The sequence below is a fragment of the Pseudomonas sp. NPDC087342 genome (assembly GCF_044744265.1).
In the GTDB taxonomy this organism is placed as follows: domain Bacteria; phylum Pseudomonadota; class Gammaproteobacteria; order Pseudomonadales; family Pseudomonadaceae; genus Aquipseudomonas; species Aquipseudomonas nunensis.
This window is the reverse complement of sequence record NZ_JBIUXZ010000006.1, coordinates 95,817-291,531: the sequence shown is the minus strand read 5'-3', so window position 1 is coordinate 291,531 and position 195,715 is coordinate 95,817. Positions and strand designations below refer to the sequence as shown.

Sequence of the window (195,715 nt, the reverse complement as noted above, 5' to 3'; positions counted from 1 at the left end):
CACAGAAGGAGCAATAGAGCAGCTTGCCGTTGTCCTCGCCGTTGCGGGTGTCAGTCATTCGTTCGATCCAAATCCGATAGGCTTGCAACACAAGATGAAGGCTATTGCGGGCTTTTTCAAGCCCGCTAGTGATCGGAGCAGCCGACCAAGCCTATTTTGAGCTGCTTAATTTAAGCGGGGCGCTGGCTGATCACTTCATCGATCAAGCCGTATTCACGCGCGGCTTCTGCGCTCATGAAGTTATCGCGGTTGGTGTCGCGCTCGATTTCTTCAAGAGTGTGCCCGCTGTGCTTGGCCATCAGCGTGTTGAGACGCTCACGAATAAAGAGGATTTCCTTGGCATGGATTTCGATATCCGACGCCTGGCCCTGGAAACCGCCCAATGGCTGGTGAATCATCACGCGCGAGTTCGGCAGGCAGAAACGCTTGCCGGGGGCACCGGCCGTCAGCAGGAAAGCGCCCATGCTGCACGCCTGGCCGATACACGTGGTCGATACGTTGGGTTTGATGAACTGCATGGTGTCGTAGATCGACATGCCTGCTGTCACCGAACCGCCCGGGGAGTTGATATAAAGATGGATGTCCTTGTCCGGGTTTTCCGCTTCAAGGAACAGCAGTTGCGCACAAATCAGGTTAGCCATGTAGTCCTCTACCGGGCCAACCAGAAAGATCACTCGCTCCTTGAGAAGGCGCGAATAGATGTCGTAGGCGCGCTCGCCACGAGCGGACTGCTCGACAACCATCGGGACCAGGCCGCCTGCGGCCTGGATATCAGAGTTCTGCTGAATATACGAATTACGGAACATGCTCTGCAGTCACTCCCAAATAGTTATGTCTTGAATACGCATAAGCCAGCACGAAGGCTGGCTTATGGTGATTACTTCTTACTACAGAAACGATCAGTCGGCTTGTGGAGCTTCTACCGGCTTGACTGCTTCTTCGTAAGAGACCGACTTGTCGGTCACGCTAGCTTTCTGCAGAACAGTATCCACAACTTGTTCTTCCAGCACAACCGAACGAACTTCGTTCAGTTGCTGGTCGTTCTTGTAGTACCAGGACACAACCTGCTCAGGCTCTTGGTAGGCCGAAGCCATTTCCTGAATCATTTCGCGAACGCGGGCTTCGTCAGGCTTGAGGTCGAATTGCTTGACCACTTCAGCCACGATCAGACCCAGTACAACGCGGCGCTTGGCTTGTTCTTCGAACAGCTCGGCCGGCAGTTGGTCAGGCTTGATGTTGCCGCCGAACTGTTGAACAGCCTGCACGCGCAGACGGTCAACTTCGTTGGACAGCAGAGCCTTAGGCACTTCGATCGGGTTGGTGGTCAGCAGACCGTCCATTACCTGATTCTTGACCTTGGATTTGATCGCCTGACGCAGTTCGCGCTCCATGTTCTTGCGAACTTCGGTGCGGAAGCCTTCCAGACCGGTTTCCTTGATGCCGAATTGAGCGAAGAACTCTTCGTTCAGCTCTGGCAGTTTTGGCTCGGAAACAGTGTTCACAGTCACGGTGAACTCAGCGGTTTTGCCCGCCAGGTCGAGGTTCTGGTAGTCCTCTGGGAAGGTCAGGTTCAGAACGCGCTCTTCGCCGGCTTTAGCGCCAACCAGACCGTCTTCGAAACCCGGGATCATGCGGCCGGAACCCAGAACCAGCTGAGTACCTTTGGCGGAACCGCCAGCGAACACTTCACCGTCAACCTTGCCAACGAAATCGATGTTCAGTTGGTCTTCGTTCTGGGCAGCGCGTTCGGCCACTTCAAAACGGGTGTTCTGCTTGCGCAGTACGTCCAGCATCTTGTCCAGATCAGCGTCAGCCACGTCAGCGCTCAGGCGCTCAACGGTGATACCGTCGAAACCGGCTACGGTGAACTCCGGGAACACTTCGAAAATAGCGACGTATTCCAGATCTTTGCCAGCTTCGATCGATTTAGGCTCGATCGAAGGAGCGCCAGCCGGGTTCAGCTTCTGCTCAACGACAGCTTCGTAGAAGGAGGACTGGATCACGTCGCCAACAGCTTCCTGACGTGCATCAGCACCGAAACGGCGCTTGATTTCACTCATTGGCACTTTGCCTGGACGGAAGCCAGCAATCTTGGCCTTTTGGGCGGTCTGCTGCAGACGCTTGTTGACCTGAGTCTCGATGCGCTCAGCCGGCACGGTGATGCTCATGCGGCGCTCAAGAGCAGAAGTATTTTCAACAGAAACTTGCATGGATATTCCTCGTTGCACAGACGTTAGCCGGCCGTTTCCGACCCCAGAATCAAGGGCATGCATTCTAGTGGGTCAAACTCAAGAAGTCACCCTACTGAAAACGGGTAAAAAAGCAGCAGGCAATTTATAGGCGAGGGACAAACGGTTGCGCCTCGCCCTGTTAGCAAATACAGCCAATCAAGCCAGGGCTCTGCACCACCTCTTCTATATATAAGAAGAAGCTGCCAATCATCTCCCTGACAACCGGTCTTGCATGCAAAACCGGCGGGCGGCGCGGCATCATCGAGAAACAAAAATACGACGAAACACCCCACCGCTGCGACCCAGGACATGCAGTCGCTGAACACTCGAACCGCTAAAACAAAAAAGGCGCCAGACTGTTAAATCTGGCGCCTTTCGAAATATGGGGTGGACGAAGGGGATCGAACCCTCGACAACGGGAGTCACAATCCCGTGCTCTACCAACTGAGCTACGCCCACCATATTGCAGTGCAAAGAAACCAAAAACTTCCCTTGCTAAACCCCAATCAGGCCAACCGGCCTGAGCGAAGCTTTATTTGGTGCGGATGAAGAGACTCGAACTCTTACACCTTGCGGCGCTGGAACCTAAATCCAGTGTGTCTACCAATTCCACCACATCCGCGTTTGAAGCTGTTAAAGCAAAGGCGCCAGACTGTTAATCTGGCGCCTTTCGAAATATGGGGTGGACGAAGGGGATCGAACCCTCGACAACGGGAGTCACAATCCCGTGCTCTACCAACTGAGCTACGCCCACCATATTGCGCTACTTGTGCCAAAGCTGCCTAATGGCGCACCCGGCAGGACTCGAACCTGCGACCATCCGCTTAGAAGGCGGATGCTCTATCCAGCTGAGCTACGGGCGCCTTATTAATCTGTACTCTTGGAGGACTACAAACTAAGTGCTTCCAGTCTCGCAGAACCGTAATCCCGCTTGACCTTCTCATCCAGTGCTAGGCTGTGCCCGACAAGTGCGACGAATAGTATAGAGCGCCCCAGAGGCCGTCAAATCCTTTTTAAAAAAAATTCATTTAATTAAAGGGCTTAGAGGAATTTGCAGACCAAGCGCCTTTGCCCCCGCCGCCTGACATGCGAGAATGCGCCCTCTTTTTTTCCCCTCTCGATGGTTAATCACGCGCAATGACTGCACAACTAATCGACGGCAAGTCAATCGCCGCCAGCCTGCGCCAGCAGATCGCCAAACGAGTTGCCGAGCGTCGCCAGCAAGGTCTGCGCACGCCCGGCCTCGCGGTGATCCTGGTCGGCAGCGATCCTGCCTCTCAGGTTTATGTCTCGCACAAGCGTAAAGACTGTGAAGAGGTCGGCTTCCTGTCGCAAGCCTACGACCTGCCTTCTGAAACCACTCAAGAAGTGCTGACCGATCTGATCGATCGCCTGAACGACGACCCGTCAATTGACGGCGTTCTGCTTCAGTTGCCTTTGCCAGCTCACCTGGACGCCTCCAAATTGCTGGAGCGCATTCGTCCGGATAAAGACGTCGACGGTTTCCACCCTTATAACGTCGGGCGCCTGGCGCAACGCATTCCCCTGCTGCGCCCTTGCACCCCGAAAGGCATCATGACCCTGCTGGAAAGCACCGGGGCTGATCTCTACGGGATGGACGCGGTGATTGTCGGCGCCTCCAACATTGTTGGCCGCCCGATGGCGATGGAATTGCTGTTGGCTGGTTGCACCGTCACCGTCACCCACCGCTTCACCAAGGATCTGGCCGGTCACGTCGGCCGTGCCGATCTGGTGGTAGTGGCCGCCGGCAAGCCGGGCCTGGTCAAGGGTGAGTGGATCAAAGAAGGCGCGATCGTGATCGACGTCGGCATCAACCGTCAGGAAGACGGCAAGCTGGTCGGCGACGTGATCTACGAAACCGCCCTGCCCCGCGCGGGCTGGATCACTCCGGTTCCGGGCGGCGTTGGTCCGATGACCCGCGCCTGCCTGCTGGAAAACACCCTGTACGCAGCGGAAACCCTGCACGGCTGAGTTCACTGGCTGGCTGTACACACAGAGCCCCGCTATTGCGGGGCTTTGTTGTTTTTGAGGTTGGGACAAACCGCCCGCGAACCTTCAGAATAAAATACACAAACAAGAACAACGTCCTTCAGGCGCCAACAGGGCAACCGGATACCAATGGCACCTTCGCCAGGAGTCGTCCATGAAGCCGAACACCACACCCGAACATCACCTGAGTTCCCTCACGGGAAAACTGGCGGGCCTGTTGTATAGCCTCTGCGGTTACCTGCTGTTCCTGCTCACCGCGCTTTACCTGATCGGTTTTCTCTCCGGCCTTGGTGTGCCCAAGGACATTAACTCGGGACAGGGCTTGAGTTGGCCGCTGGCCGTTATCGTCGACGCCTTGCTGATTACGCTGTTTGCCGTCCAGCACAGTGGCATGGCACGCCAGCGTTTCAAGCGCTGGTGGACCACACACATCCCCGCGCCCATTGAGCGCGCGACCTATGTCTTGTCGACGTGCCTGGTGCTCATCCTGCTCTTCTGGCTATGGCAACCGATCGCAACGCCCATCTGGAGCGTGACATCCCCATGGGGCCACGGATTGCTTATGGCGGTGTTCTGGCTCGGCTGCTTTGTGGTGGTGCTTTCCACCTTCCTGATCAGTCATTTCGAATTGCTCGGCATCACCCAGGCACTCAGCGCCTGGCGCTCTGCCCGGCCCGACAGCCCCACGTTCAAAACGCCTTTGCTCTATAAGCTGGTCCGCCACCCTTTGTACCTGGGGTTTCTGATCGTGTTTTGGGCGACGCCTGACATGACCTTCGGACATCTTTTGTTCGCGCTGCTCAACACGATCTACATCCTGATCGGGGCTTATCTTGAAGAGAAAGATCTGGTGGAGATGTTCGGGGAGCGATACCAACGCTATCAACAGAACGTCGCCATGCTGGTGCCTCTGATCAAACGCAAACCGGACCGCAAGAAAGACGCATAAAGGCGACTGAATCCAGCACCAAAAACATTAAATTTTCTTCATATAAAGCGCTCGCCATACGGGCGCCTAGCGCTTTCGTAGCTCATACTCCTAGAATGCGTCGTTTTTAAGAAACAGCCCGTAACAAAACGGCATATCCACCCTAATGAGTTCGCCCGCGTGAAAATCCGTCTTTCCATCCTGAGTCTATTTTTTGCATTTACAGGGACTGTTATCACGCCAATGACCCATGCCGCGGAAACCACCGCGGCACCGCGAGACGCGTCACAACTGAAGATCGCTTCCGGCAGCGCTTTGTTAATGGATTTGCAAACAAACAAAGTTATTTATGCCAACAACCCGGACGTGGTCGTGCCTATCGCGTCGGTCAGTAAATTGATGACCGGCCTGGTGGTGGTTGAAGCGCACCAGAACATGGATGAATACATCAACGTCGACATCAGCCACACGCCGGAAATGAAAGGCGTGTTCTCAAGGGTCAAACTGAATAGCGAACTGCCGCGCAAGAAAATGCTGCTGATCGCACTGATGTCCTCGGAAAACCGTGCTGCCGCCACCCTCGCCCACCACTACCCGGGCGGTTATGTCGCGTTCATCGCAGCCATGAATGCCAAGGCCAAGGCGCTGGGCATGAGCAACACGCATTTCGTTGAACCAACCGGGCTTTCCCCGCGCAACGTGTCCACGGCCCGCGACCTGAGCAAGCTGCTGATCGCCGCGCACAAATACCCGCTGCTGACTGAACTGACCACCACCAAGGAAACCACCGTTGCGTTCCGTAAACCCAACTACACCTTGGGTTTCCACAACACCGATCATTTGGTGAACAAGCCCAATTGGGATATCAAAATCACCAAGACTGGTTTCACCAACGAAGCCGGCCACTGCCTGGTGCTGGTGACCAGTATGGGCAATCGCCCGGTGGCTTTGGTGATTCTCGATGCATTCGGCAAGTACACACACTTTGCCGACGCCACTCGGATTCGCAGTTGGGTCGAAACCGGCAAGAGCACCACTGCGCCGTCGGTGGCCTTGCAGTACAAAGCCGCGAAGAACCTGAAGCAGCGTCAGAGCGGCGTGGTTGAAGCCTCGAAATAAGTCGTCAACAAAATGCAAAAAGCCCCGATCAATCGGGGCTTTTTGCATTGTGGCCAAGTGAGTTAATCGTTGGGCAGCGGCATCTGGTCGTCATCTGGAATGCCGTCGCCGGCACTCGGATCTTTCCAGCCGTGCGGATGTTCCTCCGGCACCACCATTGGACGCGCCAATGGATCGCGCAGCGGGCTGTCCGGGTCCAGCACCGGGTCGATGTCGTCCTCGGGAGTGGTCGGCACGCTGTCTGGGCGTTTGTCGTCAAAACTCGAATCGGTAGACATAAGCCACCTCATTATTGCGCATCAGGGTTTGAGATCGCCCAGCGGGTCGTACGGCTTCGCCGGTTTCTTGTCATCCTCACCCGGCTTGATATCCAGGGGCGCCTTGGCAGGACCGACAGGATCGACCTGTGGGTCGGCAAGGTCGGGCGAATCGGGATCGAAGCCCAGATCATCGCCGGAAGAATGCTCGGACGAATGCGGGCCATCTGAAGTCTTGGAATGTGCCATGGACGCCTCCTTGGGTCTGGCCCGGAGAAATCCGGGCCCTACTCATCAGAGGCCTGGGGCACACGACGGTGCCCGGGAGATGACGAACGGAGCGCTTACGAGGAAAACAGTTACTGAGCCTTCAACGCCTTGGTCGCCCGCGCAGCTGCTTGCTCCTGGCCGGCCTGACCCAGATCGCTGGCCGCCTTGAGCCAGCGTTGTTCGTCGACCTTGGCCGGAAGCTGGTTCGGCTTCTGGATCAACACAGCCCAACCGCCGGCATCCTTGAACGACGACTCAAACGAACTGAAGCTCATCAACAACCGGCGGTTCATCCCGGAACGCAACAGCACCGTCTGCTTTTGCCGGTTGTACCCGGCGAGGATCGCGTAGCGCGGCTCGGCCCAGAACGCCGAACCTTCGGTGAAGCGCAGCATCACCGGATAACCGGCCGCCACCTGGGTCAACAACGCCGGCAGATTGCTGTCGAGCGGATAGACCACCATGCCGTATTCGCGAGCCAGGTTCTGCATGTTTTGCTGCAGCTGCGCCTCGGCGCCTGGCAAGCGCAGGGGTTTTTCCAGCAGGCCGGGCGTAATCACCACGCCCTGCTGGGACAGCATGCTGGCCAACACCTGGGGCCCGCTTTGATTGGCCTGGCCCCGGTAGAACGTACCGCTGAGCTCAACGCGCTCCGGCAGTCGCTGAACCTCAGGCGCCACACTGCCGGCGCAACCGGCCAACGTCGCCACGCAACTCGCCACCAACGCAGCCGTTCGAATTCGAGAAAATACCCGCACCATCATCACTCTCTTGTTCAGACGCCAGGCAATCGTGCCCCCGGCTTGGCCACTGATCATAGGATGCCGCGCGACAGCGGTATAGCCTAAACCGGCAGTTGTTTGCATTCGATAGAGCGAACCGGTTGGTGACAAGCGACCTTTGGTCAATAGCCTGAAACACAGCAGCGACTAGACTGTCATTTGCAGAGAGCGTGTGCCCGATGCAGGGCAAAGAGGAGGCGCCGATGAGCCTGACAATGACAATCGTAATGCTGATTTCCGGCTGGCTGGCCGTGGCCGCCGCCATGTTGTGGGGTGTGCTGCGTATCACTCGCCGGCACCATCACCACCCGGCGCAATCGGCACCCGAAGCAAAAGCCGATCCGGTGACCCGCCCCGCCACCGCGCACTGATTGACCCTTTTCGGCCCGCAAACGAAAACGGCCGCCTGGACTCTTTCGAGTGCAGGCGGCCGTTTGTTTCAGCGCCGGTTAAGCTTCAGCAGCGATGCGCTTCTGCTTGGCCCGCCGGGACATCATGTTCAACCCCTCGATCGTTGCCGAGAACGCCATGGCAGCGTAGACGTAGCCTTTCGGTACGTGGGCGCCGAAGCCTTCGGCGATCAGCGTCATGCCGATCATGATCAGGAAGCCCAGGGCCAGCATCACCACGGTCGGGTTTTCGTTGATGAACTTGGCCAGTGGATCAGCGGCCAGCAACATCACCAGTACCGACACCACCACCGCGATGATCATGATCGGCAAATGCTCGGTCATGCCGACAGCGGTAATGATGCTGTCGATCGAGAACACCATATCGAGCATGAGGATCTGCCCGATTGCGGCGGCAAAGCCCAGGGTAACGCCCGAAGTCGCTGACTTCGGATCTCCCGGCGCCGGATCCATGCTGTGATGGATTTCGGTGGTCGCCTTCCACAACAGGAACAGGCCACCGGCGATCAGGATCATGTCCTTCCAGGAGAAGGCATGGCCGAGGATATCGATTACCGGCTCGGTCAACTGAACGATAAACGCGATGGTGCTCAACAGCGCCAGGCGCATGATCAGCGCCATGCCGATACCGATACGACGCGCTTTCTGCCGATGCTGCTCCGGCAGTTTATTGGTCAGGATCGAAATGAAGATCAGGTTATCGATGCCGAGCACGATTTCCATGACGATCAACGTGGCCAGGGCAATCCAGGCGGTGGGGCTGGCGGCTAGTTCTACAAGGTATTCCATGGGTCAGTCCTGACTCGCTTGAGACGGTTTAGATTTCCTGGGACGAAGATTGGCTTTTCGCTTTGTCTTCAGCCGGTTGTTCTTTCTTGCTGATCAGGCCGCCAGTGGCATCGCTGATCGCTTGTTCGGCGGCTTTATGGGTGTCGTCGATCGCCTGTTTGGCAGTCTCGGCCGCCTTGCCCATCAGTTGCTGGGCGCTCTTTTCGGCCTGGTCGCAACCGGCCAATACCAGTAAAGACGTGATTAACAGCGCCGTAGCGATAGTTTTCATTGGGCTTTCCTCGATAGCACGGACAGGTGCGAAAAGGCACCCCGTCGATAGCGAGGCATTCTAGAGAGGCAAACACTTCAGGAAAATTCGTATTTTTAGCGGTTATACTTCGGCCATTCCGAATCCAGCCCAATAGCCGATATCCACCGATACGAATAGGGATTTGCCGACATGCTGAATTATCGCCAACTGCACTATTTCTGGGTCGTGGCCAAAACCGGCAGCATCGTGCGCGCCTGCGAGCAGCTGAACCTGACGCCGCAAACCATCAGCGGGCAGATTTCCCTGCTGGAACAAACCTACGGCATCGAGTTGTTCCGCCGGGTCGGGCGCAATCTCGAACTCACTGAGGCCGGGCGCCAGACCCTGCCCTACGCCGAGCAGATGTTCCAGCTCGGTGGCGAACTGGAGTTGATGCTCCGCGCCCAGCCCAATGAGCAGCAGATCCTGTTCCGGGTCGGCGTGGCGGACGTGGTGCCCAAATCCATCGTCTATCGCCTGATCGCGCCAACCATGGAATTGAGCGAGCCGCTGCGCATCACCTGTCGCGAGGACAAACTCGAACGGTTGCTCGCCGACCTGGCGATCCAGCGCCTGGACCTGGTGATTTCCGACAGCCCGATGCCGTCGCACCTGGACATCAAGGGCTACAGCCAGAAGCTCGGCGAGTGCGGGATCAGTTTTTTTGCGACAAAACAATTGGCGGAGCAGTTCGGCCAGGACTTCCCGCGCAGTCTGCATGGCGCACCGTTGCTGATTCCCGGGCCGGAAACCGTGGTGCGCAGTCGTTTACAACGCTGGTTTGCCGAACAGCAAATTCAGCCGCGTATCGTCGGGGAGTTCGATGACAGTGCATTGATGCAGGCGTTCGGCCAATCCGGCAGCGGGATTTTCATTGGCCCGAGCGTGATTGCCGACGAGGTGAAACGCCAATACGGCGTGGAGTTGATTGGCCAGACCGACGCGGTCACCGAGTCGTTCTATGCCATTTCAGTGGAACGCAAGGTCAAGCACCCCGGCATTGTCGCCATTACCGAAGGTGCCCGACGCGAGCTGTTTACTGAACTGTGACCGGCTCACGCGGCGCCATGGTCATCAGCGCCATGGCCAGCAGGATCGAAGCGAGGATGAAAGCAGCCGCCGCGAAACCCAGGCCGCCGAGGCCAAAGGCATTGATCACCCGACCGCCCACCATCGCGCCCAGGCCGATCCCGAGGTTGGCCCCGGCGATGTTCAGCGACGCGGCAAAGGCCGGCGCTTCAGGCGCAGCTTTCATCAAGCGCACATGGCTGACCAAAAACAACGCTGCCTGAGTGATCCCCCAGATGCCCATCGCCGCCGCCAGACCGAGCGGCGACTGAATGTTCGGCACCAGCGCAATCAGGCCGGCAATCAGGAACGCGCAGAACATCATCGACGCAATCAGCGGATGACGATCCACCGCACGGCCGCCCCACCAGTTGCCAAACAACCCCACCGCACCAAAGCCCATCAGGCACCAGCCGACCAACGTGCCATCGAAACCGGCCAGGCGCTCAAGAATGTCCGCCAGGTAGGTGTAAGCCGTGAACATGCCGGTAAACACCAGGATCGACAGCAGCACGTGCCCGATCATCAACGGGCTGCGCAGGATCTTGAACTGGGAACGAAAGCTCGCCTGCTGCTTATGCAGGATCGTTCTCGGCAAGTAGATATACAGCAGCAACGCCTTGGCAAACGCGATCACCGCCAGAATGCCGAAAGCACTGCGCCAACCGAACGCATCGGAAATCAGCGTGCCGACCGGAATGCCAAACACCATCGCGCAGACAATCCCGAACCCGATCTTGGAAATCGCGCGTCCGGCATGGTCCGGTCCGACGATGTCCACCGCCGTCTCGCTGGCCAGCGCCCAGAACACCGGCAACCCCAGCGCCGGGATCAACCGGGCGGCGGCCATGACCCAGATATTCGGCGCCAGCGCCGCGACGGTGTTGGCCACGCCGAACATGATCAGCACCGAGATGAACAACTTGCGCCGCTCGAAGCGGGCGAAATACGCGGTGAGGAACGGACCGAACGCAGCCACGGTAAACGCGAACAACGTCACCAGCAGACCGGCCTGGGGAATCGTGACCTCAAGGTCCCGGGCAATCGCCGGCAGCAGGCCGACGATGATGAACTCCGTGGTCAGCACCGTGAAACCGGCGGCAGACAACAGAAGAATGGGCAGCAACAGCATGCAGAACTCCAGAAAACGCCGACAGCAGCGATAGCCCGGAGGCCCGCTGGCAGAACTTGAAAATGAAGGGGGCGAAGCTTAACAGAGTGTTTCCAAACCGGGTTGCACGAACCTGCATATCGCGTGGAACACCCGGGCGGCAGATCGTCACAGGTCTGAAGGATCGGGACGACCCTGTGATAAAGTCCGCGCCCTGCGATTCGTACACCCTATTCATCGGCCAGTTGTTGGCATTGATGTCGCGATACCTCTCGGTTCCTCCATGCGGCCTGCCCTGCTTTTTGCTGCGTGACGCGCGGAACCCTGCACCTAAAAAAATCAGAGATACCGTTATGAGCGCTTCATCCCCGTCCCTGTTGCACCGCTTGAAACGCACCAGCCTGGTCACACAAATCATCATCGGCCTGATCGCCGGCATTGCCCTGGCCTTGTTTGCGCCTGACGTGGCGAAGTCCACCGCGTTCATCGGCAAAGTGTTTGTCGCGGCCCTGAAAGCCGTCGCGCCGATCCTGGTGTTCGTGCTGGTCATGGCGTCCATCGCCAACCATAAGCACGGTCAGGAAACCCATATCCGGCCGATCCTATTTCTGTATCTGCTGGGCACTTTTGCTGCGGCCGTGGTCGCGGTGGTGGCCAGCACGTTGTTTCCGTCGAGCCTGGTGTTGTCGACCCAGGATGTCGCAGTAACCGCGCCGGGCGGCATCGGTGAAGTGCTGCAAAGTTTGCTGTTGAGCGTGGTCGACAACCCGGTCAGTGCGCTGATGAACGCCAACTTCATCGGCATTCTGGCGTGGGCGATCGGCATGGGCGTTGCGATTCGGCATGCCGGCGATACCACCCGCGAAGTGCTCGGAGACTTGTCGAATGGTGTGACCCTGATCGTGCGTCTGGTGATCCGCTTTGCGCCGCTGGGGATTTTCGGACTGGTGGCGTCGACCCTCGCCACCTCGGGCTTCGGTGCGTTGATCGGCTATGCGCACCTGCTGGCAGTGCTGCTAGGCTGCATGCTGTTTGTGGCGCTGGTGATGAACCCGGTCATCGTGTTCTGGAAACTGCGCCGTAATCCTTATCCGCTGGTGCTGATGTGCCTGCGGGAAAGCGGGATCACTGCGTTTTTCACCCGCAGTTCGGCGGCGAACATCCCGGTCAACCTGGAATTGAGCAAGCGCCTGGGCCTGCATGAAGACACCTATTCGGTGTCGATCCCGCTCGGTGCGACCATCAACATGGCGGGCGCGGCGATCACCATCACCGTGTTGACCTTGGCCGCCGTGCATACGCTGGGGATTGCCGTGGATATTCCGACGGCGATTTTGCTCAGCGTGGTCGCGGCGATTTGCGCGTGTGGCGCTTCGGGTGTGGCGGGCGGTTCGTTGCTGCTGATTCCGCTGGCGTGCAGCCTGTTCGGCATCCCGAGTGAGATTGCCATGCAGGTGGTGGCGGTGGGCTTCATTATTGGTGTGTTGCAGGATTCGGCGGAGACAGCGTTGAATTCGTCGACGGATGTTTTATTTACCGCCGCCGCATGCTTGGGTGAAGACGAAAAAGCACAGCGTTTGGCATAACACCGCACCTGTAGGAGCCAGGCTTGCCGGCGAAGGCGATCTTGAGTACGCCTTCGCCGGCAAGCCTGGCTCCTACAGAAGATCAAATACAGATCAAACGAAAAAGCCCGCCAAGGCGCAAACCTTGGCGGGCTTTTTATTGCCTGGACGGCTTAGAACGCGCCCATGTAATCGCGCTTGCCCACTTCCACACCGTTGTGACGCAGCAACGCATAAGCGGTGGTGACGTGGAAGAAGAACTGCGGCAAGCCGTAGCTCAGCAGGTAAGCCTGGCCGCTGAAGCGCTTCTCTTTCGGCGTGCCTGGACGAGTAACGATCTCGATGCCTTCCTTGCCGTCGATCTGCTCAGGCTTGATCTCGCCGATGTAGGCCAGAACCTTGGTGATCAGCGCTTGCAGCTCGGCGAAGGTGGTTTCGGTGTCTTCGTACTTCGGCACTTCAACTTCGGCCAGACGCGAAGAAACACCTTTGGCGAAATCAACAGCGATCTGCACTTGGCGCACCAACGGGAACATGTCCGGGTACAGACGGGCTTGCAGGAAAGCGTTCGGGTCGATGTTTTTGGCGGTAGCGTGGGCTTCAGCCTTGTTCAGCACATCGCTCAGGGCGTTGAGCAGTTGTTGGAAAACCGGGACGGAAGCGGCGTACAAAGAAATAGTCATGGCAGTCTCGTGTGGTAACAGGAGGGAAACGTCGGCCGATTATAGCCATGCGCGCCCCTCCTGCGACGGGTCTTTTTCAGCTGCCGTAGACCTTCGCGGCTGGAACGGCTTGCGCCATCAGTTGCGCAACCGCTTGCGCCATCTCGCCGACCGCCCAACGGCCCGCGCGGTCCAGTTGCGGGCCGCGACGCCAGCCGTCGGCTATCGATAACTTGCCGCCCTCGACTTCAAACATCTGCCCGGTCACGTCCCCGGACGCTTCAGACCCGAGCCAGACCACCAGCGGCGCAACGTTTTCCGGGGCGAAGTAATCGAAACCCTCCTGAGGTTTTTTCATCGTCTCGGCGAACACTTGCTCGGTCATGCCAGTGCGCGCGGCCGGGGCCAAGGCGTTGACGGTGATCCCGTAACGCCCCAGCTCCGCTGCCTGAACCAGGGTCAACGCAGCAATGCCGCCCTTGGCCGCCGCATAGTTGGACTGGCCAATGGAACCCTGCAAACCGGCGCCGGAACTGGTGTTGATGATCCGCGCGTTCACGACCGCGCCGCCCTTGGCCTGTTCACGCCAATAGCGCGTCGCGTGGCTGGCAATACAGAAGTGGCCCTTGAGGTGCACCGCGACGACGGCGTCCCAATCGGCTTCGGTGAGGCTGGCGAACATGCGGTCGCGGCAGATGCCGGCGTTATTGACCACCACGTTCAGCCCACCGAAGGTTTCAATCGCCTGGCGCACGATCAGCGCCGCAGCGTCATAGCGGGTGATGTCATCACTGTTGGCCACGGCACTGCCGCCCTGCCCCAGAATTTCACCGACCACGGCCAATGCCGCTTCACGATTGATATCGTTGACCACCACTTTTGCGCCCTCGGCAGCGAAGGCCAGTGCGTAGGCCCGGCCCAAGCCACCGCCGGCGCCGGTGATGATCACTACGCGGTTCTCACAGATTTTCATGTTGCTGTTCCCCTCAACTGCATCGCTTACAAGCGTTCGATAATCGTCACGTTGGCCTGGCCGCCGCCTTCGCACATGGTCTGCAAACCGAAGCGCCCACCGCTGCGTTCCAGTTCATGCAGCAGGCTGCACATCAACCGGGTGCCGGTGGCGCCCAACGGATGGCCGAGGGCAATCGCGCCGCCGTTGACGTTGGTCTGATCGTGCGGATAGCCGGTTTCCTTGAGCCACGCCATGGCCACCGACGCGAAGGCTTCGTTGATTTCCACGCGATCGATGTCGTCCAACTGCATGCCGGCGCGTTTGAGCGCATAAGCGGTCGCCGGGATCGGTGCGGTGAGCATCCAGATCGGGTCTTCGGCGCGCACGCTCAGGTGATGGATACGCGCACGTGGCGTCAGCCCGTAACGCCTGAGCGCTTTCTCCGAGACGATCAGCATGGCGCTGGCCGCATCGCAGGTCTGGCTGGACACCGCTGCCGTCACCCGGTCACAGCCAAACAGACACTCCAGCTCGGCCATTTTTTCCAGGCTGGTCTGGCGCGGCGTTTCGTCGTGCAGGACACCGGCCAGAGGCACGATTTCGCGGTTGAATCGCCCCTCTTCAATAGCCCGCAAGGCCCGTTGATGGGACTCCAGGGCATAAGCTTCCAGTTGCGTGCGGGACAATCCCCACTTCTCGGCAATCATCTGCGCCGAACGGAACTGCGTCGGCGGTTGCGCGCCGTAGCGCCGGACCCACCCCTCGGAGCCGCTGAACGGGTCACTGAAACCCAGGGGTTCAGCGGCGATCATCGCCGAGGAAATCGGAATCTGGGTCATGGTTTGCACGCCACCGGCAACGACCACATCCTGAGTGCCGCTCATCACCGCTTGCGCAGCAAAGTGCACCGCTTGCTGGGACGAACCACACTGGCGGTCGATGGTGGTGCCGGGCACCGACTGCGACAGCCCGGCGGCCAGCCAACTGGTGCGGGCGATGTCCCCGGCCAGCGGGCCGATGGTGTCGACGCAACCAAAGATCACATCGTCGTAATGGTCATCGGGAATGTCGTTGCGCTCGACCAGCGCGCGCAATACATGGGCGCCCAGATCGGCGGCGTGAATTTGACTCAATCCACCCTTGCGCCGGCCGGTGGGCGTGCGCAGGGCATCGACAATATAGGCTTCAGGCATGGTCTATCTCGGGGTAAGTTGAAGTCAGGCACATTGGCCAATGCCAGTCAGTAAGGGTGCCGAAATCCCTGAGGGAGCGAGCCTGCTCGCGAAAGCGACGAGGCAGTCATCATCAATTTTGAACCTGATGGCCCATTCGCGAGCAGGCTCGCTCCCACAGTGTCTTTTCAGCTGGACTGCCTCGCATTGCCATCAGAAAGTGTTGCCGGCACCCAGGGCGTGGTCAGCCTCAAACAGCGCCGTTCGGATTCGCCCCTTGTGCCGGCCGCGATCGCCCCAGACCTTGTCCAGCGCCCAGGCCCGTTTCATGAACAGATGCAGGTCGACCTCCCAGGTGTAACCCATGGCGCCGTGGGCCTGGATCGTGTTTTTCGCGGCGAGCAGGGCCGCTTCCGCCGTCGCCAGTTTGGCGTGCGACACCAGCACGTCCTGCCCCGGTTGTTGCTCGGCCAGCGCATACGCCGCGCGATACAGCGGCCCTTTGGCGAACTCGATCTGCACCGCGACGTTAGCCATCAGATGCTTGACCGCCTGGAACGAACCGACCGGTTTGCCGAACTGTTTGCGTTCAAAGGTGTAATCCACCGCGAGGTCGACCATGCGTTTGGCCAGCCCAAGCAATTGCGCAGCAGTGCCCAATGCACCACGGTTGAAGGCCGCGGCCCACAAGCGCCGGCCCTGTTCACCGGTAGCCACGCAGGTGGCGCTCGTCGGCGTCCAGTCGACCTGAAACAGCTGGCGACTGGGATCGACTGACACGTTGCGGGTCAGTCGCACGGCGTCACCCTCAACCGCATGCACCTCATCGCCATGAGCCAGCAACAGCAGATCGGCGACGTGGGCATCGCTGACCAGCGGGTTGCCCGGCTCGGCAACCGCCAACCGGGCGCGACCTTCGGCAACACGCGACAGCCACAGATGCTTGAGCTCCGCATGGCTTTCATCCAGGGCAGCGAGCATTGGCACGCCGATCAGCATTGTGTCCACCAACGGTTCGGGCAAACCGGCATAACCGCATTCCTGGGCCAGCAGAATGAAATCCAGCTCATTCATGCCCATCCCGTCATGCGCCTCGGGTACGGTCAGCGCGGTCAGACCCAGCGCCACCAATTGCGCCCACAATTGATCGCTGCGCCCACTGTCGCTGAGCCAAAGTTCGCGAAGGCGTTCCGGGGTGACTTCGTTGATCAGAAAACTTCTGACGTTGTCCTGAAACAGCAACTGGTCGCGGCTGAAACTAAAGTCCATGGTTTATTCCTCAGGCACGCGGCATGCCGAGCATGCGTTCGGCGATGATGTTGCGTTGTATCTCGTTGGTGCCGGCGTAGATCGGCCCGGCCTGGGCAAACAGAAAACCTTCCAGCCAATGGCCGACATCACCGGCGGCCGGCGCTTCGGGCAGCAGCTCGCCGCGCAGGCCGAGAATGCTCATGGCGGTGTCGTGCATGCGCTGATCGAGCTCCGACCAGAAGATTTTATTGGTCGAGGATTCCGCGCCGATCTTGCCGCCCTGCACCAATTGCGAGGCGGTCATGTAGGTGCTCAAGGTGTAAGCCTCGGCGTCCAGCCAGGCGCGCATCACCGCCTCGCCAATCGCCGGATCGCGGTCGGCCTGCTCGCGGTTGGCCTGGTAAAGCTGCACCAGGCGCCGGGCGGTTTCCTGAAAACGTGCCGGCGAGCGCAGCAGCAATCCACGTTCAAAACCGGCTGTGGACATCGCCACATGCCAGCCCATGCCCTCGCCACCGAGGGCGTTTTCCACCGGGACCTTGACGTCGTCGAAGAAGATTTCGGCGAAACCCGGCAAACCATTGAGTTGTGGAATCGGCCGTACAGTGATCCCCGGACTGTCGAGCGGCAGCAGGATAAAGGTCAGGCCTTGATGGCGTTGCGAGTGCGGGTCGGTGCGGAAAATGCCAAACACCCAATCGGCCCAAACGGCCCGGGTCGACCAGGTTTTCTGGCCGTTGATCACGTAGTGGTCGCCCACCCGTTCGGCCTTCGAGCGAATCGCCGCCATGTCGGAACCGGCACCCGGCTCGGACCAGGCCTGGGCCCAAATGTCTTCGCCCGTGGCCATGCGCGGCAGAAAACGCGCTTTCTGTGCCTCGCTGCCGTATTCCATCAGCGTCGGGCCGAGCAGGAAGATGCCGTTCTGATTGACCCGTGCCGGGGCGCCGGAGCGGTAATATTCCTCTTCGAAAATCAGCCACTCGATCAGGTCGCAACCGCGCCCGCCGAGTTCGGTCGGCCAGGTCACCATGCCCCAGCGACCTTCGTTGAGCCGGGCTTCCCAGGCTCGGTGCTCGGCAAAGCCTTGCTCGGTGTCGAACGATTGCAGCGCAGCGCGCGGTACATTGGCCGCCAGCCAGGTTCGCGCTTCAGCGCGAAAAGCTTGCTGGGCCGGTGTGTAAGTCAGGTCCATGAGAGTGCCCTTAGCCGTTGAATCGGGCATCGCGTTTCTCGACGAACGAGTCGCGTGCTTCCTGAGAGTCCAGTGAGCGATAGGCTTCAAGCGTGAAGCCCTGCTCCCAGCGGTATTTGTCTTCCAGATGGCCGTCTTCGATGCCGTTCAGCGCTTCCTTGGCCAGGCTGATCATCGCCGGGCTCTTGGCGGCGATGGCGCGGGCGATCTGCAGCGCGGCCTCACGCAGATCCTCGCGCTTGACCACGCGCTCCACCGCTCCGAGGCGCCAGGCCTCGGTGGCGTCGATCATCTCGCCGGTGAAGTACATGTGCCGCACCTTCTGCACCGGGAACAGCCGCTGCAAATGCGCGCCGCCGCCCATCGCACCACGATCCACTTCGGGCACGCCGAAGGTGGCGCACTCGGACGCCACCAGGATGTCGGCGGCGCCACAGATGCCGATACCGCCGCCCAGCACAAAGCCGTGCACCGCAACGATCACCGGTTTCGGGTTGCGGTGGATCGCCTTGAAACTGTCGTAGTTGCCCTTGTTCACCGCGACAATCAGGTTGCCATCGGCGGCCAGTTCCTTGATGTCGACCCCGGCGCAAAAGCCGCGACCTTCGGCACGAATCACGATGACTCGAACCGTGCTGTCGCGACCGAGACAGTCGATCTCGCTGGCGATATCGGCCCAGCCCTGGCAGTTGAAGGCGTTGACCGGTGGCTGGTTGAACACCAGCTCGGCAATGCCGTTATCGATGCTGACGCTAAATGGTTTCATGCCTTTCCCCTTCACGACACACGGCGACACAGTTCGCCCAGACGCGTTTCGGCGTCGCGCACGATCTGCTCAATCAATTGGGCGCAGCTGGGCAAGCTGTCGATGGAGGCCGCGATCTGCCCGGCGGGCAGCACGCCGACCGCCGGTTGGCCGTCGACCATGGCTTTCTGGATCACCATCGGCGCGTTGGCGGCCATCAGGCTTTGCGCGGCCGTCAGCTCGCCGCTGCCACGCATCTTCAGTGCACTGGCCAGCAGTTGAATCAAGCTCATGCCGCTGTGACGGCGGTAAGCGAGGCCACTCTGTACCGCCAGCAACCAACGCTTGAGACCGCCACTGGCTTCGAGTTGGTTGAGCAATTCGTTGCGGATCATCCGTTGCGGCATGCCGTCGATGGCGCGACTGATGATGATCGTCGCCGGGTCATTGACCGCCAGGTATCGGGCCAACGTCGCCTGTGGCACCGGGCTGTCGGCGCACATCAGAAAACGCGTACCCATGGCAATGCCTTCGGCGCCGTAGGCCAGGGCCGAGACCAGACCGTTGCCATCCTTGAAACCACCCGCCGCCACCACCGGCACCGAGACCGCATTGACCACTTGATCGAGCAACAACGAAGTCGGCACCGAGCCGGTATGCCCACCGCCCTCACCGCCCTGCACGGTCACCGCGTCGGCGCCCATTTCCACCGCTTTTTGCGCGTGCTTTAGCGCACCGACGGTGGGAATGCACACCACGCCTGCGTCCTTCAAACGGCTGATCATCTGCTTGCCGGGCGAACGGCTGTAACTGACCGCACGCACTTTGTGGCGCAAGACCAACTCGACGATGTCGCTGGCGTTGGCCTGGTACATATGGAAATTGACCCCGAACGGCTGGTCGGTCAGGCGCCGGGTTTCGAGGATTGCCGCCTCCATTCGTTGCGGTTCGATGGTCGCCCCGGCGAGAAAACCGAAGCCACCGGCATTGCCCGTCGCCGCCACCAGTTTCGGGTCGGCGACCCAGCCCATGGCGGTCTGGATAATCGGATAGCGGCAGCCGAGCAACTCGGTCAAACGGGTATTCAGCGAAATGGCCATGTTCATGCCCCACCCGATGGGCGTTGCGAACTGGCCATGGCCTTGGCGTCATAACCGCCGAGACGGTCCCCGGACACCAGTTCATTGTGGGCATGGGCGAAGTGGTGCAGACCGAACACCATGTCCATGGTCGCGCGCTTGCCCATCAGGTCTTCAGCGTTGTTGACCGCTTGTTTGCTCAGTTGCAGACCGAGGCGCGGCATCTGTGCGATGCGCCCGGCGATATCGAGGGTTTCCTGCTCCAGTGCATCCCGGGCAACCACCCGATTGAGCATGCCCATCTGGTAGGCGCGCGCCGCCGGCATACGCTCACCAAGGAACAGAAACTCCTTGGCAATGCGCGGGTTCAACTCATGCACATGGGCGAAATACTCAACGCCGGGAATGCCCATGCGCACCACTGGATCGGCGAAGTAAGAATCCTCACTGGCGACGATCAGGTCGCAGACCCAGGCCAGCATCAACCCGCCGGCGATGCACGCGCCCTGGACCATCGCGATGGTCGGCTTGGGCATTTCGCGCCAACGCCGGCACATGCCCAGATAGACTTCCTGCTCCCGGGCATAGAGAAATTCGCCACCCGGTTTGTTGGTGTGGTCGTACCAAAGGCTCGCGCGATCAAACGTCTGATGCACATCGCGGCCCGGAGTGCCGATGTCATGCCCGGCGGAAAAATGCTTGCCCGCGCCACGCAGCACGATGACTTTCACCTCATCGTCATCACAGGCCCGGCGAAACGCCGCGTCCAGCGCGTAGGTCATCTGCGAGTTCTGCGCGTTGTGGTACTCCGGGCGGTTCATGGTGACCAGAGCCACCGCACCGCGCACTTCGTAGAGCACCACCTCGGCCTCGTTCTTGTCGTTATGTTCAGCCATCACTTTTCTCCAAAACCGGGGGCGCTCAGCGTTGGCCTGGCGGGTTGTCTTTGAGCTGAGTGGCGCGCAGGTTGTGCGGGTCCAGACGCTGGATCAGTTGCAGTTGCCCGGCAGTCGGTGCGGCCGTGGTCGGGCAGTCTTGCGGCACATGCAATTCGAATCCGGTGTTGTCCTGGACTTCAGCCACGGTGACGCCGGGGTGCAGCGAGCGAATGCGCATTTGCCGTAGCGGACCTTGGAAATCCAGCACGCAGAGGTCAGTGATGATCAGGCGGATATCAATGTCGTCCAGCGACCAGCCCCGCGCCAGACGCGCCGGGTTGTAGCCGACCGAAGCGACCATATCGACCTCGCCTTCGACGAACACCCGACGGTTGTGGCTGGGCACGCAAAAGGAATTGGCGTGGCTGATCGAGTTACCGGGAAAACCGCGCACCCCGAGCATCTGCGCCTTGGGTTTGGCGTAGTCACCGATGCACGAAATATTGGCCTGGCCGAAACGGTCGATCTGGGTCGGACCGACCAACGCATGGCGTTTGCCACCCCAGACGTTGTCGAAAATCCGCGAGAACCCCATCCAGCTATCGCGCTTGGGCTGATAGCCGTTGCGCGCGCCCAAGGGCACCGGTTCAGCGACCATGTAGGCTTCGGAGTCGGTCATCAGCAGCTGCGGATTGCTGCTGAGCATGGCCAGTGAGGCGGCGAGGCGCGGGATCACGCCGATGCCGCTGGCCAACACCTCGCCGTCGTCGCGCCAGGCCTCGGAGGCGGCGCAGATCATTAGTTCGGCGAGGCTGTAAGTAGTAGTGCTCATCGCAAGGCTCCCTCAGAAAATCGGCAACGGCAGTTGATGAATCGCAGCCAGGCCGCCGACCTTGTCCAGGTACTGTTCGTGGGTGCAGTCGACGTAGTCGCGGACATAGTTCTGCCAGCCATCGACGGCTTGGGCCGAAGCGTTGTAGGCCTTGAAGTGCGCCACGTCGAAACCGTACAGCGGCGCGCAAGATGACGGATGCGCCCCGCCCGGCACGTGGGCCACCGCAGTGGTCAGGTTGCGTTCCCAGAACACTTGATGCGCATGCCCGGGGTCGGCATGGAAAGCCTCGCTGTCGAGCAGTTCGTCGCAGGTGACGTAGCTGTGGTTCGCGGCCCGCACGAACAGGTCGTCCATGTAGTGATCGGGACCGCTGATCTGGCACACCCCGCGGATATCGGCGCGATCAACATGAATCAGCGCCGCATCGAGCTTGAGCGCCGGCATGGCGACCCAATTCTTACCATCGGCATACGGCGAGGCAATCAGCTTGATCTGGCGGTTGTGGCGCAACACATCGGTGCCCAGGCCCACCGCCGTCGGAATAAACGGCACATTCATCGCCGCCGCTCGCAGCCCGAGCAGCAGCATGCCTTCGTCGATTTCCATCACTTGCAGCGCCGCTTCCTGGCGGGCCTTGCGGAAGTACGGTTCCAATGGAATGAAATCCAGGGAGACGAAGGCGAAGATCAGTTTCTTGATCTTGCCGGCCGCACAGAGCATGCCGACGTCGGCGCCGCCGTAGGCGACCACGGTCAGGTCCTTGAGGTCCGAGCGCAGAATTTCGCGCACCAGCGCCATAGGTTTGCGTCGCGGCCCCCAGCCACCGATGCCGATGGTCATGCCGTCACGCAGTTGGCCGACCATCTCGGCCGTGGTCATTCGCTTGTCCATCGTCATCTTCCTCATTGGCGGCCGACACTGAAATCGTGGCCCCAGTGGCTGACCACGGTGCTTTCAAACGGGGTGTGGCGATCCCAGTCGACCACCAGGCCATCGCAGCCGTATTCCAGGTCAAACCCGGACGGCGTTTTGATGTAGAACGAGATCATCTGATCGTTGGTGTGCTGACCGAGAGTGGCCGACAGCTTCACGCCATTGGCGTGCACCCGGTCCAGCGCTCGACCGACTTCGTCCAGCGCGTTGACCTCAACCATCATGTGCACGCAACCGTGGGGCATCGGGCACTCGAAAATCGCCAGCGAGTGGTGCCGACCGTTATTGCAGTGCAGGAAGTGAATGCGCTTTTGCGGCTCAGCCGGGTCCGGGGTGAAGCGCACTTTCATCAAGTCGGACAGCCCGAAACCGAGCACCTGCTCGTAGAAATCCCGGCAACGCTCAAAGCTCGGCGCCGGCAATACCACGTGGCCCATGCCCAGCTCGCTGGTGACAAAACCCTTGACCCCGACCGGTGAAACGAAGCGTGCGAAGTCCTGCAACGGACCCCAGAACAGTTCGTGGCGATTGCCATCCGGGTCGCTGAAGTGCACCAGTTCCTGAACTTTACGCAGCTCGGCTTCGGCCACGGTGCCGCGAGTGACTTGCACGTCGGCCTGTTGCAGGTCGAGGACTGCCTGTTCGAGGGCCGCTTTGCCCGCCACTTCCCAGCCGCAGGCACCGAAGCCGTTGTCGGCGCTTTTCTGCACCAGGATGCGGTAGTGGCGCTCGTCCATTTTCAGGTACAGGCGCTCATCGTCATCGTTGCCGACAACCATCATGCCCAGCACCTGGCTTGCATACTGACGCCATTGCGCCAGGTCGCGGGATAACAGGGTGACGTAACCCAGACCACGGATATCCATGGATGCACTCCTCGTTTTTGTCAGGCCGAGCCACCCTTCGGCGATGGCCGGGGGAGACTTTATGTAGGGCTATTCAAGCGGGTTCGAGGAGCGCCAACATCGTCCAATGGGACTAGCGGGAATGGATGGCTCAGGGATAAGAAAACGGACAGTGAGGGATACCTGCAGGAGCTGCCTTCGGCAGCTCCTACGGGGGATTGTGGGTGCTGGTGAACTTGTGGGAGCGAGCCTGCTCGCGAAGAGGCCATGACAGTCAACTTCGATGTTGAATGTGAGGCCGCCTTCGCGAGCAGGCTCGCTCCCACAGGGAGGGGATGCGGTGTTCAATTGCTTGAGTGTCGAGCTTTACGCCTTACGAAAATGTGGAATCACTTTCTCGCCAATATTGCGCAAGGTCTCCAACTGCGCCCACTGCGGCACGGTGCCCATCTGGCAGATGAACAGAATCTCGTCGGCACCGGCATCGATCAGTCGCTGCACGTAACCAATGCAATCCTCGACCGTGCCGTAGGCGTGGTTGGGGTTCATCATGGCCATGGTCGGGTCGGAGAAATCGACGCTGACTTCCTCCGAGGCAAAGCGCGACTTGATCACGCTCTGGCCGTTGCCATCGACGAAGGTGTCGTCCTTCCACTTCTCCGGGTCCGGACGTTCGCCTCCGCCGTACCAGTAACCCAACGACTCCATGAAGTAACGCTGGCCACGAATACCAATGCGACGCGCCTCTTCGTTGTCTTCCAGCACAATCGCCGGGCACAACGCGGCGATGTGGCGATTGGGACGGAAACCCACCTGCTGCTTCTCATCGCGACTATCAAAGGCTTCGTGATAAACCTCGACCTTCTTGGCGATTTCTTCCGGGCCACCGAAGCCCAGCACCAACGCACCCATGGCGCGACCACCGGCCTTTTTCAGCGACTCGGTGTTGGTGCAAGCCAGGTACATCGGCGGGTGCGGGTCTTGATAAGGCTTGGGATGGATCGGTCGTTTCGGGATTTGCACGAAGTCGCCGTTATGCTCGATTTCGTCCTGCACGAACATCTTCGGGATCAGGTACATCATCTCGTCGATCTGCGGTTGCAACGTCGCCAGGTCATAACCGAAGGTGCCGGCCTCCTGTTGAGTGCCGCCCTTGCCAACGCCAAAGTGCACACGACCCTTGGACAACAGGTCGAGGGTGGCAATGCGTTCCGCCACTTTCACCGGGTGGTTCATTGCCGGTGGCAGGCAGACCACGCCGTGGCCAATGCCAATGCGCTCGGTTTTGCCGGCGACGAACGCCAGCATGGTTTCCGGCGCAGACATGTGCGAGTAGTTGCTCAGCGCCGTGTGTTCCACGCACCAGAACGTGTCGAAACCAAGCTTGTCGGCCAGCACCGCTTGCTCGACCGTGTCTTCGAAAATCCGGCGGTCACCTTCGCGGCTGGAATCCACCGTCTGGGCTTCGTAAATCAGGGAAAATTTCATGGTTGATCCTTGTGTCTATTAAATGCGCAGTCGGCGCCTGAGACCTACGCCTTGGGCCCATGCTCGGCCATCAAAGCGGCGCTCGAATCACGCAAACGGACTAGCTGATTCAGGTGCAAAAGGTCAGAGAAAAAAGTCGTTACTGTCCGAGCCCATGCTCACGCCGCCGAGGTTCCAGGCGTACTTGGCCGGGTTGTTGGCAACGTGGGCACGACCGGTGTGAATGTCACGAAACGCCCGATTGATTGCGTGCCCGCGAAAGATCGTCGAGGCGCCGCTGTTGAACATCAGCTCGGCAACCGCTTTGGCGCATTTGTCGGCCACCAGCGCCGAGTCGTAACGCATCTTCACCCGCTCCGGCATGCTTAACGGTTCGGCGTTTTGCGCCCGCTGCAGCATCAGAGCGAAGTTGCGCAGTAACACGGTCTTGCACTCATCAACGCAGACCATGGCGTTGGCCAGTGCCGATTGCGCGGCCGGGTCCTGGACCATTTTGCGACCGTCGTTGACCCCGACCCGCGCACGGTTGTGCTCGATAAACTGATCGACTGCACCTTGCAGCGCGCCGATGGCCGACGACGACACCGCGCGCACAAAAATCTGCCCGAACGGCAGTCGGAACAGCAGCGCGGTGTTCACCGCATTGCCTGGGCTGTCCTGCATGAAACCGTCGAAGGCCCGGTGCGTGCGGTACTCCGGCACGAAGGCGTTTTCCACCAGAATGTCGTGGGAACCGGTGGCTTCCAGGCCCATGACATTCCAGTTATCGAGAATCTGGTAGTCACTGCGCGGCAGCAGGAAAGTCCGGTAATCCGGCGCCCCACCCGCCTCCGCAGGCGGCACCAGCGCGCCGAGGAAGACCCAGTCGCAATGCTTGCTGCCAGAAGAAAACCCCCAGCGCCCGCTCAATTTGAAACCACCCTCGACCCGCTCGACCTTGCCCACCGGCATATAGGAAGAAGAAATCAGCACACTGGAATCGGTGCCCCAGACATCCTGCGCCGCGCGGTCATCGAACAGCGCCAGTTGCCAGTTATGGATCGCGACCACACCGAGCACCCAGGCCGAAGACATGCAGCCCTCGGCGAGGGTCATCTGCACTTCGAAAAAGTCCTTGGGCTCCAGCTCATAACCTTCCCAGCGCGACGGCTGAAGGATGCGAAAGAACCCGGCATCGTGGAAATCGCGCAGGGTCTCTTCAGACAATTGGCCCAGTTGCGCGGCATGCGGGGCACGTTCACGCAGAATCGGCACCAACTCGCGGGCACGTTGGCTCAGACGCTGGCGAATCAGGTCTTGGTTGAGCATTTTTATTGTTCTCCTCTGGTCACCCCATCCGCCGGGGCGCGCGTGCAGCGGGGCGGATGCAGCACCAGCGGCGCTCGCCTCCACCGCGGTATTCAAACAATGCACAGCGCAGCGGACATCCCTCAAACGGACCATGTCGAGTGGAAAACCGCGAAAAACCAAGCAGGATCAAAAGATCGCAGCCTTCGGCAGCTACTACGGGGGAATGCATACATCCGGGAGAGATGGGTTGGTTGTCAGGGCGCCTTCGCGAGCAGGCTCGCTCCCACAATTGGGCCGAGTACGTTCGGGAGGGATGGGTTAGCTGGCAGACGCCTTCGCGGGCAAGCCTCGCTCCTACAATTTGGGCCGAGTGCGTTCGGGAGGGATGGGTTAGCCGGCAGGACGCCTTCGCGGGCAAGCCTTGCTCCTACAAATTGATCGAGTGCATCCGGGAGAGATGGGTTGGTTGTCAGGGCGCCTTCGCGAGCAGGCTCGCTCCTACAATTTGGGCCGAGTACGTTCGGGAGGGATGGGTTAGCTGGCAGACGCCTTCGCGGGCAAGCCTCGCTCCTACAACATCAAAATCAGAGCGGCGTACACCGCCCCGCTCTTCACCACTCATTAGGCCGAGCGTTAGCTCGCCTGCTCTTGATCTTGCCCTGCCCGCCCCTTCGGGAGGCTGAGTGGAGGTGTTCAGCTGGGGGGTGGGCGCGTAGCGCCGTGCGGCGAAGCCGCACACATCGAGAGGAGGTCGAAGCGAAGCCGACCGTAGGCGATGCCCCCAGATGAATACCGGAACGAAGGAACGCCGAGCCTAAGCGAGGGGCCGGACGCCGGGGCGAGACCTTTGGTTCCTTTGGGGCGTTTGCCAAAGGGACTCGCCGTAAGGGCGAAACCATTAGCGGCCGTTACCGCAGCAACGGATATACACCCCACCACCCACAACCTGGTCGGCCCAGAGGCCGCCAAGGCCTAGTCCCCTCGGACGATGCTCCCGACACAAGCAAGAGCAAGAATCCATCGCACTCCAGGCACAACGAAAGGGCTAGTGCAATGAACGACATCAATCTGAAAGCCGACATGCTCCAGGCCATGCGCCGCCTGGCCAAATCAGTCACCATCATCAGCACCAGCAACGGCTCCGAGCGGTTCGCCATGGCCGCCACAGCCGTCGACTCCCTCAGCACCGAACCACCATCGCTACTTATCTGCGTCAACAAAACCGCCTCACCGCACGCAGCGCTGGCCACCGGCGCCGACTTCTGCGTCAACATCCTCGGCATCGACCAACAAGACCTCGCCCACCTGTGCAGCGGCGCCATCAAAGGCGAAGCACGGTTCGACCGCGGCAACTGGCTCACCAGCGCCGGCGGCATCCCCTACCTGGGCGACGCCCAATCGGCGATCATCTGCCGCCAGGACGGCCACTTCAGCTACGGCACCCACACCGTCTTCATCGGACGCATCCTGCAAATACACACCAGCGACACCATCACCCCACTGGTGTACCTCGACGGCAGCTACACCACCACCGCCAACCCCGTCCCCTCCTTCGCCGTCGCCGGCTGAGGCCAGAAAAAATGGACAGCCTGAACGGGTTGACAGCGTTGCGAGTGAACAGCGCCGACCAGTTGCACTGGGATGACCGCTGCGACCTGCTGGTGGTCGGTTTCGGCGGTGCCGGCGCGTGTGCCGCCATCGAAGCCGCCAGTCGCGGTTTGGCAGTGCTGGCGCTGGACCGCTTCGAAGGCGGCGGCGCAACGGCACTCAGTGGCGGCGTGGTGTATGCCGGCGGCGGCACACCGTATCAGCGCCAGGCTGGTTATGACGACAGCAGCGACGCGATGTTCAATTACCTGCGTCAGGAAGTCGGTGAAGCGGTGAACAGCCAGACCTTGCGAAGTTTTTGCGAAGGCAGCGTCGAGCAACTGGCATGGCTGGAGCGTCAGGGTGTCGCGTTCGAATCCAGCGTGCCGCCGCATAAAACCTCGTACCCAAGCGATCAGTACTATCTCTATTACTCCGGCAACGAAGCCGTGCCAGCCTATGCCGCCACTGCCAAACCGGCACCGCGCGGCCATCGCACCAAAGGCCCCGGCATGTCCGGCGCCAGCCTCTTCGCCCCGCTCAAGGCCAGCGCCTTGCGCCACGGTGCGCGGTTGCGCAGCCAGTGCGAAGTGCGGCGCCTGGTGCTCGACATGAACGATCACGTGCTGGGAGTCGAAGCCTGGCACCTGCCGCCCGACAGTCCCGCCGCCCGTCATCATGCGCGACTCTCTCGCTGGGCCAGCGCCATCCACATGTACGCCCCGGCCTTGGCCGACCGTTTACGCGCCCGCTTGCGCCGCAGCGAGCAGACCCATGCCGAGCGTCAGCTGATTCGCGCCGAACACGGTGTGTTGCTGAGCAGCGGAGGCTTTATTTTCAATCGCCAGTGGGTCCGCCGCCATGCACCACATTATCTGGCCGGTTTGCCGCTGGGGACCACCGGCTGCAACGGCAGCGGCATCGCACTGGGCCTGAGCGCGGGCGGGAGCGTGGCGCGACTGGACAAAGTCAGCGCCTGGCGCTTTATCAACCCGCCGCTGGCCTGGGCCCGGGGATTGATCGTCAACGCGCATGGGCAGCGTTATGCCAACGAAGAAATCTACGGCGCGACCCTCGGCCACGTCATGGTCGAGGAACACGACGGCCGCGCGATTCTGCTTCTCAACCGGGCGCTGGTGCGTGAGGCATTGCGTCAGGTCGGCCCGGGCAAAGTCTGGCAATTCCAGCGCCTGCCGGTGTTGCTCAACTTGCTGTTCAACGCCCGGCGCAGCAACAGCCTGACGAAACTGGCCAAGCGCTGCGGGCTGCCCGCCGAATCCCTGCAACACAGCGTGCAGACCTACAGCCGCGCCGCGCGGGGCGAAATCATCGATGCCTTCGGCAAGTCGTCCGCCATGCTCGCCGACATGGACCAGGGTCCGTGGTACGCCCTCGATCTGTCCTTCGCCAGTCGCCTGTTCCCCTGCCCGGTCATCACCCTCGGCGGGTTGAAAGTCTGCGAACGCAGCGGCCAGGTGCTGGACCATGCCGACGCCCCGATTCGCGGCCTGTACAGCGCAGGGCGTAATGCGGTCGGGGTTGCTTCCAATTTGTATGTGTCCGGCCTGTCGCTGGCCGACTGCATTTATTCCGGTCGCCGGGCCGCGGCCCATGTGGCCGACCAAGTCGCACTTCAAACCACACGCTCAGGAGAACAACAATGCAACGTGTAGAAGGAAAAGTCTGCATCATCACCGGCGCCGCCAGCGGCATCGGTCGCGAAGACGCCCTGCTGCTGGCCCGTGAAGGCGCCAAAGTAGTGCTGACCGATCTCAACGAAGAAGCCGGACACCAGGTTGCCTCGCAAATCGGCAGCAACGCGCTGTTCATTCGTCACGACATTGCCAGCGAAAGCGACTGGCAACACGTCATCAAAACCACCCTGGAACACTTCGGGCGTCTCGACGTACTGGTGAACAACGCTGCGATCCTGGCGCTGGGCAGCATCGAAGACACCACGCTGGAGCTGTGGCAGAAGGTACAGAAAATCAATGGTGACGGCTACTTCCTGGGCTGCAAATACGCGATCCAGGCCATGAAGGAAACCGGCGGCGGCTCGATCATCAATATGTCATCGGTGGCAGCGCTCGGCGCGATGCCGATGTTCTGCGCCTACTCGGCCTCAAAAGGCGCAGTGGCGGCCATGACCCGCTCCATCGCTTTGCACTGCAAGCAACAGGGTTACCGCATTCGCTGCAACAGCGTGCACCCGGATGGCGTCAACACACCCATGACCCAGGCTCTGACTGGCGGTCAGCCGATCCCTCAGGAAGCCCTGGATCAGGACCCGATGAACCGCATGTGCGCGCCACGGGACATCGCCAACGTGGTGCTGTTTCTCGCCACGGACGAGTCGCGTTTCGTCAACGGTGCCGAGATTCGCGTCGACAACGCCCAATTGATCAGCGGGCTCTGAGGCCGAGGTGAACATGGGCACGCAGATGCAGAACCTGACACCGGCCGAATCCACAACGGGAAGCTATTCACTGAAAGTGTGCGCGGTGATCGACGAGACCGCCGATGCACGCTCGCTGGTGCTGGATATTCCGCCGCACCTGAGTGATCGCTTTCGCTACAAACCGGGCCAGTTCCTGAGTTTTCGCGTGCCCTGCGCCGGCAAGCTGTTGACCCGCTGTTATTCGATGGCCAGCTCTCCGTTCGCCGATGCACTGCCCAAAGTCACAGTGAAACGGGTCGACGGTGGCCGGGTGTCGAACTGGATGAACGAAGTGCAGGTCGGTGACTGGCTGGAGGTATTGCCGCCGGCCGGGCATTTCTGCCTGGACGAAGAGCAATCGGCTACAAGGCCGCTGGTGCTGTTCGGCGGCGGCTCGGGGATCACGCCGGTGTTTTCCATTCTCAAGTCGGTGCTGCACAACAGTCAGCGGCCCATCCAGTTGATCTACGCCAACCGTGACGAAGCCTCGGTGATTTTCAAGGATGAACTGTGTCAGTTGATCAAGGCGCATCCTGATCAACTGCACGTGGTGCATGTCCTCGACTCGGTGCAGGGTTTCCTGACCGACGCCCAGGTCCGTCATTTGCTGCGCGGTTCGGCGGGCGGCGATTACTTCATCTGCGGACCCGGTCCGTTCATGGACACCGTGGAGCGCACGCTGCTGGGACTGGGTGAAGACGCCGAGCGCATCCACGTCGAGCGTTTCGTCTCGCCGCCCGATCCTGACGAACTGCTGGCGGCAGACACCCTGGCCCGGGCCGCCGCTCTCGGCTCGACATGCGAAGCGCTGATCGTTGAACTTGACGGCCTGCAACACGAAATTGCCTGTCGCCCCGGCGACACCCTGCTGCAAAGTTGCAAAGCCGCCGGTCTGGACGTGCCTTCTTCCTGCGAAGAAGGGTTTTGCGGGGCCTGCATGTGCGTGGTCCAGGAAGGTGAAATCCAGCTGGCACGCAACGATGTGCTCAGCCCCAAGGAACTGGCTGAAGGCTGGACACTGGCGTGTCAGAGCCGCCCGACCGGCGCTCGAGTACGGCTGAAGTTCCCGGATTGAGCGCTCGTCAGCCATAGTCTCAACGGACGATCACCTTGATCGGGTCTGCGGTTAGACTCGGCCACAGCATTAGCCCACAACAATAAAAGAGGTGCAGTTATGGCTCGTTTGCAGAACAAGGTCGCGGTGGTAACCGGCGGCGCTTCAGGGATCGGTCTGGCCTGTGTGCGCCGCTTCGCCGCTGAAGGCGCGCAAGTGGTCGGTCTGGACATCGGCACCGCACCGGCGGATTTCCCTGGCCTGTTCATGACCCTCGACGTGCGCGATGAAGCGCAGGTGCAGCAAGTCATGCAAGAAGTCGTCAGCCATTTCGGAGGCATCGACGTGCTGGTCAACGCCGCCGGTGTCGCCGATCAGGGCAGCGTGACCCAGACCACCACCGCCAACTGGCAACGGGTGATGGACATCAACCTGACGGGCAGCATGCTCACCAGCAAATACGCGCTGGAATCAATGGTGGCGCAACGCGCGGGTTCGATCATCAACGTCGGCTCGATCTTCGGCCTGCAAGGCTGCGACGGCAACGTGGCCTATAACGTCTCCAAGGGCGGCATCAACCAGCTGACGCGCTCGATGGCGATCGACTACGGCTACGCCAATATTCGCGTCAACGGTTTGTGCCCGGGCCTGATCGAAACGCCGATGACCAGCATGGTCCGCGAGCAGGAAGCCTTTCACGCCTTCTTCGCCTCACAGCACATGCTCAACCGCTCGGGCCAACCGGAAGAAGTGGCCAACGTCGCGCTGTTCCTGGCCTCGGACGAAGCATCCTTCGTCAGCGGGCAAATGATCGCCGTGGACGGTGGTTTCTCCGCCGGCCGCCGCTTCGCCCCGCCCGCCGCCTGAATCGTCATCCGGCCGGGCGCCCTGCCCGGCCGCTCCCCTTTTCGCACTTGTCCTCTAGCCGAGGAGGCCCCATGCCGCCTGTCGCACACGCACTGACCATTCCCCAACTGTTCGCCAACGTGGCCCAGACCTACGGTGACCGCGCGGCCATCGAGGATGGGCACCGCTCGATCAGTTATCGCGAGCTCAACCAACTGCGTCGCCAGGCCGCCCGCGCGCTGCTGGCACTGGACGTTCAGGTTGGGGATCGGGTGGCGATCTGGGCGCCCAATGTCTGGGAATGGATCGTTGCCGCAGGCGCGTTGCAGAGCGTCGGCGCCGCGCTGGTGCCACTCAACACCCGTATGAAGGGCAGTGAGGCGGGTTACATCCTGCGCGAAAGCGGCGCCTGCGTGCTGTTTGCCATCGGTGAATTCCTGGGTGCCGATTACCCGCGCATGCTCGCCTCGGAAACGTTGCCGGCGCTGCGCCAGATCGTCACCCTGCGCGGCGGCGAATCCGGCACCCTGGGGTGGGAGGATTTTCTCGCGCGGGCGGACGACGTGCCGCAACTGGCACTGCAAACCCGCGAACGCAGTGTCGGCCCGCAAGCGCTGTCCGACCTGCTGTTCACCTCGGGCACCACCGGTAAACCCAAAGGGGTGATGACCTGCCACGGGCAGAACCTGCGAATCGTGCGCGACTGGAGCGAAGTCGTCGGCTTGCGTGAGGGTGATCGCTACCTGATCGTCAATCCGTTCTTCCATTCTTTCGGCTACAAGGCCGGTTGGCTGGCGGCGCTGATGCGCGGTTGCACCATCGTGCCGCAGCAGGTGTTTGATGTGCAGGCCGTGCTTGAATGCGTCCAGCGCGAGCGCATCACCGTGTTGCCGGGGCCGCCGACGCTTTATCAATCGCTGCTCGCCCATCCGCAACGCAAGGATTTTGATCTGAGCTCATTGCGCGTCGCGGTGACCGGGGCCGCCGCGATTCCCTTGGAGATGATCCAGCGCATGCGCGACGAACTGGGGTTTGCCACGATCGTCACCGCTTATGGCCTCACCGAAGTCTGCGGTTTCGCGACGATCTGCCGCCCAGGCGACGCCCAGGAGTTGGTCGCCAATACCAGCGGACGCGCGATGCCCGGTGTCGAAATCCGCTGCGTCGCCAGCACCGGGCGCAGCCAGCCAGCCAATGTCCCCGGCGAGATCCAGGTGCGCGGTTACAACCTGATGCAAGGCTATTTCAATGATCCGCAGGCCAGCCAGGAGATCGTCGATGCCGATGGCTGGCTGCACACCGGGGACATCGGTGTACTCGACGAACAGGGTTATTTGCGCATCACTGATCGTCTGAAGGACATGTTCATTACTGGCGGTTTCAACGTGTACCCGGCGGAGATCGAACACTGTTTGCTGACGTATCCCGGCGTGGCCCAGGTCGCGGTCATCGGCATCCCCGACGAGCGCCTGGGTGAAGTGGCGATGGCTTTCCTGCTGCCGGCGCCGGGCAGCGAGATCGAGCCGGCCCGATTCCTCGCCTGGTGCCGTGAACAGATGGCCAACTACAAAGTCCCGCGCCGGGTGCAAGTGCTTGCGAGCATGCCACTGAACGCGGCGGGCAAAGTGACCAAGAATGTGTTGCGTGAGTGGGCGTTGATGTCAGTCAGTTGAGCCAAGGGTGTGCGCAAAAAGATCGCAGCCTTCGGCAGCGCATACATCTGATCGTTCCCACGCTCCGCGTCACAGCGTCACAAGCGAACGCAGAGCGTCCATAGCGGCATTCCCACGCAGAGCGTGGGAACGATCTGCGTCTACTAGATAACCCGCGCGGGATGCTGCCGACGCGGGTCGCCGAGCAACGCGCGATGGGACGGTGGCTGGCGGCCTTCATCTTCGCTGATGCCATACCCGGCAGCGATTTCGGCGGTGATCAAGGTCTGTCCGGAGAACGTCATCAACTGCGAATCATTGAGCAAGGCATGCATCACCCGGCCGTTGAATTGCGGGGTTTCGGCATTGGCCAGAAACGCCCGGTATTGCTCGCCATGCTGCTCGCCGGCAATCCGCGTGCGCTCGGTCAGTTGCGGGCCGAGCCACAGCGACAACGCCGCCACGCCCTTCCCTTCGAAATCGATGGCCATGTCAGCCGCCAGCTTATCGACCCCGGCCTTTTGCGCACCGTATGCTGGCCCGTGCATGTAACACCCGGCACCGAATGACGAGGTGAAGCAGATCAACCCCTGGCCGCTGCGCAACAACAACGGCGCCGCAAAGTAACTGGCGATGTAGGCCGAGCGCAGACCGACGTCGAGGATCCGCACCAGGTCCAGCGGTTTCTCCCAGAACGGCCCCGGCTCGATCAACTGGTCATGGATAAACGCAGCATTGTTCACCAGTAAATCCAGGTGCCCGCATTCCTGCTCAACCCGGGCGAACAGCGCTTGAACCTGCGCATCGTCGCCATGATCGCAAACCACTGCGATGCCGCGCCCACCGGCCGCGGTAATCGCGGCGGCGGTGTCTTCCAGGGAGCCGCGCAACGCATGCCCGTATAGCATCGACCCGCCATGCGCCGGGGCGCGTCCAGTGACGAACACCGTCATCCCCGCAGCGCCAAGGGCCAGGGCAATGCCCTGGCCGACCCCGCGACTGGCGCCGGTCACGACCGCGACTTGCTCACGTGGCTGATTCATTCGACGCTCCTGAGTGCACTTTTGACCGCGCTGGCCTGGCTCTGATGTTTGATGTGATTGGCTGCCAGGTAACCGAAGGTCATCGCCGGCCCAATGGTCGAACCCGCGCCCGGGTACGTGCGGCCCATCATCGACGCGGCGCTGTTACCGATGGCATACAAGCCGTTGATCGGTTGCCCGTCCTCGTGCAGGACCCGGGCGTGAACATCGGTCAGCAAACCACCCTTGGTGCCGATGTCGCCGGCGTCGATGCGCACGGCGTAGAACGGGCCGTTGAGCAACGGCGCGAGACACGGGTTGGGCTGCACATTTGGATCACCGTAGTAACGATCGAACAGCGATTCACCCTTATGAAAATCGTCGTCGCGGCCCTGCACGGCCATGCTGTTGAAGCGCTGCACCGTGCGCTCCAGCCCGGCCGCATCGACGCCGATCTTTTGCGCCAGTGTTTGCAGGTCCGAGGCTTTGTGAAAGTACTCGCGCAGGTGCTCGGGCAGTTGCCAGTCGCGCTGGGCATAACCTGGCAACAACGCGCCACACGGGTATTTGCGCCGGAACTCGGCGTCGAACACCATCCAGCACGGCACACTCACGGCGCCCTCGAGGTTGTTGGCGTACATCGCGTAGACGATATCGGTGTAGGGCGCCGCCTCGTTGACGAAACGCTCGCCGGCGGCGTTGACCATGATGCAACCCGGCAAGGTTCGCTCGACGAACAGGGCACGCTGTTTTTCTTCACCTTTGACATGGGTGGTCGGCGCCCACCAACTGTGTTCCATGAGGGCTGTGCGTGCGCCAATCGCCTGACCGGCGCGGATGCCGTCGCCGGTATTGTGCGGCGGCGTGGCACTCCACAACGCCTGGGTCGGCTGTGGCAGGTATTGCTCACGCATCGCCTGATTACGTTCGAAACCACCGGCCGCGATGATCACGCCGTAGCGCGCCTTGACGTTGAGTAACTGCCCGTCGCGACAGACGCGAGCGCCGCCCACCCGGTCGCCGACGATCAGCAATTCTTCCAGCGCACAATTCAACCAAAGGGGCTTGCCGCGATCCTGCAACGAACAACGCAAGGCACCGATCAACGCGTTGCCCAGGGTCAGGAACCGATCGCGACGAGACAATCGCCGCCCCTCGCGGTCACGCCAATAGCGCCACATCACCCGCAGGGTCAGGCGCAACCAGCCTGGGCCACGGCACAGCAACACCTGCGCCTCTTTCATGGTCATCGCCATGCGTCCCATCATCAGGGTGCCGGGCGATGGCGCGCGCATCCGCAAGAATTCTTCGCCCAGCTCGGCGGCGTCAAACGGTTGCGGGTCCATTGAGCGATAACCCGGTTTACCGCCTTCGACTTCCGGGTAGTAATCGGCATAAGCCGGTTGCGCTTCGAAGCGCACGCGAGTCTGTCGTTCGAGGTATTCGACCATTTCACGGCCGTGTTCGACGTAGGCCTCGATGCGCCCGTCGTCGATCTCGCCGTGGGTCACCGCACGAATGTAAGCAATGGCTTCGGCGGCTGAATCGCTGCCGCCAAGGGCCTTGATCCGATGGTTATCGGGGATCCAGATGCCACCGCCGGACACCGCCGAGGTGCCGCCATATTCGGCGCTCTTCTCGATCACCAATGCATTGAGCCCCAGGTCATGGGCACGCAATGCAGCGGTCATGCCCCCTGCTCCGGAGCCAATCACCAGTACATCGCAGCACTCATCCCATTTGATTTCGGCAGCGTTCATGCGGTCACCCTTGCTCAGCGCCCATCAGGCAGAAACCGCCGCCGCCAGATCTTCGCCCGGTGCAGTCGGTCTCGGGATTGTTCGCCGCAGGTCTTGCGGGGTCATCGTCCGATGGGACTAAGGCGCAGATCGAGGCTCCCTGACACCCTGTCCCCTGACTCCCTCCCCTGCAAATCGCTTAGTCCGCTTGGACGATGTTGCTTCCAAAAGCTGACTCCATAGTCGCCCACAGCAGCACTCACCCCCTGAAATTGCAGGTCGGGGCAGGCCTGACCTGGGCATGAGGACGACATGATAAAAACAATAATCGCCCCACCATCGCTTCACCCTCGCGTACAGCTGGCCGTGTTGTTGCTGGCCAGTGGACTGGGCAGCCAGGCCAGCGCGATGAGTTTCCAGCCGAACGAAGATTTGAGCGTCGACTGGGACACCACGCTGACTTACAGCCTGGCGTGGCGAACCGAATCGCGCGATCACAAGCTGACGAGGAATGCTGACGCCAACGATGGCGACAACGCGTTCGACAAAGGCAGCCTGATCAACAACCGCAGTGGTTTCCTCACCGAAGCCAACATCAAGTGGCGTGACGACTACGGGGTGTTCCTGCGGGCGACGGGTTTCTACGACAACGTTTACGACCAGGGCAACGACAACGACAGCGGCACGTCGAACTGCTTCGCCGGCGGTCATTGCAGCCGTCCCGACCGGTTCTCCCAAGACACCATCGATCAGCACCGCAATGAACTGCGCATGCTCGATTACTACGCTTATGGCACGTGGGACATGGGCGGGCACAACCTCAACGCGCGGCTCGGCAACCAAGTGGTGAGCTGGGGTGAAAGCCTGTTCTACCCCGGTATTTCCGCAGCGCAGAGCCCGGTGGATGCAACCAAATCGACTACGCCAGGTGTCGAGGTCAAGGAAATTCTGCTGCCCGTCGGCCAACTGTTCACGCAGTTCAGCCTGACCGACAGCCTCGATCTGCAGGCGTACTACCAATACAAATGGGAAAAAACCGAGCTGTTCGGCGTCGGCAGCTACTTCTCTACCACCGACTTTATCGACGAAGGGGGTTTCAACGACTCCACCGGGTTCCTGACGCGCCTTAAAGACGACAAGCCCAGCGACAGCGGCCAGTACGGCGTGGCGCTGACCTATGCCGCCGCGTCGCTGAACAACACCGAGTTCGGCGTCTACTACTCGCGTTATCACGACAAGACCCCGTCGCTGGATTTCCAGACAACGCTGGGACGTTACCAAGTGCGCTACTTCGACAACATCGACCTGTTCGGCGCGAGCTTCTCCACGGTGCTCGGCAGTGTGAGCTGGGCCGGTGAAGTCAGCTACCGCGACGGTACACCGGTGATGGTCGATAACGGGTTCTCCAGCCCGGTGCGCGGTAAAACCGTGCAGGCGCAGACGTCGATGATTTACGTGCTCGGCCCGACCTCCTGGGCCGACAACACCACCCTCACCGGCGAGCTGGTTTACAACACCGTGATCAGCAACGACAAGTCGCAGCCATTAAACCTGGCACCCGGCGTCTCGTTGCCGGGCACCGACAGCCTGGTCTACGACCGCGACGCCTGGGGTTACACGGTGCAGGCGAGCTTCGATTACAACGACGTGTTCAGCGGCTGGGACATGTCGGTGCCCATCACTTTCAGCACCGCCGCCCACGGCGACAGCTCGATGGTGGGTTCGATCAACTCAGGGCAAGGCGACGACCGCGCCAGTATCGGCAGCTCGTGGCGCTACCTCGGCAACTTCACCGTCGAAGCCCGTTACAACGCCTACCTGGGCAACGCCAACAACGCCCCGTTGGCCGACCGCGACAACGTCGCGCTCAACTTCAAATACCGGTTTTGATTCCCCTGATGGAGGAGCACAGCATGTCTAGATTTACCCACACTTTGTTGGGCACGGCGCTGGCCGTCAGCCTGCTCGGCAGCGGTCTGGTTCAGGCCAAAGTCAGTGAGGAGGAAGCCGCGCGCCTGGGCAAGGACCTGACACCGATGGGCGCCGAGAAAGCCGGCAATGCCGATGGCAGTATCCCGGCCTCGACCGGCAAATGGCGTGGCCTGCCGCCGCAACTCAAATATGCCGGCCCCGGCACGCCGTACCCGGACCCGTACGCCGCCGAAAAACCGTTGTTCGTGATCAATGCGCAGAACATGGACAAGTACGCCGACAACCTCACCGATGGCGAGAAAGCGCTGCTCAAACGCTACCCTGCCACCTTCAATATGCCGGTGTACCCGAGCCACCGGGACTTCCGTTTCGACCAGCGACTGGAAGATGCGGTCAAGAAAAACGCGGTGAACGCCGAACTGTCCAACGACAACAACGACACGCAAAACGCCTGGGCCGCTTCACCGTTCCCGATTCCGAAAAACGGCAGCGAGTTGATGTTCAACCACACGCTCGCCGGGCGCGCCAATACCGAAGAGGCCAACTACCAACAAGCGGTGGTTTATTCCAATAAAGAGCGAGTGCTGGAAGAGGTCAATTACAAGATCTTCTCGATCTGGTCCAGCCCGGACAAAACCCTGGAAAGCGCCAACGGCGTGCTCACCAACTTCTTGATCACCACCCTGGAACCGGTGCGCAAAAAAGGCGAGATCGTTGTCGGCCACGAGTTCATCAACCCGACCGCCTCGCCGCGCCAGGCCTGGCAGTACAGTCCGGGGCAACGTCGGGTACGTCGTGCGCCGACCGTGGGTTATGACTCACCCACCGGCGCCGGCGGTTTCCGGGTGTATGACGAAGACCGTTTGTTCAACGGCGCTCCGGATCGCTACAACTGGACCATCGTCGGCAAAAAAGAAATCTACATCCCGTATCACAACTACAAGATCGACGAGCCGAGCGTGAGCACCGACCAGATTCTAGCCACCACCGGTCACGTCGATCCGCAGTTCATGCGCTACGAGAAGCACCGCGTCTGGGTGCTGCAGGCCACCCTCAAGGAAGGTGCCCGACATGTTTACGCCAAGCGCGTGATGTACCTCGACGAAGACACCTGGGCCGCGACCCTGGCCGACAACTACGACAGTCGCGGGCAACTGTGGCGCACCAACATGCAGACCTCGGTCTACGCCTACGAGATGCAGCGCTACCACGCTCGCCTCGGGATTTACCACGACCTGATCGCCGGGTCCTATCTGGTCGACCGCCTGCTGGTCGATCAAAAGCCGGCCAAGCTCAACGCTACCACCTTCGGTGAAGATGAATTCACCCCAGGCAACCTGCGCAAACTCGGCACCCGCTAGTCCCCAGGCGCCTCGACCGATTATTTCGGTCGGGGCGTTTTGCTTTTTTTTTGCTTACTTCACGGACGTTTCCCCATGAATAAATTGCTGATTGGCGTGATCGCCACGGCCAGCGTCGGCCTGTCGATGCAGGCCAACGCCTTGAACATCCTGCTGACCAACGACGACGGCTGCCGTGCCCCCGGTATCGATGCGATGTACCGCGCGCTGACCGCCGCCGGGCACAACGTGACCCTCGTTGGCCCATTGAACGACAGCAGTGGTATCAGCGCCGCCAGCGTGGTCGTGCCCGGCCAGGCTGTGGCAGTGACCGAGCTGGCGCCCGGCAAATTTTGCGTCGGACCACCCGATGGCTACACCCCGCCCGCGGGCAAGACCTCAGCGATTGGCACTCCGGTGGATGCGGTCAACGTCGGCCTGGACGTGGTACTCAAGGACAACCCACCGGACCTGGTGGTGTCGGGCAGCAACTTTGGCGAAAACGTCGGCCCGCTGACGCAAATGTCCGGCACCTTGAACGCCGCCGTGCGTGCGATGTTCAAGGGCATTCCGGCGGTGGCGGTGTCGACGGCCATCGACATGGACTTGATCGTCCGCGACCAACAGGCCGGCTACCGCAAAACCCTCGGCGCGATGGACGACACTGCGCGGTTTGCAGTGAAGGTCATCGAACAGGCGAGCCTTGCCGGTGCTCAAGCCAGACAGGCCTGCGTCAAAAACAAGCACACATGCGAACTTAACGTACTCGGTTTGCCGGGCGTCAGCGGGTTGAACCTCAACTATCCGGCGTTGCCAGCCAGTGAAGTCAAAGGTGTGAGCTTTGCCCCGATCGGCAATTGGGACCGAGTGAACTTCACCTCCCAGCGCGGCGCTGATGGCGTGGTGCACATCAATCTGGTCGCCCCGGCGACACCAACGGCGGCACAGCAAAAGGCCGACGCGTATCAGCTGTGGCAGGGGCATGCGGTGATTACCGTGATCGACGGCAACATGAGTGCACCGGAGGCGGTGCAGGATCGGGCGAAGAAAATGTTGCGAGGAGTGAAACCTTAAATAAACACCCAACCTGTAGGAGCGAGGCTTGCCCGCGAAGACGGTATGTCTATAACGATGACGTTGACTGACACTCCGCCTTCGCGGGCAAGCCTCGCTCCTACAGGTTTATCGGCTGGCCTCAGATGGTGGGTTGGAACGGTACGAACTCGGTGACTTCCAGGTCAAACCCGGACACCGCTTTGTACGGCACCGGCGAGCTCATCAGGCGCATTTTGCGTACGTTCTGATCGCGCAGGATCTGCGCGCCGACGCCCAGGGTCCGTTGCGGGAACTGCGGCAGTCGAGGCTTGCCACCGCTGCGCTGACGCAATTGTTCGAGCACACCGTCAGCGGTTTCCTTTTGCGCCAGCAACACCAGAACCCCACATCCGGCCGCCGCGATGCTTGCCAGCGAACGCTCCAGTGTCCATTGCTGCGGCCCGTCTTCGCTTTCGCAGCCCAAGGCATCGCGCAAGGTCTCGATGCTTTGTACCCGCACCAGAATCGGTTGGGCGCTGTCGATCCGGCCTTTGACCAGCGCCAGATGCAGCAAGCCCTGATAAGTATCCTGATAGGTCGTCACCTGAAACTCGCCATGCCGGGTGTGCAACGGGTACTCGCCGCCGCGCTCAATCGTGCCTTCGTGGCGGATGCGGTAGTGGATCAGGTCGGCAATGTTGCCGATGCGCAGACCATGGCGGCGGGCAAATTCGTGCAGTTCAATGCCACGGGCCAGTTCACCCTCTTCATTGAGAATGCTCACCAAGGTCGCCGCCGGTTGCAGACCCGCCAGGCGCGTCAGGTCGCAAGCGGCCTCGACGTGCCCGGCGCGTTGCATGACGCCACCGGGCAAGGCCTGCACCGGAAAGATATGCCCCGGCTGAACCAGGTCCGCCGGACCGCTGGCCGGGTCGACCGCCACCTGAATCGAACGCGCCCGATCCGCAGCGCTGATGCCCGTGGACACGCCGGTGGCCGCTTCAATCGAGCGGGTAAACCCCACGCCATGCTGCGCCCGGGAATTGGGCACCATCAGGTCCAGCCCTAATGCGCGACAACGCTGCTCGGTCAACGCCAGGCAAATCAACCCGCGCGCCTGCACCGCCATGAACGTAACCGCTTCAGCGCCGGCCTGTTCGGCGGCTATCAACAACGAGCCTTCAGCAGCGTGTTCGTCGTCGGTGATCACCACCATCTGCCCGGCAGCAATCGCTTCGATCAGCTGCGGCACTGTGTCGAAGGCTAGGTTTGCCGCGCCGTTCAATTGAGTGCCCTGCGCAGGTCGGCCGCCGCGTCGGACAATGCGTGCGCGGCACGCTCGACAATCGGCGCCATGCTGATAAACCCGTGGACCATGCCTTCGCAACGCTGCATCCGAACCGGCACGCCGGCCTCGCGCAGGCGCTGGGCAAAGGCCTCGCCCTCATCGCGCAACGGATCAAACCCGGCACTGATCAGGGTGGTCGGCGGCAGATCCGCCAGGCTCTCGGCCCGCAACGGTGAGGCCAGCGGATCATCACCCTGCCCGGTGTCCTGCAAATACTGCTGCCAGAACCAGTACATCATCGCGCCAGTCAGGAAATAACCCTCGGCAAAATCCTCATAGGATTGACTGTCACACCGGGCGTCGGTGACCGGGTAAAACAGACACTGGTAACTGATCTTCGGCCCTTGGCGTTGCGCAGCGAGACGACTGACCGCGAGCGCCAGATTGCCCCCGGCGCTGTCCCCGGCCAGCGCCAGGCGACTGCCATCGACGCCGAGTTCGGCCGCGTGCTCGACCAGCCAACAGGTGGCCGCGTAGCAATCCAGCGGAGCAGCCGGAAAATGGTGTTCCGGCGCCAGTCGATAAGCCACAGACACCACCACCGCCTCCGTCTGGCGGGCCAGCGAACGGCAAATGTTATCGTGGGTATCGAGGTTGCCCATGACAAAACCGCCGCCATGGAAAAACACCAGCAGCGGCAGATTGTCTTCCTCTAACGGCCGATACAGCCGCGCGTCCAGCTCACCGGCAGCTCCGGCAACCTGCAAATGACGCACTTCGATCATCGGATCGCCGGGTATCGCGGGCAGCAGGTTGTCGGAGAATTGCCGGTATTGTGCGGCGTCGAGCTGGCTGAAATCGGGCGCCGGCAGGTCGCTGAACTGCTGGAGCACCGCGGCGATCTGCTTATCGAGCGGCATGGGCGGGTTCCTCTACATCAGTCATTTGAAACTGCGGATTGGTTTCTTCCAGGATGCTGTGCACCCGCCGCTCCAGCGCTGGTTTGAAGCCTTTGTGGGGAAAAACCCAGAAGCGTTTTTGCGCGATGGCGGCGAACACCTGTTCCGCCAGTTCGCCTGGCGTCATGCCTTTGCGAATGCTGCTGTCGAGCAATTCGCTGAAGGCTGAACCTGTCGCATCCACCACCTGGTTCGAGGCCATGATTTCACTGGCCACAGGCCCTGGGCACACCACTGAAACCGACACCTGCGCACCCAGCATGGTCAATTCGTAATGCAGGGTTTCCGAGAGCGCGACCACTGCCTGTTTGGTCACGTTGTAAGGCGCCATCAACGGGCTGCTGAGCAGGCCCGCAAGCGACGCCGTGTTGATCACATGGGCTGGCCGTCCCTGGCGTAGAAACAGCGGCACGAAACTGCGAATGCCGTTGATTACACCGTTGAGGTTGACGTTGAGCATGCGCTGCCATTGCGCCTGACTGATTTCCCAGCTGTAGCCGGTTTGCATCACGCCGGCGTTATTGAACAGCAGATCCACCCCGCCAAAGTGCTCGACAGCAACATCACGCAAGCGCTCGACGTGTGCCAGATCACCGACGTCCGTGACACAGGCAATTGCTTGTGCGCCGCCAACCTTCAATTCATCACATAACGCGTGCAGGCCCGGAGCGTCCAGATCGGCCAGCACCAGGCGCATGCCCAACTTCGCTGCGTGTTCAGCCAGGCCTCGACCGATACCGCTGGCGGCCCCGGTAATCACCGCAACCGGCCCTTGTTCATTACTCATCGCCAACTCCTGCCATGGGTCCAATGGCGTCAGTAGAGCGGGCGCGCGTCAACCGGCCATCGTCCATTCAGACGATGCCCGCTTCTACAGGGGCGGCAGAATCCGTGACAGGCGCCAAACCCGTGAACCCTGGGAGAATAATAAGATGAGTACCCTGCACCGCATCGAAGCCAAACTGCTGGAAGACCGCTATGCCCGCGGCTGGCATTGCCTGGGCCTCGCCGCCCGGTACCGCGATGGCAAGGCCCACCGCCTGGAGGTGTTCGGCACCCGGCTGGTGGCCTTCCAGGGTGAAGACGGCGAGTTGCACATCCTTGACGGTTATTGCCCGCACATGGGCGCCGACCTGAGTACCGGTTGCGTTGAGGGCAACTCGATTCGTTGCCCGTTCCACGCCTGGCGCTGGGGCGCCGATGGCGTCTGCGATGACATTCCTTACGCCAAACGCATTCCACCGCGGGCCAGACTTAAGAGCTGGCCGCTGATGGAAGAAAACCAGTTGCTGTTCATCTGGAATGACCCGCAAGGCAATCCGCCGCTGCCCGAGCAACGCATCCCGCGCATCGACGCCTGCTTCAGTGACGAGTGGGCCGAGTGGGAAGTCGCCGAACTGCAGATCGAGACCAATTGCCGCGAACTGATCGACAACGTCGCCGACATGGCGCATTTCGGCACGGTGCATGGCGCACCGGTCGAACGGTTCAGTAACGTCTTTGAAGGCCATCTGGCGACCCAGATCATGAGCGCCCGCAGCGAGCGCCTGTCCGGTGACAGCGCACTGAGCACCGTGGCCACTTACTACGGCCCGGCTTATCAGATCACCGAAATGACCGGCGCGATGAACGGCCAGCCGATTCACTCGATCCTGCTCAATTGCCACGTGCCGATCGACCTCGACAGCTTCACCCTGCGCTACGGCGTGCTGGTGAAAAAAATCCCGGGGCTCAGTGAAGAGCAGAATCAGGCGATGGCTAAAGCTTATGTGCAACAGGCCCAGGAGGCCTTCTACGAAGACGTGACGATCTGGCACAGCAAGACCCGCGTCGATAACCCGTTGTTGTGCGACGGCGACGGCCCGGTCTATCAATTGCGCCGCTGGTATGAGCAGTTCTACACCGACGTTGAAGCACTGTCGGCGGACGTGCTGGAGCACAAACGTTTCGACGTGCGCGCCAGCGAACGGGTCTGATTAGGGGGGCTTTCGCGCTCCCCGCGCCTGACCGGCAGCCGCCCGTCAGGCGCTGCGCCCGTGCGTTGCAAGGACTCGATCTCGGCGCTTATTCTCGGCCACCGCCAACGCTAATAATAAGAACGGTTTTTCCTATGCAGCAGAGCCTTAGCCTCGATACGTTCAGTGATCTACTCGGCAACCTTTATCAGGGACCGCTGGAAACCATTCCCTGGGCGACCTTTCTCAATCAGCTCAACGTGTATCTGGAAAGCAAGTACGTGACCTTCATCCTGCGTCCGCCCAGCGCGCATGTGGACGGATTGATGGTCAACACCACCGGCACCTCGACCGAGGCCACCGCGTCGTATAACAAGCATTTTTTCACCCTCGACCCCTTTGTCGATCTGCCCAACCGCCAGGTTGTGACCCTCGCCGAGTTTGTCTCCAACGACGATTGGCAGCACTCGGAGTTCTACAAGAATTTCCTTGAACCGGTGGATGTGTTCCACATCCTCGGCGCCGATATCAATACCAGTGACGGTGCGCAGTGCCGCATCCGCATCAGTCGCGGGCGCGACGACAAGGCTTTTGGAAGCGAAGAGAAAGCGTTGCTGACACACTTCATTCCACACCTGGAACGCTCGATAAAGATCCACATGCAGCTCAACCGCATCGAAGCCGAGCGCAACCTGTACGCTGGCGCGGTGAATCAGATGGCGGTCGGCACGATCATCCTCAATGAGGCTGGTAAAGTGCTGCAGACCAACCAGGTTGCCGATCGGCTGATTCAGGAAAAGGACGGCATCAAACTGGTCAACGACGGCCTGCAAGTCGGCACCGCACGCGATACCCAAGAGTTTCGACGCTTGGTGAAGCAATCGCTGCTCTCGCAAAAAAGCAGCAACCCGTCTGTGGTCGAGGCCTTGCGCGTGCAACGGCCATCCGGGCGTGCGGACCTGGGGATCATCGTGCGCTCGGTGCCGTTGTCGGACTGGAGCGAAGGCAAGCAGTGCCCCACCGTGGTGATTTTCATCAGCGACCCGGAGCAACAGTCCACCGCGCCCCAGGAAATCGTCCGCGCACTGTTCGACTTCACACCGGCCGAAACGCAACTGGCGATGTTGCTGGCCAACGGCTTGACCCTCGACGAAGCCTCTGAAGAATTGGGCATCAGCCGTAACACCTCGCGTGCGCACTTGCGCTCAACCTTCTCCAAGACCGGCGTGACCCGCCAGACCATGCTGGTGCGCCTGATCTTGCGCAGCGTGGCGACCCTCGGCTGACGTTCAACTTCCGCCCTCGTCCGCTCGGACGATGGCGGCCCTGCCGGCACGGCGCACAGTGGCTTATCCCAACCAGGGGCCTGACCATGCGCAACTGTCCAACCATCCTCAAGACTGAACTGCTGGCCGAAAGCGGCTATTTCCAGATCGAAGCCCTGCACCTGCAATTCAGCAATGGCCAGCAGCGCATTTACGAACGCCTGCGCGGCACCGGTTATCGTTCGGTGATGCTGGTGGCGATGCCCGATCCGTTGCATGTATTGCTGGTCCGGGAATACGCGGTGGGCGTCGAAAAAACCGTGCTGGGTCTGCCCAAGGGCGGCGCCGAACCTCACGAAGACTACTTGCAAGCTGCGCAACGGGAACTCAGCGAAGAAGTCGGGCTGCGCGCCGCACGCCTCAGCGAACTGGGGGAATTGACCCTGGCACCGGGTCACCTGTGCCATTCCTGCCGCGTGGTGCTGGCCGAACAACTGAGCCCGTGCCAACTCGAAGGCGACGAACCCGAACCACTGGAATGCCTGCGCGTCCCCTTGACGCAAATCCCCGACCTCGTCGCCCGCGGCGAACTCAACGAAGCCCGCGCCATCGCGGCGTTGTTCATGGCCATGGGCGCCCTCGCCCGGCGCGGCTAACCCAATGTGGGAGCGAGCCTGCTCGCGAAGAGGCCGGCACGTTCAACATTGATGTCGCCTGACACATCGCCTTCGCGGGCAAGCCTCGCTCCTACGGGGATTGAGATTGACCGCAAATTCCCGGACAGCCACACCGTCCCTGTGGGAGCGAGCTTGCTCGCGAAAGGGCCGGCACATTCAACATCAATGTTGCCTGCCGAACCGCCTTCGCGAGCAAGCCCGCTCCCACATTAAGTCTGCGTAGCTTCAATTTCATCGAATAGTCCATTCGGACGACGCCGCGCGCTGCCCGGCGCAATAACGTGCCTCTACAACAATAAAATTCGTGTCGAGGCTCGCCATGCGTAAAGCCACTTGTGCCCTGTTTATCATTGTCTGCGCCGGCAGTAGCGCCAGTCTCTGCCAGTTGTTCAAGAATGAAGCGTACCGACCGGCCACGGCGTACTTGAGCTGCTCAAGTACCGCTGTCAATTGCTACCCGCCGCTGGTGCGCAATCTGCTTCCATAAAAAAACCATCGGCCTTGCAAGCAAGGTCGATGGCTTTGGGTGTTGTCCGATGATCAGGTCGGCAATACGCCACGCGCGCGCGACAACGTCAGCGCCAGGTCTTCGATCATGTCCTCCTGGCCGCCCACCGTACCGCGTCGCCCCAACTCCACCAGCAGCTCTCGGGCAGCGATGCCGTACTTTTGCTCGGCCCGCTTGGCAAACAACAGGAACGAGCTGTAAACCCCGGCATACCCCAGGGTCAGTGCGTCGCGGTCCAGACGGATTGGCTGGTCCATCATCGGTACCACCAGGTCCTCGGCGACGTCCATGATCCGGTACAAGTCGATGCCACTGTTGACGCCCATTCGCTCCAGCACCGCGACAAACACCTCCAGCGGCGTATTCCCCGCCCCCGCGCCCAGCCCTGCCACCGAACCGTCGATCCGCGCGGCACCCGCCTCGATCGCCGCCAGGGAATTGGCAATCGCCATGCCCATGTTGTGGTGACCGTGAAAGCCGACTTCAGTCCCGGCATTCAAACCGGCGCGCAAGGCAGCGATTTTCTCGCTGACTTCATCCGGCAACATGTACCCGGCCGAGTCCGTGCAGTAGATGCAGTTGGCGCCATAGCTCTCCATCAGCCGCGCCTGCTCAAGCAGTTTTTCCGCGCTGACCATGTGCGCCATCATCAGGAAACCGACAGTGTCGAGGCCCATTTTCGCCGACATGCCGATGTGCTGACCGGAGACATCCGCCTCGGTGCAGTGAGTGGCCACGCGAATCGTCGACACGCCGTGTTCATGGGCCATTTTCAAATGATCCAGCGTGCCGATGCCCGGCAACAACAGCGCCGAAACCTTGGCCTGCTTCATCCGCGGAATCACTGCGGCGAAATACTCCTCGTCACTGTGGGCCGGGAAACCGTAGTTCAACGAAGCACCACCCAGGCCATCGCCGTGAGTGATTTCAATCAGCGGGACACCCGCCGCATCAAGACCGGTGGCCACCGAGATCATCTGATCCAGGCTGATTTGATGCTGTTTGGCATGCATACCGTCGCGCAGGCTCATGTCGTGCAGACGGACGCTCTTACCTTGCAAATTCATGGCAATTCTCCACTCAACGGACGGGCAGTTGCAGGGCGCCCTTGTGGGCTTCTTCGGCGAACATCTCGGCAGTGCGCAATCCGGCGGCGGTCATGATGTCGAGGTTGCCGGCGGATTTGGGCAGGAAGTCACCCAGGCCTTCGACCTCAATGAAAATCGACACCTTGTGCCCGTCGAATACCGGCCCATTAATCAGCTTGTAACCGGGTACATAGCGCTGCACCTCGTGGACCATCTGCAACACCGAAGTACGAATCGCATCCTGGTTCGGCTCGTCATCCGTCAGGCAGTGGATGGTGTCGCGCATCATCAACGGTGGCTCGGCCGGGTTGATGACGATGATTGCCTTGCCACGTCGGGCGCCGCCGACCTGCTCGACCGCACCTGCGGTGGTGCGAGTGAATTCATCAATGTTCTGCCGCGTGCCCGGGCCGACCGAACCGGAGGACACGGTGGCGACGATTTCGCCATAACTCACCGACTGCACCCGCGACACCGCCGCCACCATCGGAATGGTTGCCTGACCACCGCAGGTGACCATGTTCACGTTCATCGCCAGGCTCGACGCGTGCGTCTTGAGATTCACCGGTGGCACGCAGAACGGGCCGATGGCCGCGGGCGTGAGGTCAATCATAATCACTCCGAGCTCATTGAGCTTGCGGCTATTTTCCGCATGCACGTAAGCCGAGGTGGCATCGAAAGCGATGCGAATATCATCGTCGAGTACATGCGGCAGCAGCCCGTCGACGCCCTCGGCGGTGGTTTTCACACCCATTTCGCGAGCGCGTTTGAGGCCTTCGGATTCAGGGTCGACGCCGACCATCCACACCGGCTCGATCCATTGCGATCGGCACATTTTCATCAGCAGGTCAGTGCCGATATTGCCCGGGCCGATAATGGCCGCTCTGAGTTTCTTGCTCATCCGGTTAAACCCCACAGGTCAGGCACAGAAAGACACCCGGGCACTGCCCAGGCCATCGATGGTCAGGGAAAAACTGTCGCCGGCGCGCGCCGGTTCCAGCGGCACCAACGAGCCGGAAAGAATGATTTCCCCGGCCTTGAACGGAATACCGAAGGCACCCAGTGTGTTAGCCAGCCAGGCCACGGCGGTCAGCGGGTTGCCTTGCACCGCCGAGCCCAGGCCCTCACTCAGAGGCGCACCGTTCTTGGACACGCGCATGCGCAAGTTGGGCAAATCCAGCGTCCGTGGATCGACCTGAACATCGCCCAACACGAACACGCCGCAGGAGGCGTTATCGGCCACCGTGTCCTGGATGCGGATCCGCCAGTCATGAATCCGCGAATCGACGATTTCGAAACACGGCATCACGTATTCGGTGGCTGCCAGCACATCGGCTTCGGTCACGCCAGGACCGACCAGGTCGTGCTTGAGCTTGAACGCAATCTCACCCTCGGCGCGAGGCTGGATCAGCTTGTTGGCCGACAGGGAAATTTGCGCGTCATTGGCGAATGCCATCTGCCGGGTAATGAAGCCGAAGTCCGGCTGATGCACGTTGAGCATTTGCTGGACCGCCGCCGAGGTCACGCCGATCTTTTTGCCGACAATCTCATCCCCGGCCGCCACCCGGCGCTCAATGCTGTAGAGCGAAATATGGTAGGCGTCTTCGATGCTGATCGCCGGCCAGCGCTCCGTCAGCGGCGCCAGGGTGGTGCCGCTGAGCAGCGCCTGATAAAGCTCTTCGCCGAATTCACGGCGCAGTTGCGCGCTCATCGGCAAGGCTCCTCAAGAAATGCCAGGCATTCACGGTTGAACAGCTCACGGTGCTCGACCTGAACCCAATGCCCGCATTCGCTGAGCAACACAAATCGGATCTGACGGCAGTGCTGCATCATCGTGTGCGCGCCGGAGACCGGGCAGAATTTGTCGTTCATGCCCCAGAATCCGAGGATCGGGCACGGCAACTCGGCGAGGCGCGCGGTCATGTTGGGCACTTGCATGGTCGACAGCACGCAAACCGGTTGCTGCTGCACCACCGCGACGCGCTCATTGACTGTTTCGTCGCTGATCAGGGTTTCATCGAACAGTTGCAAGGTCAGCAGCCGACGCATGCCGTCAGCATCGTGCAATTCACCCTTGGCGAAGGCGGCGCCCATTTTCTGGATGCCTTCCATCTGCAGGTAATACTGTTCTTTTTCCATCAGGCCGCCGGGCGCCATCAGCACCAGTCGACTGACTCGCTGCGGCTGGTCGAGAGCGAGTTTGATCGCGATCGCACCACCCAAGGAATTACCGACCAATACACAACGCTGGATATCCAGTGCATCGAGCAAACCGCTCAAGGCGTCGACAAAGAAGTCCAGGGTATAGAGGGTGTCGGGTTTGTCCGACGCGCCATACCCCGGAAGGTCCGGGACGATGGTGCGGTAGCCCGCCGCCGCGAACACCGGGTAGTTCTGCTTGAAGTTGCTGTGACCGCTGGCCCCCGGCCCGCTGCCGTGAATGAAAATCACCGGCTCGCCACTGCCAGAGTCCTGCCCGCCGATATCCAAGTAGTGCAGCTGCAAACCTTCCGGCAGCGTAACGAAGTGCCCTTGTGCTGATGCGCCCATAAGGTGTCCTCCCGGCCTGTTGTTGTCGCCGGATTATTCCCAGCGTGCGGGTAAACAACATCGTCCGACAGGACTACTAGTCTTTTCGGACGTTGGCTGTCGGGCGCCACAGACCTAGCATCGATGGCATTCCCGAGCGACAAAACGAGGCATCCATGCTTGATTCAATGGACTTTCGCGGCAAAGTGGTACTGGTCACCGGCGGCGGCAAAGGGGTCGGTCGCGGCATCAGCCAGCGCTTTCTCGACGGCGGCGCAGAGGTGGTGATTTGCGGTCGCGAAGCACCGTTGATGTTGCCCGTCAGCGCCGGGCGTGAGGCGTGGTTCTTGCCCTGCGACTTGCGCGATGTCGAGCAGTCCGGGCGCTTGATCTCGCAGATTGTCGAGCGCTTCGGTCGTCTCGATGTGCTGGTCAACAATGCCGGCGGCTCGCCAAATGCCGACGCAGCCAGCGCCTCACCACGCTTCAGCGAGGCGATCATTCGCCTGAACCTGCTGGCGCCGCTGAACCTCTGCCAGCAGGCCAATCAGGTGATGCAAAAGCAGGTTGATGGCGGCGCGATCATCAATATATGCAGCGTCAGTGCGACCCGCCCTTCCCCCGGCACCGCCGCTTACGGCGCCGCCAAGGCCGGACTGCTGAACCTCACCACCTCGCTGGCGGTGGAATGGGCGCCCAAGGTACGGGTCAATGCCGTAACGGCCGGGCTGATTCTCACCGAGCAAGCGGTCCTGCATTATGGCGATCAGGCAGGCATTGACCGGGTGGCGGCGACCATCCCGCTGCAACGGCTGGCGACGCCTGACGACATTGGCGATACGTGTTTGTACCTGGCCTCAACGCTGGCCCGTTATGTCAGCGGCGCAGACATTGCCGTGCACGGTGGTGGCGAACGTCCGGCGTTTCTCGGTGCTGCGCAATCCTGAAAAGATTGCAGCCTTCGGCAGCACCTACGCCGATTGAGTACACCCTTGAATCAATCGGTGTACGCAGGCCCTGCCGAAGGCTGCGATCTTCCAACAATCCCATTGAACAAAAAGAGTTCCGACATGCCCGCCATTGCCAGCCACAGCGTGCTACTCAATCTCACCCCGTCAGCGGCCTGGGCCCAACTGCGCGACCTGAGCCTCGCGCCGCACTACGTGCCCGGGCTGACCGGTTGCCAGTTTCACCCCGGGCCACGCGAAGGGCTTGGCGCCAGTCGCCGGGTATCGCGCAAAGGAGGTCAATGGCTCGATGAGAGCGTGGTGCAATGGCAGGAAGGAATCGGTTTTGTCCTGATTCTGCACAAGGCCAGCGCCGGCGCGCCCTTCCCGTTTCGCGAAGCCAGTTTCAGTTACACGTTGCAGGCCGAGGGTGATGCAACGCGCATCACCCTGCGCATGAGCTACAGCCTGCGCGGGGGTTGGCTGGTGGAAAAGTTGTTGACCAAGGCGTTCAACAACGTCGTGCGTGAGATCGCCAAGAATCTCAAGGCTTACTACGAGACGGGAAAAACCCAAAATCCGCAGTTTTCCCCGGCCCCCGCGCCGTAACCGGGCACCGCAGGAGCTGCCGAAGGCTGCGATCCTTGGCGGCCTCAAGGCTGCCGAAGATCAAGATCAAAAGATCGCAGCCTTCAGCAGCTCCTACCAGAGCGAGTACATCCGCAGTGTCTATGCGCCTGGTCTATGCGCCTGCAAGCGGGCCGATATTGATTGGGCTCCAATAGGCTTTCATCGAGCGGATCTTGCCGTCCGCCCCGAACTCCATCACGTCGATCACATGCAGCGAGCACGGTTGTCCGGCCCATTCCATGTCGACCCGAAACGGCATCGCACCACAACCGTTAAGCGTCGCTCGAACCGGGCCAGTCAAGACCGCCGAGACGTTGCTCGCCCCCAGTCCATCGCGATAGAAGCGTTCGATGGCGACAAGGCCCTGGATTGGTGGTTGGCCGACCGGGTCTTCGACCACCGCGTCGTGGCTGTAGAGCGCAATGATCCCGTCGATATCACCGGCATCCACCAACTCCACATACCGCGTCATGGTCGCCTGGACCTGTTGTGCACTGATCATTCAAACCACCTCGAACAACGCAGCAGCGCCCATGCCGCCGCCGATGCACATGCTCACCACCACATAACGCAAACCACGGCGTTGCCCTTCGACCAATGCGTGACCGACCAACCGCGCGCCGGACATACCGAACGGATGCCCGAGGGCAATCGCCCCGCCATTGACGTTCAGGCGTTCGGCGGGAATGCCCAGTGTGTCGCGGCAATACAGCACCTGACAGGCGAACGCTTCGTTCAATTCCCACAGGCCGATGTGATCCATGGTCAAACCATGGCGCTTGAGCAGTTTCGGAATCGCGTAGACCGGGCCGATGCCCATCTCGTCGGAATTGCAGCCGGCGACCGCCATCCCGCGATAAATTCCCAGCGGTTCCAGGCCACGTTTTTCGGCCAGTTTGGCGCTCATCAGCACCGAGGCCGAAGCGCCGTCGGACAATTGCGAGGCATTGCCGGCGGTGATGAAGCGACCCTTGTCCGTCCACTGGCCGCCCGGCCACACTGGTTCCAGTGCATTCAGGCTCTCGCGGGTGGTGTCGACGCGGTTGCACTCGTCGCGCAGCACGGTGACGGACTCGTAGCGGGTTTCGCCGCTGGCCTTGTCGACGATCATTTTGCGACTGGTCAGCGGTGCGAGTTCACGGTCGAACAACCCGGCGCTTTGGGCCAGCGCGGTGCGCACCTGGCTCTGGTAGCTGTATTCGTCCTGTTCTTCGCGAGAAATACCGTAGCGCCCGGAAACGATCTCGGCAGTTTCAATCATCGGAATATAGGCGCGCGGGTCCAGCTCGATCACTGCGCCCGACTGATTGCGGTAGAGGTTTTTGTGCTTGTTCTGCACCAGGGAAATCGACTCAAGGCCCCCGGCCACGGCGATGTCGATTTCATCGCACATGATCCCTTTGGCGGCCATGGCAATGCTCATCAGGCCCGATGAACACTGGCGGTCAACGGCCATGCCGGCGACCGATGTCGGCAAGCCGCCGGCAATCGCACACAGGCGCCCCATGTTGTAAGACTGAGTGCCCTGCTGCGCCACCGCGCCAATGATCACGTCGTCGACTTCGCCCGGCTCGATGCCGGCACGGCGCACGGCCTCACGGACGACGTGGCCGCCGAGTTGCGGTGCCTCGGTGTCATTGAACGCTCCGCGAAAGGCTTTGCCGATCGGGGTGCGGGCGGTCGAAACGATAACGGCTTCTTTCATGCTGGATTCCTCGAATGTGCAGCGGTTGGGTTCACGCGGGGTAGTAGCGGCTGATGGTGTCGACCACACAGCCGGGGCGCTCCTCGCCATCGATCTCGACGCTGACGCGAATGGTCGCCTGCACGCCGCCCTTGACCGTTTCGACGGCCATCAACTGTGCACTGCCGCGCACCCGCGAGCCGACGCGCACCACCGAGGGAAAGCGCACTCGCTCGCAGCCATAATTGACGCCCATGGCGAGGCCGCGCACCTCGACGATTTGCGGCAGAAACAGATTGACCAGCGCCAGGCTCAGGTAGCCATGGGCAATACAGGCGCCAAAAGGACCGCTGGCGGCTTTGACCGGATCGACGTGAATCCACTGATGATCACCGGTCGCTTCGGCGAACAGATCAATACGGTCTTGCGCCAGAAGCAACCAGTCGCTGACACCGAGGGCCTGGCCGACGGCGTCGAACAAGGCCTGGGGCGTGTCGAAAATACGTGACATGTTCAAGCCCTCTGACTGGACACCGACAACACTTCGCCGGTCATGTAGGAGCTGTAGTCACTGGCCAGGAACATCATTACGTTGGCCACTTCCCAGACTTCGGCGGCACGTCCGAACGCTTCGTTGGCGGCGAGTTGATCGAGTACGGCTTGCGGCGCGGATTTGCGTAGGAAATCGTGCAACGCAATGCTCGGGCTGACGGCGTTGATGCGGATCCCGTAGTCGGCGGCCTCGACGGCGGCGCAACGGGTCAATGCCATAACCCCGGCCTTGGCGGCGGCGTAGTGCGACTGTTCTTTCTGTGCTCGCCAGCCCAGCACCGACGCGTTATTGACGATGACCCCGGCACGGCGCCCGATCATCTTCGGCAACATGGCGCGGGTCATGCGCATGGTGCCGGTGAGCGTCACGTCCAGGACCCGACTCCACTCCTCATCCGTCATCTCGACCAGCAACCGCGAACCGCCAAGGCCGGCGTTGTTGATCAGCACATCGACGCCCCCCAGATCGCGCTCGGCGCTAGCAATCAGCTGCTGCACCTGCGCTTCGTCGGCGACGTTGCAGACCTGACCGAAGACCTGCTCAAGCCCGGTGGTTTCGCGGATTTTCAACACCGCGTCGCTCAGCCGCCCCTCGTGAATATCGCTGATCATCAGCGCCCGACACCCTTCCTCGGCGGCACGCACCGCTGCGGAAAAGCCGATACCGGCACCCGCCGCCGCCGTGATCAGCACGGACTTGCCGCGCAGCAGGCCGTGGCCTGCAACATAGTGGGGAACAGACATGCAAAAACTCCTTGATTCAGGTGCGTGGACGCGGCTCTTTGGGCATGCCCAAAGCGCGCTCGGCGATGATGTTGCGCTGGATTTCGTTGCTGCCGCCGTAGAGGGTGTCGGCGCGGCTGAACAGGTACAGCGACTGCAAACGGGTGAGCTGATACGGCGCGGCTTCGAGCACTTCCGCTTCGGCGCCGAGCACATCCATCGCCAATTTTCCGAGGCTGGCGTGCCAGGTGGACCAGAACAGTTTGTAGATGGTCGCTTCCTTGCGCAGCGATCCATCCTGGCTACCTGAGAGCATGCGCAACGAGTTGTAGCGCATGATCCGCAGGCCGCTCCACGCCTCGGCCAGGCGCTGGCGCAGGACCGGATCGCGCCAGGCGCCATTGGCCCGGGCGATGGCGATGATGTCGTTCAACTCATTGTGAAACTGCATCTGCTGGCCCAGGGTCGAAACCCCGCGCTCCAGGCCCAGTAGCGCCATGGCGATGGTCCAGCCCTCGCCCGGCGCGCCGATGATGTTGGCGGCGTCGGTGCAGGCGTTGTCGAAGAACACCTCGTTGAATTCAGAGGTTCCCGTCAGTTGCTCGATCGGGCGTACGGTGATTTCAGCCTGAGCCATCGGCACCAGTAAAAACGACAAGCCACGATGGCCGACACTGCCGGATTCGGTGCGGGCGATCACAAAGCACCAGTCCGACTCATGAGCCAGCGAGGTCCAGACCTTCTGGCCGTTGATCACCCACTTGCCGCCGGTTTCATCCAGTACCGCGCGAGTCTTGACGTTGGCCAGGTCTGAGCCGGCCCCGGGTTCCGAGTAACCCTGACACCAGAACTCGCGACCACTGACAATGCCCGGCAGAAAACGCCGTTGCTGCTCGGCAGTGCCGAACGCTGCGATGGTCGGCCCGGCCAGCCCTTCGCCGATATGCCCCATGCGCCCGGGGCCGCCGGCGCGGGCGTACTCCTCATGGAAAATCACTTGCTGAGTGATCGACAGGCCGCGCCCGCCGTGCTCCGACGCCCAGCCGACGCAGGTCCAGCCGCCCTCGGCGAGTTTGCGCTCCCAGGTTTTGCGCGCCTCGGGAAACATATGTTCATCGCCCGGCCCTCCGCGAAATCGCAGCGGTTCGAATTCACCGCAGAGGTTCGCGCTCATCCAGTCGGCGACTTCCTGACGGAAACGCTCGTCCTGCTCGCTGAAACTGATTTTCATGGCTGCTCCCCAAGAATCGCCACGGCAATGCGCTCGCGATGCCAGGCCGGCAGCCCGAGAAAGCTTTCACTGGCGCGGGCGCGTTTGAAGTAGAGGTGCGGGTCGTATTCCCAGGTGAAACCGACGCCGCCGTGCAACTGGATCGACTCGCTGGCGCAGTGGAAATAAGTTTCCGAGCACTGCGCCTTGGCCAGTGCCGCCGCCACCGGCAACTCGGCAGCCACCTGCGGATCGCCTTCTGGGTCGAGCGCTTCCTGAGCCACGCACGCCGCGTAATAGCTGGCTGAACGCGCGCATTCCACTTGCAGCATCATGTCGGCGGCACGGTGTTTGAGGGCTTGAAAACTGGCGATGGGACGACCGAATTGCTGGCGTTCCTGCATATAGGCCACGCTCAGGTCGAGCACCTGCTGCGCACCGCCGGTCTGTTCGGCGGCCAGGCCGATACACGCCAGTTGCAGGACTTGCTGCAGATGCGGCCAAGCCGCACCGAACTCGCCAAGCAGGCAGTCCGCGTCGAGGTACAAGTCCTTGAGTTGAATTCGCGCCTGGCGACGGGTCTGGTCCATGGTCGGTAACAACTGGCGCTCGATCCCGGCGCGGTCCGCGTCCACGGCGAACAGGCTGATGCCCGCCTCACCGCTGGACCCGCGAACCCGTGCAGCGATGATCAACAGATCGGCGCCATGGCCATCGAGCACGTGCTTGAGGGTGCCGTTCAGCACAAACCCGTCACCCTCGGTCATGACCGTGGCCTGGACATCCTCGGCCGCACAGCCATTGGCGCTGCTGAAAGCGAGTGTGGCCGTGAGGCTGCCGTCGGCAATCAGTGGCAGCCAGTGTTGTTTTTGTTGATCGTTGGCGGCCAGCAACAGCGCGGGCGTGGCCATGCAGGCGGTGGCGAAGAACGGCGAGCAAAGCAAGCGCCGGCCCATCTGCTCCAGCAGAATCGCCAGTTCGACAAAGCCAAGCCCCAGTCCGCCGTAGACTTCGGGAATATGAATCGCCGGCCAGCACATTTCGCGGCACACGCGCTGCCAGAGGGCCTCGTCAAAACCACGCTCGCTGACCATCGCCGCTCGCACGGCACTGGAATCCGAGACATCGGCGAGAAAGCCCTCAGCCGATGCCCGGATCATTTCCTGTTCGTCGCTGAATGCAAACTCCATCGCGGCGCCTTCTGCTCGTTTGGCGGGGCACGCATGGCGCAACACCCCTTTGAGCACCGAGTTTGGCGCCCGCCGCCCGCAGCAGAATCGTTAGCCTTGCCTAGTCCGAATGGGCGATGTCATGGACAATGAACCTCTGCACGCCTGGAATGCTCGACTAAGATCCCTGAACGAGGTCTTGATGGGCCGGGAAAATCCAAAACAACCGTTAGCGAGGTTTCAGAACCTGTGAGTACTGAGCAAGAAACGACGTTTGACGAACCACAGCTCAACAGCACGGAAATCCGCATTCTGGGCTCCTTGATCGAGAAACAGGCCACCAGCCCGGAAACCTATCCGCTGACCCTTAATGCGCTGGTGATTGCATGCAACCAGAAAACCAGCCGCGAACCGGTGATGAACCTGACCCAGGGTCAGGTCGGCCAGAGCCTGCGCGCCCTCGAAGGCCGTGGCTTCACCAAACTGGTGATGGGCAGCCGTGCCGATCGCTGGGAACACAAAGTGGATAAGGCGCTGGAGTTGGTGCCGGCCCAGGTGATCCTGACCGGGCTGTTGTTCCTGCGCGGCCCGCAAACCGTCAATGAACTGCTGACCCGCAGTGGCCGCATGCATGAATTCGAAGATGCCGAGCAAGTGGTGCATCAGTTGGAGCGCTTGATTGCGCGGGGTTTGGCGCTGCTGATTCCGCGTCAGGCAGGCCAGCGGGAAGACCGCTACATGCATGCACTGGGCGATCCGGCGGATATCGAAGTGATCCTCGCAGCCCGACAGAATCCGGCGGAACGTGGGACTGGCGGTGTTTCGGTGGAGCGCATCGAAGAACTGGAAGCGCGGATTACGGCGCTGGAAGAACGCCTGGCGCGCTTGGAATAACCTGACAACACAAATCAAATGTGGGAGCGGGCTTGCTCGCGAAGGCGGTGTATCAGTCACATCTATGTTGGATGTGCCGGCCTCTTCGCGGGCAAGCCTCGCTCCTACAAGACTTGCGCAAACTCTGTAGGAGCGAGGCTTGCCCGCGAAGGGGTCAGCAAAGCCAACCCATTAATTCAAAGAATCAACTCCGCGCAAACGCCACCGCCGCCTGAAACTGCTCATCCGTCGGCCGCACACCGGTGTACAGCACAAACTGCTCCAGCGCCTGGATCGCAATCACTTCCAGCCCAGTAATCACGCGCTTGCCTTCGGCCCTTCCGCGCACAATCAGCGGTGTTTCCGAGGGGATCGCCACTACATCGAAGACAGTCTCTGCCGACTTGATGACGTCAGCGTCAAACGCCAGTTGATCGGCCTCCGGCCCGCCAGTCATGCCGATGGGTGTGACGTTGATCAGCATCTGCGGGCGTCGAGTTCCCAATTCAGCTTGCCACTCATAACCCAGGGACTCAGCCAGCGCCCGCCCGGCGCGTTCGTTACGGGCCACGATCACACCGTTTTCGTAACCGCCGTCGCGCAAGGCACTGGCCACAGCCTTGGCCATGCCGCCGCTGCCGCGCAGGGCAAAGGTCGATTCCTTCGGCACCTGATGGGTTTCCAGCAACTGCGCGATGGCGATGTAATCGGTGTTGTAAGCCTTTAGATGGCCGTCGGTATTGACGATGGTGTTGATCGATTGAATCGCTGCAGCGGACGCGTCCAGTTCATCGACCAGCGCGATGCAGGCTTCCTTGAACGGCATCGACACACCACAACCGCGAATGCCCAGGGCACGAATCCCACCGACCGCGCCGGTCAGGTCTTTACTGCTGAATGCCTTGTAGTAAAAATTCAGCCCCAGTTGTTCGTACAGATGATTGTGGAATCGCAGGCCAAAGTTCCCGGGGCGTCCTGACAGGGACATGCACAGCTGGGTGTCTTTGTTGGGGTTCATCTGCATGAAATATCTCCTTCGATTGCACTTTCAGATGGACGGGATTAGCCATTCCATCCTGTTCTGTTCGATCATTAGGCCTGTCCGCACACGGCTCTGCAGCAGCGTAAGGAAGCCGGTACAGACCTTACACAAAATTTACCTAACGGCTGTGCAGTTTTTCAAAAAAGCGCTGTCTTAGAAGTATCCCCGCGACAATCCTTGGGTCTATTGCAGATTCAAGCGCCGGGTCGAAGAACCGAGGAATTATCATGATCCGTAAAATCCCCACAGTAGCCTTGTTGATTGGTGTACTGGCTGTCGCAGGGCAGGCAGAAGCCCATGGCGGTGGCGGTTGGCAAGGTCCAGCGGTGTTTGGTGCGATCGTTGGTTCGGCCATCGTCGGCTCGGCCCTCATCAACGCCAATCGGCCGGTTTATGTAGAACAGGCGCCGGTTTACGTTCAGCCACAACCGGTCTACGTGCAACAACCGCCGCCACCGGTTTATTACCAACCGGCCCCGGTGTACGTGCAGCAACCGGTCTACTACCGCCCGGCGCCGGTTTATTACGGTCCGCCACGCGGTTACTACGGCCCGCCCCGTGGTTACTACGGTGGCCCACGCTGGTAACAGGTTCATCAGGCCCCGCCTTAACAGCGGGGCCTTTTTTATGCCCGTCAGTCGGGCGAGGTCTGGAAAAATCTCGTCAAGGTCGCTGTCGGGACAGTATCGACAGGTAAAGTAGGCAAGATTGACGGGGCCGCCCTTCCCCCACTTTGGGGAAAACGGTCATATTTATGTCATGTCAGGTCCGCAAGCTGGGATCTGTCCGTAAACAACAGGTTGATAAAAACAAGGACGACCTCATGCCCACGCAAAACCCGCACCGCAATGTCGGCTTGTGCACTTCCAGCAAGGTGTACAACACACTGACCGAACTCAAGCACCTGGAAGGCCATCGCAGCGCCAAGTTTCTCTCACTGCTGGCCGAAAACCTGGTGCGCAAAGGCCTGCTCAATGAGCAGGAAGTCGTGCACATGCTCGATCTGGTCGTGGATTGATCGCCACACTCACTGGCATCAATGACCACTATCGAAAACGTTGATTGTCCGTTGAACCGTGCGATCCGTAAGGTGGCTCCATAGATTGATGGAGGTACTTATGATGTCCCAGGTTCAGATTATGTCCGTTGTCGGCAGCGCCGTTCCCGCATCGCTCAGAGAGCTGGGATTGCTCGCCTGTTGGTATCTGATGCGCGATGGCGAACCTGTCAGCGGTCCGCTCACCTCGCTTCCCGCCGCCCAGGCGCTGTCGCAAAAAATGGGCACCGTCCAGCTGATTGCCTAAGGCAGCTGAACCCGCGGCTTGGTTTCGACGAAAATCGCCCAGCTCGACATGAACAGTGCAGCGATCAACGGCCCGATTACAAAACCATTGAGACCGAAGACGGCCATGCCGCCCAGGGTCGAGATCAGGATCATGTAGTCGGGCATTTTTGTGTCCTTGCCCACCAGGATCGGCCGCAGCACGTTGTCCACCAAGCCAATCACAAACACCCCGAACAGCCCCAGCACTACGCCCTGCCAGATCGCCCCGCTGAGCAGGAAGTACAGCGCCACCGGCGCCCAGACAATCCCCGCCCCCACCGCTGGCAACAGCGACAGAAACGCCATCAACACCGCCCAGAGCAACGCACTCGGGATATCCAGGAACCAGAAAATCAAACCGCCCAGCGCGCCTTGCGTGATTGCCACCAGCAGATTGCCTTTGACGGTGGCCCGCACCACGCGGTTGAACTTGAGCTGCAAGCGGCGTTTCTGGTGTTCCTGCAACGGCACCGCGGTGCGTACTTTACGCGCCAGCTCGGCGCCGTCCCGCAGAAAGAAAAACAACAGGTACAGCATGATGAAGAAGCTGACGATGAACTCGAAGGTGCCCTGGCCAAACGTGACGACCTGCGCAGCCACAAACTGACTGCCCTGCATCGCGCCCTTGACGATCTTGTCCTGCAAGCCTTTCAACTCGCCGACACCAAACCGATCGAGCAAATGCTGGAAATACGGCGGCAAGCCGTGCTTGAACTGCGCCACATACGCCGCGATGTCCAACTCGCCGCTTTCGATGCGGCTGTACAGCGACGCGCCCTCCTGAACCAGCAACACGCTGATGATGATCACCGGCAAAATCGCGATCACCAGGCAGATGCCCAAGGTGCACAGCGATGTCAGGTTACGCGGCCAGCCGAATCTCATCTGCAGTCGCCGCTGCAGCGGCGCGAAAACGATGCCGAGGATAACGGCCCAGAACACCGCGCCGTAAAACGGCAGCAGGATCCCGATAAACGCGAGGGTGACCGCCAGCAGCAAGACGAGCAGCGATCTTTTTTGTAGCGTGGTTTCTTTCATGTCCGATCCATGTCAGTGCGCAAAAAGGAGCGCGAAACTCGTCTCCTGATGCTTAGTCCGCCACGGTTCGCGCGAGTGCCATCCGTTTGTTCATCAAGCATAGATCCAGATCAATAAACCCCGTGGACAAGCCGCTTACCCTGCCGGGCTTTTGTGGTCGACCTCTCCATGCCCCTCATCGCTCCCGAACTGCTCGCCCCCGCCGGCACCCTGAAAAACATGCGTTATGCCTTTGCCTACGGCGCCGATGCGGTATACGCCGGGCAGCCGCGCTATAGCCTGCGGGTGCGCAACAACGAATTCGACCACGCCAACCTGGCCCTCGGCATTCGCGAGGCCCAGGAGCAAGGCAAGCGTTTCTACGTGGTGATCAACATCGCGCCGCACAACGCCAAACTCAAGACCTTCCTCAAAGACCTGGAACCGGTGATCGGCATGGCGCCGGACGCGCTGATCATGTCTGACCCGGGCCTGATCATGCTGGTGCGCCGGCACTACCCGCAGATGCCGATTCACCTGTCGGTGCAGGCCAACACGGTGAACTGGGCGAGTGTCGAGTTCTGGCAGCAACAGGGTTTGAGCCGGATCATCCTGTCCCGCGAATTGTCCCTGGAAGAAATCGCCGAAATTCGCCAGCAAGTGCCGGCCATGGAGCTGGAAGTATTCGTCCACGGCGCACTGTGCATGGCCTACTCCGGGCGCTGCCTGCTGTCGGGCTACATGAACAAGCGCGACGCGAATCAGGGCAGTTGCACCAACGCTTGCCGCTGGAAGTATTCGGCGACGGAGGCCACCGAAAATCAGCTCGGCGAAATCGTCCAGCAGTTTCAACCGACCCTCGGCATCGGCGCGCCGACCGACCAAGTGTTCCTGTTGCAGGAAGCCAATCGCCCGGACGAGTTGATGCCGGCCTTCGAGGACGAGCACGGCACGTACATCATGAACGCCAAGGACTTGCGCGCCGTGCAGCACGTCGAACGCCTGACGCAGATGGGCGTGCACTCACTGAAGATTGAAGGCCGGACCAAATCCCACTTCTATTGCGCCCGCACCACCCAGGTGTATCGCCGGGCCATTGACGATGCGGTGGCCGGACGTGATTTCGACCGCAGCTTGATGAGCGACCTGGATTCCCTGGCCCAGCGCGGCTACACCGAGGGTTTCCTGCGGCGGCATGTGCATGACGAGTATCAGAATTACCAAAACGGCAGCTCAGTGTCGGAGCGCCAGCAGTTTGTCGGCGAGTTGACCGGCGAACGGCGGGATCGACTGGCGGAAGTGAAAGTGAAGAATCGTTTTGGCCTGGGCGATCACATGGAGTTGATGACGCCCAAGGGCAACTTTCACTTTGATCTGCATGAGCTGCAGAACAGCAAAGGCGAGCCCATTGAAGTGGCGCCGGGGGATGGGCACACGGTGTACTTGCCGATTCCGGATGCGGTGGATTTGCGGTTTGGGTTGTTGATGCGCGATGTCGGCGAACGCTGAGATCTTCCAAACAACACTAAACCCTGTAGGAGCAAAGCTTGCTCGCGAAAGCGGTGAGTCAGTCAAAATTGATGTCGACTGACCCACCGCTTTCGCGAGCAAGCTTTGCTCCTACAGGGGTGGGCGCTGCTAGGCGAATTCCTCGCGCAACATCCCCACAAACGCCTCACGCGCCGGGTGCACCCCGGCGTTTTCATGCCAGTAGAACAAATTCTCCACCGCCGTCAGTTCCGGGAACTCATACCCGGCGCAACCCGCGCCCTTGGCGTACTGATCGAATATCCCTTTGGGCACCAGCGCCACCCCGGCCCCGGCGCTGACGCAACCGACAATCGCCCCGTAGCTGGCCAGGCTGACAATCGGCAGTGCCTGCCCCTGGCGCAACAACCAATGTTCCAGCGCCGCGCGATACGGACAGCCTTGGGGCCACATGAACACGGTTTTGTCCTGCAAATCGGCGATATCACGCACCGGCCCCAACGATGTTGATGCAATCAGCAGCAGCTCTTCGCGGTACATCGGTGTGCGTTTGAGCTGCGAGCGCTCGACATCCACCGCGACAATCGCGCCATCGAGGCGGTGATTGGCGGTGTCGTCGAGCAATTGGCTCCAGGTGCCGGTAGTCAGTTCCAGAGCCACGCCGGGATAACGCTTGTGAAACTTGGCGAGCAATCGCGGCAAGCGACCGGTGGCCGAGGATTCGATGGCGCCGATACGCAACGGCCCGGAGGGATCGGCGGACGGGTCCAGCGCGCGCTTGGCCTCCGCCGTCAGCGCGAGGATTTTCGAGGCGTAGGCCAGAAAGGTTTGTCCCGCCGGACTGATCCGCAGCCCTCGACCCTCGCGCAGGAACAGCGCCACCCCCAACTCGGCCTCCAGCGCCTTGATCCGCGCGGTGATATTCGACGGTACGCAGTGCAACAGCTCGGCCGCCCGGGCGATGCTGCCGACGTCGGCAACGGTCTTGAACATGCGAATCTGCGCCAACTCCATATTGCTCACCAAAAGTGATGTATTGGCGCAGTATAAGTCAGTTGTGGCGAACGATCAGGCTTCTGATACTGGTGGCATCAACCCACAGGTGCCCGACCATGCTGCCACTGTCCCCTACCCTCAAGATCATCCTGGCCATGGCATTCGTCGTAGCGTGCTGGGGTTATTCACCGACTGGCATTCATATCGGTTTGCAAGCCTACGACCCTGGCCATCTGGCGTTGCTGCGGTTTCTGGTGGCGTCGGCGTTTATGGCGGTGATCGCGGTGTTCAAAGGCATCAGCCTGCCGAAACTGCGCGATTTGCCGTTCCTGATCGCTCTCGGTTTCTTTGCCGTGAGCCTGCACCACGTGCTGCTGAATTTCGGCCAGCAAGGGGTCAGCGCCGGAGCGTCCAGCGTGCTGGCGCAATCGACGCCGTTGTTCAGCACATTGCTGGCGCGGTTTGTGTTCAAGGATCGGGTGAGCGTCTGGCGTTGGGGTTGCGTGTTTCTGGGCTTGATCGGCGTGGTGATTGTGGTGGCTGGCGACAAGGGGCTGGGCAGTATTGATGCCCATGGCTTGTTGATCCTGGGGGCGGCAGTGTCCTGGAGTTTTTACTTCGCCCTGCAGAAACATCACACCGGGCGTTATGACGGTTTGACCCTGACTTGCTACACGGTCTGGTCCGGGACGCTGCTGTTGCTGGTGTATCTGCCGGGGTTGGTGGATCAGATTGTACGGGCACCGGTTGCAGTGCAGATGGCGGTGATCGGGCTGGGGGTTTTACCGAGTGCCCTCGCCTATCTGGCTTGGGCGTTTGTGCTGGCGCATGTGGATTTGAGCCGGGCGGCGATGACGTTGTATCTGGTGCCGCCGACGGCGATGGGGATTGCGTCGATAGCGCTGGGCGAGCGGCCGGCGTTGATGGTGATCGTTGGGGCGGTGGTGGTATTGATCAGTGTGCTTGCGTTGAATCTGGAGCGTAGGGTGCTGGGGCTGCTGACGCTTTCGCGAGCAGGCTCACTCCCACACTGATCGCGATAACACCGGAGATCCCCTGTGGGAGCGGGCTTGCTCGCGAAAGCGGTGTGTCAGTCAAATAGATGCTGGATGCGCTGACGCCTTCGCGAGCAAGCCCGCTCCCACATGGATTTCCCACACTGATCTTTCCCACCTGGATCGGCGAACACAAAAAACCCGGCGCAATGGCCGGGTTTGTTTTACCGCCTGTCATCGGACAGCGGCGTCTCTTCATCCGCCGTTGGCACGTCTTCGTCGGCGGTCGGGTCTTTCCAGTCGTCAGGGCGATCAGCGTCGCTCAAGGCCGGATCCCGGGAAGGGTCTACGCTGGACGGTGCATCCTGATCCAGCGTTGGCTCGTCTGTGCCGGGCATGGGTCTGGTCGGGTCGGTGTTGGGTGTTCCGCCCTGGAACATTGAATCGTTAGCCATGATGCACCTCACTGATGAGGTCCAGTAAATCTGGGCCGTACAGTTTGGAAGCGGGCGCATGAAAGGCGTGCTATCGAGTAGACCAACGGTTGTCAGCCCTGAGCCAGAAACCGGTCGCGGCTGTTAGTCAGGTGCAGCCACATCGCCGCGCGCGCCGCATCCGCGTCCTGGCGCTTGATGGCGTTGAGGATCGCCTCGTGTTCCTGATTGGCCAATTGCCCAAGCTTGCTCAGATCCGTGGCGCCGCGCTCGGCGGCATTCACGCGGGTCCGGGGGATCATCGCGCTGCCCAGGTGCTGCATGATTTCGGTGAAGCACACATTGCCGGTGGCTTCGGCGATCAACAGGTGGAAGCGTTTATCGGCCTCCACACAACTGTCGTTGTTGGCCAGCAGGCGCTGATAGTCATCCAGCGCTTCACGCATCTGCCCTAGTTGCTGATCGGTACGGCGCACCGCCGCCAATGCCGCCGCCTGAGTTTCCAGGCCCATGCGCAACTCCAGAATACTGCGCACTCCCAGCGCGGTGTCGACGTTCAGCCGCAGTCCCTGCTCCGCCACGCGCTCAATGACAAAGGTGCCGATGCCATGCCGGGTTTCCACCAACCCCGACGCCTGCAACTTCGAGATCGCCTCGCGTACCACCGTGCGACTGACCCCGTGTTCCTGAACGATGGTGTTTTCCGACGGCAGCTTGTCCCCCGGCAGTATCTGGCCGAGCAGGATGCTCTGGGTCAGCTTCGCCACCAAGTCATGGGCCAGGTTATGGCTGCGCTTGCGCGCGGGTGCGTCGAGGTCTTCTTGCATGGTGGTTATCCGAAAAGCAGGGCTAACGGGATCGTAGCACTGAGCGCTCGATAAAACAGCGCTCAACTTGTATGACAACACTCAACAAAAACGCCAAAAACACTCAAATCAAGCCCAGACAAACCCTCAAAAAGAATAACAACCAACCAAAACATCCATATTTTGTTGGACAAATACGCTTGCGAAACGAAAAAACCTAGTTGTATGATGTCTATCAACATCGCAACACCCAGTCACACCCCGCATAAAAATAATCAGTGGGAGAAACGCAAGTGAATACATCCATATCCGGGATGAACGACGGCACCGATTCGGTCCTCAAGTCCGCCATCTCGAAAGTCAAACGTCATGTCCTGCCGCTGTTCGTGATCATGTTCATCGTCAACTACATCGATCGCGTGAACATCGGCTTCGTCCGCGCCCACATGGAGCAGGACTTGGGCATCGGCGCTGCCGCCTACGGCCTCGGTGCCGGCCTGTTCTTCATCGGTTACGCCCTGTTCGAAGTGCCTTCCAACATGCTCCTGCAAAAAGTCGGCGCGCGTATCTGGCTGACCCGCATCATGCTGACTTGGGGACTGGTCGCTGCCGGCATGGCGTTTATCCAGAACGAAACCCACTTCTACATCCTGCGTTTTCTACTGGGCGTGGCCGAAGCCGGGTTCTTTCCCGGGGTGATCTACTACTTCACCCGCTGGTTGCCCGGGGTCGAGCGCGGCAAGGCGATTGCGATCTTCCTCAGCGGCTCGGCGGTTGCATCGCTGATCTCCGGCCCACTGTCCGGTTTGCTGCTGCAAATAAACGGTCTGGGCCTGCACGGCTGGCAGTGGATGTACTTTATTGAAGGGATGTTCTCGGTCGGATTGTGCGTGTTTGTCTGGTTCTGGCTCGACTCCAAACCCCACGACGCCAAATGGCTGAGCCGCGCCGAGCAAGACGCGCTGGTCAAAGCCATCGATGACGAACAACTCGCTCGCGAAGCCGCGACGCCGATCAAACCGTCGCTGGGCAAGCTGCTCAAGGATCGCCAGATCATCCTGTTCTGCCTGATCTACTTCTTCATTCAACTGACCATTTACGCCGCGACCTTCTGGCTGCCGAGCATCATCAAGAAGATGGGTGACCTCAGCGACATTCAGGTCGGCTTGTTCAACTCGATCCCGTGGTTGCTGTCGATTGTCGGCATGTACGCCTTCGCCGCGTTCTCGGCCAAATGGAAACACCAGCAAGCCTGGGTCGCCGCTGCGCTGCTGATTGCGGCGGCCGGGATGTTCATGTCCACGACTGGCGGGCCGATCTTTGCCTTTGTCGCGATCTGCTTTGCGGCGCTGGGCTTCAAATCCGCATCGTCGCTGTTCTGGCCAATTCCCCAGGCGTACCTGGATGCGCGGATCGCTGCGGGGGTGATCGCGTTGATCAACTCGGTGGGCAACCTCGGCGGCTTCGTCGCACCGACCACCTTCGGCCTGCTGGAAGAACACACCGGCTCGATCCAGGGCGGGCTCTACGGTTTGGCCGCGACCTCGATCATCGCCGCGATCATTGTGTTCGCCGCCCGCAACACACCGAAAACTGCGCCCGCCGCTGTCGTCGGCAAACCCGCTTCCAGCCACGCCTGAATTTCTGCTTTGAAGGACATGACAATGAACGCACACGACACTGCAAAAGCTCCGATCATCACCAGCATGCAAGTGGTTCCGGTGGCTGGCCATGACGGCATGCTGCTCAACCTGAGCGGCGCCCATGGGCCGTTTTTCACGCGCAATATCGTCATCCTCACCGACAACGCCGGGCACACCGGAGTCGGCGAAGTGCCGGGTGGCGAGCGCATTCGCCAGACTCTGGAAGATGCACGCTCGCTGGTGGTCGGCAGCCCGATAGGCACCTACCAGAAGATTCTCAATCAGGTGCGCCAGACCTTCGCTGATCGCGATGCCGGCGGCCGTGGTTTGCAGACCTTCGACCTGCGCATCACCATTCACGCGGTGACTGGTCTGGAAGCCGCCCTCCTCGACTTGCTCGGCCAGCATCTGGACGTGCCGGTCGCCGCGCTCCTTGGCGAAGGCCAGCAGCGTGATGAAGTGAAGATGCTCGGCTATCTGTTTTATGTCGGGGATCGCAACGAAACCGACTTGGCCTACCGCAGCGAACCGGACGCCGACAACGACTGGTTCCGCGTCCGTCACGAAAAAGCCATGACCGCCGATGCGGTGGTGCGCCTCGCTGAAGCCGCCCACGCGCGCTACGGTTTCAAGGACTTCAAACTCAAGGGCGGCGTGCTCAGCGGCGACGAAGAAATCGAAGCGGTCACCGCCCTCGCCGAGCGCTTCCCCGACGCGCGCATCACCCTCGACCCGAATGGCGCGTGGTCACTCAAAGAAGCGATCCGCCTGTGCCGCGATCAACACCGCGTGCTGGCCTACGCCGAAGACCCGTGTGGTGCGGAAAACGGTTATTCGGGCCGTGAAGTGATGGCTGAATTCCGCCGCGCCACCGGGCTGAAAACCGCGACCAACATGATCGCCACCGACTGGCGGGAAATGGGCCACGCAATCCAGCTGCAATCGGTCGACATTCCACTGGCCGACCCGCACTTCTGGACCATGCAGGGTTCGGTGCGCGTAGCGCAGATGTGCCACGAATGGGGCCTGACCTGGGGCTCGCATTCCAATAACCACTTCGACATTTCCCTGGCCATGTTTACCCACGTTGCAGCGGCGGCGCCGGGTGAAATCACCGCCATCGACACGCACTGGATCTGGCAGGACGGCCAGCGCCTGACCAAGGCGCCGCTACAAATTGTCGGCGGTTGCGTGCAGGTGCCGAAGAAACCGGGGCTGGGGGTTGAGCTGGATATGGATCAGTTGGCCAAGGCTCATGAGTTGTACAAAGGCATGGGGCTGGGCGCGCGGGATGACAGCGTGGCGATGCAGTTTCTGATTCCGGGGTGGAAATTCGATAACAAACGGCCGTGTCTGGTGCGCTGACTTCGGCTCACCACAATCCCCTGTGGGAGCGAGCTTGCTCGCGATAGCGGTGTATCCGTCGACATCAATATTGGATGTGCCGACCTCATCGCGAGCAAGCTCGCTCCCACAGGTTATGTGTTAACCGTGAATTATCTGCAGCAGCCACGCCTTGAACGCCGCCATCGCCGCCGTTTCCGGTCGCGACTGCAACCGCGTCAACCAGTAACTCCCCGTGGTGATGTGAATGGGGAACGGCTGCTCGATCGCACCCGCCGCCAGTTGCCGCGCAAACATCAGCGGCGGTGCCAACGCCACGCCGGTGCCTTGCATCGCCGCTTCCATCATCGCCAGCGACGAGTCGAAGACGATGCTTTGCGGCGGCGCGACGTGGGTCGAAAGACCTGATGCCTGAAACCAGTCCGGCCATTCATCCGAGCGGTAGGAACGCAGCAGGGTTTGCCCCAGCACATCGGCCGGTTCGCGCAGTTGCCGGGCAATCTCGGGCACGCACAGCACCGACAGCGGCGCCTCGATCAGCCTTACCGCTTCAATCCCGTGCCACGCCCCGGCGCCAAAACGAATCGCGTAATCCAGCCCTTCAGCGGCCACGTCCACCCGATTGTTGTTGGTCGACAGGCGCAAATCTATGAACGGATATTTCGTCTGGAAGTCCGCCAGACGCGGCAACAGCCATCCCACCGCGAATGTCCCGACGGCGCCCACCGCCAGTACTTCGCGATAAAGCCCGCCTTCGAGTCGCTCCAAGGTTTCGGCGATTCGGTCGAAAGCTTCGCGCAGGACCGGCAACAGGGTTTCGCCCTCACTGGTCAGCATCAAGCCGCGGGGCAAGCGTTTGAACAGGGTTACGTTAAGCTGAGCCTCAAGGCCTTTGACCTGATGGCTGACCGCCGCTTGCGTGACGCACAGCTCCACCGCCGCCCGGGTGAAGCTCAAATGCCGCGCCGACGCTTCAAAGGCGCGCAGTGCGTTCAGCGGTAATTGCGGCCGGATCATGCCCACTCCCAAAATTTTCTAATGGCTCGTGCGAAATATCATCGGTTGTCGATCAACGACAGACTGCCTAAATTTGCCTCGCCGTTCAGCGGGCGGTCTACCGGGTAGCGCCCTCCATTCGCAGGGAATAGAAACAATGACTAACAAAACCAACATGGCCAGACTGACTGTTTTAGGCGCTTGCGTTGCATTGCTCGGTGCCGGCCCGTGCCTGGCCCAGGCTCAGACCGACCAACAGATTCAGAGCGCAGTCGACGCCGCTATCAAACCCATCCTGCAAACCCAGGGCGTTCCCGGGATGGCCGTGGCCGTCACCGTCAATGGCAAGCTGCATTACTTTAACTACGGCGTGGCCTCCAGGGAAAGCGCCCAGGCAGTGACGGAAAACACCCTGTTCGAAATCGGCTCGGTCAGTAAAACCTTCACCGCGACCCTCGGCGCCTATGCCATCGCGACCGGCAAACTGTCCTTGAGCGACAAGGCCAGCCAGGTCTTGCCTGACTTGCGCGGCAGTGCATTCGATAACGTCAGCGTGTTGCAACTGGGCACCTACACGGCGGGCGGGTTGCCGCTGCAGTTCCCTGATGAAGCGGATCACGCGGACAAGATGCTCGGCTATTTCAAGCAATGGAAACCGGTGTATGCGGCGGGTACGCATCGACAATATTCGAACCCGAGCATCGGATTATTCGGTTATCTGGCCGCGCATAAACTGGGCGTGCCGTTTGATGAGGCGATGACAAATACCTTGCTGCCCAAACTCGGTCTGACACACACCTTCCTTCGGGTGCCGCCGGATCAGATGAGCGTTTACGCCCAAGGCTACGACAAGAATGACAAGCCTGTGCGGGTCGATCCGGGAGCGCTGGACTCCGAGGCCTACGGCGTGAAAACCAGTACGGCGGACATGATTCGTTATGTTCAGGCGAACCTGAAACCGGCGTCACTGGAAAAACCTTTGCAGCAGGCCATCGCGACGACTCACACCGGTTACTACACGGTCGGCGACATGACCCAAGGCCTGGGCTGGGAACGCTACAGCTACCCGGTCAGCCTCGACAAATTACTGGGCGGCAATTCGACGCCGATGGCCATGGAGGCGCACAAAGTCCAATGGCTGACCCCGCCGCAGCCTGAGCCGGAAAGTGTGCTGATCAACAAAACCGGCTCTACCGGTGGTTTCGGTGCTTACGTTGCGTTCGTGCCCACCAAGGACATCGGCATCGTGATCCTGGCCAACAAAAACTACCCGATCCCGGAGCGGATCAAAGCGGCGCATCAGATATTGAGTGCGTTGGCCAAGTAACCCGCCACACCATAACCCCCTGTGGGAGCGAGCTTGCTCGCGATAGCGGTATATCCGACGACATCAATGTCGACGATAAGGACGCCATCGCGAGCAAGCTCGCTCCCACAGGGTTATGGTGTTTGCACCTCAGGCTTCTTCCGCTCCAGACACGCCAGCGCACTTACCGCCAGGCACAACGCCGCCCCCGTATACACCCACTCCGAAGGCGCCACCGGCAGCAAAAACCCCGCCAGCAATGGCCCCAAACCCGCGCCGATATCACGCCAGACCGCATTCCCCGCCAGCGCCCGGACACGTCCGCTGTCCGGATGACGTTGTGCAATGACCGTCACCACCAACGGCAATTGCAACGCCCGCAGAATCAGCACCAACGCCCCGCCGACGATCAGCCAATGGAAGCCAAACCCGATCAGCGCCATCGACGTCAGCAGCGAAAACACAATCAACATTCGTGTCGCGCCCCAACGCTGCGCCGCGATACCGCCCAGCGGGCTGAGCAACAGTTCAGAGACGTAACGCAACGCCAGCAGCGTCCCGGCGACCACCACCGCGTTGCCCTCCAGAAGATGATCCGCCAATAGCGAGAGCCCGATGATGAACAGTCCGTCGAGGGTCAGCCCTTCGATAAACGACCACATCGCCACACTGTCCGGCCGCTTGAAACGCCGAGTCGACGCCGACATCGGGTGTGCTGCTGATGGCATGCCCAGCGCCAACCACATCGCGATCAATGACGTCGCGAACATCAGGAAGAAAATCACCCGCGGCCCATACGCCACACTCAACAGCGCCCCCAGCGGCAGCGCCAGCATCGGCCCCGCAGCAATCAACGCCCGCGAACGCCCAGTGCGTCGCGCAGCACCCGCGGGCTCGGCGGTCGCCATCACCTGCGTGGACAAATTCAGCGCCGCATAGGACAAACCCCAGCCGAGGCGCAACACCAACAACCACCAAAACCCCGACAACGTCGCGTAGCCCAATGCACACAAAGCCGCAGTCCCGGTGGCCAGCAGCAATGCCGGGCGATCGCCCCTACGGGTGTAAAACTCCATGACATAGCGATAACCGAAAATCCGCACCAGCCGATTCGCCGCCAGCAAAATCCCCGCCTCGGCCAGACTGATACCAAACGCCTGCGGCTGCATTGGCAAGAGCAAGTACAACAACACGTCGCCAGGTAAACACAGGGCCAATACAGCGGCGGCTCGGGTGGAGTGTCTGTCGGCGGTTTTTTCTGTCATGGGAGTGAAAGGCCTTGGTAACAATCAGCGGCCACCAGACTGGCGTGAAGCGAAGGCGCTGACAATCGCTTTAATCATCTGTGGCGAATGAACTCTCTCATCACAAGAGTGCAAGACACAAAATGAGCGATGTCTTGAACTAGGCTAAGACCCGCGCAGTCATCCCTCTTACCTCCCCCTTCAAGAGAGTGATCCCCTATGAACATCGATCTATCCGGCAAGACCGCCCTCGTCACCGGCTCGACCCAAGGCATCGGTTTCGCCATCGCCAAAGGCCTGGCCCTGTCCGGCGCCGAGGTGGTGCTCAATGGCCGCAAGCAAGATGCGGTAGACGCCGCCGTCACCCAGCTCAAACACTTGCTGCCCTCCGCCAATGTGCGCGGGATCGCCGCCGATGCCGGCACCGCACAAGGCTGTAAAGCGATGGTCGCGGCCCTGCCCCAGGTCGACATCCTGGTGAATAACGTCGGGATCTACGGCCCGCAGGATTTCTTCGAAACTGAAGACGAGGTGTGGGAAAAGTTCTTCGAAGTGAACGTCATGTCCGGCGTGCGGCTGTCCCGTGCCTACCTTGAAGGCATGGCCAAAAACGGCTGGGGTCGGGTGGTGTTCATCTCGTCCGAGTCGGCGCTGAACATCCCGGCGGACATGATTCATTACGGTTTTACCAAGACCTCCAACCTGTCGATTTCCCGTGGCCTGGCCAAGCGCATGGCCGGCACCGGGGTCACGGTAAATGCGGTGCTGCCGGGGCCGACGTTGTCCGAAGGGCTGCAAGACATGCTCAAGGATGAGCAGCAAAAGTCTGGCGAACCGATCGAGAAAGTCGCGGCGGACTTTGTCATGGCCAACCGCCCGACGTCGATCATCCAGCGGGCGGCGAGCATGGAGGAAGTGGCGAATCTGGTGGTGTATGTGGTATCGCCCCAGGCATCGGCCACCACCGGCGCGGCGCTGCGGGTAGACGGCGGCGTTGTGGACACCATCGCCTGACCTGCCCACTACAAAACCTGTGGGAGCGGGCTTGCTCGCGAAGACGGTGTGTCAGTCGACATCAATATTGAATGTACCGCCGCTTTCGCGAGCAAGCTTTGCTCCTACAGGGAATGCGTGTTCAGGGATTTGATTGTTTAGTCATCCGGCATTTCAGGTGGTTTGGAAGGTTTGGCCGGTTTACCTGGTTTTGTACCCTTGGCGCCTTTTGCAGGTGCTGCTGCCGGTTCCGCAGCCGCTGGTGGCGGAGTTGGCGCTGCGATTTCCTTCTCTTCCGGCGGCAAGGCGTCAATGGTGTCGAAGATTTTCTTCAGATCGACCGCCTTCGATTCATCCCCCGAACTTTCGAGTTTCTTCTCGCCGTCCTTGCCCAGCAAGATGACTTTAGGCAACGCACCGGCGCCGAGTTTCAGCGAACGGATCAGGGCCATGGTGTCTTGCTGGCCCATGTCCTTGCCGTCGAGTTGGCCGGACATGTTCAGCACGCTGTAGACCTTGATATTGCGCTGGGCGACGCCCTGCTTGTTGGCAGGATCGTCGAACGACTTTTTCAGACCCAGCCACACCGGGTCGATGGTACTGGACGTGATCACGATCAACGGTCGGGCCCTGCCCTTGTCGATATCCAGAGGTGAATCGCCGTCAGCGGCGAGCAAGGGGCCGGCAAGCGCCAGCAAGGTTGTCAGGGTCAAAGACCTGATGAGCATGCGCATCTCCTTTTGATATCCACGCTCTAATGATTGCGCATCGCGTCGATCGTTCCGGGTGACGATCCACGAATATGTTTCGCTTAGGCCAAAGCTTAGGTCAGGGGCGGCATTGCGCAACAGATGATGAGGGATTGTGTGCACTCTTTCAGGTGGAATACACACCCTCTGTGGGAGCGAGCCTGCTCGCGAAGAGTCCATCTCATTCAACGATGATGTTGACTGACCCAGCGCTTTCGCGAGCAGGCTCGCTCCCACAGGGGATTGGGGAACACAGGTTGAGCTAGTCTCAATAACTGATCCGCCATGAGGACCTCTCAATGAGCGCTCAGTTGAACCACACCATCGTCTGGTGCCGCGACAAGCAGGTCTCGGCCCATTATCTCGCCGAGATCCTCGGCCTGCCGAGTCCCGAGCCGTTCGGGCCGATGCTGATCGTCAAGCTCGACAACGACGTGTCGCTGGACTTCTACGACAACGACCCGCCGATCGCCTCCCAACACTATGCGTTCCTGATCGGTGACGACGATTTCGACCAGGCCTTCGCTCGCCTGCAAGCGCGCAAGCAACCGTGGTGGGCCGACCCGGGCAAGCAGCGGCCGAATGAGATAAACGCCTATGGCGGTGGGCGGCGCGTGTATTTCGATGACCCGGACGGGCATCTGCTGGAGATCATGACCCGGCCCTAAGCGATTGCCGGCAGAGAAAATGTAAACACGCTGCCGACACCCGGTTCGCTTTCCGCCCACAACTCGCCGCCATGGGCCTGGACGATGCTGCGGCAGATGTACAACCCCAGGCCGCTGCCGTTAGGGTTGCCTTCGCGCACCGACCAGTAGCGCTCGAAGATATGCGGCAACTGCACGGCGTGGATACCGCCGCCATTGTCGCTTACCGAAATCATCACCTTGTCGTCCGCCTGCCAGGCATTAAGGTCGATGCGCCCGCCGGCCGGGGTGAATTTGATGGCGTTGCCCAGCAGGTTCGACAACACCTGGAACAGCCGCTGCGGGTCGGCGTCGATGCTCATGCCGGCGGCGCTGGTGCAGTTGAGCTCGATACCCTTGTGCGAGGTCAGGGTCACCAGCAACCCGCAGGCTTGTTCAAGCAACTCGACCACATCCAGCGGCTTGCAATCCAATGGATATTGCCCGGCGTCCAGTTTCGACTTGTCGAGCAAATCGGCGATCAATGCGTTCATGCGATCGGTGGCTTCTTCCATGGTGCCCAGCGCGGCACTCATGCGTAACGTGTGCTTGCCTTCGTCCCGGGACACCAGGCGCTGCATCATTCCGCATTGCATGATGATGATCGTCATCGGGTTGCGCAGATCATGGGACACCACCGCCACCAGCTCATCGCGCACCCGCACCGCTTCATGTTCGCGGCGCACCTGACGAGCCAGGTCGTCTTCGATGGCACCGCGACGCAACTGCAGCGCGGCGTAGGCATCGGCGGCACTCCACGGTCGCGCCCTGCCCTCCACTTGTTGCTCCCACACCTCAAAAGACTTGCGCGGTTGCAAGCGTTGGCTGGCGTCAGTACCGGCGACGAAATGCTCGTCGGGATTGCCGCTCCACTTCATGCTCGAACGCAGTTGCGCGCCAAACCAGATCACCGCGTTGTCCACCGGTTTGGGCAGTACGAACGCCAGCAGACCGCTGGCGACATCGCTGTAAGTGGCGCTGACGCCATGCAGGCTTTGCAGATGATCGGTCATCAGCAACTCGCCACTGTCCAGGCATTGCTCACGTACCCACAGGTACAACGCGCGCACTTGTTCCTCCGTCGGGCATTGGCCGATCAACTGCAAGCGATCCTCGATCAACAGCGCCACACCGCTGGCCCCGGTCAGGCTCAACAGTTGTTGCGGATGATTGGCCAGACCGTCCAGCACATCGTGCCTGGCCTCGCGCATCGCCGTGGTCAGTTGATTGATCAGCAGCGACTTCTGCTCGCGTTCAGTCTGCAGGTCGCGGGTTTGCAGGGCGGTGATCTGCACGCTGAGCAACTGGGCAATCGCGGCGCACATGGTGCGCACCGGGTGGCTGACCAACAACGGCTCGTGATGCGCGCAAGTGATCAGGCCCCAGAGCCGATCCTGTTCCAGCAACGACAGGCTCATGGAAGCGCGCACGCCCATGTTGTCGAGGTACTGGCAGTGCACCGGCGACACGCTGCGCAACATCGAGAAGCCCAGGTCCAGCGACTGTCCGGTGTCGGGACGCAGCACCGGCAGGATCGGCACCGGCACATAGCGTGCATCGGGAATCACCCGGATCCAGTTCAGGCGATACAACTCCCGGGCCTGGGGCGGAATGTCCGAGGCGGGAAAACACTGGCCGAGATAACCCGGTAACTGGCCGCCCAATGCTTCGCCGATCACCTGGCCATGACCGGCCGGTTCGAAGCGGTAAATCATCACGCGATCGAAGCCGGTCAGGTGGCGGATTTCTTCGACACTGACGGTGTACAGCTCCTGCAATGTGGCGGCCGCCTGCATCCGGCGCAAAGCGCGCAGCAGGATGACAGTGTTGTCCTGGGCGGCTTCCCGCCACGGTTCCAGCTCTAGAATGATCACGGCGTCATGACGGCTGAGCGAGCCATTGAAGCGTTGGCCGCCAATCTCCAGCACCAGCGGATTGGCGTCTTCCAGTTCCGCCGGCAGCAGCGCCTCACGGACTTGCTCCACCGCCGTCGCGCCCGTCAGCGTCGCCAACGGTTGCTGCAACAAGGCTTCGACCGAGTGCCCGAACATCGCCGCGCAGTTGCTGCTGATCTGGCCGATGATCAACCCCGGCTCGCTCAGGGCCAGCAAAACGCCATGGGGCCGGATCGAACCCGGAATGCGGATCGGCTCATTGGCACACTGGGCGAGCGCGGCGGCGAGTTGCTCGGCGCCCAGACGGTTCATTGCAACACCCCGCAGCGTTCAAGCCAGTTCTCGAAGGCATTGAAGGTTGCCTCGGCGGCCACCACCGATTGCGCCCGTTCGGCCGGTTCGCGCACCTCATACAGGCACGCCAGAAAACCTCGCCACATGACCAGGGTCGAGGTGCCGTAGACCGCGAAAAAGCGACCACCCTGGTGTTCATCGATACCCAGGCGCGCGTACAAGCCGTTGCGCATGGATTGCCCGCCCAATGTCGCGCCCTCAAGCACGTACAACACACCCAGCACATCCGCCGCAGAGCGGATTTGCAGGGAGAAACGACACAGAGGAATCGCCTTGATGGCTTCCGCATCCAGGCCCAACGCGTACAGGTCGGCTTCCAGGGACGGGGTTTTGCTGCGAATCAGCCAATCCAGGTCAGGAATGGTCATTGCCATCTGGAACAACATTGCTTCCAGTGGCCGATAAAAGCCGTAATACGCTTCGATCAAGCGGGTGTAGAGCGCTTGGTCGGAGGTAAAAAAAGGAATGCGTTTTTCCAGCAGTTGATGTTGCTGGGTGGTCGCGATGCGCAGCTCACTGAGAATCAGCGGCAGGCTCTTGGGCGGGACGGTCACGACAAGGCGTCGTGGCAATACCCGGCTGTGTGAATTTGACGCTCAGCCACGTCGATTGACCCGTGCACATGTCACCTCTTGCTTGTCGATCATCAGGGAATGCCGACAGGTCATTCACGAAGGAATGAAAGGGTGGCTGTTCACCGTAGCATCTATAGAGGGCTAGAAGTGGTTTGTTTGCGGGGAGGGTCCGGGGTGACAGCGATTTGGCTCCCCCGTAGCAGCTGTCGAGCACCGCGAGGCAGCGTTCGGCGGCGAAGCCGTCGTCAAACCATGCGCCGCGGTGTATCAGGCAAACAGTGTGCATAGCATTTGCGACGGCTTCGCCGCCGAACGCTGCCTCGCGGTGCTCGACAGCTGCTACAGAGAGTCCGCGTCTAAAATGCGAGTTTGTAACCGATCAACACCAGCATCGTCGCCAGGCACGGGCGCAGCAGTTCGTCGGAGATGCGCCCGGTCAGGTGGCTGCCCAGCCAGATCCCCGGCAGCGAACCGATCAGCAGGAAACCCAGCACATGCCAATCCATGTTGCCCATGCTCGCATGGCCAAGGCCGGCGACCAGGGTCAGCGGCACGGCGTGGGCGATTTCCGTACCAACGAGGCGGCGGGTTGGCAGCAGCGGATAGAGGATAAACAGTGCAACGGTGCCCAGCGCGCCGGCACCGATGGAAGTCAGCGCGACCATGGTGCCAAGCACCAGGCCGGTAATGACCGTCATTACGTTCAAACGCGTGCCGCTGGGGTTGTAGTTGCCGCCGGCGCGTTTGTGCGCGAAGTCGAGCAGGCGCTTCTTGAAGAAAATCGCCAGGGCAGTGGCAAACAGCACGAAGCCCAGGGCCTGCTTGATGATGGCGTTCATCGCCTCGGGCGCGGTGTGCAGGCTGCTCAGGAACCACAGCGTCATGGCCACGGCCGGCACGCTGCCGAGGGTCAGCCAACCGGTGATCGCCCAATCGATGTTCTTGTTCTTGCGATGCACCAGCACGCCGCTGGATTTGGTAATGGCCGCATACAGCAGGTCCGTGCCCACTGCAGTCGCCGGGTTGACCCCGAACCACAACAGGATCGGCGTCATCAGCGATCCGCCGCCCACGCCGGTCATCCCGACGATAAAGCCCACCACCAAGCCTGCAACGACTAATCCGAAATTACCGAAATCCATTAACACGCCCACAAAAAACGCATGAAAAAACTGGCCCGCAGCATAGCGATTTTTCTTATAACCACTTATATCGATACGGTCTATCGTTATTCCCCAGAATCCAGACACCTGTAGGAGCGAAGCTTGCTCGCGAAGAGGCCGGCACATCCAACATCTCTGTTGCCTGACACACCGTCTTCGCGAGCAAGCTTCGCTCCTACAGGGGAAATCGGGGTTACTGGACGGGCAGGAAATTCAGGAACAACAGGCTCTGCGCATAATTCAAACCGATCCGCCGATACCGCTCATCCAGCATCTGCGTCAGCAAATCCAGGCGCGCGACGATCTTGCCAAACTCCACCGCGAAACTCAGGTTGCTGCCCTCCTCCGAAATCTCATTGGAAAACAGCAACGGCTCACCGTTCTTGTTTTGCCGCTGGCTGAGGATCCACGTGGCTTTTTCGATGTTGCGCGCGGCGTTGCTGACGAACACCGGGTTGATCGCATCGGTCATGTAGAACTCCAGCCGATTGCCGTGGGCGGTGACCAACATGCTGCCGATGGCATAGATGAAGGCGCCGACCCGATCCCCCAGAAACTCCGGACTCATGGCATAGCTCAACGCCGCCAGGTCTTTCTTGCCACCCAGGGTTGGCAGCGGTTGTTGCATTTCGATGGCCTCGCGTACTTGCTTTTCGGCGGTGCGGGCGTCGAGGAAGCCGGATTTCTTCAGCTCCTGGGGGTTGCGCAGGTAGAGCTTGCTCATCAGCAGGTAGAGGCTTTCCAAGTTGTCGTGCATCGACAACGTAGCCATGCGATCAACGCTGGTCTGGAGGAATTCCTGGGGTTTGCCTTCGCGAAACTGGCTGATGACGTCGCTGCCCTGCTGTTGGCTGCAACCGCTGGCGAAGAGCAGAGACAGGCATAACAGCAGGCGAATTCGGGTTTGGAGGCGGGGTAACACTCGAGCCATGGGTTCTCGGGCTGACACATTCCTGTGCGGCGGGAGTCGCCGCAGCCTGGCCATGGATAGAGCCGGTTAATCCGAAAAAGTGCAGTGCCGAGAGCGCTGGACCGATCACCGGTTTTTCTGCCGCAAGCATTTAGTCGGACTTTATTGTGGAATTAATCGATTAATCAGCTATAAATTTCCTTCCAGTCGATATTTAGTATGACTACTGATCAAAACAACAAAAAGGAAGATCAACCATGCTTCAATCCCGCTACCTGCTCTCCGGCCTTGGACTGTCCTTGATGATCGCCACCCTTCCCGCCCACGCCGCTGGTCTGTCCAGCGAACACAAAGCCTTCGGCAAGACCAATGACGGCACGCCCGTCGAGCAATACATCCTGCGTAACAGCCATGGCCTGCAAGCCACGGTCATTACCTACGGCGCCACTTTGCAATCACTGAAAGTGCCGGACAAGAACGGCAAGGTCGACGACATCGTCCTCGGTTTCGACGACGTCCAGGGTTATCAGGCCGGCACTGCGTACTTCGGCGCGACCATCGGCCGCTTCGGCAATCGCCTGGCCGGTGGTGCGTTTGAACTGGATGGCAAACGCTATCAAGTGCCAAAAAACGACGGCCCCAATTCGCTGCACGGCGGCGCCCAGGGTTTCGACAAGCACGTGTGGAAAGCCGAACCGAGCAAAGGCAAAGACTCGGTGGGCGTGACCCTGACCTACCTGTCGAAGGACGGTGAGATGGGTTTCCCCGGCAACATGAAAACCGAGGTGACTTATAGCCTCACCGAGAACAACGAACTGCGCATCGAGTACAAGGCCAGCACCGACAAACCGACGGTGCTGAACTTGACCAACCACAGTTATTTCAACCTGGCCGGCGCGGGTAATGGCGACGTGTTGAAACAGCTCGCCACTTTGCACGCCAGCCACTACACGCCAATCGATGGCACGCTGATCCCCACCGGTGAACTGGCACCGGTGGCCGGCACGCCGATGGACTTCACCCAACCCACCGCCATCGGGAAAAGCATCAAGGCCGACCACCCACAGCTGAAATTCGCCGAGCCGAAACAGGGTGGTTTCGACTTCAACTGGGCATTGGACGCCAAGGGTGACGTGAGCAAACTCGCCGCCGATGTCAGCGATCCACAGACCGGCCGTCGCTTGCAGCTCTACACCAGCGAGCCGGGCGTGCAGTTCTATACCAGCAACTTCCTCGACGGCACGGTCAAGGGCAAGGGCGGCAAGGTTTACTCGCACTGGGGCGCGTTTACCCTGGAAACCCAGCATTACCCGGACTCGCCGAACCAGCCGAACTTCCCTTCAACGCGCCTTGATCCGGGCAAGACGTACACCCAACACACCGTGTTCAAGTTCTCCACCAAGTAACCCCCGGTAAATGCAAAACCCTGTGGGAGCGGGCTTGCTCGCGAAGGCGGTGGTTCAGTCGCCATCTGTAGTGGCTGACCCACCGCTTTCGCGAGCAAGCTTCGCTCCTACAAGGGATCGCGTCGTATACAAACTCCCGGCTCACCACAACACCACTGTGGGAGCGAGCCTGCTCGCGAAGGCGGTGTGCCAGTCGCCATCTCTCCTGACTGGAAGGCCGCCATCGCGAGCAAGCTCGCTCCCACAAGGGATCGCGTCGTATCCAAATTTCTGGCTCGCTCCCACTAGGGAACCCAAACGCTATTCTGCTGCCCACAGTAGTATCGATCGCGTTGAAGAAAGGAGGTTTTATGCGGACCCTTGAACTGGCTGGCGTTCAGGTACCGATCATCGGCCAGGGCACTTGGCGCATGGGTGAGGATCGCTCGGCGCACCGTAATGAAGTCGCGGCCCTGCGTCAGGGCATCGAATTGGGCATGACCCTGATCGACAGCGCCGAAATGTACGCCGAGGGCGGTGCCGAAGAGGTGGTGGGTGAAGCCATCGCCGGTCTGCGCGATCAGGTCTTCCTGGTCAGCAAGGTCTACCCGCACAACGCCAGCCGCAAAGGCATCCCCCAGGCCTGCGAGCGCAGCCTGCGGCGCTTGAACACCGATTACATCGATTTGTACCTGCTGCACTGGCGTGGCCAATATCCCCTGGAAGAAACCGTCGAAGCCTTCGAACGCCTGCGCGAAGAGGGCAAGATCGGCCGCTGGGGCGTGTCCAATTTCGACGTCGATGACCTGCAAGAGCTGGCCACACCGGCCTGCGCCACCAATCAGGTGCTGTATAACCTGGAAGAACGCGGCATCGAATTCGACCTGCTGCCCTGGTGCCAGCAACAGCAAATGCCGGTCATGGCCTACTGTCCCATCGGTCAAGGTGGGCATATGCTGGTCAACTCGACGCTCAAGCAGGTGGCCGCCCGTCACGAGGCGACACCGGCTCAGGTAGCACTGGCATGGATACTGCGTCAGGACAGTGTCATCGCCATCCCTAAAGCGGTCCGACCCGAGCACGTGACGCTCAATGCGCAAGCCGCGCAATTGCAGCTGGAAGCTACGGATCTGGAGGCGCTGGACCAAGCGTTTCGCGCGCCACAACGTAAGCAGCGATTGGCCATGGTCTGAGCCATCGCGACTTGTAGAGGGCTTCGGAATGAGAAGTACCGATCCGCTCGACGCGTTCAATCTGCCACGCTTTGTCCAGGCACAGGACCCAGTGTTCGACAGAGTCCAGGAGGAATTGCGTGCCGGCCAGAAGCGCCGGCACTGGATGTGGTTTATCTTCCCGCAGATTGCCGGGCTCGGCGGCAGCGAAATGTCCCGCCACTTCGCCATCAGCTGCGCCGACGAAGCGACGGCGTACCTGAATCACCCATTATTGGGCGCACGTTTACGCGCCTGCACTCAGTTAGTACTGAACCTGAGAAACCGCTCGATCGCCGACATATTCGGCCATCCCGATGACCTCAAGTTTCACTCATCCATGACCCTGTTCGCCCAGGTTGCCCCCGACGGCAGCCTGTTCCATCAAGCGCTGGACCACTATTTCCACGGCATACAGGATGACTGGACGCTGTCGCTGTTGGACTTAAAACAAGCCCAACTGCCCACCAATCAGGGTTGAAAAGTCGTCATCGACAAACGGCAGGATCGCATCGGCCACCGGTTGCAGTTGTCGGGTGACGTAGTGGTCGTAATCGATCGGCGCGCTGCGGATTTCCAGCGGCTCTGGCCCGGAAACCGTGATCACGTAGCTGATCCAGCCACCGTTCTGGTATTGCCGGGGCCGGCCCTGCTGATCGTTGTAGGCATCGGCCATCCGCGCCGCCCGCACATGAGGCGGCACGTTGCGTTCATAGTCATCGAGGGTGCGGCGCAGGCGCTTGCGATAGACAAGGCGATCATCGAACTCACCGGCCAGGGTCTTGCGCACGTAATCGCGCACATAGTCCTGATACGGCTGGCGATGGAAGATCCGCGAGTACAGCTCCTGCTGAAATTGCCGGGCCAGCAGCGACCAATCGGTGCGCACGGTTTCCAGGCCCTTGTAGATCATTTCGTCGGTGCCATCGGCACGGGTGACCAGCCCGGCGTAACGCTTCTTGCTGCCCTCCTCGGCACCGCGGATGGTCGGCATCAGGAAGCGTTTGTAGTGGGTTTCGAACTGCAACTCCAGCGCACTTTCCAGCCCATATTCCTGCTGCACATGCTCGCGCCACCACTGGTTGACGTGATCCACCAGGGCGCGACCGATTTGTGCCGCCTCTTCCTGACCGTGAGCACGACGCAGCCAGACGAAAGTCGAGTCGGTATCGCCATAAATCACCGCGTGGCCCTGGGCTTCGATCAACTGGCGGGTGCGCAGCATGATCTCGTGGCCGCGCAGGGTGATCGATGACGCCAGCCGCGTATCGAAAAACCGGCAACCGCTGGAACCGAGCACGCCGTAGAAGGCGTTCATGATGATTTTCAGGGCCTGGGACAGCGGCGCGTTGTGTTCACGCTTGGCGGTTTCGCGGCCGTCGGCGACCCGGGCGACGATGGCCGGCAGGCAATGCTTAGTGCGGGAAAACCGTGCGCCGCGAAAACCTGGCACCGACTCGCTGTCGTCGGGATGTTTGAGGCCTTCGATGAGCCCGACCGGGTCAATCAAGAACGTGCGGATGATCGATGGATAAAGGCTCTTGTAGTCGAGCACCAGCACCGACTCGTAAAGGCCCGGTTGTGAATCCATCACGAATCCACCGGGGCTCGCCTCCGGAGGCTTGCCGCCGAGATTCGGCGCGACGAAACCCTGGCGGTGCATCAGCGGCATATACAAATGCGTGAATGCCGCCACCGAACCGCCGCTGCGATCCGCTGGCAAACCGGTGACGCTGGCTCGTTCCAGCAGGAAGGTCAGCAACTCGGTCTTGGCGAAGATCCGTGTTACCAGTTCGCAGTCCTTGAGGTTGTAGGTGGCCAGCGCCGGTTTGTCCTCGGCGAACATGCGGTTGATTTCGTCCATGCGCTGGTACGGCGTGCTGATCGCCTTGCCCTCGCCGAGCAGGGTTTGCGCAACGTTTTCCAGGCTGAACGACGGAAAACTCCAGGTCGCCGAGCGCAGAGATTCGATGCCGTCGATGATCAGGCGCCCGGCGGCTGCGGCGAAATAATGGTTGCGACTGCCGTGTTCGCGCCACTGCATCTCTTCGCCGCCACGCCCCAGCTTCAGTGGCACCGCAAGGCGCCGGGCGTGTTCGTGGAGGACCCGCAGATCGAACTGCACGACGTTCCAGCCGATGATTGCGTCGGGGTCGTGTCGGGCGAACCACTCGTTGAGTTTTTTCAGCAACAGGGTGCGGGAATCGCAGTATTCGAGCTGGAAATCCACGGCACTGGCGTCGCCGTTCGGTGGACCGAGCATGTACACCTGACGCTCGCCGCAGCCTTCTAGTGCGATGGAATACAGTTCGCCTTGAGCGGTGGTTTCAATGTCGAGGGACACCAGCCGCAGGTTCGGCCGGTAACCGGGGGCGGGTTTCATTTGCGCGTCGAGCAGCAGCCCTTCGGCATTGGGGGTGCCGCCGAACTGCACGGGCGCGGTGATGAAACGCTCCATCATGTAGCGTTCCGGCGGGCGCACGTCGCCCTCGAACATCTCTACGCCGGCCTTGCGCAGCGCGGTTTCCAGACGCATCAACTGACCGTGTTGCTGGCAATACAGGCCGAGCACCGGGCGATGTTCGAAATCCAGCAGAGCCAGGGGCCGCAGCTCGACGTTCTTTTCCCCGCGCAACACGGTATCGGCCTGCTCGCGCTGCTCGGCCGGGACAAACGCTACGGACGGTTGATAAGGCAGGCGGATGCGCCGGGGACCGGCATCGGTCGCCAGCCAGAACTCGACTTCCGTGCCGGCCGGGGTATCGCGCCAATGCCGGGTCAGGACGAAGCCCTGCTGTAAATCCACCACTGCAACCTCGAATCTGATTCAGGGCGCAATTCTACGCGCGATCGCGGGGGATAGCGCTCACGACAATGCCTTCGATGACACCGCCTGTAGCAGCTGCCGAGCCTGCGAGGCTGCGTTCGAGGACGAAGTCCTCGCCCATGCGGTTGACCTGCAGACCGAGTAGCCTGATTTTACGACTGCTTCGCAGCCGAACGCAGCCTCGCGGACTCGGCAGCTGCTACATAAAGCCGCCCGGTTATTGGTCTGGAGTGCCAAACTTCCCGCGCATCATCGCCATGTATTCCCCTTCCGACGTTTCCCGCCGCGCCTTCACCAACGGCTCGATATCCTGCGTCGCCACATAGCGCAAGCGATCCGTCCCGTCACTCGCCGCATCAACAATCACCTGCGCCACGTCTTCGGAAGTGGCCAGGCGTTCCCCGCGCAAGCCTTCAAAAGCCTTCATCGCTGCGTCGACAAAAGCGTCGTAATCCTTCGGCGTGGTGAGCTGTGCGGCCTCAGTGGCCGAGCGCGAACCAAACCCGGTGCTGACCACCCCGCCCGGCTCGACGATTTTCACCGTGATGTTCTGCGACGCCAGTTCATAGGACAGCGATTCGGAAAACCCTTCCAGCGCAAATTTGCTCGCGTTGTAGGCGCAAATCATCGGCAAGCCAAACACCCCGGCGCCGGAACTGACATTGATGATGACTCCGGCCTGGCGCTGGCGGAAATGCGGCAGGAGCGCCCGGGTCACGTCCATCACGCCGAAAACATTGACGTCGAACTGCTCGCGAATTTTCTCCCGTGAGGTGCCTTCGAAGACGCCGAACAGACCGAAACCGGCGTTGTTGACCAGCACGTCGATCCGGCCGAAACGCTCGATCCCTGCCGCTATCGCGGTGTCGATGCTGGCCGGATCCTGAACATCGAGGCGGGTGACCAGCACATTGTCGAGGGTTGCCAGTGCTGCGCCGGCGGAAGGGTTGCGCATGCTGGCGATGACATTCCAGCCCTGGGCTGCGAACAATTGCGCGGCGGATTGGCCGAAGCCTGTGGAGGCGCCGGTGATCAAAACAGTCTGGGTCATTGCGAAATTCCCGATCTAAAGGATGTTCCCTTGTAGGAGCGAAGCTTGCTCGCGAATGCGGCGTATCAGTCGATGCATGTGGTGACTGACATATCGCTTTCGCGAGCAAGCTTCGCTCCTACAGGGGGATTTGTGGTGTCTCTGAGGCCAAAGTAAGCGCCAGCCATCCTTCAAACAATCGGGCTAATATGGGATGAACTGATGCAGGAATCAGCACAATGCAAAAGATGGGTTTGCTGGAACTCAACGCGGTGGTCGCCGTTTCGACCCACCGCAGTTTCCGTCGCGCGGCGGATGAGCTGGGCATGTCGCCCTCGGCCATGAGCCATGCCATTGCCGCGCTGGAGCAGCGCATGGGCGTGCGACTGTTCAATCGCACTACCCGCAGCGTGTCGCTGTCGGAGGCCGGCGAGCAGTTTCTGGCCCGGGTGCGGCCGGCGTTGCACGAGATCTCGGCGGCAATGGAGGCGGTGAACCAGTTTCGCGACACCCCGAGCGGCACTCTGCGCATCAATGCCACCGAAGGCGCAGTGCAGATGATCATGAGCCCGGTGGTGGTGGAATTCCTCAAGCGTTACCCGGACATGCGCCTGGACATCGTCACCGACACCGCCCTGGTGGACATCGTCGCCGACGGTTTCGACGCCGGTATCCGACTGGCCGACAGCGTGCCGCTGGACATGATCGCCGTGCCTTGTAGCCCGCCGCTGCAATTTGCGGTGGTCGGTTCGCCCGACTATTTTGCGCGCCACGGCAAACCGCGTTCACCGGCAGACCTGGCCGGGCACAACTGCATTCGCACGCGATTTGCCAGTGGCGCGCTATACCGCTGGGAATTCGAAAAGCGCGGGCATCAGCAGATCATCGACGTCAACGGCCCGCTGACCCTCGACAGCCATCAACTGATCGTCGACGCCGCGCTTCAAGGCATTGGGCTGGCCTGTACCAGCGAACACTCGATTGCCGGGCATCTCGCCGCCGGCCGGCTGATTCCGGTGCTGCAAGACTGGCTGCCGCCCTACCCGGGCCTGTGCCTGTATTACCCGGCCAATCGCCACGTTCCCGCCGGTTTGCGCGCGTTTATCGACCTGGTTCGCGAGGTTTATGCAAGAAAAACCGCCGAATGACGTTTTTTGCGTGTTATCTGCCGCTTTCTCCCTTGCCCTGAACGCTTGCGTCTACGATTCTTCAAGGACAACGACAACACCAGAGAAACCGCCATGAAAACCGTCGCCCAACTGCTCAAGTTAAAGGCCAACGAAAACCACGAAGTCCATACCATCGCGCCACATCAAATGGTGCTGGAAGCGCTGATGGTCATGGCCGCGAAAAACGTCGGTGCGCTGCCGGTGCTCAAGGATGGCAGAGTCGTGGGCATCATCAGCGAGCGGGACTATGCGCGCAAACTGGTGCTCAAGGGGCGCTCATCGGTCGGCACGCCGGTCAGTGAAATCATGGTGCAGGAAGTGATTACCGTGGATACCCATCAGACCGTCGAGACTTGCATGGGCATCATGTCGGACAAGCGCCTGCGCCATTTGCCAGTGGTGGAAAACGGCCAGTTGATCGGTTTGCTGTCGATTGGTGACCTTGTGAAGGAAGCGATTGCCGAGCAGGCGGAATTGATTCGGCAACTGGAGCAGTACATTCGCGGGGAATAACCCCCTCCACACCGCAACTCCCCCCGATACCTGTAGGAGCAAAGCTTTCTCGCGAAGGGGTCCTTCCAGTCAACATCACTGTTGAATGTCAGGCCGTCTTCGCGAGCAAGCTTTGCTCCTACAAGGGATCGGCACTTCAGGTTGGCCTATGTCAGGCGAAGATCGGTGCCTCAGGTTGGCCAATGCCGGGCGAAGACCGGTGCCAATGTCGGATGCCGGTCGATGCGTGTCAGCCACGCATAAAACCCGGGTCGGGCATTGCGCAGATGCTCGCGGCTGCCGGCCCAGCGCGACACCACTGCCGCCAGCACATCCAGCGCCCCCGGCGTCTCTTCGCCCAGGTACAGCTCGCCGGAAAATTCATCGGCAAACACCTCCCAACTCCAGTGCAAACGCTTGCGGGCGCCGGCCATCAGGTTTTCCCTGGACGCCTCATCCGCCTTGAGCAACCAGCGCTCGGGGTAGTCGATGATGCCGATGGCCGAGTAGCAATTGCTGACGATGTAGACCAGGCCACGAATGGCTTGATCCCGCTCTATCGGGTCGTCCGGCAGCAGGCCCGACGAGGGAAAGGTCAGCCCCAGGTGAATCAGGATCGCCGCGCTTTCGGTGAGAATGCTGCCGTCGGGCAGTTCCAGTGCCGGAATCTGCTTGAGCGGGTTGAGTTTTTCCAGCGCACGCTCGGCCTCGGCAGACGCGGCCACGTCGATGAAGCGATAAGGAATCGCGCAGAGTTCAAGGGCCGCTTCGATCGCCGCCGCGCCGGAATTCGGATGTCCGTAAAGCTGATACATGTCGCGCCCTCCCGGCGAACAAACAGTCAGTCGGTAGACGATTGGCCACGGCGGCATGTTCCCTGCCATTTGGCCGATTGATGCAGGTAAGATGCGCCATTGCGGGGCGCACTGTTGACGTCCCGCTGCACACTTCAAGGAAAGAACATGCGCCATCCGGATGGCAAACCTGCCTCAATGCCTCGCGTCTATTGGTTTTTACTGGCCTGCCTGGCCCTGAGCGGCTGCTCGCCGAGCGACCGGTCATCATCGGCCAGTCTAGCCGGTGAACAAGGACGTGGCGGCGCGATGCTCGCCTATGAGCATGATGTGCAGTTATTGCTGCCCCAAACGCAAATCGTGCCGCGCTTGCAGGCCACCCGCGAAGCCTGTGAAACCGCGCGCTTCGGCGCCTGTAACGTGTTGCGCATCGAGCAAGGCGCCGGCCGCGCCGAGATCACCTTGCGCATCGCCCCCGCCGGCGTCGAGCCGTTGGTCGCCATGGCCGCCGAGGGCGGTGAGATGGGCCAGCGCGTCACCTCCGCCGAAGACCTGGCCGATGCGGTGGATGACACCCGTCGCCGCCAGGAACGCCTCAAGGCCCAGCAACAACGCCTGGACCAACTGGCGAGCCGCCGGGACATCAGCGTCACTGACTTGATTACCCTGAGCAAAGAACAGGCCGGCATCGAGAACGACCTGCAAGCCCTGGCCCAGGTCGCCGCCGGACATCAGCGCCGACTCGACACCAATCGCGTCACCCTGTCGTTCCAGCCTACCGGCGCCAGCAGTCGCTCGTCGCACCTGAGCCAGGCGTTCAGCAACTTGCTGGATAACCTGGCCGATGGCGCCGTCGATGCACTGGAGAAAGGCAGTTACGCGCTGCCGTTCCTGATCCTGGCCTTCCCGCTGTTGATGTTGTGGGTCTGGTTGTGGCGCAAGTTTGTGCGTCGTCGCGCTTAAAGGTCAGGAGCGAAAGATGTCGACACTTCCAGCCTGTTCCCTCGCGGGCATCAGCACCCGCGAACTGACCACCGAAGATGCCGCGCTGCTGCAAGAATTCTTCGAGGCCAATCCGGATTACTTTCTGATCGTGGAAGGCGAAAACGCCGGCCCTGACAAGGCGCACGAAGAACTGCTTGGAGAGTTGCCGCCGGGGTGGAGCTTCAGCAAAAACTGGATGCTGGGCTATCAAGCCGATGGTCGTCCGTTGGTGGCGGCGTTGCAGTTCGTCTCGGACTTGCTGGCGCCGAAGGTATGGCACATCGGTTTATACATCATAGCCAATGACCTTCACGGCTCCGGTCTGGCTCAGTCGCTGTATCACGACTTCGAAACCTGGGCTCGCGCCCAGGGCGCTGATTGGCTGCGCCTGTGCGTGGTGCAAAGCAACGTGAAGGCCGGGCGCTTCTGGCGTGGGCTCGGTTTTGCTGACGTCAGAACCCGCGAAGGGATCGAGATGGGCCGCCTGACCCATACCGTGGACATCCTGATCAAGCCGTTGAACAACGGCACGCTTGAACAATATTTATCGCTGATCGAACGAGACCACCCTGCCTCCCCGTAGCCCCCCGTGTAGCAGCTGTCGAGCCCCAGCGAGGCTGCGTTCGGCGGCGAAGCCGTCGTAAATCCGGCATGCACGGTCATCCTGAAACACCGCGGTGGCTGATTTCACGACGGCTTCGCCGCCGAACGCTGCCTCGCGGTGCTCGACAGCTGCTACAAAACGGCGTTAGGCCTTCGATGTAGAAAAATTCTGCGCTTTGTATCCGTTTTGGCACGTCTTTTCCATGCACCTGCAGCTTGCGAAACTCTAACCTCGCAAAACAGCGCTTACGGTGCCCACCCCGCACCAAGAGCAAACATCGGACGCTATCCGCGTTCTTGTAAGGTGCGATGCCGAATCAAAAGTTTGGGCATCCTGGCTGGCAATAAGGAAATCACAGCGTGAATCTTCAAATATCCCCAAGGCCTGCTCTGGCCAATCGTTGCCCAGTAACTGTGTACCGCCCTGTCAGCACCTTTCGCGATTACTTTATTACCTGAACAGCCTTACAGCGCTCCTTGTTGGTGACTGCACTCACCGACAGGGCAGTGCTATTTATTTTTTAAATATTACATACGCGGAAAGTTAACCGACGACAATCAGACATTGTCCGACAATAACTTCCCGAGCCATATACATACACCTGTGTTGCGCAACAGCCCGTTTTAACGAACGCACCAAAAGTGCTCCTGGGCGTTTAACTAACTTTGTTCGCCGCAGCCGATTTCATTTACACAAAAACAAGGAACACCCCCTGTGACCCGCTAAAACACTGACACGCACCAAATCAAACCGTCACGCACCATTGGGTGCATCGACGCACAGGCCTGCAGCCGCTCTGTTCCGCTGATTGACGGACCAGAGCGAGCGGCATCACTCGCCCCTGAAAAAGCACTGCTTTTAGAGGTGAACGGCCAGTCTTTGTCAGTAATAAGCGAGTCACTTCGCAAAACTTATATAAATGCGACATGCGTAACACTGTTGAAATAATCGTCCAACCAGACAGCAATATTTGGCACAGCGGTTGCTATGTAACGTTCATGAGACAGCTGAGATACATAAGCAGTCTTACCCAATAAGAGATCATCCAGGGATAGGCGAATGAACACACGAAGTCGATGGCACTGAGCCAGTAACCTGCACAAACCACTTCCATGGATAGTTCAACTATCGGTTTGCGCACACCCTTGAAAAAGTTGAAATAAAACACTCGAGCATTGCGCCAATGTTCGGACGGCACCTTATTGCCCTTCATCTACCCGAGGGAGCTTTAATGAACGATGCGGTAAAGCACAAGACCCTGCCGGGGCCGTTACGGGATGATCCGATCCCGCCGGTATCGAGCGGTCGTCCTTATAAAAGCAACACCTCGAAACCCGGTGGGTTGAACAAGCAACAGGTGCTGTTGCTGGTCGCGGTGTCGGCGCTGATACACGGCGGTGCCTGGTGGTTTTTCCAGCAGGCCAAGGCCGAACCGCTGCCGACTCCGCCAGAGATTCCGGAAATGACTGTCGAGCTGACCAGCCCGACGCCACCCGCGCCTCCCACCCCGGAACCACCGCAGCCCCCGCCTCCGCCGCCAGAACCCGAGCAGCCGGTGGAGGATGAGGACGCGGTCAAGCCGCCCCCCAAACCGGTTGAGAAACCCAAGCCGATCGAAAAACCGAAACCGCTGGAAAAACCCAAACCGGTGAAAAAGGTCGAGCCGCCGAAAGCCCCGCCCGCCCCTGCGCAACCGGCAGCACCCGCTGCGCCATCGACGCCAAGTGCGCCACCGGCACCGGCCGCAGCGCCTGGCCCGGTGAAAGAGTCGGCGGCCGTTTCCGGGCTGGCGAGCCTCGGCAACCCGCCACCGGAATACCCGTCCCTGGCCTTGCGTCGCAGTTGGGAAGGCACTGTGGTGCTGCGCATTCAGGTGCTGGCCAACGGTCGCGCCGGGGCAGTGACGGTGACCAAATCCAGCGGCAAGCCGCAATTGGACGATGCGGCGGTCGCGGCGGTGAAGGCTTGGAAATTTATTCCGGCCAAACGCGGCGACACCCCGATCGACGGCTTCGCCACCCAAACCATCGACTTCAAATTGCCGCAGTAACGGCGCAACGAACTGAACTCCTAACCGATTAATGCAAGCGAGGTGTAGCCATGAACGATTCACTCTCTTCGATGATTGTCCCGGGCGTGCTCTGGGGCCTGGTGCTGTTTTCCGTGGTCAGTTGGGCGATTTTGCTGGTCAAGTCCGCGCAGTATCTGCGGCAGAAATCCCAGAACAAACAGTTCAGCAAAGCCTTCTGGGGGGCGCCGGATCTGCTCACCGCCGCTGAACACGCCAGCCAATACCCGGGCTCCCTGGCACGGATCGCCAGCAGCGGATTCGAAGCCTTGCTGGTGGATGAATCACCGCGCACCACCCAGCAACTGGCCCACACCATCAACCGCTCGGATCGCCTGGAACGCAACCTGCGCCAGCAGATCCAGAAGGAGCGTCGCTCCCTGGAAAACGGTCAGGCGATTCTCGCCAGTATCGGCAGCACCGCGCCGTTCATTGGCCTGTTCGGCACCGTGTGGGGAATCATGGAAGCCCTGCAAAGCATCGGCGCCAGCGGCTCGGCCAGCCTGGAAACCGTGGCCGGCCCTATCGGCCACGCCTTGATCGCCACCGGTGTCGGCATTGCGGTCGCGGTACCGGCGGTGCTGATTTACAACTTCTTCCTGCGTCGCTTGAAACTCGCCTCCGCCGACATGGATGACTTCGCCCACGACTTTGACGCCCTCGCCTCGCGCAGCGCGTTTTCCATCACCCGCCAGGCCATCGCCAAAACCACTGCCGCCGTGCGGGAGGCCAGCTGATGTCTTTTTCCACTCAAGACAGCGATGAAGTACTCAGCGAAATGAACGTCACGCCGCTGGTCGACGTGATGCTCGTGCTGCTGGTGGTGTTCATCGTCACCGCGCCGCTGATGACCAATGCGATCAAGGTCAACTTGCCGAAAACCGACGCCGTGGCACCCGCCGAAAAGAAAGACCCGGTGGTGGTCAGCGTCGATCAGGACGGCAAGTTCTATCTGGCCAAGACCGAACTGGCGCCCGAATCCCTGGAGGCCAGCCTCAAGGAGGTCAAGGCCAAGGACAGTGAGGTGCGCGTGCAACTGCAGGCCGACTCCGCCGTGAATTACGGCCAGGTGGCCAAAGCCATGGCCTCGATCGAGCGCTCGGGCATTACCAAAATATCGGTGATGACCACCCGCTGAGTTCGGTGCCGAGCGTGCAGTAAGGGAGTCGCCCGGCACCGTTCGTTGTATCCCGTCGCAATCAGCCGACCGAAAAACGCGCCGCGTCTTCGGAGGGGATCGGCTTGCTTGAAGAAAGTGGTTTTCCGCGCGCGGTACCACCGATGCCGGAGCAATGAGGGCTCACAAGGCCATTTCGATAAACGTCTAATAAAGTCGGAAGTAACCATGCTGATGAACACTCCACGTTTCACGCTCAAGCCGTTGGTGGCGACGATTCAACGTCACCGTTTTGTTCCGTTGTACCTGGTGGCCATGGGGATGGGCGCCGGATCGTTGCAAGCCGCTGAAGCGCTGGCCGAGGACGGCAGCGACGCTTCGGCCGCCAGCGCGGCAGTCGTGGCACCGGCCACGACGCAGCTGCAACGGGTGGAAGTGACGGGCTCGGCGATTCGCCGGGTCGATGCGGAAACGGCAGTGCCGATTACCGTGCTGCGCGCCGATGACTTGCGCAAACAGGGCGTGAGCACCACCGCCGAGTTGCTGCAACGAGTCACGGGCAGCCAGTCGGTAATCAACAGCTCCAGCTCCGTCGGTTCGGGCAGTGGCGGCGCGTCCTATGCCGACATGCGTGGCATCGGCGCGAACAAGACGCTGATCCTGCTCAACGGCCGACGCCTGGCGAACAACGCCCTGTCCGGCACCAATACGTCGAATGGCGCCGGGGTCGATCTGAACCTGATCCCCTTCGCGGCCATTGACCGGGTGGAGGTCCTGCGCGACGGCGCCTCGGCGCTATACGGCACGGACGCCATCGGCGGCGTGATCAACTTCATCACCAAAAAAGCCATGACCGACGGCCAGTTGACCCTCGGCGGCGAAACCCCGACCCACAGCGGCGGCGGCAACAGCAAGGACATGAGCGCCAGTTGGGGTTTTGGCGACATTGAGCAGGACCGCTTCAACGTGCTCGGGGTGTTCAACTACAACAAGCAGGAAAACCTGCAGGCCAAGGACCGCAGCTTCGCCACCTCTTACCGACCTGAACGTGGCCTCGATCAAACCTCCGGCACCGCATTCCCCGGCAACTACAGCCAGGGCGACAACGCCACCAACCCACTGGCCAGCAGTAACTGCAACGGCCCGAACCTGGTGTCGCGCCAAGGGGTGTGCCGCTTCGCGACGTCCTCCTACATCGACTTGATTCCGCAAACCGAGAAGACCTCATTCTTCGGCAAAGCCACCGGCAAACTGGCGGACGATCACAACGTCAACCTTGAATACTTCTGGGCCCGAAACAACAACGCCACCGCCGTTGCCCCGGCGCCGTTGACCGGCCAGACCCTCGATTCATCGTCGCCCTACTATCCGGGCAACGGCATCACGCCCGGTCCGACCGACTTCACCCTGGACCCCACGCAACCGATCGGCGTGAACTGGCGCGAAACAGCGGCAGGCGCGCGCGAATCCAAGGACCAGAACACCGCCCAGCGCTTTATCCTGAGCTTCGACGGGCTGGTGGGCGGCTGGGATTACAACGCGGGCGCCTCGTACAACCAGAACAAAGTGATTTCCAGCGTCACCAGCGGCTATGTCAGTGACTCGGCGATGACCGCCGGCCTGGCCAGCGGCCTGCTCAACCCGTTCGGCCCGCAAAGCAGCGCCGGGCAGGAATACATCGATCAAGCGGCCTATCACGGGCCCTACACGTCGGCGGTCGGTCGGGTGATCGGCTTCGACGGTCGGGTCAGCCGCGAAATCGGTGACTGGTTCGGCGCGGGGCCTTCCGGCCTGGCGCTCGGTGGTGAATATCGCAAAGAGAAATTCCACCAGGACTACGAATCGTTCGTCGACGATATTTCCAGCCTCGGCGCGGACTCGGCCGGCAGCGTCGAAGGTGATCGCAGCGTGAAAGCGGCGTATGCCGAAATCAACGTGCCAGTGCTCGACAGCCTCGAACTGTCCGCTGCGGTGCGTCACGACAAATACAGCGACTTTGGCAGCACCACCAACCCGAAATACTCGTTCCGTTATCAGCCACTCAAGGAACTGGTGGTGCGTGGCGCCTACAGCGAAGGGTTCCGTGCGCCGTCGCTGTATGAGCTTTATGCGCCACAAAGCCTGACCTTCACCCAGGCCAACTACAACGACCCGGTCCTGTGCACCGGCGGTGTGTTGCAAGCGGGCGGCAATGCCGGTCGCGACTGTGGCCAGCAGTTCCTCGCCAAGGGCGGCGGCAACCAGGAGCTGGCCCCGGAGAAAGCGCGCAACGTGACGCTGGGCTTTGTCTATCAACCCGTCCGCGATTTGTCGGTGGGTCTGGATTTCTGGTGGATTCACATTTCCAACCAGATCCAGCCGTTCCCTGAATCCACCGTGTTCGATCAATCCGGCGCCTACGCCGACCGTTTCGTGCGCAACGCCGACGGTTCGCTGAACTACATCGTGACCGGCAACGCCAACCTGGGCATCGTCAAAACCAGCGGTGTCGACGTGTCCCTCGACTACCGTTTCCCGAACACGCCTTACGGCCAGTTCGGCCTCGGGTTGCAGGGCACTTATGTTGATCGCTATGACTTCCAGAGCACCATCAAAGGCCCGTACACCGACAAGGTCGGCGACTTTGAAGGCGATGGCGTGATCGCACGCTGGAAGCATGCCTTGAGCGGCACCTGGACCCTGGGCGCGGCGCGGGCGTCGTTGGTCAACCGCTTCACCACCGGCTACAACGATTACGACCGCACCACCTACGACCGCGTCTCTTCGTACTCGCTGTGGGACCTGTCGGCCGGCTACACCTTCGACAAAGTGCTGGACCTCGATGCCGGGGTGAAGAACGTGTTCGACCGCGATCCGCCATTCACCAACCAGGCCTACACCTTCCAGAGCGGTTATGACCCGCGCTACGCCGACCCGATGGGCCGCACGCTGTTTGCGCGCATGACCTACCACTTCTGAGTCACATCACCACAACCCTTGTGGGAGCGAGCCTGCTCGCGATGGCGGCATTACATTCAACAGCAATGTTGACTGATCTTGCGCTTTCGCGAGCAGGCTCGCTCCCCACAGGTTGTGCTCTGTGGGTTTGCTCCGTTACAAGGAAGACTTCATGACATTCAAGCGCAACGTGGCGGGTCTGCTGCTCGGTGCTGCCCTGCTCTGCAACGCAGCGTCCGCGCTGGCCGGCGGCAGCTACGCGATGACGGTGTACGGCGAGGCGCCGAAGTACCCGGCCAATTTCGAGCATTTCGACTTCGTCGATCCCAAGGCGCCCAAGGGCGGATCGCTCAGCCGCGCGTCCATGGAGATCGGCCAGTACAACTACATCACGCCGTATGCCGACCAAGGCATCTCGGTGGTGCAGGTCAACGATTGGGTCTATGCCCCTTTGGCCTTCCGCTCACTGGACGAGCCTTACACGGTCTACGGCCTGGTCGCCCAGCAAATGGAACGCGACCCTGAAGGCCTGTGGGTGCGATTCACCCTCAACCCCAAGGCGCGTTTCGCCGACGACACACCGATCACCGCCGAAGACGTGCGCTACACCTTCGAGCTGCTGATGACCAAGGGCAGCCTGAGTTATCGCCAGCAATACGCTGACGTCCAGGACGTGGTGGTCGAAGCGCCGAATCAGGTGCGCTTCAACTTCAAGAACAACCTCAACCGCACCTTGGCGCTGGACCTGGCGACGATGCGCGTGGTGCCCGAACACTGGTGGAAAACCCGCGACTTCGCTAACGGCGGCGGTTTCGAGCCACCGCTGGGCAGCGGCCCCTACATCGTCAGCAAGGTCGACGCCGGGCGCAGCATCAGTTTTGCCCGCGACCCGAACTGGTGGGGCAAGGACTTGCCGGTCAGTCGTGGCCTCTACAACTTCGACAACCTGACCGTGAATTTCTACGGCGACACCGACGTCGCCCGTCAGCTATTGCAGGCTGGCGCGTTCGATTACAACCGCGAATTCTCCTCGTCCGGTTATGTGGTCGGCTACGACAGCCCGGCGCTGCGTGACGGCCGCTTGCAGCAGTCGATCCTCGCCCCGGCCAAACCCACCGCCGCCCAGGGCTTTGTGTTCAACCTGCAAAACCCGATCTTCCAGGACCGTCGCGTGCGCCAGGCCCTGACCCTGCTGTGGGATTTCGAGTGGACCAACAAGCAGATGATGCGCGGCTTCTACGTACGCCAGAACAGCTACTGGCCGAAAAGTGAAATGGCCGCCACCGAACTGCCGGACGCCCGTGAGTTGGAGATCCTCGAACCCCTGCGCGGACAGGTCCCGGACGAGGTGTTCACGCAGGTGTACCAGGCACCGAAAACCGATGGCAGCGGCTACATCCGCGACAAGCAATTGCAGGCCCTTCAGTTATTGGCCGAGGCCGGCTGGACCCCGAAAAACAATCACTTGGTGAACGCCGCCGGTGAGCCGCTGGCGTTCACGTTCCTCGACGGCCAGGGCGGTTTCGACCGCATGTTGCTGCCGTTCAAGCGAACCCTGGCGCAAATCGGCATCACCCTCAATCTGCGTCGGATCGATTCGGCGCAGTACGTCAACCGTCTCAACGCCCGGGACTACGACATGATCGTCACCAGTTTTCCACGCAGCGGCGATCCCATCGTCTCCCCCGGTCGCGAGCTCTACAGCCTCTATGCCTCGCAAAGCGCCACACAGGTCGGCAGCTCCAATTCGATGGTGCTGGCCAACCCGGCGGTGGATCGCCTGATCGATGGGTTGGTCCAGTCCAACTCCCGCGACGACATGGTGCATTACGCCCGCGCCCTCGACCGGGTGTTGCAATGGGGTTACTACATGATTCCCAACTACTACTCCAAAGGCACGCCGACGGTGTATCAGAACCGCTTCGGCATGCCGGCGACCCAACCGGCCTACGACGAAGGCCTGAACACCTGGTGGGAAGTTGCCGCCAAGCCGCTGGACAACCAGCAGATGAGTGCCTTGCGCAAACTCGCGGGGGTGCAGTGACATGTGGCGTTATATGAGTCGTCGCTTGCTGCTGATCATCCCGACGTTGCTGTGCATTCTGGTGGTCAATTTCTTGATCGTGCAGGCCGCCCCGGGTGGTCCGGTGGAACAGGCCATCGCACGCCTGCAAGGTTTTGGCGGCAACGTCATGGGCGGCAGCGGTGGCGAGGTATCCGCCGTCGGCGGTGCCGGGCGCAGCAGTCGTGGCCTCGACCCGGCGCTGATCGAGGAGATCAAGCATCACTACGGTTTCGACAAACCGATGCATGAACGGCTGTGGCTGATGCTCAAGAACTATGCACAACTGGACTTGGGCAACAGCTTCTTTCGCGGGGCCAAGGTCACCGACCTGATCCTGCAAAAACTGCCGACGTCGATCTCCCTCGGGCTCTGGGCAACCTTGATCACGTACCTGATCTCGATTCCATTGGGCGTGCGTAAAGCGATCAGGAACGGCAGCGCGTTCGACGTCTGGACCAGCACCGCGATCATTGTCGGTTACGCGATGCCGGCGTTCCTGTTTGCGATCCTGCTGATCGTGGTGTTCGCCGGCGGCAGCTACGTCAACTGGTTCCCGGTACAAGGGCTGGTGTCGGACAACTTCGACAGCCTCAGCCCCCTGGGCAAGGTCGGCGATTACCTCTGGCACCTGGTATTGCCGGTAACGGCGCTGGTGATCGGCGGTTTCGCGACACTGACGATCCTCACCAAAAACAGCTTCCTCAACGAGATCAGCCGTCAGTACGTGATTACCGCTCGGGCCAAGGGCTTGACCGAGCGTCGCGTGCTCTACGGCCACGTGTTTCGCAACGCGATGCTGCTGGTGGTGGCCGGAATTCCCCAGGCATTGATCGAGGTGTTTTTCGCCGGTTCGTTGTTGATCGAAACCATCTTCAACCTTGATGGCCTCGGCCGCATGAGCTACGAAGCCGCCGTGTCCCGGGACTATCCCGTGGTGTTCGGCGCGCTGTTTCTGTTCACCCTGTTCGGCCTGTTGATCAAGTTGATTGGTGACCTCTGCTACACCCTGCTCGACCCGCGCATTGATTTCTCGGCGAGGACTGCCTGATGTTCACACTGTCGCCATTGGGCAAACGGCGCATCGCGCACTTCAAGGCCAACCGTCGCGGACGCTGGTCACTATGGATCTTCATCGGCCTGTGCCTGTTGTGCCTGGGCGGCGAACTGATCGCCAACGACAAGCCGCTGATCGTGCATTACCACGGCGCCTGGTACTTCCCGATCATCGAGGACTACGACGAAATCACCTTCGGCGGCGAACTGCCGTTCCAGCCGGATTACGCCAGTGCCTACGTGCACAACCTGATCGAAGGCCAGGGTGGCTGGATGCTGTTTCCACCGATCCCGTTCAGCTACGACACGGTCAACTATGACCTGACAGAACCGGCCCCCAGTCCGCCGTCGGCCAGCAATTGGCTGGGCACCGATGACCAGGCCCGGGACGTGTTGGCGCGGGTGATTTTCGGCACGCGGATCTCGATCCTGTTTGCCTTGGTCCTGACCGCGATCAGCGCGGTGGTGGGCATCGTCGCCGGGGCCTTGCAGGGGTATTACGGCGGTTGGGTGGACCTGATCGGTCAGCGCTTGTTGGAGATCTGGTCAGGACTGCCGGTGCTTTATCTGCTGATCATTTTGTCGGGCTTCGTCTCGCCGAGTTTCTGGTGGCTACTGGGGATCATGGCGCTGTTCTCCTGGCTGGCACTGGTGGACGTGGTACGCGCCGAGTTCCTGCGCGGCCGCAGCCTGGAGTATGTGAAAGCCGCGCGAGCCCTGGGCCTGACCGACAGCGAGCTAATGTGTCGGCATATCCTGCCGAATGCGATGACATCGACCCTGACCTACCTGCCGTTCATTTTGACCGGCGCCATCGCCACCCTCACCGCCCTGGATTTTCTCGGCTTCGGCATGCCCGCAGGCACGGCGTCGCTGGGCGAGTTGATCGGCCAGGCCAAGCGCAACCTGCAAGCACCCTGGCTGGGACTGACGGCGTTCTTTGCCCTGGCGCTGATTCTTTCGTTGCTGGTGTTTATTGGCGAGGCCTGCCGCGATGCGTTTGATCCACGATCTTGATCCCGGAGCTGACATGAACGACAACCTGATTGAAATTCGTAACCTGCGCGTCGCCTTCGGTGGCCAGGAAGTGGTGCATGGGCTGGACCTGGATATCCGTCGCGGGGAGTGCCTGGCACTGGTGGGTGAGTCGGGCTCGGGCAAGTCGGTAACGGCGCACTCGATCCTGCGGCTGCTGCCGGGTAAATCCGTCTCGACCTCGGGCAGTATTTGTTACAACGGTGTGGATCTGGTGCACGCCAGCGAAGCCCGATTGCGTGGTTTGCGCGGCAACCGGATCGCGATGATTTTCCAGGAACCGATGACCTCGCTGAACCCGCTGCACACCGTCGAGAAACAAGTCAGCGAAGTGCTGGAAATCCACAAGGGCTTGAAGGGTCGCGCCGCCAAGGCACGGACTTTGGAGCTGCTGGAACTGGTGGGTATTCGTGAGCCGCACAAACGGCTCAAGGCGTATCCGCATCAGTTGTCCGGCGGCCAGCGCCAGCGAGTGATGATCGCCATGGCCCTGGCCAACGAACCGGAACTGCTGATCGCGGATGAACCGACCACCGCGCTGGACGTGACGGTGCAGCAGAAGATTCTGGAACTGCTGATCGAGTTGCAGCAGCGCCTGGGCATGTCGTTATTGCTGATCAGCCATGACCTGAATCTGGTGCGACGGATCGCCCAACGGGTGTGCGTGATGCGCGAGGGCGAAATCGTCGAGCAGGCGGATTGCGAGACGTTGTTCCGGGCCCCGCAGCATCCCTACAGCCGCGTGTTGATCGAAGCCGAGCCGACCGGCGCGCCGGTGCCCAGCGAGTACAACCATAACCTGCTGGAAGTGGACAACCTCAAGGTCTGGTTCGCGTTACCCAAAGCGCTGTTCAGCCGCACGCAGGACTACATCAAAGCCGTGGACGGGGTCAGTTTGAGCCTGCATCGCGGCAAGACGCTGGGCATTGTGGGTGAGTCGGGTTCGGGCAAATCGACCCTCGGCCAAGCGATTTTGCGGCTGGTGGAATCCGAGGGCGGCATCCGCTTTGGCAACAAGGAATTGAGCATTCTCAATCAGCGTTTGATGCGGCCATTGCGGCGGCAGATGCAGGTGGTGTTTCAGGACCCGTTCGGCAGTCTGAGCCCGAGGATGTCGGTGGAGCAGATCATCGCCGAAGGCTTGCTGACCCACGGCATCGGCACGCCGGCGGAGCGTGAGGCGGCGGTGATACGCGTACTGAAAGAGGTCGGCCTCGATCCGCAAAGCCGTCATCGCTATCCCCATGAGTTCTCTGGCGGGCAGCGCCAACGCATCTCCATCGCCCGGGCGCTGGTGCTGGAACCGGCGCTGATCCTGCTGGATGAACCGACCTCGGCGCTGGATCGCACCGTGCAAAAGCAGGTGGTGGCCTTGCTCAGGGAATTGCAGATACGCCATGGGTTGACGTATTTGTTTATCAGCCATGACCTGGCAGTGGTGCACGCGCTGGCCCATGACTTGATCGTGATCAAGGATGGCAAGGTGGTGGAGCAAGGGTCATCGCGGGAGATTTTTTCGGCGCCGCAGCATCCGTATACGCGGGAGTTGCTCGCGGCCTCGGGCCTCGCAAAGGTAAACGCACCATTGGAATTGGCGTAGGAGCTGTTGAGTTTATTTTTTGGGGCACTGCATCCAAACCCCTCCCCGGTGGGTAGTCCTTGTAGCAGCCCCTGATGCTGCCAAGCGGTTTACTCATTGACGGAGATGTTTATGAACGCCAAACAGCTGATGTGCCTTGCCGGTTTTTTCACCGCAGCCCCTGTTGCCTTCGCCCAGGCCGACCTGCCGGACAGTGTCAAAGTCCCGGCCGGGCACAAGGTCGCGATGCAAACCACCGGGGTCGGTGAGATTACCTACGAATGTCGCGACAAGGCCAACGCGGCTGGCCAGACTGAGTGGTTTTTCGTCGGCCCCAAAGCAGTGCTCAATGATCGCGCCGGCAAACAGGTCGGCACCTACTTCGGCCCACCAGCCACCTGGCAGGCCAAGGACGGTTCCAAGGTGACCGGCACGCAATTGGCAGTCGCGCCGTCGAGCCCGGGCAACCTGCCCTATCAGTTAGTCAAGGCGAATCCGGCTGAAGGCAAAGGCGCGATGAGCGGCGTGAGCTACATCCAGCGCGTGGCGCTCAAGGGTGGCGTGGCGCCGAGTGCCGAATGCACGACGGCGAACAAGGGCCAAAAGGAGGTGGTGAAATACCAAGCGGACTATATTTTCTGGGCGGCGAGCTAAATCCTCTCGGCCTGATGCAATTCCCCTTTTGGGAGCGAGCTTGCTCGCGATAGCAGTCTTCCATCCAACATCGTTGTTGAATGTGAAGCCCCCATCGCGAGCAAGCTCGCTCCCACAGGGGTTTGCGGCCACGAGTTACAGAATGTTTGCTAGATTGCATTCAACATCCCAAACGCCACCGGCTGAGAACAGTGTCCTTGCCCGAGCCTTTTTTCGATTACGAAGCCCATTTGGCTGCCTGCGGACGTGGCGAGCGTCAGGCCCTGCAGGATTTGTATGTTCAGGAAAGTCCCCGCCTGCTCGGGGTGGCCAGGCGATTGGTGCGCGATACGGCGCTGGCCGAGGACATCGTCCACGATGCATTCATCAAGATTTGGGCCGGTGCAGCGGGATTCGATCCGGCGCGGGGTTCGGCGCGGGGCTGGATATTCAGCATCACCCGGCATCTGGCGCTCAATGTCATTCGTGACCATCGCCGTGAGACCCCGATGACCGATGACACCGAGTTCGCCTTCCACGATCCGATTGAATCGCTGGACCCCGCCGGGCGCATTCATCGCTGCCTGGATCACCTGGAACCCGAGCGACGGACCTGCATCCTGCACGCCTACGTTGACGGTTATTCCCACGCGCAAATCTCACTCAAACTCGGCACCCCGCTGGGCACCGTGAAAGCCTGGATCAAGCGCAGCCTGATGGCATTGCGGGAGTGCATGGGATGACCACTCGACCTGAAATTGAAACCCCAGAAGAACGGGACGAACTGGCCAGCGAATATGTGTTGGGCACGCTGTCGGCGCAGCTGCGCCAGGAGGTTGAACAACGCCTGGTCGTCGAACCTCAGTTGCAAGCAGCGGTAGACGCCTGGGAGCGTCGATTGCTGGGGCTGACCGATCTGGCCAAGCCGCAAGCGCCCTCGCCGCACCTGTGGCGGCGCATCGAGCGCAGCCTCAATGACTTGAGCCGGGCACCGGCTCCGGTGGCTTCCTGGTGGAATCTTCTGCCGCTGTGGCGCGGGCTCGCCGGGGCCGGGTTGGCCGCCAGTCTGTTACTCGGCGCATTGTTGCTGACCCAGGCCACGGTCAAACCGACCTATCTGGTGGTGCTGGTCGCCCCGCAGGACAACGCGCCGGGCTGGGTAATCCAGGCCAGTAATCCAAGGGAAATCCAATTGATCCCGTTGGGCATCGTCGAAGTGCCTGCGGACAAGGCGCTGGAGTTCTGGACCAAGGGTGATGGCTGGCAAGGGCCGGTATCGCTGGGGCTGGTGAAACCGGGGCAAACCCTGTCGGTGCCGCTGAACAAACTGCCGCCCTTGCAACCCAACCAGCTCTTCGAGCTGACGCTTGAAGGGGCGAACGGCTCACCGATTGGCAAGCCGACCGGCCCGATCCAGTTCATCGGGCGGGCAGTGAAGGTCATCTGACACACCCCATCATCAATGGCGCGAGAGGCCTCGCGCCCAACCATCATTGGCGTCGATGGTCACCATCACGTCAATGAAGTTCTCATAAAAAATCCCCGGCGTAACATCCGCTCCATACCCAACTAACAACACCCGGAGCACACGATCATGAAACGCCAAATCCTTCTCAGCATCGCTTTCTCGGTTTTCGCAGTTAACGCTTTTGCCGCGCCTTCTCGCACAATGATCGCCGAAGGCGGCTCGGATCGCTTGATTGAAAGCCGCGTGGCTGAGGGTGGTTCGGATCGGTTGATCGAGAATCGCGTCGCTGAGGGTGGCTCGGATCGTCTGATCGAGAACCGCGTTGCTGAAGGTGGCTCGGATCGTCTGATCGAGAACCGCGTCGCTGAAGGTGGCTCGGATCGTCTGCTGGAAAAACGCGTTGCAGAAGGTGGTTCCGACCGTCTGATCGAGAACCGCGTTGCAGAAGGTGGCTCGGATCGTCTGCTGGAAAAACGCGTTGCAGAAGGTGGTTCCGACCGTCTGATCGAGAACCGCGTCGCTGAAGGTGGCTCGGATCGTCTGATCCAGAATCGCGTTGCAGAAGGTGGCTCGGATCGTCTGATCCAAAACCGCACCGCATAAATCAATGGTTTCATCGCGATATTCAACAAAAAGCCCGGCCTGATCAGCCGGGCTTTTTCGTGCCTTAAACCCAACCCGTAGCAGCTGGCGAAGCCTGCGTTCGGCTGCGAAGCGGTCGTAAAACCTGAGCGCACGGTTTCCCGGAAGCACCGCGCTGGCTTATTTCGCGACTGCTTCGCACCCGAACGCAGGCTTCGCCAGCTGCTACAGGGAGCGTGTTTTGTCGTGATCCATCGGCAGTTCCAACAGGTGTACGCAATGCGCATGAGCTGCCGAAGGCTGCGATCTTTTGATCTTCAACGCCCCTTCGCCATACACCGCTGATACCGCTCATCAACCCGTTTGGCGAACCACGCCGTCGTCAGTTTGCGGGTGATCTTCGGGCTTTCCAGCGTAATCCCCGGCAACATCGCACGCGGCAATTGCCGCCCTTCAGCCTTGTCCGCCAAGGCAAAGACCTTCTGATAGAGCCTCGTCTCCTCGAACTCCAGGCTTTTACCCGTTTCCAATTGATCGTGAATCGTCGGATTGCGCATGCCCAATTGCTTGCCGAGGGTACGCACCGCCAGTTCCGTGGTGCCGGGCATGATCGAATCGTAACGAATCAAATCACCGTCCAGCGCCAGCGGGATGCCCGACGCACGGCTGACGGCATTCTGGAACGCCGCATTACGGCTGGCGTACCACCCGGCATTGAAATCGGCAAAGCGATACAGCGGCTGGGTGTAACTCACCGGATAACCGAGCAAGTGCGCAATGCCGAAGTACAGTCCGCCGCGACGGGTGAACACCTCATGGCGAATCGAGCCCGTCACCGGGTACGGATAATTGCGTGTTTCTTGCTCGGCAAACTCGATGCTGACCTGCATCGGCCCGGCGGTGTGCACCGGGTTGAAACCACCAAACAACGTCCGCCCCATGGGCACTATGCCGATGAAATCGTCGAAAATCGCGCTCAATTCTTTTTCGCTGCGGGCCGCGTTCAGCCGGTCGCTGTAACTTTTGCCGTTGGGCGAACTGACCTGCAAGGCACCGCTCACCAACAGGCCGGGAATATGCGCCTTGGCGGCGCGACGGTCGATCTCGTCCCGGGCGATCTTGCCCAGGCCCGGCACCGGTGGATCGACCTGGAAAGTTGATTCCTGCTCGGTAACGGCGAGCACCGCACACAGGTTTTGCGTGGTCGGGGAAATCTCTTGGGCGGCAAACGCCGCATAGATATCCGTCGCCCAGCCCTCGCGGTCAGCGGTTTTCGCCGGCAACAGCCGCACGATCTGCGCCTTCACCTCGGCGGGCTTGCGGGCCGGTGCTTCCTGGCTCTGCCGGGTGCCGCAACCGGCCAGGACCAGCAAGGCAGCGAGGCTGATGATCAATCGGTGGGCGTGCATGTTGCTCCATGAAGTCCGTTTAACCGGGTTAACCATACGATCAACTGCCGGGTGCAGGCTATGACTGCGGTCATTGGCGGCTGTTCCACCCAATTTTTCTGAACAACACAGCACCTTGTGGGAGCGAGCTTGCTCGCGATTGCGACCTGCCATTCAACAGAGATATTGACTGACAGGGCCTCATCGCGAGCAAGCTCGCTCCCACAAGGTTTTGTGCAAATTTTCCAGCCTGTTCGTGCACCGATGACAAACTCGTTGCGAAACGTTACTGAGAAAACATATCATTTGCGCCTGGAGTCGCATTTGCGCAAGGAGTTCCCCGCGCCGTTATCCTTTTTCTCATCGGCGGCGCGCCGCCAGGATCGAACATGCCCACTCCAGCCCGACTCGGCGTTCCCTTTCGCCCGACCCTTCTCGCCTTGTTTTGCGCCCTGTCCGTCTCTGCTCACGCCGCAACCACCGACAACGATGGCAAAGCGCTGGTGCTGGATGAAGTCAACGTCAACGCCCAGGCGCCAACCGCGACAGCCGCCCTGCCCCCGGTCTATGCCGGTGGTCAGGTAGCACGCGGCGGTCAGTTGGGTGTGTTGGGCAATCAGGACATGATGGACGTGCCGTTCACCATGACTTCCTACACCGAACAACTGATCCAGGACCAACAGGCCGAAGACGTCGCCGACGTGCTGCTCAACGATTCGTCGGTGCGCCAGGCTTCCGGTTTCTCCAACCAGGCACAGGTCTTCATGATCCGCGGCTTGCCCCTGAACGGCGACGACATTTCCTATAACGGCCTGTACGGCGTGTTGCCACGGCAGATCATTTCCACCGACGCCCTGGAGCGCGTGGAAGTGTTCAAGGGCCCGAACGCCTTTATCAACGGCGTGACCCCGACCGGTTCCGGCATCGGCGGCGGCGTCAACCTGCAGCCCAAGCGCGCCGGTGACGTACCCACCCGCCGCTTCACCACCGACATCAACGACGAAGGTCGCGTCGGTCAACACCTCGATCTCGGCCAGCGTTTCGGTGAAGACAACCGTTTTGGTGCGCGGGTCAACCTGGCCCAGCGTGAAGGCGACACCGGCATCGATCACGAAAACCAGCGCTCGAAACTGTTTTCCATCGGCCTCGATTATCGCGGTGACGCCCTGCGCATTTCCGGCGATTTCGCCTATCAGAAAGAACGCGTCAACGGTGGTCGCAACACGGTCAACCTGGGCAACACCACGCACATTCCAGATGCGCCGTCGGCCGACACCAACTACGCGCCGAAGTGGGGTTTCACCGACATCGAAGACACCTTCGGTATGCTGCGCGCCGAGTACGACCTGAACGACAACTGGACCGCCTACGCGGCTGGCGGCGCCAAGCACACCCGTGAAGTCGGGCGCTACAACTCCACCACGCTGGTGGGCAACGACGGGGCCTCGACCACCACTGGTTCGTTCATCCCGCACGATGAAGACAACACCAGCGTCATGGCCGGCCTCAACGGCCGCTTCGCCACCGGCCCGGTCACCCACAAGCTGAATTTCGGCCTGGCCGGTATCTGGACCGAACAGCGCAGCGCCTACGATTTCGACCTGACCCGTTACTCGAACAATATTTACCATCCGGTGGAGACGCCCTCGCCCGTCGGCAACTTCTCCGGCGGCGACTTGAGCGATCCAGGTATCGTCGGCAAAACCTTCGCCCGCAGCGGTGCAGTGTCCGACACCCTCGGCTTCTTCGATGACCGACTGTTGCTGACCGTCGGCCTGCGTCGCCAACAATTGGTGGTTCAAGGCTACGGCTACGCGCCGTATGGTTCCGGCAGCCGCACCACGGCTTACGACGAATCGATCACCACGCCGGTCTATGGCCTGGTGTTCAAGCCTTGGGACCACGTGTCGTTCTATGCCAACCGCATCGAAGGTCTGGCGCAAGGCCCAACTTCGCCGACCACATCCGGCAGCCGCATCGTAACCAACGGCAACCAGGCGTTCGCCCCCGCCCGTTCGAAACAGATCGAAGCCGGCGTCAAAGTCGACATGGGCACCTACGGCGCGAGCCTCGGCGTGTACCGCATCGAGCAGCCGAGCGATGGTTATTCGGTCATCACCAGTGCCACCACGGCGGAGTATGTTCGCCAGGGTGAACAGATCAACAAGGGCGTCGAACTCAACGTCTTCGGCGAGCCGATCGAAGGTCTGCGCCTGATCAGCGGCCTGACCCTGATGGACACCGAGCTGAAGAACACCCAGAACGGCGCCAACGACGGCAACCGCGCCATCGGCGTGCCGACCTTCCAGTTCAACGCTGGCGTGGATTGGGACGTGCCAGGCCTGCAAGGCGTAGCGCTGAACGCACGGATGTTGCGCACCGGGGGCCAATACGCCGACGCGGCGAACAACCTCAGCCTGCCGACGTGGAACCGCTTCGACGCCGGTGCCCGTTATGGCTTCAAAGTCGATCAGAAGGACATCACCCTGCGCCTGAACATAGAGAACCTAGCGAACGAGAAGTACTGGGAATCGGCACAGGCCGGCTACCTGACCCAGGGTGAGCCGCGCGTCGCGAAGTTGTCGGGCACCATCGACTTCTAAGCACCACCGCGCAATGAAAAGGCCCCGCAGTTTTAGACTGCGGGGCCTTTTTTGTTGAATGAAAAAGCAAAGCCAACATAAGACCCTGTGGGAGCGAGCTTGCTCGCGATGGCGGTGGTTCAGTCACATAGATGCTGGATGTACCGACGCCATCGCGAGCAAGCTCGCTCCCACAGGGATTTGTATTCACAACGCTCGATTGTCTTGTCTGAACCATACTTGTCCGACCCACCTTTCGGAGAGTGCCCTCATGAACCGAAGTGACGTGCTGATCATCGGCGCCGGGCCGACCGGTCTGGTGCTGGCGCTGTGGCTGAGCAAGCTCGGCATCCAGGTGCGCATCATCGACAAGACCTCGGCCCCCGGCACCACCTCCCGGGCCCTGGCCGTGCAGGCGCGAACCCTTGAGTTATACCGTCAGCTCGACCTCGCCGACGCCATCGTACAAAACGGCCATCGAGTAGCGGCGGCGAATTTCTGGGTCAAGGGCGAAGCCGTGGCGCGCCTGCCGTTGACCCGGATTGGCGAGGGCCTGACGCCTTACGCCTTCCTGGAAATCTTTCCGCAGGACGAACACGAAGCGTTGTTGATCGAACGCCTCGACACCTTTGGCGTCCGCGTGGAACGCGATACCACACTGGAAAATTTCACGGAAACCGGCGACGGCATCACCGCGCAGTTACGCCTGCCCGATGGCCAGGAAGAAACCTGCCAGGCCTGTTATATCGCGGGTTGCGACGGCGCCCGGTCGATTGTGCGCAAGACCCTCGACAGCGGGTTTCCCGGCGGCACCTACCAACAGATTTTCTACGTGGCGGATGTCCAGGCCAGCGGCCCGGCGTTCAACGGCGAACTGCACGTAGACCTCGATGAAGCGGACTTTCTCGCGGTGTTTCCCCTGGCCAGCGAAGGTCATGCGCGGTTGATCGGCACTGTGCGCGACGAACGTGCCGAGCATGCAGAAACCCTTGCATTCGAAGACGTCAGCAGCCGGGCCATCGAGCATTTGAAGGTCAGGATTGAACAGGTGAACTGGTTCTCGACCTACCGCGTGCATCACCGGGTCGCGGAGTTTTTCCGCCGTGATCGCGCGTTTCTGCTCGGCGACGCGGCCCATGTCCACAGCCCTGCGGGTGGCCAAGGCATGAACACCGGGATCGGCGACGCTATCAACCTGGCCTGGAAACTCGCTGCGGTTCTGAGCGGCGCCGCCACCGCGAAACTGCTCGACAGCTACGAAACTGAACGCATCGCCTTCGCCCGGCGCCTGGTGTCCACCACCGACCGGGTGTTCAGCTTCGTCACCGCAGAAGGCAAAGTCGCCGACCTGCTGCGCACGCGGCTGGCACCGTTCCTGATCCCCAAAATGACCTCGTTCGGCGCGAGCCGGGAATTCCTGTTTCGCACGGTGTCGCAGATCACCCTCAACTATCGCGGCATGCCGTTGAGCGAAGGCACCGCAGGCCACGTCCACGGCGGCGACCGCCTGCCCTGGGCCCACGATGGCGAAGGCGACAACTACGAACCGCTGAAAAACCCCGCGTGGCAGGTGCATGTGTACGGCGACACCAGCGACGAAATGATCGACTGGTGCATCGAGCATCACCTGCCGCTGCACGTGTTCGACTGGCGGCCGGCGTTTGATACCGCCGGATTGGCGCGCAACGGATTTTACCTGCTAAGGCCGGATACCTATGTGGCGATTGCCGATAACAGTGCAGATCCGAAAGTGATCGAGCGGTATTTCCGGGATCACGGAATACGGCCGTTTTTTGGGGCCCGCTGATGCACACAATCCAGTGTGGGAGCGAGCCTGCTCGCGAATTCGGTGGGTCAGTCGCCATTTGTATTGGCTGACATACCGCCTTCGCGAGCAAGTCCGCTCCCACAGGGGGGAGATGCGGTGTTGGTTAGATCCCGGCCAGGGCCAGGTCCATCGCGAAGTAAGTGAAGATCAGGTCTGCGCCGGCGCGCTTGATGGCGCCGAGGCTTTCACGCACCACGCGATCTTCATCAATCGCCCCGGCCTGAGCGGCGAATTTGATCATCGCGTATTCGCCGCTGACCTGATACGCCGACAGCGGCAGACGCGAAACCTCGCGGATGTCGCGGATGATGTCCAGGTACGCGCCGGCCGGTTTGACCATCAGCGCATCGGCGCCTTCCTGTTCGTCCAGCAGCGATTCACGCACGGCTTCGCGGCGGTTCATCGGGTTCATCTGGTAGCTTTTACGGTCGCCTTTCAACGCGCTGCCGCCAGCTTCGCGGAACGGACCGTAGAGTGCCGAGGCGAATTTGGTCGAGTACGCCATGATCGCGGTCTGGGTGAAGCCGGCTTCGTCGAGGGCCCGGCGAATCGCCTGGACCTGACCGTCCATCGCCGCCGACGGGGCGATCACATCAGCACCGGCACGGGCCGCAGCCACGGCTTGTTTGCCGAGGTTGATCAGGGTTTTGTCGTTGTCGACTTCATGATTGTGCAGCACGCCGCAGTGGCCGTGATCGGTGTATTCGCAGAAGCAGGTGTCGGACATCACGATCATCTCCGGCACCGCATCCTTGGCGATGCGCGACATGCGCGATACCAGGCCGTTATCGTTCCAAGTATCGCTGCCGCTGCTATCCAAGTGATGGGACACGCCGAAGGTCATCACCGACTTGATCCCGGCACGGGCATACCGCTCGATCTCGCCGGCCAGTTTCGACTCGGGAATCCGCATCACACCGGGCATGCTTTTGATCGGCACGAAGTCGTCGATTTCTTCCTCGACGAAAATTGGCAGCACCAGGTCGTTCAGGCTGAACTCGGTTTCCTGGAACAGGCTGCGCAGGCTCGCATTGCGGCGCAGACGGCGTGGACGTGCTTCGGGGAACTGGCTGGACATGGGTTTTCCTGAGACAAAAGTCGTAGGGGGCGAAGCTTATGCCCTGTCAGGCGCAGGACACAAACCTCAAGTGCGGAACAAACCCTTACCGGTCCGGCAACAATCCCCTTGTGGGAGCGAGCCTGCTCGCGAAGACGGTCGCACATTCAACATCCAGGTGACTGGCCCACCGCATTCGCGAGCAAGCTCGCTCCCACAGGGATTTTGTGTCGGCCCGGATCAAATGAAAGACGCTGGACCACTGTGGGAGCGGGCTTGCTCGCGAAGGCATTGTGTCAGTCGTCACATGTATTGACTGATGCACCGCCTTCGCGAGCAAGCCCGCTCCCACAGGGGATTGGTGTTTCACCCCGCTACAAACTCAGCGTCCCGGCGATACAGGTCACCACTGCGCCACCAATCCAGATCTCATCTCCGACCTGATCCACCTGAATCCGTCCCGCACGCCCCATGGTCAAGCCTTGGCTGACTACATATGACGCCGGTGCCAGCCCTTCACCGAGCAACCACTGGGCAATCCCCGCATTCAGGCTGCCGGTGGCCGGGTCTTCCGGCATGCCGTCGCCGGAGATGAACGCGCGGACTTCGAACTGTGCATCATCGCCGTCACGCTCAGGATTCCACGGCGCGATCACGCCAACCGCCAGACCTAGCATTTGCGAATGATCCGGCTGCACATCGAGTACCTGCTGCCGATCCTCGACCATCACCGCCAACCAGCCAGCGCCGTTATCAACCCATTGCGCCCGAACAATCGCCCCCTCCTCCAGCCGCAGTCCACGTCGCACCCGCTCGACCACGTCGGCATCCACCGCCCCGGTCCGAAGCAGCGGCGGCGCGAGAAACGCCAACTCCGCTCCTTGCCGACGAATCCGCACCAGCCCGACGCCGCACTCCTGAATGATCTCATCACCCTTGGGCACGCCACCGGCCTCAAGCCAGGCGTGACAGGTGCCAAGGGTCGGATGCCCGGCGAACGGCAGTTCCGACAGGGTGGTGAAGATCCGCACCCGGTAGTCGGCGCGCGGGTCCCGGGGCTCGAGAATGAACGTGGTTTCGCTGAGATTGGTCCAGCTCGCGAACGCTGCCATGCGCTCATCACTGAGCCGGTCAGCGCCGAACACCACCGCCAACGGATTGCCTTTGAGCGGCGTTTGGCTGAACACATCGACTTGCTTGAAATTGAAAGAACTCATGGCCTGCCTTGGTCTTGAATAGCTTTACTTGGGAATTTCCAGCCCGCGCATCACCGCCGGCCGCGCCAGGAAGCGCTCCAGCACCCGTGTGATATTGGGGAAATTCTGGATGCCCACCAGATCCCCCGCCTCGTAGAAACCGATCAGGTTGCGCACCCACGGGAACGTCGCGATATCCGCGATGGTGTAGCGCTCGCCCATGATCCAGTCGCGCCCTTCCAGACGTTTGTCGAGCACATTGAGCAGGCGTTTGCTTTCTTCGACGTAGCGATCACGCGGACGTTTGTCCTCGTAGTCCTTGCCGCCGAACTTGTTGAAGAAACCGACCTGGCCGAACATCGGCCCGATACCGCCCATCTGAAACATCAACCACTGGATCGTCTCATAGCGCGCCGCCGATTCCTGGGCCAGCAACTGGCCACTTTTGTCGGCGAGGTAGATAAGAATCGCCCCGGACTCGAACAGCGGCAGCGGCTGATCGCCTGGGCCGTGGGGATCGATGATCGCCGGGATCTTGTTGTTGGGGTTCAAGGACATGAACTCTGGCGACAACTGATCGTTGGTCTCGAAACCCACACGGTGCGGCTCATACGGCAGGCCGATCTCTTCAAGCATGATCGAGACCTTGACGCCGTTGGGGGTCGGCAAGGAGTAGAGCTGAATCCAGTCGGGGTACTGGGCCGGCCATTTTTGATTGATCGGGAACGCAGAGAGATCGGTCATGGGTGCATCCACGCAGACATTGGAGCGCTGATCATAATGTAGGTCCGGGGACTTCTGGCGCAGAAATATGCGGGTATCCATAAATCCGAAACATCCTGTCGCTAACCTTCAGCCATCCCGTCGAAGGTTGCGGCTAAAGTGCTGCGAAACCGCCGGTATCGAACCAAATGGGCCTCAGGGGACTCTGAGCAATGCCCTTCACGGAAACGGACCGGCACAACGACATGGAAAACACCCGACGCTGGGAGCGCGGTGTAAAGGTTTGTCAGCCTTAATCGAATGCGCTGAAGAACCCATTATTCAATGATGAACCTCTTGAAATTTGCCCAACGCTTCAAGCATCGCGCGTACATTTTCCTGCCTTCGTTACTGGCGGCCAGCGCGCTGTTCCTGTCGCTTGAGTCCAGCGAAAGCCGCGCCCAACCGGCCGACGGCACCCAGACGCTGGTATTCCTGCGCCATGCGGAAAAACCCGAAGGCGGCCTGGGCCAGCTCAATTGCCAGGGGTTGAACCGTGCGATAAACCTGTCCACGTTGCTGCCAGAGAAATTCGGCAAGGCCAACTATGTGTTCGCCGCCAACCCGACGCGCAATGTCGAGGAAGGCGAACTGGACAATTCCTACAGCTACATTCGCCCCCTGATGACCATCAGCCCCAGCGCAATCAAGCTCGGGTTGCCGGTGAACATCGAGTATTCGGCCAACGACACCAGCGATCTGGCGGATGAACTGCTGCACGACAAGTATCACAACTCGATCATCTACACCGCCTGGTCCCACGGCTACCTGCCCGAGCTGATCAACAAGGTTGCCGGCGACGCGCTGGGCAAGAAACAGAACATCACCGAGGACTGGGAGTCCAGCGACTACGATTCGCTGTACGTACTGACCCTGACCTGGCACAACGGCAAGGCCAGCCTGGTCAGCCACACGTATAAACAGGGGCTGGATAACGGCTCGCAGAACTGTCCTACGTAAGACGTCTGCCACGTCCCACACTCTGTCGGGACCACGGGTAAGAAGGGGCTGGGCTATCATCAGTTGATCTCTCCCTTGCCCGGAACCTTGCCATGTCTCTCTCAACCACAGCACTCCCCGCCCGGGGCTGGTCGTTCTGGTGGAAACCCGCGCTGTTCCTGCTGGTCGCCTGTGTCGGCCTCTACTACGTCAAATGGTCGCCCTACTACCTCAAGGCTTTCGTCGCCGCTGACAATCACAGCATCGGCGCCTCGATCATCAACGACCAACAATCCGACCCAATGATCGCCGCCCTGACTTACGCCAAGGTGTATTTCCTGGCGATCTGGAAAGCCGCCGTGCTGGCGGTGATCCTCGGCTCACTGCTGCAAGTATTGATTCCAAGGGACTGGCTTCTGCGCTTGTTTGGCCGCGCCGGTTTCGCCTCGACCCTGCGCGGTGGCCTGTTCGCGCTGCCGGGCATGATGTGCTCGTGCTGCGCGGCCCCGGTGGCGGCGAGCATGCGCCGACAGAACGTGTCGGTAGGCGCGGCGCTGGCGTTCTGGATCGGCAACCCGGTGCTCAACCCTGCCACGCTGGTGTTCATGGGCTTCGTGCTCGGCTGGGGCTTTACCGCGTTGCGCCTGGTGGCGGGTATCGTGCTGGTGTTTGGCGTGTCGTTGGTGGCCCAGCGGATCGCCGGACCGGAGAACGTGCCCGAAGCCGCTGTCGAAGCGGTAGCCGAAGCCCGCGAGATCAACGCGCAACCGTTCCTGACCCGCTGGGGCCGGACGATCTGGCAACTGTTCTGGAGCACCATCCCGATCTACATCCTGGCGGTACTGGTGCTGGGTGCGGTGCGGGTCTGGGTGTTCCCGCACATCGATGGCGCTATGGCCAACAGCCTGTTGTGGCTGGTGCCGCTGGCGATCATCGGCACGTTGTTCGTGATTCCGACCGCCGCCGAAATCCCTATCGTACAAACCATGATGACCCTGGGCATGGGCACCGCCCCGGCGGTCGCGCTACTGATGACCTTGCCGAGCATCAGCCTGCCGTCGCTGTTGATGCTGCGGAAGGATTTCAATACGCGGGTGTTGGTGAGCGTGGCGCTGATGACCATGGGGATCGGGGTGATCAGCGGGTTGATCGGGGCTGCGTTGCTTTAAGTTTTTTAGCGTCTGTAAGGGCGCCTTCGCGGGCAAGCCTCGCTCCTACAGGGAGCGAGCGTTAGCCTCGCTTTTGTAGGAGCGAGGCTTGCCCGCGAAGAGGCCAACAAAACCACCATCACTTCCGAAGGCTACCCCGCTCCCGCAGATACTCCAGAACCGCCCCGCGCTCCCCGGCAAACTCGATCCGCGCGCCCTTCTTCTCCCGCTGAAACCCATACATCGGGTCGTAATACTCAGTCAGCAACCCTTCGATCCAGCCCCGGTGCAAGTCCACCGCGCCACTGCGAGCCTGCTCCACCAATGCGTCTTCCATCAGAATCAACATGCGCCGATGACGTTCCCCGCCGAGGCGCTTCTGCACATTGTTCAGGCTTTCCAGCAATCGCTCGGAAAACAGCGCAAAGCCGTCCTCGCCATGCACCCCGATAAACTCGGCGCACAGGTCCACCACGTAATCGCGCAAAATCCGCTCAACCCGCCCTTCCAGGCTGTCTTCCAGCCAGACCATCGGAAACTGCTGCATGCCCTGATACAGCGGCAGCGGCAAGGCACAACTGCCCACTGCACGACTCTCGTCTTCGAGCACGAACTGCTCGATGCCCCGCGCGCGCTTTTTCAGCAGATCCACCGCCAGACGGTTTTCAAAATCGATGTTGGAAGGTTGGCCGGTGGCGCGCTTGCCGAAGCTGGAACCCCGATGATTGGCGTAGCCTTCCAGGTCCAGCCCGTTGCTCAACTGCGTCAGCACTTCGGTCTTGCCGGTGCCGGTCATGCCGCCGAGCAAGACGAAATCGCACTGCGCCACCGCTTGCTCTGTCGTCTCCAGTAAAAAGGAGCGCATGGCCTTGTAGCCACCACCGATGCGCGGATAGTCGATGCCCGCCTCGTCCTTGAGCCACTGCTGGACGATCTGCGAACGCAAGCCGCCGCGAAAACAATACAAATAGCCATCGGGGTGAGCCCGGGCAAAATCGGCCCATGCCTGGAGGCGCTCGGCCTTGACCTGGCCGGACACCAACTGATGCCCCAAGGCAATGGCCGCTTGCTGGCCGTGCTGTTTGTAGCAGGTGCCGATGCGTTGCCGCTCGTGGTCATTCATCAGCGGCAGATTGACCACGCCGGGGAACGAGCCCTTGAGAAATTCGACTGGCGCACGGGCATCCATCATGGGCCGGTCGTTGAGAAAGATGTCGAGGTAATCGGTGCAATCGATTGACATCAAAACACCTCGACCGCGTTGGTCTGTCGCTCTACCAATTCGCCGATTGGCTCAAGGCTCAAGCCCAGTTCGGCAGCCACCGCGAGGAACTGCGCGTTACCCTCGGGCGTGACCGCGATCAGCAGGCCGCCGCTGGTTTGCGGATCGCACAGCACGCGTTTATGCAGCTCCTGCAAACGCCCGAGTTTACTCGCGTAGCTGTCGAAGTTGCGCAATGTACCGCCCGGTACACAGCCCTGCTCGAGGTAATACTCGACGCCCGCCAGACGTGGCACGCGGTCGTATTCGATGCGGGCAGTAAGTCGGCTGCCATCGGCCATTTCCACCAGGTGCCCGAGCAGGCCGAAACCGGTGACGTCGGTCATCGCCGTCACGCCGTCGAGTTTGCCGAAGCGGCTGCCGGGTTTGTTCAGGGTGCACATCCAGTCGCGGGCCAGGCCGATGTCGGCGTTGCGCAACTTGCCCTTCTTCTCGGCAGTGGTGAGGATGCCGATGCCCAGGGGTTTGGTCAGGTACAGGAGGCAACCGGCGGTGGCGGTGTCGTTGCGCTTCATGTGGCGTTTTTGCACCAGCCCGGTGACGGCCAGGCCGAAGATTGGCTCCGGGGCGTCGATGGAATGCCCGCCGGCCAGGGGAATGCCCGCCTCGTCGCAAATCGAGCGGCCGCCGCGAATCACTTCCCGGGCGATTTCCGGGGCCAGCACATTGACCGGCCAGCCGAGAATCGCAATCGCCATCAACGGATCGCCGCCCATGGCGTAGATGTCGCTGATGGCGTTGGTCGCGGCGATGCGGCCGAAGTCGAACGGGTCGTCGACGATCGGCATAAAGAAGTCGGTGGTCGAGACCACGCCGCGCTCGTCGTCGATGGCGTACACCGCCGCGTCATCGCGCGAGGCGTTGCCGACCCAAAGGTTTGGATCGAGGTTCTGCGCGCCACTGCCGGCCAGAATCACTTCCAGTACCTGTGGCGAGATTTTGCATCCGCATCCTGCGCCGTGGCTGTATTGGGTCAGACGAATCGGCTCGCTCATGGGGTGCACCTCGTAGAGTCAGTGGGGCCGATTCTAGCAGACGGGATTTATGGTGCCTGTGAGGGCCCCTTCGCGAGCAGGCTCGCTCCCACAGGTGATCTTCGGCGGACACAAATTTTGTGTCCGCCATCGATCCAATGTGGGAGCGAGCCTGCTCGCGAAGGCTGCAGCACAGGCACCACATCCCTGACTGACAGGCAAAAAAAACCGCCCTTACGGGCGGCTGAAAGTGCTTCGACCGCGATTAGAACCCGAGGCTGAAACTGATCGTCATGGCGTGATCTTCGTTTTTGCCCGACACCTGACCCGAGTAGCCGAGGCCGAGTTTGCCGTTCTGGCTGATCTGGAAGTCCACGCCTGCTTCAAGCAGCGCGCTGTCCTTGGCAATTGGCACGCCCTGGGTGCTGAACGAGGCGCCGCCGTCGATGAAGCTCAGGTCGGCATCCGGTTTGGTGTCGCCGAAGGCATGACGCCAGCCTATGGCCGCACGCGGGGTGAATTGCCCGCCGTTGGCCAGGGTGATGACTTTGCCGGCGCGCAGGCCCAGGGTGGAGAAGGTGATGTCCTGGCTGGAATCAGCTTTCAGACGCCCCACTCCGCCTTTTTCGTGCACGGTGTCGCTGTCGTAGTTGACGTAGGACAGGCCGGCGAACGGTTCCAGCGCAACGCCTGCCGCTTCGAGCGTGTAACCCACTTCACCGAACACCTGGGCGCTGCGTGCGTCGTAGTCGCCTTTCAGGCGATCGTTGTAGCCGCCGACGTTGACGTCACGCTTGGTTTCGATGTCGTGCCAGCTGTAAGCGGCACCCAGGCGTACGGCCAGGGCGTCGAACTGCGAGTTGAGGTACGCCGCCAAGTGGTAGCTTTCGACCGTGGCGTCGGAGCGACGGTCATGAGCATCCAGGTCGCTGCGGGTGTAACCGGCGGCCATCCCGGCACGCCATTGATCGTCGATCTGTTTGTCGGTGCCGAGCATGAAGCCACTCAGGTTGCGATCAAGTTTGGCGCTGTTGCTGTCGCCATCCATCTCGCCCCAGGCGCCGAGCGCGCGCATCCAGCCAACCATTTCGCCGTGGCAGCCGCCGCTGGACAGGCGATTTTCGCTAGGCGCCAGCGCGCGGCGAGGATCGTCAGGCCCACTGCAGGACGGCTGGCGCATACGGTCGTTGACCGCGTCACGGATGTAACGCGAATCTTCGAGAATCGCGCTGGCGGTACTGGCGTGAATTTCCCCGGACAAGCTGTCGAATGCCGCGCGGGCACCGGCAGTGCTCAAGTTGATGACTTCGTTCTGCAACGCCGCACCGGCCACGCCATTACGGCTCAGCGCGGAAGCGGTGCTGCGTTGGTTACCCGTGGCCGCAACCGTGGCGAAGGACGTCTGGTTACGACTGACGGCCAGATCGACTTCGTTGGCGCTGTACACCAGTGATGTGTCGAGGAACGCACGTTCCGGCAGATCGGTTGCGCTGAACGTACCGTTGACGCCACCGCCCGCCGTAATCAACTTATAGGTGGTGTCGCCGGAGTACGGCAGCAGATTGGTGACTTGCAGCGCACCATCAAGGGTTGCCGTGCCGCCCACTGGCAACGGTGTGACGGTCGGCGAAGTGACGGTCAGTGCCAGCAGGCCGTCCGCCGCGTTGGTCAGGTTACCCGTCACACTCAGGGTTTCGCCATTGGCGCCGGACGAGAACACCCCGTGGTTGACCACCGAGCCGACACTGCCATTACCGGTCAAGGCTGCGCCATTGAACACGGTGACCTGCCCGCCGAAGTTCGACGGAGCATCACCGACCTGCAACAGGCCTTGTTCCACTTCGACGGTGCCGCTGAACGGGTGATCACCCTCGATCAGCAGCGTGCCGGCGCCCTGTTTGACCAGATCACCGGTGCCGCTGAGCACGCCGTTGAAACGCCCGTTACTGGACTGGGCAAACAGCAACCGTGCATTGTTGAGGATGCGGCCTTGCAGGCTCGTGGTGTTACCGACCAGCGTACCGCCGCTGACGAGGGTGCCGCCGCTGTAGGTGTTCGCGCCGCTGAGCACCAGGGTGCCGGCATCGAGTTTCTCGATGCCGCCGGTGCCGACCAGAGGCGCCGAGATTTCAGCGGTGACGCCCGAGTTGATCCGCACCGCCGCGAGGCTGCCATCCGCCGCGTTGATTGGGGTCAGGCTGCCGTCGGCACCTGGCACCAGGCGATAACCGTTGTCGAGCACCTGCAACCCGGTGAAGCCCTGGTTGCCGGCGATTGTCACGGTACCGCCCTGCCCGCCAAATATTGCGAACCGACCGCTCGAACCCTGGCTTGCCGTACCACTGGCGTTCGTCCAGTTGGTGCTAGAGCCCCAGACGCCGTCGCCGCCGCTAATCGTACCGTCAGCGTTGGTTTTGCCGCCGTTCCAGAACTGCACTTCACCCTGGGTCGTCTGCATCAGCAGGTTGACCTGATTGGCCAACGCGGTTTGCAGGGACAGGCTTGAGGACGCCACACCGCCCGGCAATGTGCCGAAGGTCAGGCCGTTGTCGGTCAGGTTGCCGCCGTAGTGGAACAGTTGATAGACACCGGTGCCGAAACCGCCGGCATCGGTGATGTTCAGCGTGCCGTCGAGGGTCAGGTTGCCGGCGACGTTGACCACATTGGTCGAGCTGGTCGCCGAGCCGAGGCTGAAGTCCAGGCTGGTACCCGACGCCAAGGCCAGGGAGCCGACCGACAATGGTGTGACGCTGCCACCACCGACCAGGGTCGCGCCGCTGGCCAGTTGCACCGCGCCGCCGATCTGGCCGGTGCCGCCGAGTTTCGCCCCGCTCGCCACGTTCACATTGGCGCTGTTGAGCGTGCCGTTGACCAGCAACGAACCGGCCTGGACGTTGGTGTCGCCCGTCAGGTCGTTGGTGCCGGTGAGCAGCAATTCGCCGGTGCCGTTTTTAGTCAGCGTACCGCTGCCGGTGAGGTTACCGGTGTAGGTGCCGTTGTTGCTTTGCTCGAAGGTCAGAGCGGCGTTGTTGAGGATCGCGCCTTGCAGGCTGGTGGTGTTGCCGCTGGTGATGCCGGCGTTGAGGGTGGTGCCACCGCTGTAGGTATTGGTGCCGCTGAGTACCAGCGCGCCGCTGCCGTTTTTCACCAGACTGCCGGTGCCAGCGATGATGCCGCTGAGGGTGGTGGCCTGGGTGCCGGCCAGGGTCAGTTGCCCGGTGAGGTTGATAGCGTTGGTCAGTTGCAGGGCGGCGCTGCTGTCGAGTTGCGCACTGCCACCGACGCCGAGTGCGCCGGTGCCGATGGCGCTGTTGTTGCCGAGGATCAGCGAGCCGGCATTCAACTGCGTGCCGCCGGCGTAGCTGTTGCTGCCGTTCAGGGTCAGGCTGGAAGCGCCGTTCTTGATCAGGCTGCCGGTGCCGATGACAACGCCATCGAGGCTCAACGCATTTGAACCGGCGACGCTCATCGCACCGTTCAACGCGATAGCGTTGGCGAGGCTGACGGCGCGGTTGCTGTCCAGCGTGGTGCCGTTGGCTGCGGTGAGTACGCCGCTGCCGAGCGCGCCGTTATTGCCCACTACCAAGGTGCCGCCGTTAAGCGCGGTGCCGCCGGTGTAGCCATTGGCACCGTTCAGCACCAGGGTGCCGGTGTCGTATTTGCCCAGGGTGCCGGCGCCGTTGATCGCTACGCCGAGGGTTGCGGTGCTGTTTGGATCAACGCGGAAAGTCGCGTTGCCCAAACCGCCGTTGACCAGGTTCAGTACGCCCGCCGTGCCGTTCAACAAGCTGTAGCCGTCGGTGACGAATTGCATGCCGGTAACCGCGTGCGAGCCATCGACCGTGACATTGCCCGCCGTGCCCTGGAATACCGCGAAGCTGTTGGCCCAAGCCTGATTCGAGGTGCCGTTGACATTGGTCCAGTTGGTGCTGCCGCTATTCCATGTACCGCTGCCACCGTCGATTGAACCATTACCGACCAATTGCGCGCCGTCCCAGAATTGCACGGTGACGTTCGGTGCGCTGACCAGCAGGTTGACCTGGCTGCCCACGGCGGTCTGCACTTGCAGATCGCCCGGCGATACGCTTCCCGGCACCGTGCCGACGGCCAGACCGTTGTCGGTCAGGGCGCCAGTGTAGTTGATGATGCGATACACACCGCTGCCGAAGCCGCCGATGTCGCTGACATTGAGGTTACCGTCGAGGGTCAGGTTGCCGCCGACATTGATCAGCGCGTTACCGCCGCCGGACACCGGCACACCGAGCCCGACATCGAGGTTGGAGTTGCCGCTCAAGGCCAGCGAACCCACCGACAAGGCGCTGCCGGTGGCCAGTGCGACGTGACCGCCATCCGCGACATTGACTGCGCCGATAAGGCTGCCGCTGCCGGCGAGGGTCCCGCCGTTGTTGACCGCGACGTTGGCACTGCCTAGGGAACCGCTGACATTCAGGGTGCCGCCGTTGATGCTGGTGTCGCCGGTCAGGCTGTTGATGCCGGTGAGGTTGAAGGTGCCGCTGCCGAGTTTGTCGAGCAAGCCGCTGCCGCTGAGCACACCATCAAAAGTGCTGCTGGCATTGTTGCCGCCGAGGCTCAACGTGTTCCCCGCGCCGACCAGCGCCGTACCGCTGCCGGTCAGGCTGGCGAGACTGCCGGACGCACCGAGGTTGAGGCTGGTGCCCGCCCCGAGATTGACTCCGGCATTGTTGCCCAGGGCCGTGGCGGAGGTGGTGCTCAAGCTGCCGCCCAATACGTTGAAGGTGCCGCTGAAGGTGTTGTTGCCGCTGAGGCTCAGGTCTGCCGCGCCGTTTTTGTTCAGGGTTCCAGCGCCGCCGACAATACCGGCCAGGGTCAGGTTATTGGTGCCGGCCACGTTCAGCGCCGCGTTGACGTTGATGTCGTTGGCCAGGCTCAGCGCCGAGCTGTTATCCAGCGTCGAGGCACCGGCAACGGTCAACGCACCAGTGCCGAGCGCCGCCGCGTTGCCGAGGGTCAGGGTGCCGGCGTTGAGGGTGGTGTCGCCCTGCAGGCTGTTGACGCCGTTGAGGGTCAGGTTGGCCGCGCCGTTCTTGATCAGGCCACCGACACCGCTGATCACACCGCCGAGGGTCAAGTCATTGCTGCCGCCCACCGCCAGCGTGGCGTTCAAGCCGACGTTATTCGCCAGGCTCAGCGCCGTGTTGTTGTCCAGCGTCGAGGCACCTGAGACCGTCAGGTTACCCAGGCCCAGGCCCGAAGCGTTGCCGACCGTCAGGGTCCCGGCGTTCAGGTCGACACCGCCGAGGAAGCCGTTGACGCCATTGAGCACCAGGTTTGCCGCGCCAGTTTTGCTCAGGCTGCCAGCGCCGTTGACCGCGCCGTTGAGGGTCAGGTCAGCACTGCCGGCGATGCCGAGGTTGCCGGCCAGATTGATCACGTTACCGACAGTCACCGCCGTCGCGGCATCAAGAGTGGTGGCGTTGGCGGCATTCAGCGCGCCGGCGCCGAGTGCCGTGTTAGAGGCCAGAATCAAGCCGCCGGCACTCAGCGTCACCGGACCGAGGAATGTGTTGTTGCCACCGAGGGTCAGGTCGGCCCCGCCGGCCTTCACCAAACCACCCACGCCGCTGATCGCGCCGTTGAGGGTCAATGCATTGGAGCCCGCGATGTTCAGGTTGCCGGCCAGATCCACGGCATTGCCGAGGGTGACAGCGGCGTTGCTGTCCAGGGTGGTGCCCGAAGCCGCAGTCAACAGACCGCTGCCCAGCGCCGTGTTGCTGCCCACCACCAGCGTGCCGCCATTCAGCAAGGTGCCGCCGCTGTAGGTGTTGGCGCCGTTGAGCACCAAGGTGCCGCTGTCGAGTTTGGCCAGGGTGGCCGCCCCGTCGATGGCGACGCCGATGGTGGCGGTCGAACCCGGATCGACCCGGATCGCCGCATTGCCGCCGGTGCCATTCACGGCAGTCAGATGCCCGGCCGCGCCGGTCAGCAGGTTGTAGCCATCGGTGACGAACTGCATGCCGTTAAAGGTCTGCGTACCCAGTACCGTGACGTTGCCCGCCGTGCCCTGGAAGATTGCGAAGTCGCTGGCCCAGGTCTGATTGGTCAAACCATCGGCCGAGGTCCAGTTGGTGCTGCCGGCATTCCAGGTCCCGGAGCCGCCGTCCACCGTGCCGTTGGGCAAGGTCTGGCTGCCGTCCCAGAAACGCAGGCTCACGTTAGGCGCAGTCACCAGCAGGTTGATCTGATTGCCGATCGACGTTTGCAGCGCCAGGTCCGCGAGGCTGTAGCCGATCGGGATCGCGCCGATGTTCATGCCCAGGTTCAGCAGGCTGCCGGTGTAGTTGATCAAGCGATACACGCCGACGCCGAAACCACCGGCATCCGCGACATTGAGATTGCCGTCGAGGGTCAGGTTGCCGCCGATGTTCAGCAGCGAACTGGTGGACGGTGCGCCGAGGGCGACGTCCATATTGGAAGTGCTGTTCAGGGCCAGCCCGCCGACCGATAAGGTGTTGCCGCTGCTCAGGCCCAGATGACCGCCGTTGTTCACGTTCAGCGTGCCCAATACCGAGCCGGTGCCGGTCAGGGTTGCGCCGGTGTTGACGTTGACGTTGGCGCTGCCCAGCGAACCGCTGAGGTCCAGGGTGCCGCCGTTGACTGCGGTGTCGCCGGTGAGGCCGTTGATACCGGTGAGGTTAAGCGTGCCGGTGCCGACTTTGGTCAAGCCGCCGGGGCCAGCCAAACCGCCGTCGAAGGTGCTGGTGGTGCTGACGCCGCCCACCGACAAGGTGTTGACCGAGCCGATCAGCACGTCACCGCTGCCGTTGAGGCCGGCGAGGCTGGCATCGGTGCCGAGGTTGAGGCTGGCGCCAGCGCTGATGTTAGCGCCGGAGGTGTTGCCCAGCGCGCCGGTACTGGCGGCGGTGACGCTGCCGGACAGAATGTTCAAGGCCCCGGTGAAGCTGTTGTTGCCGCTAAGTGTCAGGTCGGACAGGCCGTTTTTGTTCAGCGCGCCGGCACCGTCGATGATGCCGCCGAGGTTCAGGTTATTGTTGCCCGCGATGTTCAAATCGGCATTCAGCGTCATGGCATTGGCCACGGTGAACGCCGCGCTGTTGTCGAGGGTCGAGGTGCCGCCCACGATCAACGCGCCAGTACCGAGTGCCGCGCCGTTGCCCAACGTCAGGCTGCCGGCGTTCAGGGTGGTATCGCCCTGGTAGGTATTGACGCCATTGAGGGTCAGGTTGGCCGCGCCATTCTTGATCAGTTGACTGGTGCCACTGATCACGCCACCGAGGGTCAGGCCCTGAGTGCCGCCGACGGTCAGGTCGGCATTCAGTGCCACGTTGTTGCCGAGGCTGACCGGGGCATTGCTGTCCAGGGTTGCCGCGCCAGCGACGGTCAAGCCGCCAAGGCCCAGCGCCGAGCCATTGCCGACGGTCAGGGTGCCGGCGTTCAACGTGGTGCCGCCGAGGAAACCGTTGGCGCCATTGAGGACCAGATTCGCCGCACCGTTTTTCACCAGGTTGCCGGCACCGTTAACCAGCCCGGTCAGGGTCAGGTCAGCCGAACCGCCGACGTTCAACGCACCGGCCAGGTTCACCTGATTGCTCAGGCTCACGGCGGTGTTGCTGTCCAGCGTGGTGTTGGCCGCCGCATTCAATGCACCGGCGCCCAAGGCACCGCTGGCGCCGACGATCAGTTTGCCGGCGTTCAGCGCGGTGGCGCCGAGGTAGTTGTTGCTGCCGTTAAGGGTCAGGTCGGCGGCGCCGTTTTTGATCAGCCCGCCGATGCCGCTGACCACCCCGTTGAGGGTCAGCGCGTTGGTTCCAGCGAAGGTCAGGTTGCCGCCCAGGTTGACCGCGTTGGCCAGGGTCGATGCAGCACTCGCATCAAGGGTGGTGCCACCCGACGCGTTCAACGCGCCAGAGCCCAGCGCGGTATTGGAACCGACGATCAGGCTGCCGGCATTCAGCGCGGTGGTGCCGGTGTAGGTGTTGGCACCGGTAAGCGTCAGGCTGGACGCGCCGATTTTAATCAACCCGCCAGCGCCAGCGATGACGCCGTCGAGGGTCAGCGCATTGGCACCGCCGGTGGTCAGGTTGGCGTTGAGAGTGATGGCGTTGGCCAGGCTCAGGGCCGAACTGCCGGTCAGCGTGCTCGCGCCGCCCACGGTCAGGCCGCCAGTGCCCAGCGCCGCGCTGTTGCCGACGGTGATGCTGCCGGCATTCAGCGTGCTGCCGCCCTGGAAGGTATTGATGCCGTTGAGGGTCAGGTTGGCCGCGCCATTCTTGATCAATTGATTGGTGCCGCTCAGCACGCCATCCAGGGTCAGCTGGTTAGTGCCGCCGATGCTCAGGTCGGCGTTTATCGCAATGTCGTTGGCGATGGCAACGCCACTGCTGCTGTCCAGCGTCGAAGCGCCGGCCACGGTCAGCACACCGCTGCTCAAGGCATTCGCGTTGCCAACGGTGAGGGTGCCCGCGTTCAGAGTGGTGCCGCCAAGGAAGGTGTTGGCGCCATTGAGGGTCAGGTTGGCGGCGCCGTTTTTGGTCAGGCTGCCGCTGCCACCGACCACACCACCGAGGGTCAAGTTGGCGCTGCCGCCGATGTTCAGGTTACCGGTGGTGTTCACCGCGTTGGTCACCGCAACCGTGGAACTGGCATCCAGCGTGGTGCCCGCCGCCGTGTTCAAGGTGCCCAGGCCCAGCGCGGTGTTGGAGCCGAGAATCAGCGAGCCGGCGTTCAGCGCGGTGTCGCCGGCGTAGCCATTGGTGCCGCTGAGGGTCAGTGCGGCGCTGCCATTCTTGATCAATCCGCCCGCGCCGTTGATCGCGCCGGTCAGGCCTAACGCCTGAGTGCCGCCGATCGTCAGGTCGCCGCCGAGGTTGACCGCATTGGCCAACGTCACCGCCACGCTGGTGTCGAGGGAGGTGCCGGCGGCGGTGTTCAACGCGCCAGTGCCCAGCGCGGTGTTGGACGCCAGCAGCAAGCCACCGGCGTTCAATGCGGTTGGGCCCAGATAGGTGTTGTTGCCGCTCAGGGTCAGGGTCGACAGACCATTCTTGATCAAGCCGCTGGAGCCGGAAATCAGGCCATTGAGGGTCAGCGCGTTGCTGCCCACGACGGTCAGGTTGCCGTTCAGCGCCACCGAATTGTTCAGCGTCACGCCGGTGGTGGTATTGAGACTCGCCGCCGCGTTGACGTTCAGCGAGCCGCTGCCGAGCGCATTGTTGTTGCCCAGGCTCAGTGTGCCGGCGTTGAGGTCGGTGCTGCCGGTGTAACTGGCGTTGTTGCCGGTCAGCGCCAGCGTGCCGCTGCCGTTTTTCGAGATGCCGCCCGCGCCACTGATCAGCCCCGACAGGGTCAGACTGCCGACGCCGGAGGTGCCCATCGCGCTGTTGAGCACGATGTTGTTGTTCAGGGTAATAGTGCCCGGCGCCTGCAGCACGGTCGAACCGCCCACGGTCACCGTGCCGGTGCTGAACGCCAGGTTGTTGCCCAGTTGTACCGAACCGCCGTTGAGGGCGGTAGCGCCCAGATACGTGTTGGCGCCGTTGAGCACCAGTTGGCCCGTGCCGTTCTTGGTGATGCCGCCGCTGCCGCTGATCACGTTGCCGAGGGTGATGGCGTTGGTGCCCAGCAATTGGATGCCGCTGGCGCCGAGGTTGATCAGGTTGCTCAACGACAAACCACCGCTGCTGGCCTGTAACCCGCCGCCATTGGAGGTCAGCACGCCGCTGCCGAAGGTCGCGTTGTTGTTGAACTGGGCGATACCGCCATTCAGCGTGGTGCTGCCGGTGACCAACGGACCTTGCAAGGTCCAGGTGCCGCTGTTGACCGTCAGGTTGTTGAAGTTGACGTAGTTGGCGCTCGACACCACGCCAACACCCGAGGTGCCACCGCCGACACCGATGGGGTTTTGCAGGATCAGCGAGTTGATGCCCCCCGCGCCGCCGTCGATCTGGCCGGTGGGTGCGAAGGTCAGGTTGACGCCGATCAACCCGCCGAGGGCCAGACCGATGCCGCCGCCATTGGAAATGGTCGAACCGGTAATCGCGGTGAAGGTGTTGGTGCTGCCATCGCCCATCGACACGCCACCGCTGATGGTGCCGGAGTTGACGAACGTGTTGCCGCTGGCCGAGGTCTCGAAGGCCATCCGGCCGTTGATGGTGCCCGCGTTGATCACATTGACCTGGGCGCCGCCCTGCGCCGCGACGATTGGGGTATCCGCCGAGAACAGCGTGATGTTCAACAGCGCAGTCGAGCCGAGGGTGCCGTTGTTGACGATGTTGGTGCTGCCGCCAGCGCCGTTGTTGATGTTCAACGCCATGCCGTTGAGGCTGCCCAGGTTGACGCCAAGCAAGTCGCCAGTGCCACGGATAATGCCGGTGGCGGCGTTGGTGACGTTCACCACCGAGGCGCCCGCGTTGCCGATCACCGCGCCCGCGCTCAGCAGGGTCACTGCGCCGAGCATGGCCGGGTCGATCAGCCCGGCGTTGTTCAGCGTGATGTTGTTGCCCGTGAGGTTCAGCACCTGCCCGCCGAGGGTGGCGTTCAGTTGCGCGGCGGAACCGACGTTGACCGTCAGGTCGTTCACCGCACTGGAAAAGGTATTGAGGAACAACGGCAACGACGGCACGCCGCTACAGGTCACCGTCCCGCCCGCTGCCGGACTGCCTGGCGTACAGGCGGCCATCACTTGCGGACTTGAGAGGGTGGCAACCACCCCGACGATACCGAGGCGGACAGCAAGAGAAAGAGGGCAGACACGGAAAATCGGGGCGATGACAGATCTCAAGTCCACGGGCAGTTCCTTTACGTGGTTAACCATTCTTCCTTGAAGGGCGTGCTATGTCGGCCACCCTGGCCATGAATCCAATGACACGCGAATCAAGACTGCGACCGGCTGAAAAAAACCGTTTCATTCCGGCACGTTAGTTGATGGTCCGGGATCCGGCGCCGGTCAATTAGCATTAATACTTTCGTGCGCAGCAGGTCTGGCCTGGCCTTTCTTCGCGGTGTTTTTGCCGTGCGCGATCCACGTAGGAGCTGCCGAAGGCTGCGATCTTTTGATGTTGCTTTTGAGGGCAAGATCAAAAGATCGCAGCCTTCGGCAGCTCCTACAGGGGGACATTGATTACCTGATCAAAAGGACAGTAAAACCGCCGATTTCTTCGGTTTTTCATGGATTTGTAACAATTGGTATGAGATGTGCAAACGTTTGCGAGTCGCCGATAACGGCTTTTTCGTTACATAACCGCGCAAGCCCGAAAAACCGGGCCTTCGATCCGCACGAAAAGGGACTTTTAATGCACCGTACGTCCAGCCGCGTGACTTGCTCGCGCTCCTTTGCCGTTTCTTTGCTACTGGCCAGCGTTACAGGACTACTCAGCAGCACCGTTTTGGCGCAACCCGCCCCCGCCGAGGAATCCGCTCAGGGCGAAACCCTCAGCCCCGAGGCCAGCCCACCGAAAAAAGGCGCGTACCTGTCGGACTGGTTCAACCAGGACCTGACGGTCATCGGCAGCAAGGACATCAGCTTCGGCCCGCAACCGTCCGACGATGTGTATCTGGAATACGAGTACTTCGGCCGCAAGGGACCGTTCGAGTTGTACGGCTACGTCGACATCCCGAAAATCTTCGACATCGGCAACAGCCATGACAAAGGCGCGTGGGACCACGGTTCGCCGCTGTTCATGGAGCACGAACCGCGCATCTCCATCGACTACCTGGCCGGCCGCAGCCTGGCCGTCGGGCCGTTCAAGGAATGGTACGTGGCGTTCGACTGGATCTACGACCACGGCAGCAACACCCGCAACCGCGCCAACACGCTGTACAGCGGTTTGGGCACCGACATCGACACCCACTCGCGGGTCAACCTGTCGGCCAACTTCTACGGTCGCTACCAGTGGGAAAACTACGGCGCCAGCAACGAGTATTCCTGGGACGGCTACCGCGCCCAGTTGAAGTACATCGTGCCGATCAGCAGCTTCAGCAACGGCGCGTCGCTGACCTACATCGGCTTCACCAACTTCGACTTCGGCTCCGACCTGCACAAGGACAACCCGGCGCGCACCGCCAACGCCACCGTGGCCACCAACGTTTTGCTGTATTCGTTCACGCACCTGCGCTTCACTCTGGTCGGCCGTTACTTCCACAACGGCGGCAACTGGGAGGATGGCAGCGAGTTGAATTTCGGCGACGGCGACTTCCGCGCCCGCTCCAATGGCTGGGGTTACTACGCCGGCATCGGTTATCAATTCTAAGGAGTTTTTATGCAAGCAATGACGCGTCTGTCCCTGTCCGTTGGCCTGGCCTGCGGCACCCTGCTCGCTTCCACCGCGTGGGCGAGCGAAGCACCGATCCAGCCGAAAGTGATGCTGATCACCATGTTCGCCCCCGAGGCACAGAACTGGATCGAGCGCCTGGAACTCAAGCAGGAAATCCGCGTACCGGGCCTGTCCGCCGAGTACCCGAACATTCGCTGCAACACGCAGCAGGTGTGCCTGATGGTCACCGGCATGGGCCAGACCAACGCGGCGGCTTCGACCCTGGCCTTGGCGCTGTCGCCGAAATTCGACCTGCGCAAAAGTTACTTCCTGATCGCCGGGATTGCCGGCATCAGCCCGAAACACGGGACCATCGGCACCGCTGCGTGGGCGCATTACCTGGTGGAATTCGGCACCCAGTGGGAGATCGATTCCCGGGACGTGCCGAAAGACTGGCCGACCGGTTACATCGGTATCAACACCAAAGGCCCGAACGAAAAACCGCCGCTGGATTACAAGACCGAAGTCTTCGAGCTCAATCCGAAACTGCTCGCCAAGGCATTTGCCCTGTCACACAAAGTCGAGCTGAGCGAGAGCAAGGAATCGGCAGCCTGGCGCGTGAAGTATCCGTCGGCCCCGGCCAATCAACCGCCGGTGGTGACGAAGTGCGACACGCTCGCGGGTAATACCTGGTTTTCCGGCACGCGTTTGAGCGAACGGGCGGAAGTCTGGACCAAGCTGCTGACGGATAACAAAGGCGAATACTGCACGACCCAGCAGGAAGACAACTCCACCTACGAAGCGCTGTTGCGCGCGAGTCGTGAAGGCCTGGTGGATGTGCAGCGCCTGGCGGTGGTGCGCGCCGGTTCCGACTTCGACCGGCCGGCGCCGGGGCAGAGTGAGGTGGATAACCTGCTCAAATACGCGGACCAGGGCGGGTTTGTGCCGGCACTGGAAAATCTCTACCGCACGGGGAATCCGTTGGTGCAGGACATTCTGAAGAATTGGTCGGCTTGGGAGAAAGGTGTGCCTGAGGCTTGAGTTCGGGTTGAGGACGCCTTCGCGGGCAAGCCTCGCTCCTACAGGGCTATGCGTCGATCACACAACATGTGAACGACACAAACCCACTGTAGGAGCGAGGCTTGCCCGCGAAGAGGCCAGCCCATCCACCCCATCAATCGGTCATGGCAACAAAATCACCTTGTCACCACTGCCCTGATTCACCTCGGCATACCGCGCCACGCCTTCGGCCAACGGCGATTCCACCAAGCCTTCCGGCAACGGCAACAGATCCTGATCGAAGAACTTGCCGAACTGATCCAGCATCGCCGCACATGCCTGCACGCCATACAGCAGCGAGTTGATCCCGACCACCGAACCACCCTTGCGATACAACGCCAGCGCCGGCAATTGCACGAGGCCGTCCACCGGCGCGGCAATGATTGCGATGCGGCCAAACGGCGCGAGTGCCGGAACCGAAGCCGGCAGCCAGAAACCAGTGGTGTCGAAGATCACGTCAGCGCCACCGGCGTACACGCCATTCACTTGCGCGCCGAGGTCTTCGGGCTTGTCCAGTTGCAGCGTCTGAAAACCCTGCGCCTGCAACTCTTTGACCTGCTCCACCCGCCGCGCCGCCGCGAGTACCTGGGCGCCACGAATTTTCGCCAACGCCAGCGCCGCACTGCCCACCGCCCCGCCGCCGATCACCAGCAAGCGCGTACCCGATGTCACCAGACTGCGTTCCAGTGCATCCCACGCCGTGGTGTAGGGCACGCCGAGGCTGGCGGCCTGGGCGAAACTCAGGTGAGTAGGTTTGAGTGCCACGCCATTGGCCGGCAACTTGACGAACTGCGCGTGGGAACCGTCAGCAAAAAAGCCCAGCTCGCGACCGGTGCCCCAGACTTCCTGACCGATCATCGCCTGCGGGCCTTCCACCACCACCCCGGCGAAATCCCGACCGGGAATCCGTGGCAGCGTGGTGTAGGGAAAACGCCCCAGCACGTTCTTCACATCGCTGGGGTTCAGGCCCGCAGCCTTGATCTGCACCAGCACTTCATCGGCGCCGGCCACCGGGGTCGGGACCTCGACGTAGCGCAGGGAAGAGAGGTCGCCGGTCTTGTCGAATTGCAGAGCTTTCATGGGCGTTTCCATTTGAATTGATGAAAGGTTTTCAGGAGAGCCAACCGGCGATCAACTGCCGGCCCATGGGCCACAACTGCTCGCCGGCGAGCATGCCCAGCAGCCCTACCAGCGCGATGGCCGGGGGCGCCGGGGAGCGAAAATCCAGCGCGCCGTAAAGCAGACCGACGCCCAGGCCGATGCCCAGCGAGATGAGGTAGTTCATGACAGACTCCGTGGCACAGGGGGTATGCGAGAAGTCTAGAGAAAGGCAACGAAACCCATCGGCCAAGGGCTTCCGAATATCGGACAAAACGTGATGATCGAATGTAAGAACTGTGTAGAAGACGGATAGGTGTTGTGTAGGAGCTGTCGAGAGAAACGAGGCTGCGATCTTTTGATCTTGTTTTTAAAAAGCAAAATCAAAAGATCGCAGCCTCGTTTCACTCGACAGCTCCTACGGTCCTACGGTCCTACGCTCTTACAGTCCTACAGGGATGGGTGTTGTCCTGTCGTGTACTGCGAAGGCGCCACGCCCAATTCCCGACGAAACATGTCGCTGAAGCTGCTCGGCGAATACCCCAGTTCCCGGGCGATGGCGCTGACCGGCACGCCCTGGATCAACTCCGCCGCCGCTGTCGCCAGTTGCACCTGTCGCCGCCATTCGGCGAAGCCCATGCCGAGCCCGTCCTTGAACAACCGCGCCAGAGTACGCACGCTGGCCCCGGCGTTTTCGGCGTGTTGTTCGAAGGAAATATCCAGGGACGGCGCGGCCATGACGGCCTGGCACAGGTTCAGCAGGCGCCGATCCGAATCGTCCGGCAACGGGATGGTCAGCATTGAGCGTCGGGCCCGTTTCAGTTCCAGCAACGCCAGGCCAACCAGCGCCTCGTAATACTCCGGCGCCCCGTCGTCGCCCTGCTCCACCAGCCCGACAATCAATTCACGCAGCAGTCCACCGACCTCGATCACCTGCACTTCGGCATCCAGGGTCACCGCCAACGCCGGTCGCAAATAGATATTGCGCATCTGCAAGTCCGACACCACACGAATCCCATGGGGCACGCCCGGCGGCAACCACACCGCGCGTTGCGGCGGCACTACCAGCGCCTCGTGCGGTGTCTCGACCCACATCACCCCGCTCATCGCGTATAACAACTGGCCCCAGACATGGTCGTGGGGCTCGATGTACAGTCCACGCGGATAAGTGCGCGCCAGCGGCTGCACGGGCACATCGGTGTCAGTCAGGTCGGGCGGTGCGGCAAGGGCCATAGACAAGGATCGTTGGGGTTCTGGGAAGCATCATGGTAACGAGGCACTCGGGTTGCCGCCAGTGACGGTCACCGTCTGACAATCCGAATGAATTTTTGCCAACGCCCGGGATCCCTGTATTACCACAGGGAGGAATACGGGCTTTATGAACAACGCAAAACTATTCGTCATTGAATACACCCTTCATGGCGCCCCCAAGTCTTTCATTATCCGCCTGGACAAGATGGACAACGCGGAGGCCTGGCATTGGGCAAGTTGCGATGCCGGCGTGGGCCGCATCCCGCGCTTCGGCCGTGAGAAGGTGCAAAAGACCAGCAAACCGCTGGCGGAAAAATTCGGCGTCGAGAACGTCACGTGGCGACCGGCGAGCTGATTGTCATAAGGACAGGGAATGTCAGAAACTTAACGTGCAGCCCTGGGGCTGAAGCCGATCCGTTAAGCCCGAAGGCTTAAGCGGTGGCCACAACATCTACAACCGGTGCCTGAACAGGCACCGGTTTTTTTATGCGTCTGGCTTGGCTATTGAACAGGCACTGAGGAAGGCCTTCGTTCACTTTACCCTTTTGATCAATTGCGGCTACGCTAATGCCGATTTCGTTGATGCCTGACAAGGATATCGATGGATAGATTGTCTCTGTATGAGGAACAACGGATGTTCTCACTGTCATGACGAACGAAGCGACGGCTGAAAAAAAGCGCGAAGCTCAGGTTGCAATCGTTCCGCTCAATGCCATCGACATCAAGGATGTCGGGCGTGGGGCGGCGTTTTTCGATGCCTGGCTTCAGTCCATCAGTGGCGGTGTGGTCACACTTGAGCGAATCAAGAATGTCGCGGGCGGTTTACCGGTAGTCGGCAACATCATGGCGCTGGTGGATGCCTTGGGCGATATCGTCACCCTGGTCAAAAGCAAAGAGCGGGAGTTACTCGACTGGGTCAGCCTGGGCATTAACCTGATCGGCGTGCTGCCTGCCCCACCGACAATGGCAGCGGCGCGCATGAGCCTGCGTCCGACATTGTTTCTGGTACGCCAGGAACTGCGCAACACGGCCAAGATGGTATTAGGCGACTCGTTGATTGAAGTGTTGGTCGGACACTTGAACGCCACCATCATCGGTACCCTTGATGACTTCGTGAAACAGGCGCAAGGCAAACTCTCGGGCATTCTCGTCGATGCCGGCAAGTTGGGTGACAGCGCCGTGACTGAAATTGCCAAGGGGTTGGAAGCCGTGGTCAACGGCAACCTCGACAGTCAGGGCGACGCGCAGGCCGCGAGCAAAAAAATCAGCGCAGCGAGTTCTCAATTACTGAGCGACCCAAAGGCGGCCATCGGGAATATTTTCGGCGCCGCGTTCAGTGCCTATAAGGCCGTCGGCAAAGGAGTGGCGAACAGCGCGGCGAAAAATCTGTTACCGGAACAGGCCAGAACAGTCGTGTTGACGCACACCGGTTCCTTGCGCGCAATGGGCCCGGAAATACGCAGTCAATTGAGTAAACTGGCAGACCCCGGAACACAGCATTCCATTGGCTGGCTGCTGCAGATGCTGGGTGCCGCCGTGGTGACCTGGCGCAAGCGCAAGGCCCTCGGCCAAAGTGCAAGTGTCAAACCCAACGCAACCAGTCAAGCCAAACACACTGCAGCTGACGGCCGGCTGGAGGTCACTGGTCATCAGGCGCCAGCCACAGCCGATCCGAATCCCAAGAAAAATCATGCCTGTTCCGGGACTAAAAAAAGCATCAGTTTCGCCCTGGGCGCCGAGTCCCTGCATCACACTGACTTCATGTTGCCCGGTACCTTCGCGATCAAGTGGAATCGGACCTACAGCTCACGCTTGGGCGCCTACGATCAAAGCGAGCTTGGCGCACGCTGGATCACCGAGTTCACCACCCGCTTGGACTGCGTTGGCGATGGCCTGAAGTTCCACGACGCCGACGGTCGCAGCCACGACTATCCGCTGCCGAAAGTCGGCCTGTTCCATTACAACGCCATTGAAAACATCACGCTGGTACGCATCAGCGAAGATCAGCTTCTGCTGTGCCGCGGTTTCGAGCGCAAGGAAACCTACGTCCGCCATGGCCAACGCTATGTATTGACGAACGTGTCGCTACGCAACGGCGCCGGGATCATGCTGCATTACGAGCATCGTCACGGCGAGCAGTCGGTGCTGTCGGACCTGATCACTTATCAAGAAAACGACTTCAGCAAGGTGCACCTGCACCTTGGCACGCTGATCGACGATCACGGCCGGTTGATCGGCCTTTGGCAAATCGTTGACGGTGCCCCGTTGCGGCAACTCTGCGCCTACCAATACGACGCATACGGCGACCTGATTCAGGCCCAGGACGAGAACGGCGCCGCTTGGTCCTATCAGTATCAGCATCACCTGATGACCCGCTATACCGACCGCACCGCGCGCGGCATGAACCTGGAATGGCAAGGTGTCGGCGCCGACGCCAAAGCCATCCGCGAATGGGCCGATGACGGCAGTTTCGACACGCGCCTGGAGTGGGATGAAAACATCCGCCTGACCTACGTCACCGACGCCCACGGCAACGAGACCTGGCACTACTACGACATCCTTGGCTACACCTACCGCATACGCTACCCCGACGAATCCTCGGAATGGTTCTTCCGTGATGACGCGAAAAACCTGATCCGTCACGTTCAGATCGACGGCACGACCGACCGCTACACCTACGATGAACGTGGCAATTGTCTCGAACACATCCGCGCCGATGAGAGCGTCGTGCACTTTGCCTATGACGACCTGAACCAACTGATCAAGATCAGTGCCCCCGAGGGCGGTCAATGGCTGCGCAGCTATGACAATCAAGGCAGCCTGATCGAAGCCGTCGATCCTCTGGGCAACAAAACCGAATACGCCTACAACAAGTCTGGCCAGCCGACAGCGATCAAAGACGCCAACGGCAATGAAAAAGCCCTGGACTACAACGACGCCGGGCAGTTGGTGGAATATGTCGATTGCTCGGGCAAGACCAGTGCCTGGGAGTACAACGAGCTCGGGCAGATGGTTGCTTTCACCGACGCCGCCGGGCAGAGCACTGAGTACCAATACAAGGCCGGTCAATTGGTGTTGATTCAACGCCCGGACAAGACTGAAGAGCGCTTTGAACGCGACGCCGAAGGTCGGTTGTTGGTCCACGTTGATGGCCTTGATCGCTGCACCACCTGGCGCTACAGCGCTGCCGGTTTGATTTCGGAGCGAATCGACCCCGCCGAACAGGCGCTGCGCTATCGCTGGGACCGCCTCGGCCGATTACTGGCCCTGGAAAATGAAAATCAGCAGAGCACGCTGTTTCATTACGATTCGATGGGGCGTGTGCTGGATCAGCGCGGTTTCGACGGTCACACGACTCGCTATCACTACGACCCCCAGAGTGGTCGGCTCGCCTGTGCCGTTAACGGCCAGCGCACGATGACGGTTACGTTTGATCCGCTGGGGCGGCTGATCGAGCGCCAGGCCAGCGTGGGCGAGCAATCGCAAAGCGAAACGTACGCCTACGATGCCAATGGCAACCTGGTACTTGCTCGCAACGCCAGCAGTTGCCTGCAATGGTTTCATGATCCGGCCGGCAACGTGCTGCGTGAACATCAACACTACCTGGGCCTGGAAAAACCCGTGACGGCGGTCTGGCAACACGAGTACGACGTGCTTAATCAGCGTGTTGCCACCGTGCGCCCGGACGGCCATCGCGTGAGTTGGCTCACTTACGGCAGTGGTCATTTGCTGGGCCTGCGTCTGGACGATCATGAACTGATCGGCTACGAACGCGACGACCTGCACCGAGAAGTCGCCCGGCACCAGGGCAATCATCTGCTACAAACGCAAAAGTGGGACCCCGCCGGGCGGTTGCAAGAACAGCTGCTGGGGCGCAGCGACGCCCCGTCCACATTGCTCAAGCGCAACTACACCTATGACGCAGCGGGCCAACTGACCGACATCAACGACAGTCGCCGGGGGCCGCTGGCCTATCGTTACGATCCGGTCAGTCGATTACTCGGTGCGGTCAGTCGCCTGGCAACTGAAACCTTCGCCTTTGACCCGGCCGGCAATCTGCTGGACGAGCCTGTGGACGCTATTCACCGACCACTGGACCCCACCCCGCCACGCCACCGTCAGGAGGACAACCTGCTGCGCGAATACGCCGGCACTCATTACGACTATGACGAGCGTGGCAATCAGATTCAGCGTTGGCACAACGGCCAACGGTGCGATCTGCAATGGGACCTGTTTGATCGACTGGTGCATTTCGAAGGCCCGCATCTGTCCGTGGATTTTGCCTACGACGCCCTCGGACGACGCCTGCGTAAACACTCCAGCGCTCACTACAAACAGCGCCCCGAAGCCGGCTCGCTGTGGAACCGACAGGAGCACTCACGTAAACAACGCGAGCTGGGCTGTGGATTTACCCTGTACGGCTGGGATGGCGACAACCTCGCCTGGGAAAGCAGCCCCGCGCAACTTGAGGGTGGGTCGGGACGCACGGTGCATTACCTCTTCGAACCCGGCACGTTTGTCCCGGTCGCGCAGGCTATAAGGCACTCACCGATTAACCTGCAAGGGCTGCCGGATTACAGCGGTGAATACAGCTTTGATGACGATCCGCTCTGGAAACACGCGCCCAAGGCCCTGCCGTTTGATGCGTTGGCCTGGTACCAGTGCGATCACTTGGGCACACCGCAGGAACTGACGGACTCCCAGGGCAACATGGCCTGGACCGCACAATACAGGGCATGGGGCACGGTGACGGAACAGCGCTCGGACTGGGCACAGCGGCACGCCGTGGCGAACCCGATCCGGTTTCAGGGGCAGTACCATGATCACGAGACAGGTTTGCACTACAACCGGTTTCGCTATTACGACCCGAGTGTCGGTCGTTACATCAGTAAAGATCCGGCGGGATTGCAGGGCGGCCTGAACCTGTTCCGGTACTGCCCGAACCCCACCAACTGGGTTGACCCCTTTGGCCTGATCCCCCTTTACAGAGGGATGAAAATGGACGCCGAAGGAAATCCGGTCGTGTATTCGGGAGAAACCAAGGATGGAAACAACGCCGCGAACTCGCTCGGCATTCGCTCGAACGAAGCGGCCATGTCCACGGATTCTGTCATAGACAACATCCAGCCCCATCGACGCCCGACCGCTAACGGCGGGACCATGAAAGGCGCTGGAATGTACAGCATTGAAAGCGATGAACTGGCAGGCTATGGGTTGCAACATACGCCGGATGGGGCGAAAACCCATGTGAGTATTACGACCGCTGAAGGCGTCCCGGCGTGCGAGCTTGCCGATCGGTTGGCGCAATCGAAACCCAGCTGGAAGAAGGTTTAGAAATGATAGAGATAAGTGACGAAGCCATACAAACGGCACTCGACGATGAAAAACCCACAGAGTCATTACGGCAACTGGTGATCGACTGGAACAATGCCGGTGTCACGAAAGACGACATCCTTGAAAAATTTCAGGCGTTCGACAAAATCCTGATAGAACAACAACGAGACCAAGAGGTCGACCTACTGGAAGACGTCATCGACATGATGACCGGATGGTACGTGGGGATGAATCTGGAGCTGAAATAGCGCTTCGAAACCATCCACTGTCCGTTCTGACACACCCGCCTCACCGGCAGGTCGTCTTGATCCCGACTCCATCCGGCATACATCACCGAAACCCCGATCAGAATTGAAGATGCCGGTCAGATCACTGACTGGCATCTCCGGTTGGCGCCACTCTTTTGCACGTGATCAGCTTTTGGCGCATTTGCAGCCTTCGCTTGAGCATTTTTCACCGTGTTCGTGGTGCTTGGCGCAACCTTCGCAGCAATAGTGTTTGCCGTGGCGCGCGATCGGATGCTCACCAAGCTTGCAGGAGCATTTAGGGCAGTCGCAGGTAGCTTTACTGTCGATCATCGGTCTGACTCCATTTTTATGGTCGTCCGGTGCGAAGGATGCGCACCGTATTACCAGTGTAGGCGCCGCCACAAAATCAACAGATCGCAGCCTCGTTCAACTATCACACCTGCCGCGAACTGCTGCGATACATAAACACCAACGCCAGCGCCAGACACACCATCGCCACGATCCGGCTACCGGACAGTTCAATCGCCGGGTTGCCGAGCCAGCCAAAGTTGTCGATCAACATGCCCATGCCCAGTTGCCCGACGATCACCGCCACCGTCGCCACCGCCGTGCCGACCCGTGGCACCGCGCCGACCATGACCATCATGTACACCACGCCAAACAGCGCCCCGCTGAGCTGCCATTTCGGCACGTTCAACAGGCTCACGGCGTGGGCCGGTTCAAAAAACAGGATCAACAACCCGGTGACCACCGCGCCGACCACAAAGGTCAGCAAACTGCTGCGCAGCACGCCGACAGTTTCCCCGAGACGCCCGTTGATCGCCGCCTGGATACTCAACACTGCACCGGCCGCGACCACCACGGCCAACAAAATAATCAGATTCATCATTAACCCCGAGCGATCAGAACAAGTGCCGCCACAATCAGCAGCAACGCCAGCCAACGTTCACCGTTGACCTTTTTGCGGGTGGCGCCGAACCAGCCGAAATGGTCGATCAACACACTTTTGCCGACCTGCCCGGAGAGAATCGCGATCATGGTCATGGCAACACCGATGTGCGGCGTGGCCATGGTCAACACCACCACGTAGATCGGCCCGAGAAACCCGCCGATCAACTGCCAACGCGGCAATTCGCTGAGGGCCGGACCCTGTTGCTTGCCGCTGAACAGCAGCAACAGAAACAGAATCGCCGAACCGACGCCGAAGATGCTCAGGGTCGCCCACAAATGCCCGACCTGAACCCCGAGCGGCCCGAGCAAACCGGCCTCCACGGACAGGCCCATACCGGCGAGGATGACCAGGGGAAGCAGCAATAGCCGCAGCCCGGGTTTGGTGGTTGGCGTTGTGATAACGCCGGCGTTGTCGATTGAAGAAGATTGCATAAGGAAAACCTGCGAATGATCAGTCGTGGCACGAACCCTGTGGGAGCGAGCTTGTGTGGCGAGGGGGCTTGTCGGAATGCCGCACCACCCCGTTCGGCTGCGAAGCAGTCGTAAACCATCGCATGCGGTATGCCTGATACACCGCAATCGCAGGTTATGGGACCGCTTCGCGCTCCAACGGGGGCAAGCCCCCTCGCCACACAGGCTCGCTCCCACAATGGATTGTGGTGTTCTAGCTGTGTGAGTAAGGCGCGCATTATCGGCTGGCGATCCTTTGCGATAAATGGGAGCATCCGGACAACACTTTTGCGCATCTCGCACAGCAGGACTCAGCATGCACGGCCTCAACGAACTCGGATTCAAGGCGCTTCGGCTATTCGTCGCAGTACTCGACCACGGCAGTTTTTCCGAAGTTGCCCGCCGCGAAGGCCTGGCGCCCTCTTCGATTTCCCGGCAGATCCAGTTGATGGAACAGGCCCTCAACCAGCAATTGCTCTATCGCCACACCCGCGCGGTCACGCCGACAGAAGCCGGGCGCATGCTCGGGCATCACGCGCGACTGGTGTTGGTGCAATTGGAAGAAGCCGAACAGGCCCTGCAAGAACAGCAAAGCGAACCCAGCGGACTGGTACGCATCAACGCGCCGGTGGTGTTTGGCCAGCGGCATCTGACGCCGTGGCTGGGACAGTTGTGCGAGCGCTATCCGAAGCTGCAACTGGATATCCAGCAGACCGACAGCTACGTCGACCCGTTGCAGGAAGGCGCCGACCTGTTATTCCGCATCGGCCCGCTGCACGATTCGAGCATGCAGGCGCGGATCCTGGCACCGCATCGCTTTCAAGTCGCGGCCAGTCCCGCCTATCTGAAACGCCACGGCGTCCCGCAATATCCCGAAGACCTCGCCGCGCACCAATGCTTGGCCTACAAAGGCGTGACAGGGCAGCAGCGTTGGTTTTTTCGTCAGGGGCAGGAGGACTGGACGCCGTACTCGGTGAAGGGACCGATCACCGGCAACCACGCCGACACCCTGACCCAGGCCGCCGAACAGGGGCTGGGGTTGGTGATGTTTCCGTCGTGGCTGATTGGCGAAGCGGTGCGCGAAGGCACGCTGGTGCCGGTGCTGGGGGATTATCAGGTGTCCAACAGCCTGGAGCCGCAGCAGATCGCCGTGCTGTGGCCCGGCAGTCGAAGGCTGTCGGTGAAGGTGCGGACGGTGATTGATTTTTATGTGGAGTGTTTCGGAACCGTGCCGTATTGGGACAGGCCTTAGCTGCAGCGCAAATGGCTTTCTGTAGGAGCCAGGCTTGCCGGCGAAGGCGCCCTCAAGTACGCCTTCGCCGGCAAGCCTGGCTCCTACAGTTAGCGGCTAGCGGTGGGAATCAGATCCGGAACTGGCCGACCAGTTTACCGAGGCGCTGGCCCAGGTCCGCCAGGCTGCGCGACGTCTGCGCACCGAGCTGAGTCTCATCCGCCACGCTGTCCACCGCCACCGCAATCTGATGCACGCTGCGGTTGATCTCTTCCGCCACTGCCGTCTGCTCTTCTGCAGCACTGGCGATCTGCGCGTTCATCGAGTTGATGGTGCCGATCAACTGCGCCATGGTGTCCAGCGAAGCCCCCGCTTCGTTGGCCTGGGCCGAGGTGCCGTCGCCGGCCTCGCTGGAACGGCGCATGGCTTCCACCGCCGACTGAGTGCCGGCCTGCAAGCGGTCGATCATGCCCTGGATTTCCTGGGTGCTGATTTGCGTGCGACTGGCCAGCGCGCGTACTTCGTCCGCCACCACCGCAAAGCCACGACCGGCCTCACCGGCGCGGGCAGCTTCGATGGCGGCGTTGAGCGCCAGCAAGTTGGTCTGCTCGGCAATCGAACGGATCACCCCAAGCACGCTGACAATCGATGAAACGTCTTTTTGCAGGCTGTCGAGGGACACGCCGCTGGTGCGGATGTCATCCACCAGCGCATGAATCTTCACGATGCTGCCGGCCACCACACGCTTGGCGGCCTGGCCTTCGGCATCGGTTTGCTGGGCGGCGACGGCGGCATTCTGTGCGCTCTTGGCGACTTCCTGGGCGGCGGCGGACATCTCGTTGATCGCCGTGGCGACCTGATCCGTCTCATGACGCTGACGCTCCATCGCCTGATCCGAGCGTTGGGCCTGATCGGACACCTGGTTCACCAGCCCGGTCAGTTGCGAGGTCATTTCGGTAATCTGACGAACGAGGCCGTGGATTTTGTCGACGAAGCGGTTGAACGAACCGGCCAGTTGACCGAGTTCATCTTCGCTGGTGATGGTCAGGCGCCGGGTCAGGTCGCCCTCGCCCGCCGCGATGTCGTCGAGGTTGGCTTTCATCAGGTTCAGCGGACGCAGAATTGCGTTGGCCAGCAGCATCCCCGCCGCCGCAATCACCAGCAACACCACCACGGCAATCCCGACGATGCTCAGCACCACGCCTTCCATCCGTTCGGTGACCTTGGCCTGGACCAGCGCGACCTGGGCTTCGATGCCGTCGAGGTTGACCGAAGTGCCGACCGCCATGTCCCACTTCGGCAGGTATTCGGTGTAGCCGAGCTTGGGCACCAGCACCTGGGTGTTGCCGGGCAGCGGCGAGCTGTATTCGAGGTAGTGGGTGCCGTCCTTCGCGACTTTCACCAGGTCGCGGTTGACGTAGACGCCGTTCGGGTCACGGTTGTCCTTGAAGCTCTGGCCTACGCCGTCGGGGCTGTTGGACTTGAACAGGCGCACGGTGTTGGAGTCGTAGCCGAAGAAGTAGCCGTCCTTGCCGTAGCTGATGCTCGACAGCAACTTGACCACCTGGGCCCGCGCCGCGTCATCGCCGGGGGCGGCGGCATCGTAAAGCGGTTTGATCGCGGTCATGGCCACGGCCACGTAACTTTGCAGGGTCGCCTTGGCGTCCTTGAGCAGGCTCTGGCGGGTTTCCTCGACCTCCTTGCGCGCCTGTTCCTTGAGAATGAACAGCGTGGTCAGGCTGATGACTAGCGCGAAGAGCAACACAGGGAGAACGGCAAGGGACAGGACTTTAGCCTTCAGGCTCATGCGCATGACGGTTCACTCTTTTGATTTTATTGGCGTGGTTAAAGGCTTTAACGGCAGGCCAGATCAAAAGTTGAATCGTCGGATACCACAATCCCTGTAGGAGCGAGCGGTGCGGCGATCCGACTTGCCCGCGAAGGCGGTGTGCCAGACACATCCATGTTGAATGTACCGCCGTCTTCGCGGGCAAGCCTCGCTCCTACAGGGGCTAGGCGGTTACAGCACCATCGCAGCCACCCAGCCAAACGCCAGCAGCGGCAGGTTGTAGTGCAGGAAGGTCGGGACCACGGTGTCCCAGATGTGGTGATGCTGGCCGTCGATGTTCAGGCCGGAGGTCGGCCCCAGGGTCGAGTCCGAGGCCGGCGAACCGGTGTCGCCCAAGGCACCGGCGGTGCCGACGATGCACACGATCGCCATCGGGCTGAAGCCCAGTTGCACGCACAGCGGCACGAAGATCGCCGCCAGGATCGGCACCGTGGAGAACGACGAACCGATGCCGATGGTGACCATCAAGCCGACCAACAACATCAGCAACGCACCAATCGCCCTGCTGTGATCGATCCACGCCGCCGCGCTTTCGACCAGCGTGCGCACTTGCCCGGTGGCCTTGAGCACTTCAGCAAAACCCGAGGCAGCGATCATGATGAAGCCGATCATCGCCATCATCTTCATGCCTTCGGTGAACAGGTCGTCGGTTTCACGCCACTTCACAATCCCCGATGCCGAGAAGATCAGGAAACCCGCCAGTGCACCGATGATCATCGAGTCCAGCAGCAACTGAATGATGAACGCCGCCGCAATGGCCAGCCCGGCCACGCACAGGGTCAGCGGGTTGTAGGCGACGCTGACCTGCTCCACCTGCTCGATTTTTGCCAGGTCGTAGACGCGTTTCTTGCGGTAGCTGAAAAACACCGCCACCAACAGGCCAAAGACCATGCCCATCGCCGGAATCGCCATGGCGTGCATGACGTTGATCTGGCTGATATCGACGCCGCTCTTGGCTACGTTCGCCAGCAGGATCTGGTTCAGGAAGATATTGCCGAAGCCCACCGGGAACACCATGTACGGCGTGATCAAGCCAAAGGTCATGACACAGGCGATCAAGCGCCGATCCAGTTGCAACTTGGTCAGCACATATAGAAGCGGCGGCACCAGCAACGGAATAAAGGCGATATGTATCGGCAGAATGTTTTGCGAAGCGATCGCCACCACCCACAGCAGGCCGATCAGCAGCCACTTGACCGAGCCGCCACCGTTGGCGTGCTGGCGGTCGACCATGGCCAGGGCTTTGTCCGCCAGCGCATGGGCCAGGCCGGACTTGGCAATCGCCACTGCGAAGGCGCCGAGCAAGGCGTAGGACAAAGCCACCGTGGCGCCGTTGCCCAGGCCGCTGTTGAAGGCCTTGAGGGTTGCGTCGATGCCCAGGCCGCCGGTCAGGCCACCGACCAAGGCACCGATAATAAGCGCGATCACTACGTGCACGCGGGACAGGCTGAGTACCAGCATGACGCCGACCGCGGCAATTACAGCATTAATCATCGTTACCTCTAGGCAAGCGAAATGAGCCCGGCCGGCAGTCTGCAAAGAGCCGCCAGCGGAACAAGGAATGGGTTTTATTAGAGGGCGCGCACTGTGCCGCAGAGTGGCTTCGGTGTCAAAGCGCTTGGACCATGCCGATGTTACGGATTGTGATGAACCCTGTGGCGAGGGGGCTTGCCCCCGTTCGGCTGCGCAGCAGTCGCAAAACCTTCCAATGCGGTGTGGCTGAAGGAATGCAGGGGGCCGCTTCGCGCGCCAACGGGGGCAAGCCCCCTCGCCACAGGGAAGAGTTATCACCACAGAAGCAGCAGCGCAGCGAATTCAGATGACGCCATAAAGAAAGCAGTTTCGCGGCCGTTACAGTGCAAAGTCTCAGATAAATATCGAATAAGGACGTCTCCATGTCGCTCAGACAACTCTCCATCCAATGGAAAATCACCCTGCTGGCCGGGCTCTGCCTGGCGGGTATCGTGACCCTGTTGGTGGGTCTTTCGCTGTATCGCATGGAGCACAGTTCCGCGCTGGTGAAAGCGTCGAGCATGGAGATGCTCAACGAAGCCGCCCAGGCACGGATCGAGTCCCAGGGTGAAAACCAGGCGCTGAACATTCGTCAGCAGTTCATGGACGCCTATCAATACGGCCACGGTTTCTCGCGCCAGGTGCTGTTCCTGCGCGATCAGGCCGAGAAGCGTTTTCTCGATGCCTTCGACCTGCGCGAAGACCTGACTCGCCAGGTCAAATCGGCGCTGCAAGCCAACCCGGAACTGCTCGGCCTGTCCCTGGTGTTCGAAGCCAATGCGCTGGACGGCAAGGACGAACTGTTCGCCGGCCAGGCTGAGCTCGGCAGCAACGACAAGGGCCGCTTCGCCCTGTACTGGTCGCAACCGACGCCGGGCAAAGTGACGTCGATGGCCCTGCCGGAAAGCGACATGGCCGACACCAGCACCGGCCCCAGCGGCGAGGCGGCCAACGCCTGGTTCACCTGCCCGCGCACTACGCTTAAGCCGTGTGTGATCGAACCGTACTTCTATGTGATCGACGGCCAGAACGTGCTGATGACCAGCATCGTGTTCCCGCTGATGGTCAACGGCAAAGTCATCGCCTCGCTGTCGGTGGACATCAACCTCAACAGCCTGCAAGCGATCAGCCAGGGCGCGAGCAAAAAGCTCTATGACGGCCAGACCAGCGTCAGCATCCTCAGCCCGGTCGGCCTGCTCGCCGGTTACAGCCCGGATGCCAGCAAACTCAGCCAGCGCCTCGATGCCGTGGACAAAACCAACGGCGCCGAGCTGATTCGGATGCTCGCCGCCAGCAGCAAAACCGCCAGCCTGCACAGCAATCAGCAATTGAAAGTGCTGTCGCCGTTCCAGCCGATTCCGGGCGGCAAGCCTTGGGGCGTGTTGCTCGACGTACCGGAAAAAGTCCTGGTCGGCCCGGCCGAAGCGCTGAAAAAACAACTCGACGAAAGTAACCGCGCCGGCTCGCTGGTCGAACTCGGCCTAGGTGTACTCGCAGCGTTGATCGGCCTGCTGCTGGTGTGGCTGATGGCCCGCAGCGTGACCAAACCGATCCTCGGCGTGGCCCAAATGCTCGAAGACATCGCCAGCGGCGAAGGTGACCTGACCCGACGCCTGGCCTACGACAAGAAGGATGAGCTGGGCCAGTTGGCCGGCTGGTTCAACCGCTTCCTCGACAAGCTGCAACCGATCATCGCCGAAGTGAAACGCTCGGTGCAGGACGCGCGCAGCACGGCGGACCAATCCTCCGCCATCGCCACCCAGACCAGCGCCGGCATGGAGCAGCAATACCGTCAGGTCGATCAGGTGGCCACCGCCTCCCACGAAATGAGCGCCACCGCCCAAGACGTCGCCCGCAGCGCCGCGCAGGCGGCTCACGCAGCACGAGATGCGGATCAGGCGACCCGCCAGGGCTTGACCGTGATCGACCGCACCACCGCCAGCATCGACAACCTCGCCGCCGACATGAGCGCCGCGATGGTGCAAGTCGAAGGCCTGGCGGCGAACAGCGAGAAGATTGGTTCGGTGCTGGAAGTGATTCGCGCGATCGCCGAGCAGACCAACCTGTTGGCACTCAACGCGGCGATCGAAGCGGCGCGTGCCGGTGAAGCCGGACGCGGTTTTGCCGTGGTGGCCGATGAAGTGCGCAACCTGGCGCGGCGCACCCAGGAGTCGGTCGAGGAAACCCGCCAGGTGATCGAGCAATTGCAGAGCGGCACCCAGGACGTGGTCAGTTCGATGAACAACAGCCATCGCCAGGCCCAGGGCAGCGTCGAGCAAGTCGGCCAAGCGGTGACCGCGTTGCGCCAGATCGGCGATGCGGTGACGGTCATCAGCGACATGAACCTGCAAATCGCCAGTGCCGCCGAGGAACAGAGCGCGGTGGCCGAGGAGATCAACAACAACGTCGCGACCATTCGCGACGTCACCGAATCGCTGTCGGGGCAGGCCAATGAGTCGGCGCGGGTGAGCCAGTCGCTGAACAGCCTGGCCAACCAGCAGCAGAGCCTGATGGATCAGTTCCGGGTCTGATTCAAGATCCCGCACCCGCCCCAATCCCCTGTGGGAGCGAGCTTGCTCGCGAAAGCGGCTTCATATTCAACAGAGATGTTGACTGATCTACCGCTATCGCGAGCAAGCTCGCTCCCACAGGATCTCCACGGGTTCTGGGGTTTCAGAGGCAGCGAGTGGATATTTGCGCGAACGTGATTATGCTTTAGGAAGCTTCGCCGCAACGCGAGGCTGTCAGATCCATGCTTCGCGCAATCCCATGACATCAGCCCCAGGGCCTGGGTGCGACAATAAGAGTAATGAGGTGCTCCGGCCTACAACAAGAGCAAGACGGAGAAGACCCATGGCCGTAATCGACAGCACAACCACGGGCAGCGCGCCCCACCACAGCATCACCAAGGAGGAGCGCAAGGTCATTTTCGCTTCGTCCCTGGGCACTGTTTTCGAGTGGTACGACTTTTACCTCTACGGCTCCCTCGCCGCGATCATCGCCAAGCACTTCTTCGCTGGCGTCAACGAGACAACCGCCTTCATCTTCGCCCTGCTCGCCTTCGCCGCAGGCTTCGCCGTGCGTCCGTTCGGTGCGATTGTGTTCGGCCGGTTGGGCGACATGATCGGGCGCAAGCACACGTTCCTCATCACCATTGTGATCATGGGTATCTCCACGGCCATCGTGGGTTTCCTGCCCGGCTACGCGACCATCGGCGTGGCGGCACCGATCATCCTGATCACCCTGCGCCTGCTGCAAGGCCTGGCGTTGGGCGGTGAGTACGGCGGCGCGGCCACGTACGTGGCGGAACATGCGCCGAAGGGCAAACGCGGCTACTTCACCTCGTGGATTCAAACCACCGCAACCCTCGGCCTGTTCCTCTCGCTGCTGGTGATCCTCGCCTGCCGCACCGCGCTCGGCACCGAAGCCTTCGAGGCCTGGGGCTGGCGGATTCCGTTCCTGCTGTCGATCCTGCTGCTGATTGTCTCGGTGTACATCCGCCTGCAACTCAGCGAGTCGCCGGTGTTCTTGAAAATGAAGGAGGAAGGCAAAGCCTCGAAAGCCCCGCTGACCGAATCCTTCGCCCGTTGGGAAAACCTGAAAATCGTGATCATGGCCCTGCTCGGCGGCACCGCTGGCCAAGCCGTGGTCTGGTACACCGGGCAGTTCTATGCGCTGTTCTTCCTGCTGCAAACCCTGAAGATCGACCCGCAGACCGCCAACTTGTTGATTGCCGGTTCGTTGCTGATCGGCACGCCGTTCTTCGTGATCTTCGGTAGCCTGTCCGACCGCATCGGCCGCAAGGGCATCATCATGGCCGGGTGCATTCTCGCGGCGTTGACCTACTTCCCGATCTTCCATGCGTTGACCCAGTACGGTAACCCCGACGTGTTCATCGCCCAGGAGAAAAACCCGGTCACGGTGATTGCCGATCCGGACCAGTGTTCGTTCCAGTTCGACCCGGTGGGCAAGGCCAAATTCACCAGTTCCTGCGACCTCGCCAAGACCCTGTTGGCGAAGCGGGCGATTCCTTATAAGAACGACAGCGCCGAGCCCGGCACTGTCGCGCAGGTGCGCATCGGCGACAGGGTGATCCCGAGCTTCGAGGGCACTGGCATGCCCGCCGCTGACTTCAAGGCTAAAAACGACGCCTTCACCGCCACCCTCAGCACCGCACTCAAGGAGGCTGGTTACCCTGAGAAGGCCGACCCGGCGAAGACCAATTACCCGATGGTCCTGCTGTTGCTGACGATCCTGGTGATCTACGTGACCATGGTTTACGGCCCGATTGCGGCATGGCTGGTGGAACTGTTCCCGGCGCGCATCCGCTACACCTCGATGTCTCTGCCCTATCACATTGGTAATGGCTGGTTTGGCGGGTTCCTGCCAACGGTGGCGTTTGCCATGGTCGCGGCTACCGGGGATATCTATTACGGGTTGTGGTACCCGATTGTGATTGCGGTGATGACGGCGGTGCTGGGGATATTCTTTATGCCGGAAACCAAGGATCGGGAGATTCATCACACATAAGAACGGCATTGGCCTCATGGCTGGCGTTTATCTGTGGCGAGGGGGCTTGCCCCCGTTGGGTTGCGAAGCGGCCCCAAAAAAAAGCGGGCCTGCTGCGCAGTCCAACGGGGGCAAGCCCCCTCGCCACAAGCAAGCTCCCTCGCCACAAGTTGCTCATTGTTTGGACTTCAGTGTCAACGCTTGGGCAGTTCGATCACGACTTTCAACCCGCCCCACTCGCTTTCCTGCAACAGCAACGTGCCGCCCCAGGTGTCGACGATGTCGCGCACGATGCCCAATCCCAGGCCATGCCCGTCAGTTTGTTCATCCAGCCGTGTGCCGCGACTGAACACCTGGGCGCGCTGGTCTTCGGGAATGCCCGGGCCGTCGTCTTCCACGCTCAGTTCAAATTTGTCGGCCATTTCGACCACGCTCAAGCGAACCTCGGCGTCCGACCATTTGCAGGCGTTATCCAGCAAGTTGCCGAGCAGTTCCAACAAGTCTTCGCGGTCCCAAGGCAGCAGCAAACCGGCCGGTGCGCGGTAGCTCAGCTCAAGGTGTTCGCCATGAATCATGTTCAACGTCGCCAGTAACCCCGGCAGCTCCGCATCGCAATCGAACAACACGCCGGGCAAGGCATCGCCGGACAACCGGGCGCGATTGAGTTCGCGATTCAACCGTTGCTGCACCTGTTCCAACTGTTGCTGGATGACCTTGCGCAACTCCGGGTGAGCATCGAGTTTTTCGCTGGAAGCCAGGCTGAGTAACACCGCCAGCGGGGTTTTCAAAGCATGCCCGAGGTTGCCCAGGGCATTGCGCGAACGCTTGAGGCTGTCTTCGGTGTGGGCCAGCAAATGGTTGATCTGCGCCACCAGCGGCTCCAGCTCCACCGGCACCTGATCATCCAGTTGCGAGCGCTGGCCCTGTTGCAATTGGGCGATTTGCTCGCGGGCCTTTTCCAGTGGACGCAAGGCGCGGCGCACGGTGATCCGTTGCAGCAGCAGAATCAGCAGCAAACCCGCCAACCCGAGCCCGAGCCCGACCTGTTGCATGCGCAAAAAGCTCTCGCGCACCGGCGTGTAATCCTGCGCCACGCTGATGGAGATCGACTGGCCCAGACGCCGATAATCCGAGCGCAGGATCAGCAGTTGCTGGCCTTCCGGGCCCAGTTGCAGATTGCTGTGCAACCCGGCGTGATCCAGCCGTGGCAATTCCTGATCCCACAACGAACGGGAGCGCCAGTGGCTGTCGGCAAAATCGATGCGGAAGTAATGCCCGGAAAACGGCCGTTGATAGGCCGGCGCCAGGTGTCGCTCATCCAGTTGCAAGCCTTGGGGCCCGCGTACCAATGCGGCCAGCAGGTTTTCACTGTCGTTGCGCAGCCCGGCTTCGAGGTAGCGCTGCAAGCCCATTTCGAACAGCCACAAACTGGTTTGCGCCAGCACCAGGCCGACGATCACCATCACGCTGATCAGGCCCAGACTCAAGCGGCGCTGGATCGATCTCACTGGGCTTGCCCGCCGAACAGGTAACCCTGGCCGCGACGGGTTTCGATCACGCTGCGCCCGAGCTTGCGCCGCAGGTGATTGACGTGGACTTCCAGCACATTCGAATCGCGCTCGGTTTCACCGTCGTAGAGGTGTTCGGCGAGGTGGCTTTTGGAGAGGATCTGTTCGGGGTGCAGCATGAAATAACGCAGCAGGCGGAATTCGGCGGCGGTGAGCTGGATGTCGGCGCCGTCGCGGGTCACGCACTGGCGACCTTCATCGAGGTGCAGCCCGGCGGCCTTGAGCGTCGGCTGGTTGGCCTGGCCGTGGGAGCGGCGCAGCAACGCCTGGACCCGCAGGTGAAGCTCTTCGGGGTGAAAGGGTTTGCTCAGGTAATCGTCGGCGCCAGCCTTGAGGCCTTCGATCCGCTCCGCCCAGGAATCCCGTGCGGTGAGGATCAGCACCGGTGTCGACAACCCGCCGGCACGCCATTGGGTCAGCACTTCAAGCCCCGGCAAACCCGGCAGGCCGAGGTCGAGGATGATCAGGTCATAAGGCTCGCTGCTGCCCTGGTACACCGCGTCGCGCCCGTCGGCCAGCCAGTCCACGGCGTAGCCCTGACGGTTGAGGCCGGCCATCAATTCGTCGGCCAGGGGCACGTGGTCTTCCACCAGCAGCAATCGCATCGGTCAATCTTCCTTGTCTTTCAATAAACGGCCAGTGGCGGCCTCGATGTCCAGCTCGCGGACCACGCCTTCGGTGGTCAGCAACTCGACTTCATAAATGTAGACGTCGTGTTTTTCTTCGAGCTCGGCTTCCAGCAACTTGGACCCGGGATAGCGATCCAGCGCCTGTTGCAGCAGTTGTTCGAGCGGCAGGATCACGCCCTGCTGACGCAAGCGCAGGGCTTCGTCCTGATCCAGGTCGCGGGCCATGACCACCGAGCAAAATGCCAGAAGCCCCAGCGTCATGCGTGAAACGGAAAACACCTTCATTACGTATCCTGATGATCCTTGAGAACCTGCCCGCTGACAGCGTCCAATTCCAGGTCCCACTCAATGCCCTGGGGGTCACGCAGTTCCACCTGGTAGATGTACTTGCCGTACTCTTCTTCGAGCTCGGTTTCGGTGACCTTGGCGCCCGGGTGTTTGGCCAGGGCGATGGCGTTGAGCTTCTCGAAAGACACAATGGTACCAGCGTCGCGCAACCTCAGGGCTTCGTCGGGGCCCAGGTCTCGGGCGTGGGCGAGGCTGGCGGTCATGGCGATGAGGGACGCAGTGAACAGGGCAGTCAGGGTTTTCATGGGTGTCTCCGTATTTTTATGTGTTGCGTACGGGGCGCACCATAGCGGGGCGAACTTAACTGAAACTGAATTGCCATCATTGGTCATGACAACAGCGACTGGCATAAAACCCTGTAGGAGCCAGGCTTGCCGGCGAAGGCGTCCGTGAAATCGCCTTCGCCGGCAAGCCTGGCTCCTACAGTTCATGGAACACATGTCTATAATCCCCCGCTTGCCAGACATCGAGACCGGTATGACCGCTATCCACATCAAGTTCCCGTCCCTGACCCTCAAGGCCGGCCCTCGGGCCTTTGCGCGCATTCGTGAAAATGGGCTGAGCGCCGCTGACGTCGGCACGCTGCCAGGCGCGGCCGGTGGGCCGAAGGCGTTGGGGATTCAAGGTCTGGACCTGGCGCTGTTCGGCGAATGGCTGCCGACGGCGCCGCGAGAGCGTTCGTTGATCGGTGCGTCGGTGGGTTCCTGGCGGTTTGCCAGCGCTTGTTTGCCGGACGCCGCCGAAGGCATTCGGCGACTCGGTCATCTGTACACCGAGCAGAATTTCGACAAGGGCGTGACCATGGCGCAGATCAGCCAGAGCTCCCGGCGCATGCTCGATGAGCTGCTGGACGGGCGCGACGCCACGATCCTCGACAATGCGCATTACCGACTCAACATCATGGTGGTCAAGAGTCACGGGCTGCTCGCGCATGACCATCGCGGTCGCCTGGGATTGGGCCTGTCGTCAGTGATCGCCGACAACCTGCGAGGTCGCGCGCGGCTGTCGCGGCATTTCGAGCGGTTGATCATCCACGACCCGCGCCTGGCGCCACCGGTCAATGCGCTGAACGATTTCCCGTCGCGCTTCGTCGCGCTAAACGCCGGCAACTTGCGTCAGGCCTTGCTGGCCTCGGGCTCGATCCCGATGTTCATGGAAGGCGTGCGGGACTTGCCTGGTGCCGGCGCCGGGACGTTTCGCGACGGCGGTTTGCTGGACTATCACTTGGACTTGCCTTACAGCGGCAACGACATCGTGCTGTATCCGCACTTCACCGACCGGATCATTCCCGGCTGGTTCGACAAGACCCTGCCGTGGCGCCGCGCCTGTCCGGCGCGCTTGCAGGATGTCCTGCTGCTGGCGCCGTCCAAGGAATACCTGGCGCGCCTACCCTACGGCAAACTGCCGGACCGCAACGACTTCAAGCGCTTCATGGGCGATGCGCCGAGCCGGCAGAAATACTGGCGCGCGGCGATGGAGGAAAGCCGCCGGATGGGCGACGAGTTCCTCGAACTGGCCGCCAGTGGTCGCCTCGGCGAGCGCTTGCTGACCCTTTAGTCAGTGTTTTGCCCGGCGCTCTGGTAAACTCGCCGCCTGCCCACATCGCCGCGGCGATCGCCACCTGACAGAGCTGAAAATCACTGTGGAAATCTTCAAAGAGTTTACGTTCGAATCCGCCCACCGCCTGCCCCACGTACCGGACGGCCACAAGTGCGGTCGCCTGCACGGTCACTCGTTCAAAGTGGCGATCCACTTGAGCGGCGACCTTGATCCGCATACCGGCTGGATCCGCGACTTCTCGGAAATCAAGGCGATCTTCAAGCCGTTGTATGAGCGCCTGGACCACAACTATTTGAACGACATTCCTGGCCTGGAAAACCCGACCAGTGAAGTGCTGGCCAAGTGGATCTGGACCGAGTTGAAGCCACTGCTGCCGGAACTCAGCGCGATTCGTATCCACGAAACCTGCACCAGCGGCTGCATTTATCGCGGCGAATAAAACAGCTGATTCAAAAGAACCACCGGCGACGGTGGTTTTTTTATGCCTGTCGTTTCGCCTCCACGCCGAGTACAGTCGGGCCCCATCCTTGGCCCGAAGGAACCCGTCTCATGTCACTGCTCATTCGCCCGGCTACGCTTGAGGATATCGCGCAGATCGAGGCCATCGTCGAGGCGGCTTACTCGCCTTACATCGAGCGCATCGGCCGTAAACCCGCGCCGATGCTGGATGACTACGCCAGCCAGGTGCTGGCCAGGCGCGTGCATGTGCTCGCCGACCAACAGGCACTCAGCGGTTTTGTGGTGCTGATCGACACCGAAGAGTACTTGCTGCTGGACAACATCGCGGTCAGCCCGGCGTTCAAGGGACAAGGCCATGGCCGGCAGTTGCTGGAGTTCGCCGAACGCCATGCGCGGGACGCGGGTTACCCGACGATCCGGCTCTACACCAACGAAGCCATGAGCGAAAACATCGCGCTGTACACCCGCCGCGGGTATGTCGAAACCCATCGGGTCGAAGAAAACGGCTTGCGCCGGGTGCACATGAGTAAAGTGTTGGGCTGAAGCAAACTCAACACCTGTGGGAGCGAGCCTGCTCGCGAAAGCGGTCTGACCGTCACATTGATGCCGGATGTGCCAAAGCCTTCGCGAGCAGGCTCGCTCCCACAATGGACATTTCGTTCGACACGGAATCAGTGTCCGGCCTAAATCCCCTGTGGGAGCGAGCCTGCTCGCGAAAGCGGTCTGTCAGTCACCTTGATGTTGAATGTACAGACGCTATCGCGAGCAAGCTCGCTCCCACAAGGGGATAGGTGTTTCGTCAGTGAAACAAAAAACAGCCTTCAACAGCCTGTTTTTTATGCCTATGCTTTTTGGCTCCCCCCCGCCAAGAGGACACCCCCATGACTGACTGGCCTCTGCCTCAAACCTATCGCTTCAACGGCCACTCCGTTCGCTACGCCGTGCGCGGCGACGGCCCGCCGTTGGTGTTTGTGCATGGCACGCCGTTTTCTTCTTACGTGTGGCACCGCATCGCGCCGCATTTCATCGCCACGCATCGGGTGCATTACTTTGATCTGCTGGGCTACGGGCAATCAGAGAAAATCGACGGCGATGTATCCCTCGGCGTGCAGAACGACCTGCTGGCCCAGTTGCTCGACCACTGGGGCCTGGAGCAACCCGACGTGGTGGCCCACGATTTCGGTGGCGCTACCGCCCTGCGCGCGCATCTGTTGAATGGCAAAAACTACCGCAGCCTGACCCTGATCGACCCGGTGGCGCTGACGCCCTGGGGCTCGCCGTTCGTGCAGCATGTGCGCCAGCATGAAGCGGCGTTCAGCGGAATACCCGACTACATCCAGCGCGCCATTGTGCCGACCTATATTCGCGGGGCGATCAAGCGCGACATTCCCGAGCATGAACTGGCGCCCTACGTGCAGCCATGGCTGGGGGAACCGGGGCAAGCGGCGTTCTATCGGCAGATCGCGCAAATGGACGAGCGTTATACCCGCGAGGCCGAAGCGCTGTACCCGACAATCCGTTGCCCGGTGCAGATCCTGTGGGGCGAGGATGATCAGTGGATTCCCATCGAGCGCGGGCAGGCGCTGCACGGGATGATTCCGGGCTCGCGTTTCCATGCGATCCCCAATGCCGGACACCTGGTGCAGGAAGATGCGCCGGAAGCGATCGTCGCGGCGTTGCTGCGGTTTTTGCCCTCGGCCGCATGACGATTTCCCTGTGGGAGCGAGCCTGCTCGCGAAAGCGTCGGCACATCCAACATTGATGTGCCTGACACACCGCTTTCGCGAGCAGGCTCGCTCCCACAGGGGGAATGCATTCCCTCAGACACACCGCTTTCGCGAGCAAGCCCGCTCCCACATGGGTCTTGTGTTCCGCCATTTGCACCGCTTTCGCGCCCTGATCCCCCGCCTCGTCTATAAATAACCCCATCACCCACGCTTGGCACGACCACTGCAACCCTCCCCGCGTCTCTCATTCAGCAAGGAACGCCCCATGACGCAGAACGATCCGGGAAACGATTACCCCCTCAGCGAAGTCCCGATGCACGCCCGCAAAGGCCTCGCCTCCACCGCGATGGTGCTGCTCGGTTTCACCTTCTTCACCGCGACCATGTTTGCCGGCGGCAAGCTCGGGGTCGCGTTCAGTTTTGGCGAGATGATGGCGGTGATTGTCGTCGGCAATCTGCTGCTGGGGATCTACGCCGCAGGGCTCGGCTACATCGCCTTCAAGAGCGGCCTCAACTCAGTGTTGATGGGCCGTTTCTGTTTCGGTGAAGTGGGCAGCAAGCTCAGTGACTTGATCCTCGGGTTCACCCAGATCGGCTGGTACGCCTGGGGCACGGCCACGGCTGCCGTGGTGCTGGGCAAGTATTTCGAACTGGAACAAGGCACGGTGCTCGGGCTGATGGTGTTGTTCGGCCTGGTGTTTTGCGCGACGGCGTATGTCGGTTATCGCGGACTGGAGATCCTGTCGTACATCGCGGTGCCGGCAATGATGTTGCTGCTGATGCTGTCGATGTGGGTCGCCACGCTCAAGGTCGGAGGGCTCGACGGATTGCTCGCCGTGGTGCCGACCGGCACGCTGGATTGGTCGACGGCGATTACCCTGGTGTTCGGCACCTTCGTCAGCGGCGCCACCCAAGCGACCAACTGGACGCGCTTCTCCCGCTCGGCTCGGGTCGCGGTGCTGGCGAGCCTGATCGGCTTCTTCATCGGCAATGGCCTGATGGTGCTGATCGGCGCCTACGGGGCCATCGTCTATCAACAGCCGGACGTGGTCGAAGTCCTGCTGTTGCAAGGCTTCGCCATGGCCGCGATGGCGATGTTGCTGCTCAATATCTGGAGCACCCAGGACAACACCATCTACAACTTCGCCGTCGCCGGATGCAACCTGCTGCGCACCGGGCGGCGCAAAACCGTGACCCTGGCCGGCGCGGTGATCGGCACCTTGCTCGCGCTGCTGGGCATGTACGACATGCTGGTGCCTTACCTGATTTTGCTCGGCACGGTGATTCCGCCGATTGGCGGTGTGATCATGGCGGACTTTTTCTTCCGTTATCGCGGTCAATATCCTCGACTGGCCGATGCGCGGCTGCCGGCGTTCAACTGGCCCGGCCTGAGTGCTTATGCGGTCGGCACAGTCGCCGCATTCAGCTCGCCGTGGGTCGCGCCGCTGGTAGGCATCGCCGCTGCCGCGCTAACGTATGTGATATTGACCGGCGTGCTGGGTATCCGCACTGCCGATGCACCACTACAAGATCTATAAAAGGATTCGCCTGATGCACATCATCAACGCCCGCCTGCGCAACCAAGAAGGCCTGCATGAGTTGCACCTGGAAAACGGCCTGATCGGCAACATCGCCCGCCAGACCGAAGCCCCGACCCTGGGCCCCGACGACCTCGACGCCGGCGGCAACCTGGTGGTGCCGCCCTTCGTCGAGCCGCACATTCACCTCGACGCGACGCTGACGGCTGGCGAACCGCGCTGGAACATGAGCGGCACGCTGTTCGAAGGCATCGAATGCTGGGGCGAGCGCAAGGCGACCATCACCCTCGAAGACACCAAGGCCCGCGCGAAGAAAACCATCCAGGCCCTGGCCGCCCACGGCATCCAGCATGTGCGCACCCACGTCGATGTCACCGACCCGACCCTGACCGCGCTCAAGGCCATGCTCGAAGTGCGCGAAGAAAGCCGTCACCTGATCGACCTGCAAATCGTCGCGTTTCCCCAGGAAGGCATCGAGTCGTACCGCAACGGTCGCGAACTGATGGAAGAAGCCATTCGCATGGGCGCCGATGTGGTCGGCGGCATTCCACATTTCGAGTACACCCGGGATCAGGGAGTGAGTTCGGTGAAGTTCCTGATGGACCTGGCCGAGCGCACCGGTTGCCTGGTGGACGTGCACTGCGATGAAACCGACGACCCGCATTCACGCTTCCTCGAAGTACTGGCCGAAGAAGCCCGCAGCCGCGACATGGGTTCGCGGGTTACGGCCAGCCACACCACGGCGATGGGCTCTTACGACAACGCCTACTGCGCCAAATTGTTCCGCTTGCTCAGCCATTCCGGGATCAGTTTTGTCTCCTGCCCGACCGAAAGCATTCACCTGCAAGGACGCTTCGATAACTTCCCGAAACGCCGTGGCGTAACCCGGGTCAACGAGTTGCTCGAAGCGGGGATGAACGTGTGTTTCGGCCAGGATTCGATCGTCGATCCGTGGTATCCGCTGGGCAACGGCAACATCCTGCGGGTGCTCGAAGCGGGCCTGCACATTTGCCATATGCTCGGCTATCGCAACCTGCAAAGCGCGCTGGATCTGGTGACGGACAACAGCGCCAAGGCCATGGCGTTGGGGGACCGTTATGGACTGGAGCGCGGACGGCCGGCGAATTTGCTGATTCTGTCGGCGGACAGTGACTACGAGGTGATTCGCAGCCAGGGTCTGCCGTTGTATTCGATTCGCGGCGGGGAAGTGTTGATGAAACGGCAGATGCCGGTGGTGGAATGGGCGCAACCGGTTTGAGTTTTCGCTGACTGAGCCGGCCTCTTCGCGGGCAAGCCTCGCTCCTACAGATCAACACACCGCCCCTGTAGGAGCGAGGCTTGCCCGCGAAAGCGTCCTTGAATTCACTCCATCAACCGCGCCGTACCAAACAACCTCACCCGACTCAACCCCCCTTGCTCTTCTTCCAAAAGAATCGGCGCCGTCCCGCCCGGCATCACCACTTTCACTTCACCCGCCTTCACCCAACCCACCCGCCAAGCCGCACAAGCCACTGCACTGGCGCTGGTGCCTGACGATGCCGTCGGCCCTTCCCCACGCTCAAACACCCGCGCGACAATCCGCCCTTCAGACTCAAGCATCGCCCATTGCAGATTCACCCCCGCCGCACACGGCCGCCCTGCCCCGGTCGGCATGGCGTAGGCGATACGCGTCAGCCCTTCAGACAAACCCGGTTCACGCATCTGCTCGTTGCCCGGCAAGGCCTCGGCGTCGCTGACCAACGTTACGCAATGGGGATTGCCGACCCGCACAAACTGGCTGCGGCACCACGCCGGGTCGAGCGCCGACAACGGTTGCACATGGCTGACGTCGCGCCCCTTCAACATCACGCTTTCAACGCCCTGCGCACCCACCGCTTGCGCTCCGAACGAAGGCTTTCCAAGGTCCAGCCAAAAACCTTGCACGCCATCAACCTCGGCCGGTATCACGGAAGTTTTCACGGGTGAAACCGCGTCACTTTTGTCGTGATGAACCCGCAGCACACAAGGTACCTCGCTTGGCAGCAACCCTTGCTCACCGAGCGCCTGAGAGAAAATCGTCAAGCCATTGCCACTGCGCTCGGCCAGGGTGCCATCGGTATTGACGATCAACAGGTCAAAGGGTGGCGTAGCTTGAAACGGGCCGATCAGCAGCCCGTCGCAGCGATGCTCCTTGCTGCCGGGTGGTCGAGTGCCGGGAGACCAGCTGCAGAATGCCTCGATGGCAGATACCGCCCATTGCTCACGGGTTTGCGCGGCGCGGCAGGCCTGTTCGGGCACCTCGATGCCACGGTGACGCACAGCATCCGGCGACACGACCGCGTAGATATTGCCTCGGGCATCGTAGAACGGTGTCATGGATCGGTCCTGAAATCAGTGTGAAAAGTGCCTGTACTGTAGGCGTCAATTCCCGGCGATGAAATACCGCCCCGGCGTCACCCCAAACGTGCGCCGGAACATCGCGATAAACGCGCTGACATTTTCGTACCCCAGCTCCAGCGCAATGGTCGTCACCGCCACCCCTGCCGCCAACAACTCCAGCGCCCGCAACAATCGCGCGCGCTGGCGCCATTGACTGAAGGTGAGGCCGGTTTCGCTGACGAAGTGTCGAGCCAGAGTGCGGGCCGACACGCCGCCCCACTGCGCCCATTGCTCCAGCGAGCGGTTGTCGGCTAGGTCATCGGCCAGCGCTTGAGTGATCCGGCGCAACCGCTGATCGCGGGGCAGCGGCAAGCCAAAAGGCTCGCTGGGCAGTGCGGCGATTTCATCGAGAATCAGTTGGGCGACGCGTTGCTGTCGTGGGTCTCGTGCGCCGTTGCCCCAGGTCGCGGCGCGGTCCACGGCTTCCCGGAGCAGGCCCGAGGTGGCGATGATGCAAGGTTGCGCAGGCAAACCGATACAGGCAGACGCCGCCACGTAGACGCTCCAGCCATGGAACGGGCCATGGGAGCGCAAGCCGTGCAGGCAGTCCGGCGGAATCCACACCGCGTGGGTGGCCGGCACCACCCAATGATGATCCGCCGCCTGCACCGACAACAACCCGCGCCGCGCCCCCAGCAATTGACCGCGAGCATGCTGGTGCAAGGCGCTTTGGCGCTCGACGGGGCTGTTCAGTGTGACAGCGATCACCGGCGCCGCTGTGGAGGATTGCGCCAGCTCTGTGGATATCAGCGGTTTAGTCATTGTCAGTTTCACGTTATCGAATGGCCCGAATGAGGCAGTTTAGCCATGATCGACGCTCTAGGCTGAGCACTCATTCAACAGGAGTCACCGATATGCGTGCCGAAGACTTGCTTCCCGACCACCTCGACCAAGGCCAATTCAATGGCATCACCGTGCGCAAAGGCACGGTCGGGGCTTTTCTGATCAATGCGCGGGTGTTGGCCGACCCACACAGCAGCGCCGAACAACAACGGTCGGCCGAGCAGGACATTATCGAGGCGTTGCCGGCGCTGCGGGCGCTGGGTCTGTTCGAGATTCTGCAAGTGCGCGACGAACGTCTGCGCGAATTGTGCGAACGCCGCTGACACCCACGCTCGCGATTAGGGGGCGTGCTGTGCAAGGATGTCAGCCTGCCTCACCGCGAACCGCTGCGGACGCTGATCGAACCTGACCGGTAAGTCACTGTCCCTTGGGTACGCGACGTTTTTTGCCAAGGATCGATATGACCAACCTCAACACCTCCGCCACTTTTGTTCCCGGCCGCCTGGAACAGATGTCTACCCGCATCGCCTTTTTTATCGCCGGCCTTGGTATCGCTGCTTGGGCGCCGCTGGTGCCGTACGCCAAGGCGCGAGCCGGGCTGGATGAAGGGACCCTCGGTTTGCTGCTGTTGTGCCTGGGGGTCGGCTCGATTCTGGCGATGCCGATTGCGGGTCTCTTGGCGACGCGTTTTGGTTGTCGTCGCGTGGTGAGCGCCGGGGTGTTGTTGATCTGCGCGGCGCTGCCGTTGTTGGCGACGGTCTCGTCAATTCCAGCGTTGATCGCGACGCTGTTCATGTTTGGCGCGGGGCTGGGCACGGTGGATTCGACGGTGAACCTGCAAGCGGTGATCGTCGAACGGGCCAGCGGCAAGACCATGATGTCGGGCTTCCATGGCTTGTTCAGCCTGGGCGGGATCGTCGGCGCGGCGGGTGTCAGCGCCCTGCTCGGCCTGGGGGTTTCGCCGCTCGGCGCGATGCTGGTGGTCGTGGTAGTGCTGGTCGCTGCTTTGCTGAAAGCGGTGCCGCATCTGTTGCCTTACGGCAGTGAAAAGTCCGGGCCAGCGTTTGCCGTGCCCCATGGCATCGTGCTGTTTATCGGCATGATGTGCTTCATCGTCTTCCTCACCGAAGGCGCGGCGCTCGACTGGAGCGCGGTGTTCCTGGTGTCCGAGCGTGGGATCGACACAGCCTATGCGGGGATGGGTTATGCGGCGTTTGCACTGACCATGACCGCCGGGCGTTTGACCGGCGATGCCATTGTGCGGCGCCTGGGCGCGACGAAAGTGATGGTGTTTGGTGGGCTGACGGGCGCAGTCGGCCTGACGCTGGCGACCTTCGCACCTAGCTGGGAACTGGCGCTGGTGGGTTATGCGCTGGTCGGCGCAGGTTGCTCGAACATCGTGCCGGTGTTGTACACCGCCGTGGGCAAACAGACCGTCATGCCAGAAAGCATCGCCGTGCCGGCCATCACCACCCTCGGTTACGCAGGGATCCTCGCCGGGCCTGCACTGATCGGATTCGTCGCCCATGCCAGCAGCTTGAGTTTTGCATTCGGGTTGATGGCGGTGTTGCTGGTGGCCGTGGCCATTGGCGGGAAAGTGTTGAAAGTCTGAACAGCTTCGCGAGCAGGCTCGCTCCCACAGGGGATCTTCGTCTAACACTGCATGTGTGTACGATGCTCCCACAGGGGATCTCCGCTGAACACAGGATTTGTGTACGACTGAAGCCCAAATGTGGGAGCGGGCTTGCTCGCGAAAGCGGTGGGTCAGGCAACAGCTTTATCGACTGTGAAGCCCTCTTCGCGAGCAAGCCCGCTCCCACAGGGATCTGCAGTGAACACTGGATTTGTGTACGACGCAGGTCCCCTGTGGGAGCGAGCCTGCTCGCGAATGATGTCACCCCGGTCTATCAGAACCCGACGCTGGCCTGCACAAAGAATGTGCGCGGTGCGCCGACGTAGATGCCGGAGTTGTTGTCGCTGGAGCGGGTGAAGTATTGGTGGTCGAACACGTTTTTCACCCCGGCGCCGAGTTTCAGGTTCGACAGTTGTGAACCGAAGTCATATCCCCCGCGCACGTTCCAGGTCACGTAGCCCGGCATGTTGCCGTATTGCCCATCAGCGCTGCCTTCGGTGATGTAGTTGCCGGTGAAGCTGCCATCAGCGTTCACCCCGGTGCCCGGCGAGTGCTGCTTGGACTGGGCGAAACCGTCGATGTTGTAGGTCCAGCGATTGACGTCATAACGCAGGCCAACAGTCGCCACCTGACGGGAATAGAACGGCAGGTCACGGCCCTTGAAGCCCGGGATCTCACCCTCATACGTGGCGCGGGTGTAGGTGAAACCGGCGTTGGCGGTCAGGCCGTCGAGCCGTGGATCGAGCGCCGACATGTCGTAATGCACCGACGCTTCCAGGCCCTGGTGCTTGGTCGCGCCGAGGTTGGTCCAGCCCACGTCGTTGCTGATGTATTGCAGTTCGTCATCGAAGTCGATGTAGAACAGCGTCACTTCCCCGCCCCACACGTCATCGTTGTAGCGCGTGCCGACTTCATAGGTCTTGGCCTTTTCCGGGCTCAAACCGTTGGCGGTGCTGTCACCCGAACCGCCCTGACCAAGCTGAAAATATTGCAGGCTGCCGAACGAGGTTTCGTAGTTGGCAAACAGCTTCCAGGCGTCGGACAAGTGATACATCACGCTCAAGGCCGGCAACGGCTCGTTGCTTTCGATGCTGCGGTTTTTCTCTGGAACGCGTTTGCCAGCGGTGTCGAGAACGGCGCGGTCGTGCCAGTCAGTGCTGATGTGTTCGAAGCGAATCCCCGGTGTAATGGTCCAGTTTCCGACATCGATTTTGTTATCGAGGTACACCGAGTTCGCCTCGGTGCCACCGGTGCGATCCTGGAACACATGACCGTCTGACGTCGGAGTGATCACCGGTTGGTTGTTCACCAATGCCACGCGGCTCGACTGCTCGTGCATCGCTTCCTTTAGGTAGCGATAACCGACGCTGACTTCCTGGGTAGTCGGGCCGACATCGAACACGTGGGACACCCGCGGCTCGACGCCCAGGGTGTAATAGGAACGCGGATAAGAGCTGAGGGTTTTCTGGTCGCGGGCGGCGATGTTGCTGCCACGGAAACTGTCGGTGTAGTAGGTCAGCACTTCGGCCTGGGTGCGATCGTCAATCTGCCGCGCCCACTTGAAAGACACGTCTTTACGGCGGCCAGTGAAGTTGTCGTAGTCGCGCACGGACTGAAACGGACTGGCGTCGTACTGCTTCTGGGTCAGGCCGCCGGGCATGTCGGCGTTGGCGTCGTAATAGTGGAAATTCAGGCTGAAATCGTCAACGTCGGTGGGCGCCCAGTGAGTCTTGAGGATCACGTCGTCGATGTCGTTGCCGTTGTTGCTTTCGCGGTAACCGTTGCCGTTCACCCCGGTGTACAACAGCGCGACGCCCATGCCGTTATCCGCTGTGCCGCCAACAAACGCGGTGTCGATGTGTTTCCAGCCACCGTGCTGGGAGGTTTCCAGGGTGGTGCCGATTTCACCGGTGGCTTTTTCCGGGATGGCGCGGGTGACGAAGTTGATCACCCCGCCGACGTTCTGCGGCCCATAACGCACGGAGCCGGCGCCGCGTACCACGTCGATGCTGTCGAGGTTGCCAGAGGAAATCGGCGCCATCGACAGTTGCGGCTGGCCATATGGGGCGAATGCGGCCGGTACACCGTCGATCAACACCGTGGAGCGCGGCGACAGGCGCGAGGTCAGGCCACGTACGCCAACGTTCAGGGCAATGTCGCTGCCGCCGGTGCCGTTGGCATCCTGCACTTGCACGCCGGGGACACGACGCAACACGTCGCCGACGTTCATCGCGCCCTGCTCGATCATCGCTTCGCGGCGGATCACCGTGCGCGCGCCAGGGTGGTTCTGCACCACGGCGGCATCGGCGTCACCGAGCCAGTCGCCGACTACCTTGATGTCGGTCACGCCCAGTTCCAGCGGGCCGTTGGACGCAGCGGTCGGTGCCGGTGTCAGGGTCACCGAGCCTTCATCGATCTGATATTCCAGGCCACTGCCTTGCAGCAATTGGCGCAATGCCTGCTCCGGAGACAGGTTGCCGTCCACCGCCGGGGCCTGTTTGCCGGCGACCAGTTCCGGACTGAAAAAAACCTGCAACGAGGTTTGCTGACCGAGCTGGCTCAAAGCCTGGCCCAGCGGCTGCGCCTGGATGTGAATGGCATCGGCGGCGAACGCCTGAGGCAGCGCTGCGCTGACAGCCAATGCCAGCGCGAGCGGCAGCCAAGGTGATTTGTTGTTTTTAGCGGTGGTTTTTTTCACGTCGAACGTTGTCCTGTGGATCGCAAGAATACGCGGCTGTTAATGCAAACCAGTTGCAGTTGGACAAGAAGACGAAGAACTCGAAAAAAACCTGAATCTATCGCGCAATTATTTCCTGGCTGCCATCAGGAAGCGTGCGCACGGCCACCGGCAAGATGCTCGGCAAGGCCTTGAGCAGCGCGTCGGTGTTGTCGGATTTGAACACGCTGGTCAGGCGCAGATTGCCCACTTTGTCATTGCCGACCGTGAGCGGCTTCTCGCGATAGCGCGACACTTCGGCGGCGACTTCGGCGAGGCTGGCGTTGTTGAACACCAGTTTGCCGCTGCGCCACGCGGTCAGTTCCTGCGGGTTGACTGCGTAGGCGGCGGCCACTTTGCCTTGGGCATCGATCTGCGTACCGAGGCCAGCGGTGAGGTTGATGAAATCGGTGCCGTAGCCCTGAACCTTGACCGTGCCCTGCTCCACCGCGACCCTGGTTTGGGCCGGGTCCCGACGCACATCGAAGCGAGTGCCAGTGACCGTGACCTGACCGTTGCCGGTCTCGACCACGAATGGCCGGCTGGTGTCGTGCTCGACGCTGAACATCGCCTCGCCTTCCGTCAGCTCGATGCCGCGACGATTCTTTTCAAAGCGCACCTGCACACGGCTGCGACTGTTGAGGTCAATCACCGAACCGTCCGGCAACGCCACGTGTTGGCGCTCGCCCAGGGCCGTGGAAAATTCCGCGGTGTAGGTCGACGGGTGATTCAAACCGCTGAACAAGCCAAGGCCCAGCGCCACCGCCAACACACTGGCAGCCACGGCATAACGCACCAGCGGACGTCGCTTGCGGCGCTCCACCGGGGCTTCGCACAAGGCTTGCAGACGCTTGGCGGGCAGCAGATCCGCCGCCGTCCACAAGCCCTGAAGCAATTGAAATTCATCGCGGTGCTGCGGATGTTCGTGCAGCCAGACTTCGAAACGCCGATGTTCTTCGACGTCCACGGCCGGTTCCTGCAAACGCACAAACCACCGTGCCGCCTCGTCGCGAACCGCTGTTTGCCCGCACGCGCAATCACGAGTATCCATCATGGAAATTCCTGTTTGGCCGGGGATGAAAAGGCGCGGCCGATCATGGCTGCATTCCGTCGAGACGATCACGCAAGTGCCGCAGGGTGCGGATCATATACTTTTCCACCATGTTCTTGGACAGCCCCAACCGCTCGGCGATTTCTGCCTGGGTCAGGCCTTCGATCTTCTGCCAGACAAACACCTTGCGGCAGTTGATCGGCAACTCGGTGAGCGCCCGTTCAATGGAGTCGGCCAACTGGATCGCATGCATGAAATGCTCCGGGTCGCCGGACGACGACACACTGTGATCAATCGCCTCGGACTCCATGGCGCCCCGCCGATCCTCACGCCGATAGCCATCCACCGCAATGTTGCGCGCGGTCTGGTGCAAATACGCCCGAGGCTGCTCCACCGCCGCCGAATCCGACTCAAGCACCCGCACGAAGGTGTCATGGGCCAAGTCCTCGGCCTGCTGACGATTTCTCAGGCGACGGGTCCAGGTGCCGATCAACTCTTCGTAATGCTCGAAAAAGCCGTGGGTGCGGGGCAGCTTGGGGGTCATTGCGGTGTGCTGTGGGGAGGAGGCGTGAATAGTAATGCTTCCTATTAAGCCCGGCAAATCATTCCTCAGTAGCCTGATGAACGTAGGTTTTCAAAGAGGATTTCAGCGCCCGCCCCTCATCTGAGATCATCATTTTTTCGAAATCACACCACTCATGTATTGATGTAGATCGCGCAGGTCATCAACGCTCCAAGCGTGCGGCGGTATCTTTACCCCATTCTCTCGCAATGTTTTTGGAATCAGGTTTCCATTTGGGCGGAGTATTACCGATGACACAATTACGCCCGGATAATCAGTTAGCCGTTTCTTGAAAGCAGGGGTTGTAAGATCAGGTGTTGGTGGATTGCTTTTATTAGCCAACGGCCCGGTTCCTTTGATGTCGGCTCCGTGGCACACGGAACATCTCTGCAAATAGAGATTTTTCCCATTGAGGGTGTCAGCAAAGGACAGTGATGTTTGAGCTAATAATAAAAATCCTGGTAAAGCTATGAACGCTATTTTCATTTCCATATGACCTTGTTGGATAGATTAAATCTGAATCAAGGGTGAATCTCGCAAGTGCCACTGCAACACCCGATTCTGTCGATTTTGCGCCACGGTCCGCGAGTTACTCAATGTGCCATTATGGGTTTTAGTCGACTTTATTGAAGAGGCGACACTCTGTTCCTCATCGCGGCGCACCGTTCCCCCACCCTTGATCATTCCCCCACTCAACTCGTCGCAATCCATCAATCCCCACCCTGCCCCGCGCCCTAGATTAACTCCCAGAACAAGCAGCCGTGCCGTGCGGCCAGTCCCTGTGGAGATCACCCCATGCAAAATTTCCAGACCCGCAAACAGCAAAGTCCCGTCGAGGGTTGGGATCATCAGGACCCGGAAGAAGCCTTCACCCTGCCCTCGCGCTACTTTTTCGACGAGACGTTGTTCAAGGCTGAGCGCGACAATATTTTCATGCACGCCTGGCACGTGGCCGGGCATGTCAGTGAGTTCGCCGAGCCGGGTCAGTATGTGGTGACGGATATGTTTGATCAGAGTGTGGTGGTGGCGAGAAATCGGCAGGGCCAGATTCACGGGTTCCACAACGTTTGCCAGCATCGCGGCAATCGGTTGCTGGAAGAACGGCGCGGCACAACGGGCGGCGTGGTGCGTTGTGCTTATCACTCGTGGTGCTACGAAATGGACGGCACCCTGCGCGGTGCGCCGCGTTGCGAGAAGATGAAGAACTTCGAGTTGCAGCAGTTCAATATTCCGCAGGTGCGCACCGAAGAGTTGGGCGGGTTTATCTACTTCAATCTCGACCCGGCGGCACCGTCGTTGCGTGATCTGTTTCCCGGTGCCGATGAGGAGATGCGTCGGGTATTTCCGAATCTGGCGAACATGCGCCTGATCGAGGAACAGGACGTGATCGTGCCGGCCAACTGGAAGGTGATCATGGACAACTCCATCGAGGGTTATCACTTCAAGTTGTCCGGGCCGTGCCATATCGACCTGGCCAAGTTGATCGACTTCAAGGGCTACCAGTTGACCAAACGCGACAACTGGTGGACCTACATCGCCCCGGCCAACCTCTCAGTGACCGAAGCTTATGGTGTGCCGTTGAAGCCCGAAGTGAACCCGGATGAATGCTTCTTCAATATCGGCATGTGGCCGAACAACACGTTCTACACCTTCCCGTTTTCGGAGTTCCTGGGCTCTTTCATCATGATCCCGCTGGACGCCGAGCGCTCGCTGCTGCGCTTCGGTTACTACTCCAACAATGGCGAAACGGCGGCAGTCAGTGCGTCGTGCATGAAGTGGATGAATGAGGACCTGGGGCCGGAAGATATCGCGCTGAACATCTCGGTGCAGAAAGGCCTGCATTCGCTGGGTTACGACCAGGGTCGCTACATGATCGATGCCCAGCGCAGTAATGAAAGTGAGCATTTGGTGCATCACTTTCACAAGCTGGTGTTTAGCGGGATTCATGGGCAATCAGCAGTCTGAACCAAACACAGTCCATGTGGGAGCGGGCTTGCTCGCGAAAGCGGTGTGTCAGTCAGCATCAATGTCGAATGATCAAATGCATTCGCGAGCAAGCCCGCTCCCACAGGGTTTAGTGTCGAGAATTTTCGTTAATGGAGCACAACAAACCATGGCCAATCATGAGTTTGATTACCTGATTGTGGGCGCAGGCTCGGCGGGTTGCGTGTTGGCCAATCGCTTGAGCGAAGATCCCAACATGCGGATTCTGGTGCTGGAAGCCGGGCCGGCGGACAAGAGCTGGACCATCGACATGCCCTCCGCCGTCGGCATCGTGGTCGGCGGCACGCGCTACAACTGGAGCTACAACTCCGAGCCGGAACCGTATCTGGACGGTCGCCGGATCGGCACACCGCGCGGCAGGACCCTGGGCGGTTCGTCGTCAATCAACGGCATGGTCTACATCCGTGGCCATGCGCGGGATTACGACGGTTGGGCCGAGCAAGGTTGCGACGGCTGGAGCTATCAGGAGGTGCTGCCGTACTTCAAACGCGCGCAAACCCATGCCGACGGCGCCGACGATTACCGTGGCGCGAGCGGGCATTTGCACGTCACCCCTGGCAATACGCAAACGCCGTTGTGCGCGGCGTTTCTGGCGGCGGGTGCCGAGGCGGGATATGGCTTGAGCGACGACCTGAATGGTTATCGTCAGGAAGCATTCGGGCCGGTGGATCGCACCACTCGCAATGGGCGGCGCTGGAGCACTTCGCGGGGGTATTTGAGCGAAGCGCTGGCGCGGGGCAATGTTCAGGTATCCACCGATGCCTTGGCGTTGCGCATTCTGTTCGATGGCCAACGCGCCATCGGCATCGAGTACGAGCAGAACGGCGAGATCCATCAAGCGCTCGCCCGCCGCGAGGTGTTGCTCACCGCCGGAGCGATCAATTCGCCGCAGCTGCTGTTGCTGTCGGGTATTGGCCCGGCGGCGGAATTGCGCGAACTCGGCATTCGCGTGGTCCACGACCTGCCCGGCGTCGGCAAACGGCTCAACGATCACCCGGACACGGTCGTGCAATACCTGTGCAAAAAACCGGTGTCGTTGTATCCGTGGACCACCGCGCCGGGCAAGTGGTGGATCGGTGCTCGCTGGTTCGCCACCCACGATGGACTCGCGGCGAGCAATCATTTTGAGGCCGGCGCGTTTATCCGCTCGCGCGCCGGGGTCGAACATCCTGACCTGCAACTGACCTTCATGCCGCTGGCGGTGCAACCGGGCAGTGTCGATCTGGTGCCGGGCCACGCGTTCCAGATCCACATCGACCTGATGCGCCCCACCAGCCTGGGCAGCGTCACCCTCAACAGCGCCGACCCTCGACAACCGCCGCGCATCCTGTTCAATTATCTGAAAACCGAGCAGGATCGAGCCGACATGCGCGCCGGTGCTCGGCTGGTGCGCGAGATCATCGAGCAACCGGCCATGGCCGCGTTTAAAGGAGAAGAGTTGGTGCCCGGCCCCCACGCCCAGAGCGACGAAGCGCTGGACGCCTGGGCCAGGCAGGTCACGGAAACCGGCTACCATGCCAGCGGCACGTGCAAGATGGGCCCGGTGGGCGATCCGCAAGCGGTGGTCGATCCGCAATTGCGCGTACACGGCCTCGAAGGATTGCGAGTGGTAGATGCCTCGATCATGCCGGTGATCGTCAGCGGCAACACCAACGCGCCGACGGTGATGATCGCGGAAAAGGCCAGCGACCTGATCCGTGGCCGGCCAGCGCTGGCGACGGTTGATGTACCGGTCTGGATTCATCCGCAGTGGCAGACTCGACAACGATAGAGATCGCTCATGAATGATCAGTCGTCCAATAGCACTGAAAGCCGCTTCACCTGGCGGCGCGGCGATGTTGCGCCGTTGCGGGTCGCGGTGTTGTTGCTGCCGTCGTTTTCCAACTTCGGCCTGGCGGCGGTGCTGGAGCCGTTGGCGATTGCCAATTGGCTGACCCAGCGTCAGATATTCGAATGGTCGCTGTTGTCCCTGGACGGCGAGCCGGTGCAGGCCAGCAATGGCCTGATCAGCGTGGCCAACGACGGTCTGCGCGCCGATCAGGGTTTTGATGTGTGCCTGGTGATCGCCAGTTTCGATGTGCACAAACACAGTCGCAACCTGGCGCTCAAGAGTTGGCTGCGCAAACAGGCATTGTTCGGCGCGGTGCTGATGGGCGTGGAAACCGGCACCGAATTGCTCGCCGCTGCGGGAGTGCTGGACGGCTATGAGGCGGCGGTGCACTGGGACAATCTGCAAGGGTTTCAGGAAAGTTATCCGCGGGTCCACGCCAAGCCGCAGCTCTACACCCTGGAACGCCAGCGCATGACGTGCGCCGGCGCCACCACGACTCTGGACATGCTGCTTGGCTGGATCGGCCAAAGCGTCGACAGTGACCTGTCCCGGGAAATTGCCATGCATTTGTTGATGGGGCATGTGCGCGCGCCGGCCGACAATCAACTCGACGGCGGCCTGACCAACACCGGGATGTACGGCAGCAAGATTCGCCGGGCCGTGCAGTTGATGGAAAAAGCCTTGGAGGAACCGCTGGATTGCGAGGCGATAGCCAGTCAGGTCGGGCTGTCGCGGCGGCAGCTGGAGCGGCAGTTCAAGCATCAAACCGGCCTGTCGCCGCTCAAGTACTACATCACGTTGCGCCTGGCCAAGGCCCACAGTTTGCTGCAACAAACACGACTGAGCGTGGCCCAGGTAGCGGCGTGCTCAGGCTTCGGTTCGCTGGAGCATTTCTCCCGCACCTACCGCGCCCGCTTCGGCTGCCCGCCCAGCGAAGACCGCAGCCAGCTCTTCACCGCCCCGGTGATGCGCCAGCCCTTGAGCAAGGTACGGCGCCCCGCCGAGGCGGACTGATTTGCACCCGATACCCCCACTGTCGTAGCAGCTCGTTCGGTTTTGTAGCAGCTGCCGAGCCTGCGAGGCTGCGTTCGGCTGCGAAGCAGTCGTGAAAACAGGCGATGCGGTGTTTCAGTAAAACCGTGTGCCCTGGTTTTACGACTGCTTCGCAGCCGAACGCAGCCTCGTACCTCGGCAGCTGCTACAAGCCGAACGTAAGCATCGGCAGCTGCTACAAATCGAGCGCAGGCCTCGGCAGTTGCTACAAAACGAATGCAGGCGTCGGCAGCTGCTACAGATCGTGTTACGGCCTGATTAACCGATAGTCAGGCTCTTCCTCATCCAGAATTTCCATCAATGCGTTGAAATGCTTGTCGGCAAAGCCTGGATAGTCCAGCCATTGCCCGCAGGTCTTGCGCGCGATTTCGTCGCTGGCGATGCGCAATTCGCGGCCGGTAGAGAGCGCGGTGATATAGATCTCACAAGCACGTTCGAAGTAGTACAAATCATCGAACGCCTGGGCGATGCTCGGCGCCGCTACCAGCAAGCCATGGTTGCCCATCAACATGATCGGTTTGTCGCCGAGCAAGTGACTGACCCGCTCCGCCTCCTCGCCCAAACCCATGCCGTCGAAACCTTCGTCTATCGCTACACGCTCGAAAAAACGCATCGAGTTTTGCTCGATTGGTGGCAGCCGCGAATCCGTCAGGCACGCCAGCGCCGTCGCGTATTTGGAGTGGGTGTGCAGGATGCAACGGGCGTGGGGCTGGTTGCGATGGATCGCACTGTGCAAGGCCCACGCAGTGATGTCCGGCGCGTCCGGTCGGTCGAGGCTGGCCGGGTCGTCGGCGTTGAGCAGCAGCAAGTCACAGGCCTTGATCCGCGAGAAATGCTTGCCGTACGGGTTGATCAAAAACTCCCGACCGTCCCCCGACACCGCGACGCTGAAGTGATTGGCGATGGACTCGTGCAGGTTCAGCCGCGCCGCCCAGCGAAAGGCGCAGGCCAGGCGGATTCTCAGTTGCTCGACAGGTGGATTCATCGTGTGCCCTCGGCGTGGTGGATCGGCTTTCCGGCAGTGTAGAGAGACGCCGCGCCGACACTTGATGGGAAACGACATCGGCTGCCGTTATTTCGCGGCGTAGCCACCGTGGGAAAACGGCATGGTTATGCCGTGTTTGATCAAGAGCACCGCTTCCGGCACCTACATAGTGAGCGTCACGACCCACTTGGCTGGAGACATCGATGGTGCAGATTCCGTTGTTCATTGCAGGTGTTTGGCAGGCGCCGCAGCAGGCGCGATATCGCGATGTGATCAACCCCGCTAACGAGGACGTGCTGGCGCAGGTGGCCGTGGCCGGAGCGATCGATGCGGGGTTGGCAATCAGCGCTGCACGCCAGGCTTTTGATGAAGGACCGTGGCCGACGATGCCGGTCACCGAACGTGCGCAACTGATGCAGCGGATCGCCGGGCTGATCGAAAAGGATGCCGAGCATCTGGCGCGTCTGGAGACTTTGAACGCCGGCAAAACTTTGGGTGAAAGCCTCGGCGACATCGGCAATGTGGTCGCCACGTTTCGCTTCTACGCCGCCCTGCTGGAAACCGAAAGCGCCAGCGTCAACAGCCACGCACCGGCGCATGTCATCAGTTTCAACCAGCGTGAACCGGTGGGTGTTTGCGCGTTGATCGCGCCGTGGAATTATCCGCTGTTGCAAGCGGTGTGGAAGATCGCCCCGGCCCTCGCCGCCGGCAACACCGTGGTGTTCAAACCCAGCAGCCTGACGCCGATGACCGCTCACCGCTTGACCGAGTTGCTCGCTGAAGCAGGGTTGCCCAGCGGCGTGTTCAACCTGCTCTGCGGTCCTGGCGATGTCGGTGAATTGCTCGCCGCCAGCGATGACGTGGACCTGGTGTCGCTGACTGGTGGCGCCGGGGCCGGCGGCAAGGTGATGCGTGCTGCCAGTGGCAACTTCAAGCGTGTGGCGCTGGAGTTGGGCGGCAAAAATCCGAACATCGTGTTCGCCGATGCGGACTTCGAAGTGGCACTGGATCAGGCGCTGAACGCGGTGTTTTTCAACGCCGGGCAGATCTGTTCCGCCGGGTCGCGCTTGCTGGTGGAGGACGGGATTCATGATCGATTTGTCGAGGCGTTGCAGCAGCGGATTTTGAAGATTCGCCTCGGTGACGGCCTCGATCCGTTGACGCAAATGGGCCCGCTGATTTCCGCCAATCAGCGCGATCTGATCCTGACGATGATTGCCGGCGCGGTCGAACAAGGCGCGACGTTGTTGGCGGGCGGCACAGTTCCCGAGCAGTTCGACAGCGGGTTCTGGCTGCGCCCGACCTTGCTCGGCAACGTGCACGCTGGCATGCGCATCGCCCGAGAGGAAATCTTCGGCCCGGTGATTACCGTCGAGCGTTTCAGCGGTGAAGCCCAGGCATTGCGACTGGCCAACGACACGCCCTATGGCCTGGCCGCTGGCGTCTGGACCAAAGACTTGGGCAAAGCCTATCGCATGGCCAAGCGGCTGCGGGTCGGCACCTTGTGGATCAACGACTACAACGCCGCGTTTCCCCAGGCGCCGTGGGGTGGCTTCAAGTCCAGCGGTATCGGGCGTGAACTGTCCCGCGCCGGGCTCGATGAGTTTACTGAGCTCAAGCACATCTACCTCAACACCGAGCCGGCACCGTTGAACTGGTTTGGGGTTGATCAGCCGGGTTGAGATCGCAAGGCCAGTCAGCTAAGGATTGAACACTGCAGCACCTGTGGGAGCGAGCCTGCTCGGGATAGCGGCGTGTCAGGCAACATTTTTGTCGGCCGAATGACCGCTTTCGCGAGCAGGCTCGCTCCCACAGGGTCTGTGCCAGGGCAAGTCCCTTCACCACAGGCAGGTTTCGCATCACCCAAAACAACAAGACCACCACACCCCATACCGCTGCCGACGTTTACCTTTGAGGAGTTGACCCAATGAAAGCCTTGCTCTTGCTTGCAACCCTTACCCTGCCACTCCTGGCACAGGCAGCGGAACCCGAGTCCTGCGCCACGGTGCGGTTTTCCGATGTCGGCTGGACCGACATCACCGTCACCACCGCCATCACCAGCGAAGTGCTCGAATCCCTCGGCTACACCACCAAAACCACCCTGCTGTCGATCCCCGTGACCTACCGCGCCCTGGCCTCGGGCAAGGACCTGGACGTGTTCCTGGGCAACTGGATGCCCACCACCGAAAACGACATCAAACCGTTCCGCGACGCCGGCACCGTCGAAACCGTGCGCGCCAACCTGCACGGCGCCAAATACACCCTGGCCGTGCCGGATTATGTGTACGACGCCGGGCTGCACGACTTTGCCGACATCGCCAAATTCAAGGACAAACTCAACGGCCAGATCTACGGCATCGAACCGGGCAACGACGGCAATCGACTGATCCAGACAATGATCGACAAAGACGCCTTCGGCCTGAAGAGTTTCAAAGTCGTCGAATCCAGCGAAGCCGCCATGCTCTCGCAACTCAAACGCGCCACCCGCAAGAATGAATGGATGGTGTTCCTCGGCTGGGAACCGCACCCGATGAACACCCGCAACAAGATGAAGTACCTCAGCGGCGGCGATGAATATTTCGGCCCGAATTTCGGCCAGGCGACGGTGTACACCAATGTGCGCAAGGACTACCTGAAGGAGTGCAGCAATGTCGGCCAATTACTGCAAAACATGGAGTTCAGCCTGGCGATGGAGAACCAGTTGATGGATGCGGTGTTGAACCAGAATCAAAAGCCGAGGGCGGCGGCAAAGGCGTGGTTGAAGGCAAATCCGAAGGTGCTTGAGACTTGGTTGGTCGGGGTTACCAGTCGGGATGGGCAGGATGGTTTGAAAGCAGCCGGTGCAAGGCTGGCCGCTCAATAACGCCGAACACAAAATCCCTGTGGTAGCGAGCCTGCTCGCGAAGGCGGTGTGTCAGCGACATTTCTATCCACTGAATGACCGCTTTCGCGAGCAGGCTCGCTCCCACAGGGTTCGCTTCTGATGGAATTTTCCGGGACTTACATTGCTTAAACAGACCACCTGACGACCGGCAGTAAAAATCAATTGCCACCAAATATTACATGCATCATATTACGGTCGTAATAACGACTCGCTCTTCACAGGTATTTCCCCATGACCAGCATGCCCACCGTTGAACCCGACCTGGCTGTCCCGGTGACCACCACCAAGCCGCCCGTGCTCAAACGTCTGCTTCTGCTGACCGTGGCAATCGCGGCCCTGATCGGCCTCGGGTTGTATGGCGCCCATTGGTGGACGGCCGGGCGATTCCTTGAAGAAACCGACGATGCCTACATTGGCGGCGACGTCACGGTGATCGGCCCGAAAGTAGCGGGTTATATCGAAGAAGTGCTGGTCACCGACAACCAGAAAGTGAAGGCCGGCGACGTGTTGGTCCGCCTGGATTCGCGTGACTACCGCGCCAACCTGGCCAAGGCTGAAGGCGCGGTCGCCGCCGAAGAAGCCCTGCTCGCCAACCTCAATGCCACCGAACAATTGCAACATGCGGTGATCGGCCAGGCCCGCGCCGGGATCGATGCGGCGGGCGCCGAAACCGCCCGTTCGCGGGATGACGATGCGCGCTACAAAAAACTGGTCGGCAGCAACGCGGTCTCGGTGGAAAGTGCGCAGCGCGCCAACGCCACCTTCAAGACCGCCCAGGCGATCAGCGCCCGAGCCCAGGCAGAATTGCTCGCTTCCCAGCGTCAGTTGGACGTGATCGAAACCCAGAAACAACAGGCCCGCGCCGCGTTGATGCAAGCCAAGGCTGAACGGGATCTGGCGCAACTGAACGTCGGCTACACCGAACTCAAGGCGCCGGTGGACGGCGTGGTCGGCAATCGTCGCGCGCGGGTTGGCGCCTATGCCCAGGCCGGTTCGCAACTGTTGTCGGTGGTGCCATCGAGCGGTCTGTGGGTCGATGCCAACTTCAAGGAAGACCAACTGGCGCGGATGACCTCCGGCCAGCGCGTGATCATCCGTGCCGACGTGCTCTCGGGCCAGGTTTTCCACGGTCATCTCGACAGCCTCGCCCCCGCCAGTGGCGCGCAGTTCAGCGTGTTGCCGCCGGAAAACGCCACCGGCAACTTCACCAAAATCGTCCAGCGCGTGCCGGTGCGCATCGTGCTTGATCCAGCCGATGGCGTGCTCGGGCATCTGCGTCCGGGGCTGTCGGTGACCGCTGAAGTCGACACCCGCGACGAGGATAAAACTCCTGCCGTGGCCAGCGCACCATGAGCACCGTCGCCGCCCCCGCGCAACCGTTCAATGCCGCCACGATGGCGACGGCGACCAAAGTTTTCGCCTTCGCCAGCATGTGCATCGGCATGTTCATTGCGCTGCTGGATATCCAGATTGTCTCCGCTTCGTTGCGCGACATCGGTGGCGGGCTCTCCGCCGGCACCGACGAAACCGCGTGGGTGCAGACCAGTTACCTGATCGCTGAAATCATCGTAATTCCGTTGTCCGGCTGGTTATCCCGAGTGTTCTCGACCCGTTGGTTGTTCTGCGCCTCGGCGGTCGGTTTCACCCTGGCCAGCCTGCTCTGCGGCGTGGCCTGGAACATCCAGAGCATGATCGCTTTTCGCGCCCTGCAAGGGTTTCTCGGCGGCTCGATGATCCCGCTGGTGTTCACCACCGCGTTCTTTTTCTTCACCGGCAAACAACGGGTGATCGCCGCCGCGACTATCGGTGCGGTGGCTTCATTGGCGCCGACACTGGGCCCGGTGATCGGTGGTTTTATCACTGACGTGTCGTCCTGGCACTGGCTGTTCTACATCAACCTGGTGCCGGGGATTTTTGTCGCCGTGGCAGTGCCAATGCTGGTGAAGATCGACCAGCCGGAACTCTCGCTGCTCAAGGGCGCCGACTACCTCAGCATGGTGTTTATGGCGCTGTTTCTCGGCTGCCTGGAATACACCCTCGAAGAAGGCCCGCGCTGGAACTGGTTCAGCGACAGCACAATCCTGACCACCGCGTGGATCAGCGGCCTCGCCGGGCTGGCCTTCATCGGACGAACCCTGTACGTGGCCAATCCGATCGTCGATTTGCGCGCCTTGAAGGACCGCAACTTCGCCCTCGGTTGCTTCTTTTCATTCGTCACCGGGATCGGCCTGTTCGCCACGATATACCTGACGCCGCTGTTTCTCGGCCGGGTGCGTGGCTACAGCGCGCTGGACATTGGCCTGGCGGTTTTTTCCACCGGGGTGTTCCAGATCATGGCGATTCCGCTGTACGCCTTTCTGGCCAACCGCGTCGATCTGCGCTGGATCATGATGACCGGCCTCGGCTTGTTCGCGTTATCGATGTGGGATTTCAGCCCGATTACCCATGACTGGGGCGCGCGGGAATTGATGCTGCCGCAAGCGTTGCGCGGGATTGCCCAGCAACTGGCGGTGCCGCCAGCAGTGACCCTGACCTTGGGTGGCCTGGCGCCGTCGCGTCTCAAACATGCGTCGGGGTTATTCAACCTGATGCGCAACCTCGGCGGTGCGATTGGCATTGCGGCGTGCGCCACCATCCTCAACGACCGCACCAACCTGCACTTCACTCGGTTGGCGGAGCACTTGAACAGCACCAACGAAGCGCTCAACCAGTGGCTGTCCCAGGTCGGCAACAACTTCGCCGCCCTCGGCCAAAGCGGTGACGCGGGGGTCACCGCCAGCCTGCGTCAGCTGTGGTTGCTGACGTACCGCGAAGCCCAGACACAAACCTATGGCGACGCGTTTTTGATGATCATGGTCTGCTTCATCATCGCCACGGCGATGGTGCCCTTGATGCGCAAGGTGCAACCACCGGCCGCGCCGTCAGCAGATGCTCACTGATCAGGTTCGCAACATCATTTGAGCCACGTCATTCACACGTGCTTTAAAAGCATTGAAGCTGGCCATATTGATTTGCAAAGGGTCTATCTGGCCATCAGCAATGGCGTCATTCAAGTCGACCGTCGTTGAGGCGCCGCCACGAGCACGAGACAACTGGGCTTTCAATGAGTTAGGGGAGTCATCATTTCCAGACTCCTGTTCGAGCGAACCACAATACTGGTAGGGATCCGCTTTAGAGGCGCATAACAACCAGGCTTCGGATTTGGGCTGAGGAAGAATGGGGATCCCAAACTGGGAGTCCCCATCTTGGAAACCATTGATCATAGAGTCCCATTTCGCCGCCCACTCTCCCCGTCCTGAGGATTGCGTGCCATCGGCATCGCGAAACAATACCGGTATTACGTCGCGATCCAATTCGTTCTGTAACTGTGTTGCCTTCAGCGCCAGGCGGCGGGCGTTTTCATAGTAATACCCTGTTTCTTTGGCTTTGCGCTTTCCTGGCGCTGAAAGCTGCCTGCCACGATGTTTAGGCTCTTCACCAAGAAGTTCAGATTTGTGAACAAATGTCACTGCATGTACATCCAGCAATGAATACTGAAAATGCGCCTCAAAAAGTTTATCCAAAAACAAATATATTGGGCCATGTTTGAAAAGGTGCCCTTCCTCTCCGTGGCCCAGACAGCCAATATCCGATGGTCCTTCACCGCTAACAAGAAGCAACATACTTTCACTCTCCCGACAGGCGCGCTATTTCCTGAGGAAGACGAACAAGATCAGTATCGACAAATACCTCTCCCGGCCCCATGACTGTAAGCTTTTCGGCGATCGACGGGATGGAAAAGAAATGCGTCGCTCGGGTCTCACCTTTTTCTGTTTTATAGATGAGTTGCACACCAGAAACAGCGACATCATCATTGAGATAATTAAGGATCATCGGGCTGTGGGTGGTAACCATTACTTGACGTTGAACATCAACCAAATAGTCCAGCAAAAACTCGATCAATTCAGGATTGATTCCATTTTCCACTTCATCGAACAGAATGAATCCATGCGCCGATAATGTTTCCGCGAGAATTGCCATCATCCGAAGCATGCCATCATTGATATGTTTGGCCTGCGTACTGATTACCCCCGTGCTGTAGGCCTCTTGTATGCTCAGAGACTTCCACCCGGACTGCAGAGTCTTAACGTCGACAGACTGTAATCTAGGATAATTTTTCTTCAGCATTTTATAGAGCGCATCAAGTTGTTCGGGCGCCATTTGATGCAAAAAGGCCGAAAGCTTTTCTCCGGCAAAGCCCAGTGACCCCTCACTTCCTCGCGCTTGCTTGCGTAGATATTGGGGGGACAGCGCGTCTAATGAAGTAATGCCGGAAAGGAAACGCTTGAAGGCAACAAAACCTTCCGGAAGCAGATTTTCCTTAAGTGCTGAAAGAAATGAACCTTGGTATTCAAAACTAATGATCCCCGCGTTAGCGGTGTGCATCCCCCCATCGCGATTAAAATCAAAAATCTTAAATCGTCCATCTTCGACTTGTACAACGCTCTCTCCAATCTCCCAGCTTTCTTCAGTACAACGTAACGATGTTCGATTGAAGCTTGCCTTCCAAACGGCACGCTCTCCCGACACTTCGCAAACCACAGAAAAATTTATATTGCTGGCTTTACTGAGTTTCGACTTTAGATCAACAGGCTTCCAATCCCGGCTCTTTAGCCAGCCTGAAATATCACCTTTAATCTGTTGTGACAGAAAATCCAGCGCCTGCAAAATTGTAGACTTGCCAGCACCGTTCAAACCTATCAAACACGTAAATTTTGCCAGCGTCATTTCAAATCCAACTAACGATTTGAAATTATCAATCTTGAAAGACTTTAAACGTATATCTGGCGAATTCGGAGCCGTGCCCGTAGATGATTTAATGCTGGTCTGATTATCAGTCATGAATTTTCCTTGACCGGAAGCGCGGCTAAATGCGGCCAATATAGGTCAGCTTAGCGGACCACTCAAGAATTCAATCGTAAACACTCCCTTAGATGTGCATTGCTGTAAAAAGCTCTGCCCTCTCTCCTGGCTGACGGTGCAACCACCGGCCGCGCCGTCAGCAGATGCGCATTGATCAGGCTTGAGGCATTTTGCGGAAGCCAATCGCCAGGCGATTCCAGGCGTTGATGGTGGTGATGGCGACGGTCAGGTCGACCATTTCCTTGGGGCTGAACTCGGAGACGGCCAGTTCATAGTCTTCGTCCGAAGCGTGGGTCTGGCTGATCAGGGTCAGGGATTCGGTCCAGGCCATCGCCGCACGTTCACGCGGAGTGAAGAACGGCGTTTCACGCCACGCCGACAAGGTGGCCAGGCGACGCTCGTCTTCACCGCCCTTGCGGGCATCGGCGCTGTGCATATCGAGGCAGAACGCGCAGCCGTTGATTTGCGAAGTGCGCAGCTTGACCAGTTCGATCAGGTTCTTTTCCAGCGGCAGTTTCGAGACGGCGGTTTCCAAGGCGATCATGGCTTTGAGGGCGTCTGGGGAAGCAGTGTAGAAATCGATACGAGGTTTCATGGTGGGCTCCATCACAAGTGGGTGTGGAGCTACGTTAAGCCCGCCCTCGCCTGCGACAAATAGCCAATATTCGGGAAGTCGAGGAGGCCATTACAGGGCCGCCCGAAAAAGCCAATTGCCAGAGCTCGGTCCGCGCCACTAGAATGCGATCAATTCTTAATTGCACTCAGGCCAGGACGCCCGAATCGAGTATCTGTCCGCCATGTCATCCGCCGACCAGCCCTTGAATCAGCAAGTCCATCACCTCTACAGCGAACACCACGGCTGGCTTCAGGGATGGTTGCATCGAAAACTGGGCAACCGCTGCGACGCGGCCGACCTGGCCCACGATACTTTTCTACGTCTGCTGACCCGCCAGGTCGTGCGGCCGCTGGGCAGTGAACCTCGCGCGCTGTTGACGCACATCGCCAAGGGCCTGGTGATTGATCGCTGGCGCCGCCAAGACCTCGAACGGGCTTATCTGGAGACCATCGCGCATTTGCCGGCCGCTGAAGTGCCCTCGCCCGAAACCCGATTCCTGATTCTCGAAACCCTGATGCGCATTGAAGCGCTGCTGCGTGAGTTGCCGGCTGTCACCCGCGATACGTTCCTGCTGTCTCAGATCGAAGGGCTGACTTACAGCCAGATCGCGACGCGCCTGAATGTGTCGCTGATCACCGTCAAACGGCACATGCGCGCGGCGTTCATTGCCTGCCTGAGTGTCGCTTGATGAACTCATCAGTGATCAATCCGCAGATTCTCGGTGAAGCCGCCGACTGGCTGGTGCAGTTGCATTCGGGTACGGCAACGCCGTCCGATCACCAGGCCATCGCCCAATGGCGCACGCGCAGCGCTGAGCATGCCCAGGCCTGGTTGCGGGCCGAGGCGATACTCGGGGACTTTCGCAACGTCCCGGCCAACCTCGCGATCCAGACCCTGCAACGGGCCGCGCGCAAGGACGGCCTCACCCGGCGCCAGACGCTCACGCGCCTGGGCTTGTTGCTGATGGCCGGGCCGTTGGGCCTCGCCGCGCAACAGGCGCCGTGGCAAAAATGGACCGCCGACCAGCGCACCGCTGTGGGCGAACAAAAGAACCTGCAACTGCCCGATGGCAGCCAGATTGTGCTCAACACTGAGAGCGCGGTGGACATCGCCTTCAACCTGCAGGAACGTCGACTCCTGCTATTGCAAGGCGAAGTACTGATCAGCACCGTCAAGGACCCCGCCGCCCGGCCGTTTATCGTCGAAACCCCGCAAGGCACCGCCCGTGCCCTGGGCACCCGGTTTTGCGTGCGGATCAACGGCTCGCGCAGCCAGGTGTCGGTGCTTGAAGGGCTGGTAGAAGTCACGCCGCAGTTGCTGCGACAGAGCACGACCCTCAAGGCCGGTGAACGCCAGAGTTTCAAGCTAAACCGCTTTGACTCGATGGAAAGTTTCGACACCAGCGCCCTGGCCTGGGACAAGGGCATGTTGCTGGCGAACAATATGCGCCTGGACGAATTGCTCGGTGAGTTGAGCCGCTATCGACCGGGTGTGTTGCGCTGTCATGCGGATGTCGCGGCGTTGCGCGTGTCCGGGGCTTTTTCATTGCGTGACACCGACGCCAGCCTGCGCCTGCTCAGCGATACCTTGCCGCTGAAAATCAGCAGCCTGACCCGCTATTGGCTGTCCGTGGAACCGAGAGCCTGACAAACAGACCTGTAGCAGCTGTCGAGCCCCGGCGAGGCTGCGTTCGGCTGCGAAGCAGTCGTGAAATCAGGCGGCGCGGTTCTTCAGGAAGACCGTGAGCTCAGGTTTGACGACTGCTTCGCAGCCGAACGCAGCCTCGCAGGCTCGACAGCTGCTACAACCGACTCCAGATTATTTTCAATGTCCCCTGATACCTTTCTGCGTTTCGTTCGGTGTGTGGATAGACCTCTTCAATTCCACGCGCTCGACAGGAACGCCGAATGACTTCAACACCCCTGCACGATTTCCCGCTCAAGGCGTTAAGCCTGGGCATCGCCCTCGCCTTCAGCGCATTGCCGCCGCTCACCAGTCAGGCGGCCGACGCGGTCAACGAAAGCGCCAGCCGTAACGTCAATATCGGCCCGGGGTTGCTCAGCCACACGTTGGCGCAATTCGCCGTGAGTGTCGGGGTGCCGCTGTCGTTCGATCCGGCGCAACTGGGTGATCGCCAAAGTCCGGGGTTGCAAGGTGCCTACAGCGTGCAATCGGGTTTCGCGCAGTTACTCGATGGCAGTGGTTTTGAGCTGATCGCCACCAGTGGCAACGGCTACACGATCGCACCTCGCGTCGCGGCTGGCGGCGCACTGGAACTGGGCGCCACCAGTGTCAGCGCCTTGCGCGACGAGAATGCCGAGACCTACGGCGGCGGCCAGGTCGCCAAAGTCGCGCAGGTCGGCATGCTCGGCAATCAGGCGCTGAAAGACCTGCCCTTCAGCGTCACCAGCTACACCGCCAAGACCATCGCCGACCAGCAAGCGCAAACCGTCGGCGATGTGCTGCTCAATGATGCTTCAGTGCGTCAGTCCGCCGGGTTCGGCAACTTCTCCCAAGTGTTCATGATTCGTGGTTTGCCCCTGGCCTCGGATGACATTTCCTATAACGGCCTGTACGGCGTGTTGCCCCGGCAGATCATCGCCACCGAAGCGCTGGAACGGGTCGAGTTGTTCAAGGGACCGAACGCTTTCGTCAACGGCGTGACCCCGAGCGGCAGCGGGATCGGTGGCGGGGTCAACCTGCAACCCAAACGCGCCAACGATATCCCGACTCGTAGCGTCACCCTCGATTACAGCGCCGATGGCCGGGTCGGCGGGCATCTGGATTTGGGCCAGCGTTTTGGCGAAGACAACCGCTTCGGTGCGCGGGTCAACCTGCTGCAACGAGAAGGCGATACCGCCGTCGATGATGAAGACCAGCGCTCTTCGTTGATCAGCCTGGGCCTGGACTATCGCGGTGATCGCCTGCGCATCTCCACCGATCTGGGCTACCAGAAACAGGTGATCAACCAGGGCCGCTCGGTGGTGTACGTCGATTCCAGCCTGAAGAAAGTGCCCAAGGTGCCGAACGCCAACGCCGGTTATGCGCAGAGCTGGAGCTACTCACAACTGGAAGATACCTTCGGCATGGCCCGCGCCGAATATGACCTGAGCGACAACTGGACCGCGTACGTGGCCGGTGGCGCCAAACACACCCGCGAAAACGGCGTGTACTCGTCCCTGACCCTCACCGACCTCAACGGCAATGCGCGTGGCGGCATGCTGTATCCGCCCCACGACGAGGACAACCAAAGCCTGATGGCCGGCCTTAATGGGCACATGAACACCGGCCCGGTCAGCCATCAATTGAACCTTGGCCTGGCAGGAATCTGGGGCGAACAGCGCTCGGCCTTCGAAACCATCGGCACCGCCGGGCGCTACAGCACCAACATCTACAACGTCACCGACAAACCGCGACCACCGGCGACCTCGTTCGGCAGCGACATCCACGACCCGCGCATCGTCGGCAAAAACACCCTGCGCAGCGCGGCGGTGTCGGACACCTTGGGCTTTATCGATGATCGCGTGTTGCTGACCCTCGGTGTACGGCGCCAGGATTTGAAAGTCGACGGCTGGAGCACCACCACTGGCGCGCGCACTTCAAGTTATGAAGAGTCGATCACCACGCCGGTCTACGGTCTGGTCATCAAGCCTTGGGAACATGTGTCGTTCTACGCCAACCGCATCGAAGGCCTGGCGAAAGGCCCGACGCCGCCGACCAGCGCGATCAACCGCGACGAAACCTTCGCCCCGGTGCGCAGCAAGCAAATCGAGGCTGGTGTGCGCCTGGACATGGACAGCTACGGCGCGAGCCTCGGTGTGTATCGCATCGAGCAGCCGTCGAGCTACACCCAGGACGGGATTTTCCGGGTCGACGGCCAGCAGCAAAACAAGGGCCTGGAGCTTAACGTCTACGGCGAACCGCTGGATGGCCTGCGCCTGCTCAGCGGCGCGACCCTGATGAAAACCGAGATCGAAGGCAGCGCCAACGGTGTGAATGACGGCAACCGCGCCGTGGGTGTGCCGCGCTTTCAGCTGAATTTGGGGGCTGATTGGGACGTGCCGGGGATTGAAGGTGCGGCGCTGAGTGCGCGGATGTTGCGTACCGGTGGGCAGTATTTGAATGCGGCCAATACCCAGAGCATTCCGGCGTGGAATCGCTTTGATGTGGGTTCGCGGTATGCCTTCAAGGTTGATGAAAAGGAAATCACCTTGCGGGCCAATCTGGAGAACGTTGCGAACAAGGCCTATTGGGCGTCGGCGAATGGCGGGTACCTGACCCAGGGGACGCCGCGGACGTTAAAGGTTTCGGCGACTGTGGATTTCTGATTGATCCGGGATTTGTTGTGGGGCTGATATTGCCTTCGCGGGCAAGCCTCGCTCCTACAGGTCAGATGTTTGCATGACACCAATCCTGTAGGAGCGAGGCTTGCCCGCGAACCGCGCAGCGGCCATTCACCGCAAATCCATTCAAGCCCGATTACGCAACCACTGCAAAAACCCCTTCTTCGGCACCACCACCGGTTCGTCCTGAGTCAACGTCCGTGCCTTGTGCAGACGGAAATCCAGCAAGGCTTTCATCGCATCGTTGATGTCGTGGCGTGCGTCCAGGCACGGCTTGAGGTAGGCCTTTTCGATGCGGTACAGGGCACAGAAAGTCTTGGCCGTAAACGCGGCGGGCACCGAGGTGTCGGACAGGATGCCGGCCTCGCCAATCACTTCGCCCGGCCCCATGCGCCCGGATTCGAACGGCGTGCCGTGACGCATCAGGGTCACCGAGATCACCCCGGATTCAATGATGAACAAGTGATCGCTGACCTCCCCCGCCGCCAGGATCGTCTCGCCGGCGCGGAAGGTTTGCAGGGTCATGTTCTGGCTGAAGGTTTCTTTCTCTTCCTGGCGCAGGGTCGAGAAAATCGCCGAGCTTTCCAGCAGCGCCCTCGGCCGGGACACGTTGCTCGGCGGGTTGGGCTCGACGCTCGACAGCAGATTGATGCCGGACGCCTGCAAGTGCCGATACGCCAGGTCGAACAGCAGATTGCGCACTGTGCGTTTCTGGTCCATCGAGGCGACAAACCCGCTGATCTCGTATTCGACCCCGGCGCTGCTGGAGCTTTTCAGGGCGACATTCGGCGCAGGGTGATCGAGCAACAGACGGCAGCCCTGCATCGCCCGTTCCAGGGCTTCGACCACGGTGTTTGGCCGTGCGTGTGGACTCAGTTGCAGGCAGATGGACACGCCGAACATGTCGCTCGGCCGACTGAAGTTGATGATCTTGGCCTTGGCCGCGAGGGAGTTGGGAATCACCGCCAGGCTGCCTTGGGCGGTTTGCATGCGCGTGGCGCGCCAGTCGATGTCGGTGACCCGGCCTTCGGTGCCGTCGATGGAGATCCAGTCATCGATTTGATAAGGCTTGGTGGTGTTGAGGACGATGCCGGAGAACACGTCGCTGAGGGTACTTTGCAGCGCCAGGCCGACGATGATCGCCACCGCGCCGGAGGTGGCGAGGACGCCTTTGACCGGCAGGTCGAGCACGTAGGCCATGGCCGCGATGATCGCGATCAGGAAAATCACCGCGCCGAGCAGATCCTGGAGCAAACGCCCGGTGTGCCCGACCCGTTGCATCATCACCGCGCCGATCAGCACCGTCAGGGTCCGTGCACCGAACAGCCACCAGCCGATCTGCAAACCGGTGGCGGCCAGGTGCAGCGGCACATTGTCGGCCCAGGGCGCGGGCTCCAGCGGATTCAGACCTTCGTTGAACAGCAGGACGCTGAACAACGCAAAAATCACCAGCCGCACCACCAGTTTCCAGTTGCTGCCGTTGGTGCTGATCAAACGCCACAGCCCCAGATCGATCAGGATCAAGGCCAGCGCGACGAGCAGCGGGTGATCGGTGAGCAGTGACAGCATCAAGCAACTCCAGCAAGGGCCAATGGCGCGAAGATCGCACGGATTGGGCACAGTGTAGGAGCAAATTGATTCCTCAAGAACAACTCAAAACAACTGTGGGAGCGAGCTTGTGGCGAGGGGGCTTGCCCCCCGTTCGGCTGCGAAGCAGTCGTAAAACCACCACACGCGGCGCATCTGATACACATCGGTATTAGTTTTTGGGGCCGCTTCGCGACCCAACGGGGGCAAGCCCCCTCGCCACAGGCCCGCTCCCACAGGGTTATTGCGGTGTTGCGGATTTAACGGCTCATCCGCCCAAACCGGCCCGACTGGTAATCGGCAAACGCCTGGTGGATTTCCTGTTCGCTGTTCATCACAAACGGGCCGTGGCCGACGATAGGCTCGTCAATCGGCTCGCCGCTGAGCAGCAACACCACCGCGTCGTTATTGGCTTCCAGACTGAGCTGCTGGCCATCGCGTTCGAACAACGCCAACTGCCCTTGCCGCACCAATTCCACGCCATTGATCTGCACCGTACCGCGCAGCACCACCAGCGCGGTGTTGCGACCTTCGTGCAAGTCCAGCGTCAGCAACTTGCCAGCGTTGAGGCGCAGGTCCCAGACATCAATCGGCGTGAAGGTGCGCGATGGCCCGGTATGGCCGTCGAACTCCCCGGCGATCAGGCGCAGGCTGCCCGCATCGTCCTTGAGCGGGATGTTCGGGATGTCGCGGTCGAGGATCGTCTGGTAACCGGCGTCGGCCATTTTGTCCTTGGCGGGCAGGTTGACCCACAGCTGCACCATTTCCAGGGTGCCGCCGGTTTTGGCGAAAGCGTCGGAATGAAACTCCTCATGGATGATCCCCGAGGCAGCAGTCATCCATTGCACATCGCCCGGCCCGATCGTGCCGCCACCACCGCTGGAGTCGCGGTGTTGCACTTCGCCGTCGTAGACGATGGTTACGGTTTCAAAGCCGCGATGCGGATGCTGGCCGACGCCACGCTGCTCGGTGGTCGGGGTGAATTCAGCGGGCCCGGCGTGATCCAGCAGCAAAAACGGGCTGATGTGTTTGCCCATGGTGTCGTAGGAAAACAACGTGCGAACCGGAAAACCGTCGCCGACCCAATGCGCCCGTGGACTGGTGTAGATACCGATGATGTTTTTCATCGCGCCTCCGAAATAGGTGGGTAAAGCATGAACCCAGCTTAAATCTGATATCTATTCTGCACTAGACGGCAACAACCAGCCTCAGCGTCCCATCAGTAGAACGACCCCGGCAAACGAGGACTGGCAAGGTTTTTATTTCGGACATAATATCGATGAAAATTACAGCCATAATATCTGTCCAAGGAATTGATCATGCAAAGCCCTACCCGTGAAGCCACTCTCGCCCAATGGATTGCCCAGGAACAGGCGGTGCGCGCCCGCCTCGCCGGGCCCGGCAGCCTGTCGATGGCCGAGGTCAGCGCGCTATCGCCCGCAGAATTTTTCGAGGGCGTCGGCAACGGCGAATTGCCCTCGCCGCCAATTGGCACGCTGATGGATTTCATCCCGATCGAATGGTCGGCCGGGCTGTTCATCTTCCAGGGCACCCCGGATTCGCGGCACTACAACCCGCTGGGAAGCGTGCATGGCGGCTATGCGGCGACCTTGCTGGATTCGTGCATGGGCTGTGCGATTCACACGCAATTGAAGAAAGGCCAGGGCTACACAACGCTGGATCTGCGCATCAGTTATGTCCGGGCGTTGACCGGCGCCAGCGGCCCGGTGCGCGCCGAGGGCAAGATTGTGCACCTGGGGCGTTCGACGGCGTTGGCCGAGGGGCGGATTTATGACGTGGATGGACGGTTGTATGCGACCGGATCGACGACTTGCATGATTCTTGAGGCGCGGGGGTAAGGTTTTGGACCGAGTCGTGGCCTTCGCGGGCAAGCCTCGCTCCTACAGGTTTGAGGTTTTCCGCGGAATGTCGGCACGACACACATCCTGTAGGAGCGAGGCTTGCCCGCGAAGAGGCCAGACCAGACACCGACAACCTAACCATCTGCCCCCATTCATGACTTTCGGTAAACATTGCTTTGCCCCACCAGCGGTTTTTCTCAAGGATGCCGGCGCGGATACTCGTGCCCATTCCCACTGCAACCCTGGAGTCATCAATGTCTATTCCCGCATTCGGTCTTGGTACGTTTCGTCTGCAAGGCCAAGTGGTCATCGATTCGGTGAGCACCGGCCTTGAACTCGGCTACCGGGTCGTCGACACCGCGCAGATCTACGAAAACGAAGCCGACGTCGGCCAGGCCATCGCCGCCAGCGGCATTCCGCGCGAAGAGCTGTTCATCACCAGCAAGATCTGGGTTGCGAACTTCGCCAAGGATCGCCTGATCGACAGCCTCAAGCAGAGCCTGCGCAACTTGCAGACCGACTACCTGGACCTGACGCTGATCCACTGGCCATCCCCGGAAAACCAGGTGCCAGTGGAAGAATTCATGGGCGCTCTGCTCGAAGCCAAGAACATGGGCCTGACCCGCCAGATTGGCGTGTCCAACTTCACCGTCGATCTGATGAAACAGGCCATCGCGGCGGTCGGTGCCGAGAACATCGCCACCAACCAGATCGAGCTGCACCCGTACCTGCAAAACCGCAAAGTCGTCGAGTTCGCCCAGAGCCAGGGTATCCAGATCACCTCCTACATGACCCTGGCCTACGGCGAAGTGTTGAAGGACCCGGTGATCCAGCAGATCGCCGAACGCCTGCAAGCGACACCGGCCCAAGTCACCCTGGCCTGGGCCATGCAACTGGGTTACGCGGTGATTCCTTCATCGACCAAACGCGCCAACCTGCAAAGCAACCTGCACGCCGTTGCGCTGACCTTGAGCGACGCCGACATGGCGTTGATCGCCGGCCTGGATCGCGGCCAACGCTTGACCAGCCCTAAAGGCATCGCTCCGCACTGGGATTGATCGTCAGCGCGGCCCGAGGCTCTGGTCCAGGCGCGTCATGGTCTGCTGCAAATGCTCGACGGCGACGTCGATCTGCGCCCTGCGACCTTCGGCACACGCCTGTTCCAGTTGCTCGCAACACTCGATCAGCCGCACCGCCCGAACCATGCGCGCACCGCCCTTGATGCGGTGCGCCAGGTCCCGGAGGTCCTGGCGATTATCCGCCGCGTGCGCCAGCAACAATCGTTGGCGATCCTCACGGTTGGTCAGCGCCAGTTCCTGCACCAGACGATCAATCAAGCGGCGGTCGCTGCCGACGTAGCATTCCAGGCCACTCAAATCGATGTCAGCCTGCGGTGGTTCTTCCTGGGGTGATTCGTCAGCAAATCTTGCTGCCAGCCAATCACTCAGGTCCCCCAGGCGTATCGGTTTGAACAGGCAATCGTCCATCCCGGCTTCAAGACAGCGCAGCTTTTCCTCGGGTTGGGCATTGGCGGTGAACCCCAGAATCAACGTCGCCGGCAACCCTTGAGTCCGCTCTTCATCACGAATTGCCATCGCCAATTCATAACCACTGAGCACCGGCATGTTGCAGTCCGTGATCAGCACATCGGGCGTCTGCGCTCGCCACTGCTCCAATCCCTGCCCGCCATCCTTGGCCACCAAGACCCGATGCCCCAGATAACTCAGCTGACGCGACAGCAACAGGCGATTGGCCGGGTAGTCGTCGACCACCAGAATCGTCAACGCACGGATCGGCAACGGCAGTTCGCCCGGCGGCGCTGCGCTGGACTGCAACGCTTGCAGGGCGGGCACCTCCAGACTGACCTCGACCCGCGTGCCTCGACCGAGCTCACTGTGAAGCTGCAACCGCCCGCCCATCATTTCGCACAACGAGCGGCTGATCACCAACCCCAGCCCCGAACCGTGACGGCCGGATTGCGGGGTGTTGCCCGCCTGGACGAACGGACTGAACAGCCACTGCTGGTCGGCGACGCTGATGCCGATGCCACTGTCCTCGATCATCACGCTCACACGCAGATGCCCGGACACGCCAGGTTCCAGGCGCAAGCTCAGGCCGACCTCGCCGGCTTCGGTGAACTTGATCGCGTTGCTCAACAGATTCGACAGGACTTGTTTGAAACGCAGCGGATCGATCAACACATCGCGGTCGCTGTGCGCGTCCAGTTCAACCCGCCAATCGAGTGCCTTCTGGCGCGCCAGACCTTCAAAAACCCGACACACCGATTCCGTCAGCTCACGCAAATTGGCGCGCTCCGGCGCCAACGATAAATGCCCGGACTCGATGCGGGCGATGTCGAGGATATCGCCGATCAACACCAGCAGTTGCTGCGCGGAACTGGACGCCACTTCAATCGCAAACCGATCAGTCACGCCCTCTTCCGAGCGTTTCAGGGCCAGTTCGAGCATGCCGATCAAGGCGTTCATTGGCGTGCGGATCTCATGGCTCATGGTCGCCAGAAACGTGGTTTTCGCCCGGTTGGCGTCATCGGCGGCGTCCTTGGCGTCCTGCAATTGCTGCAGCCAGCGCTGACGCTGGGAAATCTGCCGGCGTTGCCAGGCGATCCAGCCCAGCGCCAGCAACAGCAAGGCCGCAGCAGCGGCAAAGCCTTGCAGGATGCCTTGGCGATGACGCTGCCAATAGCTGTCATCGACCATCACGTCGTTGCTCCAGCGCGCCACCAATTCGTCCATCTCCTGGGGTGAAATGCTCAGCAACGCCTTGTTCAGGATCGACTGCAATTCCACAGCGCCACGATCGGTGGCCAGGGTGATGAGCGCCGGTTCATTGCCCACGGTGCTGTTGATCTGCAGGCGATCACGGTAGTGCCGGACAATCAGATGACGGGTCAGGATCAATGAACTGAGCGCCGCATCAGCCTGCCCTTTCACCACGGCCTCCAGACCTTGCGCCGGACTTTGCACATCCACCAGCCGGACACCCGCTGCCCGCGCCAGAACAAACTCGCGCAAAGGATGACTGTGATTGATCGCCAGACGCTTGCCCGCCAAGTCGTCGAGGGTTTTCGGGCTGCCCGCCGTGGAGGCACTGACCAGCACGAACGGATTGCTCAGGTAGGCGCGAGTGAAACGCAACTCGGCCTCGCGCTCGGTGCTGGGAATAATCGCGGGCAGCAGGTCAATTTCACCGGCCTTGAGTTGCTGGATCTGTTGATCCAGTGAACGGCTGCGCTGCGCCCTGAAATTGAGGCCGCTGCGCTGGCTGATCAGGTTCAGCAACTGCGCCGTCAGCCCGCTGAAGCGTCCCTGGGCATCGAAAAACGTCAGCGGCGCGAAATCCTCGACGACGCCCACGGTGAGCGTCGGATGCCGCGCCAGCCAACGCTGTTCAGCAGCGCTCAAACGCACGCTCTGCTGACCGGGAAGATTGGCCCGGCCGGCACTCCAGCGCTGCTCGATGGCCGCGCGCTGATCCATGGGAATCGCCGCCAGTGCGCGGTCCACGATGCCCGACAGACGCGTATTGCTGCGGGCCAGAGCGAAGCCGAACGGGTTGGCGTCCAGGCCGGATGGCCCGGTCAGGTGAACGTTGTTGAGGTAGTTATTGTTGATCAGGTAGTTGGCGCTGATGAAGTCGCCCAGGTACACATCGTCCTGGCCGAACGCTACGGCGCCGAGGGCTTCGAGTGTCGAGGCATACTGGTGCAGCCGTGCCTCGGGATAGAACGCCTCGACACTGGAGGCCCGCAGATAATCGTCAACCATGGCAATGCGCTTGCCGGCCAGATCGTCGGGCAGGCGCTCGTCCAGTCGAGTGACGAGCATCGGCTGATCCTCGGCATAGGCCCGGGACCTGATCAGGTCGGTATCGGCGACCTCGAAATTGTTCGACGTCCCGAGCAGGTCCAGCCCATCAAGTTTGAGTGCCTGCATGGCCGCCTCGCGCGTGGCGTAACGCAAGACCTCGATCTTGACGTGCAGCAGTTGCGCCAGCAGATCGGCGTAATCAGCGGTGATGCCCTCCAGTTCTGCGTGATTGCGCGTCACCTCGAAGGGCGGGTAGTCCGGCCCCGACACACCGAGGCGCAACACGCGTTTGTTGCGCAGCCATTGCCAATCCGTTTCGTCGAGTTGGACGTCGTATCCGTCCACGGTCGAGCGTCCGAGCAGGTGTAGGGCTTGCGGTTCATCCGCCATCACCGCCGGGGTTTGCAGCGTGGTGAGCAGCATCAACACGATCAGGCAGGCGCGCACGGTCTGGTCCATTCAGATCAGCTGGTTGCGTTTGGCGAAATCACGCAAGTGCACCGCCGAATGCACCCTGAGTTTTTCGATCAGGCGTGTCTTGTAGGTGCTGACGGTCTTGTGGCTCAGGTTCATGAGCTCGGCGATTGCCTTGTTGCTCATACCGTTCGCCAAGTGTCGGCAAATAGCCAGTTCGCGATTGGAGAGTGAGTCGATCAGTTGCTTTTCACTGCTTTGCAGCGTGTCCAGGGACGACGAGGGCAATCGGCTGAAATAGGTATAGCCGGCCATGAGCGCATGGATCGCTTTGTGCAATTGGCTCAGATCGTTGGTTTTCGAGACATAGGCCAAGGCGCCGGCCCGCATGCAGCGCTCTTGAAAAAACAGCGGCTCCAGGGATGTAAAGATCAGCACCCGACAGGAGAACTCACTGAGCCTGATGCGCTCCAGCACTTCCAGCCCATCGAGGCCGGGCATGACCAAGTCGAGCACCAGCAGATCGGGGGCATGTTCGCGAAGCATGGCCATGACCTCGCTGCCGCTGGACGCCTCGTCAATCTGTTTGAAGCCCTCCTTTTCAAGAACAATTTTGACTGCGGCCCGTACCACCGGATGATCGTCCACAATCAGCGCTGACTTCATGGCAACTCCCTGTGCGAAAGACATGATTGCCCAACGTCTACCCCAGGACAGGCCCGGGGTAGACGCAACGGCTGCGCAATGACTTTTGCATGGGGCGACAGGCAAAACTACCTGTCAGATCTGACAGTTCAGACGAGTGGTCGCCAGGTCACGCGATCCCCTGTGGCGAGGGGGCTTGCCCCCGTTCGGCTGCGAAGCAGTCGTAAATCCAGGCAACTCGGTGTATCTGGCAGATTGCAGGGGCCGCTTCGCGCCCCAACGGGGGCAAGCCCCCTCGCCACAACAAGCCTCCTCGCCACAGGTTTTGTGTATGGGTTTTGTCCCGTCTGACGGTTATTGCCAGCCAAACCGGCGGATATAGAACCCTTTCACCGCCTGCGTCAGCCCCATGTACGCCAGCAGAATCAGCGGCAGGAACACGAAGTACAGCGACGGCAGTGCCTGCAGCTTGAAGTAGTGCGCCAGCGGTCCCATCGGCAGGAAGATCCCGACTGCCATGATGATCCCGGTCATGACCATCAACGGCATCGCCGCGCGGCTTTGCAGGAATGGAATCTTCGGCGTGCGGATCATGTGCACGATCAGCGTCTGGGTCAGCAGCCCCACCACGAACCAACCGGACTGGAACAGGGTCTGGTGGTCCGGGGTGTTGGCGTCGAACACGTACCACATCAACGCAAACGTGGTGATGTCGAAGATCGAACTGATCGGGCCGAAGAACAGCATGAAGCGTCCGACGTCCGCCGGCTGCCAGCGTTGGGGTTTCTTCAGCATCTCGGCATCGACGTTATCGAACGGGATGGCGATCTGCGAAATGTCATACAGCAGGTTTTGCACCAGCAGGTGCATCGGCAGCATCGGCAGGAACGGGATAAACGCGCTGGCCACCAGCACCGAGAACACGTTGCCGAACGACATAAATCCTGTAGGAGCGAGGCTTGCCCGCGAAGACGGCGGTCATTTCACCGCAGCACTTACGCCAACACCCGCTCCAATG

166 protein-coding genes, 4 tRNA genes and 4 pseudogenes are annotated in these 195,715 nt (G+C 60.9%); 84 read left to right on the top strand and 90 right to left on the bottom strand.

Annotation, left to right across the window (positions count from 1 at the left end; translation table 11 throughout):
* Positions 1 to 170 precede the first annotated feature (170 nt).
* The 6 genes from clpP to ACIOYV_RS16545 all read right to left on the bottom strand — a co-directional run bounded on the left by clpP (position 171) and on the right by ACIOYV_RS16545 (position 3,094).
* Positions 171 to 806, bottom strand: coding sequence for an ATP-dependent Clp endopeptidase proteolytic subunit ClpP (clpP, locus tag ACIOYV_RS16570; RefSeq protein WP_054053844.1), 636 nt, complete (start codon positions 804 to 806; stop codon positions 171 to 173).
* Positions 807 to 899: 93 nt separating this feature from the next.
* Positions 900 to 2,210, bottom strand: coding sequence for a trigger factor (tig, locus tag ACIOYV_RS16565; protein WP_054053845.1), 1,311 nt, complete (start codon positions 2,208 to 2,210; stop codon positions 900 to 902).
* A 404-nt stretch (positions 2,211 to 2,614) separates the two neighbouring features.
* A tRNA-His gene (locus tag ACIOYV_RS16560) sits at positions 2,615 to 2,690 on the bottom strand.
* A 78-nt stretch (positions 2,691 to 2,768) separates the two neighbouring features.
* Positions 2,769 to 2,853 (bottom strand) — tRNA-Leu (locus ACIOYV_RS16555).
* Positions 2,854 to 2,909: 56 nt separating this feature from the next.
* Positions 2,910 to 2,985 (bottom strand) — tRNA-His (locus tag ACIOYV_RS16550).
* 32 nt (positions 2,986 to 3,017) lie between these two features.
* Positions 3,018 to 3,094 (bottom strand) — tRNA-Arg (locus tag ACIOYV_RS16545).
* Positions 3,095 to 3,368: 274 nt separating this feature from the next.
* Here ACIOYV_RS16545 and folD point away from each other — a divergent pair.
* The 3 genes from folD to pbpG all read left to right on the top strand — a co-directional run bounded on the left by folD (position 3,369) and on the right by pbpG (position 6,288).
* Positions 3,369 to 4,223 (top strand): bifunctional methylenetetrahydrofolate dehydrogenase/methenyltetrahydrofolate cyclohydrolase FolD, encoded by an 855-nt coding sequence (gene folD, locus ACIOYV_RS16540; RefSeq protein WP_401325207.1) that lies wholly within the window; start codon positions 3,369 to 3,371, stop codon positions 4,221 to 4,223.
* A gap of 172 nt (positions 4,224 to 4,395) precedes the next feature.
* The gene (mddA, locus tag ACIOYV_RS16535) at positions 4,396 to 5,190 is read left to right on the top strand and encodes a methanethiol S-methyltransferase (protein ID WP_401325205.1); all 795 of its coding nucleotides are present in this window, start codon (positions 4,396 to 4,398) and stop codon (positions 5,188 to 5,190) included.
* A 159-nt stretch (positions 5,191 to 5,349) separates the two neighbouring features.
* Positions 5,350 to 6,288: a D-alanyl-D-alanine endopeptidase gene (gene pbpG, locus ACIOYV_RS16530; RefSeq protein ID WP_054053851.1), complete on the top strand. Its 939-nt coding sequence runs from the start codon at positions 5,350 to 5,352 to the stop codon at positions 6,286 to 6,288.
* A gap of 62 nt (positions 6,289 to 6,350) precedes the next feature.
* On the opposite strand, the gene ACIOYV_RS16525 is transcribed toward pbpG, so the two are convergent.
* The 3 genes from ACIOYV_RS16525 to ACIOYV_RS16515 form a co-directional block, all read right to left on the bottom strand.
* Entirely contained in the window at positions 6,351 to 6,566 is a 216-nt protein-coding gene (locus ACIOYV_RS16525) for a hypothetical protein (protein ID WP_054053853.1), read from the bottom strand.
* A gap of 21 nt (positions 6,567 to 6,587) precedes the next feature.
* On the bottom strand, positions 6,588 to 6,794 hold the full coding sequence (locus tag ACIOYV_RS16520) for a DUF6021 family protein (RefSeq protein ID WP_401325202.1): 207 nt from the start codon (positions 6,792 to 6,794) through the stop codon (positions 6,588 to 6,590).
* A gap of 110 nt (positions 6,795 to 6,904) precedes the next feature.
* Entirely contained in the window at positions 6,905 to 7,633 is a 729-nt protein-coding gene (locus tag ACIOYV_RS16515) for a peptidase C39 family protein (RefSeq protein ID WP_401325200.1), read from the bottom strand.
* A gap of 143 nt (positions 7,634 to 7,776) precedes the next feature.
* Between ACIOYV_RS16515 and ACIOYV_RS16510 the strand changes: the two genes are divergently transcribed.
* A complete protein-coding gene (locus ACIOYV_RS16510; protein WP_401325198.1) occupies positions 7,777 to 7,968 on the top strand; it encodes a hypothetical protein in 192 nt (63 codons plus the stop codon).
* Between the two features lie 78 nt (positions 7,969 to 8,046).
* Here the strand turns inward: ACIOYV_RS16510 and ACIOYV_RS16505 are convergent, their stop codons facing one another.
* On the bottom strand, positions 8,047 to 8,796 hold the full coding sequence (locus tag ACIOYV_RS16505; protein WP_163913636.1) for a TerC family protein: 750 nt from the start codon (positions 8,794 to 8,796) through the stop codon (positions 8,047 to 8,049).
* Positions 8,797 to 8,824: 28 nt separating this feature from the next.
* Positions 8,825 to 9,067, bottom strand: coding sequence for a hypothetical protein (locus ACIOYV_RS16500; RefSeq protein WP_054053861.1), 243 nt, complete (start codon positions 9,065 to 9,067; stop codon positions 8,825 to 8,827).
* Positions 9,068 to 9,238: 171 nt separating this feature from the next.
* On the opposite strand from ACIOYV_RS16500, the gene nhaR reads away from it, so the two are divergent.
* On the top strand, positions 9,239 to 10,138 hold the full coding sequence (nhaR, locus tag ACIOYV_RS16495) for a transcriptional activator NhaR (protein WP_054617266.1): 900 nt from the start codon (positions 9,239 to 9,241) through the stop codon (positions 10,136 to 10,138).
* Here nhaR and ACIOYV_RS16490 read toward each other — a convergent pair.
* Positions 10,125 to 11,285 carry an MFS transporter gene (locus tag ACIOYV_RS16490; RefSeq protein WP_054053937.1) on the bottom strand — a complete coding sequence of 387 codons (1,161 nt, stop codon included), beginning with the start codon at positions 11,283 to 11,285 and terminating at the stop codon, positions 10,125 to 10,127. The genes nhaR and ACIOYV_RS16490 overlap by 14 nt on opposite strands.
* 335 nt (positions 11,286 to 11,620) lie before the next feature.
* Here ACIOYV_RS16490 and sstT point away from each other — a divergent pair, with 335 nt between their 5' ends.
* The gene (gene sstT, locus ACIOYV_RS16485; RefSeq protein WP_401325193.1) at positions 11,621 to 12,853 is read left to right on the top strand and encodes a serine/threonine transporter SstT; all 1,233 of its coding nucleotides are present in this window, start codon (positions 11,621 to 11,623) and stop codon (positions 12,851 to 12,853) included.
* A gap of 152 nt (positions 12,854 to 13,005) precedes the next feature.
* Here sstT and ACIOYV_RS16480 read toward each other — a convergent pair whose 3' ends face one another.
* The 13 genes from ACIOYV_RS16480 to ACIOYV_RS16420 form a co-directional block, all read right to left on the bottom strand.
* The gene (locus ACIOYV_RS16480) at positions 13,006 to 13,515 is read right to left on the bottom strand and encodes a DUF1993 family protein (RefSeq protein WP_054617268.1); all 510 of its coding nucleotides are present in this window, start codon (positions 13,513 to 13,515) and stop codon (positions 13,006 to 13,008) included.
* Between the two features lie 76 nt (positions 13,516 to 13,591).
* Positions 13,592 to 14,467: an SDR family oxidoreductase gene (locus ACIOYV_RS16475; RefSeq protein ID WP_401325190.1), complete on the bottom strand. Its 876-nt coding sequence runs from the start codon at positions 14,465 to 14,467 to the stop codon at positions 13,592 to 13,594.
* 26 nt (positions 14,468 to 14,493) lie between these two features.
* Positions 14,494 to 15,642: an acetyl-CoA C-acetyltransferase gene (locus ACIOYV_RS16470; protein ID WP_401325187.1), complete on the bottom strand. Its 1,149-nt coding sequence runs from the start codon at positions 15,640 to 15,642 to the stop codon at positions 14,494 to 14,496.
* A gap of 192 nt (positions 15,643 to 15,834) precedes the next feature.
* Positions 15,835 to 16,890: an acyl-CoA dehydrogenase family protein gene (locus tag ACIOYV_RS16465; RefSeq protein ID WP_401325184.1), complete on the bottom strand. Its 1,056-nt coding sequence runs from the start codon at positions 16,888 to 16,890 to the stop codon at positions 15,835 to 15,837.
* 10 nt (positions 16,891 to 16,900) lie between these two features.
* Positions 16,901 to 18,067: an acyl-CoA dehydrogenase family protein gene (locus tag ACIOYV_RS16460; RefSeq protein WP_401325181.1), complete on the bottom strand. Its 1,167-nt coding sequence runs from the start codon at positions 18,065 to 18,067 to the stop codon at positions 16,901 to 16,903.
* 10 nt (positions 18,068 to 18,077) lie between these two features.
* On the bottom strand, positions 18,078 to 18,833 hold the full coding sequence (locus ACIOYV_RS16455; protein ID WP_401325178.1) for an enoyl-CoA hydratase family protein: 756 nt from the start codon (positions 18,831 to 18,833) through the stop codon (positions 18,078 to 18,080).
* 11 nt (positions 18,834 to 18,844) lie between these two features.
* Positions 18,845 to 19,912, bottom strand: coding sequence for an NAD(P)H-dependent flavin oxidoreductase (locus ACIOYV_RS16450; protein WP_401325230.1), 1,068 nt, complete (start codon positions 19,910 to 19,912; stop codon positions 18,845 to 18,847).
* A 2-nt stretch (positions 19,913 to 19,914) separates the two neighbouring features.
* Positions 19,915 to 20,787 carry an enoyl-CoA hydratase gene (locus ACIOYV_RS16445; RefSeq protein WP_401325175.1) on the bottom strand — a complete coding sequence of 291 codons (873 nt, stop codon included), beginning with the start codon at positions 20,785 to 20,787 and terminating at the stop codon, positions 19,915 to 19,917.
* Positions 20,788 to 20,812: 25 nt separating this feature from the next.
* A complete protein-coding gene (locus ACIOYV_RS16440) occupies positions 20,813 to 21,601 on the bottom strand; it encodes a CoA-transferase subunit beta (protein WP_401325172.1) in 789 nt (262 codons plus the stop codon).
* Positions 21,602 to 21,613: 12 nt separating this feature from the next.
* The gene (locus tag ACIOYV_RS16435; protein WP_401325169.1) at positions 21,614 to 22,495 is read right to left on the bottom strand and encodes a CoA transferase subunit A; all 882 of its coding nucleotides are present in this window, start codon (positions 22,493 to 22,495) and stop codon (positions 21,614 to 21,616) included.
* 11 nt (positions 22,496 to 22,506) lie between these two features.
* Positions 22,507 to 23,403 (bottom strand): VOC family protein, encoded by an 897-nt coding sequence (locus ACIOYV_RS16430; RefSeq protein ID WP_401325166.1) that lies wholly within the window; start codon positions 23,401 to 23,403, stop codon positions 22,507 to 22,509.
* 345 nt (positions 23,404 to 23,748) lie between these two features.
* Positions 23,749 to 24,870 carry an LLM class flavin-dependent oxidoreductase gene (locus tag ACIOYV_RS16425; RefSeq protein WP_401325163.1) on the bottom strand — a complete coding sequence of 374 codons (1,122 nt, stop codon included), beginning with the start codon at positions 24,868 to 24,870 and terminating at the stop codon, positions 23,749 to 23,751.
* Between the two features lie 123 nt (positions 24,871 to 24,993).
* Positions 24,994 to 26,178 (bottom strand): flavin-dependent monooxygenase, encoded by a 1,185-nt coding sequence (locus ACIOYV_RS16420; protein WP_401325160.1) that lies wholly within the window; start codon positions 26,176 to 26,178, stop codon positions 24,994 to 24,996.
* Positions 26,179 to 27,213: 1,035 nt separating this feature from the next.
* Here ACIOYV_RS16420 and ACIOYV_RS16415 point away from each other — a divergent pair.
* The 6 genes from ACIOYV_RS16415 to ACIOYV_RS16390 all read left to right on the top strand — a co-directional run bounded on the left by ACIOYV_RS16415 (position 27,214) and on the right by ACIOYV_RS16390 (position 33,757).
* Positions 27,214 to 27,729 carry a flavin reductase family protein gene (locus ACIOYV_RS16415; RefSeq protein WP_401325157.1) on the top strand — a complete coding sequence of 172 codons (516 nt, stop codon included), beginning with the start codon at positions 27,214 to 27,216 and terminating at the stop codon, positions 27,727 to 27,729.
* An 11-nt stretch (positions 27,730 to 27,740) separates the two neighbouring features.
* Positions 27,741 to 29,420, top strand: coding sequence for an FAD-binding protein (locus tag ACIOYV_RS16410; protein ID WP_401325154.1), 1,680 nt, complete (start codon positions 27,741 to 27,743; stop codon positions 29,418 to 29,420).
* The gene (locus tag ACIOYV_RS16405; protein WP_401325151.1) at positions 29,408 to 30,163 is read left to right on the top strand and encodes a glucose 1-dehydrogenase; all 756 of its coding nucleotides are present in this window, start codon (positions 29,408 to 29,410) and stop codon (positions 30,161 to 30,163) included. Before ACIOYV_RS16410 ends, ACIOYV_RS16405 begins: the two co-directional genes overlap by 13 nt.
* Positions 30,164 to 30,176: 13 nt before the next feature.
* On the top strand, positions 30,177 to 31,259 hold the full coding sequence (locus tag ACIOYV_RS16400; protein WP_401325149.1) for a 2Fe-2S iron-sulfur cluster-binding protein: 1,083 nt from the start codon (positions 30,177 to 30,179) through the stop codon (positions 31,257 to 31,259).
* Between the two features lie 99 nt (positions 31,260 to 31,358).
* Entirely contained in the window at positions 31,359 to 32,105 is a 747-nt protein-coding gene (locus ACIOYV_RS16395) for an SDR family NAD(P)-dependent oxidoreductase (RefSeq protein ID WP_401325146.1), read from the top strand.
* A gap of 71 nt (positions 32,106 to 32,176) precedes the next feature.
* Complete coding sequence (locus ACIOYV_RS16390) at positions 32,177 to 33,757, top strand: FadD3 family acyl-CoA ligase (protein ID WP_401325143.1); 1,581 nt, start codon at positions 32,177 to 32,179, stop codon at positions 33,755 to 33,757.
* 143 nt (positions 33,758 to 33,900) lie between these two features.
* Here ACIOYV_RS16390 and ACIOYV_RS16385 read toward each other — a convergent pair whose 3' ends face one another.
* Entirely contained in the window at positions 33,901 to 34,779 is an 879-nt protein-coding gene (locus ACIOYV_RS16385; protein ID WP_401325140.1) for an SDR family NAD(P)-dependent oxidoreductase, read from the bottom strand.
* Positions 34,776 to 36,518, bottom strand: coding sequence for an FAD-dependent oxidoreductase (locus ACIOYV_RS16380; protein ID WP_401325138.1), 1,743 nt, complete (start codon positions 36,516 to 36,518; stop codon positions 34,776 to 34,778). The genes ACIOYV_RS16385 and ACIOYV_RS16380 overlap by 4 nt, the downstream gene beginning before the upstream one ends.
* Positions 36,519 to 36,809: 291 nt before the next feature.
* Between ACIOYV_RS16380 and ACIOYV_RS16375 the strand changes: the two genes are divergently transcribed.
* The 3 genes from ACIOYV_RS16375 (at position 36,810) to surE (ending at position 40,843) form a co-directional block, all read left to right on the top strand.
* Positions 36,810 to 38,387 carry a DUF1302 domain-containing protein gene (locus tag ACIOYV_RS16375; RefSeq protein WP_401325135.1) on the top strand — a complete coding sequence of 526 codons (1,578 nt, stop codon included), beginning with the start codon at positions 36,810 to 36,812 and terminating at the stop codon, positions 38,385 to 38,387.
* A gap of 23 nt (positions 38,388 to 38,410) precedes the next feature.
* Positions 38,411 to 39,790 (top strand): DUF1329 domain-containing protein, encoded by a 1,380-nt coding sequence (locus ACIOYV_RS16370; protein WP_401325132.1) that lies wholly within the window; start codon positions 38,411 to 38,413, stop codon positions 39,788 to 39,790.
* Positions 39,791 to 39,865: 75 nt separating this feature from the next.
* Positions 39,866 to 40,843, top strand: coding sequence for a 5'/3'-nucleotidase SurE (surE, locus tag ACIOYV_RS16365; RefSeq protein ID WP_401325129.1), 978 nt, complete (start codon positions 39,866 to 39,868; stop codon positions 40,841 to 40,843).
* 121 nt (positions 40,844 to 40,964) lie between these two features.
* On the opposite strand, the gene ACIOYV_RS16360 is transcribed toward surE, so the two are convergent.
* The 3 genes from ACIOYV_RS16360 to ACIOYV_RS16350 are packed head-to-tail and all read right to left on the bottom strand — an operon-like array spanning position 40,965 to position 43,838.
* Positions 40,965 to 42,089: a 3,4-dihydroxy-2-butanone-4-phosphate synthase gene (locus ACIOYV_RS16360; protein WP_401325127.1), complete on the bottom strand. Its 1,125-nt coding sequence runs from the start codon at positions 42,087 to 42,089 to the stop codon at positions 40,965 to 40,967.
* Positions 42,086 to 43,012, bottom strand: coding sequence for an alpha/beta hydrolase (locus ACIOYV_RS16355; protein WP_401325124.1), 927 nt, complete (start codon positions 43,010 to 43,012; stop codon positions 42,086 to 42,088). Before ACIOYV_RS16355 ends, ACIOYV_RS16360 begins: the two co-directional genes overlap by 4 nt.
* Positions 42,999 to 43,838: an SDR family NAD(P)-dependent oxidoreductase gene (locus ACIOYV_RS16350; RefSeq protein ID WP_401325122.1), complete on the bottom strand. Its 840-nt coding sequence runs from the start codon at positions 43,836 to 43,838 to the stop codon at positions 42,999 to 43,001. Before ACIOYV_RS16350 ends, ACIOYV_RS16355 begins: the two co-directional genes overlap by 14 nt.
* A 145-nt stretch (positions 43,839 to 43,983) precedes the next feature.
* Between ACIOYV_RS16350 and ACIOYV_RS16345 the strand changes: the two genes are divergently transcribed.
* The 4 genes from ACIOYV_RS16345 to ACIOYV_RS16330 all read left to right on the top strand — a co-directional run bounded on the left by ACIOYV_RS16345 (position 43,984) and on the right by ACIOYV_RS16330 (position 47,435).
* Complete coding sequence (locus ACIOYV_RS16345) at positions 43,984 to 45,027, top strand: Rieske 2Fe-2S domain-containing protein (RefSeq protein WP_401325119.1); 1,044 nt, start codon at positions 43,984 to 43,986, stop codon at positions 45,025 to 45,027.
* Between the two features lie 134 nt (positions 45,028 to 45,161).
* Positions 45,162 to 46,292 carry a helix-turn-helix transcriptional regulator gene (locus tag ACIOYV_RS16340; RefSeq protein ID WP_401325116.1) on the top strand — a complete coding sequence of 377 codons (1,131 nt, stop codon included), beginning with the start codon at positions 45,162 to 45,164 and terminating at the stop codon, positions 46,290 to 46,292.
* Between the two features lie 86 nt (positions 46,293 to 46,378).
* A complete protein-coding gene (gene nudE, locus ACIOYV_RS16335; protein ID WP_401325113.1) occupies positions 46,379 to 46,927 on the top strand; it encodes an ADP compounds hydrolase NudE in 549 nt (182 codons plus the stop codon).
* A 340-nt stretch (positions 46,928 to 47,267) separates the two neighbouring features.
* On the top strand, positions 47,268 to 47,435 hold the full coding sequence (locus ACIOYV_RS16330) for a hypothetical protein (protein WP_401325110.1): 168 nt from the start codon (positions 47,268 to 47,270) through the stop codon (positions 47,433 to 47,435).
* A gap of 53 nt (positions 47,436 to 47,488) precedes the next feature.
* Here the strand turns inward: ACIOYV_RS16330 and dmpG are convergent, their stop codons facing one another.
* From dmpG to ACIOYV_RS16310, 4 genes are read right to left on the bottom strand one after another with little or no spacing between them, the layout of a single operon-like run.
* Positions 47,489 to 48,523 carry a 4-hydroxy-2-oxovalerate aldolase gene (gene dmpG, locus ACIOYV_RS16325; RefSeq protein WP_401325107.1) on the bottom strand — a complete coding sequence of 345 codons (1,035 nt, stop codon included), beginning with the start codon at positions 48,521 to 48,523 and terminating at the stop codon, positions 47,489 to 47,491.
* Positions 48,524 to 48,536: 13 nt separating this feature from the next.
* The gene (locus ACIOYV_RS16320; RefSeq protein ID WP_401325104.1) at positions 48,537 to 49,445 is read right to left on the bottom strand and encodes an acetaldehyde dehydrogenase (acetylating); all 909 of its coding nucleotides are present in this window, start codon (positions 49,443 to 49,445) and stop codon (positions 48,537 to 48,539) included.
* An 18-nt stretch (positions 49,446 to 49,463) separates the two neighbouring features.
* Positions 49,464 to 50,255: a fumarylacetoacetate hydrolase family protein gene (locus ACIOYV_RS16315; protein ID WP_401325101.1), complete on the bottom strand. Its 792-nt coding sequence runs from the start codon at positions 50,253 to 50,255 to the stop codon at positions 49,464 to 49,466.
* Positions 50,252 to 51,094, bottom strand: coding sequence for an alpha/beta fold hydrolase (locus ACIOYV_RS16310; RefSeq protein ID WP_401325099.1), 843 nt, complete (start codon positions 51,092 to 51,094; stop codon positions 50,252 to 50,254). The genes ACIOYV_RS16315 and ACIOYV_RS16310 overlap by 4 nt, the downstream gene beginning before the upstream one ends.
* Before the next feature lie 155 nt (positions 51,095 to 51,249).
* On the opposite strand from ACIOYV_RS16310, the gene ACIOYV_RS16305 reads away from it, so the two are divergent.
* Both ACIOYV_RS16305 and ACIOYV_RS16300 read left to right on the top strand, forming a co-directional pair.
* Positions 51,250 to 52,020, top strand: a complete 771-nt coding sequence (locus ACIOYV_RS16305) for an SDR family oxidoreductase (protein WP_401325096.1) — start codon at positions 51,250 to 51,252, stop codon at positions 52,018 to 52,020.
* A gap of 123 nt (positions 52,021 to 52,143) precedes the next feature.
* Positions 52,144 to 52,629: an SRPBCC family protein gene (locus ACIOYV_RS16300; protein WP_401325093.1), complete on the top strand. Its 486-nt coding sequence runs from the start codon at positions 52,144 to 52,146 to the stop codon at positions 52,627 to 52,629.
* Between the two features lie 133 nt (positions 52,630 to 52,762).
* On the opposite strand, the gene ACIOYV_RS16295 is transcribed toward ACIOYV_RS16300, so the two are convergent.
* The 6 genes from ACIOYV_RS16295 to ACIOYV_RS16270 are packed head-to-tail and all read right to left on the bottom strand — an operon-like array spanning position 52,763 to position 58,009.
* Positions 52,763 to 53,152 carry a steroid Delta-isomerase gene (locus ACIOYV_RS16295; RefSeq protein ID WP_401325090.1) on the bottom strand — a complete coding sequence of 130 codons (390 nt, stop codon included), beginning with the start codon at positions 53,150 to 53,152 and terminating at the stop codon, positions 52,763 to 52,765.
* The gene (locus ACIOYV_RS16290) at positions 53,153 to 54,355 is read right to left on the bottom strand and encodes an acetyl-CoA C-acyltransferase (protein ID WP_401325087.1); all 1,203 of its coding nucleotides are present in this window, start codon (positions 54,353 to 54,355) and stop codon (positions 53,153 to 53,155) included.
* A 31-nt stretch (positions 54,356 to 54,386) separates the two neighbouring features.
* Positions 54,387 to 54,845 carry a MaoC family dehydratase gene (locus tag ACIOYV_RS16285; protein WP_401325084.1) on the bottom strand — a complete coding sequence of 153 codons (459 nt, stop codon included), beginning with the start codon at positions 54,843 to 54,845 and terminating at the stop codon, positions 54,387 to 54,389.
* A gap of 2 nt (positions 54,846 to 54,847) precedes the next feature.
* Positions 54,848 to 55,630 carry an SDR family oxidoreductase gene (locus ACIOYV_RS16280; RefSeq protein WP_401325081.1) on the bottom strand — a complete coding sequence of 261 codons (783 nt, stop codon included), beginning with the start codon at positions 55,628 to 55,630 and terminating at the stop codon, positions 54,848 to 54,850.
* Positions 55,631 to 55,646: 16 nt separating this feature from the next.
* A complete protein-coding gene (locus ACIOYV_RS16275) occupies positions 55,647 to 56,840 on the bottom strand; it encodes an acyl-CoA dehydrogenase family protein (RefSeq protein WP_401325078.1) in 1,194 nt (397 codons plus the stop codon).
* The gene (locus ACIOYV_RS16270) at positions 56,837 to 58,009 is read right to left on the bottom strand and encodes an acyl-CoA dehydrogenase family protein (RefSeq protein ID WP_401325075.1); all 1,173 of its coding nucleotides are present in this window, start codon (positions 58,007 to 58,009) and stop codon (positions 56,837 to 56,839) included. Before ACIOYV_RS16270 ends, ACIOYV_RS16275 begins: the two co-directional genes overlap by 4 nt.
* A 228-nt stretch (positions 58,010 to 58,237) precedes the next feature.
* Between ACIOYV_RS16270 and ACIOYV_RS16265 the strand changes: the two genes are divergently transcribed.
* On the top strand, positions 58,238 to 58,882 hold the full coding sequence (locus ACIOYV_RS16265) for a YceH family protein (protein WP_401325072.1): 645 nt from the start codon (positions 58,238 to 58,240) through the stop codon (positions 58,880 to 58,882).
* Positions 58,883 to 59,066: 184 nt separating this feature from the next.
* On the opposite strand, the gene ACIOYV_RS16260 is transcribed toward ACIOYV_RS16265, so the two are convergent.
* Positions 59,067 to 59,885: a shikimate 5-dehydrogenase gene (locus tag ACIOYV_RS16260; protein WP_401325069.1), complete on the bottom strand. Its 819-nt coding sequence runs from the start codon at positions 59,883 to 59,885 to the stop codon at positions 59,067 to 59,069.
* Positions 59,886 to 60,130: 245 nt separating this feature from the next.
* On the opposite strand from ACIOYV_RS16260, the gene ACIOYV_RS16255 reads away from it, so the two are divergent.
* The 3 genes from ACIOYV_RS16255 (at position 60,131) to ACIOYV_RS16245 (ending at position 61,207) form a co-directional block, all read left to right on the top strand.
* On the top strand, positions 60,131 to 60,490 hold the full coding sequence (locus ACIOYV_RS16255) for a hypothetical protein (protein ID WP_163913625.1): 360 nt from the start codon (positions 60,131 to 60,133) through the stop codon (positions 60,488 to 60,490).
* Positions 60,491 to 60,726: 236 nt separating this feature from the next.
* Positions 60,727 to 60,921, top strand: a complete 195-nt coding sequence (locus ACIOYV_RS16250; RefSeq protein WP_054053875.1) for a hypothetical protein — start codon at positions 60,727 to 60,729, stop codon at positions 60,919 to 60,921.
* Positions 60,922 to 61,024: 103 nt separating this feature from the next.
* Positions 61,025 to 61,207: a hypothetical protein gene (locus ACIOYV_RS16245; RefSeq protein WP_265045821.1), complete on the top strand. Its 183-nt coding sequence runs from the start codon at positions 61,025 to 61,027 to the stop codon at positions 61,205 to 61,207.
* Here ACIOYV_RS16245 and ACIOYV_RS16240 read toward each other — a convergent pair.
* Positions 61,204 to 62,265, bottom strand: coding sequence for an AI-2E family transporter (locus ACIOYV_RS16240; RefSeq protein ID WP_054053877.1), 1,062 nt, complete (start codon positions 62,263 to 62,265; stop codon positions 61,204 to 61,206). The genes ACIOYV_RS16245 and ACIOYV_RS16240 overlap by 4 nt on opposite strands.
* Positions 62,266 to 62,433: 168 nt before the next feature.
* Here ACIOYV_RS16240 and yegQ point away from each other — a divergent pair, with 168 nt between their 5' ends.
* The gene (yegQ, locus tag ACIOYV_RS16235) at positions 62,434 to 63,753 is read left to right on the top strand and encodes a tRNA 5-hydroxyuridine modification protein YegQ (RefSeq protein ID WP_401325065.1); all 1,320 of its coding nucleotides are present in this window, start codon (positions 62,434 to 62,436) and stop codon (positions 63,751 to 63,753) included.
* Positions 63,754 to 63,882: 129 nt separating this feature from the next.
* On the opposite strand, the gene ACIOYV_RS16230 is transcribed toward yegQ, so the two are convergent.
* A complete protein-coding gene (locus ACIOYV_RS16230) occupies positions 63,883 to 64,746 on the bottom strand; it encodes a LysR family transcriptional regulator (protein WP_401325062.1) in 864 nt (287 codons plus the stop codon).
* Between the two features lie 98 nt (positions 64,747 to 64,844).
* Here ACIOYV_RS16230 and ACIOYV_RS16225 point away from each other — a divergent pair, with 98 nt between their 5' ends.
* Positions 64,845 to 65,762: a DMT family transporter gene (locus tag ACIOYV_RS16225; protein WP_401325059.1), complete on the top strand. Its 918-nt coding sequence runs from the start codon at positions 64,845 to 64,847 to the stop codon at positions 65,760 to 65,762.
* Positions 65,763 to 65,947: 185 nt separating this feature from the next.
* Here ACIOYV_RS16225 and ACIOYV_RS16220 read toward each other — a convergent pair whose 3' ends face one another.
* Positions 65,948 to 66,178 carry a hypothetical protein gene (locus tag ACIOYV_RS16220; protein ID WP_401325056.1) on the bottom strand — a complete coding sequence of 77 codons (231 nt, stop codon included), beginning with the start codon at positions 66,176 to 66,178 and terminating at the stop codon, positions 65,948 to 65,950.
* A 92-nt stretch (positions 66,179 to 66,270) separates the two neighbouring features.
* Positions 66,271 to 66,984, bottom strand: a complete 714-nt coding sequence (locus tag ACIOYV_RS16215; RefSeq protein ID WP_401325053.1) for a FadR/GntR family transcriptional regulator — start codon at positions 66,982 to 66,984, stop codon at positions 66,271 to 66,273.
* Positions 66,985 to 67,256: 272 nt separating this feature from the next.
* Between ACIOYV_RS16215 and ACIOYV_RS16210 the strand changes: the two genes are divergently transcribed.
* Together ACIOYV_RS16210 and gudD are read left to right on the top strand one after the other, a co-directional pair.
* On the top strand, positions 67,257 to 68,603 hold the full coding sequence (locus tag ACIOYV_RS16210) for an MFS transporter (protein ID WP_401325050.1): 1,347 nt from the start codon (positions 67,257 to 67,259) through the stop codon (positions 68,601 to 68,603).
* Between the two features lie 24 nt (positions 68,604 to 68,627).
* Positions 68,628 to 69,971 (top strand): glucarate dehydratase, encoded by a 1,344-nt coding sequence (gene gudD / locus ACIOYV_RS16205; protein ID WP_401325047.1) that lies wholly within the window; start codon positions 68,628 to 68,630, stop codon positions 69,969 to 69,971.
* A 120-nt stretch (positions 69,972 to 70,091) separates the two neighbouring features.
* Here gudD and ACIOYV_RS16200 read toward each other — a convergent pair whose 3' ends face one another.
* A complete protein-coding gene (locus tag ACIOYV_RS16200; RefSeq protein ID WP_401325044.1) occupies positions 70,092 to 70,967 on the bottom strand; it encodes a LysR family transcriptional regulator in 876 nt (291 codons plus the stop codon).
* Between the two features lie 154 nt (positions 70,968 to 71,121).
* On the opposite strand from ACIOYV_RS16200, the gene ampC reads away from it, so the two are divergent.
* Positions 71,122 to 72,273, top strand: coding sequence for a class C beta-lactamase (gene ampC / locus ACIOYV_RS16195; RefSeq protein WP_401325227.1), 1,152 nt, complete (start codon positions 71,122 to 71,124; stop codon positions 72,271 to 72,273).
* A 113-nt stretch (positions 72,274 to 72,386) separates the two neighbouring features.
* Here ampC and ACIOYV_RS16190 read toward each other — a convergent pair whose 3' ends face one another.
* Complete coding sequence (locus tag ACIOYV_RS16190; RefSeq protein WP_401325042.1) at positions 72,387 to 73,517, bottom strand: MFS transporter; 1,131 nt, start codon at positions 73,515 to 73,517, stop codon at positions 72,387 to 72,389.
* A 198-nt stretch (positions 73,518 to 73,715) separates the two neighbouring features.
* On the opposite strand from ACIOYV_RS16190, the gene ACIOYV_RS16185 reads away from it, so the two are divergent.
* Entirely contained in the window at positions 73,716 to 74,510 is a 795-nt protein-coding gene (locus ACIOYV_RS16185; RefSeq protein WP_054617281.1) for an SDR family NAD(P)-dependent oxidoreductase, read from the top strand.
* Between the two features lie 137 nt (positions 74,511 to 74,647).
* On the opposite strand, the gene ACIOYV_RS16180 is transcribed toward ACIOYV_RS16185, so the two are convergent.
* Entirely contained in the window at positions 74,648 to 75,217 is a 570-nt protein-coding gene (locus tag ACIOYV_RS16180; RefSeq protein ID WP_401325038.1) for a DUF4174 domain-containing protein, read from the bottom strand.
* A 320-nt stretch (positions 75,218 to 75,537) separates the two neighbouring features.
* Between ACIOYV_RS16180 and ACIOYV_RS16175 the strand changes: the two genes are divergently transcribed.
* Entirely contained in the window at positions 75,538 to 75,906 is a 369-nt protein-coding gene (locus ACIOYV_RS16175) for a VOC family protein (RefSeq protein ID WP_054617282.1), read from the top strand.
* On the opposite strand, the gene ACIOYV_RS16170 is transcribed toward ACIOYV_RS16175, so the two are convergent.
* From ACIOYV_RS16170 to ACIOYV_RS16155, 4 genes are all read right to left on the bottom strand, one after another.
* Positions 75,903 to 78,131 (bottom strand): ATP-binding protein, encoded by a 2,229-nt coding sequence (locus ACIOYV_RS16170; RefSeq protein WP_401325036.1) that lies wholly within the window; start codon positions 78,129 to 78,131, stop codon positions 75,903 to 75,905. The two genes, ACIOYV_RS16175 and ACIOYV_RS16170, sit on opposite strands and share 4 nt — an antisense overlap.
* Entirely contained in the window at positions 78,128 to 78,727 is a 600-nt protein-coding gene (locus tag ACIOYV_RS16165) for a biliverdin-producing heme oxygenase (protein ID WP_401325033.1), read from the bottom strand. The genes ACIOYV_RS16170 and ACIOYV_RS16165 overlap by 4 nt, the downstream gene beginning before the upstream one ends.
* Positions 78,728 to 79,104: 377 nt before the next feature.
* Positions 79,105 to 79,890, bottom strand: coding sequence for a sulfite exporter TauE/SafE family protein (locus tag ACIOYV_RS16160; RefSeq protein WP_054053906.1), 786 nt, complete (start codon positions 79,888 to 79,890; stop codon positions 79,105 to 79,107).
* 214 nt (positions 79,891 to 80,104) lie between these two features.
* Positions 80,105 to 80,842 (bottom strand): hypothetical protein, encoded by a 738-nt coding sequence (locus tag ACIOYV_RS16155; RefSeq protein WP_054617284.1) that lies wholly within the window; start codon positions 80,840 to 80,842, stop codon positions 80,105 to 80,107.
* A gap of 236 nt (positions 80,843 to 81,078) precedes the next feature.
* Between ACIOYV_RS16155 and ACIOYV_RS16150 the strand changes: the two genes are divergently transcribed.
* From ACIOYV_RS16150 to ACIOYV_RS16140, 3 genes are all read left to right on the top strand, one after another.
* Entirely contained in the window at positions 81,079 to 82,227 is a 1,149-nt protein-coding gene (locus ACIOYV_RS16150) for an aldose epimerase family protein (protein ID WP_401325030.1), read from the top strand.
* A gap of 350 nt (positions 82,228 to 82,577) precedes the next feature.
* Positions 82,578 to 83,399 (top strand): aldo/keto reductase, encoded by an 822-nt coding sequence (locus tag ACIOYV_RS16145; protein WP_401325027.1) that lies wholly within the window; start codon positions 82,578 to 82,580, stop codon positions 83,397 to 83,399.
* A gap of 28 nt (positions 83,400 to 83,427) precedes the next feature.
* Entirely contained in the window at positions 83,428 to 83,898 is a 471-nt protein-coding gene (locus ACIOYV_RS16140; RefSeq protein WP_401325024.1) for a DUF1810 domain-containing protein, read from the top strand.
* Here the strand turns inward: ACIOYV_RS16140 and ACIOYV_RS16135 are convergent.
* On the bottom strand, positions 83,863 to 86,223 hold the full coding sequence (locus ACIOYV_RS16135) for a DNA polymerase II (RefSeq protein ID WP_401325022.1): 2,361 nt from the start codon (positions 86,221 to 86,223) through the stop codon (positions 83,863 to 83,865). The two genes, ACIOYV_RS16140 and ACIOYV_RS16135, sit on opposite strands and share 36 nt — an antisense overlap.
* Positions 86,224 to 86,461: 238 nt before the next feature.
* On the bottom strand, positions 86,462 to 87,295 hold the full coding sequence (locus ACIOYV_RS16130) for an SDR family oxidoreductase (protein ID WP_401325020.1): 834 nt from the start codon (positions 87,293 to 87,295) through the stop codon (positions 86,462 to 86,464).
* 218 nt (positions 87,296 to 87,513) lie between these two features.
* Here ACIOYV_RS16130 and ACIOYV_RS16125 point away from each other — a divergent pair, with 218 nt between their 5' ends.
* Together ACIOYV_RS16125 and ACIOYV_RS16120 are read left to right on the top strand one after the other, a co-directional pair.
* Positions 87,514 to 88,422: a LysR family transcriptional regulator gene (locus ACIOYV_RS16125; protein ID WP_401325017.1), complete on the top strand. Its 909-nt coding sequence runs from the start codon at positions 87,514 to 87,516 to the stop codon at positions 88,420 to 88,422.
* A gap of 93 nt (positions 88,423 to 88,515) precedes the next feature.
* Positions 88,516 to 88,956, top strand: coding sequence for a CBS domain-containing protein (locus ACIOYV_RS16120; RefSeq protein ID WP_054053921.1), 441 nt, complete (start codon positions 88,516 to 88,518; stop codon positions 88,954 to 88,956).
* A 170-nt stretch (positions 88,957 to 89,126) separates the two neighbouring features.
* Here the strand turns inward: ACIOYV_RS16120 and ACIOYV_RS16115 are convergent, their stop codons facing one another.
* Positions 89,127 to 89,750, bottom strand: a complete 624-nt coding sequence (locus ACIOYV_RS16115; RefSeq protein WP_054050669.1) for a glutathione S-transferase — start codon at positions 89,748 to 89,750, stop codon at positions 89,127 to 89,129.
* 147 nt (positions 89,751 to 89,897) lie between these two features.
* Between ACIOYV_RS16115 and ACIOYV_RS16110 the strand changes: the two genes are divergently transcribed.
* The 14 genes from ACIOYV_RS16110 (at position 89,898) to ACIOYV_RS16045 (ending at position 105,875) form a co-directional block, all read left to right on the top strand.
* Positions 89,898 to 90,692 carry a DUF4349 domain-containing protein gene (locus ACIOYV_RS16110; protein ID WP_401325013.1) on the top strand — a complete coding sequence of 265 codons (795 nt, stop codon included), beginning with the start codon at positions 89,898 to 89,900 and terminating at the stop codon, positions 90,690 to 90,692.
* 16 nt (positions 90,693 to 90,708) lie between these two features.
* Positions 90,709 to 91,296, top strand: a complete 588-nt coding sequence (locus ACIOYV_RS16105) for a GNAT family N-acetyltransferase (RefSeq protein ID WP_401325011.1) — start codon at positions 90,709 to 90,711, stop codon at positions 91,294 to 91,296.
* 1,252 nt (positions 91,297 to 92,548) lie between these two features.
* Positions 92,549 to 93,367, top strand: coding sequence for a TonB family protein (locus tag ACIOYV_RS16100; protein ID WP_401325008.1), 819 nt, complete (start codon positions 92,549 to 92,551; stop codon positions 93,365 to 93,367).
* Between the two features lie 50 nt (positions 93,368 to 93,417).
* Positions 93,418 to 94,122 (top strand): MotA/TolQ/ExbB proton channel family protein, encoded by a 705-nt coding sequence (locus ACIOYV_RS16095; protein WP_054050662.1) that lies wholly within the window; start codon positions 93,418 to 93,420, stop codon positions 94,120 to 94,122.
* The gene (locus tag ACIOYV_RS16090; protein WP_054050660.1) at positions 94,122 to 94,523 is read left to right on the top strand and encodes a biopolymer transporter ExbD; all 402 of its coding nucleotides are present in this window, start codon (positions 94,122 to 94,124) and stop codon (positions 94,521 to 94,523) included. Before ACIOYV_RS16095 ends, ACIOYV_RS16090 begins: the two co-directional genes overlap by 1 nt.
* A 207-nt stretch (positions 94,524 to 94,730) precedes the next feature.
* Positions 94,731 to 97,460: a TonB-dependent receptor gene (locus ACIOYV_RS16085; RefSeq protein ID WP_401325005.1), complete on the top strand. Its 2,730-nt coding sequence runs from the start codon at positions 94,731 to 94,733 to the stop codon at positions 97,458 to 97,460.
* Between the two features lie 151 nt (positions 97,461 to 97,611).
* Positions 97,612 to 99,483, top strand: coding sequence for an extracellular solute-binding protein (locus ACIOYV_RS16080; protein ID WP_401325003.1), 1,872 nt, complete (start codon positions 97,612 to 97,614; stop codon positions 99,481 to 99,483).
* A gap of 1 nt (position 99,484) precedes the next feature.
* Positions 99,485 to 100,552, top strand: a complete 1,068-nt coding sequence (locus ACIOYV_RS16075; RefSeq protein ID WP_054617294.1) for a microcin C ABC transporter permease YejB — start codon at positions 99,485 to 99,487, stop codon at positions 100,550 to 100,552.
* Positions 100,552 to 101,574, top strand: a complete 1,023-nt coding sequence (locus ACIOYV_RS16070; protein ID WP_054050652.1) for an ABC transporter permease — start codon at positions 100,552 to 100,554, stop codon at positions 101,572 to 101,574. The genes ACIOYV_RS16075 and ACIOYV_RS16070 overlap by 1 nt, the downstream gene beginning before the upstream one ends.
* A gap of 13 nt (positions 101,575 to 101,587) precedes the next feature.
* Positions 101,588 to 103,192, top strand: a complete 1,605-nt coding sequence (locus tag ACIOYV_RS16065; protein WP_401324999.1) for an ABC transporter ATP-binding protein — start codon at positions 101,588 to 101,590, stop codon at positions 103,190 to 103,192.
* Between the two features lie 111 nt (positions 103,193 to 103,303).
* On the top strand, positions 103,304 to 103,825 hold the full coding sequence (locus ACIOYV_RS16060; RefSeq protein WP_265039740.1) for a DUF3455 domain-containing protein: 522 nt from the start codon (positions 103,304 to 103,306) through the stop codon (positions 103,823 to 103,825).
* Between the two features lie 191 nt (positions 103,826 to 104,016).
* Positions 104,017 to 104,547 (top strand): sigma-70 family RNA polymerase sigma factor, encoded by a 531-nt coding sequence (locus ACIOYV_RS16055; RefSeq protein ID WP_401324996.1) that lies wholly within the window; start codon positions 104,017 to 104,019, stop codon positions 104,545 to 104,547.
* On the top strand, positions 104,544 to 105,251 hold the full coding sequence (locus ACIOYV_RS16050; protein ID WP_401324993.1) for an anti-sigma factor domain-containing protein: 708 nt from the start codon (positions 104,544 to 104,546) through the stop codon (positions 105,249 to 105,251). The genes ACIOYV_RS16055 and ACIOYV_RS16050 overlap by 4 nt, the downstream gene beginning before the upstream one ends.
* A gap of 147 nt (positions 105,252 to 105,398) precedes the next feature.
* Positions 105,399 to 105,875: a phage infection protein gene (locus tag ACIOYV_RS16045; RefSeq protein ID WP_401324990.1), complete on the top strand. Its 477-nt coding sequence runs from the start codon at positions 105,399 to 105,401 to the stop codon at positions 105,873 to 105,875.
* A gap of 296 nt (positions 105,876 to 106,171) precedes the next feature.
* Here ACIOYV_RS16045 and ACIOYV_RS16040 read toward each other — a convergent pair whose 3' ends face one another.
* On the bottom strand, positions 106,172 to 107,263 hold the full coding sequence (locus ACIOYV_RS16040; RefSeq protein WP_401324987.1) for a DUF1615 domain-containing protein: 1,092 nt from the start codon (positions 107,261 to 107,263) through the stop codon (positions 106,172 to 106,174).
* 368 nt (positions 107,264 to 107,631) lie between these two features.
* On the opposite strand from ACIOYV_RS16040, the gene ACIOYV_RS16035 reads away from it, so the two are divergent.
* On the top strand, positions 107,632 to 109,845 hold the full coding sequence (locus ACIOYV_RS16035) for a TonB-dependent receptor (protein ID WP_401324985.1): 2,214 nt from the start codon (positions 107,632 to 107,634) through the stop codon (positions 109,843 to 109,845).
* A 250-nt stretch (positions 109,846 to 110,095) separates the two neighbouring features.
* On the top strand, positions 110,096 to 111,631 hold the full coding sequence (locus ACIOYV_RS16030; RefSeq protein WP_401324982.1) for an FAD-dependent oxidoreductase: 1,536 nt from the start codon (positions 110,096 to 110,098) through the stop codon (positions 111,629 to 111,631).
* Positions 111,632 to 111,755: 124 nt separating this feature from the next.
* On the opposite strand, the gene hemB is transcribed toward ACIOYV_RS16030, so the two are convergent.
* The 3 genes from hemB to ACIOYV_RS16015 all read right to left on the bottom strand — a co-directional run bounded on the left by hemB (position 111,756) and on the right by ACIOYV_RS16015 (position 114,649).
* Positions 111,756 to 112,730: a porphobilinogen synthase gene (gene hemB / locus ACIOYV_RS16025; protein ID WP_054051622.1), complete on the bottom strand. Its 975-nt coding sequence runs from the start codon at positions 112,728 to 112,730 to the stop codon at positions 111,756 to 111,758.
* A 353-nt stretch (positions 112,731 to 113,083) separates the two neighbouring features.
* Positions 113,084 to 113,926, bottom strand: a complete 843-nt coding sequence (locus ACIOYV_RS16020) for a PhzF family phenazine biosynthesis protein (protein WP_401324979.1) — start codon at positions 113,924 to 113,926, stop codon at positions 113,084 to 113,086.
* Positions 113,927 to 113,950: 24 nt separating this feature from the next.
* Positions 113,951 to 114,649, bottom strand: a complete 699-nt coding sequence (locus ACIOYV_RS16015) for a glutathione S-transferase family protein (RefSeq protein ID WP_054617386.1) — start codon at positions 114,647 to 114,649, stop codon at positions 113,951 to 113,953.
* A 303-nt stretch (positions 114,650 to 114,952) separates the two neighbouring features.
* On the opposite strand from ACIOYV_RS16015, the gene ACIOYV_RS16010 reads away from it, so the two are divergent.
* Positions 114,953 to 115,627, top strand: coding sequence for a histidine phosphatase family protein (locus ACIOYV_RS16010; RefSeq protein WP_163913545.1), 675 nt, complete (start codon positions 114,953 to 114,955; stop codon positions 115,625 to 115,627).
* Between the two features lie 92 nt (positions 115,628 to 115,719).
* Positions 115,720 to 116,775 (top strand): permease, encoded by a 1,056-nt coding sequence (locus tag ACIOYV_RS16005; protein ID WP_401324976.1) that lies wholly within the window; start codon positions 115,720 to 115,722, stop codon positions 116,773 to 116,775.
* Positions 116,776 to 116,893: 118 nt separating this feature from the next.
* Here ACIOYV_RS16005 and mnmH read toward each other — a convergent pair whose 3' ends face one another.
* The 3 genes from mnmH to ACIOYV_RS15990 form a co-directional block, all read right to left on the bottom strand.
* Entirely contained in the window at positions 116,894 to 117,997 is a 1,104-nt protein-coding gene (mnmH, locus tag ACIOYV_RS16000) for a tRNA 2-selenouridine(34) synthase MnmH (RefSeq protein ID WP_401324974.1), read from the bottom strand.
* A complete protein-coding gene (gene selD, locus ACIOYV_RS15995; protein WP_401324971.1) occupies positions 117,997 to 119,031 on the bottom strand; it encodes a selenide, water dikinase SelD in 1,035 nt (344 codons plus the stop codon). Before selD ends, mnmH begins: the two co-directional genes overlap by 1 nt.
* Positions 119,032 to 119,275: 244 nt before the next feature.
* Entirely contained in the window at positions 119,276 to 129,688 is a 10,413-nt protein-coding gene (locus ACIOYV_RS15990; RefSeq protein WP_401325225.1) for an autotransporter-associated beta strand repeat-containing protein, read from the bottom strand.
* 613 nt (positions 129,689 to 130,301) lie between these two features.
* Between ACIOYV_RS15990 and ACIOYV_RS15985 the strand changes: the two genes are divergently transcribed.
* Both ACIOYV_RS15985 and ACIOYV_RS15980 read left to right on the top strand, forming a co-directional pair.
* Entirely contained in the window at positions 130,302 to 131,258 is a 957-nt protein-coding gene (locus ACIOYV_RS15985; RefSeq protein ID WP_054051610.1) for a nucleoside-specific channel-forming protein Tsx, read from the top strand.
* A 9-nt stretch (positions 131,259 to 131,267) separates the two neighbouring features.
* The gene (locus ACIOYV_RS15980; protein WP_265039765.1) at positions 131,268 to 132,302 is read left to right on the top strand and encodes a purine nucleoside permease; all 1,035 of its coding nucleotides are present in this window, start codon (positions 131,268 to 131,270) and stop codon (positions 132,300 to 132,302) included.
* A 141-nt stretch (positions 132,303 to 132,443) separates the two neighbouring features.
* On the opposite strand, the gene ACIOYV_RS15975 is transcribed toward ACIOYV_RS15980, so the two are convergent.
* The 3 genes from ACIOYV_RS15975 to ACIOYV_RS15965 all read right to left on the bottom strand — a co-directional run bounded on the left by ACIOYV_RS15975 (position 132,444) and on the right by ACIOYV_RS15965 (position 134,651).
* Positions 132,444 to 133,400 carry a zinc-binding alcohol dehydrogenase family protein gene (locus tag ACIOYV_RS15975; RefSeq protein WP_401324967.1) on the bottom strand — a complete coding sequence of 319 codons (957 nt, stop codon included), beginning with the start codon at positions 133,398 to 133,400 and terminating at the stop codon, positions 132,444 to 132,446.
* A 31-nt stretch (positions 133,401 to 133,431) separates the two neighbouring features.
* On the bottom strand, positions 133,432 to 133,605 hold the full coding sequence (locus ACIOYV_RS15970; protein ID WP_082356724.1) for a DUF1427 family protein: 174 nt from the start codon (positions 133,603 to 133,605) through the stop codon (positions 133,432 to 133,434).
* Positions 133,606 to 133,868: 263 nt separating this feature from the next.
* The gene (locus ACIOYV_RS15965; RefSeq protein ID WP_401324964.1) at positions 133,869 to 134,651 is read right to left on the bottom strand and encodes an AraC family transcriptional regulator; all 783 of its coding nucleotides are present in this window, start codon (positions 134,649 to 134,651) and stop codon (positions 133,869 to 133,871) included.
* A 145-nt stretch (positions 134,652 to 134,796) separates the two neighbouring features.
* Between ACIOYV_RS15965 and ACIOYV_RS15960 the strand changes: the two genes are divergently transcribed.
* The 3 genes from ACIOYV_RS15960 to ACIOYV_RS15950 all read left to right on the top strand — a co-directional run bounded on the left by ACIOYV_RS15960 (position 134,797) and on the right by ACIOYV_RS15950 (position 140,251).
* Positions 134,797 to 135,024, top strand: coding sequence for a DUF6555 family protein (locus tag ACIOYV_RS15960; RefSeq protein WP_054051602.1), 228 nt, complete (start codon positions 134,797 to 134,799; stop codon positions 135,022 to 135,024).
* 293 nt (positions 135,025 to 135,317) lie between these two features.
* On the top strand, positions 135,318 to 140,003 hold the full coding sequence (locus tag ACIOYV_RS15955; RefSeq protein ID WP_401324961.1) for an RHS repeat-associated core domain-containing protein: 4,686 nt from the start codon (positions 135,318 to 135,320) through the stop codon (positions 140,001 to 140,003).
* A gap of 2 nt (positions 140,004 to 140,005) precedes the next feature.
* Entirely contained in the window at positions 140,006 to 140,251 is a 246-nt protein-coding gene (locus tag ACIOYV_RS15950) for a hypothetical protein (RefSeq protein ID WP_401324958.1), read from the top strand.
* 165 nt (positions 140,252 to 140,416) lie between these two features.
* Here the strand turns inward: ACIOYV_RS15950 and ACIOYV_RS15945 are convergent, their stop codons facing one another.
* The 3 genes from ACIOYV_RS15945 to ACIOYV_RS15935 all read right to left on the bottom strand — a co-directional run bounded on the left by ACIOYV_RS15945 (position 140,417) and on the right by ACIOYV_RS15935 (position 141,634).
* The gene (locus ACIOYV_RS15945; protein ID WP_401324956.1) at positions 140,417 to 140,581 is read right to left on the bottom strand and encodes a metallothionein; all 165 of its coding nucleotides are present in this window, start codon (positions 140,579 to 140,581) and stop codon (positions 140,417 to 140,419) included.
* A gap of 103 nt (positions 140,582 to 140,684) precedes the next feature.
* Positions 140,685 to 141,137, bottom strand: coding sequence for a DMT family transporter (locus ACIOYV_RS15940; protein WP_401324953.1), 453 nt, complete (start codon positions 141,135 to 141,137; stop codon positions 140,685 to 140,687).
* A gap of 2 nt (positions 141,138 to 141,139) precedes the next feature.
* Entirely contained in the window at positions 141,140 to 141,634 is a 495-nt protein-coding gene (locus ACIOYV_RS15935; protein WP_054051596.1) for a DMT family transporter, read from the bottom strand.
* A gap of 334 nt (positions 141,635 to 141,968) precedes the next feature.
* Here ACIOYV_RS15935 and ACIOYV_RS15930 point away from each other — a divergent pair, with 334 nt between their 5' ends.
* On the top strand, positions 141,969 to 142,904 hold the full coding sequence (locus tag ACIOYV_RS15930; RefSeq protein ID WP_401324950.1) for a LysR family transcriptional regulator: 936 nt from the start codon (positions 141,969 to 141,971) through the stop codon (positions 142,902 to 142,904).
* A 109-nt stretch (positions 142,905 to 143,013) separates the two neighbouring features.
* Here ACIOYV_RS15930 and ACIOYV_RS15925 read toward each other — a convergent pair.
* The 3 genes and pseudogenes from ACIOYV_RS15925 to ACIOYV_RS15915 form a co-directional block, all read right to left on the bottom strand.
* Positions 143,014 to 143,511, bottom strand: a pseudogene (locus ACIOYV_RS15925) (methyl-accepting chemotaxis protein); the annotation flags it as partial.
* A 408-nt stretch (positions 143,512 to 143,919) separates the two neighbouring features.
* Positions 143,920 to 144,690 (bottom strand): annotated as a pseudogene (locus ACIOYV_RS15920) (cache domain-containing protein); the annotation flags it as partial.
* A 213-nt stretch (positions 144,691 to 144,903) separates the two neighbouring features.
* Complete coding sequence (locus tag ACIOYV_RS15915; protein ID WP_401325222.1) at positions 144,904 to 146,223, bottom strand: Na+/H+ antiporter family protein; 1,320 nt, start codon at positions 146,221 to 146,223, stop codon at positions 144,904 to 144,906.
* Positions 146,224 to 146,627: 404 nt separating this feature from the next.
* Between ACIOYV_RS15915 and ACIOYV_RS15910 the strand changes: the two are divergent.
* From ACIOYV_RS15910 to ACIOYV_RS15900, 3 genes and pseudogenes are all read left to right on the top strand, one after another.
* Positions 146,628 to 147,917, top strand: a pseudogene (locus ACIOYV_RS15910) (HAMP domain-containing protein); the annotation flags it as partial.
* Positions 147,918 to 148,019: 102 nt separating this feature from the next.
* Positions 148,020 to 148,775, top strand: a complete 756-nt coding sequence (locus tag ACIOYV_RS15905; RefSeq protein ID WP_401325220.1) for a methyl-accepting chemotaxis protein — start codon at positions 148,020 to 148,022, stop codon at positions 148,773 to 148,775.
* Positions 148,776 to 149,097: 322 nt separating this feature from the next.
* Positions 149,098 to 150,774 carry an MFS transporter gene (locus ACIOYV_RS15900; RefSeq protein ID WP_401324947.1) on the top strand — a complete coding sequence of 559 codons (1,677 nt, stop codon included), beginning with the start codon at positions 149,098 to 149,100 and terminating at the stop codon, positions 150,772 to 150,774.
* 173 nt (positions 150,775 to 150,947) lie between these two features.
* Here the strand turns inward: ACIOYV_RS15900 and ACIOYV_RS15895 are convergent, their stop codons facing one another.
* Genes ACIOYV_RS15895 through ACIOYV_RS15880 form a run of 4 tightly spaced genes read right to left on the bottom strand, consistent with a single transcriptional unit; the run spans position 150,948 to position 153,543 of the window.
* Positions 150,948 to 152,261: a sensor histidine kinase gene (locus tag ACIOYV_RS15895; protein ID WP_163913513.1), complete on the bottom strand. Its 1,314-nt coding sequence runs from the start codon at positions 152,259 to 152,261 to the stop codon at positions 150,948 to 150,950.
* Complete coding sequence (locus ACIOYV_RS15890) at positions 152,258 to 152,926, bottom strand: response regulator transcription factor (protein WP_054051582.1); 669 nt, start codon at positions 152,924 to 152,926, stop codon at positions 152,258 to 152,260. Before ACIOYV_RS15890 ends, ACIOYV_RS15895 begins: the two co-directional genes overlap by 4 nt.
* A gap of 3 nt (positions 152,927 to 152,929) precedes the next feature.
* Positions 152,930 to 153,235 (bottom strand): PepSY domain-containing protein, encoded by a 306-nt coding sequence (locus ACIOYV_RS15885; protein ID WP_054617315.1) that lies wholly within the window; start codon positions 153,233 to 153,235, stop codon positions 152,930 to 152,932.
* Positions 153,235 to 153,543 carry a PepSY domain-containing protein gene (locus tag ACIOYV_RS15880; protein WP_265039775.1) on the bottom strand — a complete coding sequence of 103 codons (309 nt, stop codon included), beginning with the start codon at positions 153,541 to 153,543 and terminating at the stop codon, positions 153,235 to 153,237. The genes ACIOYV_RS15885 and ACIOYV_RS15880 overlap by 1 nt, the downstream gene beginning before the upstream one ends.
* Positions 153,544 to 153,775: 232 nt before the next feature.
* On the opposite strand from ACIOYV_RS15880, the gene ACIOYV_RS15875 reads away from it, so the two are divergent.
* The 6 genes from ACIOYV_RS15875 to codA all read left to right on the top strand — a co-directional run bounded on the left by ACIOYV_RS15875 (position 153,776) and on the right by codA (position 159,839).
* Positions 153,776 to 154,855, top strand: a complete 1,080-nt coding sequence (locus tag ACIOYV_RS15875; RefSeq protein WP_401325217.1) for a patatin-like phospholipase family protein — start codon at positions 153,776 to 153,778, stop codon at positions 154,853 to 154,855.
* Positions 154,856 to 154,940: 85 nt separating this feature from the next.
* Entirely contained in the window at positions 154,941 to 155,297 is a 357-nt protein-coding gene (gene queD / locus ACIOYV_RS15870; RefSeq protein WP_017736453.1) for a 6-carboxytetrahydropterin synthase QueD, read from the top strand.
* A gap of 110 nt (positions 155,298 to 155,407) precedes the next feature.
* Positions 155,408 to 155,860: a GNAT family N-acetyltransferase gene (locus ACIOYV_RS15865; protein ID WP_401324942.1), complete on the top strand. Its 453-nt coding sequence runs from the start codon at positions 155,408 to 155,410 to the stop codon at positions 155,858 to 155,860.
* Positions 155,861 to 156,198: 338 nt separating this feature from the next.
* The gene (locus ACIOYV_RS15860; protein ID WP_401324939.1) at positions 156,199 to 157,023 is read left to right on the top strand and encodes an alpha/beta fold hydrolase; all 825 of its coding nucleotides are present in this window, start codon (positions 156,199 to 156,201) and stop codon (positions 157,021 to 157,023) included.
* Positions 157,024 to 157,309: 286 nt separating this feature from the next.
* Complete coding sequence (gene codB / locus ACIOYV_RS15855) at positions 157,310 to 158,581, top strand: cytosine permease (RefSeq protein ID WP_054617320.1); 1,272 nt, start codon at positions 157,310 to 157,312, stop codon at positions 158,579 to 158,581.
* 13 nt (positions 158,582 to 158,594) lie between these two features.
* Positions 158,595 to 159,839: a cytosine deaminase gene (gene codA, locus ACIOYV_RS15850; RefSeq protein ID WP_401324936.1), complete on the top strand. Its 1,245-nt coding sequence runs from the start codon at positions 158,595 to 158,597 to the stop codon at positions 159,837 to 159,839.
* 104 nt (positions 159,840 to 159,943) lie between these two features.
* Here codA and ACIOYV_RS15845 read toward each other — a convergent pair whose 3' ends face one another.
* Together ACIOYV_RS15845 and ACIOYV_RS15840 are read right to left on the bottom strand one after the other, a co-directional pair.
* On the bottom strand, positions 159,944 to 160,936 hold the full coding sequence (locus ACIOYV_RS15845; protein ID WP_401324933.1) for a diaminopimelate epimerase: 993 nt from the start codon (positions 160,934 to 160,936) through the stop codon (positions 159,944 to 159,946).
* 45 nt (positions 160,937 to 160,981) lie between these two features.
* Positions 160,982 to 161,761, bottom strand: coding sequence for an AraC family transcriptional regulator (locus tag ACIOYV_RS15840; RefSeq protein ID WP_401324931.1), 780 nt, complete (start codon positions 161,759 to 161,761; stop codon positions 160,982 to 160,984).
* Between the two features lie 92 nt (positions 161,762 to 161,853).
* Here ACIOYV_RS15840 and ACIOYV_RS15835 point away from each other — a divergent pair, with 92 nt between their 5' ends.
* Positions 161,854 to 162,105, top strand: a complete 252-nt coding sequence (locus ACIOYV_RS15835) for a hypothetical protein (RefSeq protein ID WP_054051555.1) — start codon at positions 161,854 to 161,856, stop codon at positions 162,103 to 162,105.
* 137 nt (positions 162,106 to 162,242) lie between these two features.
* Positions 162,243 to 163,394, top strand: a complete 1,152-nt coding sequence (locus ACIOYV_RS15830) for an MFS transporter (protein WP_265039807.1) — start codon at positions 162,243 to 162,245, stop codon at positions 163,392 to 163,394.
* Positions 163,395 to 163,689: 295 nt separating this feature from the next.
* Here the strand turns inward: ACIOYV_RS15830 and ACIOYV_RS15825 are convergent, their stop codons facing one another.
* The 4 genes from ACIOYV_RS15825 to ACIOYV_RS15810 all read right to left on the bottom strand — a co-directional run bounded on the left by ACIOYV_RS15825 (position 163,690) and on the right by ACIOYV_RS15810 (position 168,230).
* A complete protein-coding gene (locus tag ACIOYV_RS15825) occupies positions 163,690 to 166,113 on the bottom strand; it encodes a TonB-dependent siderophore receptor (RefSeq protein WP_401324927.1) in 2,424 nt (807 codons plus the stop codon).
* 97 nt (positions 166,114 to 166,210) lie between these two features.
* On the bottom strand, positions 166,211 to 167,185 hold the full coding sequence (locus ACIOYV_RS15820) for a FecR family protein (RefSeq protein WP_265039810.1): 975 nt from the start codon (positions 167,183 to 167,185) through the stop codon (positions 166,211 to 166,213).
* 40 nt (positions 167,186 to 167,225) lie between these two features.
* Positions 167,226 to 167,726 (bottom strand): sigma-70 family RNA polymerase sigma factor, encoded by a 501-nt coding sequence (locus ACIOYV_RS15815; protein ID WP_054051543.1) that lies wholly within the window; start codon positions 167,724 to 167,726, stop codon positions 167,226 to 167,228.
* A 129-nt stretch (positions 167,727 to 167,855) separates the two neighbouring features.
* Complete coding sequence (locus tag ACIOYV_RS15810; RefSeq protein ID WP_401324923.1) at positions 167,856 to 168,230, bottom strand: c-type cytochrome; 375 nt, start codon at positions 168,228 to 168,230, stop codon at positions 167,856 to 167,858.
* Between the two features lie 309 nt (positions 168,231 to 168,539).
* Here ACIOYV_RS15810 and ACIOYV_RS15805 point away from each other — a divergent pair, with 309 nt between their 5' ends.
* The 3 genes from ACIOYV_RS15805 to ACIOYV_RS15795 all read left to right on the top strand — a co-directional run bounded on the left by ACIOYV_RS15805 (position 168,540) and on the right by ACIOYV_RS15795 (position 172,593).
* Entirely contained in the window at positions 168,540 to 169,709 is a 1,170-nt protein-coding gene (locus ACIOYV_RS15805; protein WP_401324920.1) for an aromatic ring-hydroxylating dioxygenase subunit alpha, read from the top strand.
* Positions 169,710 to 169,857: 148 nt separating this feature from the next.
* Entirely contained in the window at positions 169,858 to 171,519 is a 1,662-nt protein-coding gene (locus ACIOYV_RS15800; RefSeq protein ID WP_401324917.1) for a choline dehydrogenase, read from the top strand.
* Positions 171,520 to 171,528: 9 nt separating this feature from the next.
* Positions 171,529 to 172,593, top strand: coding sequence for a GlxA family transcriptional regulator (locus tag ACIOYV_RS15795; RefSeq protein WP_401324914.1), 1,065 nt, complete (start codon positions 171,529 to 171,531; stop codon positions 172,591 to 172,593).
* A gap of 286 nt (positions 172,594 to 172,879) precedes the next feature.
* On the opposite strand, the gene ACIOYV_RS15790 is transcribed toward ACIOYV_RS15795, so the two are convergent.
* A complete protein-coding gene (locus ACIOYV_RS15790) occupies positions 172,880 to 173,617 on the bottom strand; it encodes a class II aldolase and adducin N-terminal domain-containing protein (RefSeq protein ID WP_401324912.1) in 738 nt (245 codons plus the stop codon).
* Between the two features lie 203 nt (positions 173,618 to 173,820).
* On the opposite strand from ACIOYV_RS15790, the gene ACIOYV_RS15785 reads away from it, so the two are divergent.
* From ACIOYV_RS15785 to ACIOYV_RS15770, 4 genes are all read left to right on the top strand, one after another.
* Positions 173,821 to 175,299: an aldehyde dehydrogenase family protein gene (locus tag ACIOYV_RS15785; protein ID WP_401324909.1), complete on the top strand. Its 1,479-nt coding sequence runs from the start codon at positions 173,821 to 173,823 to the stop codon at positions 175,297 to 175,299.
* A 245-nt stretch (positions 175,300 to 175,544) separates the two neighbouring features.
* Positions 175,545 to 176,480 carry a choline ABC transporter substrate-binding protein gene (locus ACIOYV_RS15780; RefSeq protein WP_401324906.1) on the top strand — a complete coding sequence of 312 codons (936 nt, stop codon included), beginning with the start codon at positions 175,545 to 175,547 and terminating at the stop codon, positions 176,478 to 176,480.
* 252 nt (positions 176,481 to 176,732) lie between these two features.
* Positions 176,733 to 177,854 (top strand): HlyD family secretion protein, encoded by a 1,122-nt coding sequence (locus ACIOYV_RS15775; protein WP_054051528.1) that lies wholly within the window; start codon positions 176,733 to 176,735, stop codon positions 177,852 to 177,854.
* The gene (locus ACIOYV_RS15770; protein ID WP_401324903.1) at positions 177,851 to 179,440 is read left to right on the top strand and encodes a DHA2 family efflux MFS transporter permease subunit; all 1,590 of its coding nucleotides are present in this window, start codon (positions 177,851 to 177,853) and stop codon (positions 179,438 to 179,440) included. The genes ACIOYV_RS15775 and ACIOYV_RS15770 overlap by 4 nt, the downstream gene beginning before the upstream one ends.
* On the opposite strand, the gene ACIOYV_RS15765 is transcribed toward ACIOYV_RS15770, so the two are convergent.
* From ACIOYV_RS15765 to ACIOYV_RS15755, 3 genes are all read right to left on the bottom strand, one after another.
* Positions 179,441 to 180,163 (bottom strand): hypothetical protein, encoded by a 723-nt coding sequence (locus ACIOYV_RS15765; RefSeq protein ID WP_401324900.1) that lies wholly within the window; start codon positions 180,161 to 180,163, stop codon positions 179,441 to 179,443.
* A gap of 4 nt (positions 180,164 to 180,167) precedes the next feature.
* Entirely contained in the window at positions 180,168 to 181,382 is a 1,215-nt protein-coding gene (locus ACIOYV_RS15760; protein WP_401324897.1) for an AAA family ATPase, read from the bottom strand.
* Between the two features lie 175 nt (positions 181,383 to 181,557).
* Positions 181,558 to 181,998 carry a carboxymuconolactone decarboxylase family protein gene (locus ACIOYV_RS15755; protein WP_054051525.1) on the bottom strand — a complete coding sequence of 147 codons (441 nt, stop codon included), beginning with the start codon at positions 181,996 to 181,998 and terminating at the stop codon, positions 181,558 to 181,560.
* 202 nt (positions 181,999 to 182,200) lie between these two features.
* On the opposite strand from ACIOYV_RS15755, the gene ACIOYV_RS15750 reads away from it, so the two are divergent.
* The 3 genes from ACIOYV_RS15750 to ACIOYV_RS15740 all read left to right on the top strand — a co-directional run bounded on the left by ACIOYV_RS15750 (position 182,201) and on the right by ACIOYV_RS15740 (position 186,347).
* A complete protein-coding gene (locus tag ACIOYV_RS15750; protein WP_401324894.1) occupies positions 182,201 to 182,707 on the top strand; it encodes a sigma-70 family RNA polymerase sigma factor in 507 nt (168 codons plus the stop codon).
* Positions 182,707 to 183,666 (top strand): FecR domain-containing protein, encoded by a 960-nt coding sequence (locus tag ACIOYV_RS15745; protein ID WP_265039829.1) that lies wholly within the window; start codon positions 182,707 to 182,709, stop codon positions 183,664 to 183,666. The genes ACIOYV_RS15750 and ACIOYV_RS15745 overlap by 1 nt, the downstream gene beginning before the upstream one ends.
* Before the next feature lie 260 nt (positions 183,667 to 183,926).
* The gene (locus tag ACIOYV_RS15740) at positions 183,927 to 186,347 is read left to right on the top strand and encodes a TonB-dependent siderophore receptor (RefSeq protein ID WP_401324892.1); all 2,421 of its coding nucleotides are present in this window, start codon (positions 183,927 to 183,929) and stop codon (positions 186,345 to 186,347) included.
* Between the two features lie 141 nt (positions 186,348 to 186,488).
* On the opposite strand, the gene ACIOYV_RS15735 is transcribed toward ACIOYV_RS15740, so the two are convergent.
* Positions 186,489 to 187,931: a mechanosensitive ion channel family protein gene (locus ACIOYV_RS15735; RefSeq protein ID WP_054617338.1), complete on the bottom strand. Its 1,443-nt coding sequence runs from the start codon at positions 187,929 to 187,931 to the stop codon at positions 186,489 to 186,491.
* Positions 187,932 to 188,209: 278 nt separating this feature from the next.
* Positions 188,210 to 189,076, bottom strand: a complete 867-nt coding sequence (locus tag ACIOYV_RS15730; protein WP_401324889.1) for a pirin family protein — start codon at positions 189,074 to 189,076, stop codon at positions 188,210 to 188,212.
* Between the two features lie 192 nt (positions 189,077 to 189,268).
* Between ACIOYV_RS15730 and ACIOYV_RS15725 the strand changes: the two genes are divergently transcribed.
* Complete coding sequence (locus ACIOYV_RS15725) at positions 189,269 to 189,808, top strand: PaaI family thioesterase (RefSeq protein ID WP_401324887.1); 540 nt, start codon at positions 189,269 to 189,271, stop codon at positions 189,806 to 189,808.
* A gap of 257 nt (positions 189,809 to 190,065) precedes the next feature.
* Positions 190,066 to 190,869, top strand: a complete 804-nt coding sequence (dkgB, locus tag ACIOYV_RS15720) for a 2,5-didehydrogluconate reductase DkgB (RefSeq protein WP_401324884.1) — start codon at positions 190,066 to 190,068, stop codon at positions 190,867 to 190,869.
* Positions 190,870 to 190,872: 3 nt separating this feature from the next.
* Here dkgB and ACIOYV_RS15715 read toward each other — a convergent pair whose 3' ends face one another.
* From ACIOYV_RS15715 to ACIOYV_RS15705, 3 genes and pseudogenes are all read right to left on the bottom strand, one after another.
* Positions 190,873 to 194,097: a transporter substrate-binding domain-containing protein gene (locus tag ACIOYV_RS15715; protein ID WP_401324882.1), complete on the bottom strand. Its 3,225-nt coding sequence runs from the start codon at positions 194,095 to 194,097 to the stop codon at positions 190,873 to 190,875.
* Entirely contained in the window at positions 194,098 to 194,718 is a 621-nt protein-coding gene (locus ACIOYV_RS15710) for a response regulator (protein ID WP_401324879.1), read from the bottom strand. It abuts the gene before it with no gap.
* A 333-nt stretch (positions 194,719 to 195,051) separates the two neighbouring features.
* A pseudogene (locus ACIOYV_RS15705) lies at positions 195,052 to 195,633 on the bottom strand (cation transporting ATPase C-terminal domain-containing protein); the annotation flags it as partial.
* Between the last annotated feature and the right edge of the window lie 82 nt (positions 195,634 to 195,715).

Bases quoted from the DNA above. Each gene is read 5' to 3' on its own strand.
- ACIOYV_RS15835 (WP_054051555.1), top strand. From the start codon at position 161,854: ATGCGTGCCGAAGACTTGCTTCCCGACCACCTCGACCAAGGCCAATTC.
- ACIOYV_RS16240 (WP_054053877.1), bottom strand. From the start codon at position 62,265: ATGAAAGAAACCACGCTACAAAAAAGATCGCTGCTCGTCTTGCTGCTG.
- ACIOYV_RS16450 (WP_401325230.1), bottom strand. From the start codon at position 19,912: ATGGCCATTTCGCTGAATACCCGTTTGACCGAGTTGCTCGGCTGCCGC.
- ACIOYV_RS16480 (WP_054617268.1), bottom strand. From the start codon at position 13,515: ATGACTATTTCTTTGTACGCCGCTTCCGTCCCGGTTTTCCAACAACTG.
- ACIOYV_RS16285 (WP_401325084.1), bottom strand. From the start codon at position 54,845: ATGTCACGTATTTTCGACACGCCCCAGGCCTTGTTCGACGCCGTCGGC.
- ampC (WP_401325227.1), top strand. From the start codon at position 71,122: ATGGCCAGACTGACTGTTTTAGGCGCTTGCGTTGCATTGCTCGGTGCC.
- ACIOYV_RS16270 (WP_401325075.1), bottom strand. From the start codon at position 58,009: ATGGAGTTTGCATTCAGCGACGAACAGGAAATGATCCGGGCATCGGCT.
- ACIOYV_RS15945 (WP_401324956.1), bottom strand. From the start codon at position 140,581: ATGATCGACAGTAAAGCTACCTGCGACTGCCCTAAATGCTCCTGCAAG.
- nhaR (WP_054617266.1), top strand. From the start codon at position 9,239: ATGCTGAATTATCGCCAACTGCACTATTTCTGGGTCGTGGCCAAAACC.
- dmpG (WP_401325107.1), bottom strand. From the start codon at position 48,523: ATGAATTTGCAAGGTAAGAGCGTCCGTCTGCACGACATGAGCCTGCGC.
- ACIOYV_RS16390 (WP_401325143.1), top strand. From the start codon at position 32,177: ATGCCGCCTGTCGCACACGCACTGACCATTCCCCAACTGTTCGCCAAC.
- ACIOYV_RS16280 (WP_401325081.1), bottom strand. From the start codon at position 55,630: ATGTCTGTTCCCCACTATGTTGCAGGCCACGGCCTGCTGCGCGGCAAG.
- selD (WP_401324971.1), bottom strand. From the start codon at position 119,031: ATGAGCGAGCCGATTCGTCTGACCCAATACAGCCACGGCGCAGGATGC.
- ACIOYV_RS16175 (WP_054617282.1), top strand. From the start codon at position 75,538: ATGAGCGCTCAGTTGAACCACACCATCGTCTGGTGCCGCGACAAGCAG.
- ACIOYV_RS16320 (WP_401325104.1), bottom strand. From the start codon at position 49,445: ATGAGCAAGAAACTCAGAGCGGCCATTATCGGCCCGGGCAATATCGGC.
- ACIOYV_RS16015 (WP_054617386.1), bottom strand. From the start codon at position 114,649: ATGACCGATCTCTCTGCGTTCCCGATCAATCAAAAATGGCCGGCCCAG.
- ACIOYV_RS16520 (WP_401325202.1), bottom strand. From the start codon at position 6,794: ATGGCACATTCCAAGACTTCAGATGGCCCGCATTCGTCCGAGCATTCT.
- ACIOYV_RS15940 (WP_401324953.1), bottom strand. From the start codon at position 141,137: ATGAATCTGATTATTTTGTTGGCCGTGGTGGTCGCGGCCGGTGCAGTG.
- ACIOYV_RS16275 (WP_401325078.1), bottom strand. From the start codon at position 56,840: ATGAAAATCAGTTTCAGCGAGCAGGACGAGCGTTTCCGTCAGGAAGTC.
- ACIOYV_RS16300 (WP_401325093.1), top strand. From the start codon at position 52,144: ATGCCCGCCATTGCCAGCCACAGCGTGCTACTCAATCTCACCCCGTCA.
- ACIOYV_RS16290 (WP_401325087.1), bottom strand. From the start codon at position 54,355: ATGAAAGAAGCCGTTATCGTTTCGACCGCCCGCACCCCGATCGGCAAA.
- ACIOYV_RS16340 (WP_401325116.1), top strand. From the start codon at position 45,162: ATGCAGCAGAGCCTTAGCCTCGATACGTTCAGTGATCTACTCGGCAAC.
- ACIOYV_RS16460 (WP_401325181.1), bottom strand. From the start codon at position 18,067: ATGGACCTGACTTACACACCGGCCCAGCAAGCTTTTCGCGCTGAAGCG.
- ACIOYV_RS16380 (WP_401325138.1), bottom strand. From the start codon at position 36,518: ATGAACGCTGCCGAAATCAAATGGGATGAGTGCTGCGATGTACTGGTG.
- ACIOYV_RS16330 (WP_401325110.1), top strand. From the start codon at position 47,268: ATGCGTAAAGCCACTTGTGCCCTGTTTATCATTGTCTGCGCCGGCAGT.
- ACIOYV_RS16075 (WP_054617294.1), top strand. From the start codon at position 99,485: ATGTGGCGTTATATGAGTCGTCGCTTGCTGCTGATCATCCCGACGTTG.
- ACIOYV_RS15820 (WP_265039810.1), bottom strand. From the start codon at position 167,185: ATGATGGATACTCGTGATTGCGCGTGCGGGCAAACAGCGGTTCGCGAC.
- hemB (WP_054051622.1), bottom strand. From the start codon at position 112,730: ATGTCCAGCCAGTTCCCCGAAGCACGTCCACGCCGTCTGCGCCGCAAT.
- ACIOYV_RS15890 (WP_054051582.1), bottom strand. From the start codon at position 152,926: ATGCGATTGCTGCTGGTGGAAGACCACGTGCCCCTGGCCGACGAATTG.
- ACIOYV_RS15725 (WP_401324887.1), top strand. From the start codon at position 189,269: ATGCAAAGCCCTACCCGTGAAGCCACTCTCGCCCAATGGATTGCCCAG.
- clpP (WP_054053844.1), bottom strand. From the start codon at position 806: ATGTTCCGTAATTCGTATATTCAGCAGAACTCTGATATCCAGGCCGCA.
- ACIOYV_RS15805 (WP_401324920.1), top strand. From the start codon at position 168,540: ATGCAAAATTTCCAGACCCGCAAACAGCAAAGTCCCGTCGAGGGTTGG.
- ACIOYV_RS15750 (WP_401324894.1), top strand. From the start codon at position 182,201: ATGTCATCCGCCGACCAGCCCTTGAATCAGCAAGTCCATCACCTCTAC.
- ACIOYV_RS16410 (WP_401325154.1), top strand. From the start codon at position 27,741: ATGGACAGCCTGAACGGGTTGACAGCGTTGCGAGTGAACAGCGCCGAC.
- mnmH (WP_401324974.1), bottom strand. From the start codon at position 117,997: ATGTCAATCGATTGCACCGATTACCTCGACATCTTTCTCAACGACCGG.
- folD (WP_401325207.1), top strand. From the start codon at position 3,369: ATGACTGCACAACTAATCGACGGCAAGTCAATCGCCGCCAGCCTGCGC.
- ACIOYV_RS16250 (WP_054053875.1), top strand. From the start codon at position 60,727: ATGCCCACGCAAAACCCGCACCGCAATGTCGGCTTGTGCACTTCCAGC.
- ACIOYV_RS15775 (WP_054051528.1), top strand. From the start codon at position 176,733: ATGACCAGCATGCCCACCGTTGAACCCGACCTGGCTGTCCCGGTGACC.
- ACIOYV_RS16465 (WP_401325184.1), bottom strand. From the start codon at position 16,890: ATGGACTTTAGTTTCAGCCGCGACCAGTTGCTGTTTCAGGACAACGTC.
- ACIOYV_RS16230 (WP_401325062.1), bottom strand. From the start codon at position 64,746: ATGGAGTTGGCGCAGATTCGCATGTTCAAGACCGTTGCCGACGTCGGC.
- surE (WP_401325129.1), top strand. From the start codon at position 39,866: ATGAATAAATTGCTGATTGGCGTGATCGCCACGGCCAGCGTCGGCCTG.
- ACIOYV_RS15880 (WP_265039775.1), bottom strand. From the start codon at position 153,543: ATGAAAACCCTGACTGCCCTGTTCACTGCGTCCCTCATCGCCATGACC.
- ACIOYV_RS16095 (WP_054050662.1), top strand. From the start codon at position 93,418: ATGAACGATTCACTCTCTTCGATGATTGTCCCGGGCGTGCTCTGGGGC.
- ACIOYV_RS15740 (WP_401324892.1), top strand. From the start codon at position 183,927: ATGACTTCAACACCCCTGCACGATTTCCCGCTCAAGGCGTTAAGCCTG.
- tig (WP_054053845.1), bottom strand. From the start codon at position 2,210: ATGCAAGTTTCTGTTGAAAATACTTCTGCTCTTGAGCGCCGCATGAGC.
- ACIOYV_RS16350 (WP_401325122.1), bottom strand. From the start codon at position 43,838: ATGAGTAATGAACAAGGGCCGGTTGCGGTGATTACCGGGGCCGCCAGC.
- ACIOYV_RS15840 (WP_401324931.1), bottom strand. From the start codon at position 161,761: ATGACTAAACCGCTGATATCCACAGAGCTGGCGCAATCCTCCACAGCG.
- ACIOYV_RS16405 (WP_401325151.1), top strand. From the start codon at position 29,408: ATGCAACGTGTAGAAGGAAAAGTCTGCATCATCACCGGCGCCGCCAGC.
- ACIOYV_RS15980 (WP_265039765.1), top strand. From the start codon at position 131,268: ATGCAAGCAATGACGCGTCTGTCCCTGTCCGTTGGCCTGGCCTGCGGC.
- ACIOYV_RS16385 (WP_401325140.1), bottom strand. From the start codon at position 34,779: ATGAATCAGCCACGTGAGCAAGTCGCGGTCGTGACCGGCGCCAGTCGC.
- ACIOYV_RS16420 (WP_401325160.1), bottom strand. From the start codon at position 26,178: ATGCTCAACCAAGACCTGATTCGCCAGCGTCTGAGCCAACGTGCCCGC.
- ACIOYV_RS16065 (WP_401324999.1), top strand. From the start codon at position 101,588: ATGAACGACAACCTGATTGAAATTCGTAACCTGCGCGTCGCCTTCGGT.
- ACIOYV_RS15810 (WP_401324923.1), bottom strand. From the start codon at position 168,230: ATGAAAATAGCGTTCATAGCTTTACCAGGATTTTTATTATTAGCTCAA.
- ACIOYV_RS16470 (WP_401325187.1), bottom strand. From the start codon at position 15,642: ATGCCTGAAGCCTATATTGTCGATGCCCTGCGCACGCCCACCGGCCGG.
- ACIOYV_RS16070 (WP_054050652.1), top strand. From the start codon at position 100,552: ATGTTCACACTGTCGCCATTGGGCAAACGGCGCATCGCGCACTTCAAG.
- ACIOYV_RS15715 (WP_401324882.1), bottom strand. From the start codon at position 194,097: ATGGACCAGACCGTGCGCGCCTGCCTGATCGTGTTGATGCTGCTCACC.
- ACIOYV_RS16425 (WP_401325163.1), bottom strand. From the start codon at position 24,870: ATGAAATTTTCCCTGATTTACGAAGCCCAGACGGTGGATTCCAGCCGC.
- ACIOYV_RS16395 (WP_401325146.1), top strand. From the start codon at position 31,359: ATGGCTCGTTTGCAGAACAAGGTCGCGGTGGTAACCGGCGGCGCTTCA.
- codB (WP_054617320.1), top strand. From the start codon at position 157,310: ATGACGCAGAACGATCCGGGAAACGATTACCCCCTCAGCGAAGTCCCG.
- ACIOYV_RS15785 (WP_401324909.1), top strand. From the start codon at position 173,821: ATGGTGCAGATTCCGTTGTTCATTGCAGGTGTTTGGCAGGCGCCGCAG.
- ACIOYV_RS15965 (WP_401324964.1), bottom strand. From the start codon at position 134,651: ATGGCCCTTGCCGCACCGCCCGACCTGACTGACACCGATGTGCCCGTG.
- ACIOYV_RS16170 (WP_401325036.1), bottom strand. From the start codon at position 78,131: ATGAACCGTCTGGGCGCCGAGCAACTCGCCGCCGCGCTCGCCCAGTGT.
- ACIOYV_RS16475 (WP_401325190.1), bottom strand. From the start codon at position 14,467: ATGAAAATCTGTGAGAACCGCGTAGTGATCATCACCGGCGCCGGCGGT.
- ACIOYV_RS15770 (WP_401324903.1), top strand. From the start codon at position 177,851: ATGAGCACCGTCGCCGCCCCCGCGCAACCGTTCAATGCCGCCACGATG.
- ACIOYV_RS16140 (WP_401325024.1), top strand. From the start codon at position 83,428: ATGAGAAGTACCGATCCGCTCGACGCGTTCAATCTGCCACGCTTTGTC.
- ACIOYV_RS16500 (WP_054053861.1), bottom strand. From the start codon at position 9,067: ATGAAAACTATCGCTACGGCGCTGTTAATCACGTCTTTACTGGTATTG.
- ACIOYV_RS15815 (WP_054051543.1), bottom strand. From the start codon at position 167,726: ATGACCCCCAAGCTGCCCCGCACCCACGGCTTTTTCGAGCATTACGAA.
- ACIOYV_RS16155 (WP_054617284.1), bottom strand. From the start codon at position 80,842: ATGGCTCGAGTGTTACCCCGCCTCCAAACCCGAATTCGCCTGCTGTTA.
- ACIOYV_RS16445 (WP_401325175.1), bottom strand. From the start codon at position 20,787: ATGGCTGAACATAACGACAAGAACGAGGCCGAGGTGGTGCTCTACGAA.
- codA (WP_401324936.1), top strand. From the start codon at position 158,595: ATGCACATCATCAACGCCCGCCTGCGCAACCAAGAAGGCCTGCATGAG.
- ACIOYV_RS16085 (WP_401325005.1), top strand. From the start codon at position 94,731: ATGCTGATGAACACTCCACGTTTCACGCTCAAGCCGTTGGTGGCGACG.
- ACIOYV_RS16145 (WP_401325027.1), top strand. From the start codon at position 82,578: ATGCGGACCCTTGAACTGGCTGGCGTTCAGGTACCGATCATCGGCCAG.
- ACIOYV_RS16525 (WP_054053853.1), bottom strand. From the start codon at position 6,566: ATGTCTACCGATTCGAGTTTTGACGACAAACGCCCAGACAGCGTGCCG.
- ACIOYV_RS16090 (WP_054050660.1), top strand. From the start codon at position 94,122: ATGTCTTTTTCCACTCAAGACAGCGATGAAGTACTCAGCGAAATGAAC.
- ACIOYV_RS16060 (WP_265039740.1), top strand. From the start codon at position 103,304: ATGAACGCCAAACAGCTGATGTGCCTTGCCGGTTTTTTCACCGCAGCC.
- ACIOYV_RS16030 (WP_401324982.1), top strand. From the start codon at position 110,096: ATGAACCGAAGTGACGTGCTGATCATCGGCGCCGGGCCGACCGGTCTG.
- ACIOYV_RS15985 (WP_054051610.1), top strand. From the start codon at position 130,302: ATGCACCGTACGTCCAGCCGCGTGACTTGCTCGCGCTCCTTTGCCGTT.
- dkgB (WP_401324884.1), top strand. From the start codon at position 190,066: ATGTCTATTCCCGCATTCGGTCTTGGTACGTTTCGTCTGCAAGGCCAA.
- ACIOYV_RS16120 (WP_054053921.1), top strand. From the start codon at position 88,516: ATGAAAACCGTCGCCCAACTGCTCAAGTTAAAGGCCAACGAAAACCAC.
- ACIOYV_RS16310 (WP_401325099.1), bottom strand. From the start codon at position 51,094: ATGGGCGCATCAGCACAAGGGCACTTCGTTACGCTGCCGGAAGGTTTG.
- ACIOYV_RS16430 (WP_401325166.1), bottom strand. From the start codon at position 23,403: ATGGATATCCGTGGTCTGGGTTACGTCACCCTGTTATCCCGCGACCTG.
- ACIOYV_RS15900 (WP_401324947.1), top strand. From the start codon at position 149,098: ATGGCCGTAATCGACAGCACAACCACGGGCAGCGCGCCCCACCACAGC.
- ACIOYV_RS16190 (WP_401325042.1), bottom strand. From the start codon at position 73,517: ATGACAGAAAAAACCGCCGACAGACACTCCACCCGAGCCGCCGCTGTA.
- ACIOYV_RS16110 (WP_401325013.1), top strand. From the start codon at position 89,898: ATGCGCCATCCGGATGGCAAACCTGCCTCAATGCCTCGCGTCTATTGG.
- ACIOYV_RS15710 (WP_401324879.1), bottom strand. From the start codon at position 194,718: ATGAAGTCAGCGCTGATTGTGGACGATCATCCGGTGGTACGGGCCGCA.
- ACIOYV_RS16505 (WP_163913636.1), bottom strand. From the start codon at position 8,796: ATGGAATACCTTGTAGAACTAGCCGCCAGCCCCACCGCCTGGATTGCC.
- ACIOYV_RS16130 (WP_401325020.1), bottom strand. From the start codon at position 87,295: ATGACCCAGACTGTTTTGATCACCGGCGCCTCCACAGGCTTCGGCCAA.
- ACIOYV_RS15755 (WP_054051525.1), bottom strand. From the start codon at position 181,998: ATGAAACCTCGTATCGATTTCTACACTGCTTCCCCAGACGCCCTCAAA.
- ACIOYV_RS16215 (WP_401325053.1), bottom strand. From the start codon at position 66,984: ATGCAAGAAGACCTCGACGCACCCGCGCGCAAGCGCAGCCATAACCTG.
- ACIOYV_RS15875 (WP_401325217.1), top strand. From the start codon at position 153,776: ATGACCGCTATCCACATCAAGTTCCCGTCCCTGACCCTCAAGGCCGGC.
- ACIOYV_RS15935 (WP_054051596.1), bottom strand. From the start codon at position 141,634: ATGCAATCTTCTTCAATCGACAACGCCGGCGTTATCACAACGCCAACC.
- ACIOYV_RS16375 (WP_401325135.1), top strand. From the start codon at position 36,810: ATGATAAAAACAATAATCGCCCCACCATCGCTTCACCCTCGCGTACAG.
- ACIOYV_RS15780 (WP_401324906.1), top strand. From the start codon at position 175,545: ATGAAAGCCTTGCTCTTGCTTGCAACCCTTACCCTGCCACTCCTGGCA.
- ACIOYV_RS16515 (WP_401325200.1), bottom strand. From the start codon at position 7,633: ATGATCAGTGGCCAAGCCGGGGGCACGATTGCCTGGCGTCTGAACAAG.
- ACIOYV_RS16260 (WP_401325069.1), bottom strand. From the start codon at position 59,885: ATGCAGATGAACCCCAACAAAGACACCCAGCTGTGCATGTCCCTGTCA.
- ACIOYV_RS16035 (WP_401324985.1), top strand. From the start codon at position 107,632: ATGCCCACTCCAGCCCGACTCGGCGTTCCCTTTCGCCCGACCCTTCTC.
- ACIOYV_RS15885 (WP_054617315.1), bottom strand. From the start codon at position 153,235: ATGAAGGTGTTTTCCGTTTCACGCATGACGCTGGGGCTTCTGGCATTT.
- ACIOYV_RS15975 (WP_401324967.1), bottom strand. From the start codon at position 133,400: ATGAAAGCTCTGCAATTCGACAAGACCGGCGACCTCTCTTCCCTGCGC.
- mddA (WP_401325205.1), top strand. From the start codon at position 4,396: ATGAAGCCGAACACCACACCCGAACATCACCTGAGTTCCCTCACGGGA.
- ACIOYV_RS16200 (WP_401325044.1), bottom strand. From the start codon at position 70,967: ATGATCCGGCCGCAATTACCGCTGAACGCACTGCGCGCCTTTGAAGCG.
- ACIOYV_RS15990 (WP_401325225.1), bottom strand. From the start codon at position 129,688: ATGGCCGCCTGTACGCCAGGCAGTCCGGCAGCGGGCGGGACGGTGACC.
- ACIOYV_RS15860 (WP_401324939.1), top strand. From the start codon at position 156,199: ATGACTGACTGGCCTCTGCCTCAAACCTATCGCTTCAACGGCCACTCC.
- ACIOYV_RS15930 (WP_401324950.1), top strand. From the start codon at position 141,969: ATGCACGGCCTCAACGAACTCGGATTCAAGGCGCTTCGGCTATTCGTC.
- yegQ (WP_401325065.1), top strand. From the start codon at position 62,434: ATGCCCCTCATCGCTCCCGAACTGCTCGCCCCCGCCGGCACCCTGAAA.
- ACIOYV_RS16220 (WP_401325056.1), bottom strand. From the start codon at position 66,178: ATGGCTAACGATTCAATGTTCCAGGGCGGAACACCCAACACCGACCCG.
- ACIOYV_RS15745 (WP_265039829.1), top strand. From the start codon at position 182,707: ATGAACTCATCAGTGATCAATCCGCAGATTCTCGGTGAAGCCGCCGAC.
- ACIOYV_RS16370 (WP_401325132.1), top strand. From the start codon at position 38,411: ATGTCTAGATTTACCCACACTTTGTTGGGCACGGCGCTGGCCGTCAGC.
- sstT (WP_401325193.1), top strand. From the start codon at position 11,621: ATGAGCGCTTCATCCCCGTCCCTGTTGCACCGCTTGAAACGCACCAGC.
- nudE (WP_401325113.1), top strand. From the start codon at position 46,379: ATGCGCAACTGTCCAACCATCCTCAAGACTGAACTGCTGGCCGAAAGC.
- ACIOYV_RS16045 (WP_401324990.1), top strand. From the start codon at position 105,399: ATGAAACGCCAAATCCTTCTCAGCATCGCTTTCTCGGTTTTCGCAGTT.
- ACIOYV_RS15730 (WP_401324889.1), bottom strand. From the start codon at position 189,076: ATGAAAAACATCATCGGTATCTACACCAGTCCACGGGCGCATTGGGTC.
- ACIOYV_RS16400 (WP_401325149.1), top strand. From the start codon at position 30,177: ATGGGCACGCAGATGCAGAACCTGACACCGGCCGAATCCACAACGGGA.
- ACIOYV_RS15955 (WP_401324961.1), top strand. From the start codon at position 135,318: ATGACGAACGAAGCGACGGCTGAAAAAAAGCGCGAAGCTCAGGTTGCA.
- ACIOYV_RS15735 (WP_054617338.1), bottom strand. From the start codon at position 187,931: ATGCTGTCACTGCTCACCGATCACCCGCTGCTCGTCGCGCTGGCCTTG.
- ACIOYV_RS16115 (WP_054050669.1), bottom strand. From the start codon at position 89,750: ATGTATCAGCTTTACGGACATCCGAATTCCGGCGCGGCGGCGATCGAA.
- ACIOYV_RS16005 (WP_401324976.1), top strand. From the start codon at position 115,720: ATGTCTCTCTCAACCACAGCACTCCCCGCCCGGGGCTGGTCGTTCTGG.
- ACIOYV_RS16510 (WP_401325198.1), top strand. From the start codon at position 7,777: ATGCAGGGCAAAGAGGAGGCGCCGATGAGCCTGACAATGACAATCGTA.
- ACIOYV_RS16255 (WP_163913625.1), top strand. From the start codon at position 60,131: ATGATCCGTAAAATCCCCACAGTAGCCTTGTTGATTGGTGTACTGGCT.
- ACIOYV_RS16080 (WP_401325003.1), top strand. From the start codon at position 97,612: ATGACATTCAAGCGCAACGTGGCGGGTCTGCTGCTCGGTGCTGCCCTG.
- ACIOYV_RS16010 (WP_163913545.1), top strand. From the start codon at position 114,953: ATGATGAACCTCTTGAAATTTGCCCAACGCTTCAAGCATCGCGCGTAC.
- ACIOYV_RS16050 (WP_401324993.1), top strand. From the start codon at position 104,544: ATGACCACTCGACCTGAAATTGAAACCCCAGAAGAACGGGACGAACTG.
- ACIOYV_RS16185 (WP_054617281.1), top strand. From the start codon at position 73,716: ATGAACATCGATCTATCCGGCAAGACCGCCCTCGTCACCGGCTCGACC.
- ACIOYV_RS16415 (WP_401325157.1), top strand. From the start codon at position 27,214: ATGAACGACATCAATCTGAAAGCCGACATGCTCCAGGCCATGCGCCGC.
- ACIOYV_RS15905 (WP_401325220.1), top strand. From the start codon at position 148,020: ATGGAGCAGCAATACCGTCAGGTCGATCAGGTGGCCACCGCCTCCCAC.
- ACIOYV_RS15795 (WP_401324914.1), top strand. From the start codon at position 171,529: ATGAATGATCAGTCGTCCAATAGCACTGAAAGCCGCTTCACCTGGCGG.
- gudD (WP_401325047.1), top strand. From the start codon at position 68,628: ATGAACGCACACGACACTGCAAAAGCTCCGATCATCACCAGCATGCAA.
- ACIOYV_RS16180 (WP_401325038.1), bottom strand. From the start codon at position 75,217: ATGCTCATCAGGTCTTTGACCCTGACAACCTTGCTGGCGCTTGCCGGC.
- ACIOYV_RS16305 (WP_401325096.1), top strand. From the start codon at position 51,250: ATGCTTGATTCAATGGACTTTCGCGGCAAAGTGGTACTGGTCACCGGC.
- ACIOYV_RS15790 (WP_401324912.1), bottom strand. From the start codon at position 173,617: ATGAATCCACCTGTCGAGCAACTGAGAATCCGCCTGGCCTGCGCCTTT.
- ACIOYV_RS16160 (WP_054053906.1), bottom strand. From the start codon at position 79,890: ATGGATTTCGGTAATTTCGGATTAGTCGTTGCAGGCTTGGTGGTGGGC.
- ACIOYV_RS16020 (WP_401324979.1), bottom strand. From the start codon at position 113,926: ATGAGTTCTTTCAATTTCAAGCAAGTCGATGTGTTCAGCCAAACGCCG.
- ACIOYV_RS16040 (WP_401324987.1), bottom strand. From the start codon at position 107,263: ATGCACGCCCACCGATTGATCATCAGCCTCGCTGCCTTGCTGGTCCTG.
- ACIOYV_RS15960 (WP_054051602.1), top strand. From the start codon at position 134,797: ATGAACAACGCAAAACTATTCGTCATTGAATACACCCTTCATGGCGCC.
- ACIOYV_RS16440 (WP_401325172.1), bottom strand. From the start codon at position 21,601: ATGAGCACTACTACTTACAGCCTCGCCGAACTAATGATCTGCGCCGCC.
- ACIOYV_RS15950 (WP_401324958.1), top strand. From the start codon at position 140,006: ATGATAGAGATAAGTGACGAAGCCATACAAACGGCACTCGACGATGAA.
- ACIOYV_RS16435 (WP_401325169.1), bottom strand. From the start codon at position 22,495: ATGGACAAGCGAATGACCACGGCCGAGATGGTCGGCCAACTGCGTGAC.
- ACIOYV_RS16345 (WP_401325119.1), top strand. From the start codon at position 43,984: ATGAGTACCCTGCACCGCATCGAAGCCAAACTGCTGGAAGACCGCTAT.
- ACIOYV_RS15970 (WP_082356724.1), bottom strand. From the start codon at position 133,605: ATGAACTACCTCATCTCGCTGGGCATCGGCCTGGGCGTCGGTCTGCTT.
- ACIOYV_RS15760 (WP_401324897.1), bottom strand. From the start codon at position 181,382: ATGACTGATAATCAGACCAGCATTAAATCATCTACGGGCACGGCTCCG.
- ACIOYV_RS16295 (WP_401325090.1), bottom strand. From the start codon at position 53,152: ATGATCAGTGCACAACAGGTCCAGGCGACCATGACGCGGTATGTGGAG.
- ACIOYV_RS15830 (WP_265039807.1), top strand. From the start codon at position 162,243: ATGACCAACCTCAACACCTCCGCCACTTTTGTTCCCGGCCGCCTGGAA.
- ACIOYV_RS15800 (WP_401324917.1), top strand. From the start codon at position 169,858: ATGGCCAATCATGAGTTTGATTACCTGATTGTGGGCGCAGGCTCGGCG.
- ACIOYV_RS15865 (WP_401324942.1), top strand. From the start codon at position 155,408: ATGTCACTGCTCATTCGCCCGGCTACGCTTGAGGATATCGCGCAGATC.
- ACIOYV_RS15765 (WP_401324900.1), bottom strand. From the start codon at position 180,163: ATGTTGCTTCTTGTTAGCGGTGAAGGACCATCGGATATTGGCTGTCTG.
- ACIOYV_RS16245 (WP_265045821.1), top strand. From the start codon at position 61,025: ATGTCCCAGGTTCAGATTATGTCCGTTGTCGGCAGCGCCGTTCCCGCA.
- ACIOYV_RS16455 (WP_401325178.1), bottom strand. From the start codon at position 18,833: ATGAAACCATTTAGCGTCAGCATCGATAACGGCATTGCCGAGCTGGTG.
- ACIOYV_RS16150 (WP_401325030.1), top strand. From the start codon at position 81,079: ATGCTTCAATCCCGCTACCTGCTCTCCGGCCTTGGACTGTCCTTGATG.
- ACIOYV_RS16315 (WP_401325101.1), bottom strand. From the start codon at position 50,255: ATGAGCGCGCAACTGCGCCGTGAATTCGGCGAAGAGCTTTATCAGGCG.
- ACIOYV_RS16105 (WP_401325011.1), top strand. From the start codon at position 90,709: ATGTCGACACTTCCAGCCTGTTCCCTCGCGGGCATCAGCACCCGCGAA.
- ACIOYV_RS16125 (WP_401325017.1), top strand. From the start codon at position 87,514: ATGCAAAAGATGGGTTTGCTGGAACTCAACGCGGTGGTCGCCGTTTCG.
- ACIOYV_RS16355 (WP_401325124.1), bottom strand. From the start codon at position 43,012: ATGCCGCTCGATAAGCAGATCGCCGCGGTGCTCCAGCAGTTCAGCGAC.
- ACIOYV_RS16100 (WP_401325008.1), top strand. From the start codon at position 92,549: ATGAACGATGCGGTAAAGCACAAGACCCTGCCGGGGCCGTTACGGGAT.
- ACIOYV_RS16225 (WP_401325059.1), top strand. From the start codon at position 64,845: ATGCTGCCACTGTCCCCTACCCTCAAGATCATCCTGGCCATGGCATTC.
- ACIOYV_RS15845 (WP_401324933.1), bottom strand. From the start codon at position 160,936: ATGACACCGTTCTACGATGCCCGAGGCAATATCTACGCGGTCGTGTCG.